The organism is Enterococcus sp. AZ077, from assembly GCF_051714965.1.
Lineage (GTDB): Bacteria > Bacillota > Bacilli > Lactobacillales > Enterococcaceae > Enterococcus_B > Enterococcus_B hirae.
This window is the reverse complement of record NZ_JBIOSX010000001.1, coordinates 638,358-869,043: the sequence shown is the minus strand read 5'-3', so window position 1 is coordinate 869,043 and position 230,686 is coordinate 638,358. Positions and strand designations below refer to the sequence as shown.

Here is a 230,686-nt window from a genome sequence, read left to right as displayed (position 1 = left end):
TAATGCAATTGCAAAAGTAACGATATTCACGACTGTTGCTAAACCACCAAAAAATAGGTAAATAAATATTTCCCAGTAACCTTTTTCTTCTAAAAATTGTCTCACTCGATAATAAAAATTCATCGTTCATCCTACCTTACTAATCAATTCTTATTCATCATACCTTATTTGTCGCTGGTTTTCATCTTTATTCCTTAAATTCATCTTTGTAACTAGTAAATTTTAACATTATCGTTATTTTTTATAAAAGCAGGTTCTCACATGAACCTTAAAGGAAGATTGCCAATTGGTATTTCCCCTTGTATTTCTTCTAAGACTTCGCTAGAATTGCTAATGATGACATTATGTATAGAAGGAGTAACTATGACAACAAAACAATTAATTATCAGCTCATTCACGCAATTTAAAGAGCTCAAAAATGCTAGAAAAACCCCGTTTGCTAAATCGGTTCTTTATCTTTTGGTCCTTAGCATCATCATGGCTTTGCCTATTTCCTATCAAGTGTTTCAAGTGCTAGAAAACATCAAACAAGATGGTCAGAAAATTGCCACCAAGATTCCAGATTTTTCCATAAAAAACGGGAAAATTGATGCAGCAGATCATGAAGGTTTCATCTATCAAACAAATTCTATCATCTTTACTTTTGATCCGGAAGGCAAACGATCTGAAAAAGATATTACTTCTGACTTAGTCGGAAATTTTCTTAGTGTTGGACTACTAAAAAATAAACTCGTCGTAGCTTTGCCTAATACCGGTACTACTTTTCTAAACAATAACTCACTTGAACTTGACTATAAAAATGATGCCTTAAAAAATCTAACAGGAAAACAATTGCGTACAACCTTAAGTGAAGCAACAATTCCATTTTGGATCAAGATAGTGACTTTCTTAATTTCTATTTATCCAAGCTTTTTGAATTTGATCGTTACTTTACTTTTAGCTAATTTTGCAGCTTATATTTATGCACGCTTACGTTTGACTGGCGCTTCATTTCTTGATTGTTTAAAAACGATGATCTATTCAATCACCCTACCAACAGTCTTAGCCACGATCTTAATGATTTTCTTACCGGCTTTTGACACAAGTGCTTTTATCGCAATAGCAGGACTTTTTATTTTTGCACAGGCGGTAAAAGGCTGGCCAAAAAGCCAAATGATGTAGTTCACGAATGTCAAACATAGGAAACGACTTTCTTCGATTAGGCGGCAACGCTAGTCAAAGAAAGTCGTTTTTTAATGTCAACTATTTTTCTAAGTAAGGATCAATATCCTTTTTTTAATGCCACTTCATTTATCTTAAGCTCTTGATTTGTGACATAGCTTTTAAGATTGGCTAGAAAGATTGTCATTAACTTATTTTGAAAATCTGAGGTTAAGCCAGCGATATGCGGCGTAATCAATACTTGATCCATTTCCCACAATGGGCTTTTTTCAGGTAATGGTTCTTCTTCAAAAACATCCAATGCTGCAAAGGCGAGTTGTTCTTCATTTAATGCCTGAACTAAATCAGCTGTTTTTAAAGAAGCCCCACGTCCAACGTTGATGAATAACGCATGGGAAGCGAATTTTTTGAATAATTCATAATTAAAGAAGCCCTTAGTCTGCTCTGTCAGAGGCAAAATATTTACAATGATATCCATATCAGCTACTACTTTTTCCACTTCGTTTAAGGAATACGTTTGACTGAATCCTTCTACTGGATGCCCGGTAGTATTTATCCCATAACTGACCATAGAAAAGCTGTCTGCTTTCTCAGCAACCATCTTGCCGATTTGCCCCGTTCCGATGATCAATAATTTTTGTTTTTCTAATGGCTGATAATGGACATGAGTTCCTAACCATTCTTTCTTTGCTTGTGCTTTTTGTGCTTGGAACAGCCCTCGAGAATAGCCTAAAATCACTCCCATGATGTGTTCAGCTATTGATTCACTATGAATACCACTACCATTTGAAAGTAAGATCCCTTTTTCAGAAAATGCCGTTAGTGGTAAAGTGTCTACCCCTGCTGAGATCGAATGTACCCATTTTAACCCTGGAGATGCTAATAGCTCTCTTTCGTATTGGCGATTCCACCCTAAACTAATTTCAACATTCATCAAATCTGTAGGTTCAAGCTCAGTTTTTATGACATAATTAGGCGCTAATTCAGTCATTTTATCAATAAATTCTTGTCTAAATCCTCGATCTAAATAAATAATTTTTTCTGCCATCTTAGTTACGCATCCCTTCTATTACTAATTGTAATCAAGTGTTTCGTGACTCAGTCTTATGAAAAAAGAGGTAAATATAAAAAAGGAGTTTTCCAAGCTAATGGTAGCTAAAGAAACGCTCCTTTGTTTTATTGTTCTTTGAAATGATAAGTTGGCTCATTTAAAGATGCATCATAATCAACAACAAGATCATACCCCTTGAAAAACCAGTCATCTGCTTCTTCAATAAAAAACAGCATCCCGTCAATGGTTTCTTCTTTGATTGGTCGTTCAGGCTGTTCGACAGACATTCCGATAGAAAAACCATCATGTACTTCTGTCTTGCCGTAGACTTTCCCAAAAAAACGAATCCCATAATTTTCAGGGATAGTTACTTCCTCTTCGAACCATTTACGTGCATTATCTGTTACTGATAATTTCATTCCTGCATCTCCTTATTGATTCATTTTATCGTCTAATATATCTACATCTTCGGTTTCCCCAATTACTAATAAATTATCATTTTCTCTGACATATTCATCTGCTGAAGGTGAAACAACGACCGAACGATCAAAGCGTCGAATTGCTACAACTGTTAGATCATAACGTTGCCTAAAATTCAGCTCCGCTAATGTTTTATTAAAAAATTTAGGATTAGAAACTCGAATTTCTGCAAGAGAAAATTGATCCGATAGTTCTAAGTAATCCAATATATTTTTTGAAACAAGATTATGAGCAATACGAATCCCCATATCTCTTTCCGGGTGAACCACACGATCTGCTCCGATTTTTTCTAACACTCTTGCATGATATTCATTTTGAGCTTTAGCTAAGATGTTGGGAACTCCCATCTCTTTGACCATTAATGTAACGAGGATACTTGCTTGGATATCTTCACCGATTGCAATGATCACATGATCAAAATTTCTGATTCCTAGTGAACGCAATGTCATTTCATCTTGTGCATTTGCTACAACTGCATGCGTAGCGATATTCATATATTCATTGACTCGATCTTCATTGCTATCAATAGCTAATACTTCTTGTCCTGCTTCAACTAAGGTTCGGCAAATACTGCCACCAAATCGTCCAAGCCCGACAATTGCAAAATTTTGTTTCACTTGCTTCCTCCCTTACCTATTTTATTTAAGTATAGCAAAGGCTTTCTAAAAACGAAAGTAAGCTTTCTTTTGTAGAATAAACAATTTATTTAACTAGTCCATGTTTGAAAGCATAAATAGCTGCTTGCGTTCGATCTTCTACTTCTAATTTTGCTAATATATTTGAGACATGGGTTTTGACTGTTTTTAAAGTAATAAATAATTCATCTGCGATCTCTTGATTGCTTTTTCCTTCTGCTATCAGCATCAGGATTTCATTTTCGCGTTTTGTCAATTCTTCATGAAGAATTGGCTCGTTTCTCTTACTTATTTTTTCCATCATTTTTGTTGTTACTTCAGGTTCTAACACTCGTTCCCCTCTTTGAGTTGCTCTGATCGCATCTGCAATTTCATGAGCGGTAGAAGTTTTTAATAGATATCCCGCTGCACCAGCTTCAATGGCTGGATAAACTTTTTCATCATCGATAAAGCTGGTCACAATAATTATTTTTGCTTCAGGCCAGTCTTTTAAAATAGCTTTAGTTGATTCAATCCCATCCATTTCTTCCATAACAAGATCCATCAAAATCACATCAGGTCGTAATTCCATTGCTTTTTCATAGCCTTCTCGACCATTTTCTGCTTCACCGATCACTTGAATGTCTTCTTGAATCGATAAATAAGAGGATACTCCTAAGCGAACCATTTCATGATCATCTACGAGTAATACTTGTATCATTTTCAATTATGCCTCCTTGATCAAAGGAACTTTGATCTCAATACTGGTGCCTTGTCCTTTAAAACTAATAATTTTAACTGTTCCACCAATACCTGCTACTCGTTCCCTAATATTATTTAATCCATAACTACCTGTTTTCGTTTCGTTCATATTAAACCCGGTACCATCATCAATCACTCGTAACAATAAGTTATTATTGATTTTGTGTAAATAAACTTCTAATTCATTTGCTTTAGCGTGACGTAAGGTATTGGATAATAATTCTTGCACGATACGAAAAAGATGATCTTCAATCGAATTGGACAATTTTACGTCTTCGATCTCCCATTTCAATGAAATTTGAATTTTATTTTGTAGTTCTTTTAATAATTGCTCAATTCCTTGTTTCAAACTCTTCTCCTCCAGATTCACTGGGCGAAGATGAAGTAGGAGCGCGCGCATTTCAGATTGAGAAGCATTGATGATATCAGCAACCATACGTAATTGTTTGCGAAATATTTCTGAACTATCTGTTTTTTCGGCTTGTTCTGTTAAAGCAGACATCATCATCATCGCTGCAAATAATTGTTGTGAGACAGAATCATGGAGTTCCCGGGCTAAACGATGCCTTTCTAGTTCTAAGATTTCCTCTCTTGTCTGTCCATCCACATACTGGGGTCTGCTAGTGATAATTTGTAGTTCACTAGAAACTTCAATCATTTTTTCTTTTATTTTGGTTATTTCTTTATCAATATCTTGTACATAAATATCATCATTTGCACTGGGAATGGGTTCATTCAAATGACTAGACTCATAATTACCAGAAGATAATGCTCTTAATTTTTCTTCAATTTTACCATACTTTGCTTTTTGGATAAGTGATACTATCAAAAAAACCACTAATCCGACACCTAAGGCAATAGCAAACAAATGAAAAATCAGCGGCACATACAATAGTCTTGCACTTAAAATGGCACGCCACCAATTCGTTTGGTTACTTGCATAAAAATAAGTGAACAACGAAAACAAGATGATTAAAAAAGAAGCCGCTGAGGCATAGATTGCCATCATTAATTTTGATAATCTGCTCATCATACACGTATCACCTCAACGTCACCAAGTAATGTATTCGTGATGATTTTTAACCGTCTTGGGTTTTCATCATAATCGTTACTATAAATTTTGATGGATTCATTTTTTAATGAAAATTGTTCCTCTTCAAATAAAACATTTCCAACAAGTGTCGCATGCTCTAAACTGATGGCAATCCCTAAAGGTACCAAAATTCTCGTTCTACCAATTCCTTTTCGCACAATAACAATATTATCATCCTTTGGTAACAATGTATTGCCAAGATCAATGATCGTATCCCCTGAAATTAAAGCAATATTGATGTCATCCCATTCATAAACATCATTACCAATACGTTGATTTCCAAATAATTGTTGTTTTTTTCGTTCATTATTATGTGTTTTTAATTGATCGGTTTGTACCATGATCATCTGTTTCTTTCGCCAAAAGGTATTTTTTGTTAGATCAATCCCAGAAATTTCAACCCCTTTTAGTCCGATAAACAAGATCGCAAATACTGCCATCAACCATAGTGCAGGGCTATTGACTAAACTAAAGAAAACGATCAAACTCCCTATAATCAATTGAAAATTTCGAAATCCAGATCGTGGATATTTTCTTAATGCTAAATATATGTTCAATGCACCAAACAATACGAGAAGAAGTAATTCTACGTTGTTCACAATTTGCCAAACTGCAAATAGTAATAATAAAGCCTCGACTACGATAAAAAAACGCCAAGAACTATTCATCTTTATTCTCCTTTCATGCACATTCTCATTCTATCATAGCTATTTTTTTAGAAATATACTATAGGACTTGAGATGTAAAGTTTGTCCTAAGTCAAATGGTTCTGGACACTCATTCCTTAGAAAAATAAATAAGCCGAAGAATCCCAAAAATCGGAGAAACGATTTTCTGATTCTTCGGCTTATTGCTCAAAGTTGTAGATGTCACAACTTCATTTTTGTTCAAGTATTTCTTATGCTTGCTCTACTTTAACGATTTTAACTAACATATCGCCACCAGGGGTAGCAATCGTTACTTCATCATTGACTAATTTACCAATCAAAGCTTGAGCAATTGGTGAATCATTAGAAATTTTACCAGAAAATGGATCAGCTTCTGCACTTCCTACGATTGTGTATTCTTCTTCTTCACCATCCGGTAATTCAATAAATGTTACTGTCTTACCAATTGATACTTCATCTGCATCAACACCGTCATTGTCAATGATTTGAGCAAAACGAATCATATTTTCGATTGTTGTGATTCGACCTTCAACAAACGCTTGTTCATCTTTAGCAGATTCATACTCTGAGTTTTCAGATAGATCACCAAATCCACGAGCGATTTTAATGCGTTCAATGATTTCTCCGCGTTTAACTGTTTTTAATTGTTCTAATTCTTCTTCTAGTTTGGCTTTGCCTTCTAGAGTCATCGGGTAAACTTTCTCAACCATGTATAACGTCTCCTTCTTGATCTATGGAATACCGCAAAAAGTAATCTTTTGAGGAATATAATCCAAAAAAGATTACCACGCTTTTCCTAAAATGTAAATGTTTTTCTATTTTAAATAAATAGTCGATGATACAAATACTATTCTACGAATTATTGACATATTTATCAACTAATTCCAAATGTTCTTCGTAAGTTTTTGCAAAATAAACATCGCCTTTTTTGATATCTGCCACAAAATAGTAGTAATCATTTTGAGTCGGCTCTAATACGGCTTCGATAGCTGCTTCACTAGGGTTATCAAATGGTCCAGGACCATAGCCTGTGTTCGTATATAGATTATATGGAGAGTCGACAGCCGTATCTTTATAAGAGACCGTTTCTTTGTGTTCTCCCAAGGCATATAAAACAGAGATATCTGATTGTAAAGGCATATCTGCCTTGATACGGTTGAAAAATACTTGGGCGATGTTTTTACGATCGTTTTCTTTAATCCCTTCTTTTTCAACTAATGAGGCCAACGTCAGGACTTCTTGAACCGTCATATTTTTTTGTTTGATGGTTGTAAAATAAGGCTGTAACACGCTATTTGTCTTGTTTACCATCTGAACGACTAAATCTTTCAACGACATTTTTTTGTAGTAATCATAAGTAGCCGGGAACAAATAACCTTCTAAGCGACATTTGACATTTTGAGCTTTGCTCGCACTGTCCAATAAATCTGGGAATTTTTTATAAAGCTCATTGAAAAACGTTTCATCTTTCATCAAATCTAAAAATTCTTGTTTATCTTTTCCAGTGACTTTCGCTACTCTAGCAGCGATTTGTTCAATGTCGTATCCTTCCGGTATCACGACTTTGCCATCTGCTACTTTAGTTGGCTCTGAGGTGCCACCTTCTTGCAATTGTTTTCCGATCTCATCCAAAGTCATATTTGGTGCCATTTGATAATATCCAGCTTGAAAGCCAGTCATATTTTTAAATTTAGTATAGTAATTGAACACGATGCCGCTTTTAATCACTTGATCTTGTTCGAGTATCTCACCTATTTGTTTATTTGATGAACCGCTAGGTATTTCAATTTGAACAAGTTGATCATTTTTAGGATCCAATGGTTTCAACCCGCTATCCACATAGCGGTAAATGGTGAATCCAAGGACGCCTCCAATGATTAGCAACGTCAAAACGATCACTAAAATGATTTTACCAACGATTTTTTCTTCTTTTTTTCGCAAATTTTTTCTCTGATTAATGACTGCATTCTTTTCAGCAGATTGGTCTGATCTGTTTTTTTTCTCTTCTGGACGTTGTTTGTTTTCTGACAAAACAACTCCTCCTTACTATCAACTTCGTAACTTCATCTATTATACATGATATTTTGATTGACGTGAATTAATTTATTTAAATATTCTATCAAAATTGTAAGTAGTAAATCAAATGAAAACAGATTAAAATTAATATCAATGAATACAATAGTTATTTTAACTATTAGCGAAAATGAAAGGACCTTATGACACAATGATAAAAAAAGGCAAACATGCAAAAAAAGGGGCATTTCCTTTTTTCTCTATCATTCTAGTATTGCTCAGTATCAGCGTACTTTCCACCGGTATGATTATAGGATGGAGTATTTATGCGAAAGAACAAGCTAAAAATGATTCCGATTCACTAAAACCTAAACAGACATTATCGCTTACACCTGAAGAAAAAAAATTATCAGAAAAAATCAACCACCTGTTAATTAAACATGATTACATTGGCTCAATTTATGTAAAGAAAAATAATCATGTGATTTTTGAGCGTGGCTATGGTTATGCGAACAAAGAAAATGATCAGTTAAACCGCCCTTATCTTTACTATCAAATTGGCTCGATTCAAAAAGCGATGACAGCTCTGTTAATTCTCAAACAAGTAGAATTAGGACACCTTTCTTTGAATACGAAATTGGCTAAGTTTTATCCTCAAATTCCGAATAGTCAAAAGATTTCCATTGAAGATCTACTTTATATGAGATCTGGGTTGAAACCTACAGCTAAACCTACTACCCCATTATCAGATACAGAAGTCGTCCAATTTGCGGTTCAACATCTAAAATTAGTTGACTACCATACTTATCGTTATGAACCATTAAACTTTACAATTTTAGCGGGTATTTTAATCAACTTAACTCACCAACCTTATGAAAAATTAGTAGAGAATGAGATTATCAAACCTTTGGATTTGAAACAGACCGCTTTTTATGATCAAGTCAAAAACTCTCCGCATCATGCCCTTTCCTATCAGATGTCTGCTAGTGATGATTACTGGAAGCCATTAACTGAATCGCAAACAGCGATCCATAATGAATTAGGGACTGGAAATATCAGTATGTCGGTGCTTGATTTAAATACGTTTTTCACTAAAGTTTTATCAGGTAAAATGATCCCACAGAAATTACTTTTTACATTATGGAAACCCAGTCCTACTGGCCACCCATATCGTGGTGGTGTCTATTGTGGTAATGATTATGTTTTGGCACAAGGAAACATCAATCGTTTCCATTCAGTCGCTGTTTTCAAACGTGATTTGAAAGATGCAGTCGTCATGGAAAGCAACGACCAATCAGATAAAAAAATAAAATTAACTGCTCTAGACTTGCGAAATCGAATTTATAATTTAATTGAAGGGTCCAAGATATTAGAAGAAAATTAATCCTGAAAACGAAAAAGATTATCGTCCCAAAAATTAAGTACGTCATAGTTCAAAAATTTTTTTATTAAAAAAATCGCCATGCAAAAGTTAGAATGTTATCTGACTTTTGCATGGCGACTGTATTTAGCCGACTATCATAGTTCTATTTCACAAAGTTTAAGATTTCGTTCCATCCACTTTTCAAGTGTACGAATAAGAACTGTCGACTCTTATTATTCACTATATTTCAGTTTTTAAATAGCTTTTCATACCACTTAATACATCATATTTTGGTAGATAACCAATAGACTGAATCTTAGAAATATCTGCTAATGAATCGTGAATATCTCCTGAACGTTCTGGCTGATATTCTAAAGCTAATTCCGTCTCTAAAATTTGATCAATCGTCTGGATCAATGTTAATAATGTAGTTGCTTTTCCCGTTCCGACATTAAATTGTTGGCCTAAAGCCGATTCTTTGTTAGCTACCAGAAGTAAAGCTTGGATCACATCATCGATATAGACAAAGTCTCTTGATTGGCTACCGTCTCCATATAAAGTAAATGACGTTTTTTCTCCCGCTAATTGTTTTTTATAACGATCAACTAAGATTGAAATCACACCACTGTAAGGTGAATTTGGGTTTTGGTTTGGTCCGTAAACATTGAAGAAACGAACTGCACTTCCTGGAACATCATATAAATGACAGTAATCCAAAACATATTGTTCAGCTGCAAACTTATCGATTGCATAAGGGGTTAATGGACGAATAATGGATTCCTCTTTTTTTGGTAAAGTTGGTTCATCCCCATAAACTGCTGCTGAAGAACTAAATACGATTCGTTTTAAGTTTGGTTGATATTTCCGGATCAATTCTAACAGCATCAGCACACTTTCAAAATTAACTCGATGTGTTTCTACTGGTCGGGCAACCGAATCTGCCACACTAGCAACTGCCGCTAAATGGAAAATGTAGTCAAATTGATTGGCACGGATGATTTCTTCCATCAATACTGAATCCGCTACATCACCTTCGATGAACGTGATGTTTCTATCCATCTCAAGATTTTCTACTTTTCCCATTGATAAATCATCAACAACAATCACTACATTTTCTTTACCTAAGTGATTGGCTAAGGTAGAACCGATAAAACCAGCCCCACCGGTAATCAATATTTTTTCCACTATTTTCACTCCAATTATTGATTTACATAAAAGATAAGTTTAGTGTAACACGTTTATTCTGAGAATACTATCTTATATATATGCCCTAAATAGAGCGATCATAGACTAATTGTTCCCTTTCCAATAGTTATCTCCTGTCTAACAAGAAAACCATACCATGCATAAAATATTCTAATAGTAGATAATATTTTTCTTATTTAAACGTTGCTTCTTTGTTATTGCCTTGGCAGAAGTTGGTCAAGGATGTATTTCTCTATCACCTTTTGCAAGAATAAGGGACTGTGACAAGTCTTTTGTCACAGTCCCTCACTGTCTTCTTTATATTAATGATCTTTGACTAAGTATCGCAAATCTTTTAAGTCGCTCAAAAAACCACGATGGACAATCACTAAATAAATGATATATATCACAATATAGGCAACCATACTCATATAAGTGCCATCAAACCAAAGATTACTAAAAATGAATAATAAAGTTAGACAGGTTTCTAAAAACATTTTAGCACCAATTTTAATATTCATATCTCTACACAAGAAAAATTCAGCTAAATTACAACGGAATGCTAAACTAGCAAGTATTAATCCGACAGTTAAGTTTAAATTCCCTATGATGAAAATGACGAATAGAGAAAGAAGTAAGGATAAGGTCAACGTCAAGACGTTTACCATTAGAATCGTTTTTTCTTTACGCAATGTCTTCAAATAGGTATTGATTAATAAGGACATTCTTCCTTCATAGATAACGATTGGAAATAAGATCCCCATGAATCTTAAACTAACTTCATATTCAGGTAGCCACATGCCTAAAACGATTTTTGCTGGAATATAAAAAATCAAAATAGCATACGTCAAAGGAACAAATACACCTCTTAGTGTTTGAAACAAAGAAGAAAGACGATCTCGATTTGTTCTTCTTAAAAGCGGGAACATGACGATCCCGACCGCATTGATAAAGGTCAAAAACATATTAGAGATACTTAAAGTAAAAGATAATTTACCAAAAGTCTGGATTGACCATTGTTGTTGAACAAAGAAACGGATCGTACCCATAATTAACATACTAGCAATACTACTCAACATTAATTTGCTACCAATATTAATGTTATCTAAGATTTCAGGTACTAGTTCTTTTAGACCAATCATTTTAACTTGTAGCATATCTTTTATTCGGGTCATTCCCCAAATTGTAATCACTAATTTTGAAATGATATCCATAATGATCAACCAGTAAAATTCCCGCCCACCTGTGGCAAAATATATACCGATTAAGACAACATATAAATAGCGATCATTTCTTGATAACTGTGCATACTCTTTAATCCTATTTGTTGATTGGAAAATATAGAGAATAAATGTTTTAACGATAGTCACTACAGAAACAACAGCTGTCAAAATCAAGATCAGTGCTTGGTATTCTCCAGGCATAAAGAAGTAAGCCCATAAAATAACGAAAATCGAAACAAAAAATTCAAATATCGCTAAATACCAAAACTGTGATCCTAAAGAACGTTTATCAATGTCTTTGTACTCTTCTCCGCCGATTTTCAAGTAAATACCATCAATCCAACCAAAATGTAAGAATCCTACATAAGAAGAATAAAAGACATAGAGTTGCCAATAACTATATTCAGTCACTCCTAATAATTTTGGAACAAATAAATTTAAAAGGACAGAAATACCTAATGTAGCAAAGTTAGCTGCTACGGTATAATATAGATTTTTTGCGACAGCTTTTGCTTTATGGTTCATGCTGATACCTCACTTTCCTGACTTATATTTTATAAGATGATAGATATCAGTACCAAAATAAAATTTACGCTTATAGCGGAAGAAAGAAGCAAGAATTGTTGATAACTGTTCCTTTTCTAATATAGCAATACGCATTTCTAGTTCATCAATCATTGACAAGAGCATTTTTTGTTTCTTCTCAAAATCATCTATATCAGTTAAATTAGCTAAATAGTTATTGGCTGCATGTACACGTTGCAATCTTCGCCGTAACGTATTTAGTCTTTTTTGGTAGGCTGTTACTTTGTTTGCTTGGTCAATTTCTTTTTTAAAAGAGCTTTGACCATGTTTACGCCATTCAATCAACGGTTTTCTTAAGAGAAATAACCCATTGCTTAAAACAGCACTTCCCCACATGGACATATCATGGACTGCATTCTCCATTCTTGAAGCATAAAGCATCACATTCGCAATAAAGCTTTGGCGAATAGCATAGACACAGCCTGGACGTCTTAGGAATAAGTTGTTTTCATTAAAAACCACTCGTTCTTCTGATTGTCCCTCTATTTTTTCTGTATCAACCCGTTTTAACTCTTCGGCTAAACCACCTGGCTCTACTAATTCATGATAATCTGATACTAAAACTTGAACTTGTTGATTCGCAAAAGTACGACTCATTTCTTCAATTTTTTTTTCATGCCAAATATCATCTTGGTCACAAGTAAACACAACATCTTTACTTGCTAAATCCAGCAGTTTAAAAAAGTTTTTTCGCCATCCAACGTTTTCTTCATTAACAATCAATTGCCAGGTAGCCTGTAACTGATTTTCTTCAATGAATTTTCGTACAATATTGACTGTCTGATCAGTTGAGCAATCATCTTTTATGATAACTTCATCAATTTTTTGAGATTGATTTTTCAAAGAATTGAGCTGTTCTATAATATTTTTTTCGCCATTATATGTAGCCATTACAACAGTTGTTTGCAGTTTTTCACGCATTTACTTCACTCCTTCTAAGATATAGTATTAAAGATGCTACTTTGTTGTTTCGTCTTACTTTTTGTAACCATTTCGAGAGGCTATTTTTCGTAAAAGTTATACGGATGGTGTGTCACGCGTTCATTTTCCGGTGGCATTGTCATGTAATCTCCGTAACGCAATGTAAGAAAATCTCCTCTATTTTTGATAGCCATTACTTTGTGTCCTTCAAATTCGACGTCTTCATATTCAGTAAACCATTGCGTTGGAAAAACACCCCAATCAATATGAATCCATTCTAAATAACCACATGTGTCCGTATCTCCAAATCGGATTTTTTTAGCAGCTTCTTGGTATTTTTTTTGCCAATAGACATTATCGCCGATTTTCAATAATTTTTTATGATGAGGATAACGCACTACTAATTTTACGACTGCTTTCAAAAAATCAAAGCTTCGAGCATAAGCTAATCCCAAAGTGTCCATTAAGTTTAGACGATAATTCTCTGTTGTCTCTCTTAGAGCTTGACGTTCTGTAGCAGAATCTGGAATGCCGTCAATAGGAAAAATATCAACAAAAACGCCTAAATCAGGTTCTTCCCCACTAAAAAACTGCTTTGTTTTAGCTACAGTTTTTGGGTCAATCACTTTTGCAAATGGATATCTAAAATTTTCTCTTGTTTCAAAGGACAACAACTTGTAATTTGTATCATTTTTTAAGATCAAAAGCAATTCTTCATAATCTGGTCGGGGCATCACGATATCAATATCATCATCCCAAGGGATAAAACCTTGATGGCGTTCAACACCAATCAGACTTCCATAAAATATGGTATATTTTAGGTTGTTTTCACGACAGATTTTATCAATATAAACTAAAATATCAACTGCTTTTTTTTGTACCTCTGCCATTGTTAATTCTCTCATAAGAAGTCTCCTATATCCAATTAAATTTTTTACTAACGAACGGGAATATTTATTTGCCTTTGATCATCAAATTGACCAATAATAGAAAATATCCTTGCATCCTTTGTTTCTCTGCAAGGATTTTTCCTATTACCTTAATTATTTTTCCAGTCTGTTCAATTGTTTTTGTTGATCGAAATCATATTGAAGTTTTCCTAAATACAACCAGAAAATAAATGTTGCAGAACGTCTAGTTAGTATAATTTCAGTAATCAATAAACTAGAGACTAAGATGATCAACACAATTTGATTATCTATCAGAAATTCCAGATAATTTTTTTGCTTTGTAGCAAATAGAATCCGCAAAGACTGCCACATTTTTGATAGTAAAAATAGGACAAAAACAACTGTTCCAGAGATACCAGTTGCTGCTAATAGATAGAAAAAGGCACTGTGAGGTGTTTGCCCCGTTTTAGCAATATGAGTCTCTGGGATTTTAGCTTTGGCAATTGCCACAAAACCTTTTGGTGTTGTTCCGAAAATGGGTTCAAGTCGCATCAATTCAGTTGCACTTTTCCATAAAGCAAAACGACTGTTAGAAATATCTTTATTTTCAACAACATCCGGTCTTTCGGTAGTGACCAATTTTTCGTCAGGAATTTTTTTCTCTGAATCTTTTTCAAAAAAGTCAACGACCTTAGGACTTGTGATTTCCACACGGTTTGCTACATTGACGTAACCTGTTTTCATCAATGATACGCCACCAAAAACAACGGCTGAACTAATCGCAGCTAGGACTGTTGCTCCTACTACTTTCAATACTAACGATTGATTTTTTTTCGACTGATAAAATAAGTAAAAGAAGAAAACACCAAAAAAGGCCGCAACTACCAATTGGATCATACCAGATCTTGAACCTGAGAGAGAAATATAGCTAAATTGAACAAACATAACAAAAATAGAAAGAACTTTCACCCATAGCTTTTGATTAAAAATAGCTTTTCTAAGGGCAAAAATAATACAAACCAATGAAATAGTTGTCGCATAGTTTGGATCAACAAAAATCCCATAAAGACGATTTTCAAAAAAACCGATTCGCATGCCATAATACAATGATTTAACTGGCGTAGAAAAACTTACACGAGCAAAAAACAAATAAAGAGAAAATAGGACAAGTGCAGACCAAACAACTAAAAGAATCGTTTCAAACACAGTAAATAGTTTTTTGTTATTTTCTCTTCCCACTTCAAATACACAAAAGAAAAAGATACATTGCCAAATAATCAGTTTGATGTTTTCTGTGAAAGCATATTCTCGATTCAACAATGTACTGATTGCTAAAATTACTATAAAAACAATTAACCAATATTCAATTTTTATTTTCTTTTTTTCGAGAATCATTGGTAAAAAGTGGCTAAGGAAAATGACTCCTGATAATAACATGATAATCATCGAAAAGATGGAATCGATTTTTGGTGGTAGTGTGGAATAAACACTAACCATCCGACAGATTAAGACAAGCTCAAAAAAAACAATATAGGGCAATGCTATTTTTTGTCCTATACTATGGAATTGCTTTGAAAATTTAGTAAACATTTTATCCTCCATTAGTATAAAAGATCAATCACCGTAACGGTTAATCTTTAGTTTTAGTTATATGTTTCCTTCTAAATTCTACTGGAAACTTATATAAATGTAAGCTAATCATTAAGAGTAATGTAGAAAACTTACGACTCTTGGTAAATATCTCATTCTCCATAATGAATCGAAAGTTATGTCTTAAATAACTTACGATTTCTTTTGTTTCCGGACGATCCGTTACGTTTGCTACTATAATCTTATCGAGAACTAAAAAGTTAGCAAAACAAACACGTTGATGTGCTGCTTTTTTGATTTCTTGACTTCGGTCTTTGAGCTTTATTTCATTGTTTTCCCAAGCTTCAATAAATTCAAATTGTTTTTCTGAAAAACTTTCTGTATTGATACTTCCAAGACGATGATAATAATAGTACTTTTGTTCAGAGTCAATGGCTACTTTGTGGCATTGATTCAATAAATCTACAATAATAAAAGAATCTTCATGATATTTCCCCTCTGGATAGCGGATAGTTGAAAACAGTTCTCGCTTATAGAGTTTGTTCACTGCATGAACAGAGATGATATTTCCTTGTAAAATTAATAATAACGCTTCTTCAGCGGTTACTGTTTTTTTGATTGTGGGTTTGATTATCGGATCTTTTCCCTCGTAGACATCATAAATACCACAGATCGATAAGTCTGCCTCTTCTTTGATGATTGCTTTATATAAAAGTTCGTACATATCTTCTGCGATATAGTCGTCACTGTCAACAAAGCCCAAATATTTTCCTTTGGCTACTTCGATTCCCGCGTTTCTTGCACTACTCAATCCACCATTTTGTTTGTGGACGACCCGTACACGAGCATCCTTCTTTGCATAGTCATCACAAATACGTCCACTATTATCAGGTGAACCGTCATCCACTAAAATCAGTTCAAAATCGGAAAAAGTCTGAGCGAGAATGGAATCTACACATTTTTTTAAATATTTTTCAACTTTATAAACAGGTACGATAATACTAATTTCACACATGTATTTCATCCTTAACTAACTGTACTGTATGCTTCAGTGATTCTTCTAGACTAAAGATCGGGAACCAGCCAGTATCTTTAATTTTTTCATTATTTAAAATAGCCGTATTTGCTTTAGAAAAGCCTTGTTGTTCAATTGCATCAGGTAATTCAAAAATGACTTGCTTCCCACTAATTTCAGCAAGTTTTTGAGCAAGCTCTTTTAGATGCAAATCAAAACTGTCATTAGAGATGTTATAAGCTTCTCCATTCTGACCGTGAATAAGGAGATGAAGCATCGCTGAAACAGCATCACCTACATAAATATAGGAAAAATACTGGTTTCCTTCACTCTTTAATACAATATCTTCTTCATGCACTGCATTCAAGATAAATTGAGAAGAAGCCTTAGAGTCAGATAACAACATCGTTGGGCCAAATGTACGGCATAATCTTGGAATCACAATATCTAATTGATGCTTCGCAATATATGCCTGACAAAGGGACTCACTGACTCTCTTACCTTCCGGATAGCCGGCACGTAAAGTATTGCAATCAATATAACCACAATAATCTTCCGAAAACTTTTCAATGTCTCCACGATTTTCGCCATAGATCTCTACAGTTGAAAGGAAAAGCACTCTTTTCGGTTCTGTTGCTACAGCATGTTTCAATACTTGTTCTGTACCAGCAAGATTCGTCATAATCGTGCCAATTGGATCGGTTGCATAAGCTTTTGGATGGGTATTGCTTGCACCGTGGATGATATAGTCAGCCTTAATAGAAAAAGGCAACGGATCTGTCACGTCTCCTTCGATGATCTCAAAATTTTCATCAGAGATATACGGAGAGAATCGTTCTTCCAATCTTTGACGATTTCTTCCCATTGCATATACTTTAATATTAACCCCTAAATACTGGTTTGCTAACATTAACGTATCGACTAAAAAAGAACCAATCATACCTGAGGCACCAATCATGAGTAAAGATTGACCATCCAAACTTTTTAAATCAGGAGTATGTTCGACTACCTTCAGCAAATCATCTTTATATAGTGGATTATTTATTAAAGACATCCTCTTCACCTAATCTTTCATTTTTAAATATGCTTTGAAAAGCTCTAAATCATCGGTTGTGGTCAATTTGATATTTTTATCAGAACCAGCCGCAAAATACAACGTTTCACCTAAGTCCACCATCATCGTATTGGTATAAGATGAGTCTGTCATTCCAATATTTTCTTTGACCGCCCGATTATAAGCAGAAAGTAATTTACCATATTGGTATGCTTGTGGAGTTGAAACACGTCGTAACGTATTACGATCCACATATTGTTGTGTCGTTTCTTCGGTTTTCTTAATAAAAATCTGTTCATTATACGGTAATGAAGTCACACCATTTCCATATTCCTTACATTTCACAATCACATCTGATAGGACGAGTTCATCCACCAATGGACGGATACCGTCATGAATGATAATTGTGTCATCATCCTCTGAATAATCTTTTAAAAATTGTACACCGTTATTGATTGATTCTTGTCCTTTAGATCCGCCAGTAATCACCCATTGGACTTTACTGATATTGAACTCTTTGATATAAGCCCACATGGTTTCTTCCCAACCTGATTTACATACAACAAGAATTCGATCAATCTGTGGATGGTGTTGGAATGACTCCAATGTATAAATAATGATGGGCTTCCCCTCAATATTAATAAATTGTTTTGGTATATCCTGCCCCATTCGTTTGCCAACGCCACCGGCAATAATTATAGCTGTAATCATATGAGATAAATTCCTTTCTTTTATGTGTATTTATACTAAATAGGTATTGAAAACTTGCCTATTATTTCACTATCCGTTCAATAAAAACCATATTTAACCTTTTACATTTTCTCACAACTGCCAATAACTTTCAATGTTTTCCACTGAGCCTCGGTGAAATATAAGTATTATACAAAAAAACAACACATCAAAAGAATGATAGAACATTCGATTGATGTGTTGATTTATTTATTTTTAGTTTACTTTTTGAACATACTTTTTATTTGCAGTCACATAACCATCAGCTGTTTTTAATCGTGGAAGTCCTGATGGGGTATATTCGATTGATTGGATCTCTACGATCGTTCCTTTGCTAATTGCTGCTCCTTTTTGCGTAAAACTGAGATCTTTATAGTAGTAATCATTCATCAACAGTTGAACTCTTTTAGGATTCGTCACAAAATAATTATCATTTGCATTCGCAGCAGCTGTAACATACCCTTTATTAGCTGTAACATATCCCTTATTGGTTTTTAATCGTGGGATTCCACCAGCTGTATACTCGATACCTAAGACATCGATCACCGTACCTTTCGCAATTGCGGTACTTGGTTGTTTAAAGTCTATGTCAGAATAATAGCGATCATCCCTCAACATAACAATTTTTCTTGGATTTTCGATAAAGTAATTATCACTGTCACTCACTAATTGTGTTACATAACCTCTATTTGCTGTCAAATAGCCTTTTGCCGTTTTTAACCGTGGGATTCCCCCACTTGTAAATACCACATTTTGCACTTCAATCAATTCATTTTTAGAGACTGCCTCCCCTTTTTGACTGAAATTGACATCATGATAATACGTATCATTTGTCTTCATGACCACATATCCTGGATTACTATAATAATAGTTTGAGATATTATCTGGCACTTCTTGCACATACTCTTTATTAGCCGTCAAATAGCCATCGGGCGTAAGCAATCGCGGTACTTGACCTTCACGGTATACGACACCTGTAACAGATACAAGCGACCCTTTCGTCACTGCTTTTCCTTTATGGAGAAAGTCTGTGTCTCGATAGTAAGTATCATTGGCTTTCATGACGATTCGAACAGGGTTTTTCGTATAGTAATTATCAATTGATGCTACAGTTGCGATCACGTAGTCTCTATTTGCTGTATAAAAGCCTTTATTTGTTTTTAATCGAGGTATCCCACTCTTTGTTTTTTCAATTCCCGTTACTTTGATGACCGTACCAGCTGAGACTGATTCTCCTGGTTTTGTAAACTCGACATCTTGGTAAAAACGATCATTTGTCTGAGCAATGACTTGTCCTGGATTTGTCATATAGTACATATCAGAGATATCACGATACTGTTCGACCAAATTTTTATTCGCAGTCAAATAGCCATTTTTTGTTTTTAATCGGAAAATACCAGAGTCCGTGTAAGCTAAGCTTTCTACTTCCACCACTGTACCTTTCGTGACTTTATTCAAACGCTGGGTAAAAGCTGTATCTGCATAAAAATAATCATCGGTCTTCAAACGGACTTTTTTAGGATTCGTTGTAAAATAAGAATCAATATTGCTTTGAGCCGCTACAACATATGATTTATTTGCTGTTAAATAACCGTGATCTGTAAATAAGCGTGGAATCCCACTAGCGGTTGTTTGAATACTTTTCACAGTAACTAAAGTATTTTCTTTAACAGTCATTCCAGGACTGGTAAAATTCACATCATTGTAAAAACAATCATCCTTCTTGAGGATGACTCTTCCAGGATTTGTCGTATAATATTTATTTAGGTCAGGTCCGGTTCCTGTATTTGGCGTTCCAAAAAAAGAACTGTAAATCATCGACATGTCAAAGGGACGTGATTGATAATTAGCCAAACCTGGGAAATACATTTTAGACGACCACTGCCAAGCACCATAATCATTGTTCCACTGCATCGATTGTGTTGGAGTATAAGGATATTGTGCGACCCATATACGTTCTTTATTAAAGGGAGCAGGATTGATGTACCCACTATCTAGCCAGCCTCTACTAAGATATAGTGCAGCATTAGAATACCCAAGATTTTTTAGTTGTTGATTAAAAGCCAAAGCATTTTTTTGCGTATCGCGTCCGTTGGAAATCAAGTTTGGGTCTTCTGCGTCATCGAACATGATCGCATTTTTGGGCAAACCGAATTTTGACGCTGCTTGTGCAAAATATTTTGCCTCTGCTTGAGCCGTCTGGACAGATGTATACAAGCTATAATGATAAGCGGACACGCTTAGTCCTGCAGCTTTAGCATTGTTGATTTGACTTTGCGCATACGGATTAGTATAAGATGTTCCTTCAGTGAGCTTGACGGTTACTCCCGTAACCCCGTAACTTTTAATTTTTTGATACTCAGCAACAGAGATTGTTCCATTCCAACTAGCGACATCAATGAAGTCTTTTCTTGGTAAATTAGGATTATCGGCATATACACTATCAGGTTCCCTCATTCTCGTCATAATCCCATACTGACTGCCAGACGGTTGCATGGCATAAGTACCTTTTTTATGGTTTGTCCCTCTTTTCCCGAGTTCAGCATCTTCTCTTGAATCACCTTGACTAGCATCTGGTTGGACCTCGGTAGAATCACTCGTAGAATTGGCGGTCTCGGAACCCGAAGTGCTGGTACTTTCTTGAGTGGGGATTGTCGAGCTGCTGGTCATACTGGATTCTGTCGAAGAAGTCTCAGCCGTAGATGTTTCCGTAGTTGTCGAACTATCCGATTGTTTTGTATCGTTAGTTGTGGTAAGTGTTGCTGAATCAGACGAGTCGTTCATTTGCTTTTCTTCAGTTCCCACTTCATTCATAGCCTTCTGTTCTTGACTAGATTGAGAAGTTTTAGCTATATTTTCAATTGCATAAGTATTGGAAATAGAGCTATTTAATAATAATGTACATAAAAGTACACCAGAAAAAATCCGTTTCATCTCTTTTCTCCTTCATACTGTATCGTTTACTTTGTAAGCTTTTTTAGTATCAACAAGAACAGCTTCATGATGAGGCTGTTGTTCTTCTTCAGGGGGCAATTGCATGTAGTCACCAAAGACCTGTTTCAAATAGCGGTCATACCCAACAGGAATTGGCATTTTTGTCTCTTCAAAGGGAACAACAATCGCTGATTTAAAATCTTCCAAATGGTAAATATTTCCCATATATTTAGGTCCGACACATAATTCTGTGACATAAGGTGTCGATCCGAATGAGTACTTACTCATTTGTTTTTCTGCAAAACGCCAAATCTTATAGCGGATTTTGGGCGAAGAGAACGTACTTAAAAGCACCTTGCTACCTGTTGCCATCATTCCCCCATGTTTTTCGGGCACAACCTGAGAACAAAACAATGCATAAACGAGCGCCCACATTTTTTGGATTTTCCGTTGCGCACTTTTTTCAGGCGCACCGTCCAAAGGAAAAATATCAATCGGTATACCATGAGGAATAGCCATTCCTTCTTGATACGTTTTGACAAATGTGGTATTTGCATCTCGAATGGTCATAAATGAATTATGATCATTGTAATTCTCAGAAGCAACCAATAGCGGATAGCGTTCAACATCAGCATATTTTGGCCATAGTTCTTTTATTTTTTCATAATCTTGTCTAGGCATAAAAAAATCCAAGTCATCATCCCAAGGAATAAAACCTTGATGACGGATAGAGCCAATACAGCCACCGCCACAAAAATAACAAAGTAGGTCGTGTTTATTACAAAAATCGACAAAATATTGAGCGATTTCTAACACTACCTGCTGGACATTTCTTAATTCAGGATCATTACTATACATACTTACAGCTCCCTCTATTTTTATTTTATCATAACTATTTTTTTATCCGAAATAGAATCTGTCTAAATTTGCAAAAAAAGAGTGTGGGTCAAAAGGAAAACCTAAAGACCCAAACTCGAATAAATAGTGTGTTAGAAGAAACTTTTATCCTAACACTTTTATAAATGTGAGAATAAAGCCATGACAGCTGTCACTGCTTTTTTATTTCGATTGAAAAGCAAATGATATCACCCTGCTATTCCGGTCGCTTATTTAATACACTCGTTTTAGTGTTGCCATCAATCCTGGCATCTTTATTTCAACAAAACTTCCGATGCGTACAGCAGTTAAAAAGAATGAACAAGGCAGGTTATACAATTGCTTCGTTACTTTTTTTACTGTAGAGTCGGTGCAAGCAATTTTTTTCGCCTCAACAATAGTTGGATCCGTTAATATTTGCTTTGCTTCAGCTTTTTTTTCTTTTGCTGTCCGTGTCGAAGTGCCATAGATAGAAAAGATGACCGACGTCGTTCCTTTTAAATGGAGAGCTGCCATTCCTGGCTTATCGACTTCATTCGTCACTTCATTTGCTAATTGGTAGAACTCTTTGAAGGTACTAAATTTATTGGGACGGTACTGATTCGTGATTCCTTTGCCACCTTCAAATTCATAAATATAAGAAATTTTCGGGTTCATCAGGACATTTTGACAATATTTATAATAATGCAAATTAAAAATACGGTCTTCACAGCTATTGTATCCTTTAAAAAGAAGCTGATTCTGTTTTAAAATATCCCTTCGATAACATTTATTCCAAACTACATACATCAACTGATCGTTCATTAATCGATACATGTCTTTTATAAAACTATCATGACTTTGATAATGATGCTCCGTCACTAAATTTTCTTTTTCTGAAATAATCTGTTCTCCGTCCATCGTTCGAAAGATAAACGAACTAACGATCAAATCGGTGTCTGGATGTTTAGCTAAAAGCTTGTCATAATCAGATAAAACTTCTTTTTTCGGCGTATCATCCGCATCAAAAAATAAGATGTAAGTTCCTTGGGCTTGCATAATCCCTTCATTTCTTGCTAAACCAGGCCCTTGATTAGCCGTTGTGATCAGTCGAAATTTAGGGTCGTTCTCAATAAGTCTCGTAATGATTGCTTCCGTTTGATCTGTCGAACCATCATTGATTAACAAAACTTCATAATCAGTAAAATCAAATTCTTTTAAAGATGCGATCGTACGAGCAATCGTGCTTTCAGCATTATAAATGGGTATGACGATACTAAATTTTGGGTTACTCATTTTTCACTACCTCTCAACTAGCGAAAGATTTTCTCTTTTGGAAAAGCAATCTCTGCCAATGAATGAACATTCTCATCTTCTTCCAAGCCTTGAGAAGACATCTTATCAAAAAGAATTTTAATGGTTTGTAATAATATTTTTAAATCGAGCAATAAAGAATATTTCTTGATGTAAAGTAAATCAAACCGTAATTTACTGTTGTAATCTGATACGTATTTCCCATAAACTTGCGCATAACCCGTTATCCCAGCACGTACATTGTGTCTCAAATAGTAATAAGGATTTTCCGCATTAAATTGATCAACAAAGAAAGGACGTTCTGGTCGAGGACCAACGATCGACATGTCTCCCTTTAATACATTAAAGATTTGTGGTAATTCATCAAAACGAACTGCTCGGATAAATTTACCCACTGGAGTGACACGAGCATCGTTGCTCTTAGCCAAAACAGGTCCTGATTTGGCTTCTGCAGTCGCAGTCATCGAGCGAAATTTATAGATTGAAAATTCTTTTTGATTTTTAGTGATCCGAATTTGTTTATAAATAACCGGACCCGGTGAAGTAACTTTTACTAAAATAGCAGTTAATAACATGAAAGGTGAGGCTATGATCAGTAAAATCAACGAAACGATAATATCAAACAACCGCTTGAATAATTCATATTCTGGTGGAATTCTGAATCCTGAAGCTTCAATAATACTTTCATCTTCAAAGTTCATGATGTTTGGATTGATCATCGTTAAGTTTTCAAATGTCGTATTGAGAAATAATTTCTTCTCATTTTTTGTCACTAGTTGATAGATTTTTACTTTTTCTGCTTCTTCAATATGTGAAGCCAGATAGACGATATCCATTTGATCAATCATTTTTTTCACATTTTCATAGTAGTGATCGATGACAACCGCTTCTACTTTATGCTTATTATTTTTTTTAGAACTGAAATTTTGTATGGCCGGTGCCACATCTTTTTCTGATCCAACGATCACGACTTTCTTATCACGACTGACTTTCAAGTACAACTTATAAATTAATATTCTGTAAAGACTCAATAAAATGGTCGCTAGCACAAATGACAGTAAAATTACGCCTCGTGGGAAAGCAAACCAGCGTCCAGCAAAGGTGACGACCATGATCCCCAATGTCATTAAGACTTGACCAATAACCGTGACAAACACGATATCGCTGACCGTTCGATTATAAAAAACATATACGCCCAATAAGATATTCAAGGCAATAAATATAACAGAAATAAAGATTGCTGAATGTTGAAAAGTTTCAAAATTCCGCATGGGTATTTCCCCATGAAATTTCAGTAAGAAACTGCTATATATGGCTACATTGTACATCAAAACATCCATTAAAATAATGAATATTCGTCTTGCAGCACTCCATTCCCCATTTTTATTCATATATACACTCCTAATCACAAAATAATGCACCTATTATCTTACCATAGCAGGGTTTAAAAGCCTAGTGAATAAACAAATTGTAACAGAATTACAAAAAACTATTGCTCTACAATTATAACGCTTGCTTTTAATATCTCATTTTACGAAAAAAAACTACCATGCTTTCTTAACTGATTGCATGATAGTTTCTATTTTCATTTCTTAATTAATCTGGTCTTAATGAAAAATCTCCAATTCCTTCTTTTGTCAGATTATCGTTATAAAAAGGATCATGGTTGATATATCCTGGCCATTTCACTTGCATTTTCTTTATCTCACCTGCAAAACGTTTTTGCTTCTCAGGCGTATCTTCATAGCCTCTTGATTTTGATTCAAAATGATAAAGTTCAACTTGATGGGCATAAACGTTATATCGACCTAGCTCATAAATTTTCAGGCATAAATCCACATCATTGAAAGCGACTGCTAATGTTTCATCAAAGCCATGGACCGCATGAAAATCACTGGCTTTGACCATCATACAGGCAGCTGTTACCGCTAAGTAATTGACATCGATGACTAACCGACCAAAGTAACCACAGTGTGTTTGGTCATAGTTGTTCAACGCATGACCAGCAACGCCACCAATACCAACTAACACACCAGCATGTTGTGTCGTATCATCTGGGTAGTAAAGTTTGGCACCGACACAGCCAATTCGATCAAATTGCGCATAGGCAACCATATTGGTCATCCACTCAGGCTCAATAACTTCCGTATCATTGTTTAAGAACAATAAATATTTGCCACTTGCTTTTTCTGCCGCTAGATTGTTGATCCTAGAATAATTGAAAGGTATATCGATCAATTCCACTATAAAACGTTCATTTAGTCGTTGCTGGTATTCCTTAAATAGTTCCTGCATCTTAGGATCGGTACTACCGTTATCAGCAACAATGATCTCATAGTTGGAATAGGTTGTTTTGTCAACAATTGAGTCGATACATAGTTTTAAGTCATCATATCCGTTTTTAGTGGGAATAATGACACTAACTAAGTCTTCTTGCAGCACTTCATAATTGACCTCGTAGAAACCAGAGATTCGTCCAGGACGAACTTTTCCTTTAATTCCTCTACGATCGAGTGCATCAGTCAATGCCTTGACTCCAGAATCATAAATATAGCTCTTCGCTTCACCATTGCTGGCAGTAGATCCCGGAATCGTGCGCCAGTGATACAGTACTTTATCAATGTGATAAATGTGATCAGCTGGGATCTGCTCAGTTATTCGTAGTACCAAGTCATAATCTTGAGAACCTTCATATCCTTTTCTAAATCCACCGATTCCTTTAACTAAGCTGGTACGATAAACCCCTAAATGTGAAATATAATTATTGCCCATTAAAGTATCTGGTGACCAATCCGCTTTAAAATGAGGATCAAAACGCTGACCTTCTGCATCGATCTTATCTTCATCGCTATAAATGACATCAAGTTCAGGACGCTGATTCAAGACGCTTGCGACTTCAAACAACGCATAAGGCGGTAGTTCATCATCATTATCTAACAACGCTATGAACTCTCCTGTTGCCATTTCCAAAGCAGAGTTGGTCGCTAGACTGATATGCCCATTTTTTTCTCTAAAAACGACTTTGATTCGTTGATCTTTAGCTTGATACTTTTCTAAACATTTTCTGATTTTAGGATCAGTTGATGCATCATCACTGATACATAGTTCCCAGTGATCATACGTTTGTTTTAAAACAGAATCAATACATTTTTCCAGCCATTTGATTTCGACATTGTAGACTGGCATAAGTACTGAGATTAAGGGACGATATTCAAATCCTTTAGCATCTTGACGTTGCTTTTGGAGATCAAACTGTTCATGACGTTTGATCCATTCGGTGTAATCAACAGAAGCGGGTTTCATTTCAAATTTGACACGTCGGATCGCTTTTTTCACTCCGTGTGTCCGTGCATAATTGAATCCTTTTTGAAGCAATCTTTTTTTCTTTTCCCAGTTTGTTTCAAGGCCATCGTCATATGGATAACGACCATTCAATTTCACCGCGATCCCATTTTGATGGGATTTTGTTTGGAAATCTAAAATCGCTTTACCTTTCATTCTTCCAGATAATCGGATGTTGAAACCACTTGGTGTTTTCACATCCAGATTGTATAAATGATTGATATCCAAACGAACAACATTGGTGACTTCGGCAGATACTTTGTCCTTATCGACTTTAATGATCGGAATTTCTTTCGTCACCTCATCGACCGCCCAGCCAACAATCAATAAATCCCCAGTTGCTCTTTCACGAGTAATTCGGTCTATAAATACAGCAATCTCTTTTTTTTGCACGAGCTTTTGTTCTCCTTTATTAAAAATAAGTTCGTTCTTATATCTCGATAAACCAGGATTCGCCATTTTCAGCAACAGCTTCAATTAAAAAAGATTTTTCTCGTTCACATCTTATTTGCAATTCAAAACCAGCTTTTGTTCCCGCTGGCAATTGTTCCGCCTCATTTACTTCTGGCCGTTCAAACTGCAAGGCTTGAAAAAATGGTGCTTGGTTCACAGATAACTTATAGGATAACGGCTGACGTTGTGCGTTAGAAATTCCCCAACCATTGATTGTCAAAATTTTCGTTTCTGGATCCCAATGCTTGCTATCCACGCATAGAGAAATCGCCTTTGCTTGAATTTTCTTTGCTGTTTCTTTCGATCGAAGCTTGCGGTTTCTTGGTTTAATTGCGAATTCTTCCTCAGTTATCAGTTTACAATAACGGTCAGTCGTCATCTGTAATTCGTTAGCTAATTTTTCATTTGTCAATCGCACTTGTTCATTTTCTTTTTTCAGCGAAGTGATTTGTGCCATTAGACGTTGCTCGATCTGCGCTAAAGGTTTGACTGCCTCAAGTAGTTCTTTCATGGTTTGTGTCAATTCCCCGATAAACCGATAATGACAATGGATCGTCAATTCTTGACCTGCGACATCAAATAGAGTAAATTGTGGCGTTACTTCACCATCAAATAAATAGCAATCATTTTGTGTTTTGATTACTGCATTAGATTGGATGAAATCAATTTTGTTCCCCGCCAATTCCCCGCTAAATTCGATAAAACTTGGTTGATCAGCAAATTTAAAAATGACCGATTCGACATCCCCGGCAATTGGAAAAGTCAATGTTTGGTTTTCTCCCGTATAATTGTTGAAAGGATATTTTTGGGAGACTTCTTTGTTTGCAGTCTTTTGGATCACTTCCACCATTCGAACATAATTCGAATTTTGTGGTTGTGAGATGTGACTATTCTCAGTGTGTTTTTTCAAAGAAAAGAAGTATTGATAAACTTCTCCGAAAGGTCGCATTTTGAACTCATAGCGAACTGCTTCGGGTAATTCTTCATAAGTTGAATTTAATTCTGTGTCTCCGACAGCTAAGTAAAGGTAATCCTCAATATTAATAGATAAACCAGCTTTTTCAAACACTTTTTTAAAACCTTCGTGTGTGTAAAAAGAATTATGTGTTTCATCTAATAAGCCATAAGAAGCCCATGGTAACTCATTGTTGAATAAATGGATCAGCACAGAATTATGGACTAAATTCGGAAATGTGATTAAAATTTCTCCATCTTCATTGAGAAATTCTCTCACTTTTTTTAATGTTTCAGCTGGGTTCACTAAATGTTCTAAAACATCGGCAAAAAGGATATAATCAAAGGTTTGCCCTGCATAATAGTTTGCCCACTCAAAACTTTCAATATCTCCATAAAAACCATCTTGTGAAAATTCACTGACAAAATCGAATAATTCTTTATCTAATTCGACGATACTTACTTGACAATTTTTGGCTCCGATTAAATGTTTGGTCAATCGGCCGTTTCCCGGTCCAAATTCCAAGACTTTGCTGCCTGGTTTAATTTGGGCAGCAATTTTCCCTACACTACTTTGTTCATCTAAGTCCATTTCAAAATCATACTTCATCGGCTAGATAACCTTCTTCCCATTTATGGTCTAAGACCACGATTCCTTCCCCAATATATGAGCCATTAACAAATAAGTTCATATATTTTGTTTTGTAAACTAAAGGTACGGTGGCATTTTCTTCAAAAATTGCCACATCAAAATAATATTCACCAGCTAGCAGGCCTAGTTTTTCATATTCTAAATAGAAAACATTTTTTCCTTTTTTCCAAGGGATTTTGATGCCGTCCAACAGTGTATTTAAGCCACAAACGTAAAAATTATCGACAGTTCGTAAGGCAATCCCTAAAACAGGATTCTTGATCGAATCATCTTTTACTTCATAGGTTACTTTGACATACAGTGTTTCGCCTTGATCAAGCACGTCAACAGGATTTTTTTCTTTATCCAATAATTCCGCACTCAGTACATCAACGATGTCAGGCGCTGCAAAACGTTCCATTTGATTTTTATTTCGATCAACTGTTTTGACTGATTTTTTCTTTAAAAAGTTTTCATAGTTCGTTGTGACATCCATGGTATCCCCATATTCAACTACTTCACCATTTTTTAGCCAATAGGATCGATCACAAAAACGGCGGATCGAACTGATGTCATGGGAAACGAATAAGATCGTTTTACCTGAGTTCTTGATTTCAGTAAATTTCTCCATACATTTTAACTGGAACTCAAGGTCCCCTACAGCTAGAGCCTCATCGACAATCAAGATATCTGGATTGACATTAATAGCTACCGCAAAGGCTAAACGAACAAACATCCCACTGGAATATGTTTTTACTGGTTGGTAAATATGTTCGCCGATATCAGCAAATTCAATGATGTCTCCGACCATTCCATCGATTTCTTCACGAGAAAAACCTAACACCATGCCATTCAAATAAATATTGTCATAGCCAGAATATTCGGGGTTGAACCCAGAACCTAGTTCTAATAGTGCAGATATTTTCCCTTCAATCTCCATTGTTCCAGATGTGGGCGTCAAAACGCCAGTAATGATTTTGAGCATGGTGGATTTTCCTGAACCATTTTCTCCGACAAAACCGATCATTTCCCCTTTTTTAATTTCCACATTGATATTTTTCAACGCATAAAAAACGTCATGATAAGATTTTTTGAAGGGATTCAAAGCTTCACGAAAACGGTCAGATGGTTTTGCGTACATATTATAAGATTTTGTAATGTTTTTTAATTTAATCGCATATTCAGTCATATTCATACTCCTTACAGCACATCTGAAAAATGTGGTTTCAATCTACGGAACACAGCAGATCCAATAACGAAGATAGCTAGCGTAAATACCCAGAAATAGAGAGTATACATTCCGTGTTCCCAGAACCAAGCTTGTCCTAAGAAAGACTCACGATATCCTTGCACGACATAATAAAGTGGGTTTAGTTTTAAGATTTGAACGATCACTGGATTGAACTGACTTGGACTCCAAAGGATTGGCAATGTCCACATAACCAACTGTAGGACAATCGTGATCAATTGCATGATGTCTGGTAGAAATGGTTGAATTGATGCTGTCAACCATGTTAAGCCGGTTAAAAAAGCACACATACAGAATAAATAATAAATCAGTTGGAGCGTCATCCAGGTTGGATAGATTCCATGTCCAATAACCACCACTAAACCAACGAAAATAAAGAAAAGATGTGCATATAGATTCGATAAAATTTTTGTAGTTGGTAAAATGCGGATATTAAATACAACTTTTTTTACTAAATAAGTGTATTCTCTGAAAACTAACGTCGTTGATGTAAACGCGTCAGAAAAAAAGAACCATGGGATCATTCCCGTAATCAAATAAACAATAAAAGGATATTTTCCATCTGTCATCGCTGCCTTTAATCCAAAACCAAAGACCAACCAATAAATCAATACGGTAAAGACAGGATTAATGAATGCCCATAAAATTCCCAAAAAAGAGCCCGCATAGCGAGACTTAAAGTCATTCACTGAAAACTGAAGCAAGAGCTTTCTATTCTGGTAGATATCCTTCATAAATAAAAACAGATCTTTAAACATTTGTGTTCCTCCAAGCAAATTCTGTTAATTACAGTCATGTGCCATTTTACCACACTTTTACTCACGGACTGTGATATTCTTAGTTTCTTAATTTTCTATTAAGCAACTTTACGCTAACATTTTTATTTTACATAAGAAATAATTTAATTGCAATGAAGCAAAAAGCTAGCTGACCCAAGAATAACTTGTTTCAACTAGCTCTTATCTAAATATTTAATGTCGGCGTGCCACTCTTGATAGAGAGCCGTCTGTCGTTTCCCTCGTTTGTTGATTCGCTATTTTCCGCTTGTTTGCAACGTTTTTTAAATCATCATATCGGTGACTTGCCATTCCCAATAACAGATAGATGATAGGTACCCACGGAAAAGAAGTTAAAGTATCTTCCATAAAGGATTGGATCATCACTGCAAAGAATGCCCATAAAAAGGTTACTTGTCCATTCGATAAATCTGCTTTTAAGGTCAATCGGCCTACATAGATTAAGACTAGTACCCCTGCGATAATGACACCCAGCAATCCATATAGATTTAAAAATGAATTATAACTATTGTGATTTCCTAAAAATTGATTTCCACGTTGAAAAATGAACGGTTTCATTCCAACCCAGACTTGTTCGCTTTTTTCTGAAATAGTCTCATAGAATTTCAACCAAATTTCTTCACGACCAGTAAAGAGATTTAGATGCTCGGAATGAGCTGCTAAGTAAGAAACTGGCAACGCAAAAATCGTGACAATCATGTAGGCTAAAAATGGCGCTCGTATTATTTTGAACAATTGTTTTGGCCAAATATCCAGTAAAACAAATACGATCATCGCAACTAAAGCACCTTTTGATTGACAGACCCAGATACCAATAATCCCAGCAATCACACTCGGAAATCCAACGAATACCCGAACATACCAGCGCTCAAATGAACTGGCAAACCCACTGATCAGTAAGGAGAGGGTCATTAAAGTACTACCAATCGTATTCGTGTTGATCCAAATATCGGAAACTTTATTATCAGGCAACCAAATACTTTCACCATCAGGAATTTTTATTTCAGTAAAAATGCGGTATAACGTAATGCCAAGAAAGACATAACATACTAAAATAAAAATCGAACGATCTAACTTATCAAACTGAATCCATTTAACCGTCAAACAAAAGACTATGATTAACGGGATCAAAAGATCTACATTCATAGAACTTGCTCTTACTTCACGGAAATGATCAAACAGAAAATAAATAAGCATTGCCGCTGCTAAAAAAATAAAGTCAGCTCTTCGTCCTTTATATACGTTTAAAATAAATAAAATGACAATGCCAAACGTAACAAATTGCGCACTGTTGTCATATAAAAAAAGCGCTTGAGCATTGCCTAGGCCTGCTGTCCATACAAAATAAATAGCAGAAAGAAATAGAATCAGTAATCCAACACTCATTTTATTTATTAATTTTCCAATAACCGTCTGAATAATCTCCATCCTCCTTTCATACTGTTTTATTATACTGTTTTTTAAAAACAAACGGCAATGCTATTTTTAGATTAATTGATAAAAAACTCACTTTTAGTGCTTCATCCAGTCTTTTTAAAAGAAAAAACATGGAACCTAAAAATAGGTACTGAGCAATTTCAGAAGAAGCAGTAAAGAAATTTACTTCCTTACACTCCCATATCAATTACTCAATACCTAATAATTACTTTCTCAACCGCCTGTATACGACCATTCATCTACTTGGTTATCCGTATTATTCACAGCATTATTGGCTGTAGATGGATCGTTTTCAGGATAGGTTACTTCAAAAATCATATAACCATCTTTATCAGGACCGTATAGTTGAGTGAATTGTGCTTGGTACAATTGATTATAATCAGTTAACGGGCGTTTGCTGACCACGTATTTGATTCCAAGCTTTTCAGCATCTTTAAAGTTGAGGGTCACAGAAAACATATCTGGACGATCTAAAACAAATGAAGTTTTTTCTTTAGCAATAAAGGCACGTGTGTGGGCATATCGATTATAATATTTTTCATATTTTTTATCTGGATCAATTTTAGCCCATGCCTTCATGTCTGGATAAAAGCGTACCGAATTAAAAGCTTTTACGCCTAATGTTGGTGTAAAGTTATACAGCTCATCTTCTGTTAACCATACTTGTTGTGGATCTGCCTGATCAATTGCTTTTATCTCTTTTGCCAGAGTCTTTTCAAAGATCGCACCAGTTCCTTCTACAACTGGGTTCACAAAGAAACCTGAAGCTACAATCAAAGCGATAAACGAAAGATAGAACAATCGACAACGTCGGAACAGAATAAATGCCAGGATTAACGTACCAACAATCACGATCATGGTGATCTCAAATTCGGTAAAGTATTTTGTCATTTTGGAATTGACCAAAGCATACGTAAAGATTCCCGCGTTCGCCAACAATAAGAAAAATTTATACCATGTTGGGATCACATCTTCTTGCCAAATATAGGCAATAAACCATATGGTTAAGAGGCAAGCTGCAAAACTAAAGGTTAAGATTGCTCTAAAAGGTGGCACGTAAGATAATAAAGTGAGTTCAGCGAGCCATTTTGGTAATCCTAAAGTAATCCAATAAATTGAAAACAGACAAAAGAGCATTAAAATTCGTCCAAACAGTTTTTGTTCACTATTTTTTTTACCAAATAAAACAAATGGGCTTGCTAAAAAGACGGTCGGGAAGAAATGATAAAACAGAGCAACTTCAGAATTATTAGAAAAATTGATATCTTTAAACGAAATTTTCCAGTTTGTCAGAAAATAAAAGAACTCTCCTAAATGCCATTTTCCTCCTGTACTTACTCGTTTTCCTGGATATAAGGTATTTAAAGAAGCCAGTAACGCATCTTTAGAGGTTAACCAAAAGTGGATCAGTACGCCACCTATAAATAATATTGCCCCAATGATCAGTACTGCATCAAACCAATCCCAAGTGATTCGCTTCCCATAATAGAGCAATAACCCAACAAAATAAAAGACAAGTAAATAAGCAAGCATAACTTGATGGGCTGGATAAATCACCAGGATAAAACCTAGACCAAATATGACGATCAAACTCATCATCATTGCTCGTACCCATTTTTTTTGATGTTGGTAAAAATAATGATAAAAAGCAACCATTAGTCCTAATGTGAAGAAAATCAGATCTCCCACGTGTTGCATGAACCACCACTGGACTGCTGGTGAGAAAGTTAAGGCAAAGGCGCCTACGAGTGATAAAGCTTTTTTTCTTTTTGTCAAAATCATTAAAACTTCATACCCCAATAAAACCATGACCACTAATTTCATTGCCCAATAAAACGAAAGCCCACGATCTCTTCCCAAGAAAAAGAATCCCCAATTGAATGGTTTACCAATAACTGTGATATCTTTAACAGGAGAATTATAAGCAATGATCATATTTTGTCCATTTAAGGAATAATCGGGATTTACTAAAGGATAGTCATTTTCAGCTTGTGAAAGATAAAAAGGTGTTTGCACGAGCCATTCATCTGAACGAACTTCCCTATTTTGCCCGAAGATGACATCAGTTTTCTTTCCATCATCTCGTTGCGATACATATTTATCCCATACACCCAATGAACTACCATTCAAATTAAACGTTACAATAACTACAATGACTAGCAATCCGATGAGGTAACGAAGTTTTAGAAAGACATCAAGAACAGAATGATCTGTGCGCTCAGGCTTAACGGCTGTTCGTTGCGCGCGTCTTGTTTGTTTTTCCATGCGATTCTCCAATTTCTAGTTTGTTCTTTTTTTTACGGAAAAACAAGTTTGCTATCTCAAACTTTCAGCTGCTTCCAACATTTTTGCTAATGCTTCTTGCCATGTCGGAATGACAAAGCCTAGATCTTCTGCTTTCTTTAGACTCATCACAGAATATTGTGGGCGAACTGCTTTTTGTGGATACTCTGCTGAAGTGACTGGTGCTACTTCGACATCCGTATCTTTTAAGATTTCTTTGGCAAATTCATACCATGAACAGCTATTATCATTGGATAACTGATATACGCCATAAGGTGCTTGTTTTTCAATCACATATACCATAAATTCAGCAAGTGTTCGAGTCCAAGTTGGGCGACCATATTGATCATTAACAATAGTTAAACGATCATGCGTTTCGGCTAAACGTTGCATTGTAAAGACAAAATTATGTCCATAAACACCAAATACCCATGAAGTACGGATAATATAATAGTCTTCTAAAATTTCTTGAACTGCTTGTTCCCCTAGTAATTTTGTGCGACCATACTCATTCAATGGGTTAGTTGGATCGTCTTCGCGGTATTCTTGGTCTTTCTTTTTGCCATCAAAGACATAATCCGTACTGATATATACTAATTTAGCATTCACTGCTTTTGCAGCCAATGCCACATTTTTAGTTCCATCAACGTTAATCTTCTCATCTAATTCTTTGCCTTCTTCTTCTGCTTTATCAACGGCTGTATACGCTGCACAATGAAAAATAATTTCTGGCTTTAAGTTTGTAATATACTCCATTGTTTTTTCTGCATCAGTAATATCCAGCTCAGCAGCATCAGTTGACACATAAGCCATTCCTTTTTCATCTAATAAATGGCGTAATTCCGTTCCAAGTTGACCATTTCCTCCGGTTAATAAGAACATTCTGATCTCTCCTCTTTTTTGTTTTAAAAAGGGGTCTGCAACATCTGTCACAGCTCCCCTTACAATTGCCAATAAACAATTCCTATTTTTATACTAATTTTTTTCTGCACGTTTTACAACTTCATGCGTGTCTTTTTTACCCGAATTTTTTGAGAGTTCATTAAATCCGGCTTATCATCATTTATTGACCATTTTTGGCATAGGCTGCTTCCACAGCTTCTTTTTCTTTCTTCCACCAATCTTGGTGTTCTTCATACCATTTGATTGTATCAGCTAAACCATCACGGAAGTTGGTAAATTCAGGTTGCCAACCTAGCTCCTCACGTAACCTTGTCGAATCAATTGCATAACGTAAATCATGTCCTGCACGATCGTTGACATGGTCGTAAGCATCTTTGGGTTGTCCCATAAGTTCCAAAATCAATTCCATGACTGTTTTGTTATCTTCTTCCCCATCGGCACCGATCAAATAAGTTTCACCGATTTTTCCTTTAGTCAAAATCAACCAAACCGCAGATGAATGGTCATTCGTATGGATCCAATCACGAACGTTTTTTCCTTCACCATATAGTTTTGGACGTATACCACTTAAGATATTAGTAACTTGACGAGGAATAAATTTTTCAATATGTTGATATGGTCCATAGTTGTTTGAACAATTTGAGATCGTTGCTTGCAACCCAAATGAACGAACCCAAGCTTTCACTAATAGATCAGAGCCCGCTTTAGTTGAAGAATATGGACTTGATGGATTATAAGGTGTTTCAGCTGTAAATTTTTCCCCTTCGCCTTCTCCATGACCTGGTAAATCTTCACGTAAAGGTAAATCCCCATACACTTCATCGGTGGATACATGATGGTAACGAACATTGTATTTACGACAAGCTTCTAATAGGGTGTACGTACCAATAATATTGGTTTGGACAAAAGGAAATGGATCTTTTAGCGAATTATCGTTATGCGATTCTGCTGCATAGTGGACTACGGCGTCTGCTTCTTTGACTAAACGATCCACTAATTCTGCATCCGCAACATCACCAACGACTAATTCTACACGGTCACTAGGTAGCCCTGCTAAGTTCTCTTTATTCCCAGCATAAGTCAATTTATCTAACACCGTAACATGAACCTCTGGATGATGATTGACCACATAGTGGACGAAATTTGAGCCGATAAATCCGGCACCACCAGTAACAATGATATTTTTCATATAAAAATTCTCCTTGCAATCCTAAATTTCACCATAAACAAATGGATTTTCTGCTTCAAACTCTTTTAAAGTTGGATGATGCTGATCCTTTTCAGACATAATCGCTTTGGAAAGATCGATAGGCCAATCAATCGCTAAGTCTGGATCATCAAAGGCAATCCCACCATCAGCTTGTGCATTGTAGTAATTATCACATTTGTAAAGAAAATTGACATTTGGTGTCAATGTCACAAATCCATGAGCATAACCTTTAGGCACCAAAAGTTGTCGATGGTTGTGTTCAGATAAGATAAAGCCTTCCCATTTACCATAGGTTGGACTTCCTTTACGAATATCGACAATCACATCTAAAACAGCACCAGAAGTTACCCGAATCAATTTCGTTTGTGCTGCTTCTCCTTTTTGGAAATGCAGTCCGCGGATAACACCAGCTTCTGCCGATAATGAATGATTATCTTGAACAAAATCAAAATCTAAACCATGTTCAACAAATTTTGCTTTGGAATAACTTTCGGTAAAAAAGCCACGATGATCACCAAAAACATCCATTTCAATGATCTTCACATCTGTTAAATTAGTATCAGTTACTTTCATTACTTCAGACTCCCTTAATTGTTGGCCAACTGTAAAAGATATTGACCATATTGATTTTTTTTCAACGGTTGAGCTAATGCAAGTAATTGCTCTTTAGTGATATATCCCATTCGGTAGGCGATTTCTTCTAAACAAGCTACCTTGAGATTTTGACGTTTTTCAATCGTTTCAATAAATGTGGATGCCTCTAGAAGAGATTCATGCGTGCCAGTGTCTAACCAAGCAAAACCTCTACCCATCAATTCAACAGATAGTTTTCCTTTTTCTAGATAGACTTTGTTTACATCAGTGATCTCTAATTCACCACGTTCAGAAGGTTTGATGTTTTTCGCAATCGAAATAACATCATTATCATAAAAATATAACCCTGTTACTGCATAATTTGATTTTGGTAGCGCAGGTTTTTCTTCGATTGACAGAGCCCGCATCTTTTCATCAAATTCTACAACACCAAAACGTTCTGGATCATTAACGTGGTAACCAAACACTGTTGCTCCAGTATCTTTAGAAGCAGCGCGTTGAAGCATTTTAGATAAGCCACCACCGTAATAGATGTTATCTCCTAAAACTAAGCACACACTATCATCACCGATAAATTCTTCACCGATAATAAAAGCCTGTGCTAGCCCATCTGGACTTTCTTGCACTGCATACTCAATTTGTAATCCTAACTCTGCCCCATTACCAAACAGTTCTTTAAATCTTGGTGTATCTTGAGGAGTAGAGATAATCAGGATTTCTTTGATACCCGCTAGCATTAGTGTAGACATTGGATAGTAGATCATTGGTTTATCGTAGACTGGCATCAACTGTTTTGAAGTTGCCTTAGTTAGAGGGTATAAGCGTGTACCACTTCCCCCAGCAAGAATGATTCCCTTCATGAGTATAAATTCTCCTTTTCAATTTAAAATTCACCTTGTTATTATCTCATCAAACTTGTTATTTGTCATGGAATTATTAACGATTTAACTATCTTTTATTAATTCCAAACCATTTTCTCTTCACAAGCGCCTTGATCAGATTCAACCGCCAGGTAATTTTTTGGGTTAGTTTAGTGTTTGTTTTGATTTCACTCACATTAAAATCATGTCTACGATAAAGTGTCAATGTTTCTCTAATAAACCCAACACGAGTTCCACCTAACATTCCAATCCACATATCATGCATTGGTACTTCAGAAGGAATCGGTACTATTTTTTTCTTTAATGAAGATCGAAAAGCCATGCCGGCACCGATATAATTACTCCGAATCAAATTATTGAGCCAGCCTGTTCGGGAATGCCGATAGGAAAAATACGACGCGTGTATCTCATTGAGTTGACCATCCACAATCACTAGATCACTCACTACTACTAATTGTTGCGGATTTTCTTCAAAATATGCGGTGATCTTAGCCACCTTATTAGGTAGCCATACATCATCTTGGTCTGCTAAAAAAATGATGTCACCTTTAGATTGTTGAATGGCATGGTTGAAGTTGGCAATGACACCTTTCCTTGGTCCTTCAACAAATTTGATTCGATTGTCTAGTTGCGTGTATTCCTTTATAATTTGACAAGTTTCATCTGTCGATCCATCATCTGAAATAATCAATTCATCCTCAAGTGTCAGTTGGTTTAAAATACTATCCAATTGTTCTCTTAAATATCTGCCACCATTAAAGGTAGCCATACAAACTGATCGCACAAATTCACACCCTTCAGTTTTCAGTAAATGATTGTAATGTCAAACGCCATATTTTACGATTTCTGACTGTTAAAAATTGTTTTACTGTACGTAACAATAATTGTTTTCGATGACGCGGTAACATTTCTTTATCATAATTTTGATAAAAAGTTTTTTCAGCTTTCAGTATCGACTGATACCTTGTAACAGAAACTTTCTGATAATCAAGAACTGAAAGATCATGTTCCATTTTTTCAGGTAAGATAAAAACCGTCTTTTTGAACTGATAGATCGTCCAAAAAAGCCAATGATCCAAGAAATCAAGGGGAAAATCTAAATTAAAACCGCCAATTTCCTTTAAAAATTTGATAGAAAAAACAGCACCCGAATTAATCGCCATGATTCGTCTTTGACTGAGCTGTGATCGCTCAACCTTTTCAACTTGACGATTGATATAGCGATCCGCAAAAACAGGCGATATTTGGTTGCTTCCAGCATAAACCAACGGAACTGCTGCAACCAATTCATCTGTCCAATCAATCGTTAATAGCGTATCAAAATACGTTGCAGTCAATTGACTATCATGATCGAGTGTAACGAAATAGCGAATATTCTGCTGCGCATGATTCAACGCATAATTATAAGCCGTAGCTAGACCAGGATTTGATGGATCATGATAGTAGCTTATATCTTTGTCTTGTTCTAATAATGGCTCCAATTGCTTAACGGGACTATTATCATAAACAACCAGTTGAATCTTCTTCTCTTTGACAGCTTTCATGAGCAGATCAAAAGAAGGCGATTGACTAAAACGCTGCTGGTATAATACGATAACGACTACTATTTTGGGTATGGTCAAAAGAAAGTCCACCCCCACTTATTGAAAAATTTCACCATTGACTGTAAAAAGATACGAAAAAGTTTAAAATTGCGATGAGCGCCTTTTCCATATAAATGAACAATCGTATATAACGGCGTATAAAGGAGTTTTTCTCCTGCTTTTTCAAAAGTTAAGCAAAGATCATTATCTTCAAAATACATAAAATAGCGATTATCAAACCCGTTGACTTTTTTAAATTTATTGACATCAACGACCATAAAACTACCAGAGATCATACGCACGTAGCTATTGGTTGTTTCTGACAAATCATGGCATTCGAATTTTGCTAAACGTTGAGCAAACAACTGCTTGACAAAACGAGCCGGAATAAACCGCAATACATAATCGAATACATCTAATTTTTGGCGAATCAAATGTTGTGTCGTACCATCTTCATTCAATATTTTAGGTGCTAACATGGCACATTCTGGATGTTCCTGCAAAAGTTTGACCAAATCAACGACTGTCTGCTGATCCACCAGAATATCTGGGTTAAAGATCACAGCATAAGAAAAGTCACTCGTTAATAAATTATGGTTATGTCCATAACCAAATCCTTTATTTTCCTGATTAAAATAGATTTTGACAAACGGATACTTTAGATATTCTTTCAATCGTTCTTGGTAGTCAATCGACGAAGCATTATCGAAAATCAAGATCTCAACCATGGCTTGGTCATTTATGCTGGCTAGAAGCGTATCTAACGTTTGAAAAATCTTTTGACTATTAGCCGTTACGATGCTAATTAAAATCGGTTGTTTTTGATTTATTTTCATTAGTGTCTAGTCCATTTCCTTTTATATTTCTGTATGACTTGTGTTCGATATTCTTTATTGCCTAAAAAACGTAAAGTTTTAAGAATGTACTGATGCTTCTCGTTGATCAATCCAATCAACTCAAACAATAAAATAGCCGCAAATAGCATCGAAACGATCAAAACAATCGAACCGAGACGCCCAGTATAGTTCATGATCATGGCAGTAAATGAAAACATCAATGCCATAGCATAAATGGTCAAAACTGCTCCTTTATGCGTAAAACCTAGACTCAATAATCGATGATGTAGGTGTTTTTTATCTGCTGTAGAAAAAGAGACACGGTTCGCTTTTCTGCGAATAATCGCAAAAAATGTATCTGTTACTGGAACGCCCATCACAATCAATAATGAGATAGAAGAAACAAATGTTACATTCTTCAGACCTTGTAGAGAAAGAACAGCCATCATAAATCCTAAGAACAATGCCCCAGTGTCTCCTAAGTAAATTTTGGCAGGATAAAAATTATAAGGAAAAAAGCCAATAATGCTTGCCACTAAACAGAATATGACGATTGGTATGTATACTGTAGAAGCATGTAGGAAAAAATATCCGATAATACCTATTGTAATCAACCCGATCAACGAGATTCCGGTTGCCAAGCCGTCTAATCCATCAATCAAATTAATTGCATTAGTGATACCGAAAATCCAAAAAATGGTCACAGGAAAACTCAGCCAACCCAATTCGATATAACCAAAAAAGGGCAATGTTACTGAATCAATGTGAATATCTGCCACAAAATAGACGATCAACGCTGCTAATAAGATCCCGACGGACTTTTGTTTAGGCGTCAACTCGTATTTATCATCCAGTACTCCCGTTAGAATGATCACTAAGGAAGCTAGTAAAATAGGAATGATATAAAATTTGGGAATGATGTCACGAAAAAACAATAAGGTGGATACGACAAATGAAATAAAAATGGGTAGTCCCCCAGCTGAAGGCATAGGTATTTCATTAATACGTCGCGCATTCGGTTTATCCACCATTCCGGTTTGGACAGAAATAATTTTAAATATGGGCGTTAGTACTAAAGATAACAAGATTGTTAAAAAAAATTTGACAACCATACTAAATGAAACAAGCATATTGGCACCTACTTTAATTAAGAGTCTAGAATTATTATAAAACACTCAAGCAATAAAAACTCGCAGTTCTATTTTTTTTTATGAGAAAATTTATTTTTGAAACGAATCCACCATTTATTTGTAGAAACTCGTCTTTTCTTGATTTCGTTACCTGTTATGTATTCTTGCACAACAGCATTGATGATTCCGCCAAATATAATGATTGTAGCAGCAAAATTGAGCCATAGCATCAAGACGATGAAACTCCCGATGATTTGGTATCCACTGACTCTTGTTGCAAAGTATTTTGCGTAGATTCCAAACACCTGAGATAGCAACATCCAGCCGACAGTAGCAAAAATCGTTCCCGGAATCACTGCTTTTAGTTTTAATTGCGCATTCGGTACTATCACATAAATCAAAAACATAATGATAAATAAGACAACTAAGGTAATCGGCCATTTCAAAGTTTGGAACTGGATGATCACATTGCCAGAAAAATTAAAAATCGGTTGGAGCGCTTCAAGTATCATTTGACCCAGTCCTAAAAAAATCGTTACGCCACTAATCGCAATCATGAAAAGCAAAATCACTACTAATGAAAAGAAACGGACGATCAAAAAATTCTTTCTATTTTCTACACCATAAGCCTTATTCATGGCAATTTGTAAAGCGTTGATACTTTGACTGGCAGACCACAAAGCAGCTAAAGCAGATAACGACAACAAGCCACCGGAACTTTGCGTTAACAAATTTCGAATTGCAGGACCGATAAACTGATAGACCGTCTCAGGGATGATTTGCCGCACATAAGTCAATACTGTCTCTTGATCGATCTTTAGAAATGGCAAAATATTACCAAACGCAATAATTAGGGGAAATAAAGACAATAATAAATAATACGCCACAACAACTGACGTGGTACCCATTTCTGAATCAGTGATCCGTTTTTTTGTTGTTGCAATAAAACGCATTAAATTCTCATTTTGCTTTATTTTCCCTAATAATTTCATCAAATTCTCCTTATTGATCTAGCTTCTCAATACGTACCTTCTTCACCTTGAGAAGTTAAGATTCTTGGTCCATCTTTCGTAATTGCCAGTGTATGTTCATATTGGCAAGACAAGCCACCATCTCTTGTATAAGCAGTCCAGCCATTTGGATCCATTTTCATTTTCCAAGTTCCAGTATTAACCATTGGCTCAATGGTAATAACCATCCCTTCTTTTAACCGTAGACCTTTTCCTGCTTCACCATAATGAGGGACAGCAGGTTCTTCATGGATCGTTGGACCCACACCATGACCAATAAAGTCACGGACAACCGCTAAGTTTTCACTTTCAACATAAGTTTGGATAGCATGACCAATGTCGCCAATTCGGTTCCCAACTTGCGCTTGTTCGATTCCCAGATACAAAGCTTTTTTTGTCACTTCCATCAAGCGGTCAATTTCCGGTGTTGACTCTCCCACTACATAAGCCCAACAAGAATCAGATATGCCGCCTTTTAAATCGATACACATATCCACTTTCACTAAATCGCCATTTTTCAGCGGTTTTTTACGTGGAAATCCATGACAAATTTCGTCATTGATGCTAATACAAGTCGCATACTCATAGCCTTCAAATCCAATTTGAGCCGCAATCCCACCATGGCTTTCAATATAGTTACGAACAAAAACTTCAATATCCCAACTCGTCACGCCTGGTTTGATAAAATCTCGCAGATTTTTATGTACATCCGCTAACAACGCGCCAGACTCAGCCATTGTTTCAATTTCTCGTGCTGATTTCAATGTAATCATATTTTCGTCTCCTTTTTACAAATCTTCCTCATTTTACCATAGTGTCCGGTCGTTCGCCAAATCAGATTCTCTTCACATGACTTGTTTTCTTTTAGTAAAGGTTTTGGTATAATCTGTAAATGTTAGAGGATCATATATCAATAAGTAGGAGGCAACCCATGGCTTTAGCAAAAATCGTTTACGCAAGTATGACTGGCAATACAGAAGAAATTGCTGATATCGTAGCAGAAGCTTTTGAAAATTTAGATATTGATGTTGAAATCAATGAATGTACTCAAGTGGATGCAGATGAATTTGAGGATGCAGATATTTGTGTCGTCGCAACTTATACATACGATGATGGTGACTTACCAGATGAGATCGTAGACTTATATGAAGATTTACAAGAACTTGACTTGTCTGGAAAAATCTATGGCGTTTGTGGTTCTGGAGACACTTTTTATGATGAATTTTGTAAGTCCGTAGATGACTTCGATGCTGCCTTTGCGAAAACAGGAGCAGTCAAAGGAACAGAAAATGTTAAAGTTGATTTAAACGCTGAAGAAGAAGACATCGAAAAACTCGAAGCATTTGCTAAGGCGCTTGTTTCAAAATTATAGGCCAAAGCAGTCAGCTCACAGCTGAGAACTTTTGGCAAAACTTCAATTATTTGATAAAAAAAACGTGTGATGCTGGAGAGAGTTAGCGTCACACGTTCTTTTTATCATGTTTTTAGAAGCTTTTTTAATTTCAAAAAATCAATGTGTATGTTTGAGAAAGACTTTCGAGAAATACTTCAAGTAGTTTGTTTAATTCACTTGGATCGTTTCTTTCGTATTTAGCGTCGCATTGATGCTATCTTGGATCATTTTTTCAATTTGTTCCTTGGTCGGATGAATGATACTTGAAGACATCAGTGCCGCTAATCCTGTAGCGATGATCCAAATTGTGTTATGCAAAGACTCAATTTGTTCCGCAGATAGATCAGCATACTCTGGATCTTTCTTGACCGTCTCGACAAAATAATTATAAGAGAAGTTTTGCATCTCCCTTCCCCCACCATATTCTTCTAAGTACAGAGAACTGTATAATTTTTTCTCTCGATTGGCAAAATCAATATAGTTTACAGCTAAATCGATAATGGTATTTCCTGTATGTACAACTGGGAACACTTCATGCTTCAAGTACTCGTAAATCTGAGCAAATAAGGCTTGCTTCAGATCATCCATGTTTTTGAACTCAAGATAAATCGGTTGAGTCGAACAATTCATTTTATTTGCAATATTCCTTGCCGTAAATTTTGAAAATCCTTCTGTGGTAGCCACTTCAAAAGCGGCTGCCAAAATCTGATCTTTTGTGATCGTCTTTTTTCTTGCCATAATTTTTTAATCTCCTTGAAATTATTTATAACGCTTCCACCATTGATTAATTTAATTGTAACATGATTATTTTGTTATGCACAACTTGTTTTTTTATTTTTAAAAAATTACTTTAAAAACAATCAATTTTATAAATTCTAGACATCATTTAGAAGAACATCCATTTTTTTATTTTACGATTCTGGCAGATTGTCTCTAAAAGAATTAAATGTTATCATACAAATAGCTATTGGATGAAACATTAGGAGGAAATGGATTATGTTAGAAAATTTTAATGAGAACCTCGAAAAATATGCACGATTAATTGTTGAAACCGGCGTAAACGTCGAAAAAGACCATACAGTTGTTTTACAAATCAACGTCGATCAAGCCCCATTAGCTCGCTTGATCACCAAAGAAGCCTATCGTTTAGGTGCAGCTGAAGTGATCGTACAATGGACGGACGACGTGATCCAAAAAGAATTTCTTTCTTACGCTGCACAAGACCGCCTTGAAACTGTTCCACAATATAAAATTGATCAGACTGATGATTGGATCGCTAAAGGCGCTAGCCGAATCAGTGTTGTATCTGCCGATCCAGATGCTTTTGGTGGCGTAGATGGAAAACGAATCGCTACGTATCAAACTGCCGCTGGCAAAGCAATGATGAATCTAAGAAAAGCGACCCAAGCAAATAAAGTAAGCTGGACTGTAGTCGCTGCGGCTGGTAAACAATGGGCAGCTAAAGTTTTCCCAGATTTACCAGAAGAAGAACAACTGGATGCGTTATGGGATCAAATTTTTAAAACAACTCGTATTTACGAAGAAGATCCTGTACAGGCTTGGAAAGAACATGATGAAAAATTAGCGAAAAAAGCTGCTGAATTAAATCAAGAACAGTTTACTGCCCTACACTATACTGCCCCTGGCACAGATATCGTCATTGGCCTACCAAAAAATCATCTTTGGGAAGGCGCAGGAAGTTACAACTCCCGTGGAGAAAAATTCATGGCAAATATGCCTACTGAAGAAGTGTTTACTGCACCTGATTACCGACGGATCGATGGTTATATCTCTAGTACAAAACCATTGAGCTATGCAGGTACGATCATCTCAGGGATGAAGTTTACTTTTGAAGCTGGAAAAGTCATTGATTTTTCTGCTGAACAAGGTCAAGAAGTATTGGAAACCTTGCTCAACACTGATGAAGGCGCACGCTCATTAGGAGAAGTAGCGCTCGTTCCCGATCCTTCGCCAATTTCTCAATCGGGTATTATCTTTTACAATACGTTATTTGACGAAAACGCGTCGAATCACTTAGCTCTAGGATCTGCGTATGCCTTTAGTGTCGAAGGTGGTACTGAAATGACCGATGAAGAACTTGTGCAAGCTGGTCTTAACCGTAGTCAAACCCATGTTGATTTTATGGTTGGTTCTGACCAAATGAATATTGACGGTATCCGTGAAGACGGTTCTACTGTTCCAGTATTTAGAAATGGTGACTGGGCTTAATCTGATAAAACGATACAAAAAAAGAGGAGAAATCTTAAACGACCTCCAAAAGTTAGATTTTTGGTCTAACTTTTTGGGGTACTACAGACTTCTTCTCTTTTTTGTGATGATTATTTCTATTACAGACAACACTTTTCCCTGCTGATCACTGAAAGATGGTCGAATAAGCGATTTTTTGATCCTGTTGTTCAAGTTTTTTATAAAAATTATTTATACTATCTATCACGAAATTCTATTAATACATTTTCTGTTTTTTGATAAGATTGACAAAAACAACATTCATTATTAAAAATTAGAAAAAATGATGGAGAGATAGTATGCCTTTTATTGTTTATTTTTTTGTCTTACTATTAACACTTTATATCCCTCTGCCGACTGTATTATTATTTTTTCATCGTTTAGCTAACCAACATGATATGCTCACGACTATTCACAAATTCATTTTACTATTTTTGGTTTGTTTAGATTATCGGTTCAGTTTCTACTGTATTTATCAATGTAAAATAAAGAAACAATACTACTTGTACCTTATCTTGATTAATATTATCGAATTAGGCATCCATTTTTATTTACTGGTCAAATACCAAACAGTTTGCTTAACTATCATCACTTTGAGCCAGTTATTATTGCTTATTTGTATGTTTACTTTTCCTTTATCAAAAAAATTTAGAAAAGCTGTCTTTCATTCACCAGAAAAATCGAATGTAGCGTAGAAAACTATCTTGGTCCCACACAAACAAAAAAACCTGAACCACAACGGTTACAGGTTTTTAACGTTCCTGACTGGAATTGAACCAGCGACCTATCGCTTAGGAGGCGATTGCTCTATCCTACTGAGCTACAGGAACAAGTTCTCAATAATATTATTTTAGCTTGTTTAAGAAGCACATGCAAGCTTCTCTTAGAAAAATCATTTTTCTTCCTAAGCAAAACGTTTCCACTAGCTTTTGACGAGTGATAAAATAGAATTATCCAACAAGTGATGAGGGAGGTTTTATTTATGAAAGACAAACCAAAAGAAGAAGTATATGCTGAACGCTTTGATGCTTCTAAACAAGAACGAGAACAACTATCAAAAGAAGCCATTAAACAGCATGAAGATGAAAAACCTCAGAAAAAAGAAAGTCGCAAATTCAAGTTTACTAAAAAAGAAGATTTGCTGTAGAGAAATGAGATAAATCAGTGGCAAAAAAGCAATCTGATTTTCAGAATGATATCGAAAAAATTTCAAAATAGCTTTTTATACGATAACGCCCTCCAAGAATTCGTCGAAAACCTTGGAGGGCGTTATATGCGTTGAGCAACAAACATTTTACGTTCATTTTAAAAATAATCATTTAGAATAGGTTGCTGACTTGGAAAGCATGGCGCCATTTCTAATAGAGCTTCAGTTGACAATTGGATGTGATTGTAAAAAACAAGTTCTTCCATCTGACGATACCCCATTAATAATTGAGTCATGCGTTGAATGGTGCCACTGATGGTTGGTAATTTTGTTTCTGTTACTTTTTCAATTTTCACCTCTGCATTTGATACAGTGATCTCAAAGATCCCTTCATTCCACTGTGCGTAAGGATCATCTGTTACTTCTAAAGCAAAAGTGAGCGCTTGTTTTTTGAAAGGATAGTCTTTCAAAAACAACTCAAGATCAACAATTCTGCCCATCATATATGGCGTGATCGTCATTTGTGCAAAAGGATTTTTAAGCAAATAATTTTGATCACTACCTGAATAACCACAAGCATAGTCAAAAGAAGCAAACGCCCCACTATGGGAACTAACAAACCTCACTAATCCTTGAAAGGCTTCATGACTCAAATAGCCCCATTCCACTACTACAAATGTTGGTGCCGTTAACTGGTAAACCACATATCCCGCTGCTTGACCAGATTCATCGTAATACAGCGCATAATGATTATCTGTCTTTTGCTTAAACTTATAAGTATACCACCAGTCTTCTCTACTTAATCCACCACGTTGATTTGCTGGCATTTGTTTATAAATCATTTCTATGACTTCTTTTGCTTGTTCAAAAGTCACTCGTTTCATTTTGCCAGCCGTCTTTTTCACGTTCGGTACATCTCGACTATCCAATTGATAATTGATTTTATCAAACAATTGCTCATAACCGTAGCGACGATAAAATGGGTAAGAAAATGGAGCAAGATAAGAAAGACTTACTTTTCTTTCACGGCAATCTTTTAAGATTTTTTCCATGATTTGATTGATCCCGCCTTGTCCCCTAGCTTCAGGATAAGATGCTACATAACCGATTCCTGCCATTAAATACTGTTGCCCATAAAATTCAACAGAAAAAGGCGTCGCCATTACTTGGCTAGTGAGTTGCTCTTCCTCGTCAAAAAAACCATAATTCCATGAATTTTCAACGATCAGTTTGAATCGTTCACGTCTTGCAGGTGTATCCTGCGCATTAAATGCATAGGTTGCTAGTTCAAACATCGCTTCTTGATAAGCAACACCAAGTTCTTTTACTTCATTTGCCATTTTTGTTACCCCTTCCATCAAAAACAATAAAAAATTGTGTCAAGTTCAGTGATCCAACCATAGTCACTTTATCAAAATAAAAATGTTATTTCAATAAATCACTATTTAGCTGAATCAACTGCTTCTTGCCACAATTAGTTTTTTACTAGTAAGTTTCTTCGATCATTACTAACATTTTTTTGAAGCGACGTTTTTTAAAATACATCAACATCGTTCCTAAAATCATATCATTCAATTTTTGTAGCATCCCATATGATTGCATTTGTTCCGTATAACGTACTTCGCAGGTTTTATCATCTAACGCTTTGATTTGATAATGGACGACATAATCATTTTTTGTGGTAGATGTTCGAAATTTATACGACTGATTTTCAATAACTTCCTCGATCTTGATGCGAGCGCGGCTATTTTGTGAGAATTGTTTGACGTATTCAAGGTTTTTAAGTTGTTTACGAGTAACCGATTTTCCAGTCGCTTTACGTACATCAAAAAGGACAGAGTCCATCACTTTATCATAGAAAAAGGATGCTGGAATATTTAAAGTTTTAACGATTTCCATTAGCTATTTTTCCCCTTTGCTTCTTCTCTTTTTTTCCCTTTTAAAAAGAAATGTATACCTAAACCTGCCAGAAATAGTCCTGTAGCCATACTATACAAATCATAGTTTTGCGAACTAGGATTTAAACAATACAATACGATCAGTGAACCAATACTACATAAAAATAAGCCGTTTTTCATCATTTTGAACCCTTCCTATCTTACAACCAGTTAAACTGCTGTTGCTTGAAAATATAAAACAGTGCCCCATGGTTGTGCTTTGATTAATGCTTTTGCTTTTTGTGCTGCTGCTTCTTTATCTTGTGCGCTCGTCTCAAAAAACAATTTGATCCCTTGTTTTTCTTTAAATGTATATGAAAAGCCATCTTCATTGTAACCTTCTAATAACTCTTTGATAGCATCTTGTTGCATGGCACTTGCGATTGAAATCATTTTAGTTCCTCCTAGATTATTGTTTAGAGAGCAGAAGCAAAAAATGCTTCTGCTCATTGATTTTTATTGTTCGCCTGCTGCTGGATCCATCTTATTCGCTGAGATAACGAACGGTGCCCAGATCAAGAAAGTCACGATCATACATACTAATGTCACGATTGGCGCACGCCAGTCTGCTCCGGTAGCTAGGAACGAGAGTAAGAATGGTGGAACAACCCACACGACTGACTGCGATACTGGGGCGACCAAACCAAAGTAAGTTGCTCCCCAACCTATAGCTGTTGCAACAACAGGTGCTAATAAGAATGGGATGAACATGATAGCGTTCAATACAATCGGTAAACCAAACATAACTGGTTCATTGATATTGAAAATACCAGGTCCGATCGACAATTTGGCAACTGTCAAATAATCGGCACGTTTAGAAAGGAGTAAAATAGCAATCAATAGAACGATCGTACCACCAGAACCCCCGAACCAAGCGAAGGCATCAAAGGATCCACGAACCCACATATAAGCCTTACCATCTTCAATTGCATCTAAGACTGCAGGTGTTCCTGTTTTGCCATTGTAACCTTTTTGGAAAATATCGATATTGATCAATTGTGCTTGACCCCAAATTCCTTCTAAAACTGGAGCTAACACGTTTGGTCCATGAATACCAAAGAACCAGAAGATCTGAACAAAGACCGTAACGATCAAAACAGCACCGATCCCTTGAGATAATCCCAAGAAAGGTTCAGCGATATATTTTTGAACTAAATCAATGATCAATTGTCCGTCAGCGATACGGCCAACGATATAATTAATAATAGCAATGACATATAAAGCGATCGTTGCTGGCAGAATTGCGGCAAAAGCCTTCGATACTGCTGGTGGTACAGAATCTGGCATTTTGATCGTAATGTTGGCTAACATTAATTTACAGAAAATAATGACAGAAATAGCACCCATGATCATGACTGTGAAATAAGAGTTTCCATTTAAATGATCAAGTTTTAGCCAACCCCAAAGACCAACAGATAAATTTCCATCCGCGATCGTTGCCCCTAATTCTGTTCCATTGATGGCATCAACGATATTTTGCGGAACATTCACGTTCAAAGCGGCTGACAATGAAGGACCAAAAGAAATTCCTTGGATCAAAGTTGCCAGACCAACGATCCCTCCGGCTAGGTCATTGACCCCATAAGCTCTCGCAAGATTGTATCCCCAAGAAAAGGCAAAAATCAAGCCGGCAATTGCTAAAGTTCCATTCCATACAAATCCATTAATTCCAATAATAACATTTAATACTGCAAAAATTCCTTTGTCCGCTGCTAAACTATCTGCATACGTACTATTAAATTGCTGTGGTAAATCTCGAATAATTGCATTGATCATTACAGCGACTGATCCCGCCATTGTTGCAGGTAAAGTACCGATAAAAGCGTCACGCAAAGCAACTAAATGTTTCTGCGCGCCAATTTTTGCGGCAACCGGAAGGATGTATTTCTCCATCCAACTTGTTAATCCGTTCATTTTTATATCCTCCTATAAGTTGTTTATATAAAGAATTGCTTCCTCATACCAAATTAAAAAAATCCGTTCAAAATTTTTTCTTCTTCCGTTCAAAAAAGAAGGTTCTATTTTCGTTCATCTGTCTTTATTCGACATTGATTCTTCGGTAAAGTTCAATAAGTTCTTCTGCTAAATCAGTAAAAGCAATCGACGTCATTAAATGGTCTTGACTGTGTACGGTCAATAACGTGACCTGAACATGGTTTCCTTGTGCTTCTTGTGTCAACATTTGCGTCTGTGAATGATGGGCTTGGACTAATGATTCCTTTGCATCCATTATTTTTTGATCCGCTAACTCGAAATTACCTTTTTTAGCCGCAGAAATCGCTTCCATTGCATCGCTCTTGGCATTACCACCAAACATGATGAGTCCCATGATGGCTTCGAGATTTTGTTGATCTTCCACATTTTTTCCTCCATTTCCTATAGATTTATTGCATCAAATTTTCGGCTTGTTCTAGTACTTTTGCACCATTCATCATGCCGTAATCTTGCATATTGATTACATCTAGCGGAATCCCTTTCGGTGCTAATTTTTGCTCAAATTGAGCTTTCATAAACCGGACTTGAGGTCCTAAAAGTAAGACATCGACATTTTTTGCTTCAAGATTATTATCAGCGTCTGAAGCTGAAACAGCAAAAATATCTGCCTCCATTCCTTTTTCTTCTGCAGCTTTTTGCATTTTCGTAACTAGCAAACTTGTACTCATCCCCGCAGAGCATACTAACATAATCGTTTTTTTCGCCATTTTCTCCACTCCTTTTAATTTGTTTTACACATTTTTATAATGCAAGAAGCATGCCAAACAAAAAAAGAACCAAAATAGCGTTTTCATAGCCTTTGGTCCTTCTTTTCTGTGCGCACACTGATGTTATCTGTGTAAAAAAATAGATTAGTGTGTTTTATTTTTTAATTTTATTTTCAATAAACATTTGCGTTAAGAAGGCAATCTCATTTTCTGGGATATTCACCTGATATTTCCGTTCCAATCCAATAAGATTCGTTCGAACGATGTCCATTTCTAAACGATAAATTTTTGAGAAAGTAGACAGATTCTCAAATTCTCGGGTCTTCTCATGCTTGATCAGTCCATCCAGTAAAAAGGCTAAATGAATCACGATCCCAATGTCTACTCCTGGCTCTACTATAATTGAGAGATCCGTTTGGATTTGCTGGATATTTTTTTGTAAAGAATGGATCAAAAGCTCTACCGAAGAAATCGAATTTAACGAATCTTTTAATGAATCAACGATTTTGGCAGTTGGAACTTCATCATCAGCGATCCGCTTGAGCATATTCAATTTCTCATCGTTGAAGACATCATACGCTGAGAAAAACGGAATATTTTGGTAATCCACATCTACCGTGCCCGCAATTGCTTTGATCTCATATTCTTCTAATAATGCATCAATGTGTCGCTTAAATGATTCTCGTTCTAAAAACTGCATTTGGATCACTTCGACCTTTTTCTGGTCGATTACAGGAACAATCCGCTGGTATAATTTAGCTGCTACACCTTCCCCAGTAAAACAAGTAACGATCACCGCTTTTTTACGTTCATAGGTCTCAGTTTGTTCTTCTTTGAATTGGTCCTTGACGATCGTTTCAAAGGAAATCTGGATACTTTGATAGATATCTTCCAAGCTCCGCCCAACATTCGCCATCCGTAATGCCTCAATCACGATCATCGTACTACTCATTGTAATTGCTTTCGTTTTGATTCCAGTCTCTTCAAAAATCAAGTCACCAAAGGTATTTAAAGAACCCATATCCGTCAGTAAGATCAATCCATTCGTCAGACTTGCCTGACGATTTTGAACATAAGCCAGCACTTCTTCATACATCGTTTGGACTTCCATGGCTAACGGCATATTAAATGCTGTACCTAATTTCGTTCCTAATAATTCTTGCGCCATTTCCAACATACTTGAGGCGGTTTGTCTGCCGTGCATCAAAACTAAGACCTCAACTTTATTTTCTTTTACTGGTTCACTTTCGCCAAGATTAATGGAAAGAAACATACTGATAAAACCAATTTCGTCAAACGGAATTTCAATTTGTTGTTCTTCTTCAATGATCGTAGATAAATCAATGGCTACTTGAAATTCCTTTTTAAAATTTTTGCGTACGTTGTTGAGATCAGGATGAACAATCATGTGTCCTTCTTTGACCCGATCCAATGTACTTTGCAAATGAAGGGCAAAGGCAAATCGAGCTTTTTCATTGTAGATTCGATCCAACCTAGCTTCTGCAACATCGTATAACTCGTTGGTTAACCGCCAAATGTCATCTGGCAACAGATCTTTTGGAATCGTACTCTTTGTCAACTCTTTGACATAAGTTTGGAAATAAGCATCTACATCTTTCGAGATCAAAGTTTCTAAATCAATACTTTCGACACCCGTTTCTGATAAAGAAAGCATTTTTTCTTCGATATCATTATAGACCTGCATGTTTCGTTCTGGATCTTGTGACCAAACAACATCAGCAAAACCAGGCTCAAAAGTCAGGTATTGACTCTTACTATCCATAAAGCGATCCAAACGTTCAGGTACTTCTTTGATTTTCAACAACCCTTTTTGTACTTGGAGAGACAGTTCTTCTTTACGAATGATCAGTTTTTCTTCATTATGTGTCCGATAATGTAAAAATGACTTCGCACACACTAATTTCAAATCACGCTTGACTTGTCCGATATTTCCTTCTGCATCATAAAGCATAAATGCCAAAATGGCTTCTTTTTCGATATCAATACGTTGATTCAAACGATTGGCTTCTTGTTTGATAAATAAAGAAATGATTTCATAACGTTCATCTAATGAACGAGAAGCCAGATTTGGTAATGTGATTGCCATAGGAATTCGGCGATTAAAGGTTGTCAAAAAACTTTCGGATGACTCGGTGGTTGCTCCAATGATCTGAACAGATGCTTCATGGACGTGGGCGCTTTCTCCCAACGGACGATAGACCCCTTTATCAATAAAAGTAAACAACATTTCTTGTCCTTCCGGAGGTAAACGATGAATTTCATCAAGAAACAAGATCCCGCCATTCGCTTTCGCAATCAACCCTTGACTATCTTGCGATGCCCCAGTATAAGCTCCTTTTTTGATTCCAAAAATATGTCCAAACAGTAACTGTGGATTCTGCGCATAATCCGCACAGTTAAATGAAATAAAAGGTGCATCTTCTGAGAGCATTTCAGAATCAATCGCAAAATGATACATACATTCTGCAAACATCGATTTACCCGTTCCTGTCTCACCAAAAATGATTGTATGCAATCCTCGAGGAGGATATAATATGGCTGCCTTAGCTTGCTGGATGCTTACTTTCAAAGAATCATTTTCACCAACTAGTGTATCAAACGTCACTTGGGTCGATGCATCAACGTGAACTTTGTCAGAGGCTGTTTTTTGCGGAGGCAATGAATAGACGACTGGTCTGCCGGAACTTTTGATAATATAGCGGTCTTTATAGAGATCGCTGAGATATCGACTTGCATTACTTCGATCGATTTTTAGATGTTTTGCCACATCACTTGCCGTCAATCCTTGCTGTTTCTCATGCAATAGATCCAATATTTCTTCTTGTCTTTCGTTCATACAATCCCCCACTATCCTCAAATAACGCTGATTGCGTTTTCAATATAATAACACAAAAAGGCGCTTATTTGCGCCTTGCTCCTTTATTTTTCTGCTTTTTTTGTTTGTTTTTAAGCTTTTTCTTTGGCGTACTATTTTTTTCAACTTGTTCTTTTTTCGAAGGACCAAATGGAGCAGTTTTTTTTGTGTTTTTGTCATTGGCTTCTTCTTTTTGTGAGAGTTCTTTTTGTGGCAATTCTTTGACTAATTGTCCACCATGAAGAAAAATCTCTTCCATATCAATCGCCATATGACGTGTTAATTTTTTCAACTCTTTAACTGTATGATCTTGCACGAACGTGATCACGGTTCCGTCTTTCCCCATCCGTCCGGTTCGCCCTGAACGATGCAGATAAGCTTCTTCCGTTAAGGGAATTTCGGCATTCACAACATAAGGTAATTGTTCGATATCTAATCCTCTGGCTGCTACGTCAGTCGTGAACAACATCGTGATTTTTTTATTCTTGAATTGATCAAGTGCTGCTTTACGTAACAATTTATTTTGATCGGAAGCTAAGCTGCCAACTGAAACACCACGAAATTGTAATTTTTCTTCCATTGTCCCTAATTCATTGAGTTGGTTGAAAAAGACTAGTCCATGAAAATCTGTGACATAAGCAAGCCGTCTCAAATACTCTTCTTTTTTACGAGGTGGTATCCTTAAATAGTAATGTTGCTGACCTTTTCTAGAGTCATCGTCTTTTGTGACATCAACAACTGGGATGGAAGCCTTTGTGATTTCTTCAATTTTACTGATTGAGCGATCAGCTGTTGCTGAGAAGAATACTAATTGATAGTCCACAGGGGCTTGTCGCAAAATTTGTTCCACTAATGAACGATTCCCCTCATCAAACAATTGATCTGCTTCATCAAAAACAATCGTTTGCAACTGATGAGCTTTTAATTTTTTGGTCTTCATCAATTCCAGCACCCGTCCAGGAGTTCCTACTAGCACTTCTGGTCGTTTTTTCAAACCTTCGATCTGCCTTTTGACGTTAGCTCCGCCCACAAGTGATTGGACTTTTAATGCCAATCCTTTTGACCACTCACGAGCCACTTCTGCGACTTGAATTGCTAATTCTTGCGAAGAAACAAGGATTAGTAAAGTACTTCCCCCCTCTTTAGGGACATTCAGCAGCAAAGGTAAAAGATAAGCTAATGTTTTGCCTGAGCCGGTTGGTGAAATACCAATAATTGATTCTTTTTCTTTAAGCGGTTGAAAAGCAGCCTGTTGGATCAGAGAGGGTGTTTGAAATCCCTTTTCCTGCCATTTTTCTTGCCAAGCTTGTGGAAAGTTTTTTACAAATTCATTCATTTTAAAAATCGTCCTCATTATCGGCATCAAATTTGATGCCACCATTTATTCTAAGATCGTAAACTACTTGGTTCACATTGCGAGCAAGTTCGATCCATTCTTCATATCGTAATCCCCAAGCTGGATCGTTTGGATGATTGATCACATTGGCAAAATCAGCTGCCTCTTCTGCCATGGGATTTTCAGCTGCGGTAATTGCTAATGCATCAATTTCCTGATGTTCTCGATCATGGAACTCTGCTTTTTCAATCGCATTGACCCCATTCATGACTAATGTTCCTGAATTAAAGTAGATTTCTGAAGGTAAGTAAGAATCCCCGATTTTACCAGGTTGAATCGTGACATCAAAGGTCTCATAACGCAAGATCCCCCAACCTAATCCATCAACACCAGTTGAGATCTTTCGTGGGAAATAGTGAACTTCTGAAGGCATCCCAAACCATCCTATCGTAGCATAAACGAGATAAACGCCCAGATCCATCAGCGCACCACCAGAAAATCGGGTAGAGAAAATATTTGGTACTTCTCCTGCTAGTACTTGATCGTAACGAGAAGAATATTTCATATAACTAAAGTTGGCACCGAGGATCTCATCTTTCAATGGAAGATAGTCAGCAATTTTTTTGAATCCTGCTTCATGGATGTTTCGTGCAGCTTCAAAAAAATAAACATTTTTCTCATTCGCTAGATGAATGATCTCATCCATTTCTTTAGGCGTACTAAATGCCGGTTTTTCAACAATAACATTTTTCCCTGCTAAAATGCCTTGTTTTGCTTGTTGAAAATGCAGGCTGTTAGGCGAAGCAATGTATACCGTATCAAGATGTTCCAGACCAAAAAAAGTTTCTAAATCTGTCGCATAGGCAATATCTCCCTCATACTTGGCGCCAAATTCTTGTGCTTTTTCTAAATGTCTCGAATAAACTGCTGTTAATTCATATTGTTTCGTGCTTAATGCTGCTTGCACAAATTGATGGGTGATCCAGTTGGTACCAATAATTCCTAAATTGATCATTTCATTTACCTTCTTTCTATTTATTCGGGTCTTCAAACGATGCCTCTACATCAAATGGTATGGCTTGTTTCAAATTGACACAATCCGCTGTTACCTGACAATTATAGGCTAAAACATTCACGCCGTTTAACTGTCCGTAGCGTATGATATTGGCTAACTCCGGTTGCATTGCTTCGTTGATTGTTGCCAGATGAAGGTGTTCAAACTGTGCGATAAACAACACGTAAGTTTCATAGCCTTCCTGTCGCGCTTCCACTAATTCTTTCACATGTTTTAAACCTCGTAACGTTGGCGCATCAGGAAACGCCCCAATTCCTTTATTTTCTAAAGTCATTCCCTTTACTTCGACGAACACTTTTTGTCCTGAATCTGTTTCTAAATAAATATCAAATATGGACTGTCGATAGCGGACTTCACGCTTGAACTTAACGATTTTTCCGATCAACGATGGCAACTGGATTGTTCCAGATAAAATTCCTTCTAATGCCAAACGGTTGGGAAGTTGACTATCGATATTGAACCAGTTATCCCCTTTTTTCACAGCAATTAAATCATAATCTGTTTTCCGTTTTAAACTAGGTGTATATGCAACCGCTACTTTCGCTCCTGGTAGAAGGACTTCTTTACCTCTTCCAGTGTTTTTCACATGGGCTACGATCACTTCTCCTTGTTGGTTCAAGCAATGAGCGATGAAACGATTCGGTCGTTCAATAAAAAAAGCGATTTCTACTTGCTGGTACTTCAAAAACGGTCACCTTTCTTCCTACTATGTATCCTACCATAATTTCACAAAAAACTCTTGAAAAACCAGTCGAAAGTCCTAGAGAAATCTTTATTTTTTTTAGGTACAATGAAACTGACAGAAAATGATCGTTGGAATTAAAAGAGGTTAGGAGTGACAATCGTATGATACGTAAAAAAACACTTTATGGAATCCTTGCATTTTTTGCTATTTTATTTGGAAAATTCTTTCTGAAAAAGAAACAGCCAACCACCAAAGACTTTGATCCAACGCAATATCATGGAACCTGGACCTTTATAGATAAAAATCAACAAAAACAACAACTACTGGTCACAGAAACGTTTGATTTATCTATCAACGGTCACTCCTTAGTAACGGAATTGGTCGAACTAACTCCACAGCAACTCGTCTTGCGAGATCAATATGGTTTTTATTTGATCCTATCATACAGTGATACGACCTTTTATGATGAATCATCCGATACTTCTTATACGTTGACAAAACAAAATAGTTCCTCAAAAGAGGGTGTGACAAGAGCGGCTAACTCTGAGAAATAAGTCGAAGAATTTCCAAAAATCTCCTCCTGTTTTTGGAATTCTTCGGCTTATTTTTGATAGAGCCACTTCTTGAACGACTTTTAGAGCAAGTCCTATATCCCAAACGCTTTTCATTCCCTTCATCATTGATTTACCTTTCTGTATTTCTTCGTTTATTTTACGTTTTTTGTCTAGAAAAATAGTCATTTGATGTTTTTTTTGATAAACTTACTAATGATGGTTTCATACCATGAAAGGATGATTAAACATGACACCAAATCGAGAAGATTACTTGAAAATCATTTTGGAATTAGGCGGAGACACGACAAAAGTAAATAATAAACAAATCGTTTCCAGTCTTGCTGTGTCTCCAGCTTCTGTTAGCGAAATGATTTCCAAACTTGTGAAAGAACAACTCGTTGAGCATTCTCCTTATCAAGGAGTTCAACTTACGGAGACTGGCTTACAAAAGGCAAGTAGTTTGATTCGCAAACATCGTTTATGGGAAGTTTTTTTAGTCGAACATTTAGATTATAGCTGGAACGAAGTCCATGATGATGCTGAAGTGTTGGAACATGTGACTTCAGAACAACTTGCTGACCATTTAGAAGACTATTTGAATCATCCTATGCACTGTCCACATGGTGGAATTATTCCTAAAAAAGAACAAGTGGTTCATGAAGAACGTAGACAAACATTAGAGTCTTATCCAGTTGGTTCTAAAGTTCGCATCGCTCGAGTGTTGGATGAAAAAGAACTATTGGACTATCTTGTGACGATTGACTTAAACATTGATGAAGAATACGAGATTGTAGATGTTGCCGCTTATGAAGGACCGATCACAATCCAAAATCAACAAAAGAAAATCCCTGTCAGCTTTAAAGCAGCCAGTACGATTTTTGTCGACAAATTATAAAGGAGTACACCCATATGGCTAATGAAAAAAATGTCTTATTTACAATCTTTGGTGGTACAGGTGATTTAGCACAACGCAAATTGTATCCTTCCTTGTTCCGCCTTTATAAAAAAGGAAATCTAGGAAAACATTTTGCAGTAATCGGTACTGCTCGTAGACCTTGGAGCGATGAACATTATCGTGAAGTGGTCGCTTCGACGATCCAGTCCTTGAATCCGACTGAAGAAGAAGCAAAAGAATTTGCTAGTCATTTCTACTATCAATCACATGATGTAAATGATTCTACCCACTACAATACTTTAAAAGACCTAGCTGACCGCTTAGATGAAACCTACCAATTAGCTGGCAATCGCATCTATTATTTAGCCATGTCTCCAGAATTTTTCGGTACGATCGTTTCTCATCTTAAATCGCAACATATCGTTACTGAAAATGGTTATAATCGCTTGATCATCGAAAAACCATTTGGTTCAGATTATCAATCTGCATTCGAGCTGAATGAAAAGATCCGTCAAGTCTTCCCTGAACAAGATATTTTTAGGATTGATCATTATTTAGGTAAAGAAATGATCCAAAATATCTCAGCAATTCGTTTTGCTAATAACATTTTTGAATCACAATGGAACAATCGCTATATCGATAATATTCAGATTACATTCGGTGAAGCTTTAGGTGTTGAAGATCGTGGTGGCTACTATGATCACAGTGGTGCTTTAAAAGATATGGTCCAAAACCACATTCTACAAGTACTAGCACTTTTAGCGATGGAACCTCCTGTCGCCTTTTCTGAAAAAGAAATTCGTGCAGAAAAAATCAAGGCACTGAAAGCTGTGCGAATCTATGAAAAATCTGAAGCATTAAAAAACTTTATCCGTGGGCAATATGCACCTGGTGAGTTAGATGGTAATACATTTAAAGGCTATCGTGAAGAAGATAAAGTAGATCCTGAATCTACTACCGAAACTTTTGTAGCTGGGAAGTTTGTCATTGACAATTTCCGCTGGTCAGGTGTTCCCTTTTATGTGCGCACTGGGAAACGTTTGACAGAAAAAGGAACTCGGATCAATATCGTCTTTAAACAAGTCCCAGTCAATGTTTTTAAAACTTCGGTCGAAGATGAACCTTGTGAAGATAGGACATTACCACCAAATGTTTTAACGATTTATATCCAACCAACGGAAGGTTTCTCTTTAACATTAAATGGAAAAGAGGTTGGACAAGGGTTTAACACTGAATTTAGAAGATTAGAGTACCGCAATAGCGCTGAAATGGTTGAAAACAGTCCTGAAGCTTATGAGAAGCTGCTTTTAGATGCTTTAAAAGGTGATGGTACAAACTTTTCACATTGGGAAGAAGTTGCTCAATCTTGGCATATCGTCGATGTCATTCGTAAAGCTTGGGATCAAGTGGAACCTGAATTCCCTAATTATAAAGCTGGAACAATGGGACCAGAAGCTGCATTTGAATTGCTGGAAAAAGATGGGTTTGAATGGATCTGGCAACCAGATGGCTGGTACCGTGATCGTGGGAAGCTAGAAGACTAGCTGTGTGTAACGTTTAAAAGTAAAAATTTACTAACATTAAGAGTCTGGGATATTAATCAGTTATGTTCTGATTAATATCCCAGACTTTTTGGCTCCTCTCAGCTCTATATGGATAATGAAATCACTCTATTAAAACGAAAAACATCAAAGCTAGTAACTCTTACTAACTTTGATGTTTTTTAGATAACTTTCCTTTAGTCACCAAACATGACCAAATTTTTATTCAAATCCTTCTGCCACTGCTTCTGGATAGTTTTCTTCAACGATGTGCGCACAGCGTCCACATAAGTGTGGTAATTTTTCATCAACGCCTACGTCTTTGCGAATTTGACGACAACGATCGCATGTTTGTCCGTCAGCTTTTTCTACTAAAATGGCTACGTCATCAAATTTCACCGCAGCTTCTGGTACTTCTGCGTTAGCTGACATCACTTCATAGTAATCTGGTGACACGATCAACAATTGTGGAATATCCGCATCCACAGCTGTCAGCAATCCACGAACTTGTTCATTTGGATAGATCGTCAACTTCGCTTCCAAAGATTTACCGATCAATTTATTGTTTCGTGCTTCTTCTAAAGCTTTTAACACTTTATCACGGAAGTCCATAAATGCTGCCCAAGTATCCATCAATTCTTCTTGATTTGGATACTCTTGGTAACCTGGAAGTTCACTTAATTGAACAAACTCTTCTTCTTCTTTTAAGAAAGACCAAATTTCTTCTGCAGTATGTGGAATAATCGGTGTTAATAATTTTGTTAAAGCTACTGCTGTTTGATAAAACACAGTTTGCATGCAACGGCGTTGGTAATCATTTTCTGATTCGATATAAACAACATCTTTAGCAAAATCCAGATAGAACGCAGATAGATCTACTGTTAAAAAGTTCATTACGGTACGATAGATGTGCATGAAGTTATATTTCTCATATCCTTCTTCACGAATTTCTTTAATCACTTCGTTCAATCGGATAGTCATATATTTATCTACAGAACGTAATTCTTCAAATGAAATCGTATCTTTTTGTGGATCGAAGTCTTCAGTATTTGCAATCAAGAAGCGCATCGTATTTCTGATTTTGCGGTAAACTTCTGCTACTTGGCTTAAAATGTCCATGGATACACGTACATCTGCTTCATAATCCACACTAGCTACCCACAAACGTAAGATATCCGCACCAAATTGTTTGATCACTTTATCTGGCAAGATCGTGTTACCTAACGACTTACTCATCTTACGCCCTTCGCCATCCAGAGTGAACCCTTGAGAAAGGACAGATTTATACGGTGCAACCCCATTGATTGCCACACTTGTAGTAATACTTGAATTGAACCAGCCACGGTATTGATCAGAACCTTCTAAATACATATCAGCTGGGAATGATAGTTCTGGACGTTGACGCAAGACTGCTTCGTGAGAAGAACCTGAATCAAACCAAACATCCATGATATCTGTTTCTTTCGTAAACTGTCCATTCGGTGATCCTGGATGCGTAAAGCCTTCTGGAAGAAGATCTTTCGCTTCTTTCTCAAACCAAATGATTGAACCATGTTCAGCAAACAATTGCGCTACGTGTTCAATCGTTTCCGGCGTAATGATTGCTTCCCCATTTTCAGCGTAAAAGATTGGCAATGGCACACCCCATGCACGTTGACGTGAAATAACCCAGTCGCCACGATCACGGATCATATTATAAAGACGTGTTTTCCCCCAAGGAATGATCCAATCTACTTTCTCTACTTCCTCTAAAATATTTTGTCGGAAATCGTCGATTGATGCAAACCATTGTGGTGTAGCACGATAAATCACAGGTTTTTTCGTACGCCAGTCATGAGGATAACTATGCGTAAAGAAGTCAAGTTTTAATAAAGCACCTTTTTCTTGTAACAAATCAGTAATCATTGGATTCGCTTTGTCGTAAAAGACCCCTTCAAATCCTGGTGCTTCTTCTGTATAAACCCCTTTTGAATCCACTGGAGAAACTACTGGCAATTTATATCTGTTTCCTGCAATATAGTCATCTTCCCCGTGACCTGGTGCTGTATGGACTAATCCAGTACCAGCGTCTAAAGTTACATGGTCACCTAAGATAACTAATGATTCCCGCTCATAAAACGGATGCCAAGCAGTCATGTATTCCATTTCCTGACCAGCAATCTCTTTCAACACCTGAACATCAGACCAACCGATTTCAGTTTGAACTTTTTCTAATAAATCTTTTGCAACGACAAATTTACGTCCATCTGCTTCGATTAAAACGTACGTATAAGTTGGATTTACTGCAATCCCTTGGTTTGCTGGTAATGTCCATGGCGTAGTTGTCCAAATAACGAAAGCTGTATCTTCATCTAACAACCCTTTGCCATCTTTCACATTGAAAGCCACAAAGATAGAAGGAGACTTCACATCTTTATATTCGATTTCTGCTTCAGCAAGTGAAGATTCACTTGACGGAGACCAATAGATTGGTTTCAATCCTTTATAGATATAGCCTTTTTCAGCCATTTTACCGAAAACACGGATTTGTGCCGCTTCGTAAGAAGGATCCAACGTGACATATGGATGCTCCCAATCGCCTGCCACTCCTAGTCGTTTGAAATCTTCTCGTTGTTTGTCGACTTGTGAAAGGGCATATTCACGACATTTTTCTAAGTACTCTGACATTGTCATTTCTTTTCGTTTGATCCCTTTATTGGCTAATACTTGTTCAATCGGTAAACCGTGAGTATCCCAACCTGGAACATAAGGTGCACGAAATCCTGACATTGATTTTGAACGGATAATGATATCTTTACTGATTTTATTTAATGAATGTCCTAAATGGATATTTCCATTTGCATAAGGAGGTCCATCATGTAAGATGAAACTTGGCTTTCCTTCATTTAATTCTTGTCTTTTTTGATAAATTTTATTTTCTTCCCATTCTTTTTGCCAATCCGCTTCACGATTAGGCAAATTACCACGCATTGGGAATTTTGTTTTACCTAGTTGTAAGGTTTCTTTCATTTTCATAAACCAGTTACGCTCCTTCTTTCATCATTTTAAAGAACACAAAAAAGCATGTTCATCCAAAGGGACGAACATGCCGTGGTACCACCCAAATTCAGTTACATGATCATGTAACTCTTAAAAACCAATAACGAGGTCAACCGTTGTTTCTTACTCCTATTTCAGAAACAATTTTCGTAGAGGATCTTTCACTTTGCAGGGTCTTGCCGAACTTCCACTATCATCGGCTCGCTGAAAAGAATGACAAAATGCTTTTCTGTTCTACTCTTCGTCATCACCAGGAATGATCGAAATATCGATCGCCTGTGTATCAAATGCAGTCATTGGTGCTTCCATGATGCCTGTGTCTGAGTTTACATCAGTTTGATTTTCATTGTCAAGTTGTTTTGCTAAAACTTCTTTGATCACTTCATGACTATCTGACACATAGCTTGAGAAAGGTTGTAAAATTTCATCCCATTCTGGACTTTTTACTTGTTCTAATTGAGATTCTAACATCAAGCTGATTCGTTGGTGGAAAACTCGTGTTTTTTTCTTTAAGTCTTCTGTTTCAACTGCTAGCTGTTTTGCTTTTTCAGTTGCATCTGTTAGGATTTGTCTTGCTTTTTCTTCCGCATCTGTCGTTAATTGGTGCGCACGTTTTTCAGCCGTAGCCACTAATTCATCCGCTTTGTTTTGAGCAGATGTCACGATTACTTCGGACTCTTTACTTGCACTTGTTTTAACTTTATCCGCTGTGTCTTGTGCAACGATGATTGACTGATTCAATGCATCTTTTAGTTCATTGAAATATTCTAATTTTTCTTCTGAATGTTTCACTGCTTTTTCAAGTTCACGGTTTCGTTGCGTGATTTCTTCATAGTCACGAACAACTAAATCTAAGAAATCATCTACTTCGTCTTGATTGTATCCCCGCATTTTTGTGGGGAATGTTTTGTTTTGGATATCTAATGGAGTTAAAGCCATGTGTAAACCACCTTTTTGTTTTATTTACGTAATACACCAAATAATACCCTGTATTTTTCTTTTTTAGTTTTTCCTTCAAGTTCTTGAATTTGGATTCGACCAAATCCTCTGATCGAAACGATATCTAATAACTCAAGTAAAAAATCAGGGCGTGTATTTTCTGTCCAATTTACTTTTACTTTTCCAGACTCAATCAGCTGCTTCGAACGCTGTCTGGAAATATTATAAATCTCCGAGATCACGCTGTCTAGTCTCAATGAAGTCACTGTACCTCTTTCTTGTGTCCAACCATCTTTTGGCACAAGTAATTCCGTATACTTGATTGGCTCCATCCGAACAGAGACTTTGCCGATTTTTGTTACTTGCGTTGCTACAAACTGTTCAACTTCTCTTGCGATGAACACTTGCCAACGATCACCATCAGAAATGATATCACCAAAGTAAGCTCGTTTGATACCTGTACCAACCAATGTACCTAATACTTTTCCATGAGTCAAACTAGCAAACTTACTCGGATAATGGATTTCATAAAGTGACACCTCAAAATCTTCGTCAGTAGGCTCATAATAGTCAGGAAAAATCAAACATCGCTTCCGTTCTGCTTGCTCATAACCGCCATAAAATGAAAAGTGTAATTCACTATCTTGACGGATCAGCGTCTCTAGTATATAGGATTGTCTTGGATCAAGAAAGTCAGTAAGATAAGGTGCATATTGCCCTTGTACCTGTTCGATCCAATCACCTACTGAATCGATGAAAGAACGTTCATCTGCACGGAAATGCTGATAAACATTAGCATCCATATTTTCCCCTCCTATCAGCTACTCCTTTGATCGTTTTAATAAATTGCCATGACTATCCATAAAACGATATGTTGAAGACCTTGTACTGCTAAGTTTAAAATCAAGATCGCAGCTAGAATCGTAAAATCAATTCCACCAAATCGAAGTGGAAGCCGATCAAATAACTGGATATACGGTTCACAGATTTTTGCTAAAAAGCGACCAATCCCTGATTGATATCCTCCTGGAAACCAGGATAAAAGTGCATAAACCATTAACAAAAGACTGTAAAAGTAGGCTGCTCGTCCCAGCAGATTAAGTAATATAAAAATAATATAAATTGTCGTTCCTCCTCTTATAGGTCAAATAGGTTCACGTCTGCAAAAGATTGTGCTGTTGAACTATCGATTTCCATTCCAGTTGGCGTGCATAGAAAAATCTCGTCACCTACTCGCTTAATGTCACCATCTAATGCATAGACAGTGCCAGTTAAAAAATCAACGATTCTTCTCGCTTGTTTTTCTTCTACTAAATGGAAATTTACTAATGTTGCTTCACCAGCAATGATTCGTTTAGCAATAGCCATTGCTTCAGAATAAGCTCGTGGTTCCATGACCGTAATTTTTCCAGCTAAATTTGTTTTAGGTGCAAAAGAAGTTTTTGCTGTTTCTTCTTTACGTGTTTTTTTAGCTGGTGTTTGATGTAATTCAATCACTTTTTTTGTTTCATTTGCCGCTACACTTTCACGAGCAACAGGACGTGTTGTTTGTTGCGAACGTGGCTTTGAGACAGCTCTTGGCTGGCTCATTTGAGATTGTGTTGGCTGTATTGGTTTCTTTTTTGTTGTAGGCTGTGCTACAGCCGGCTTAGATGTTTCAGGATACTCCTCGTACTCTTCCTCATCAGCTAATCCGAAAAAATTAGCAATCGCACCTCTATTTAAAAGTGGCATTATTGTTCCTCCTCGTCTTTGAATAGCGCTGTTCCTACACGGATGAATGTGGCACCTTCTTCGATTGCCAGTTGAAAGTCCTGACTCATTCCCATGCTTAATTCCGTACATGGTGCATGCGAAAAACCTTTCGAATGAACAAGATCACGCAATTCTTTCAGCGTTCCAAATACTTTGCGAATTTGTTTAGCAGAAGCCTCTTTAGGTGCCATCGTCATTAAACCAACAACCTTTATTTTAGACAAAGCAACTAAAGATTCGATAAAAGGAACCAGCTCTTCTGGCGAAAAACCATGTTTGGATGCTTCACCAGATACATTCACTTCCACAAAACAATCGAGGGGTTTTGTTGCCCTTTTTTGTATTTCTTCTGCTAATTTCAAACTGTCTAATGCGTGAAAGCAATCAATTTCATTTATAATCAATTTTACCTTTCTACGCTGCAAATTACCAATTAAATGCCACTTTACATCAGGATAATTAACTAAATCTTGTTTTTTTTGTAACAATTTATCTACGCGGTTTTCTGCGCAGTTTTTTACACCCTGTTCAATCAATTTTTCTGCCGTAGCAGAATCCACTGATTTGGTGACAGCGACTAGTGTGACTTCTTTCGGATCACGATGAACAAGAGCACACGAGTCCTGAATCTCTTGCTCGATTTTTAGCAAGTTGTCAGCAATCATGTGCTCTTCCTCCTTTATTTTTTACGACGGAAAAATGGTGGTGTACTTAATTCATCGTCACCTTTTGCTTTTGTTTCTTCACGATTGAATGTATCAAATTCTTTTTTTTCGATAGGTTCAAAATTCGTTTCTTCAACTCTAGGACGGACATTTTGTTCACGTCTGATGTCCCAGTCACCAAAACTGCTATTTTCTTCTTCAGCAGAGATTGGTTTTGCTTGATCCATATCTAAAACTGTTTTTTGAGTAGATGATTGCATTTGTGTTTGTCTAGCCGGACGACTAGACTTGCGTTCCTTTTTTGATTCGTCGATACCCGTTGCAATAACCGTTACACGGATTTCATCGCCCATTTCTTCATTGATTGATGTACCTAGAATGATGTTAACATCGCCTGTAGCAGCATTTGCTACGATATCTGAAGCATCTTGAGCTTCAAATAAAGTCATGTCTAACCCACCAGTGATGTTAAGCAAGACTTGCTCAGCTCCATCAATTGATGTTTCAAGAAGTGGAGAAGAAATAGCTTTCTTCGTTGCTTCGATCACACGTTCTTCACCGCTTGCTACACCGATACCCATTAACGCTGTTCCTTGGTTTTCCATAACAGTTTTCACATCAGCAAAGTCAAGGTTAACGTAACCTGGGGCTGTAATCAAATCTGAGATCCCTTGAACCCCTTGACGTAATACATTATCAGCTTCACGGAAAGCTTCTAACATTGGTGTTTTCTTGTCAACTACTTCAAGAAGACGGTTGTTTGAGATAATCAATAATGTATCGACGTTTTCTTTCAAACGTGCGATACCTTCAGCAGCAAATCTGCCACGTTTTGGTCCTTCAAAAGTGAATGGTCGAGTTACGACACCAACAGTTAAAGCACCAAGTTCTTTAGCAATTCCTGCTACGATTGGAGCAGCACCTGTACCAGTTCCGCCTCCCATACCTGCAGTAATGAAAATCATGTCAGCGCCATCTAAGGCTTCGCGTAAAGCTTGTTCACTTTCTTCGGCAGCTTTTTGACCAACTTCTGGTTGAGAGCCTGCACCTAGTCCGCGTGTATATTTAGGTCCTAATTGGATAACTGTTTCAGCTTTTGAATTTTTCAATGCTTGGACATCTGTGTTGGCAGTGATGAACTCAACACCTTTTACATTTTCTTCAATCATACGGTTAACAGCATTTCCACCGCCGCCACCGACACCGATGACTTTGATTACTGCGCCGTCATTGATATTATTATCAATTGAGAATTCCATATTTTATTCCTCCCAGGATGAATTAATCAAAAATTTTTGAAAAGAAACCTTTAATTTTAGTTGTTACATCTTCGTCTGATTTCTTTTGTTCAGGTTCGTCGTAGACCGTTTCTTCTGGAACATCATAGCTATCATTATCATATGATGTCACTTCTTGTTCTACAGTTGTGTGATGCGCGACCACTGTTTCACCTGTCACAGCAATTTTAGCCAATTGATAGACTTCACTCAAGTTAGCTGAGTAATCCACGATGCTGATCACATTAGTAAAGACTGGATTACGAAGTCCCATTTGGTTAGGTACATATAGCTTAACATTCACACCAAAAATCTCTTGTGCCAGATCAACAACACCTGGAAGGCTTGCAGCACCACCAGTTAGTACGATACCACCAGGTAACTCTAGTGCTTCGATTTGGTCTAACGCTTCTTTGGCTTTATTGAAAATCTGTTCCATACGGGCTGAAATCACTTCTGATAAATAGCGTTCATCCACTTTGACAGGTTCAGATTGACCGATCACATCTACTGGAAACTCTTCATTTGCAGAAGTACGTTCTGGATAAGCATCCCCATAATTGATTTTTAACGCTTCAGCATTATTGAATGACGTATTCAACACAATCGAGATATCTTTTGTGACGAACTCGCCACCTTCTTGATCTAGACTAGTGAACTTCAATTGTTTGTCATGCATAACAGCTGTTGTTGTTTGTCCACCGCCCATATCAATCACGATCGTTCCAAAATCTTTTTCTCCATCTGAAAGGATTGTTTCTGTTAAAGCTAATGGTGTAATGACTAATTCATTGACAACCAATCCTGCATTTTCTACACATTTACGGATATTATGAACAATCGTCTTTGGCCCAGTAAATAACAAGCCATACATTTCTAATCTGACACCGATCATTCCACGAGGATCTTTGATTCCTTCGAATCCATCAACGGTAAAGTCTTGTGGCAAAATTGATACGATTTGACGTTCAGGAGGAATTGAACGAACAAGGGCAGCTGAAGCCACGTTTCTGACATCTTCATCGGTGATTTCTTTCGAATCCCCGTTTACTGCAATCATTCCTTGGCAATTTTCCACTTCAAGCAAGTTTGCTGGTAGACCAACACTAACCCCTTTGATCTGTATCCCTGCTTTTTCTTCTGCTTGTCTTACTGCTCGTTGTATCGCTTGGACCGTTTTATCGATATCAACGATAATGCCGCGGTTAATCCCTTCTGATTTTGCGTTTCCTACTCCAATAATATTCATTTGGCTGTCGATATATTCAGCCACGACAACTTTGACAGATGTCGTTCCAATATCAAGGCCTACATACATTCCTGTTTTTGCCATGAACGGGATTCCCTCCTACTTACTATTCCATATACAAGCGAACAACTAACGTCCGTTTTTAAATATACTTTAATAGATATATTCACTGCCTTCAATTCTACCATAAATTACCGGTTTTTAGAAAGTAGATTATCACTTTTTAAAGCTGTTTTATTAATTTTCGGTTAAATCTGAAGACGATGAACTTGAATTGTCATCGATTTGGCTAGATTCACTTGTATTCTCTGACTGACCTGCTTGATTTGACTCAACTGATTCCGAAGATTGGTCTGACTGATCACTTGATGCTCCCGATTGTCCTGTGAGATTTTCGGTAGAACTTGTCTGCACAGATGGATCTGTTGCTTCGCCATTCTCCTTCTTGCTTTCACTGTAAGGATAAGAGAAAATCCCTACCTCCATATCAATGACGCCCTTTTCTTTCATCTCTTTAGCGACTTGTGGATAATATTTCATTTGACTGGCTAGATTTTGAATATTGACGATCACTTGGTTCCCATCATTCATATTTAGTTGGATCAAATTTTTATTGCTCTCTTTTGGTGTATATTTGATTTCTGAAATTGCTTTTTGTAATTCTGAAGTTAATTGATTATATTCTTTAACCAATTGACTAATTTTGGCGTTATCTGTGAAATTCTCTAGAATTGGTAAATTCTTAGTCGGATTTGCTACTTTTTCCTTTAAGACTTTCCCATTTTCGATTACAGGAAAATATTCGCCGTCCTTCATCACTAAAGCAATCTCTTTGTATTCTTTGATAGCCAACTCAAAAGTATTGATTGACTTAAAATGCAATTGTGCGCTCTCTACTCTTGGTTGTTCTTTTTTCAATGTATCAAGATATTGGTTTTTATGGAAATACTGACTCCAAACATTTCCATCAATTGCCAAATGAGAGTCGGCAATGGCTGTTTGACTCGTAATCATTTGGTTCCCTGAAACTGTTATCCCTTGCAGTCGACTATAAGGGGAAACATAATAAATCAAAAAAATCAGTGGGATCGTTAGGATTGAAATAATAAAAGTCAGTCTTCGATAAAGAACTTTATTTCGTTGATTTTTCAGATTTGGTAGCCGATTTAAAAAAGAGCCATTATAAGGACTACCAATTTTTGGTTGTTCAATTTTTTCAAATGGCTCAGAGTCTCCTTTTTTCATTGGATCAGAAGCGGTTGCTTCTGGCTTCTCACCTTCCGCTGAGTCTGCTTCTTTAGTAGCGGAAGTGGATGCTGCCCGCTCATTTGTATTTTCATTTTTTTCTTCTTTTTGCTCTTCTTTTTGTTCTTCCTTTTTTTCGTGTTCTGCCAAATATTTCCGGTTGGCCTTTTGCCAAGGAGTTAGATTTTGTTCACCCTCAGATTCATTTGGCAGCTTGTCTGGCTTTTTTTTCTTACTCACTAAGACCACACCACCTTTATTTTTGAATTAATGATTTTACTAGCTCGTACATTCTTTCTGATGCGTCTGGGATTCCTTGCTGTTTAGAAGCTAAAGACATTTGTTTTTGTAATTGATCATTGGTCATGATCTCTTCAATCGCTTGTTTTAGGGAACGTCCATCTAATTCGTCATCTTTGATCATCTTCGCTGCATTGTTTTTGACTAAGCTCATTGCATTTTTTGTCTGATGGTCATTCGTCACATAAGGACTTGGAATTAGAATAGCTGGCAAACCTAAAGCTGTTAATTCAGCAATCGAAGTCGCACCTGCTCTACCAACCAATAGATCGCTTGATGCCATTACTTCTGCCATTTTATTGATATAAGGCTGTATGCTGACATTGGCACAAGCAGGAACTTTCGTTTGGATATCTTTATAATAGCGTTCGCCTGAGGCATAGAGAACCTGGTATTCCTGATCGAACGACATTAAAAATTCTGTCACTGCCTGATTGATTTTTAAAGCCCCTTGACTACCACCAAAAATCAAGACTGTTTTTTTCTCTGGATCAAGACCATAAGTGGCTAAAATTTTCGATTTATCCATATCCGCCACTTCTTGCGCCCGAGGATTACCGATCAAAGACGATTTTTCTGCAGGAAAAAATGGAGCAGCATCTTCAAAAGAAAGTGCGATTCGATCCACATAGCGACTTAAAAATTTATTGGTGATGCCAGGCACACTATTTTGTTCATGGATGATCGTAGGAATCGCTAACTTAGATGCCGCATAGACTACTGCACCCGACACGTAGCCCCCAGTCCCAATCACCACATCTGGTTTAAATTCTTTTAAAATTTTTTTTGCTTCTCGAATACTTTTTAAAAAAAGTTGGATAGTCTTCAGATTATGTAGCGAAAGTTTCCGCTGAAATCCTTGTATTTCTAGCGTACGAAAAGGCATCCCGGTCTCAGGAACAATCTTATTTTCTAAGCCTCTTTGCGCTCCAACGTACATAAACTCAGTATTCGGCTCTTTTGTTTTTACATAATTGACGAAGGCTAGTGCTGGATAAATATGCCCGCCAGTTCCGCCACCAGTAACCAAAATTTTCATTCATTCTCGCTCGTTTCTACTTTTGTATAGTTAGTTTATTGACAGCTTCCATGAACCGTTCGCCTCTAATTTCAAAATTAGGGTATTGATCCCAACTTGCATTTGCTGGTGACAATAAGATCGAATCACCCTCTTCACTCAATTCAAGGGCGATCGGTACAGCGGCTTCTGCGTTTTCAGCTGCCTTGATCACAGGGATACCTGCTTTCTTGCCCGCCTCTGCTAATCTATTTTGAGTTTCCCCAAAAGTGATCAACGCTTTGATGCCTTTTAAAGCTGGTATCAACTCATCAAATGAATTTCCCCGATCCAGACCTCCAGCGATTAATACTAATTGATCTAACTGAAAACCACTTAATGCCATTTTAGTAGCTAAAATATTAGTTGCTTTTGAATCGTTATAAAACTTCCTTCCTTGAAATTCCCCCACATACTGTGTACGATGCGGTACTCCATGGAAATGGTGTAAAGCATTTTTGATCGCTTCATTTGAGATACCATATAATTTAGCAACTGAGATGGCAGCTAGTGCGTTCTCAACATTATGTGAACCAGGAACACCCAATTCTGTAATATCCATGATTTGTTCTTGGTTATAGTAGATACTACCATCTAAAGAATAGGCACCTTTAGGTAGTTTTTGTTCCGTCGCAAAAGGTAACACCGTTGCTTTAGTCTTTTTGCTGAGTTCTCTTAACTCTTCTTGATTCCAATTCAAAATCAAATAATCTTTCTCTGTCATATTCTGTTGTAAATGCCATTTTGCTTTTACATATTCTTTTCTCGTTTTGTGGTAATCGATATGAGCCTCATAAATATTGGTTACTACTGCTACATGGGGACGAAAATCAGTGATTCCCATCAATTGGAAACTAGATAGTTCCATAACGATTTTATCGTCAGCTGTTGCTTCTTGCGCCACACTACTAGCTGGATAACCGATATTCCCGGCTAGGCGAGCTGTTCCTGGCAAATCACCAGCGTTCAATAACAAGCCTGTCATAGTTGTTGTTGTTGTTTTACCATTTGTTCCCGTAATCCCAATAATCGGACATTCCGCTACCTCGTAAGCTAATTCCACTTCCGTAATTACCGGAATACCCAGTTCTTGTGCTTTTTGAACAAATGGATGACTATACGGAATCCCCGGATTTTTCACCATCAAAGAAAATTCTTCATCCAATAATTCAATCGGATGGCTTCCAGCAATCACTTTGACTCCCAGTGATAGCAACTCTTGTGCTTCTGGATTTTCATCAAACGGCTTTCCGTCATTAACAGTGACAAGTGCGCCCAACTCATGTAACAGTTTGGCCGCACTAAATCCACTTTTCGCTAATCCAAGAACAAGGACTTTTTTGTTTTCATATGTTGAAATTTTTTTCATTTCCTGTCATCTCCTACCAAATGAACCATAGTGTTATTAAAGAAGTTACAATACTTACTAACCAAAAAATGATGTCGATCTTCCATTCCGACCAACCACACATTTCAAAATGATGATGGATAGGAGACATTTTGAAGATACGTTTTCCTGTTAATTTGAAAGAAGTAACTTGAAGCATTACACTTGCTGTCTCCATAACATAAATCAAACCAACTAATAACAATGTCCACTCTTGGTTTAGCATAATAGAAATTGCTGCCAATAATCCACCTAATGCCAGAGAACCAACATCGCCCATGAATATTTTGGCTGGTTTACGATTATAAGCAAAAAAGCCAAGTAACCCACCAAGCACACTTAAACAAATAACTAAGACATCATATTGTTGCTGATGCCAAGCAATGATCCCGTAGGTTGCAAAAGAGATCGTTCCTAGTCCAGCAACTAATCCGTCAATCCCATCTGTCAGATTAACCGCGTTTGAAAAACCAACAAGCCAGAAAATAGCAAATACCCCATAGAATAGTCCAAGTGGCAACTCTATTCCAAAGAAATTTAACGTACCAGGATAGCCTTCCGAACGATAGACAAGATAAAAAATGATCCCGCCAATGATCTGCCCTAGCAGTTTTTGTTTAGAGTTTAGCCCCATGTTTCGTTTTTTAAAGATTTTAATGAAATCATCTAAAAATCCGATCACACCATATAAAGCTAAAACAAATAGTAGGATGAAAAGAGTAGGCGTCAACTGATTTTGCCAAGCGCCAACCCAAATTCCGGTTAATATTGCTGCAACTAAAAACACCAATCCACCCATCGTTGGAGTTCCGGCTTTTACATTATGCCATTTTGGTCCTTCTTCACGAATCGCCTGCCCTTGTTTTTTCATTTGAAAATACCCAATAAATAGTGGCATTGCTGCAATAGTCATTGCACAACTACTAACGATAGGAATCAATGCTTGTGTCCACTCCATACTCTTTTTCTCTCCCAATTCTATTCTTATTCTTCTAATGTAAAACTTAATTTTTTATCAGTGATTTTTTCATAGGGTGCTAAACTTTGCTCCTTACAGTAACCATCGCCATGGAAGGTGACTTCAACCCCTAAGATTTTCCCTAACTTCATAATATCTGCTTTGGACCAATCGGTGACATCAGGCATTAGTTTTTCTCCGCCTGTATACAAGATCAGTTTTTCGCCAGAAATCAATTGATCACCATTTGCAGTAGATTGTTTCTTCACTTTTTTCCCATCGCCAACAACGATAGGTTGCAATCCACTTTTCTGTGCATCTGCTGCGGCAACGTCAGCACTTAGATTACGGTAATCTGCTACAGTGATTTTTTCTGTTTTTGCTTCTGGTGAATTTTCTTCTTCACTTTCTTGGAAGTCCATCGCACGTTTCATCAATGGATTAGCGATTTTAGCTAAAGCCATTCGATCGTAAGTCTTAGGATGTTTCATCGTAATGTATAAAACATACTCTGGATCTTCAGATGGAACCATTTCGACGATGGAATATAAGTATGCTGTATCGCCAGTTTGGTACCCACCTTTATCAGAAGCAATCTGTGCCGTACCAGTTTTAGCTGAAACATTATAACCCGGCACACTATATACCCCATATGCACTACCATAATTTTCGCTTTCAACTACGTCACGCATATATTCTCGTACTTTTTCGGTCGTTTCTTTTGAAAATGGTTGCCCTAATACTTCCGTTTGCGTTGTACGCTCTTCATTCGTTGCAGGATCTACAACTTTACTGATGTAGCGTGGTTGGATCATCGTTCCATTATTTGCGACGGAAGTGAAAGCTTTCATCATTTGGAAATTTGTAACACCAATCGCTTGCCCATAAGAACTCATTGCGCGGTCAACGATATTTTCCGTTGGCAAAGCACCATTTACTTCATCATCTAGACCTGAATGAGTACTTTGACCAAAACCTAATTTTTGTAGGTAGTTGTACCAAGTACCGCCCATTCGTTGCTCTAGCATTACCATCCCAACATTACTTGACCAAGATAACGCTTGTCGCATCGTAAGAACTCCTTTTGCTCCAAAATCGTGGTCGTTGATCGTCGCGTCAGCAACTTTTATTTTCCCAGATTGGTACGTTTCATTCTCATTGAATTTCCCTTCTTGGATCGCTGCTGCAGTCGTGAAGACTTTCATAGTTGAACCAGGCTCATAGCTATCTTGCACTAAGAAATTACGCCAAACAGCATCCTTGCCGGTTAAGCCTTCCATCGTTTCAGGATTAAAAGTAGGTCGTTGACCCATTGCTAGAATTTCTCCAGTTTTCGCTTTCATCAACATGGCTGTTAATTCTTCTGGCTGGTATTCTTCATTCACTTGATCCATAAGCGTTTCAAGATAACTTTGTAAACGACTATCCAACGTCGTATAGATATCTTGTCCGTCAACTGCTTTCACTTCTTCTGCCACTGTTCCTGGTAGAGGATTTTGGTAGTTGTCTTTTTGGTAAACGATCTTCCCATTTTTACCACTTAAAATATCATTATAAGCAGCTTCTAGTCCGAGCTTTCCAACTAAGCCATTTTCATTTTTATCTGGAACAGCATAGCCGATAAAGTGGGAAGCAAATTCGCCGTTAGGATACATCCGTGCGGGATGATCTTCAAAATACAGACCGACTACTCCTGCTTTCTTCATATCGTCTTCTATATTCTGTTTGGTCTCTTGACTGATATTTTTTCCATAAGAACCAAATTCAACTTGATATAGATTATTTTTGGCGCCATCTTTTAAGATTTGTAAGGCATCGTTCTTTTCTATAGAGAGATTTTTATTTAGTATCTCGGCGATTTTGTCAAAGTTCTTTTCTTCGGCATACAATTTTTTGTCACCAGAAGTATAAGTTTTTGAAAGGATTGCTTTGATTGAGTAAGAAGTGGCATCTTCTGCCAAAGCGACCCCATTCCGATCATAGATCGTTCCTCGTTTTGCTTTTACGACCTCGCTCCCTTTGTAAAGTTGTTCGGTCTTTTCTGCCAAAGAGGTTCCTGCCACGTGACCACCGATCACGATATAAGAAAAACGAACGGCAAATAAAAAGAACAATCCAATACTCGTAGCAAATAAAATGATACCTACTTTTTTGCGATTGTTCGTCGGATTTAGATTTTTCTTTTCCATAAACCGCCGGAATTTATTTTTAAGACTCATTTACTTCACTTTCCTTAAATTGTCGTCATTGATTGACAACCCTTTTTCTTCTGCGATTTTTTTGATTCGTTCAGTACGTGATAATTCATTTTTTTCCTGTACTAAACTAGTTTTTTCTTGGTTTTTTTGAGTGATCTCTGTTTGAATCGTTGTGATTGCTTTTTCGACACCACTAATATTTGTTCGTAACATGACTGTTAAGACACATAGTGCGATCACTGAAAAAATAATACTTACTACTGCTAATTTTTCTAAAACAGAAATATGTTTTAGGCGTTTAGCCGGTGATTGAGGGCGTACGATTTCTTGATTTGAATCTGGCAATTGTTGTTCTGGTTGATCAACCACTTCTGGTAAATCATATGGATATTCTTGGACTTTTTTTAATTCTGCCATTACGCTACTCCTCTTTCACTCGTATTTTTTCAGCAATCCGTAATTTTGCACTACGTGATCGATTATTTTCACTTAGTTCTTCTTCTGATGGAAGAATCGGTTTTCGATTAATCAACTTCAGCTCTGGCTGAAATTCTTCAGGAACAACCGGTAATCCGGGTGGTAAATCTTGAACGGTACTGTATTCTTTGAACATACTTTTGACAATCCGATCTTCTAATGAATGGAAGGTGATCACACTGATTCTTCCATTGATTTTTAATAGCCGAATCGCCTGTTCTAATGAAGCTTCTTCTGCACCTAATTCATCATTTACTGCAATTCTTATTGCTTGGAAAATTCGTTTAGCTGGGTGTCCACCTTTTCTTCTTGCTGGTGCAGGAATCACATCTTTAATGATTTCTACTAATTCACCAGTTGTTTGGATCGGATGGATTTTTCTTACTCGTTCAATTTCTCGAGCAATTTGTTTAGAAAATTTTTCTTCGCCATAACGAAAGAAGATTTTTACTAATTCATTATAGGAATACTCATTAACAACGTCATACGCTGACAGAGGTGCTGATTGATCCATACGCATATCCAAAGGAGCATCCTGATGATAACTAAAACCTCTTTCAGCTTCATCTAATTGTGGAGAAGATACGCCTAAATCATACAAAATACCATCGACTTGAGGAACATGCTCTTTTATCTTTGCTTCTAATTCACGAAAATTCGCTTTGATAAAAGTAACCATACCTTTTTCAATGTATGGGGCTAACCGTACTTTTGCATGATCAATGGCTTTTTGATCCTGATCGAATGCATAAAGGTGCCCGTTTGTATTTAATTGGCTCAAAAGATATTCACTATGTCCGGCACCGCCTAGTGTACAGTCTACATAAATGCCATCTGGTTTGATGTTCAAGCCATCTACCGTTTCTTTCAACATGACTGTATAGTGTTGAAATGTCTCAGTCATTAGTCAGCCTCTTCCTATTCTTATAATCCAAAATCAATCATATTTTCAGCAATTTCATCAAAGTTTTCTGCTGCCACTTCAGAAAAATCTTGCCATCGTGCCTCATCCCAAATCTCGATTCGATTGGATACACCAATGACAACACATTCTTTCGTTAAAGCAGCGTAGTTTCTTAATGTACTGGGAATGTTGATCCGTCCTTGTTTGTCTAATTCACATTCAGTGGCCGCCGAGTAAAAAAAACGCACAAAAGTTCGAGCATCTTTTTTCGCTAAAGGCATGTCGTTCAGTTTTGTTTCTAAATTCGCCCACTCTTTCATTGGATAGCCAAAAAGACAGCCATCTAATCCACGCGTGAGAACGAATTGTTCACCTAACTCTTCACGAAGTTTTGAAGGTACGATCATACGACCTTTTGTATCAATATTATGCCGAAATTCGCCCATGAACATTGAAACTACCCCCATCTCTCCACTAACTAAAATTAGTCTACCACAATCCCCCACTTTCTACCACCTTTTATGGGAAATCAGAGAATAACTTTTTTATTAGTAAAAAAAATTTTAAGAATCAAGCTGTAAAAAGTCTTTAAAAAGTCTTTTTACAGCTTGATTGGCTTTTTATCAAAGATACGAGAGAAGATTTAAGACGATTAAAACGACATAAAAACCACTTGTTAACAAGAAAGCTAAACGCCAAGTCATTTTAAGATAACGTGAATAGATAATTTCATCATAGTAATACGCCTGGAATACAGCGATACAAATCGCCATCAACAAAAGTGAAATCATAAAGAAAGGCAGGAAGGAAACTGTCGCAGAATTGCGTGACAATGCATGCATCCCTCCCCATAAAAAAGGAACGGCAAGATCAGGCGCTTTGATTTTAAAACGACGATCTAATGAAAAAATTTTCACTAAAAAATTACAGCCAAACAACACGATGGCTGGAAAGATATACCAAAATAAAACAAGTGGCGTAAAAGTGCCCATCTAACAAAACTCCCTTTCATAGTTGGTTCAAGTATACCTGATGTATTTTACACAACTATTTCATTTATTTTAAATTCATAAAGTTTTCTACTATTTTTACTTCTTAGATAAAAATCTAATCCAAATTGTATGAGTCCACTCCTTTAATACTACCTTTTTCCTGTTCCTAGCCAATCCCATTTTCCAAGCTCTTTCACTGTGTTCTATTCTGATATTCGTTATAATAGATGAAAGAGCGTATTAGGAGGTTCAAAAATGATCAAGTATTTTTCTATCGAGGATCGACAATTGGTCAATACTCAAAAAGAAACAGCAGATACGATTTGGTATTGCGTCGAACGTCCAAGTGAAAATGAAATCCAGCAAATCACACACCAATTTCAAATTCCGTCTGATTACATTACTTCTATTTTAGACGATGCTGAAAATTCACGAGAAGAAGAATTTAATCAGACCAAATTAACAAAACCAGCGTTATTATTATTGCAATACCCGTTTCCAAAAACAAGCCCAAGTGGCTATTTTCAAGTAGATACTTACCCTTTTTCTATTATTGTGACACCTAAAAAAAAGCTTATCACAATTACGAATCATGAACCACTCTTTTTGAAAAAAGTATTTAGTCAAGCTTTTACTGAAAATGATTTACCAGCCAACTTAAATATCTTCATGCAATTATTGTGGCAAATTACTTTTTCCTACAATACTTATCTCAGCACCTTACAATCACAATGCGATGTCTTGGAAAAACAATTGCGTGTCTCAACAGAAAATAGTCAACTGTATCAAATCATGGATATCCAAAAAAGCTTGGTTTATTTCAAAGAAGCAACAACGGCTAACTTGACCACTTTAAAAACCTTAGTAAAAAACAAAACGATTCAAGAAAACCACGCTTTAAAAAATCATCTCCATGATGTGATTATTGAAACAGAACAATCACGCACTACCGCTCGAATTCAATTAAAACTAGTTGAACAAATGAATCAAACCTTTTCAGCGATTGTTTCTAATAATCTAAACAATATTATGAAAATTTTAACTTCTCTAACGATCATCTTAACGATCCCGACCATCATTGGTAGTCTATATGGAATGAATATCAAGCTTCCTATTGCAGGAAGGGACGATGCGTTTTTATGGATTATTCTACTGATGATTTTTATCAGTATCGCTACTGCTTATTATTTAAAAAAGGGAAAGTTTTTGTAACCGTCCCCTTGTGAAGAAAAGTAAAAGGAGTTAAACTAAAGACAACTAAAAAATTTCGAGGTAAAAATTATGCGCGAGAATAAACAAACAAGTACTTTTTCAAAAATCACTAAATTCGTTGTTTGGACCATGTTGATCTTAACGATTGGTTCAGTTGTCTTGACTGCAGTTATGAGTGTCATGTAAGAATGGCTTAAAAACCAATAAGTCCCGCACTTCCTAAAAAGAAGTGCGGGACTTGTTTTTTACCCTGCTAGGAAAGAATGTTCGCTTGCTAGTGGTTCGTTTTTTATAAGAAAGCCAAGTGTCGTTTTAGTTGCTGCCATACAAGTAGCATCTCTGAGTCAAATAACTGTTCATTCTAAGATATCCTCTTCTCTTAGACTGCTCAGGCTTCTACCTATTTTTCTATTTACTTGCTAAGCGTAATAATTCTTTGGCATGCTCGACTGTTAGTGGGGTAATTTCGCTTCCAGCTAACATTCGGGCAATTTCGGTTTCTCGTTGTGTGGGTTGTAGTTCGGTAACCGATGTTTGGGTACGCCCATCAATGACTTCTTTTTGAATATAGTATTGAAAATCGGCAACTGCAGCGACTTGCGGTAGATGGGTAATACACAAAACTTGTGAGTGACATGAGATCTGTGAGATCTTATCTGCAATCGCTTGGGCAACTCGGCCGCTTACTCCTGTATCCACTTCATCAAAAATGATACTAGTCACACCTTGTTCTGAAGAAAAAATAGTTTTTAACGCCAACAACATACGTGATAGTTCCCCACCCGAGGCAACTTTTACTAATGGCTTCAATGGTTCTCCAGGATTTGTGGTTATGTAAAATTCCACTTGGTCCAATCCATTAGCATCTAATTGTCCATTTTTTTCAGATGAAAAACGGACTTCAAACTCAGTGTTTTCCATATATAGACTTTTTAATTCCGTTAAGATTGATTTTTCTAGTTCTTTAGCGATTTTTTTTCTTGTTTTATGCAGTGCTAATGCTTGTTCTTGCAAGAACGTTTCTTTTTTAGTTAATTCCAGTTGCATTTTTTCTAGTTGACCTTCTGAGAAATCAGAAGAATCCAGTTCTTTAGTGATTTCTTCGTAATAATCAAGGATTGCTTCCACTGACTCCCCATATTTGCGTTTCAACTGACGAATCAATTCAAGCCGTTGATTGACTTCTTCTAATCGGTTTTCATCCAATTCCAAAAGATCGATTTGGCGACTCATGTCACCAATGGCATCTTGAAGTAAATAATAAGCACTTTGAACATTCTCAACGATTGCTTCATATTCATTATCTAGATGAGCAATGCTTTGTAGTTCAGAAACAGCTAAACCAACGTTATCCACACTACTGGGTTCTCCCGCACTCAATGCACTATAACCACTAGCAAAACTATCCACGATCTTTTGATAATTGCTTAATTTTTCTCTTTCCTCGCTTAACTGTTCCTCTTCGCCAACTTGTAAATCCGCTGCTGCGATTTCTTCTTGTTGAAAATGAAGCATGTCGATCCGTTGAACAAATGATTTTTCATTTTGTTGGACTTTCCGCATTTTTCGTTCGAGCTCACGATAGATAGCATACTCTTTTTGATATTTTTTCTTTTGTTGTTGAAAAGTACGATCACCAAAACGATCCAATAAATTTAAATGGGCTTCTGGTTGTAATAGCTCCTGGTGTTCATTTTGTCCTTGAATATCAACTAGATAACTTCCGATCCTTCTAAGATTTGCCAGCGTAACAATATGTCCATTGACTCGGCAGACATTTTTACCCGTTAATGCCATATCACGACGAACAATCAAGTTATCACCATCTGATTCGATGCCAAGTTCTTCCATCAATTCAGTAAATCCTTCTTGACTTGGCCATTCAAACAACCCTTCTAAGATACACTTATCGGCTCCTTGTCGAATATAATCACTGGAGCCTCTACCACCAGCCAGTAATCCAAGGGCATCAATGATAATCGATTTACCTGCCCCGGTCTCGCCAGTTAGAGCTGTCATTCCTTTATGGAAAGACAAATGCAATTCCGGAATAATCGCAAAATTAGTAATACTGATCTCTTGTAACAAGGCAACCACTCCTCAACTCAAAGGTAATGTAAAAAATCCATTTTCAATGCAACTGCATCTTCTTCTGTTCGTGTGATCATCAACACATTATCGTCATCATTAATGATGGAAAACAATTCTTTTTTATATCGTTTATCAATTAAATTAGCCGCAGCAGAAGCGTTGCCTGGTAAAGTTTTTAAAATGACGAATTTTTCCATTTGATCAACAGCCACAAATGCATCTTTCAATAACTTTTCTAATTTCGTACTAACGTCTTCAGTAGTTTCTGCAGGAAGACTATAGCGATAACCTCCATCAGCTGCAGGAACTTTGATGAGTTTGAGTTCTTTGATATCTCTGGAAATCGTTGCCTGCGTCACTGAAATCCCTTTGTTTTTCAGGATCTCCACAAATTCTTCTTGTTTTCTGATATCATTTTCATTTAGTAGCCGGGTAATCAAACGATGCCGATCTTTTTTTCGCATACGTTCTTCGCTCCTTTACGTATTCTTCCTTACTATGATAGCTTATTTCAAACGCTTAATAAAGAAGAATCCGCTGTCTTCTTTATTGCTTGCCCGTCATTATTTGTGGTTAAACTGGTTGTGGGCTTCTTGGACGATCTTTTCGGGTGCCACATCTGGAGATAACGTTCCTTGATCAGAAACTTTTTTCAAATGGGCTAAAAATTCAATGTTCCCCTCTCCACCGGTTATTGGCGAATAACTTAAATCTAATACATCATACCCATGCATCGCAGCAAAGTGTAAAATATCCTCAATCACTTGTACATGCGTTTGAGGGTCACGAACGATCCCATTCTTGCCAACTGCTTCTTTCCCCGCTTCAAATTGTGGTTTGATCAAAGCAATCACTTCGCCACCGTCAATTAAAATTTCGTGTAATGGCACTAACATCAAACGTAAAGAAATGAATGATACATCGATGACGGCAATCTCCGGGGTTCCTTCTTGAAAATCTTCTGGTTTGGCATAACGAAAATTCGCTCTTTCCATTACTACAACTCGTTCATCTTGTCTGATTTTCCAAGCTAATTGATTATACCCAACATCCAGAGCATAACTCATTTTTGCACCATTTTGTAAAGCCGCATCGGTAAAACCACCCGTTGATGCTCCAATATCCAATAATATTTTACCTTCTACAGATAAATCAAAGACCTTTAGTGCCTTTTCTAATTTCAATCCTCCACGAGAAACATAAGGTAATTTTTTGCCTTTGATCTGTAATTCACTACTTACAGGGATTTTTTCCCCTGGCTTATCGAAACGTTCATTTTTTTCGTTATAGATCAAACCAGCCATAACTGAACGTTTGGCTTGCTCTCTCGTTTCAAACAAGCCTTGTTTGACTGCTAAAACGTCTACGCGTTCTTTTTCCATTTTTTTCTCCATTTCTATACACTGAATTGCTGAACTAATTGACGTAAAAGTTGCCCATCAAATGAACACACCGTTTGTTCTAACTGATCAATCATTCGATTCGCCGCATCAATCTCATTTTCAAGTGCGCTTTTTGTTTCTTCGATACCTAATAAACCTGGATAGGTCGTTTTTTCCATTTTAGCATCTTTACCAGCTGTTTTACCTAATACTTCAGTCGTGCTAACCACATCGAGCAGATCATCACGGATTTGAAAAGCAAGGCCTAGATGACTGGCTAATTTTTGTAGGCTAGCTAAAACTTCCTCCGGTTGGTTTGCTAATACTCCTCCCGCTAATAAAGCGTAGTGCATCAAGCGACCAGTTTTTCTTTCGTGGATAAACATTAATTCCTCTAATGTTAATTGTTTTGTTTCTCCCTCGATATCCGCTGCTTGACCAGCAACCATCCCTTGGGTTCCCGCATTGATTGCTAATTGTTGCAGCAGTAAAAGTTTTGGTGAGTGCGCTAAATGAGCCATACTGATGAGTTGAAAGGCACCTGTCAATAACCCATCTCCTGCTAAAATAGCCAGCGCTTCCCCGTAGACTTTATGGTTTGTTGGTTTCCCGCGGCGTAGATCATCATTGTCCATTGCCGGAAGATCATCGTGAATCAACGAATACGTGTGGATCATTTCCAAAGCAGCTGCTACTTGATAAGTTGTTGTATTGATCGATTCGCCAAACGCAGCTACTGTACTAAGTAAAAGCAAAGGACGAATCCGTTTGCCTCCAGCGCGAACGGAATAAAGCATACTTTCTTTCAACTGTTCATCAGAAGTGTAGTCATTTAGAAAAGAAACAATTTCTTCTTCTACAGAAGATAGATGGATCGTTGAAAAATCAGCCAACTTCATTATGCTTCCTCATTTCCTTCAAAAGTAACTTCTTCATTTGCCTCTGACATCATTTTCGTCAAGGTTTTTTCAGCTTTAGTTAAAGTATCTTGGCAATGTTTACTTAATTCCATTCCTCGTTTAAAAGCATCTAAAGCAGATTCTAAAGGTACATCACCTTGTTCTAATTCCATGACAATTTTTTCTAATTCTTGTAATGATTCCTCAAATGTCGGATTTTCCATATTGATCATTCTCCTTCTTCTACTTCTTGTACCGTAGCATTCACTTGTCCGTCTTGGTAATGGATCGTGATCGTATCCTCAGGCTTCATCTCTGTCACACTTTTCACGACACGACCTTCGATTGTTGTGTAATTGTATCCTCGCCCCATGATTTTCAACGGACTAAGCAAATCTAATGATTGAATCGCTTGTTGGAAACGTTGCTGCTGGCTCTGCATATATTGTTCCATTTTTTCAGCTAACCGCTTCTCTAAGTAGTCTGTTTCTTGCTTGGCAGATTTCACTCGATAAGTCGGTGCAACTTGTGCCAACTGATGGTTCAAACGAACCGTTTGTTTTTCTTTCAAATGATAAATTTGTTGTGTCGTTTGGAGCAAGCGCTGTTTGAACTGATCAAGCTTAATTGTTTGTCCTTCATACAGACGTTCCGGTTGACGGAAAACATATGATTGTTTTGCTCGTTCAAAACGTTCTTGTTTGCGTTGAATTTGACGCAAAAAGGCCTGTTCAAGCCTTGCTTGCCGTTCTTTCAGCTTCAACAATACTTCAGATAAAACAGGAACAGCTAATTCAGCTGCCGCCGTTGGTGTGGCTGCTCGTACATCTGCTGCTAAATCAGCAATAGTAGTATCCGTCTCATGTCCAACTGAAGAAATCACAGGTGTTCGTGCCTCAAAAATGGCACGTGCTACTCTTTCTTCATTAAATGGCCACAAGTCTTCAATCGATCCGCCGCCACGTCCAATGATCATCGTGTCGAAATCTCCCAGTTCTTCAACACGACGGATATTTTCAACGATATTGTCAGCTGCTTGATTTCCTTGCACCACCGTTGGGAATAGGACGAGTTGGGCGATGGGGTAACGTCTTTTGACAGTTGTGATGATATCTCGGATAACTGCACCGCTTGGACTGGTCAAAACTGCAATTCTTTTTGGAAAACGTGGAAGAGCTTGCTTATGTTCCGGCTTAAAAAGACCTTCTTTTCGCAATTTTTCTTTTCGTTCTTCTAATTCTTGATATAGCGCTCCTACACCATCAGGTTCCATGTGTTCAACGTAAATCTGATAAGAACCAGAAGCTTCATAAAGAGAGATCCGTCCGACAACTAATACTTTCATCCCTTCTTTAGGTTGAAAACGTAATTTTTGAAATGCACCTTTGAACATGATCGCCGATATTTTCGCATGGTCATCTTTTAAACTAAAATATTGATGTGCATTTGCTCTCAAACGAAAATTCGAGATTTCACCTGTTAAATAGACCCTTTCAAGATAAGGGTCTACATCAAATTTCCTTTTTAAATACTTGGTTAATGTGGTTACTGTTAAATATTCTTGTGTCATCTACTCACCTGCTTCAGCAGCCAGCACGGTTTGATACATCAGCATCGTAATCGTCATAGGTCCTACTCCTTTAGGGACTGGAGTGATATAGCTTGCTAAAGGTTCTACTTCATCAAATTTTACATCACCGATCAATTTCCCATGCTCATCACGATTCATACCAACATCGATCACCACTGCGCCTGGTTTGATAAATTCCTTAGTAACAAAATGGCCTCGCCCAATCGCTACGACTAAAATATCAGCTTCTTTTGCAAGTTCAGCAAGGTTAGCCGTTTTTGAATGAGCAATCGTTACTGTAGCATCTGCCATCAATAATAATTGTGCCATTGGTTTCCCTACAATATTGCTACGTCCGATCACCAGCGCCCGTTTCCCTGCCAAATCGATATCATAAGCTGCGAACATTTTCATGATGCCATATGGCGTACAAGGAATCTTATCCGGGTTACCAGCTAATAATCGTCCTAAATTCATTGGATGAAAACCATCTACATCTTTTTTAGGATCAATTGCTAATAAGACTTTTTCTTCATCAATGTGTTTCGGCAATGGCAACTGAACAAGAATCCCGTGAAAATTTGGGTCTTGATTATATTTTTCGATTTCAGCTAACAACGTTTCTTCAGAGATCGTGCTTGGGTAACGTTCAACTTTTGAATGGATCCCGATTGATTTTGCAGAACGTTCTTTATTACGTACATAAACCTGACTGGCTGGATTTTCTCCTACTAATAAAACGACCAATCCGGGGGAGATCGATTTTGTTTTTAATTCGCTCACTTTTATCGCAATCTCTGCTTGCATTTTTTCAGCTAGTTCTTTTCCATTAATCAATTCTGCCATACGATCACTCCCAGATTTTTTTGTGCTTTCATTCTACCATAGATAAACAAGCTTTTAGAACCCGTTTCCTTGTTTTCATAGAAAAAAGCTGGGACTATGCCCCAGCTTCAATCTCTTTTAAAACATTAGATAATACACCGTTGACAAACTTACGTGATTGATCATCACTAAAAGTTTTGGCTAATTCAATGGCTTCATTCAATGCGACTGCGGATGGTACATCTTCAATGTACTTCATTTCAAAGATGGCGATACGCAAGATGATCAAATCCATCTTAGAGATACGATTGATGCGCCAGTTTCCTTTGAGGTGCTTCTCAATGGTTTGGTCTAATTCGCCTTTTTTCGCACACACACCGCCAACCAATGTATCTAAATAAACAGGAACAAACTCTGACTCCTCTTCATTGATCATTTCTTTGTGATCCAACTCAATTGCATGGAAAATTGCGTCTTCTTTGGTCAAATCAGCATTAAAATCTAATGGAAATAATGCTTGTAAAGCCATTTCACGAATTTCGTGTCTTGATAATTCTTTATTCATTTTCTTCCTCTTCGTCTTCAAAAAGTTCTTCAATTGCTGGTTGTTCTAGTTTTTCCGGTACGACTGCTACCACATGAACATTGACTTCTGCTAAAGCAATGTCTGTCATGAAAAGAACTTGCTGATTCACGCGTTCTTGCATTTCCATCGCTACTCTGGGAACAGAAACCCCATATTCTAAATAGCAATAAAGATCTACTTTTAACCCATCTTCATCATTTACTAAATAGACACCTTTACCATGCGCTGCACGCCCTAATAATTCCGTTACGTTGCTGGCAAATGTTCCACGCATCCCATAAACGCCTTCTACTTTTGAAGCAGCGATACCAATAATCACTTCAATGACTTCTGGCGCAATGACAATTTCACCAAGCTCTTGAGTCGCATTCAAAACTAAATTTTTGTCCTCTGCCATTTTATCTATTCCTCCTTTTGCCTCTACACAGATTGTTGCCTACGAATGAACCGTTCTTTCACTTATTCTTCATTCGAAACGTATAAAGGTAAACTGTTCACTTGCCTATTTGAGAGTCTTTTTCTCAAACAAATTACGCTTTGTTTTCAAAGCTTGCTGTCTTCTATAGTGTATCATTAAATCAAGTGATTTTCTATAACAAAGTCTGAGTGAATGATGCTTTAGGCTACGCTCATCATAAAATAATCAACTCTTTTGGTGAATGCGTCAACACGCGATTTCCATCAGAAGTAATCAATAAATCATCTTCGATTCTAACGCCACCGATACCTGGTAAGTAAATGCCTGGTTCGTCGGTAATAATATTTCCTGGAACAAATTGTTTCTCAGCTCGAACTGAAACATTGGGTCCTTCATGGATCTCTAAGCCAATTCCATGTCCTGTGGAGTGTCCAAAAGCTTCGCCATAACCATGTTTCGTAATGTAATCTCTAGCTACAGCATCTAGTTGCTTACCGGTAACTCCTGGTTTAGCTACTTCCAGAACTGCTAGTTGGGCTTCAAGAACGATTTGATAAATTTCTTTTAATTGTTCTCCTGGGTCACCAATCGCAAATGTTCGTGTCATATCAGAAACATAACCTTCATAGTAGCATCCAAAATCTATTGTGATCAAATCGCCTTGTTCAATGATTTTTTTGCTAGCAACTCCATGCGGCATAGCTGAGCGTAAACCACTAGCAACGATTGTTTCAAAAGAAACACCTGACGCTCCAAGTGAACGCATATAAAAATCTAATTGGTTGGCAACTTCGATCTCTGTCATTCCCGGTTGAATCATCTTGAGAATATGGTCATATGCCAAATCTGCAATACTACAAGCTTTTTCAATAATCGCAATTTCTTCTTCGTCTTTGATTTCTCGAAGTTCTTCAATCATGCCCGAAATAGGAATCAGTTGCGCATCAATGATCTCTTCTAATACCGAATATTCTAAGAAGGAAACAGTTGTTTCTTCAAAACCAAGTTCACGTAGTCCTTCTTTTTGAACTAAGTCAGCTACTTCTTCAAAAATCGGTCCTACATTTTTGATGATCTCAAATCCTTGAGCTTGAGCTGCTGCTTGCTCGGTATAACGAAAGTCAGTAATAAAAAAGGCTTTTTCCAATGTGATGACCGCTAAGCCTGTCGTACCAGTAAAATTAGTCAAATAACGAAGATTATAAGGACTAGTGATCAAAAATGAATCTAAATTTTCTTCTTGCATCTTTTTACGCAATTTTTCTACTCGTAGCATCATAAATGAAATTCCTTCTTTCTTTGCTCTCTTTTTTCTATTATAGCAAATTTTCTTTCTGACACAGCAGATAAAACAAATTTTCTTAATAAACTTAGTAAAACAAAAATAGTTAAGACAAATCAGTTTCAGATCTGCCTTAACTATTTACTTCTATCTGCAAAACTATTGGCTAAGCGTTAATCTATTTGATTATGATCGTTTCCCAAAAAAGAATGAAACAACTGCCACTAAAATAACTGCGCCTAAAATTGATGGAATAAGTGCCATACCAGCTGCATGTGGTCCCCAGTTACCAAAAATTGCTTGACCGATACTTGAACCAATCAATCCAGCAATGATATTTGTGATACAACCCATAGAATTTCCTTTACTGGCAATTGCTCCAGCAATGGCTCCGATGACTGCACCAACGATTAAAGTCCATATCCAACCCATACTAATAACCTCCTTCTTTACAGTTTCATTCTAGCATAGGAAAATTATTAGGAGCAAATGATTGAACCAGCGTTGAAGCTGACCTAGATAATGACACCGCACACAAAAGAAAAAGCGAAACACAAAACAAAACACGAATGACATGCTGCGAAGAGCATCCATTCGTGTTTTTCTACTTGCGTTTGAAGATACTTTTGACACCACGTTTCACTACATCAAAAAAGCTCAAGGATTGAACCATACGACTAGGATCTACGTATTTTCTGATAGCGCGAAGTACTTTTTTGGGTTCTTTAGAAGAAAATGTATATGTACCATTTTTCTTTGTTTGAATGGCATAGCGCGGAATCCATTTTCCTTTGAACATAACGGATGCGATGACGTAATCAATCTCTTCCCAAGGGATTTGAACAAATTTCCGAGTGTCTCTTGCATGATAAAATTCGAATCCTCGGTCTCCAATCATGATTTTCCCATAATCAGTCAAACCAGTAAACGCAGTGGCATCAATTACCAAATCAACTTTTGTATTGATTGATTGAACCATTTAATCACTCCTATTATTTTATCTATCTAGTATACTATCGTTTCAATGTTGAAATCTCAAGCAGCATCTACTTTTTGATAAAAAAAGCTCGGGGCTACGCCCGAGCTAGATTCTTATTATAAAAGACCAACAACATGGCCAACTACACCGACAACGAATAGACCTAAGATAATGACAATTGGAGAAACTTTTTTCTTCAATAACCACATGCATAGTAATGTCAATGCTAAAGCAGCTAACCCTGGGATCAATTGATCTAAGTTATCTTGTAAAGTTGTTACTTTTTCAGGACTAAGTGCTAGACCACTGTTTACTTGTTCAAAAGCACTCTTGATTCCTTCGCCACCAGCAGGTAATTTATCCCACTCAACGTAAGCACCTTTATCTAACTTAACAGTTGATACAACTGGCAAGAATTTAATCGATACCCACCGCTGTACTAAGGCGGCTAATACGAACATCCCTAAGATAGATGCACCTTTTGTTACGTCTTGCAATAATCCACCAGATAAATCATCTGTGATTTTAGAACCAGCTTTGTAACCAAATTCTTGTGTATACCACATGAATGACCAACGAATAATGTTCCAACCTAAGAAGAAGATGATTGGTCCAAGAATATTACCACCCATTGCTAGAGAAGCACCAAGAGCTCCTAACATCGGACGAACAGTAAACCAGAATACTGGGTCACCAACACCAGCAAGAGGTCCCATCATACCAACTTTAACCCCTTGGATCGCTACATCGTCAACTGGAGCGCCATTTGCGCGTTCTTCTTCTAATGCTAGCGTAACACCCAAGATAGGTGAAGCAATATATGGATGTGTGTTGAAAAATTCTAAGTGACGTTTAAGAGCTGCTGTGCGCTCTTCTTTCGTTTTGTATAATTTTTTGATTGCTGGGATCATTGAGAAAGCCCAACCACCATTTTGCATACGTTCATAGTTCCATGAACCTTGAATGAAGGTAGAACGCCATGCAACAGCTAAACGGTCTCTTTTAGATAAAGTAATTTTTTCTTCTGCCATTTTTATTTTCCTCCTTCAAGATTAATAGTCATTCAAAATGTCGCCTAGAGGGTCACCTGAGTTGCTTCCTCCGCCACCATTTGAAGAGCCTCCCATTTTAGAAAGGTTCAAGTAGATAAGAGCTAAAGCAACACCTAAAGCACCTAGGGCAATCAATGTTAATTGAGTAATTGCAGCTACAACAAAACCGATAACGAAGAATGGCCATACTTCTTTAGTTGCCATCATGTTGATTACTAATGCGTAACCTACAGCAACAACCATTCCCCCACCAATAGCCATACCGTCTGTTAACCATGCAGGCATTGATTCTAAGAAAGATTGAACAGTTTGAGCTGGGATGAATAATAATGCTCCAGCAGGAATTGCAATACGGATACCTTGTAAACATACTGCAATGATGTGCCACATTTCAACTTTGCGGATGTTACCTTCTTCAGCAGCAGCATCCATCAAGTGAACGATAGGAACAGCGATTGTACGTACGATCATTGTTAAGAACAAACCAGCAACAGCAAGTGGTACTGCGATAGCAATAGCTGATGGAACGCCACGAACACCTTGACCACCTAATACTAAAATAATTGCAGATGCAACTGATGCCAATGCAGCATCTGGTGCTACAGCAGCTCCGATATTTGCCCAGCCAAGAGCGATCATTTGAAGAGTACCACCTAATACGATACCTGCTTCAAGGTTACCTGTTACTAAACCTATTAATGTACATGCCACTAGAGGTTGATGAAATTGGAATTCATCCAGAATCCCTTCCATCCCTGCTAGAAAGGCAACGAATACGACTAAAATCATTGAAATAATAGACATGATAAGCCTCCTATAAATATTAGTTTTTTGAATTATGCTTTAGATAATTCAGACTTAGCTTTTTTAAGAATTTCGTCCATATTGTCGCGAGAGTCATTTGGTACTTTACGTACATCAAATTTAACTCCTTTGCTTTCTAGTTTTTCAAATGCCTCTACGTCTTCAGGGCCCATTGATAAAACTTTACTTACGACAACTTTCCCAACTGAGTGGGCCATTGAACCTACGTTTAATTCTTGGATGTCAACGCCGCCTTCAACAGCTGTCAACACGTCTTCAGGATTTTCAAACAATAGCAAAGCTTTTGTATTCCCAAATCTTGGATCCTTAGCAACTTCGATCATTTTAGAAATTGGGATAACGTTTGCTTTAACCCCTGGAGGAGCAGCTTGTTCGATCAATTTCTTACGTAAATCATCTTTTGATACAGCATCTGAAACAACGATGATCCGATTTGGTTGAACAGCTTTTGTCCATGCAGTAGCAACTTGACCATGTAATAAACGTGAGTCAACACGTGCTAAAACATATTTAATCTTACCGTCGCCAACTACTGTTCCTTCAGGTAACGCACCTTTAGGTTGTCCATCAGAAACTTCTGCTTTTGGTGCTTCTTGTGGTTCAAGCTCTTCTGGCTTCACTTTCACACCATCTTTTGCTGTTTCAATGATATGTGCTGCAATTTCTTGAGCAGATTCCATTGAAAAACGTGACGCATAAGCTTCGATCAACATAGGCAAGTTCAAACCACTAACAATTGCCCATTTGTCTTTGTGTTCTTCAAACAATGTGTTTGATTGATTGAACGGTGTTCCGCCCCATAAATCAACTAAGAACAATACTTCGTCTTGATTATCAAAAGAAGCAACAGCCTCTTCTAATTTGGCTCTCAAGTCATCTGGACCTTCGCTTGGTTTTAAAATGACTGCTTTGACGTTTTCTTGTTCGCCAAAAATCATTGAACCTGATTGCAAGATACCTTCAGCAAATTGTCCATGACTTGCAAGGATAATCCCTACCATATTTATACCTCCTACTTCTTTTTGTTGTAACAAATCAAATATTAAAATAATTGCTAACCATTACAACAGATGAATTTGACCATTTTCCAACAACAATATTATGCCTTTTTGGCTTTTGCTAGTAATTCCATCAAAAGGATCTTTCTATCTGCGGGTACTTTGCGAATTTCTAATTCTACACCTTGCTGATTCAAGAATTGGAACGATGCAATATCTTTATGGTCGACTGACACAAAATTTGTAATCATCGTCTTCCCCTCAGAAAAACTCATCCCACCGATATTCAATGAATCCAGCTGTACACCACTTAAGACAATTTTCTCAACGTCTTGAGGATTAGTGAATAAAAGCATCACTTTCGTCGTTGCTAGTAAACCGCTTTGATAAACTTGAATCATTTTTTTCACCGTGATCACATTTGCGATGATCCCCGGTGGAGCAGCTTCTTTTAAAAGAAACTTTCTCAATTTATCTTGGGCTACTAGATCACTAATAACAATGATGCGTTCCACGCCGGTCAATTTTGACCAGACCGTTGCAACTTGTCCATGGATCAAACGATCATCTATACGCGCTAACCGAATATCCATCAGCAAATCTCCTTTTGTTAAACTACTTCACAGAAACCCCTCTCATTTTCTGTGTGTATAACCATCTATTGGCACATTTATATAAAAGCAAGAACCGTGCCAACTTTTTATCAATACACTAAAGGGTTTTAAGGCGTTTCGAAGCAATACACAAAAAAGATACACTAATAACAGTGTATCTTTTTTGTGTATTTTTCATTTAGTGTATTCATTTTTTGCCAATTCATTACGAATCAGCTTGAATGAATAATAAACTTCAGATGAAGGTGTTTCAAATCTGATGGTCTTTTCCAACGGGGATAACAATTGTTGGATAGACGAAAACAATGGATCTTCCATCGCTTTTTCCAGTTCGTCTGATTCAACATTCAATGGCTCGTTTAATAAAATCCGTTCAATCATCCCCACTGTGTGTAAAACTAAATTGATTTTAAAACTATATCCATGATTCTCAATCGATAGCTTCTCAGACACTTGATCACTAAAATTCCATAAAGGATCAATCAATTTGGTTCCATTGATAAATGTAAAATTTTGTTCAATAAATTTCACACAAGTCTGTTTTGCAGTTTCTTCACTCAATGGCACTTCTTCTGTTTCATCTAATTCTGCCTCAAGTAATAATTGATCTAAAATCAACTCGATATTTTGATCGATAAACCGCTCCAATGGAATAAATGGCGCAGCAATCTGCGGATCTGTAATTCCAGTAGTCGCAATAATTTGGTAATTTTCGATTAATTTAGGCAATTCATTTTCCAATTCTAAAACAGAGAGTGCCAAAACAGTCAACTCGACATCTTGCCGTTTACTTACAGAACGTTCGATCAATTCTTTGATTCGTTGTGCGGTTCCTTCACCAGATGCACAAATAGCTAAGATGGCTTTTTTTCTGAGTGCGGTCGGTTCAGGTGTTTTTTCCATCGAAATTTCTGCATAACCACGGAAATTTTTCAAGGAATCGTATAACATATCTAAATCCGTACCTAACACAGAAACTTTGCGAACCGTCTCTAATACCAAAGAGGTCGTCACCATGTCAACTGTCCGCACAGGAATTCCTGTATCTCGCTGAATCTGAGAATTAAATGAAGCAAGCGAACCCATATCCACTAATAAGATCGTTCCACTGCCTTCATCCACCTCTTGTACCATTCGTTCGATCCGACTAAGCGCCGTTTTAGGATCCATATCCAATGGCATATCGACCGCTCGTACATTGTCTGCATCTAATAATTGTTGGACCACTTGAACCATGCTGCTTGCTGTACTATTACCATGTGCTGCCACGACTACCCCAATACGACCGCTTGCTTGATTTGCCCTTAGCGACACAAGCAAGACAGTGAGATAGTAATCTTCGCTATCTGGAATCGTTACTTGGAAATACTCCTCAATATACTTTCTAACTTCTTTCGCTACTTCATATTCCACTGGAAAATCAATTGCCATTTCACGTATATTATCATTCGTATGGCGCTCTTCACCGATATTGATTCTTTTTAAAAAAGAACTGATATGCAGACTCATTGCGTAGATAAAATTTTGCTGAAACTCATATGGCAAGGCATTTTTTACCATTATATATATTTGATTGGTGACTTCGATGATTTTAGGATCAACAAACTCAGCTAGTTTATTATCGGCATTGAATGAGAATCCATGATCCTTGTAAAAAGATTTCAAATGGATGTTGATATCCGTTGAAATAAAATGATTGATGGCTTCTTGATCTAATCCGTCAGACTTTAATAGCGCTGCTTTGTCCCCAATAATGTCATAAAGATTATAGGGTAGTTCATAAGAATCAGATTGAATCTTCATGATTGTGTCGTTAGGATACACCGTAATTTTGGGCTCCAATAGCTTCGATAGTTCGGACATCGCTACTCGATTACTTGCTAATTGGATCAATCCACTTCTAATCCCTTCCGTCAAATCATCGATCGTAATCGAGATTTCAGGAGAATTGATATGATTTAAAAAACCACGAGCGCAAATCAATTGGATATTCGATTTCAACTGACCGATGTTCCCATAGGTTACACTACCGATCAACGCTTTAACAACATCTTCAGTTAGCGAAATTTGCCGCTGGATACGGTTGGCTTCATGGGCGATCATAATTTTAACCAGGTCGATTTTTTCATTTGCAGGGCGTTTTTCAAAAGATGGCAACTTGATATTGATCGGTATTCTTCGAACAAAGGTCTCTAATAGAGAAGAACCAGGATCCTCAGTTGTTGCACCCACGATCCGAACATTTGCTTCATGAGATTTTGTTGTTTCTCCTAATCGACTATAGGTACCATGATCCATGAAGTAAAAGATCATTTCTTGCCCTTCAGGTGGTAACCGGTGAATTTCATCTAGGAACAACATTCCTCCATCTGCTTGGTCAATGATTCCGGTTTTTTCCTCTTCTGCTCCAGTAAAAGCACCTTTGACATATCCAAACAAGTGACTCATCAATAATTCCGGGTTATTAGCGTAGTCGGCACAGTTAAAGACGATCAACTCGTTGTCTTCACTAATGACGTGATTGGCTTTGGCAAAATGAAACATCGCATGTGCAAAGTAGGTTTTCCCCGATCCAGTTGGTCCAGTGATCAAACAATTCAGACCTCTCGGCGGATATAAAATGGCGGCTTTCGCTTGCTCAACCGAGTTTTTCATACTCCCATTTGCGCCAATGATCTTAGCAAAAATATCTTTCGTATCAATCTGAATCCTTGCTTTTTCTACTGGTACTCTTTCTTCTTTATAGCTTATGACATGTTTGGCGGTCGGTTGTTCATAGGCAACATTTTTTTGATATATGTAACGTACAGGTCGTCCATCGGTTTTCAACAATTTTCCTTCACGTACCAACTGATTCAAATCTTTACTACTATTGGTCCGTTGGATTCCTAAAACCTCAGCTATCTCTTTCGTTGTGACCCCCTGATCATATTCAATCGGTTTTAGATGAGCCGTTTTTTCTTTGACATACGTATAAATTCGATCAATGCGCTTCGCCATTTGGTTTCGCCCCTTTTTCATTAACTGGCTTCAAAACATAATACTATAAATTTAATTCCATTTCGTCAACTATTTACAGTAAATATCTCTTATTAAAAGAAGTATTGACTGGATCAGCTACTCTTTGTCTCATTAGAATTATCCAAAAACGTCCCCTTCAACTTAAAGCTTTTCTTTAAAATGATCGGATCGAAGTGCTTGCGCCGATAAACCATTTTATCTATTGTAATGAAACACAGACAAAAAAGCTCTCCTCTTAATCAACAAGAGAGAACTTTTTTCATTGAGTTTAGTTCATTGTTTATTCAATTTATTCTGTTTATTGAGTGCTCGGATAAACAATCACTTCCAATTCAATATTTTCTAGTGAACTTTTATTAACTCCGATCGTATAACCTAAACACTTGTCTTCTATAATAATACGCTCATCATACCATCTAATTATTCTTCATTTTTACTATCAAGTATGGTCAAAGTACGGTCATAAAAAAAGCTTTTAAAATACCCATTTCCTTTTACCAAATTATCTGTTTTTTCAGGAACATTAAAATAGAGAATTTTGTTTAACGGCTTATGGACCCACTTCATTCTGCACAAAAAGAAAATACATATAGTTACTATTAGAATCGTAATACTCTGCGGTACACCAAAACTTTTAATAAACAAATCCAAATGAAGTTTATCATTCACTATTCTGACGATAGGTATATGCAACATATATATGATTAAGGATAATTCTCCAAAACTCGTAATAAACAGTCGTTTATTACTTATCAAAGCAACCAAACTACTGATTATAAGGAAGACTGCAATATAGTAAATAAATCGGAAAAAACCACCATAAAGACCTACTAATTCGCTTACATTCGCATAAGCATTTCTACCGGTCAAAAATCCCATCGTCAGCGAGGTGCCATATAACTTAAAATAAACGACAAAAAAACTTCCTGACAAAAGGAACAACGCGCACAACTTGATCTTAAAATTGTTTAGATAATTTGACATTTTTTGATAATCAATTAAGTATCCAGCATAAAAAAATGGAAAGAAAGTTAAGATTCTTGAAGAACATAGAAAATCTCCCAAATTTGCATCATATCCTGCCAAACAACCAATTACAACAGCTATGCCTAGCACCCAGTATTTGTCATATCCATCAATAACCATGCTGATTAATTGAAAAGCAAAAATAGCAAAACAATACCACGGCAGTCCGCTTTCTGTTAAAAAGGAAAAGCTTAAAGAACCTGAAGAGAGAAAAGTGCTAATCAAAAATATAATTTTTAAAATGAAAAACCATTTGAGATATCTAAAACTTTTACGGAAATCTTTGTTACGAATTGTATTCTTGCTGAATAGACCAGAAACAAAGATGAATGCTGGCATATGAAACATATATATCCAATAGTTAATTTTCATTAACAAGTCGCTCTTTTGATTCGCCCGATCAATTAAATGACCTACTACAACCAGGAAAATTAATAAAGCCTTTAAATTGTCCCATTTATACAAACGCTTTGAAACGTTATTTAAATTCATTTTTTCATTCATCACTCCTTTTTAAATCCCAGTATACAATACAACATTCACAAATAGTAGTGATTTTTTCCACTCATATATTGTTATACTTCAAACGAGAAACGTTTTTTATTTTTTTCAAACCGATCATTTAGAATGACGTTCGTTTTTAATATGTAATTTCCATTTTAACTAATGATAAGCACAGAATTTTGAATAAAAAAGTAAAGAATGGTATTGATTTTTATATTTAAGCACCTTTTTTGTCAACCGTTTTCATTAAAAGTCATAAAAAAAGCTCTATCCTTTACGTAATAAGGGATAGAGCAAACTGTTCATTAAGCTTCTTGAGCTACTGGATAAACAGACACTTCTAGTTTTGCATTTCTTGACTAATTCTAGTTAACTCTAATTGCTTTAATATCAACGTTTATAAAGTTTTTCAGTTACTAATATTTTCTATATTTTTCTAAAAAGTATGGTCAAAGTATGGTCATTTTTCATTACGTTTGACACATTTTATTTAACAAGTATAATAATAATTGAAAGTGAATTTAAACAAATATACACCATAAACACAACGTACCTGCGAATACGTTGTGTTTTTTCTTTTTCAAAAAAAAGACGCTTACCGCTGCGAAACAGTAAGCGCCATGTCGGCTCTAATGTTTATCTAGCCAATGACTAAATAATGCCAAAGTTAAACCAATTAACAATGGCAAGAGTACGTGCTCTAAAGTGAATTCAAACAAATTATACACCTTCTTCCACAAAAATCTCTGTGGAAGCGACGAGCCGACATTTTATTATAACATAAAAAAAGAAACGCCCGAAGGTGCTTCGCTGTTTAGAGTTGTAAAATTTGTAAAAATCAACATTAAACAAGACTACTCTTTCGAGTAGCCTTGAACGGATGTCATCATAAATGGAAACGGGTGTGATTGTGCAATATGATGACATCGTTATTCTACCACAATTAAAATTATTGTTTTCTTATTTTTTTCACATAAGTGTAAAAATAGAAAAGACCACCCGAAGATGGGTGATACGGTTGGTATGTGTTGGTTTATGAAGAAATTTAGTATTTATATATAAATTAATTTTATCTTTTGTCAAGCATTTTATATTTACCAGTCAAATTTATTTTGATAAACTATGTATATCTAAAATCTGTTCAGAATACACTAATAAAAGGAGGAAGTCGAGTTGCGTAATGTCAAAGAATATGCAAAATTCTTTTTGCAAAAGGGACTAATTGATACTCCTAATACTTTTGATGGCAACATGAAATTACAAAAACTATTATTTTTTGCAAATTTGATTAACTATTCTAAGCATGAAGATTTACTATTTAAAGAAGACATGCTTGCCTTTGAAAATGGTACAGTAATAGAAGAAGTTAGGCAAAAATACAAGAACGATTACTATTCTTTTATGGAAGAAGCAAAACAATTTCAAGCAAATTTTTCTGAAAAGGAATATGAAGTACTTAATGATACAATCAAAATTTTTGGAAGATTGTCAGCAAAAGATTTATCTAATCTAAATCATGAATTTGATTTTTGGAATATTCGGTTTGAAAATTCAACTTTGTCTACTGGTTACCATGATAAAAAACTAGCTAAGATAACAAAAAATGATATTTCTAAAGAAATCTATAAAATAACTGAAATGTTAAATACATACAATCAAAATTTTATAGATTCTGACGAAACGTTTGAAATTATCAATGGCATAACATTTTATTATAACCCTAATAAAGTTGATTTTGAACAACTGTTACCTCAGTTAGAAATTTTTTCTACTTTATCAGAAAATGATGATGATACTTATTCTGTATATTTAGAAGACGGAGATTTAGTAATCGTATAATGGTTGCAGTTGGTGAAGCATATCTCGGTAAAATTAGTTTTGTTGACGGAGCTAAACCACTATATTCAAGGCCCTATCTAGTAGTAGAAATACTGCCTGATGGAGTTAATGTACTAAATATTTCATCATCTAAAGGTAAAGAACAAAAACTTTTATATAATTCGAATTACGAGTTAAAACAATATAAACCTCCATTTGTAAAACCTAGTTTTGCAAAATTAGATTCAAAAAAATTTATTTCTTTTGAAGAATTACAAACACTAAAGTTACTGCACAATGGTCACAAGTTAAATTCTTCAGACTTAAATAACATATTACAAAAAATAAGAAGCTTTTCTTCGTAAAGAAAAGCTTCTTATTTCTTTATGTACCCTGTAGGACTCGAACCTACGACCGGACGGTTATGAGCCGTCTGCTCTGATCAACTGAGCTAAGGGTACAGGTTATTACCAACAATGTGTTTACTAAAAAGGGGGGAACATTGTTGGCAACCAACCTATTATCGCATAGCTCGAAATATGATTAGTTATGAGTGAGAGTAAAACTATGCGATAACATCACTATTTTATCGAATAATTTTTATAGTTGTCAATACGGTTATATACTACTCCTCAACGAGGAGCTTGTTGAATATCCCTTCAACTAAATAAACTTAATGCTCACATCATTGACTACACTTTCATTATTTGTTTAGAAATCATTTTTCTTTTTTAAAAACTTTTTTTGAAGCCTCTATACTAGAAAAACCTAATAAATTTGCATTTTTTTCTTTACCTGCACATATTGTTTTTATGTTATTTTTAAGATTTTTCCACTTATAATGTTCATTTATTTGAGAAACCAGGTGATAAACAATTAATAATACTATTGCTAATCTATTAGACTGCCTTTTTTCCCCATGTTTATCCTTCAACATAAAAAGAATATTGTCCCATTCTGACTTTTGTATAGGGGTTGTTTTAAGCTTTAAATCAATTATATTTGAATTATGGGCACAAATATTTCTAACAAAATGCAAACATTTCATCCATGAAATAAGTTCGTTTGCTTCACAGGAATAACAAGCGGCGATTTTTTTAAGATTTTTGTTACTCATTATTTCTAACATTCTAATTAGATCTCCAAACATCAATAAGTCTAGTGCTAGCCATATAATAGGAAAACCATCTTTATTTTTATTTCTATTTGTTAAATCTGCAGAGCGAGCATGACGCATAACTTTTAGCAAGTTTTTTTTAAAGTTATATTGTCTCTCTTCAATTTCAAATCTACTAAATTTTGCTCTATTGGTCCAAGATGAAAAGTTTAAATAACCATACGCTCCTAAAGATTCTCCTAAAACTTGCGCTATTTTAGTCTTCAAAGATATCTCTACTTTTTCAATTGCATGCAATAGATTAATTCTTAAATTTTTATCTTGGTAATATCTAGTTAATACTTCTTTAAAAGATATCCCAGTATAATCAACCAGTATTACTCCATTTTCTTTTCGTGTTTTTGATAAAGGTCTAGCAAATTCTTTTAATCTGTAATAATTTATATGTTCAAGTTTTTTTATATCATGTTCTTTTACTTCCATACCTCTTGCAGCAAACAATTCTAACTGCTCTTTGCAGCTCAAGTATAGTGGTTCATCCATCCCTTTTCCTCCAAAAAAAAAGAGCCTCCATGTCAGAGCGTATCTGTCCTTTCGGAAATGGAGGCATTGTCATCTATTGACTAAAATATATCATGAAGAAAATAAAACGTCAATTGCGAAGATTTAATAATAAATCATTTAAAACATACTTAATACACAACATATAGTGTGTATCATGTATGTTATTGGCTGTAGTAAAACATAATGTGCTATATATAGTGTTTTTTGTCTTACTAATAAAAATTTAGTGATAAAAAATAACTTAAATATGAGATATTTATTAAGAATAAATTATATGTACTGCTCCTCAACGAGGAGCTTTTTTTAATATGAAAGTGTCTGACCTGGATAAATCAAATTAGGATTGGATAATCCATTTCGCTGTGCCAACGCTTGATACGTGGTACCTAACCTAGATGCGATTGATGATAAATTATCGCCTGATCGAACAGTGTATGTTCTAGTAGTACTTACTTTTTCGTTTACTTTTAGAACTTGTCCAGCATAAATCATGTTAGGATTGCTCAATCCATTTAGTGATGCTAAAGTTTGATATGTGGTTCTACATTTTGTAGCGATTGAAGATAAAGTTTCGCCATATTGAACAACATGAGTTTGAACAGCTGATGGTTGTTCTGCAACTGTCGTAGAATCTGGTAAAAGTTCTACATTAGATTTGTCGATCCAAGATAAAATATTTGCAAGTAAAACTTTATTGCCATTTACTTGTTGGACCTTGTAGCTTTCACCTTTTACCCATTGTGGGATAGTCTCACCAGTCGCCCACTGATTAGCCGAGAAATTCACTTTAACAGTGTCGCCAGTTTTAATCTCTGATTTTGGTTTTTCACTCGTTTCTTCGCCTGCATTAATTGCTGGTGTATCTGTTTGTGGTTTATCTGAATTAGTATAACCATTATCAGTGATTCCTGTTAAATCGACATTCCCATCCAATCCCCCTGCAATATAAGTAGATGTAAACTGCCAAATGGCAACCCCATCCATACTTGGAAAATAGTTATACAACGGTTCTGGAGTTACATTATAGCTAGGATACCCGGCAATCCATAAAGAGTTAGAAAACTCTTTGATGATTCGTTGATAATCAACGTATTGCAACGTAAAAGGCTTATAGCTGTAATACATTGGTGTATATCCTGCTTGTTTGATACGGCGCATACCATACAAAATCGTTTCTGTATTTGCATTTCTATCAGAACTAGCGCCGTGTTCAAAATCTAAAGCTACAATCGAACCTTTCGGTGTTTGAATCTTAGGCAAGAAATAATCCATTGTATGTTTAGCGATATCCATGTTTCCATAGGTGTCATACCAGATATAGGTATGCGCTCGTTTGCCTTGAGCAATAGCACTTGCTACTTGTGTTTTGTACGTGGACTGCTCGTAAATGCCATTAGCATTATACCCGCCAATTTGAGCAATCGCAAATTTATCATGAGCATAACCAAAACGCCCTTGATCTCCTTGATAAATCGCCCAATCCACACCCTGATCGCCTTTGGCGGCAAAAACATTTATAGGCAACAAAAAAAGAGCTACGAGAGCTCCTGCTAAAATTTTCTTTTTCATTCGTTTACTCCTTATCTTTTAAATTGTACGCTGATACCCCTGTAATTACTCCTAAAAATGTCGCTATAGCATTGATAGTCAGTACTGTCATATCAGTTTCATTCCATCCATATGCTTTGCCTAATGTGGCTACTAATGCAGATAAAGCTGGCAATACTATAAGCACTGTCCATTTAATAATTTGATAATATTTATCGGGTAAAATCATTACTTCTCGCCTCCTTTCATTTCCTGAATATCGTGTTCTGCTTCATTCATCCGTCCTTCTAATAGAAAAGTACGTTCAACAATATGGTTATGCTTTTCAACTTTTTTCTCCAATTGTTCAATTCGATAAATGGTCAGTTTATTTGAAAAAACAATGCCTGCAAACGTACCAACTAACGTTCCTGCAATACTTAAAGCAGAAATAACCGCATCAATACTCATAGTTCACCAACTTTCCAACAAAAAAAGCACACTCCACGGAGCATGCCTTAACTTTCTTTATTAATAATTTTATCTGCTTCTTCCTCTGTAATGCACAACGGAACAAATTGTCGAACTTGATCTGCAGTAAAGCAATTCCAGTCATACATCATTTTGATATCTTCATAGGAATACATATTATTCTCCCCCTTCATTTTTCGATGATTGAAGTTGATCTTTCAATAAATCGATTTCTTTACTGTTTTGAATAGTTGTAAGCATCATTTTTGAATTGATTTGTGCTAAACTATCCGCTTTTTCTTTCAATGCAGTATTTTCCTGTTTAATTGTTACATCGTTTAGCATGAGCTCGGCATTTAGCTGTTTTAGATTGCCGTTCTCGTGTTCCAGTGCCTCGTACATCGCTTTGAGATTGTTTAAATCGTTGTGATCTAGTGCGTTCGCTAACACAATCCATTGATTCAATTTAGGATCAAACATCTGATCAGCAATCGTTAGCGGTTCGCCATCAGCACGTACCCCTTCAAGTGGTGGCTGATCTGTGTAAGGAACGGATACAAGCATGTCGTCCAACACTTTTCCTGCGTACTCTCCGCCAGTACGTCCGTATTTCCAAATGTTTTTCATTTATTTCACTCCTAGTCTATATAGTATTGAATTGGTGCTAAAAACAAGTTGACTGTTCCCCTAAATGAAGGTAGACCGCAAACGCCGTTCGTTCGGATATAAGCCATCCCGCCATTGTCTAAAGTATTACTACTTTGTGGTGGTAACAAGAATTGATACTCATAATTATCAGTTGGATTACTTGGTCTAAATCCTTCTGGAATCGTACAAAAATCTTGTGTACTTAGCGTGCTACCTTTTAATGATCCACGAAACATTACTAGTTTTCCAATTCTCCTGATTTGTCCCTGTTTATTCCAAGAGTGGCCATTGATCGCTGTTAGATTTACCCATCCGGTATCTTCTGGAACTATAGCAACTTCTTTACCTGCAATCTGCAACCCATCCTCAAAGTTTTTTAAACCTTCAACTGACTGTGGTTCGGTTAGACTAACCGTATTATTCAAGCCTTTTTCAGTATATTCAGGAGTGATATCCCAGCTGTAGTCATTCGGATTGTTACTGTCTTTCAAGCCTTCACCGAAGTATTTAAACTGACTAATATTCGGGGTTCGGGTGTCGCCTTTTTCAAATTTAAGCCAGTCTATTTGACACGAGCCAACACTAGTGTTTGGAAGTTGAAATACATCTAAAACATCAGTTACGCCACCATCCATGTGGGCTTGTGTTATTTTAAATGTAAGTTGCCAAACATCAGTTAAACCTTCTACAGGTTTCATATTACCAACACCCATTGTTCCGGCATTTACATAAACGCCAAACTGTTGAGATGCTGGTTTGGTTGCCTTCATAGTAATTGTATAGGTTTGGTTTGCTTGATATTTTTCAGTATTCTTACCTCGATATATATTATACGCACTAGTTTTAATTGGAAATTTAACTGTTGGGTCAGCAATATTCTCACCCAAAGCCACCTTACTCAAATAATGCGGTGCATCGAGTAGATTTGGCTGATATGGTGTGGCTGTTGAACCCCTTTCTAGCTTAATTTCATAGCTTAGCTCTATTTCGCCAGACAAACCTTCTTCTACTAAAACTTGGAAATAGTAGCTATTCGGTTTAGCTAATGCACCTGTAGTAAAAGTTTTTGTGTAAGTTGTAAACTCTTCAGTTAAGCTAGTACTATCCAGGATTAATTCTCCAAGATTAGTTGTGGTAGTATTTTGATTTAATCTATACCGTAAAATTATACGCTTACCACTTTGTGGTACAAAATTTGAAGATTTACGTAGAACATAAGTTATTGTGTAGGTGGTGTTTGAAAGTACAGGTGTCAAATAATAGGTACTATTTTTGTATCCTGCCATAACATATAAATTACTCCCAGAGGTCTTATTTATTTTTAAAAATTTAACACCATCACTTATAGTTCCGTCACCTAATTGAACAGCAAAATCAGAAAAAGAGAGGTTATTCATTAAATTAGCATTCCCACTATAATCATAGTCCCCAAACTCTAAGTTGTTGCTGTACATCTTCTTCAACTTGCCAAGATCACCAATTTGCTTATTGGTTTGATCAATACGATCATTTGCTTTATCAATATTAGTATTGAGAGTTGCGACATCTTGATTGGCTTTCGTGATTTTGTTGTTTGTTTCTTTCAGTTTCCCGTCAATCTGCGTTTCAGATTCCGCAATTTTCTGTTCAATCTCTTGCTTCCCATCAGCTAGAATTTTTTCGATTTTGTCAATGGTCTGACTGAAACCATTGAAATAATAATCTTCTAGTTCTGGCGTACTATCATCGATTGGACTGCGTTTGATGTCAAAAGTAAAACGACCAGCTGTATCTAACGAGCGGTCGTCTGGGAAATCAATATATACGCTACCTTCTACTTTTCCGACATATCCTAAAATATTATCTTCTAATACGATAGAAACAATGCCATTCACACGATCTTCAATGGTGGCAAGATAGTCATGTTTTCCATATCCATCTTCTGCTGTTGCAGACTTAAATATCAGACGAATAGGAACCGTAGTTCCTTCTGGTAGGCTCTGAGGAATTCCATTTTTTCTTACTAACTTCATTCGAAGTTTGGCTGTTCCTCGATCATGCGACCAAAAAACAACGTTTGTATAAATTGGTTGCGTAGTTTCCGCTTGAATGGAAATGATTGAATTGTTAGCTTTATACACCATTAACCCAACACCGTTCCTTTCTTAATGTATAGACCACAACCAGTAACTTTCGTTCGCGTATCAGCAAAGCTAGTGGGCGGCTCGCGGCGTATCAAGCCATCGTCAGATTGCGCACCAACTACATTCTGTGAGCCGGCAATATCACTGATAAGAATCGTTCCCATGAATTTTGCTCTGATAGCAATGTTTTGTTTATAAAAATACGTTCCATTGTAAACATGACACTGTGAAGTGCCATTTATACATATCCCCATTGATGCAGTATTTCGATTATCATTTGCAAATTTACATTTCACAACTGACATATAACCGCTTTGATCAGCTAACAACTGATAGATACTATCTCCGTATTCAGGACCATTAACAGTATCAACAAATTGTAATCCGCTAACCTGAATATAGCCACGGATATAATAAAATGCGATACTTCTAACCTTAACTGGCAAATCTGAGGTTGAAACATCAATGTTATCTATGCTGTCTCTACATCGTACATATACTGATGTCACGTTAACATTTTTAAGAACAGCATCTTCCAAATATATACCGGAATCAATCCATATTGTGACTGATGGGATGGTGATCAAAGGTACTTGGTTGAAAGCCATTTGAATAGTCGCAAACGGATTCTCTTCTGAGCCATCTCCAGTTTGATCGTTTCCTTTATCTGCAGAAACATAAATATTTATTTGTGCGGCTGATCCACCAATAATCTGTTCAATACTATCATTTAACTGTCCTACTTGACTTTGAGTATTTTGTTGTTTACTCTGCACTTCGTCAATCTCTTTCCTAAACAGTCGTTCAGATGCAAGTAATCGGTCTTGAAGAACATTATATGATTGGCCCTTATAATCTACTCGCCCATCCACTACTTCGTTAGGAGAATCACCGCCTGAATGAAGCACGAGATTATCAATACGACTATTCGTTGATTTGTCTTGATCAGACAATTTCTTCTCAAGATCATTGAGGTAGTCAATGTTTTTATTAAATTTCTCTTTCCATTCCGTAGAGATACGGTTACTGATTAATTTTAGTAACCCCATCAAACCACTCCTTTCTTCGTCATTTCAGCAAGTATCGCTGTCATTGTTTTCTTTGTGTTACTCAATGTAATCTCTGGCGGCTTATTTTCCAACGCTGGATAAGTTTTCAAACCCACCACCTGAATATAGGTATTGACACCTAACGGCTCATAGACAAACGCCACGTAATCACCCTTATTAGGCTCTACACGCCATTTCATAGTAACTGTGCCAGTGATTGTTGGATAGTCTTGCAAGTCTGTCTTTAATCGCTCGAGCATGTTCCCTGAAACGGTGTAACGATCATCACTGACTGGACTTTGAACACGTATACCCCATTTTTCCGACTGCTTACTTGTATATGTGATTGGCGTGAAGTAGTAAGTGTCGTCTTCTTTTTTCTTGCCAAATCCTTTTATCTGTGTTTTCAAATTCAAAGTATCAATATCAAATTTCACGGAATCGGTATTGTATTTGTAGCGTATTTGTTCTTCGGTTTTTTTACCATATTCTGAACGAGGGAAGAAAGTAAGGTTTTTATTGTCCGGAATCACTATCGCATCATAGTCTTTCAAAATTTCTTCAACCAGTTTCAAATAGTTCCCATTCCCGAAGTTTTCTTGTTCAACTGGCAAAAACTTCTTGTTCGGATCTACAACATTCCATGTAAATCCACGGTTATCAGGTTCGAAAACATGCGCTAGCAGTTGGTTGATAGAGCGTGTCCCTGTGATTATGTCGTACTGAAAGCCATCTTGCATGGTGTAGTAAATGTGCGTGGCTGTAACTGTTTTTGCGATTGCTGCCCCTTCGGCAGAAACGCCCATTTGTTTCACGATAAACTCTTGTCCATTGAAAAATACTGAATTTTCGTAATCGACTAAATCAAAAGCCAATTCATTGAATTTTGTTTTGACAATAGTGAACGAAATTTCCCACGTTTCGTTCTCTTGCCAATTTTCAATAAATGTACTTTTATCATAGTCAGTCAATATTTCTTTTTTTGTTTTCTCGTAGTCTTGAATAAAAATATCTTTCAAATTCCCACCTACTTATACAAAAAATTGAAGTCCCATTTTGACTCCACTCTAGTAACATTTTGTATTTCAATTTCATTCGTTCCAACCGCTAACGTTATCAAACCTAAATTCGTGTCAATTCCGCAATTTACACCGTTCAACTTCGGATAAACACGGTCTAAAGTCAAAGTTTGGCCTAGCAACGTAGAAAACTTGGGATAGTAGATGAATCGTTCCCCTGTCGTTTTGTTGAAAATAGTCACGTTGCCTTCTGATTCACCTTCCAAAGTGATTTTTAGAGCATGTTCACGTGGATCAATAGCAAAATCGCCAGCATTATAAATGGTAAAATTACTGGTTCGGTGCGTATACTTATAATCTTCCGCAACTAGACCTTGTGAAATTTGCCATTCATCAGACAGCGAAAAATCCGATAACGTGGAAACCATCGATTCGGAACAACCTCTAAAAACAGTGAAAGTCGCCTTGTAAGTTGCATATCTTAGACCAACTTCATTCACTTCTACTGAGTTAGGACGGACAAAATATTTTTTGCCAGGTTCTCTATCTGTAAAAACGTAATATCCTTCGTCATCGAATAGAAACGCATATAATTCAGTTTCTTTTAGTTGATAGTCATACATATTTTTGAATTCAGCATAAAATTCCACTTCGATAGTGAACGATTTAAAACTTTTTTCGACTTCTCTCGAACCGTTTGACCCTGAAAATTCTTGGTATTCTACATTTAATTGTGGAGCTTTTCGTGCAAAAGAAATACACTCTATGCCCAATTTTTCTTTTAGAGATACTATCTCTTGATTTTTTATGAAGCGAAAATCGATTAAATAGCCATTCACTTTATCCCTCCTAACCTGTTGTATATAGCGAACGTTTCAACTGATTACCTAAGTATCCGTTTGTATTGTCTGCAATTGCTTTACCATCAAGTTTGACACTTGTGTCTTTTGCTAAAAGTTTAGATAGCAAGTTATTCTGCTGAATCATCAGTGAAACTAATGTTTCTAACGTTCCGCTCGAATCGCTACTATTATTTACACTTTTTGGTTTTACTCCTAACTTATCTTGAGCAATCGCAAGCAACTGCATCGCTCTTGATCGTTTAGCCTTATCTAACGGAATAATAATTTCTGGCTTGTTTCCTTCTGCGATTTCCGCAATTTGATGTTGGTTTACAATTCCACCGTTTGCGTAACCAACTCCACGATAGGAATTTGTTAGTGAGCCATATCTTGATAGTGCGTATCTGATTGAAGCTAAGATGTTAGATAGTGGGTCAAAAATATTGCTGTTGAATCCTGGCATTGCATACTGTCTGAATGTTGGGTCAATCACTTGGAGCAACCCTTTTGATGGTGTTCCATTTTTGGCGTTAATATCCCAATTGTTAACTGCATTAGGATTACCATTTGACTCTGTACGCATTTGATTTAGTAATGCATTTAAGTTTGCAGTACTGTATTGACCGGTCATTTTCAACGCTCTAATTGCTACATTGCGCCATCTTTCTACCCCACTGCCTCCCACGCTATCTCCTGAAATTTGAGTGTTTTGTGGGTCTTTCACACCGTTTAAATGCACATGATCATAGTGATCTCCATCGGGCCATGGCTCCCATGCACCCGTTGCTGGTTGACCTGATTGTCCTGAACGGTCACGAACCTTGCCATTTGTGATAACATAGCCGATTTTGTTTGCAAACTTCTCAAATGCGTAATTGGCTGCTTCTGTGTATCTAGGGGAACCATTCACGACTCCCGGTAGCGCAATATCAATTGCGTTGTGCTTTCCGTGCGAGTATGGATCGCCCTCTCGATAACCTGAGGTTACTTGAAAGCCTGGGAATTTCTTCATTACTGCAACTGCAACGTCCGCTAAGTATTTGTAAACCCCTTGCATGCCCATTGAAGTGTCTAAACTGCCGCTGCTGAATAGTTCTGTGATTTTGTTCGTCAATGCTTCGGTAGCCTTGCTTAGAATACCTTTACCAACGTCTAAAGGATATTTGACAAGCCCTTCCAGTACGCCAAGACCATTTAATACTTTCCTAGCCAACGCTCCCGGGTCTGTTACAAAATCCCATACATCGCCGACTACATCTTTCAGCTTGTTTCCAACATCTCCAGCAAATCCTTTGACGTTGTTCCATAGATTTCCGAAAAAGCCTGTACCTTTGGCGTATCTATATCTTGGTGCTTTGTTTCCAGTCATATAAGCTGTTTCTTCAGCTGTTAGAACGTGTGTGCCTTTTGGTGCATTCAACACTACATTTCGCCCTCGTGGGATAAATGCTTGTCCGTTAGGTGTGATTACCGCTTCAGCACCTCTACCGTCATTTACCATCATAGGCCCGCCCGGATGACCTCCGTTTGGTGTTCCTTTTGCGTATTGTGGTACGTCCCATTCTTGGAGAGGTTCTGCACCCAGTTTTTCAAGAACCCATGAAGCTCCATGGATGATTGCGTTAACTGGGTTACCTATCGCTTTAAGTGCTGCGTTGAAAATACTTTTGAACGCATTAACAATGGCGTTTTTACCGCCAATAATGGCATTCTTCATCTTCGTCGGTAGTTCTGAAAACCAATTGAATACTGTATCAATACCGCTACGGAAGTTGTCTTTGATACCGTTCCACAGGTTACCGATTGCATCAGAAACATTGTTCTTCAATTCAATTGCTTTGTTGAAAATGTTTTTTACCCAGCCAACTACCTTATTCCACGTGTCTCCAACGCCATTGCTGAAGAAGTTTTTCACGCTGTTCCACATGTTTTGGATGAAATTTCCAAACGTGGTTTTCAGGTTGCCAACTTTGCCCAACAAATTAACTACCCAATTGACTAGCTTATCCCAAGTTTTGGAAATACCTTCAGTAAAGAAAGTTTTAGTGCTTTCCCATAGCCCTTTTATTGAGCCTGAAAAACCAGTCCACAAACCTTTTACTCCTTCTAAAATCCGTTTGAAGAATAGTATTTGAATCCAGTTCCATACTGCTTGGATAGAACCCCAAAACAATTGTTTTATTCCTTCCCACATCTTAGAAAAATCGCCTGTAAATAAACCAGTGAAGATTTTGATAGCACCTTGAATGACGTTCATAATCCCTTCGACTAAACCTATTATGTTGTCAATGAACCCCATGACTAAATCCATAACGATTTTTACAACGGGCTGTATAAACGTAAAAAAGTTCTTGATTGCTTCAATAATTTGTTTACCATTTTCATTCCAAAATGTGGTCATTGATTTTCCAATTTTAGAAAAAGCTCCGCCTATCTTTTCTATAATGGGCATTATATATGGCAACAAAGTATCGAAAATTCCTTTTGCAAATTGCCATGCAACTTCTATGCCGTTTTTAATGCTTGACATAGCACCATCAAAGTATGTTTTGAGATTGTCGAAAACATCCTTTATCTTAGAAATTGTTTCTGGAGAAAATCCTAATTTAGCTAGAACATCTTCCATGTCTGCGTTACCTTTGAATACGTCAAACAATGTCTTAACCGCATTCTTTATTTTTTCTATGGTATCTTGTGCGAAAGTAACCATTTCTGGTGGGAAAATTTTAGTTAGAATGTCAAAGCCTTGCTTTGCTTGATCTCCATCTAACGTTCCAAACAGTGTCCCAAAAGCAAGTGTTGCTATGTCAGCCCCTTTTTTCAACATGTCAAATACAGGTTGAGCGACGTTTTTTATGCTTTCCATTGCTGGCTTGATTTTGGTTGTTAAGTCGTCAATTCCTTTGCCTATATCACTGATCAAAGAAGTGATATTGCCTTTGCCGAAAGCATTAATTATTTCATTAATCATATTTACGGCGCTGGCTTGCAGATTTCCAACCGCCCCCTCAATCGTAGCTGTGGAACCTGCTGCCTTTTTAGCTACATCAGTCATACCTAATTGCATGAATGCTTCATTCAATTCTTCGGCAGAGATTTCTCCGTTTGCCATAGCCTCGCGGAAGTCTCCGTCAGTATAAGCGCCCATTTCTTTCAATGCTTGTTGAATTTTCCCTGAAGCGCCCGGAATGGCATCCGCAATCTGATTAAAGTTTTCAGTTGTTAATTTGCCAGCACCGACAGTTTGTGTCATTGCCATTGCTACCGATTTGAACGTATCTGCGTTACCACCTGAAACGGCATTGATATTACCGATTGCCTGCGTTAGACCATCAAAGTCTTTCACACCGTTGGCTGCCAACTGTGCGGTCGTATTCATTACATCGCCTAGTTCATAAACCGTTTGGTCGGCGTAATCTTTCATCACTGTTTTGGATTCTTCAATTTTTGAATTATCTATACCAGCAAATTGCATTGTTTGAACAAACTTGTCCATTGAATCGGAAGCCTCTACTGCTTCATCTTTCAACCCCATGAAACTGTTAACAACACCGCTAACTGCTTGTGAAGCTAATCCAGCAACTGCACCAAACGAAAATGCGCTTTTTAGCGAGCTTAATTTGTCTTTTAGTCCGTCCAGTTTCCTAGCTGACCTTGTGGACTTGTCGCCAAAATCTTCTATTTCTTTTCCTGATTGATCGCTGGATCTTTCGAGTTTTTCTAATTGTCTACTGGATATTTGGCTTTGTCGTTCTAACTTTTCTAGTGCCCTTTTTGCATCTTCGGTTTCATTTGCTGAATCGCCAAACTCATCAGCCATCAGTTTCACAACTTTGCGCTGTTCTTCGATAGCTTTCTCGGATAATTCCGTTTGTTTGGCTAGCCCTTTTTGTTTTGCTTCAAACGCACCAGATTCATCACCAGCGGCTTTCAACGCTTTGACTTCGGCGTTCATTTGCCGTTCATTTTCTTTGATTTCATCAGATAAATCATTGACGGCTGTTTTGGAATACACCAATTCTTTTTTTGTGTCATTCAACTGGCGACTGTAAGCATTATATTTTGCGGTAGCATTGTTTATCTGTGTGTTAAGGTTAGCAACTTGTTTCGATTCCTCGCCATACTTGCTAATCGCTTCATCACGGCGCTTTGTTAATTCTCTTACTTTGGCGTTTTGCCCTTCCATAACCGTAGACAAGTCTTTCGTCTTTTGACTAAGTGCTTCGTATGAACGTCCTGCTGAATCATAAGCCTTTAGATTGGCACGCATATTCGACTCAGCTTGTTTGACTTTCGCATTGATTTCGTCCAGCGTGTTACCAAAATTAGTGCTATCTAAACTAATCCCTAGCTTGATATTTCCTGCCGGTTGTCCTTTTCCTGCCATTATTTACCTCCTTCCTCAAGTTTTACCAAGTCTTCAGCCGATAAAAATTGTTTGATGAAATCAGCACCATCTACATATTCTTCGCCACTCTCCACTTCTCCAAAAAGGTGTAACAAATAATGATAGTCGGCTTCGTCCACATCTCTCATCGTCCAACCTGATTCGATTAAATCTTTGTAGATTTGATCCATTGCTTTCCTAGCTTCAGAAAAACTTATCTCTTTTTGCTCGCCATCTGCTTTTTTTCATTGTTTCCCAGTTCATTGATTTGTTCAAAAACACTTTCTAATGCCGGTACTAACTCGCTCGCAGTCAAACCGTCTAAAATAGCATCAAATGTAACTGCTGGATCTTGGAAAATATCTGCTGTAATTGCAATCATTGAATCAATTGCTTCTAAATCAGTTAGGTCTGCTTTTTCCGCTTTCTCGTAAAATTTGATACACTCACGCATTGCACGTGCGGAAATATCTTGTTGTTTGAATGTTTTTTTCTTTCCGTCAAGTTTCAATTGCAATTCAATCATTTGTTTTCCTCCTTGTTTTTACAAAAAATAAGGCTAGCCAAAAATGGCTAACCTTGTGTATCAATTTTTGGTTCTGGTTCTTTTGGTGTCCCTGTATCTGTCGTTGGTGTAGATGCAGGGTTAACTACTCCCCCGCTTTGTTATTTACCAAGTCCTTGAATTTTTGTAAGGTCATTTCTTCTGATTCTACGGCTGTTAAGTATACATAGCCACGTTCATCAGAAATGAATTCCCCTTCGATAGAATCGGTTTGCAATTCTACCCCTTTGTCTTCAGCTGTTTTCATGTCGATATCTGGATGACTGAATTTCCCTTTTGTCAATCCCATGAATAAGCGTTTTCCTTCTTTGTTCGCTGTAACCATGACTACCGACACGTAAGGCGCTTCAGTTTCTGAACCAATTACATTTACACCCTCCACGGTTTTAGCACCAATGATTTCGCTGTAAATGCCGTTATCCATTAAGTCTGCCACGTCAAGCGTAACTTTTGGCGACGAAACCCCTTTACTTGCAATGAAGAACGGTACGTTTGAAGCGTATGTTATGTTAGAAGTTGCGCCTAATCCAGTAATTTTAGCTTCGATCGCTCCGCCTTTCGACTTATCTGCTACTAATTCTTTTAGAGTGCCGCCTGCACCTGTTTTTACGCCAAAAGTGACGCTCTCAAATCCTACTGTTGCCATCTATTTTCTCTCCTTTTAGTTTAGTGAAATATTTGCTACATATCGTTTGATAATCCGCTTTGCACCTTCCAAGTCCTCGTCATCTGTTTGTTCCGTGTATGCGCATTGCCAACCATTCCCCCTCATAACCTCATCAAGGGCAAAATAAAAGGCATCAACCTCTTTCATGGTTGACACCCATACATCTACCTGTACGTTAAATTGAATGGTCAAAGGATTGTTGCTTGCAAAATCTTCATAGTTGCCGGATATCTCTGTAATTCTGCCAACTGGAAGGCTAGGTACTGTTTGAGCTGATTCCGGAACACTATTGGTGTAAAAATCAATGTTCTTTGTTTTTTCATTGCTATTCAGAATTGAATAGACTTGTGATACTGCCGTTTTCAAAGTCCTAGCCTCCTTTTTACTTCGTCAGCAATGATTTGTGTTACTTGTTTTTCGATTTGCTTTTGTGTTTTTTGTACGAAACCTTTTGGACGTTGTTTGATTGTTCCAAACTCGATAAAGTGCATCCGCCAAGAAACATCTTTGTCATAGCCGACTTCTATCAATCCGTTTTTTACCGAGCTTGTAACCACATGGTTCTTAGCATGTTCTTGCATATACGAACCACGTTTACCGTTTGACTTCGTTCCATCCCAGTAAGGTGTGTTTTGTCGTAACTTTTCTTGAGCGTACTCCCCAGCTTTTCTAAGTGCTGGTCTTTCCACTCGTTGAACGTTTGCTTTTACTTCCCTAAGCGCTTTGTACACTTCGGTTGCATCGACTTCTACACTCATTTTGAAACCTCTTTTGCAATGATTGTCGTGAAGTCTTTTGTAAACTCGCCCTTTGTAATTGTGATGATTTCAAACGTTTTTCCATTCCAACACACTTTCATATCATTGGTTAGCTCTGACTTTTGTTGGTATCGGATAATGAACGTCAGTGTTCCTTCCAAAGCCGTACCAATGGACGTCTTAATATCGTTCAGGCGTTGTGTCTGCACACTTGCCCAGCAAGTAAGAATGGTTGTAGAAGTCGGGACAACTTGCCCGTCATCATCCTTAACCGTCGTATCTCGGACAAACTTGATGCGTTGATTTAAATTTCCTGTTTGAATAAGGGGCATACGCTACTCCTCCTCCACAAAAAGCAAATAACTTGCTTTGAGTTGCAAGATTAGGCTTGTAAAGCCTAAATCGTACTCTCGCAAGTTCCCACTCACGGTTGCTGATCGAGCGTTGTAATAATGATCTGCTAATTGCAGAATAGCTAAATTAATCAGATCAACCGTGTCATTTTCTTGCTTATAAAAAGAGGGCTTATCATTCCCGATAGCCCCTCTAATATATGCAATTGCAGCTTGCGCCGCACGGCTTACTTCCACATCGTCATCATCGCTATCAATCTTTAGTGCGTTTTTGATTTCGCCTAAATCCATTTTAGGATCAAGAATCATAAGGAATCAGCTCCTTAACCGTTTGTTACTGGCACTTCGTTTGCGATAGATGTAAATGTAGCTAAAACAACCGCTTCATCATCGACTAACTGCACATCAAATCGATCGATAACCCGTACTTTAGTGGTGTCTGTTTCAAAAGCCCCCCCGCCAATATTCGTTGTCAGCAAGCTCATGTTTTCGCGATCATACAATGTAACAGCTTCTTTCAGATCACCAATATACAGTGGATATTTAGGAGTAGCTTGCGTACCTTTGTTTGGCAAGAAACGAGAAGCAATTTTCTTGATTGGTTTACCTAAGAAGGTATATCCAGTTGCAGAAGCTACGTCTTTTTGTAACAAGTAAGATCCATCAGCACGTTTCACTTTATCTAAAACATTGAAGCCATCTTGGTTTGTAATAAACATAGATGTAGCTTCGATAGCTGGATCAAGTTGGACGTTTACGATATCTTTAATCCCATCAACATCTGTAACATCTTTCTTTTGCGCTGCTTTGATTCCATCAATAGCTGCCAAGATTTTTGTATTGCGAGTAACAACTACTTTTTTCGCGATCCATTTAGACAACCATGCCAAAATGTTTTCGGCAGTATCTTTTAGCAAGCTGTTAGTTACTGTAGAAATACCTGCGTAGCGTTTGATCAAGTATTTGATCAAGTAAAGTGCAGGATCATCATTTGCTGGGATTTCACCGTCTTCAGTATCCAAAGCGGTCAGTGGTTTAATATCAGACCATTTTTCATAAACCCGAGAACCGCTAGTAGTGGTCACTTTTTCAACGTTTACGTATTCTTGCAAAGAGTCAAACCGACGAACCAAAGTATGAATAGTCGTTTGCACATCTACAGGAATAGTCAATCCGATAGCATTACCAGATTCATCCGTATTAGATGTCAAAGTAGCCATAATAGCAGGATCACCATTGACCATCGCTTTAAAGTCTTTGATAAACTTGTTTTTCAAGTTTTCATCTTTTTTATCTAATGGTTCTTTTTTGACGTTTAAGACTTGTTCGGCTTCCATATTTGCCACTTGCTCTTTCAATCCGTCCCGTTTAGCCCGTGCTGCTTTTACTTGTGCTTGCAAGCTTACTACATCTTCTTCTGTTTTTTCATCGTCAACCAATGCTGCATTGAGTTGCGCGTTTAAATCAGAGACTTTACTTCCCGCCTCGACCCACGCATTTTTTAATTGTTCTAAATTCATTCGTTTTTCCCTCCATTTAAGGCTTTTAGTTTTTTCTGCAAGAGCGTTTCTTCTTGCGGTGTTTCCGCTTTGAGTATTAGATTTTTCAACTTAGTTACCGCGTTTTTTGGAATAACCGGTTGAGAGGCATTGAGTACCGTTACTGGTGCTTCTGCAAACATAATTTCATCCGCAAAACCTTCCGCCACTGCTGTTTGTGCGTTTAACCAAGTATCTTTTGCCATTAAATCAGCAAGCTTTTTCCGGTCGAGTCCTGTCTTGATCTCGTAAGCATTAACGATAGACTCATCCACACTGCTTAACATTTCCGCATCGGCTTTTAATTCCTCGGCGTTGCCGCTAGTGGTCACCCATGCGTTGTGAATCATGATGTGTGCTGTTGGCGAGATTCTAAGCGGTTCGCAAGCACAAGCGATTACACTTGCAGCGCTTGCTGCAATACTCACAACATTTCCGGATACCTTTCCCGGATAGGCACGGATAGCGGTATATATTTCGCTTGCCGCTAGGACATCCCCACCGTTCGATGAGATATCAAGTTCTACTTCATCCCCCGCTGCTTCTGTAAGAGCGGCAGAAATTTTCCCTGGTGAGATACAATTGATCCCAAACCAGTCATAAAGCCACGCGGTATCGTTATCCACGACATCGCCGCTTAACGTCACTTTTTTCATCCTTCCACCTCCCTTCGGTGCAAACTAAAAAAGCCTAACCGTTTTCGGCTACGCTTTTAGACGAGTTTGTTTTTCTTAATGTTGGATCCATATCGATTGGATATAGGTCTCCGGAAATATGATAATCATCCATACCGGTTTTATTTATCGGTTGCAAGTCCTCAAATCTTCGGACATCATTCGCTGAGTATGCTCCGCCTCGTCGCATGATTTGATAGAATTGTCCCCTTGCCTGAGTGTCAGCTCTTAGCAAACTTGCGACATTAAACTTATATCGATAACCTTTTGCTTTTTCGGTTCTCGATAGTGTTTTCTTATTTAGTTCCGCTTCATATTGATTAACGGTCGGTACTAGATTGTATGTCAAAAACTCCATATTGAGCTGTTCCTGTGAAGAGTAACTCGACTGGTTATTCCCAATGAAATGTTCCGGTACGTTGTAGACCATCGCGATTCTGGAGCGAGATACTTTATCAGTATCTAAAAGCTTGCTGTCTACCAGCTCTCGTTGTAAACGTTCGATTTCTACACCGTTTTCTTCCACAAGTAGTCCACCGTTTTGTCGATAAAAATCAGCAATGTTTTTAACTGTAGCTTTTTTAGCTTCTTCATCCATATTGCTAGCAAACTTAACTTTTAGCCCTTCATTACTTCCTTTAAGCTGACTTAAAGAGATTTTTCGGACTTCTCGATCATATCCGAGGGTATTCGTTAATACTTTTGTGGGGTCTGTACCTTCCAAGCCGCCAAACCTCGGTTGTTTAAAGTGGAGCATTTCCATGTAATGTACATAGATAACTTGCTTGTAACTGCCTTTGTCAGTCGCAGTTACTTGGTAGTAAAGCTCCCCGCTATCCATATCAATCACTGGATGGCAAGCACCAGGTTTTACTAACGCCATATCTGCTACTTCTCCATTGATATTTCGGAAAATCTGCACATACGCATTCCCTTGGTAGTTTCTCAAAACTTCCACGTCCCGGAAAAATCAAACTTTGTAAAATATCGAGGGCCTTCGCTCAACAAGTTGTATGCAGGACAGTCGTCCGGTTGGCCAAACTCCACATCTATCATTTTGAGAGGGAGAGACGCAAAAACGTTCGATACACGGCTAATTACGGAAAAAATCCCTTCTGATATTTCATCTTTTCCGACTAAATACGGTATCAATCCCGGGTCATTCAAAAAATACTCTTGTTTGCTCGCTTTCGGCTTCGCTCGGCCAAAAGAACGCAAACGATCTAAAATACTCATTCCTCCACACCTTTCTTACATATTCATTAAATCGGAAATCGAGTAATAGGTTACTTTCCCGGTTCCGACAGGATTAACCAACATATTCAACACTTCGGCGTGGCTGTTCAAACTTGCTGCAAAACCATCTATTTTTCTACTCTTGGACTGCTTAGACGGCATCCAGTTTGAGTTGCGATCCATCACCAGCTTGACGTTGGATAGATACCATCGGTAAAGCTTGGAATTGTTGAAAATCACCTTACCGTCCAATAGCATTTCCTTGAAGTTTTGCATTGGCCCACCTAATGATAGAAACCCTTGCCGAATCTCGTTGGTTTCAAATCCTGCATTTTCTAGTTCTTTATTTAATCGTAGCGCCTTGGCCTTGTCATAATTGATTTTTACAATGTCATAGATTTTCGAATTTTCTACAAACCAATTTAAGACGTATTCATAATTGACGTAATCACCAGGAATAATCGTTAGATCTCCCACCTTCTCCCACGCTTTGATACGCTCTTGATTGTTATCTCGATCAAATCTAGCTTGTGGGATCCATGTGTGTTGCAAAATGAATACCTCGCCTGTTTCAAGCGGAAATTCTAAAACGGCTGCGGTAAAGTCTTCCGTTTCGGACAAGTCAAAACCACCGACACACTTCTTACCTTTGAGCGTTTCAATATCGATGGTTTTATTGTTTCGTTTAATGGTAGGCATATCGACAAATGACAGCTCATCGATATCGGAAAACAAGTTAAATTGCTTGGTAATCCAGTCAGCATATTCTTTTGGATCTTTTTTATCCTTAACATAGTCATCTAGCATGCCAACAAAATTCATTAGACAAATATTCGGATTGGCTTTGATCCATAATCTTGGGTCATCAGCCTCTTCCGCACTGTCAAGTTTTGCCAGATAATAGAAAGTCCGTTCATCGATGTCATCTTCCAAATGTTCCAAACAGTCCACAGCTTGCTCAAAATAAGACATCAACGGACCATCTAATACATATCCAGCAGTTGTGATATAAACTATCAGAGGCTGTTTTCTGGTTCCTCTTGATTTCTTGATAACGTTGATCAGCTTGTAATTCGTAAACTCGTGGATCTCGTCAAAAATACCAAAGTGAGTGTTTAGCCCATCCAATTTCCGGCTATCTGAGGCGCGTGGTTCCATTTTAGAAAAGGCGGGAGCATAATTAATACTTGATCGTTTAGGCTTACCAAATTTCTTAAAGAGCGCCGGCGATTGTTTGACCATTTCTGCGGCCTTATCAAACAACAAGCTTGCTTGATCACGAGCATTTGCCAATACGTAAACGTTGGCGCCTTGTTCATCATCATAAGCGACCATGTATGTGGAAAGGCCCGAGATAAGACTTGTCTTCCCGTTTTTACGTCCAACAAAAATAAGAGCCTCGCGGAAGCGACGCTCTCCTGTATCACGATGTACCCATCCGTACATGGATCCAATTATGAAATGCTGCCAAGGTTGCAAAATAAACGAACCAAAGTCGCCTTCAGTTGGTTTACATTTTTTTTCGATATATCTAATAGGCCGGTGACCTTTTTCTTCGTCAAAGATCCAAGGAAAATCATCTGTTCCTTGGCGCTGCAAATCACGCATATGCCGTTTAGCAGCTTGAATATTTTCTTTGCTGGCTGGTATGCTTCCATCGATTAATCGTTCCGCATACCAAGTAGTTAACAATTCCGGATATGGACATTTTAAAAAGCCACCCCAAGAAGCTTGCTCCTCAAGATAGCTTTGCCAATAGTCCACACGTTCTGTGTAGGACATATCCAAAATATTAGAAGTCGTCATCGTCATCACCACCATCATCAGCCATCTTAATAGCTAACTTAGCTCTGGCTGCTGGTGATAGTCCTAAATCAGCGCCAAAAGAACGGAGATTCCGCGACGCTGTATCCATCTGCCGAGAGAGCGGATTACCAATTAATTCATTAGGTTCATTAAACGGCTCACCTCTCGCCTCTGCCTCCTTTTTCGCAAGCGCATAGTTCAACTTGTACTCTCGTTGTAGTTTTCGAAACTGTTTTTCTAAAGAAACGTATTGCGAATACCAATTGGAGTAGAGAGCCATTATATGGACGTCCGGATTACTGATTAAATCCACAGACAGCAATTCATCAGCGATAAACTCAAAGGTATCCTTTCCTAGCGAATCTAGCCATAACGGCGGTTTGATTTTGTCAGTAGCCATTTTTAATTTGTCTTCTGCGGCCGCTCGCTTGCGGAGTTCTTCGGTATTCTTCTTATTTGGGTTTCCGTTTAATAATTGTAATTTTGCACTCTTCGCTGGTTGCGGCATAATATCACCTTCTTTCAAAAGATATATTAAAATCGTTATCACAATCCTTATAATTAAGTTATCGGCAGTGCTGCGCCGAAATTTTTTAGGGAGGGATTCCTATGGGAGAACTCTATAAACCCGGCGAAGACAATAAACCAAAAGGAACCTATAAAGAAGTGGGACCTCGTGGTGGAAATGTCCAAGGCGGACGAGAAGTAAAAATTGATCCAGGCGACCGATTACCTCCTACTTCTCAAAAGGAAACAAATGGACTAAGAAATAGCTTCGTCCAAAGCCGGCTTAAATTGGTCGGCTTTTTCCTTTTTCTCCAAAAAACTTGAAAAGCGGTCTTTTTACGAAGGAAGGACTGCACCGTTCTTCTCAAGACTTACTCTTTAATCTTTTAGAGTAGGGGGGCTACCTTCATTTCGCTGCAAACTTATCTTTCAGGAGTTGAATACATTTTAACGATATGTGATTTAGGTTTTGGTTTCTTCTTCCCGCCTGATCTCTCTGGATGCTCTCTGTTGTGACAAGCTACACAGATACATTCAAGGTTATCTACGGACCAGAACAGTGACAGGTCTTCCCTCGCCTCGACTATGTGATGGATGATCGTGCCCCTTGTGTTCCGCCCTCGACGCTTGCACTCTTGGCACATGCCGAAGTCCCTAGCTATTACTACTTGCCTTAGGTCTCGCCATCGTTTGGTCTTGTATAGTTTGTCTATCTCGTCTCTAGGTCTAGCTTCTTTCATTTACATATCTCTCTTGTGCCCAATGATTTTTCTATCTAAGTACTTGTTATTATGTGAATCATAATATTCAATAGTGATGTCGTTCGCTCCTCTATCATCATTAGTAAAATCATCAGTCTTCCAATGATACGAGACATCTACTAATCCTTTAGGCAATTCATCCAACCTCTCACCTTTGTACCAAACCTCTGGTACTGAGTCAGTATCTTTTAGTTTGATTTCTAGTAGGTTAGGTTTAGTTACCGTCTCGTATAACGTTTGCCCATCATGTGTTATCTTCATGTACCAATCATTAGCTTCTACCTCTTTGATTGATGCCGCAAAATGAGCACCTATTTTTTTGCCAGTCACATAATCTTCTCTTTCATAACGAACCATGAATTTCTCATCGTGGTCATCAAGATAGAAAAAGGTTACCTCTTTGATACAACCTTCTATATCTTTATGAGGCGTTTTGATAAGCACCTTCGGATAATTAAAGTCTCGTTCGTCAATGAAAGGTTCATCTTTCCTATTCCAAAACATTATCTCAACCACCTCTTCATGTTTGTTTGAATATGTTCGTCCTTAAACCAACCAATGCCAATAAGAACCAACTTATACTGATCAATCTCTTGTGATGTAGCTTCTCTTAGCATTTCGACAATAGAGTACTTCCCTTTGATTTGTACAGAACGCACAACACGCACTGAACAATCATCAATGGTTCGAGGATATTCATTCGTTAGTGATACATACCAGTAGTTTCTCATTTGACCTTTCTCCTTTTGTGAAAGGGAACAACTTCATTATTGGCCTTTCGTTTGTATGTATCAGCCTTTGATGGTCTTCTAAACTCCCAGACTCTCCTGCCGCTACCATCATGAACAGTAATTACTTCATACTTCTGTTCTAAGTATTGTGGTCTATACATTGTCGTGCCTCCTTTACGTAAAATAAAAAGACCACTCAAAGAGTGATCTAATATGTAATAGCAACCTACACGCAGACAAGTCTAATACTTCCTGCACCTCACCACTGCCACATCCCTCGGTTGCTAGCGGTTTTACTTTCGGGATCTTGTACCGCAAACCCAAAGAATCGCACCACACATGAGAGCTTACTAGGCTCTCACGAGGCTTCTGATAATACAAATTTTGATACTTGGTCTGATTTCATGAGTGCAGCTGCTAAAAAATATACTGCTAAGAAACTTGGATTTTAAAATTAGCAATTTCATCTAAAGTTTCTTGTAACTGTTCGACTTGGTCACTATCCTTGTTGAGCAGTTCTTTTAGTTCAGTCAAATCTAATTTGACAGTTACTTTGATTTCTTTATCCATTCGCTTTCCCTCCGATGCATAAATTAATAGACAGCACATGCACTAGTCCGCTCTAGTTTTATACGAGGTCCCAATAGTGCGCCATACGAAACCTACCTTCACCTTCGCGTCTCTCTACTTCCGCCACAGCGACATAAGTGTATTGCGAATTTATTTTTAGTCGTTATATAATTAATTAAGGAGGTTTTTCATATGCCTAATTATGTTATTGATACAACACCTACAAAAAATACTGTCTACATACTTCACGAGATAGATTGTCCGTATGCACTAAATAAAAAATACTACGTTAAAATCGGTTATTTTACAGATTGTTCATCTGCTCTTCGATATTTACGAGTTAAAAACTTAGACAAAAATTTTTCTGGATGCAAATACTGTTGTCGTTCTTGTTGCAGTAAAAAATAATTGTATTGCTAGCTATCTTTTGAGGATAGCTAATTTTTTTATATCAAAACAGACAGCAACCAGTTGATATAGATAAACAATGGAAAGTAAAGGAGGTTTTCACTTCCTTTTTCATATTTTTGCGATTGATTAGTTGCTGTCTATCAAAGCATAATTACAACGATAAGGGAGACTGCCTCCCTTCGCTTATTTTGTCGAATTCCTAATCTTTCGACACTATCATAATATCACTGGTAAATGGCTAAAAACCGCCATCATTCCGCCAAAAAAACGCCAAATTATTTATAAGCAATTTTTTCTCCATGCCTATATGCTTCTGCAAACTCTATTAGAGCTTCCGACTTCATCCGTTGAATACTTCGTTCTGAATAACCTAATTCACGACTAATCCTGTAGTTTGAGAAACTATCTGGCACACAGAAACTGTAGTATAGTATCTGACGACTAATTAGACTAAGCACCATCAAAGCGCTCAAAATCGCATCTCTTTCTGCTTCAGCATCTGCTAATTGGATCATGGCATCTTCTGCTCTGTTTCCATGACTAGGAACCTTAGGCATATCTGTTATAACTGGTGACTTAATATCTATCAATGAGCGACCTGCTATGCGCTCTAAACGTCTAAAATTCTTTAAAACATTTCTGGCATTATCTCTTGTTTGTTTGAAATCTACTTCTCTTAATAAATTCATCAAGCAAAATCGCTCCTTTTGTGTTATAATAAAAGAAAATATTAAGCAATTACCAGTCTATGTAGCGACAGCCAATTTCGGCTGTCTATTTTTATGTTCTTTTTACCACAAGCTAGAAATTCCGTTCGCTTGATTAATCCTAGCTTGTAATTCTAAATCTGGTTTCCATTTTGGAATTAAATCTATAGCTTCTATGAATCTAGCTTTGGGGATATCCATATAAGAAGCCACATCAAATACTGCTTTCAATTGATTGTAACAATTACTGAACGCAGCTCTATTTATGCTCTTATTCTTATAGGCATTACTTTTCTTACCGCCTAATATCTTTATTACTGTAGATCGAACTAATCCCTGTATTTTACGACGTTGACTAGAATTGATGATCGTTTCCGTTTCTAATTTATCTAATCGTTCATTTACTGCTGCTAAATTTCGTTCATGTTTTAGCGCTGTTTCTAATAGTAATTCGGTATTACTGATCGGTGACATTGCTTCCTTCAATTGATTTTCCATTTGGTTGAACCGTTCAATGTAAGCTACTGCAAATTGTGTACCTTTGGCTCCTGTCATTCTGGTTGAGTAAAGCTCACAGCCTTTTTTAGTTAACAAGTAATTTGGTAGTTCTTTATTTTGAGAATTTGTATACGTTGATTCGATAAAATAGGACTCGTGATTTTTCACGCCACCGATTTGTTTGATGATATTTCGAATATCTTTCAACACGTTGTCATGTGTACGCCCCACCATTTTCGCTACTTCATTACTCGTAATCGTTTGTTCAATTGTTTCCATCCGTCTACTTCTCCCTTCTTCAAAAGTTTTGAGTTAGCCGTTCCATTCTGAATTGCCTTTTGTTCCAAACGGCGTTTTTTCTTCTTGATTTTCGATTTCGTCTTCCCCATTATTTCTTGTTCCCTTCTTGTATGATTACTAACATAGAAACGAAAAGTACAATAAAGATAAAAGGATAGATCATTCTTTTTCCTCCACATCAATTACAATGACGATATCACTCTCAATCCCTACCCTATCTCCGTCAGGGTTCAATTTAAATCCAGTTGGAGTCATTAAACACTGCTTACCATTTGAAATTACCCAAAAATACAGCATAGCTTCTGCCGGCATATTTTCTAGCATTTCCAATGCTTTATTTACTTTCATTCCGCTTCCTCCTGTCCCAATCCCCATTGCGCGAATGCTGCTAGGACTTCGTATTCTTGTTTACAATCCAATAGTTTATAAGCTTTGCGTACTTTATCAGGTAATTTTCCTAGTAAATTTTTATCAGAAAAAGCATTAACAGATAATATTGGTGCTTCTCTAGTTAAAATTGTCTCGCTTTTCAACCACTCCAACACGATTTTCTGGTTGTCGTTGAGTTGTGGTTGCTGACTTGCTACCTCATATATTTTTTCAAAAATGTATGGCTTGCGTAGATAATATTCATCATCCGTACCTTTTATAATATAGTCTCCGTCTCTAACAGTCATATTTCCTTCTGATGAAGATATGAAAAACCTATATTCGCGTTCTTTGGTTCCTTCCGCTGTAGTTAATTTAGTCATATCTGTAACCATCGGATAGTACTTCGCAACATTCTTTTCCGCTTTTGATCGATCAAATTGCACTGCTTCAACAACTGCTGGTTTCTTTCTATATTTCATCCTTCCGTCACCTCTTCATATAATTCGAATTTACTAGATGACCAACTCAAACGCTGTTTATCGTCGTCAATCAAAACGATTCTGCCAGGCATCGAAGCATCTTGAACTATATAATATTCGTTGTCTAAGAAGTATAATGACACGCCTGAGCCTATTTTAGTCACTACTTTGTCGCCTTCTTTGAAACTCATCCTTCCGCCACCTCTTCCACTGTTCCACCAATCGTTTGAGCAGTGCGCTCAGCATCTGATTTCGAATCGAATACCTTAATTTCTTTATTGTCATCAGGAATAATCAACGCACCTCTTCCTTGATACTCAACGAAATATCCTTCGCCTAATCTCACTCTATACAACGGCTCTTTCTCGACCTCGTAGCCAAATAACCACGCTTGAGCAAAAATATTTTGGTTCATGCTGTCATTTAACCAGTCTACTGCTTTGTAAAGATACTCTGGAAATTGAAATTTCCCAGTTGTGAGTGCCTCTCCCAACGTCCATTCATTCGCCATACAATAATTTAGATATTCCGCCACAAACTTAGGCACAACTTGCTTCTGCGGTTCGTCTAGTTTTTTGATTACAAGAATGCCCGCCTTTATAGCCTCGTTATAACAAGCCGATCTTGCATCAGTTCCTATCATTTTATGGCTTTCTAATTCTTTAATGGCTTCTTGTTTATTCATCGTTGTTCCTCCAATAACTCGCTATTCTCGTATATATTCCCGATAACTTCATAGTCAGTGTGAAATACTGGATCATAATAAATTCGATATTCTAAGTCCAAGTCTATCAACTTACAAACTAATCCAGAATGACACCCAGAGGATTGAACAACAGCTTTTTCATGATCTAAGTGATTAAAACCATCACTTATACTGAAAAGTACTACATCTCCTTCAAATATCTCCACACCATTTTTATCTTTCAGTCCTGTGGACTGCATGATAATACATTCAGATACATCTAAATTAATTCCACTGTAATCCACTAAACAGCCAATACTACCGTCTTTTTCTAGGTCAATTGTTTTGATGTCTACCATATCAGCCGTATTTTTATCCCACGCTCGAAACTTAGGTATCATTCGCTGTCCTCCTACTTCTTCTCAGTCACCGTAAACGGCACAATACTTTCTGGCATGTAATTTACTTCGTATTTGTATTCATTGACCTTCGCGCCTTCTAAATCTTCAACCACATACATGTTCCAACTAGTCATGTTTACAAGATGTTTTTTGTACTCATTCTTTCCTGTTTCAACTAGAATAACGAGTTTATTTTTATCTTCCGTATCCACAGATATTCGACCGATCGCTTCAAACTCCACTTTGTCCGTTCGAGTATTGATTACTGCTACTCGACGAATCACATTAAAATTATCTGCTTCTTGGCTTACATTGTAGGAAACTTTATCACTTTCTCTACAAGCCCCTAATGTGATGCTTATTCCTAATAAACTGATAAATACAATTAATTTTTTCATTTGTCTTCCTCCTCAATTTCACATGCTTTTTCAAACTCGTTAGTGATACGCTCAAGCGCTTTTTTGTACTCGATAATACTTTTTATCACGTGACCTTCTCTCATCACGTAGTCACGCTGTATTGCTTTTAAACACATACTCAACGTTTGATAGTATCCAATAAACGAAACCCCTTCTACTTTTTCACCTTTGCTATTTACGGTATATTGAATATTCCCTTTTTCATCAAAAATAACTCGTGATAGAACAATATTTCTGCAATCACTCGTTTCAGTGATTCGATAGTTTTCAATTTTCATATCTAGCATTCCACAGCCCTCATTTCTGTAAATGGAATAATGGTTTTCCCGTGGTATTCAACTACTAAACCGTCATCGTCTGGATGAATACTATCAATCGTTACCATCGCTGAATTGTCATAAACATGTTTTACGTATCATGAGAACGGATATAGCCATGGTGTCTCACGTTCTGAGTCACAACAGAAGCATTCGACTTCTTGGTTAACTTCTGGAATGAATTTCTTTTTTCTGCTCATTTTCAAACCTTCCTAATCTTTCTTTTAAAAACGCTCTTCCTTGAACGTCTTGCCATATTTTTTAGCTAATATCAACGGCACTTGATAACGATGGCAGAACAGTTTCGCTTTGATTTTAAAATCTTTTGTCTGCATTCCTTTGACATCTACAACTTTCACAAGCTTACCGTTTTTATAAAACGTGAAGTCAGGAATATACTCGATTTTACGGTACTTCTTGCCTTCCAATTCAAATTTTGGCAATAGTTCAAATTTTTCCTGAAGCTTTACTTTCCAGCCGTTTGCTTCCGCTTGCCATACTGCCAGATCATAGTACTCTGCTTCTGCTACAGAATCGAATTTGATCTCACGATGAACCGTTTTTCGATTGCGATATTTGTTCATGCTGTCGCTCCTTTTACTGGTTTTAATCGTTTATCGGTTGTTTGAGAAAAGACCATCGTAAATCCATCAGAATTGACAAATATTCTTGATGTTGTCCTCATACCGTAAGCCTTTTTCAACTCTTCCCCAAGCAAGTTCGTTGTGATAATCGTTGCTAAGTTCTGTCGTGCATCCAAGAACGAATTCAACGTGTTTATGCCAAATGCTCGACTATCTGAAGTATCTTTTCCTAGCTCTGAACCGATATCATCAATGACGACTAAATCCGCCGTTTTGATATCTGCAATCAACGATCCCTCAATCGTTTTTCTAAGTTCAGGATTGTTGTACGAAAACTTGATTTGATCCAGCATTTCCTGTAACCCGATAAACAAGATTTTCTTGTCGTAGTTTGATCGCCTCAAAACTTCCCAAGCCGCTGCCATCGCTAGGTGACTTTTACCTGTTCCCTGTTTGCCAGTTAAAACAAGATGACTTGGATTTCCTAACAAGACTGAATTAACAAAGCGTTTGGTTACTTCAACCGCTTGTCTTGTTTCTTGATCAACGATTTGATAATTCTGCAATGTACAATCAAACAACGCTTTATTAGGCACGACAGAACCACCTTTGAAAAAATTGATAGCTCTTGCTTTCAGACTTTCGTTGTACATTTGCTCTGTTTGTAAGTCTTCCTGAACTCGCAATGCTTTATACCCACATTGCATACAAGTTGGTTTACAACGATCTGAGCCATCAGGATTCTTCGTACGCCATCCATACAAGGGCTGTCCGCATTCAGGACATTCGCCACGTTGGACAAGCACTTTCTGTATTAGTTTTTCCATGATTTCTCCAACGGTTTCCATGCCTACGCCTCCTCTCAAATAGGCAACTCATCTGTGCTAAATTTCTCGTATTCAAGCGTTTTATTTGCATTTCTAGGTGATTTTGAATAATGACCTTGCAAATACTTTCTCACTTTCTCAACGGTGTCTAGTTGCTTGTTTTCCCAGTTTTTTAGCACTCTATCGAGATAGTTATAATTTTTAGCACCATTTTTTAGCATTTCTTCAATCGCCATGATGACAATTTCATCTTGTCCTTGAAAATCATTTACCCAAAAACGAATAGATTCTAAAACCATTGGTGCTTCTGCTGGATTCACTTGATTTAGCCAATAGCTCTCTGCACTATTTTCTGAATGAAGATCTACACTAGATGCAGAAGCATTTACAGTGTTGTTTTCGTTTTCGTTTTTGTTTTGTTTATGTTTATTTAATGTGCTACTGTTGCGCAACTGTGTTGTACACTCTTGCGCTACTATTTCGCTACTATGTTGTATACTCTCTTGTAAACTATTTGACGTATAAAGTTTACATATATGATAAGAGGTTGCTTTTCTTCCATTACTTCGGAAATCAATCAACCCTAATTGTTTAAGGATATTTCGATTTTTATTTATTCCTTGGCGTGAAAGACCGGACAAAGTTTCAAGCGTTTGATTACTTGCCGTAAACCACTCACTCCATCTTGCTTTATTGTTTATGCTCATCAATGCGCGCCATAAAGCAATTTGACCAGATGAAAGTCCCTGATTGTACATTAAATAATCGTCAAACGCTAAAATTTGTCGAATATAGTCCATCATCACTCCTCCTTAGTTAAGCGAGGGGAAATTCCCTCGCTATAGTGGCGGATTCATATCATCGAACAATGAATCCTGTTGTTCGTCTATATTTGCTGTTTCTTCGTATTCATCAAACGCTGATGACACGTCTTCCACTTTTTCTGCTTCTTTACGTTCTGATTCAATTGGTTCTGCATCATTTAAAGTAACTTCTTCTACAAGATCATTATTTTCATCAAATCGAAAAACTCTTTCATCAGAAGTAACCGCATTTTGCATTTCTACAGATAAAATCCCCCATTTAGCTAACATGTTACGTAAGACGGTTTTTATCGCCATCGCATCATAATTCTCTTTCCACGCTCCAGTTAGCTTTGTTTTATCAAACCCTTTGGCATGTTTGATACGATGAGCTTCTACTTCTTGCTTCGTCCAATAAACAGTTTTTTTAAACCCATTTAGTAATTCAAAAAATCCAACATAACCGATGACTCGATCAGATTGTTTCGCATTGTAGTCAAACTGAAACTCTTCTGTCAGAGGATTCCATTCAATTAATTGCCCTTCATAAATTTCTATTGCATTAAGTGCTTTGTATTGTCCAGAACGTTGTGCTAACTGAATATAGCCTTTGTATCCTAGGATGAATTGGGCTTCGTTATGCGTAATCCAATCTTTTCCTACCTTTTCTTTCCGATTAAATGGAACAATATAGGCATATCCTAAATTTTTATCTATTGGTAAATCCATCGTTGCTGCTTTTAAAGCAGAAGCGATGATTGTCATCGGCTCTGCTTTAGATAAATAATCATCGCCACCAACTAACGTTAAAAGAGAACCCATAAAAGCATCTGATTTTTCGTGTAAAATATCATTGAATTTCTTTTTCATAGCTGGCTGACTCATCAATGTTTTAAAACCTAATTTTGAAACATCCACTGCTTGATTGTTTTTTTCTGTTAGTTGATTCTTTAAATCTTTACTTGTTGCCATATCACTGAATCTCCTTTATCACTAATCTATTTGAAGTTGATAAACTGTAAATTTCCTCATCTTTCATCACATATGGATATTTCTCTGCTATTTTCTTCAAGTCTTTTCGTTTAGAAACGACTGATTTTAAACAAATAATCCGATTAGGTGTGATACCTGTAGAGGCATTCTTTATTCCAAGTTCCTGAATAATTTGATTGTCGATTTGTCGAATACTCTTCTCTAGTTCCTTCTTATTTTTGAGTAACTCTTCTTTTTGATCGAGTAGAACATCATAATCAGCATGAAGCATAATTTCAGTTGAATCTAATTCTGAATAACGCTCTTTTAGAAAATCTGACGTTGCTTTACTTCCATCGATCAGTGGCTCTTCTCCGCCAATAATGTTCGTTTCCCAAAAATCAACTAACCGTTCTGTGATGATGTCAATCAGTTCTTGATCTCGTTCAACTCGTTTCCATATAAATCTTTGACCACCAATCAACACAGCGATATAACAATAATCCTTGTTCAAAACATTCATATAATGTTGTACTTGACACAAATAACTAAGTGGCACTTCTTCCCCTTCCCACTCTTTGCTAAGAAATTGATTCGCCGTTTTACATTCAAGAATGGCATTTTCTCCTACTACATCACGGTCGATATTTGCTCTTAAGAATGGATGTAACGGATGTTCAAACACTTGGTTTCTTCTACGGACCTTTTTACCTGTTCGTTCTTGAAATTCTTTGGCAACAACTTCTTCTAAAACATTGCCCCAATAAGCTGGTTCGCTCTCTGAATCTTTCAACTCAATTTGACCCGTTTTCTCAAGCCATAATTGATAAGGGGATTTGTATTTATTCAATCCAAGTACGGTTGCGACATCTGAACCACCAATACCTCTTTTGCGGTCTTCGAGCCATTCTTGATGGCTCATGTCTAAAGTTGATTTACTCATCTTCATCCTCCTCATCGATTGGCGCCTCATATTGAGGAACTCCGTTATCAGGAGTAGTTATCCAATTGTCTAATGCCGTACTAAAATCATTCATGCTTAGCACCTGCTTTCTTTGTAAAATCTTCTAACAAACTTAGAAAAGTAATCATTCCTGCAAATAAACAGCCTACAAACAAATTAGCGTTTGAGATTACTACAAGCATAAAGACAAATAGTGCAATCCAAAGCGTATTGATTTTAATCATTCGAATTCCCCCTTGAGAATCCGAGTCATCACGTCAGCGAGATCCTCTTCGTTATCAATAACAAAGGTATGATTTTGTTTATTTGGCGCACCTTCTAGTGTTGCACTTCCGACCGCTCTTAAAATTTTGGATGGCAATGGTAGATTTTCATTAAGTTCTTTCTCTTGTACTGCCAAACAAAAAGCTACATCTGTTGCATCACCGACTAGCATGTTGATAACATGGCCTTCTTTTTGAAGAGTACAAATAGCGGCAACTCCTTCTTTTCGGCATTCCTGTTGCAATTCTTTAACCAATGTTTTAATTTTTTCGTTCATATGATAAAATCTCCTTAGGTATAATTTGTTTGTTGCCGATTAGCGATTGCCTTCGCTAGTCGGTCTTTTTATTTCTTGCCACTTCTTTTGGCGTTCACGCCATTGTTCCCCTAACAATCTAGGTTTCATTTCTTCGTGGTATTTCTGATTTAGTTTTCGCATCAAGTGTTGATGCTCTTGTAAGGTCATTCGCTCCCTCCTTCGTCTCTCACCGTCACCACCTCCGGAAAGAGGAGTTGCTCATGCCAACGTGTATGTGCGAACTTGATTTTTTAAGGAGAAAACTCGCAACTCCTCTTTTCGGAAGTGGTGAGTGTAGAACAAGTTTAAATATTTAAATTTCAAAAGTTTCTTTTAAAAATCGTTGTAATTCAGTTCGTTCAATTCGAATATCTTGTTCACTCCATTGTTGAATCTTTAAACCTTTTGAAATCCAACCGCTTAATTTGTCATCACCAATTCTCAATATTTCTTTTACTTGAGACTTATTCGGGTAAGGTGGTAATTCAACAGTTTTAGTCAACAAGCTGGATCGCTTTTCGATTTCTTTCAAAACAATAAAAGTAATATTACTTGCTAATTCGTTTTGAATTACTTCATCTGGAATGTTTAGTTGCATAGATTACACCTCCTACACTGTTGATTTTTGTTCATTTCTTTTGCTAAAATTTTCTTATCAGTGAGTGGTCCACTGAAATAAATAATATTGGAGGTAATCCACATAGGAACACAATATTTTCAGAAAGTTTGTACTAATGGTCACCAAATAAGTGATCGGTCCACTATCAATTCAGATCCTCAGCCTGAAGAATATTGCGAAGAATGCGGAAGCAAAGTTATCACCACCTGTCCGACTTGTAGGATACCTATACTAGGGCACAAAACTATTGATGGAGTTATTACTCTTGGTTATATAACACCAGTTCCCAAATATTGTCGTCATTGCTCAAATCCTTACCCGTGGACTTCACTCATCTTAGAAAGTGCTGTTGAGCTTCTTTCTTTAGATGAAGATTTACCTGATAGCGATAAACTTCTTATAAAAACCGCTATTCCAGATCTCTTGGTTGACACTCCTAAAACCAAGTTAGCAGAAGCTAAATTTAAAAAAGGTTTTTCTAACGCCTCAAAACTAGTTAAGGATTCGCTCTACAATCTTCTTGTAGATGTATTATCAGAATCAGTTAAAAAAACTATTTTTCCAAATTAGCTTTTCCACACCAACAACAAAAATTTGAGTCTTTTCTTATAACACGGTTACACCAAGAACATTTAATGTAATCGTGTTTTCTTTTCAGATACTTCAAATAACCTTTTCTCCTAATAGTTTTTTTAATTCTTGGTTTAAAACGACTAAACATTTATTACACCTCCTACGCTTGTTGTTTGATTTTCACTCCGTTTGATATAATTGAACTAAGGAGGTGAAAATGTATGGTTCAAGTTCCTTACGCAGAATCAAATGGTTCTTTGTCTGTACATGTGGAATTGCAATATGCTGCCGATGTTTTTTTAGTTGATTCTGTAAATTATAAAAAGATGAATTCTGGTCAAAAATTCAAATATTTCGGAGGTCATTATACAAAAACGCCTGTAAATATTACTGTTAAAGGCACAGGTAGATGGTATTTGATTGTCCGTGGAGGTGGACAATACAAATATAGATTTTATTAATCTTTAATCTGAGCTGGTATTGCTAGCCAGCTCTTTCAACGTTGCATTTTCCATCATATATTTTTTGACTTCAGAAATTGCATCTTCAACATTTGAAATAGTCCATTCTTTGTCAGAAATAAATGAAAGACAATTTCCGACGAATTCCTCTTTGTCTTCTTTAGCTGTTATTTTTTTCGATTCTCCCATTTTTCTCCTCCTCAAGCTGGTTGTTTGACATCGTTAGATTTTTCAAGCCTCAATGTATAACTTAAAGTTGACTTCGTGCCAAAAAAAATATTTTCCTCACTAATTTTGTAAATAGAAGTTAACGCTTTTGCAAGAGAAATAGGTAAATCTGTAGAATCTTTTTCGTAATCAGATAGCTTTTGTCTTGTAAGAGTAATTCCATAGTCTTCTTTTAAAATTTCAACTACCTTTTTTTGAGTCAAGTCTACGTTTACTCTAGCCGCAGCTAAAGTAATTTCAAATTTATTGTTCATAAATCCACCTCCTTGAATCATTTACAAAGTAATTTTAGTATAACTTTAAGTTATTGTCAATACAAAAATATAACTTTTGTATAACTTTTTGTTGCGTTGTATAACAACATGTTGTAAAGTATAAATGGATATATTAAAATTAAAGGTGGTGAAAATAAATTGGAAAACAATGTTATAGGCACTCAAATTTCATTACTCAGGAAGAAATTTGGCTTAACACAAGAAGATTTAGCTAACAAACTGGGTTTTTCTAAACAAACTATTTCTAACTGGGAAACCGGATTAAAGACACCAAGAATGGGAGCTATTCAAAAAATAGCTGATTTATTCAATGTCTCTAAGTCTTTCATAATAGAAGGTGTCGAAGAGGCGCCAAGTGCTTCTATAGAAAAAATATACAATCAACTATCTCCACCTCGTCAGCAGAAAGTCTATAACTTTGCTAAACAAGAATTAAAAGAACAGCAAGAGCAAAATAAAGCAGTCATTCCTATTGAAAAAGAGGAAAAGAATAGTGATGAAATATATACACTTGCTGCTCATTCTGATGATCCTGATAAAACATATACTGATGAAGAAATATCTGAAATTGAAGCCTTTTTAGATAAAGTAAAAGCAGACTATGATAAGAAACATAATAAGTAGGTGAGTTTAGTTGAGATGAATGAATATGAAATACTTTTAGATGAAATAGTTAACGAGATTCCTGTAATTGAAACAGAACTTAAAATAAATACCGGACTAAAAGGGAGTTATAGAAATAAAACTATATTCTTAGATAACCATTTGAGTACTGTTGAAAAAAGAGTTATTTTGTCAGAAGAATACTCACATCACAAAACTAGTGTAGGAAACATTATTGATTACACTAATCCTGAGAATAGAAAACAAGAATGGAAAGCAAGAAGAGATTCTGTCGAGCGCCTCGTCACACTTGATCAATTAATCTATTGTGCTAAATTTGGTTGTCATACTAAATTTGAATGCGCAGAATTTTTAGGAGTAACCGAAGAATTTTTTGAAGAAGTTCTTGTTCATTATCACAACAAATATGGCACAATTTATTTATATAAGAATCATATTTTTATTTTTGATGACTATTCCATCTATTGTTTAAATGCTAAGGAACCAGAATTCAATATTATAAAAAAATAAAAAAAGCCCATGCTTTCACATGGACCTCCCCTCATTTCTGAGAGCCTTTACAACAAAATTATATTAAAATATACTCAGAATAACAAGGAGGAAATTTTATGTTGAAAAGTTTTGGAAAAGGTATGTTTGGCTGTTTTGGGGTATTTATTGGATTTATTATATTATGTATTATAGGTTTCGCTGTTTTAGGAAATAGTTCTGATTCAAACACTTCAAAAAGCGCAGGGGAAACAAATACAAACAATTCTTCAGATAATACTTTATCTAAAGAATATCATGTAGGAGATACTGTTAGTTACAAAGGATATGAAATTAAAGTAAATAATGTGAGCTTCAGCAATGGTAATGAATATGAAACTCCTGATACTGGTAAACAATATGTAATTATAAATATTACTATTACCAATAAAACAGGCCAAAAACAAAGCTATAATCCATATAATTTTAAATTAAATGCTAATGGTAATGCAACGGATGTAGATGAAATTGTTACTGATGGTATTGCTACTGATCGACTTAATTCTGGAGACTTAGACAATGGTGCATCTGTTACTGGTAACCTAGTAGGACAAGCAGACCCTAATGCAAAATTGAAACTTCAATATGAAACATCGTTTTGGAACGATGAAACTGTAGATATTTCGTTAAACTAGCAAAAGCCTTCGGGCTTTTCTTTTACAACCAACAAGAACATACATTCGAAAGGAGAAAAACATGCAATATCAAGAATTCAAAGAATGGTTAGAAAACAATTCTAATTCAAAACATATATTTTTAACCAAATGGAAAAACTATCAAATATCAAAAAATAGTAAACGAACTGGAAAAACAAAAAAGTGGGATGATGATAAAATCATTCGTACTGACGAAGAAGAATGGAAAAAAATTGTGGCAAATACCTATCAAAAACTTAAATCTCATTTAGGAATTCCAAAATACAACGGATATCAAGAATGGATTGATTTTATAGAAAAAAATGAGATTTTAGAATCATTTGACAACAGTATTTTAGAAATAGAATTAGAATAGGAGTTGGATTTTATGGCAATGATTAAACAATACCAAAAGAAAAATGGTGAAAAAGCCTGGTACTTCAAGACATATCTTGGTATCGATCCATTAACTGGAAAGAAGAGATATACAACTAAAAGAGGATTCAAAACACAAAAAGAAGCGAAAATCGCACTAGCTAGATTGGAATTAGAACGACAAAAAGCAGGAATGCCAATAAGTACAAATACTACTTTCAAAAAAGCAGCAGAATTATGGCTAGAAAACTATAAAAAAACCGTGAAAAAAAGTTCATATTCAAGGACTAAAATCATCTTTAACAAACACATATATCCAAAATTTGGAAATATTAAACTTTCTAAAATTAATACAGCATATTGTCAAAAAATAGTAAATGATTGGAGTGAAAAAGGCACTTCAAAACAGTACTCTCTTTTCGTTAACTATATGAACAAAGTTTTTAAATATGCTATAAATATTGGTTTAACATCTGATAACCCAACATTAAATTTAATTATTCCAAAACCACAAATTAAAACAGAAAAGAAATTAAAATTATATACAAAAGAACAGTTGGAATTATTTCTAAGTGAAGTATCTAAAGAACAGAATCCATATTTTAAAAACAGAGACTATACGCTCTTTAGACTATTAGCATTCAGCGGATGTAGAATCGGTGAAATATTAGCACTTACTTGGGACAATATTAATTTTAAAACACATGAAATGACCATTAAAAAAACTGTAGCCCGATCAGACAAATATTATATATCTGAAACTCCTAAAACAAAAAAATCAAATCGAATAATTTATTTAGATGAAAAAACTATAAAACAATTAAAATTTTGGAAGCTTGAACAAAGAAAGTACTTGTTTCAATTGGGATTTACCAAAGCTAATTATTTGTTTACCAATGACGAAAATAGTTTCACAATTAATCAGGCAGTAACAGAAAGATACAATGTATATCGTGAGCGTGCCGCCTTACCCTATATCGGTCTGCATGGTTTTAGACATACTCATGCATCAATGCTATATGAGGCTGGTGCAGATCACAAAGAAGTACAAGAAAGAATGGGGCACGCAAATATAAAAACTACTATGGACACATATACACACATTACTAATAGTAAAAAAGAAGAAACAACACAAAAACTAACAAATTATATTAACTTCTAAGAAAGTATGGTCAAAAGTATGGTCAAAAAAATTCTCTTAATTAACAAAAAAGCTCCACCCCTTGCTACACAAGAGATAGAGCAGTTTATTTATTAAGCTTCTTGAGCTACTGGATAAACAGACACTTGTTTTTTGTCGCGGCCTTTACGTTCGAAACGTACTACTCCGTCAACTTTAGCAAATAAAGTGTCGTCTCCACCAATACCCACGTTCACACCTGGATAAATTTTTGTACCGCGTTGACGGTAAAGAATTGATCCACCTGTAACTGTTTGTCCGTCAGCGCGTTTAGCACCTAGACGTTTTGATTCTGAGTCGCGTCCGTTAGATGTAGAACCGCCACCTTTTTTGTGGGCAAAGAATTGTAGATTCATTGATAACAACATGGTCTGCACCTCCTATTTATCATTAATTGTTTTAATTTGGATATATTCTGAATTTTCAGCTTCTATCGATTGTAATCCCAACAAGAGATTTTCTAATAGAATCTCGGCAATATTGTTTTGCTCTTGTGTCAATCCTGAAGTGACTTCGGTATATAAATAACCGCCCTCTTCTTCATTCATTTCGACAATTGGTTCAAAACCAGCTAATGAGGCAATCCCATTGACAGTACTGATCGCTAATGCAGAAACTCCTGCACAGACGATATCACTCCCATAAGGACCAGCATCAGCATGCCCTGTCAAAGTAAATGAAACGATTTGACCAGCGTCATTACGTTTAAATGTTCCTTTGATCATTATTCAGGCCTTCTTTCTCAAGCGCTAATTAAGCGTTGATCGCGTCGATAACCACTTTTGTGTATGGTTGACGGTGACCTTGTTTACGGTGTGAATGTTTTTTAGGTTTGTATTTGAAAGTAACGACTTTCTTTTGTTTGCCGTGTTTTTCAACAGTACCTTCAACAGTTGCACCAGAAATAATTGGAGCGCCTACTTTTGTAGTTTCGCCACCTACTAAGATAACTTCGTCAAAAACAACTTTTTCACCTGCTTCAACGTCAAGTTTTTCAACGTAGATTGCTTGTCCAACTTCAACTTTTACTTGTTTACCACCAGTTTTAATAATTGCGTACATGCTATAAAGCACCTCCTTATAATAGACTTAGACTCGCCATCCAGAGTGACAGTTACCTGTACTTACAAACTCGTTCTGTGCGGTTGTAGCTGTGGAGTCCACAATTACAACAGTACTAGATTACCAGAAACTAGCGCATTCGTCAACTCTAGATTCTAGAACTTTTCTTAAGTCAATCAATCGCAATTTTCACTTTTGCTCATTATAATGTTAGTGAAGACGAAGGAGGTAAACGAATGATCTATCCTGATGAATTGGTTCAAGAAGCAACGATTCGTATGCAAGGTCGTGCGGTAGAAGGTTTCGTTGCTGGTCAAGGCCCACTCCACCCAAAACTCATGCTGGTAGGTGAAGCTCCTGGCAAAACAGAAATCGATAATCATATTCCTTTTAGCGGACAAGCAGGCAAAGAACTAATGCAAACTCTTGCTCTAGCTGGTTTGACAAGAGAAGATGTTTATATTACTAGTGCAGTCAGAAGTCGACCTTATCGGACAGTCCAACGACTCAATAAACGAACTCAGCAAGCAGAAACTGTTTATCCGAATCGGACACCAACGAAAGCGGAAGTATTCGCTCATGCGCCGATCCTAGATTATGAAATCGAACATGTCGAGCCCCATTTGATTGCTACATTAGGCAATATCGGTTTGCAACGGTTATTAGGTTCTGCTTATACGATCTCTAAAAATCATGGTCAGCTTTATACTGGGCCTATTTTAAAACTGAATCAACAAAAAGATGCTTACGAGTGGAGTGATAAAAGCTACCAGATCCTCCCGCTTTTCCATCCTGCAGCTATTTTTTACAATCGAACATTAGCTGACGTGATCCGCAAAGACTGGCTTACCTTAGCAAACTATCTCGAGAAAGATCCTAGCAATCAATAGCCACAGCTTCCATAGGTAAAAAATCCCGAAACAGAAAAAAGCTGTTTCGGGATTTTTGAATTTTTATAGCTTATTTTAATTAAACACTGCAAAAAACACTTTGTTTGCCCTGCTTCTCAAAAACATTTTTCCTGCTCATGACTGATTACGTATATTGTTCATGCAGCGCTGAGAGTGCATGCGCTACTGTTTGGTGTTGCTCAAAGCCAGCTTTTTGCCATAAATGCTGTAGTTGTTTTTCTACTTCTGGTTGTAGCGAGGTGTAGATAATCGTTTGTTCTCGCATTTCAGCTTTTTCTTGAAACTCATCAAAAACAGCCCGGGCAGTTAAATCAATACTTGGAACACCACGCATAGAAAAAATGATCCCCTCTTTTTGATTTAAATCAGCTAATGTATTTTTTAATTTTTCAGCAGACATAAAAAAGAGTGGTCCGCTAATATAGACAACTGTCCAATTATCTAATTTTTTTGTTTCTGGCAAATCCATTCGTTCCCAATCGATTGTTTCAACCGAGATCGTGATTGCCGCACTTTTGATCACAAAGAAAATACAGCCACCGATAATGCCGATGACGATCGCAATACTTAAGTCAAAAATCACGGTACATCCCATAGTAATCAAAAATAATAAGATGCCAGACCAATATCTCTTAGTGAACAAGACGTTGATCGTTTCCCATTCATTCATGCGCCAAGCAGTAACAATCAACACTCCTGCCAAAGCTGGCATAGGAATGTTTGACATAATTGGTGCAAAAATAATCATAGATAAAAACAAAACCAAAGCATGAATGATACCAGCTAAACGAGTCTGTGCCCCTGATTTAATTGCCACACTTGTTCGGGCAATCGCAGCTGTCGCTGGAATGCCTCCAAAAAATGGTAAAACTAGATTTCCGATTCCTTGCGCAACAAGTTCTTGGTTGCTGTCCAATGGTTTGTTTGCCATTCGTCCCGCAGAAGCACCACAGAGCAAACTTTCCACCATGCCAAGCAAGGCAATGCTAATCGCTGGCACCATCACTTCTTTTAAAGAATCAAGATGAAAGGCTGCAAACGTTAAGCGATCGCTACTGATCAACGTCTGTGGAATTTTTCCCACGGTTGCTATCGGCAAGTGAAACAAGAACATCGCAACCGTTGCAAGAATAATTGCCATCAAAGAACTTGGTATAGTTTGAGCCCATTTTTTGGGGTAGATAATCATTCCGATGATCACTAATAATCCCATAATAAAGGAGGAAAAATTTATCGAAAAGCCAAAGGTCTGATAGCTGAGAAACTTCTCAATCACATTTGCACCTTCTGAATGGACACCAAACAAGTTATCCACTTGACCCAAGGCAATGATAATAGCAATTCCCGAAGTAAATCCAGTAATCACTGGAGCTGGAATAAAAGAGGTCAATGTTCCTAATCTAAAAATGCCTGCCACTAGCAATAACAGTCCTGCTAAAAATGTCGCCAGTAACACCCCAGACATCCCTTGAGTAGCTGCAATCGACATCAAGATCGCAGCCATTGCGCCTGTTGGTCCTGAAATTTGATAAAAACCACCTGACAAGCCACCAATAATAAGTCCAGCAATAACCGCTGTAATTAATCCTGCCGCAGCATTTGCACCACTGGACACGCCAAACGCCAACGCTAAAGGTAAAGCTACTGCAGCTACAGTAATACCAGCTAATAAATCTTTTTGGAATTTTTGACGATCATATCCGTCAAATTCTTCATTTAGTAAAAAAATATACTTTTTGAACAACCTAGAGACTCCTTTTTTATAAAAATTTTACGAAACACGCAACTACTAGAATAGCATATTTTTCTAACTCATGTCAGCTTTTTCACAAAGTTATAGGCGTTTTCATGAAAATTTTTATAAAATAAGATTAACTCAAATCAAAAGAGTCAGTAATCCAATGATTGCCAGACCACCTTGTTTCAAAATAATTAGTTTGTCACTAGTTATACTACCGTAAGCTGCGACCAATACAATATAAATCAATAACAAACTTGCCATTTCTTTTGGTGCAGACGAAATATAAGTGGCATACAATAAACCAATACCTAACAATCCATTATAAACACCTTGATTTTTAAATAACGTTTGTACCGACGAATTACTTAATTCTTTTTGACTCATTTTAAATACTCTGCCAGTTGCTTTAGAAGTTGTAGCAAAGGTTTCTAAATACATGATATAAAAAAATTCAATTGCGACTAATGTAATGATGATTTGTGAAATAATCGACATATTTTCTCCTCCTATTCATTTCTGCCTATCGGCTTAGAATAAGTATAGCCGAACCGTTCAAAAATAAAAAAACAAACACACTTGTAGCTATTATATTATAAGAACCTTGGATCCCCTGATATCAAACATCATCCACCTATAGAGGATGGACTGATTTCTGCTTAAACGAAGTTAAAATACACGAATGTATGAATTTGTAGAGTAAAAATTTTACCTACTCCTTTTACTTAGAAAAACATCCAATATATTCTTTTTTAACAAATACCTAGGTCCTACCTGATTAGACTGCGTATCATAAGAATACTTGCTACGTACCCATTTGGTCCAACTACCAGAACAAAGAAAAACCGGTAGAAACTTTCGTTTCTACCGGTTTTGGTTTTTTTTACGTCACAGGAGGGATTCGAACCCCCGACCGTCCGCTTAGAAGGCGGATGCTCTATCCAGCTGAGCTACTATGACAGCTTTTTCGGAACAAAAATAATTATATAGAATCATTTTGGTTCTGTCAATATGAAATAGTTATTTTATCAATAAAAAAGATTGCTCAATAGAAAGCGTTCCTCTTTTACCTAGTGTCCGACAAAAAGCAAGCTTTTTGTCGTAACAAGGTAAATACTCTTAAGGTAGATGAATTTGCTCTTTTTCTTTAGTTATCAAGATCACACCATCACCTAGCGGCACTAATGTGGAAGTCAAGTCTGGATGGGTCATAACGACCTGTAAAAATTCATTTAATTTACGATGAATGGCACGTTTGCCTCTAGGAATCTCTTCATCAGGCAATAAAATCGTTCCGCCTTGAAAAATATCATCAACCATCAATACGCCACCTTTTTTTAGCAGACGTAAACATTCTGGTAAAAACTCAATATATTTCGATTTGGCACTGTCCATAAAAATAAAATCATAAGGCCCAGTTAGTTCTGGTAAAATATCAGCCGCTTGTCCTTCTAGTAAAGTAACTTTTTCGGTTAAGCCAAGTCTTTCATAAGTTGCCTTGGCCTTTTTGATCATAACATCAAAACGATCGATCGTCGTGACGTGACCTTTTTCACTGATTAATTGAGCCATCAAACTAGAAGAAAAACCAATAGCTGCACCAATTTCTAAAACATTCTTTGGTTTTAATTGCCCTAATAAAAACTGCATGAATACGACTGTTTCATGGGGAATGATCGGTACTTCCGCTAAATGGGCTTCTTCTTCAATCAAACCAAGCTCTCCAGACAATTTTTTCTGTTTTGTCCGCATAAAATCAACTAACTCTTCTTTTACTACCGGACGATGCATCATTTCATTACGCATAATCTGCCTCCTCTTCCAAATTATTATACGAAGAACCTGACAAATCCACAAGTTGCAAACAAATTTACACTCACTTTCCTTTTCGTTGGCTATGAGTAAAAAACCGATTGAAACTTTTCTTTTTTTCAAATTCATCTAGCATATTCCAAGCTGTAATACCTGTCAAACAAAAGGCGATGGTAAAAAATAGCCAGCGCATCCAAGTAAATGCTGACTTTGATAAAAGAATGCCAATATAGGGAATCTGAAAAATGGGCGTTCCAATGATGTATCTTCTCCCCACTACACCGGATTCGGTCTGCGTAGAACTATCTGCTTTAGTATAAAAGTCTTGATGGTCTTTTTCCACTGCGATCACTCGTCGGGTGGTTATTTGCTCTCCTGAGTTTTCATAGTACGTAATCACGTCACCAACCAACAATTCTTCTGGTTTCTTCGGACGTACATAGATCAAACTTCCTTGGCTATAGTAAGGACTCATACCACGATCTTCAATAATATGGGTTGATAGACCAGCTATTTTAGGAAGTAAAATAATGCTCAAAATGATCGCTAAAATAACAATCAGTGTAATTGAACTAATATAGGTTATTTTTTATAAAATGGCACTAGTTTCCACTCCCTTTACTCATTTCTTATTTCCCATCATATAATAACGATTTAATTTTATCAATTTTAACTCTATTTCTTCTAAAACAAATTGAAAGAATTTTAAAAAAAATCTAAAAAATAACTCTGGTTATCTAACTTTATGCAGGTTTATGATTGACTAGAAAACAAAAAACGTTTACCCTAAAAAAAATGTTACTTTTAGAAAGGACACATTATGAACTTTTTTAATAACATTGAATATTTTAAAAAAGCGAACTCATTAAAGATAAAATGGTTTTTTACTATTCTATTATCAATGTTATTTTTAATGATAACAGTATATTTCTTTTATTATATTTTTACTCCTTCTGATAGTGGGAAGGTCAAAGAAATAAAAAATTCATGGGAATTTTACTTAAAAAATGAACCTGATTTTCGTTTTGATAGTCATTATATTAGTTACCTTCCAACAGTTGAAAGAAATGAAACTTTTGTGATGGAAACTATATTAAAAGAAGAGATGGATGATTCGAACTTAGTGATTCGGGGAAACAACCAATGGATAAAAGTTTATTTAAATGATCAACTTTTATATGATCGAACAAATGAACAAGACCAACTTCATCCTGGTTTATCTTTGGCAGTTATTGATCTGCCTACACACTATGCTGGTGAACACTTAAAAATCGAAGTTACTTCACCTTATGAAAACTATTCGGGTATTCCACCAAAAGTTTATGTTGGAAATACGGGACCAATCATCAGCTTTATTTTTTCCCAATCTGTTCCTCAAGTAGTTACCATGATCATTGCCATCTTTTTAGGAATTGGGATATTGGTGTACGCCATTTTTAAGCTTTACAAAAAAAAGACACTAGATATTTCACTGATCATTCTCAGTTGTTTTGCGTTAGTCTTAGGGTTTGAATCAATCTCTGAAGATATATTAAGCGGCATCCTTTTTGAACCAATCGTCCATTCGATTTTATCTGATACATTTACTATTTTAACTTCAGTATTTCTGGTATTGTATTATTTATCCCGAATGAAACATTATCAAAAAATATATGGTCTCTTTTGTTTTCTGCAAGTCTCCATCCAAATAGGTGTCCTTATTTATTCATTGATGACAGTAGGAGAATTAACTGAACTAATGCCCATTGTTAATGCGGTTAGTGTAATCAGTACATTAGTTACTTCCCTTGTCTGTGTTGGGGAAGCCTATCGGAATAATCGTTTTTTCATTGCTTGTACACCGTGGATTGTGCTGATTGCCATTTTCCATTGTATGCTTTATATCCAACCATCATTAGGTATTTATAATGCAAATATTAATTGGTCTACTATTCTATTTATGATTATTCTGATTATTATCATTTGTTATAATATTATCGAGTACATTATCAGCTTTGATAAGCATCAGCGAACTGTTAATTTCTTGAAAACAAAATCGGATTTACTTGAACAGCATTATGATCAGCTACGTGATCACATTCAAGAAATCAGTACATTAAGAACTGAGTTTATCCAAACTATGGAAAACTTAGAACACTTGGTCAAGGAAGAAGAAACCGATGAAGTACAAAATTATGTGCAAACTATCTTAACTAATGCTCGAAATTTTGAATTTATTTTCTCTTACTCCTCTCACCAACTCACTAATCTTATTTTAGCTCGTTATCAAGAAATTGCATCAAAGCGAAATATCAAAGTGAAGTTTCAAGCCGAACTACCAGAAGTATTGACCGTCAATGATGATGACTTGACCCAAATACTGATTCATGTCTTAGAACATTCTTTTAGAGAAACACATGCCATTGAAGATCCAATGCATCGAAAAATTTATTTATCGATGCAGGAAAAAGAAAATCAACTATTGATTCGTTGTGAACATAGCGCAAACTATGAAACAAATCTCTTTTCACAAGGAATTACCGAAAACTTTGCTGAACAAGAACAGTTTGATTTAAAAATAATCCAAGATGTGGCGGAACGTTATGCAGGAACGTTGACTCAGGAAAAAGATAGTCAGGTAGATCGTTTAATCATCCAATTGACTAAAACAAATCCCAAGAAAAGCATATAATGTCTTTGGCAGATTGGAAAATTGATTTATTGAATGAAGGTTTGAGCGGACAAAATAATATTCGTTCTCTTTCTCAAAAAAAGATAAAAAACAGGGAACACCAATCATTGGTGTTCCCTGTTTTTGACTAATGACTAACATTCGATCAATATAAAAGAGCAAGAAAATCTTCAGCTTCGATCGCACCAAAATACTTTTTGATATCAATCGTTTTTACTACATCACTTAAAACTGATTTATCATATCTTTGTCCAATCAGTTTTTCTTCGACGTCCTTTATCTCTCCTAACCCAAAGAAGTCACCAAATATTTTCACATCATCAATCAAACCATGTGACACATTCAGATGGACTTCGATCGAACCAATCGGATACCGCTTTTGTCTCGAAAAGTTAAAATCAGGTGATTTCCCATAATTCCAATCCCAATTACGATAATAGCGATCAGAGATTTCGTTGATTTTGATCCAGTCTTTGTCTGTTAGCTGATACGTATTAACCTCTGCCAGCGTTGCTACTCCGAATATTTTTAATAGAATTTCATCACGAAATTCTTCTGTTAACATTTCTTGTTTTTCTTTAGGTAAAAATGGTTTGATATTGGTCACACGAGAACGAATCGATTTGATCCCTTTGGACTCGATTTTATCTTTTTTTACTTTTAACGCATTGACCACTTCATTGATGTCAGAATCAAACATGATAGTTCCATGGGCAAACATTCGACCATTCGTTGCATACATCGCATTACCAGAGAATTTCATACCATCAATCACTAAATCATTTCGGCCTTTTAATTCCGCTCCAGATACCCCTAATTCGTGAAGAGCCTGAATAATTGGCTTAGTAACTTTAGCAAAATCACGGAAAGAATCGCCATCATCAGGCATGATAAAACTAAAGTTTAAATTTCCAAAGTCATGATAGACGGCTCCACCGCCACTTAAACGACGAACGACATGGATGCCCTGTTGTTCAACGTAATCTCGATTGATTTCTTCGATCGTGTTTTGATTACGCCCAATAATGATAGATGGTTCATTGATATAAAACAATAAGATCGGTTCATCAACAGGCATTTCTTGGAGTAAAAATTGTTCAATTGCTAGATTGATACGTGGATCATGCTTGTCATTCGGTACAAAAATCATTGTCTTCCTCCTAGATATCAAATACTTTATCGACTTTTGCTAGTGCTACTTCTACTGTATCACCCGCAGCTTGTTGCGCTTCGTTCTGTAATTGTGTAAGATCCCCAAATTGAGGTAAATGGGTCAATACTAGCTTTTTGACTTTTGCTGCTTTCGCAAGTTCCCCCGCTTCTTTTGACGTAAAGTGCGCTTTGTGTCGTTCATTACCAGCAAACAGATAAGTATCTGCTAGAAATAAGTCTGCATTTTCAGCAAATTCTACAAAACTTTCCAAATAGCCGGAATCACCTGTAAAAACAAAGACTTTGCCAGTCGCTTCTTCGACGATCCGCATGGCATAGCACACCACTGGATGGATGGTTTCCATAAACGTGATTAAAAAAGGACCTACTTTCAATTCTTCTGCCTCAAAATAGCCACGTCCTTCTGACACGTTCGGCATTGTTAACTCATCAAAATGAAAAGTATCTTTAGTATGACCATAGATTGGCAAGATAGCTCCTGGTTCTTTTTCAGGATGTAGTTGCCAATAATATTGCAATACACCTAGATCAGCGATGTGATCATGATGGTAATGGCTCAAGATAACCGCATCAAGTTCTAACGGTTCAAGATGCTCTTGTAATTTTATCAAGGTGGCGCTACCAGCATCGATCAGTAGGTTAAAGCCAGCTGACTGCAATAAATAGCTAGTCGTTCCTTGATTTTTATATGGATAGGCGCCTAAGCAACCTAATACAGTTAATTTCATGATCGTTCTCCTTTCAGAATCAATGTAATAGAATCCTGTTTTTTCTGTGAAACCTCTCTCATGTTTTATGAAAAATAAGTAGCTGGGGGTTCTTTTTCAAGTCTTGCTTGCTCGTAAAAACCTGCAATGGTCACATTGACATAGGCGATAACCCACAATAAACCAAAGAACAAGGCTAGGGCTCCAACAAGGTACCACCCGATAAATGAAAGTTGTAATAGGATATAAGTACCTAAACGATCTTTTAATAAATACCATGCGTATTGCAAACACTGGATGATTGAAAGTTCTGGGTAATCAAATTTAGTCCAAGCCGCAAATTGAAACAATCCGCCCACAATACTCATCAACAAAAGAGAAACAAAGGTCATGAGCAGGGTGGTCAAAACGTAACTAATGTCCAAAGCATTCCCTGATAACACATCTGTTGAAATTGTGTTTGAATTAAATAGTAATTGTGTATAAGTATTGACACCACCAATCAAAAAACCTGGTAATAAAACAAGGGCATTAATAATCCAATTGATCACAACATTGATCAAATTAATCACTAAAATAGGTCCAAAATATTTTTTTTGAAAGACGGCAAACAATAAATTACTTTTTGCTCTGCCGCCGCGAACGACTACCAGCGCAATGTAATATAAGGCATATGAAAAAGCAAATAAAAGGAAATTCTCTAGTAAAAAGCTAACTATTTGTTGTTGCGTGCTATCTACGAAAAAAAATCCCTCAAAAAACATTTGGATCAAACCCGCAACAAACATCGAAAGAAAGACTAGCCAAGCATTGATTCCCCATTGTTGCGCAAGGCTAGCTCGAGCTTTTTTGCGATAATCTGAAAGTGATAACTTTGTTTCCATTAATCATAACTCCTAATCTTTTCAACTGTTTTGTGGTCTAATCGCTTCACTAATTCCGTCACTAATTTCACAGTATTCAAATAATCATCTTCATGGATCACTGAAGTATGTGAATGCAAATACCGCACCGGAACAGTAATCGCCACAGACGGTACCCCATCTCTTGTCAAATGCATCTGTCCTGCGTCTGTCCCCCCACCAGTAATGACGGTGTATTGGAATGGTATATCCATTTCTTCCGCCACATCAATCACAAAATTCAACAGTTTTTTATGTGGAATCATTGAAGCATCAAAAATCAAGATTTGTGGACCTTTACCCAAAATCGAATCCGCTTCTTTTGGCGTCATCCCCGGTGTATCTCCAGCTGTTCCTGTATCTAAAGCAAAGGCGATATCTGGATTCACTAAGTGTGTACTTGTGCGTGCCCCTCTAAGGCCAACTTCTTCTTGCACATCGCTCCCTGCGAATAAAACATTGGGATGTCCTTCTTTTGCTAAATTCTCAAGAACTCGTAATGAAACAGCTGTACCGATGCGATTGTCCCAAGCCTTAGCTAGTAAAAATTTACCGTCATTCAACCGTTTATACTCAATATATGGGGTTACCATATCGCCAGGGCGAATACCCCATTCTTTTGCTTCTTTATCGCTTGTCGCTCCAATATCAATAAACATATCCTTGATATCATACGGTTTATTTCTTACTTGTGGGGTTAAAACATGTGGCGGTTTCGAACCAATCACGCCATGGATCACTTTCCCAGCTTGTGTTTTGATTTCCACTTGTTGGGCTAACATCACTTGTCCCCACCAACCACCTAATGTTTGAAATTCTAAAAAACCTTTATCAGTGATCTTAGTCACCATAAATCCCACTTCATCCATATGACCGGAAATAAAAATCTTAGGTCCACCATCAGAACCATGTTTGGCGATAATACTACCTAAACCATCATAAAAAATATCTTCCGCAAAGTCTTTTGCATACTTTTTATAGACTTGTCTCACTTCTTCTTCATTGCCTGGTACTCCTTTGGCTGAAGTCAGATCAATCAATAACTGTTCTTCTTTTTTATCCAAAACGTCTCCCTCATTTCTCGTATTGATAGCTAGATTATACCATTTATTAGGTGTGCTTTTCAGCAGAACGATTTTTTCAGTTAGAAAAAAGCCAGGATTCCTCGAAAGTTTACCGAATAACTTTCAATAATCCTGGCTTTTTTGCATAATGCATACGATAGCAATCGCTATTTTCTCTTAAATGGACTGACAGCAGTAAACGAGCGTTTCTTTTATGCACTTCGTGTTCGAAACTCCATTACTGTTGGTTTTCTTTTAAATCATTTGGTGAATGTTTTTGCCAGTCTTTACTATAAAATGATGGATCCAATTGATAGTGACTTGGTTGTTGTTGGTTTTCTAAAAACGGTCTAATCCGTTGATCTGCTGCTAGCCACCCTTTCCAACCTAAATGAATGGTGTCTTCCATGAAATAAGGTTGATCAGCCATTTTTGTAAAATCTGCGATCCGATCAAAGCCTTGACTCTGCAATTGAAATTTGATTTTCTTTGCAAATCCTTGAAGCATTTCTTGAGATAACCCAGTATAATCACTCCATTTTTGATTCACAGGTGGAATGATGAATAATGCTTCTGCCTGTTCTTGGGCTAATTGCTGTAGGACTAATTGAAAATCTGAAAATTCAGGTGAAAAACGATAATCCCAATTTTTTTGAGAATTTTTCAGCTCTTTTAAGTGGTGACGAATGCGCTCTTTGTAAAAATCATTTTTTAACTCAAAAGAATTGTCGCTTGTACTTTTTCTCCCAATATTTTCCGCTAGGTTTGCCAGAACTTTTTCTTGATAATTAGCAGGCAACGGCTTCATTGCCTGATCAATTTTGTCTTGTTTACTTTTCAGACCAATATTGCTGAACATTTCATCTTCTCTTTTTAAAATATTCCAGTTCAAGCGCAATTGATTTCGTTTTTCGACAGAAGGAAGTTGACCTTTTTTGATCATTTGTAACATTTCCGTCAATTTTTCATCTTTTTTAACGATAGAAAAATGTAAAAGTCTTCTAGCTAAATAACGGTCAGCAGGAGTGATTTTTTTCAATGAGAACAGCCAGTCAAGGGTTTGTAACTGTGAATAATACGTATCAAAATAATCTTTTTTTACGCCATCTTTGACAAACCATTGTGGAGAAATGATAAAAACGATTTTCTTATTTTTCAAATCATCTCCTGCAGAGCGCATCATCATATACTGACTTAATGATTGTGTCCCAGGTGCCCCTAATAAGAAGGGACGATAATCACGATGGTATTTCTCCGCCAAGACGGATGGGTGAAACGGACTGATCCGACTGAGTTCACTTGAACCAAAAAAAGGAACATATTTTTTTTCAGCTAAGGCTTCGTTTTTGATGATATCTCCTTTTAACACATTTTCGGACATGGATGTAGAAGCTTTTTTTATGACTGTTGGGTCGGTTAGATCCACACGATACGAAGAAGTGAAAAAAACTGCTATCAATCCAAAGGCTAAAAGGATTGGACCGAAAATAGCAAATAATTTCTTTTTCATTCTCATCCCTTCAATTCTTGTACTTGTGCAATGATTTTATTCGGTGTGCCCCACTCTTCACGATCAAATTCAGAAACAGGGACTTGAACATCTAATTGTCCATCTAATTCGACTAATAATTGAACAGAAGCAAGTGAATCCAGCAATCCTTCACCAAACAAATCAAGCTCTCGATTCTCTCTTATTTCATCTGTTCCTGTAATGTCTTCTAAAATAGTTAAAATTTGTTCTTCCATAATATAATCTCTCCTTAAATAATCATAATGTAAAATAAATCATTTTTAAGTCTTAGATAATCATCTGCTTTACTTAAACAAAAGTTGGTCTAAAAAGCCCGAAAATATCAATAAACTAAAACAAACTGCTTGGAAAGTCATAAAGACAGCAAAAGCGTGAGTAAACCAATTGGATGGTAGTTGTTTTTTATGTTTTTTCTTGAATCGTAGCCAAACGTCGGTTAAGCAAATCAAAGTAGCATGATACAACCCATACACGATGTAATACCAAGTTAGACCATGCCAGATTCCCATCAATAGGAATAATGCATAATAACCAATATTCGAGGTTACAATTTTACTTTTGAACCATTTTTTCTTCATCAAGAAAAACATCAAGCGCATATAAACATAATCTCGAAACCAAAATGATAACGTCATGTGCCAACGATTCCAAAATTCTTTGATATTCCAAGACAAGAATGGTTTGTTAAAGTTGATTGGTGTTTGGTACCCCATCAAGTAACTCGTTCCCACCGCAAACAAACTATAGCCTGCAAAGTCAAAAAACAGATATAAACTATACACATAGGTATATCCTACTAATGACCAAGAAAAACCACCATGTTGCAAGGCAGCTTTGGAAACGATTGGTAACAACACTTGACCCAAATAATAGCCAATAATAAATTTGTATAAAAAACCTAGAAAAATATTTTGGATACCTTTTTCTAATAATGTCAGATATTTCTCAGTTGCAGGTGGCTGACATTGATCCTTTTCAAATCTTCTATAGCGATCGATTGGTCCAGATGAGATCGTTGGAAAAAAGAGTAAAAATTGAATATAACGAAAAGGCTGATAGTTCTTGATCAATCCATCCCTAATTTCCATGATCATCTGAACAGATTTAAAGGTTAGATAGGAGATCCCTAGAAAGGCTAGAAAAGATTCTTTCCCATGGGCAAAAAACGGTGTGACTTTTGTTAAAAATAATGGGAAAATCGCTAGGATCACCGCTAAGTAAAACCAAATACCTTGATTTTTCTTTTGACGGTAAACGAAGTAAGCCCAAACTAATAATGTCTGCCAAACAACATATGCAATCAAGGCTACACCTTGTTGCCAATAGACACCACCAAAACTGATGAATAAGAAAAGCAAGGTGATGAGTGTTTGATAAATTGGCAATCTTTTCCCTCGAATCAACAATGATAGCACGATCGGTACTAAACCGATGATTAACAGCAGAAAATAATAAGGTTCTGCGTACGGGATCATATGTGGAAAGGTCATTGAGGATTCACCTCAGCTATTAATTTTTTCCGATCGATTTTCCCGTTCACCGTTTGTGGTAAAAGATCAATGTAATTGATTTTTTGAGGGACCATGTAATCCATGACCGAATGTGCCAATTTTTCCTTAATTGATTTAGAGAGTTTAAAACTTGGTTCTGGCGAATTTTCTTCTAATACAATAAAAGCAACTAGTTGTTGAACTTTAGTTCCTTGGTATTTTGGAACAACTATCGCTTGTTTAATCCGTTCATCTAACAAAAGCCCGTGTTCGATATCTCCTAATTCGATACGATACCCATGAAGTTTTATCTGTTGATCCATTCGTCCCTCATAGAACAAAAGACCTTCCTCATTAAGAAACCCAGCATCGCCAGTATGATAACTTTGTTGATCCTGTTTCTTGAAAAAAGCAGCTTTGGTTTTTTCTGGATTATTCAGATACCCCTTGGAGACACTAGGACCCAAGATAATAATTTCACCTGTTTGATTGACCGGTTGCACTTTTTGATCATTCACAATCTGAACCTCGGTATCTTCTTTGATATAACCAATCGGTAAACGTTCATAGCGATCTAAAATACCTTGAGTGATTTGGATACTTGAAATAGCAACCGTGGCTTCCGTTGGTCCATACGTATTATAAATACGGGCTTCAGGAAATCGTTTCAATAATTCTTGCGCTGTTTTTTTGGTTAATTCTTCCCCACAGAACAAGAAAGTGGCTAGATCTGGTACATGTTCCGCATCAAAAGTGGGTTCCATCAAACAGATATCGATAAATGAAGGAGTTGACACCCAGACATCTAATTTCAACTTTGCTAAAGTAGAAAATAATTGTCTAAAGTCTTGAATAACCGCTTTTTCTAAGGGTTTTAACATTCCTCCTGTCACAAGTGCTGGATAAATCGAAAAAACAGATAAGTCAAACGAAAATGGTGCTTGTGCTAAGAAACGTAGACCCTGTTCAAGATGAAATTCCTGGATCGTCCAACGAACAAAGCTCAATAAGTTATCATGACTGATTTGCACACCCTTGGGCTCACCTGTAGTACCAGAGGTAAAAATGATGTAATAATTTTCGTCACCTTTAACTGGATGTGTTGCTTCGTATTGACTCTCTTTTTTCGTGATCGTTGCTAATTCTTCCCGAGAAATCACTGGGATACCATCTGTTTCCATCTGCCAGTCACCGACACTAATGATCAAAGCTGGTTTTGCTACTCGAAGAATTGATTCAATTCGCTCATTCGGCGTATGTTCTTCAATCGGAAGATAGGCATGGCCAGCTTTGGTGACACCAAGAAAAGAAACGATCATTTCAAACTCTAGATTTCCAAAAACCACGATTGGTCCCTGTTTCTGTAGATTTCTGTCTAAATAAGCTGCTAAAGCATCGGACTTTCTTTTTAGCTCACCATAGGTATGCTCTGTGATTTCTGTCTGATAAACGACCCGATCTGGTTCCGTTTGACCAAAAAAATCAATTGATTCAACGATTGTTTGAATATCCATCGTCTTCCTCCTAAAATTCATTATAGATAAAAGATCCGCCTTGGACATTTTTATAATGGTACAAATAAATCAACATAAAAATAATTGCACTATACAATAATGTTCGTACCACAAACGTGCCCCAGTACCTAAATTGAGGATTATTCCACCAATTTTTCAATTTATATTTCCCTCCTAATCGAATCTCAAAACAATTTTACCCATTCTTTTTAAAAAACAACATTTGTTTTCCTAACAGTAATCGCTTTTCTGCTAACAATTTTGTCACAATTTAGATTAACTACAAAAAGACGGTTATTATAATATAAGCATCACCTCAAATAAATAAAGATTTTTTTTAAAAAGCTAAAAAGACTTAAACGATCTATGTAACCAATCGTTTAAGTCTTTCTTCATTCAAATAAAAAAAACAGAGTACTAACCTTTTGCTCATTTAAATATAGCTTGATTTACTCCTCAATAATCCTGCAATATAAGACACTTGTGATGTAATAAAACAAGATATAGATCAAGACAAGTGAGCCACAAATCAGATATGCTAACCCATAATTTGCTGTATCGACATATTGAGTAAATACTTCAATGGCAAAAAAGGTATGCATACTCCCCAAAATAATTGGTGGGAAAAACATGATCGCATTTTGCCCAAAGATGACTCGCTTCACTTTTTTTCGAGAAATCCCTAATTTCGTTAATAATTGATAATTCTCTCGTTCTTCTTCTGCTTCTGCTAATTGACGAACCATCAGCATGCTTCCAGTCGTGACAATAACAATTATTCCAATAAAGATCGAAACATACGACATTAAACCAATTCCTTGTTCAACTGTCCGTTTAAATGGGAAACGTGCAGAAAAGTTAAGACGTGAATCTTCATTATTGTATTCATCAGAAGATTGATCTGAAGCTGCTTTTTCTTGGTGCGATTCATTTTTATGAATCGTTCCAGTTATAGCCTCTCCTTTGATTTCATAATCATAATAAATGATGTTCTCATAACTTGTAGGAATCTCTTTGGAAATACGTTCAATGATTTTTTCCTGATCTCCCCCTTGCACATTCCAATTGACCACTTGATAGTTTAGTCCAGATGCTTTAGCAAAATAATCATCACTGACAACGAGTGTCGGACCGAAATACCTCAACGAACCATCTCCTAAAAAATTAGGTAAGGTTGCTTGAATATCTAAAGTTTGATCGGGCAAGTAGAATGTTGAATCATACATTGAAAAATTTCTAAAGATGTTTTTCATACTATCTAATACCACAGTGCTGTTATCCGATGTTAAATCAATTTTAGGCATTTTAGGATTGAATTGTCGAAAGGCATGATATTCTTTTTCTGGAATCAAATTTACCAATTGAAATACTTTTTCCTCAGAAATCCCGTCTAACTTATCATTATAGTAACTTCCAATTACTTTGTAATTGATCGTCATTTCTTTTGTGATCGTTTGCCCTTCACTTGCAAGAAGCGGTCGCAGCTTATCGGCTGTTGCCTTATCCATTTGATAAGATACCGGTGAGACCATCTCCACATTTCGAGACATGATGACAGTCGCACTCATCATTGCGCCAATCATCGTTAAAGCTAGAGCCATGATCAGTGTGATCAACGAATTGATCCGCCAGCTTTTCAGCAGATGGATCTGCGTATTGCCGATCAGCAAGAAGTTGATCCCTCGATACTTAATTCGAGAACGACTCACCAAATCGATTAACACACGTAGGGAAAAACAAAAGAACAGATATGTCCCGATCACACAAAACAGCAGAATCAGAACAAATAATAAGAAAGGAAAGCGAAGATCTTGCGTAAAAATAAAAAGTTTAGCAGCAAATTCCCGATAGTGGACCGCAAAGAAATAACCACTAGAGATCAGCAATAAACCCAGTGTTCCTAAAAAACGATGGCGTGTCCGAACTCTTAACTTGCTGCTTTCCAAATGATCGTATTCGCCAAAATTTCGAATCGTCGGATAGCGCCAGATTTTCCATAATGAATACAAAGAAACAACAGATAAAATCAAAAAAAACAACAGAAAGGTTTCAAAAATCGATGGCACGGAAATGAAGAAAAGACTCGTGATTTGCAAGTTCATCATGCGAATCAAGATCATAGAAAATAATTTTGAGAAAATGATTCCTAAAATAATCCCTGCTGTACAGGCGAATAATCCAATAGCCATTGTTTCCAATACATAGATCAGTGAGATTTGGGTTTTCTTCACACCAAACAACTGATAGATCCCAATCTCTCTTTGTCTGCGGTTAAAGAAAAAACGATTTGCACTAATAACAAAAAAAAGTAATACGATTAAGATAATCCAACTACCCATACCAAAAAAAACATTGAATAAAGAATCTTGCTGTGTCCTTCGGTTCAATAATTGATCATAAGAAATCGTACTAAAAGAATAGTAGATCATCGTTGATAACGTTAGACTAAAAAAGTAAACGAGATACCCTCTTGACTGTCGCAGAAAACTTTTCGCAGCCAACTTATAAAGCATTGAGTTTTCCACCTCCCCCAATGGTCGCCTGCATATCAATCACCCGTTCAAAAAATTCGTTTCTTGAACCTCTGCGAACTACTTCAGAGAAAATCACCCCATCTTTGATAAATAAAATCCGATCACAATAACTGGCTGTATACGGATCATGTGTTACTAATAAGATAGTTGATTTTTCTACTCGGTTCATCGTTGTTAAATAATTTAGTAACTCGGTGGCTGATTTCGAGTCCAGAGACCCGGTTGGCTCATCAGCAAAAATGACTTGTGGTTGAATAACTAATGCTCTAGCAGCCGCAATCCGTTGTCTCTGACCAACTGATAATTCATCTGGATAACGTTTTAAGATTTCTTCGATCCCTAATAATTGAGCAACATGCAACACACTTTTTTCCATCTCTTCTTTCGAGATTCGTTCCACCGCTAATGGTAGTAAGATATTGTCCTTCGCATTCAATGTATCGATCAAATTAAATTCTTGAAAAATAAATCCTAATTTTTTGCGACGGAAGTCACTCAATTCATTATTTTTCATTTTAGTGATCTCATTTCCTTGGATCAACACACTTCCCATCGTTGGTAGATTGATCGTCGAAAGAATATTCATCAAAGTCGTCTTTCCAGCACCACTCGGACCCATGATGCCAACAAATTCTCCTTTTCCTACTGTAAAAGAGATATTATCAAGTACTTTTACCGGCGAAAGCTTATTTCCATAGCTTTTACTTACATGTTTTACCTCGATCATTTTATCCATGGCTTTCCTCCTTGGGTTTTGCTTACTCGCCACACTGACACACTTACCAGCATATTAGCATATTCTTTGGTTTTTTTCTTTGATCTTTACAGCATTTGAGCATTTCTTTTTAGATTTTTATCATTTCACAGACATAACCTTTTTTTAAAAAAATTTTTATTCATCTATTTTATTCACGAAAGCGGTATATTCAAAATAAAAATCCTATAAACTTACGTTTTCACTTTTTTTCACAAAGAAATATATACAACATATAGTATAGTTGTCCGTTTATACACCTGTTTGCATACTATATATAGCTAGTATTTAGTTGCTCCTTCGTGGATTTTGTTTTATGATAGACAAGAAGAATTTAGCAGGAGTTGAATAAAATGAGTGTACAAATTGAAGAAAAAGTAACAGATCCCCTTCATTCAGAAGTATCAAACATAACAATCATTAAACGAGATGGTCGACGTGTCGAATTTGATGAAACAAAAATCAATGAGGCTTTAGTCAAAGCTGAAAAGAAAATTCATGGCTCATTGTCTCCACTTACTTATGAAAAAATTCAAACGATCGTGGATTTAGTCGTTCAAGAAATCAAACGACGCTTTACCGACAACGTTAAAATATATGAGATCCAAAATATCGTTGAACACATTCTTTTAGAAAAAAACGAATATGAATTAGCAGAAGAATATATCAATTACCGCACAAAACGTGATTTTGCCAGAAGCAAAGCGACAGATATCAATTTTTCGATCAAAAAATTGATCAATAAAGACCAAACAGTTGTCAATGAGAATGCGAATAAAGATAGTAATGTCTTCAATACTCAAAGAGATTTAACCGCTGGTATCGTTGGAAAATCCATCGGTTTGAAAATGTTGCCCCCACATATCGCAAATGCGCATCAAAAAGGCGACATCCATTACCATGATTTAGATTATCATCCATACACACCAATGACAAACTGTTGTTTGATCGATTTCAAAGGAATGTTGAACAACGGATTCAAAATTGGAAATGCTGAAGTGGAATCACCAAAATCAATTCAAACTGCTACTGCTCAAATTTCACAGATTATTGCAAATGTAGCTTCCAGTCAATATGGTGGTTGTTCTGCTGACCGAACAGATGAATTACTTGCTCCTTTCGCTGAACTGAATTATCAAAAACATTTAGCGGATGCAGAAGAATGGATCGAAACACCTGAACGTCGAGTAGAGTATGCGAAATCAAAAACCAAAAAAGATATTTTTGATGCGATGCAAAGTCTAGAATATGAAATCAATACTCTTTTTACTTCAAATGGTCAAACACCATTTACTTCTCTTGGCTTTGGTTTAGGAAAAAACTGGTTTGAGCGAGAAATTCAAAAAGCAATCTTACAAAATCGGATCAATGGCTTAGGTAGCGAAAAGCGGACAGCTATCTTCCCTAAATTGATTTTCACATTAAAAGATGGCATAAACTTGAACCCAACTGATCCTAATTATGACATTAAACAATTAGCTTTGGAATGTGCAACTAAGCGGATGTATCCTGATATTTTAAACTACGACAAAATCGTTGAATTAACCGGTAGTTTCAAAGTACCTATGGGTTGTCGTTCATTTTTACAAGGTTGGAAAGATGAAAATGGCCAAGAAGTGAACGTTGGACGAATGAATCTTGGTGTGGTCACACTAAACTTACCTCGTATTGCCATCGAAGCGAAAGGCGATCAGGAAAAATTCTGGCAAATCCTCTCTGAGCGCTTAGCCATCATGAAAGATGCTTTAGTTTATCGTGTCGATCGTTGTAAAGAAGCGATCCCTGCTAACGCACCAATCTTATATATGTATGGTGCATTCGGTAAACGTCTCTCAAAAACAGATGCTGTCGATGAATTATTCAAAAATCGTCGTGCAACGGTTTCTTTAGGTTATATCGGTCTTTACGAAGTGGCTTCTGCTTTTTATGGTGGGGAATGGGAAAACAATCCCGAAGCAAAAGATTTTACCCTTGATATCGTGAAGGAATTAAAAGCCAAAGCAGATGCTTGGGGTGACGAATATGGATATCATTTCAGCGTTTACTCTACGCCTAGTGAGAGCCTAACTGATCGTTTCTGCCGTTTAGATACAGAAAAATTTGGCGAAGTCGAAAACATCACTGATAAAGAATATTACACGAATAGTTTCCATTATGACGTTCGTAAAAACCCAACTCCGTTTGAAAAACTAGATTTTGAAAAAGATTATCCGAAGTATTGTTCTGGTGGTTTTATCCATTACTGTGAGTACCCAATGCTTCAACAAAACCCGAAAGCATTAGAAGCCGTTTGGGATTATGCTTACGATAAAGTTGGCTATTTAGGAACGAATACACCAATTGATCATTGCTACAAATGTGGCTTTGAAGGTGACTTCAAACCAACCGAACGTGGCTTTGAAGGTGACTTCAAACCAACCGAACGTGGCTTTGAATGTCCCGAATGCGGCAATCATGATCCAAAAACTTGTGACGTCGTTAAAAGAACCTGTGGCTATTTAGGTAACCCACAAGCACGTCCAATGGTTCACGGTCGTCACAAGGAGATCTCTTCACGTGTCAAACATATGAAGTAATCTTTCTCTACTATTTCGTTCTAATTCACTCTAAAAAAAGATAGAGCGATCAGTTATTCCTTAGAAAACAATCCCCTTTCACAGCGTGACTACGATAAATCGAACGGTGTGTGAACCGTGACCGTTCGATTTATTTGCATTTTTTTGAGGCTAGTCCATTATCTTTTCTGAGACTGCTTGCTGTGAAACTGGTTTGAGTTTTAAGTAAATTTTTCATACTTTGATGTTAGAAAGAAGTTTTTTTATGCGAAATCCTAAACCTAAAGAATGGCTGGCACAAGATTACAGCCAAAATTACATTGCTGATTACAAACCATTTAACTTTGTGGATGGCGAAGGCGTAAGAAATAGTCTTTATGTGAGTGGCTGCTTATTTGCTTGTGAAGGATGTTTCAATAAAGCAGCGCAAAATTTCCGCTATGGTAAACCTTTCACACCAGAGCTGGAAGAACAAATCATTACCGATCTCCGCCATGATTACGTTCAAGGACTGACCCTTTTAGGCGGGGAACCTTTTCTAAACACGGACGTCTGTCTCCAAGTCGTTGAGCGTATCCGACAAGAATTTGGTCAGACCAAAGATATCTGGTCGTGGACCGGTTATACTTTTGACGAACTACTTCAAGACTCCGAAGACAAGTTAGCTCTTTTAGCAAAAATCGATATCTTAGTTGATGGACGTTTTGAACTAAGTAAAAAGGATTTAAAACTACAGTTTCGCGGTAGTAGTAATCAACGCATCATCGATGTCAAAAAATCGCTAGCCGAAAATAGAGTAGTGATTTGGGAAAAATGCAGCGATGCTACAGAATCGTATGAACAAATCAAAAAACAGGAGTTCATTTAGGTCCTCCCACTCCTTATTGAATAAAAAACAGTAGAAACGTATGTTGATTTCCAACACGTTTTCTACTGTTTTTTCATTCCCACAAAGGTAACACAATATTCTCATAAGTCATGGGATCTAAATTCGTTAAGGTGATCCCCAAGAGACGTATGCCTTGTTCAATCCCTAAAATTTCTTCCCAAATCAAACTTGCTTGATAAAAGAGCGCTTCTTTCTTATAGATATACTCAGGTAAAGTGACTCTTTTCGTGACTGTCGTATAATCCGTATATCTCACTTTTAACACTACGGTTTTTCCATGTTTCTGGACTCTTTTCAACGACTCTTCGACTTTCTCAGCTAATTGTCGTAATTGTGCTAATACCGCTTCTTCCGTTTGTAGTGGCTGACCATAAGTATGCTCTTTTCCTACAGATTTTCTTTCTCTTGTCACATTGACTGGTGCATCATGGACACCTCTTACTTTTCGATAAAGGGAATAACCCATCTTGCCAAATTGTTGGATCAACATTATCTCTGTACAATTATAAAGATCTTCTCCAGTGAAAATACCAAGTTCATGCATCTTAGGGACGGTTTTTTTTCCTACCCCATGAAATTTATCAATAGGTAATGCCTTTAGGAACGTCAATGCGTCTTGAGGTGCAACGATAGTAATGCCTTTAGGTTTTTGAAAATCTGAGGCTAATTTCGCTAAAAACTTATTATAGCTCACACCTGCCGAGCAGGTCAGTCTTACCTCTTCCCAAATGTCTCTTTGGATCAAACGAGCAATTTTGATTGCTGATTTACAATTACATTTGTTGTTCGTCACATCAAGATAGGCTTCATCAATACTGACAGGCTCAACGATATCCGTATATCGGTAAAAAATCTCACGAACAGTTTGTGAGATCTCACTGTATTTTTGATGGTCACCTGGTTTAAAAATGGCTTGCGGACATAATTCATATGCTTTTTGCGCACTCATCGCTGAATGGATGCCATACTTTCTTGCTTCATAATTCGCTGTAGTAACCACTCCTCGACCACCAGTGTCACTCGGATGTCTGGCAATAACTAAGGGTTTCCCTCTAAATTCTGGATGATCCCGTTCTTCGACAGAGGCAAAAAAAGCATCCATATCGATATGAATGATTTTTCTAGATGTATCATTATGTAAAGGAAACTGTAATTCCATCTCACTCACCCCTATCATGATTATATAGGAACTTTTGTTCGGTGACAAGAAGATGGTTACCCACCGAACGGACCACAAAAAAGAGCCGAAATTTCACAAAAACTGAGACATCAATTTCGGAAATCACGACTTCTAAAATGATCATTCATCACTTGAGACTGTTGAGTAAACCAACCAGGTCACCTGAATCATTCGTTACTCAGTTTCTTCAGTCGCTTGCAAGGATGCATCAGAATGAAGAAAATAAATCAACGTTTGTAATTCATTCGTTAAGTCAACATTTTGAATCAACACGTCTGCTGGCGCATTTAATCGAGCAGAGGTAAAATTCAAGATACCTTTAATGCCCGCTTCAGTCAACCGATTAACTACTTCTTGTGCTCGCTCAGCTGGTATCGTCAATATTGCTACTTCGATTTGTTGGATCTTGATTTGTTCAAACATATCTTCCATAGGGTAAACGGGAATCCCATCCACGATCCGTCCAACGATTGCTTCGTTGACATCAAATGCACAACTTACACGGATACTGTTACTTTGATGGAATTTATATTTTAAAAGGGCACTTCCCAAATTACCGACACCGATCAACGCCACATTAGTCAATTGATCATCATTCAATGTTTTTGCGAAAAAATGCATGAGGTCTTCAACATCGTAGCCATAGCCTCGTTTTCCTAATTCTCCAAAATATGAAAAATCACGGCGAATCGTTGCACTGTCAACTTGAACAGCCTCACTTAATTCAGTTGATGATACTTTTTTCTTACCAGCATTATTTAAGATTCGTAAATAACGGTAATACAAAGGTAGCCGTTTGGCTGTTGCCTTTGGAATAACATGATCTTTCACTTAATTACCTCCACTTTTACTTTAAGTTTACTTTGATTTATCCATCATATCAGTATATATAGGAAAAAATCAATTTGATTGCTTGGATATTGTGAAATTTTATTCTTTATTCATTTTTTTATCATTTCTTTGAACCTCGCAGTATCAAGGAATTTATGGTAGACTACTAGTTGAAAAAGAGATTTATTCTTAGAGAATTCACAAAGTAGAAAAGAGGATTCCATGATATTATTACAAGCCAATCAAATTGCTCGTCACTTCGGTGCAGAGATCTTATTTGAGAATATCCATTTAGAAATCAGCACAGGGGCTCGGATCGCATTAGTCGGCCGTAACGGAGCAGGAAAATCAACACTTTTGAAGATCCTTGCTGGAATCGAACGCCCCGATGAAGGAACAATTGCTAAAAATAAAGCTGCTACTTTAGGCTATCTGGCACAAGATACTGGGTTAGATTCAGCAGAAACAGTCTGGAATGAAATGCTTAAATCATTCGAAACAATCCGTCAAATGGAAAATCGAATGCGCGAACTTGAAATCTTGATTAGTGAAGGAACACCTGATACACCTTCCTATGAGTCACTTTTGAAAGAATACGATAAATTACAACACGATTTTTCAGATAGAAACGGTTATGGCTACGAAAATGAAATACGCTCTGTTTTGCATGGCTTTAAATTTGATCCGTCTTTTTATGATCAAAAAATCAATGAATTGTCTGGCGGACAACGCACTCGCTTAGCGTTAGCAAGAATGTTGCTCCAACATCCGGATATCTTGATTTTAGACGAACCAACCAACCATTTAGATATTGAGACTCTCTCTTGGTTAGAAGGCTACCTGCAAAGTTATACTGGTGCCTTACTGATCGTCTCCCATGACCGATATTTCTTAGATAAAGTCGCAACTGAAGTTTACGAATTAAGTCGAAAAAAAATGCGCCACTATAAAGGGAATTATTCGAAGTATCTTGATATGAAAGCTGAACAATTAGCAACTGAATGGAAAGCTTATGAAAAACAACAAACTGAGATCCATAAATTGGAAGATTTTGTCGCACGCAACTTGGTACGCGCTTCTACGACGAAAAGAGCCCAAAGTCGCAGAAAAGTCCTTGAGAAAATGGATCGGATTGACCGTCCTCAAGGAGACGAAAAACAAGCTCACTTTCTTTTCAATGTAGCAAAGCCATCAGGAAATGTTGTATTACAAATTGAAGATGCTGCGATTGGTTATCATAATGAAGTTTTGTCTGAACCGATCAATCTTGATATTCGGCGTCAAGAAGCCATTGCACTGGTCGGCCCCAATGGTATTGGTAAATCCACGCTTTTAAAATCGATCATCCATCAGTTACCGTTTATCCGTGGAAAAGAACATTTAGGAACCAATGTGACGATCGGCTATTACGATCAAGGTCAAGCGGACTTACACACCAACAAAACTATTTTAGCTGAATTATGGGATGAACATCCAACGACTCCCGAAAAAGAAATTCGTAGCGTTTTGGGTGCCTTTCTATTTTCTGGTGAAGATGTAGAAAAGACCATCCCCTTGCTAAGCGGTGGTGAAAAAGCCCGAGTCGCCCTTGCAAAACTCGCAATGAATCAAGAAAACTTTTTGATTTTAGACGAACCAACCAACCACCTGGACATTGATAATAAAGAAGTATTAGAAAATGCCTTGATTGATTATGATGGTACTTTGTTGTTTGTCTCTCATGACCGTTATTTCATCAATCGGATTGCCACAAAAGTCATCGAATTATCGGAAAACGGTAGTAAAGTTTATTTAGGTGACTATGATTATTATTTGGAAAAGAAACAAGAAGAAGCGGAAATAGCAGAGCTGTTAGCTGAAAAAACACCAGAAGAAGAGCATATTTCTACGAACAAGAAAACCTATTTCCAAAGTAAAGAGCAACAAAAGCTGATACGTAGTTTGCAACGTAAAATTACTCAAATTGAAGAAGAATTAGCTATTTTAGATGAACAGATCGAGGCACTAGAACAACAAATGGTGTCCCCAGAGAATTTGGATGACCATCTCAAATTAAATGAATTGAATCAAACACTCGAAGCAACTCGCCAATCTCAAGAAACGAAACTTTCTGAATGGGAAGATTTGAGTATTGAGCTTGAAGAATATGAAAATGAATAAAAACAGATAAATAAATATTCATTTCTGCACTAGAAACGCTCTCAAAACAGTACCCTCTGTTTCGAGGGCGTTTCACTTATCACAACGCACACTATCAAAGCAATCTCAAAGTGCTTGTTTATTCTCTACCTAAATTTTCTTGAACTTTTGTCTCACTAGATTGTGCCTTTGTTTCGATTAAACTGGGTTCCTTTATTTTATCAGTTATACTTTCCATCGTTTGGCATCCATTCGTTTGAGTTTTTTGTTTTGTCTGACTCTCCATCTGATCCCTCCCCTTATTCAATGAGAAATCATTGATCTTCTTTGTTACTTGAAAATCAATTACCACTTTGTTTCTTTGACAGCCTTTAGGATTTATTCGCCCAAACATTTCTTGATAAGCTTGTTGATTTAACCGATAATTAGTAATTTCCCCTCCCAAACACCGCGATAAAATTTCACTTTTTATCTTTATATCCTTCGCTAGTTCTTCTTTGATTTCCTTTAAATTTCCTTTCTCGAACATTGTATCCAACTTATATTCCTGTAATTTTGCTTCATTTATTTGTAGCCAGATATTTAAATAATCTGTTAGATAAATCTTTTCTTGACTATGGACTTGTATTTCTTTATGAAAGGCTTCAGTATGAGATTCATAACTGGTTTCACCTTTATTTATTTCTTTTGCATTTTTTTCTCGGTCATACAAGCGGATTAATGCTGTAGTCGCCGGACAAAAGTCTTTCGGTTCATGAATTTTTTTATTTAGCTTAAGTAGCATTTCATTGACTTTTTTATCTTGATTATTTGAAAAATTTTTTCTAAGCCATTGAAACAATCCCATTCTAAACACTCCTATCTATCGCTCTTTTACAAGAATTATATCTGTTATTCTTTTTATTAATAGGTCACTTTATTCCTTTCAACCTAAAAAAAACGACTATTACTAAAAGAGAGACTGAGCAAAAATTTTCTCAGTCTCCTCTATTCATTTCCTACTCATTCATACTAGCTGAACCGAAATTCTGTTTGTTTAAGATACTTGATTGAATTCTTGATTTTTCAGTTCATACACCACATCGCAGCCTTTAGCGACATCCTGTTCGTGGGTGACTAAAATAATACATTTCTTTTGCTCATGTGCAATCTCTTGGAAAAGTTTAACGATCTCGCTGGAAGTTGCTTCATCCAAGTTTCCAGTCGGTTCATCCGCAACGATTAGATCGTGTTCACAGCATAGGGCTCTAGTGATTGCTACTCGTTGCTGCTGTCCACCAGATAACATCGTAACTTTTTTATCTGCTAAATCCTTAGTGATTCCAACTTTTTCTAAGTTCGCTAAGGCGTAGGCTTTTTTATCTGTCTGTTGGCTTTGAGCAATCTCCATCGCTGTTACCACATTGTCTACTGCCGATAAATACGGCAGTAGATTATAGGCTTGGAATACAATTGATACATCTTTACGACGATATTCCCGCAATCCAATTTTTTTCAACGATTTGTCGTCATAGAGAATTTCTCCGTTTTTTGGTGTATCTAGTCCTGCGATCAGGGATAAAAAAGTCGTTTTCCCTGAACCGCTCGTACCTAAAATTGCATACATTTTGCCTTTTTCAAAAGTTAAATTAACGTTTTCGAATAATCGTCGGTTGTCTTCATACCAGTAGCCTAAATCTTTTGTTGATAGTGTCATTAAAAATTCCTCCTTTAATTAGGAAATCAATATTTTCTTCGGATTCAGTCGTAGAATTCCTGCTGATGAAAGGACAATTGAGAATAAACTAATCCCCAGCCCAATTCCTGCAAGACTTAAAATCTCGGTTGGCTGCATTGAAATATTTAGTTCTTGAATTTCTTTTGATTGTGTAAATGGATTGCTTCCCATTTGACCAGCACTAGGACCACCGTTTCCGCCACCAGGTGCTTGTCCTTGGTTACCTTGATTTGGACCGCCGTTTCCTGCCGTATTCGCTTCTTGTCCATCTGCATTTTGCGAAGTTGTTTGCTGACTCAACAACTGGTTGCCGACTGCATTGCCAACAACATTTCCGCTAGCTGCAGCGATCCCTAAAGCGAAGATCATGCAGACAAAAATCTCAACGAAAAATTGTGAAATAACTTTGACCCGTGATTCACCTAATGAAAGTAATACACCGATCTCATATTTACGTTCACGAATCGACAGCATAATAATCAATGTCAAAATAATGACTCCGGCTACGGCTACTAAAATCACGATATTCTTCGCAAAGCTTGATACATTATTCAACGGCTGAAGCATTTGCTGATACATTTGATCATTGGTTTCTAAGCTGAATGTATCCGTATCGATCAATTTATTCGCCGCTTCTACAAAGCTGTCCATGTCTTTGGGATCATCTAAGTTATAAACTGCCGAATCGATCGTTTTTCCTTCCGATCCAGTTAAGGTGTTAACCAGTGTATAAGAAGAAAAAATCGTGTTCGCTGGATTCATAAAGTTGAAGCGAGCACTCATACTGTTGCCAGAATCACTTGTTTTGTAAATACCTTTAATAGTAACTTCAACATCTTTATCATCGGTATCTTTAATCTTAAATTTGTCCCCGACACTTAGATCGTTTGCTTCCGCTAAACTTTGCTCGATCAGTACATTATTCGTCCCTTCATCATCCGAAGTGATTGCCTTGCCTTCAACTAGGCTAGCTGTTCCTGATGAAAAATCACTGTAAGAATTACTTTCGGAAACACCTTTAATTTGGAAATCCCCTTGACTCATCCCACCAGGTGCTTTCTGTCCACCAAATCCAACAGCTTGTTCATCCGAAGATTCCTCTTCACTGTCACTATCACTCGAGATCGGTGTAATCCCTGTGCCTTTATCCGCTGAAGTACTTGCTTCAAATGAATACGATTTAACATTCGCTAATTCTGCGATTTTTTTTGCATCACTCAAGTTGACGGGTGTCTGTTCAAAGCTACCTGGATCTGGACGACTGCTTTCATCATCTGAATCTGAATTTGATTGCTGTTTGAACATTGCCTCTCGGTTCGTTGATAAGGTGACGGTCGCCCCGACACTTTTTTTCGCATTCGTGGTCGCCAGTTCAGCGCCGCTGCGGATCGTTAACCCCGCTAATACAAAAATTAATATGGCAGAAAAGACGGTGATCATAATGATGCTGCGTCCTTTTTTGGCCCAAAGGCTTTGAATCGCCCGTTTGATATAATTCATTTTGGTTCCTCCTTCATTTGTCTGTTTATAGAATAGGCAAATTGGCTTAACCGAAGCTTAAACGAGATAAAAAAGTTTTTAAGGTTGTTTTAGGAAAGCGTGGTAAACTGAGTAAGTAATAGATGATAAAGGAGAAAATCAATGATAAACCTTTTAATAGTAGAAGATGAAGCGACACTTTCAGATAATATAAAAGAAATCTTGTCGGATTTAGGTGAGATCACACAGATCTATGATGGGGAAGAAGGCTTATTTGAAGCAGAAACTGGTGTTTATGATCTAATATTGCTGGACCTGATGCTGCCAGGGAAAAACGGCTACGAAATCTTAGCAGAATTACGGAAAAAAAATATCCAAACCCCTGTGCTGATTCTAACTGCCAAAGATGGCCTAGAAGACAAAATCACTGGATTTCAAAAAGGTGCAGACGATTATTTGACGAAACCTTTTTATCGCGAAGAACTGATTATGCGGGTCAAAGCGTTATTGAAGCGTTCGTTAGGATTGTTTTCTGAGAATCAAATTGTCTATAAAAATATTACCTGCAACCTTGCGACGAAAGAAGTAACCATCGACGATGAGATCCTATCAATTCAAGGAAAAGAATTTGATCTCTTGGTTTATTTCATCCAAAATAAGGGCGTGATTTTAACAAAGGAGCAAATCTTCGATCGGATTTGGGGATTTGATTCCGATACGACCATTACAGTTGTAGAAGTATATATGAGTCACTTAAGAAAACATTTGAAGCCGTCAGGTGCAGATCAGTTCTTTAAAACACTGAGAAATGTCGGCTACATCTTACAAAAGGATTAATGCTATGAATACCGAAATATCAAGAAAACAACGACTAAAATTTTTCTTCTTAAATGTAGCCGCTTTTGCAGGTATCTTCCTATTATTAGGATTTATAACTCTACAAATGTTGCAAAGCTCGGCCTACCGCCAAACAGACCTGTCACTAACTCAAATGGCGGAAAATGAACATCTTATTCAGATGGAAATCAACCGGTACCAACAAAGCAATCCCTTTCTGGCACAAATGCCGGGCGATCAGCTGAGAGAGAATGGACCAGAAGGCAATAATCAGTTCAATACTCAGATCATTTTATGGTCAAAAGAAGGAACGATTCTCAACAAAGACACGATTGGTGGACGGTTCACTGAACTGGAAAATTTAACCTTAGATAAGAAAAATCTCGATTCTGTTCAAGCATTAAGTTTAAAAAATGCAGGCTATTCTAGCCAAAAACTTTCCTTTCATTCGTATACAATCAAAGCAGATAAAGGAGGAGACATCGCCTATATTCAATTTTTAGCCAATACCAATCAAATCGCAGACTCCATGAAAACCTTCAAGACAACACTGATTATCTGTATGGTCGTTTTTTGGCTGATTTCGATTGGAATAAGCTTTTACATTTCAAAAATGAATATGCAACCCATCATGCTCTCATGGCGCAAACAACAGGAATTTGTTGAAAATGCCTCTCACGAATTACGCACGCCACTAGCAATCATTCAAAACAGCCTGCAGCAATTGTTCACCCGACCCAATCACACCATCTTGGAAGAGTCTGAACCAATTGCCCAAGCCCTGAATGAAACACGGCGAATGAAAAGCCTGACTGAAGACCTGCTAACCTTGGCACGCAGTGATTCCAATCAGTTGCTTCTGCAGAAAGAATCAGTTAATCCCAAAGAATTTATTCGTCAATTAGCCCAGCCCTTCCAGGAAATCGCAGAAATAAACGATCAATATTTTGTCTTGGAAAACTTTGCCGATCAACCAGTGATAGTCGACGAAAAACGTATCCACCAAGTTCTAGTTATTCTGCTGGACAATGCGCTAAAATACACAGAAGCTAAAGAAAAAATCGTCCTGCAATCTGAAATCTCCAACGATAATTGGCTGATTGAAGTCAAAAACAACGGGCCATCTATTAGCGATGAAGATAAAAGACGAATTTTTGAACGCTTCTACCGCGAAGACCGCTCTCGTTCTAAAGAAACTGGTGGCTATGGTCTTGGTCTCGTAATTGCCAAACAGATCATCACTCAGCATAAAGGCAAACTGTCCGTAAGAGACTGGGAACCTAGAGGAGTCGTTTTTCAAATACAATTGCCAATGAAATAGATGACAAAACGACTAAATTGTGATCAGATGATAGATTTTTATACCTGTATATAATTCCTTCTCTTTTGTTTCTATACTTTGTGTGACTGAGCCAAAACTTGTCTCAGTCTCTTCTAGTATCTCTAAAAACGAATAAACGGTGAAAAAAAGACACCTTGAATTCCTTTAGAATTAGTTTAACGAACCAATTCATAGGAGGATTCAAGATGTCTGATACTCAGTTTATCAAACATATCCTAAACATTCTAAACCTGATTATCTATTTCGCGGAAAATTGTTTAACCAATTAAAAAGAACAGAAAAAAGTATTTCTTCTTTCTCTTAGATTCTTCGCATTCTTTCAGTAAGATAAAAGGATTCAGCTTTTTAACACTTAGGCAATTTGCAATGTATCAACTTTAAATTGTTCGTCTACGTATTTGGCATAGGTTTTGTGTTTTTGAACAAGCTCAGCGTGTTTTCCTGAACCGGTTACTTTTCCTTTTTCGATAAAGTAGATTTTATCAGCATCCACGATCGTTGATAGACGATGTGCGATCACTAATGTTGTCCGACCTTTCATCAGATTTGCCAAGGCTTGTTGGACTTTTGCTTCTGATTCAGAATCAAGACTTGCTGTTGCTTCATCCAACATCAAGACCTTTGGATCTCTTAAGAACGCTCGAGCGATTGCTAGTCGTTGCCGTTGGCCTCCAGAAATTTTCGTACCACGTTCGCCCACTTCTGTATCTAAACCATTGGGCATCTCTTCCACAAATTGACGTGCATAGGCTAATTCTAACACTTCCCAAAGCTGCTCATCTGTGTAAGTATCCGCTAATCCATAAGTTAAATTATAACGGATCGTTCCTGCCATAATAGCAGAATCTTGGGAAACATAGCCAATTTGACTACGATAATTGGACAACTTGATCTTTTGGATCTCCGTTGTGCCAAATTTGATCGTACCTGCTGTTGGCTCATAAAAACGTTCTAATAAACTGAATGTAGTCGATTTCCCTCCACCAGAAGGCCCCGCAAAAGCAATGATTTCGTTAGGTTTAGCTTCAAAAGACACATTCATTAAAATCGGTTCCTCAGGAGCATCACTATAAGCAAAGTCCACGTTAGAAACACACAATGTTTTGTTCGATAAATCCACTTCTTCACCAGATTCAAAGTCTTCAGGTACTTCATTCAATAATTCTTGTACACGGCGTGTCGAACCAGCAGCTTTTGCCATTTCAGAAAACAACGTGGCAATCGTTGGCATCGCACCGATCAGATTGAAGAGATACATGAGAAAACTCATCAATACCCCGATCGTCATCGCTCCAATCGCAATACGATGCATTCCATAAGCTAACAAACCAAAGACCATACTCATAAAAACCATCATCATGATTGGTTGCATTGCAGCATCAAAGACTGCTTCTTTTTTACCAACGCGAAACAAACGATCGACTTCATTTGCTGCCCGTTCTTGTGCTTGTTGTTCAGCATTCGACGTTTTTACTAAACGAATTTCTGACAACGTTTCTGTTGCGATTCCATTGAAATGACTCATAGCATCCTGACGGATATGACTGATCTTTGAACCAAAGGTCATCACAGGAATCATCAATAGGATAACGACGGGAACAGTAATAACCATGGCTAGCGACATATGCCAGTCCATTCGGATCATCATATAAACAGTCCCGATCACGGTAATGATGCTCGCAATCGTTTGTGGAAACGTCACAGCCAACAGCTGTTTTACCTGGGTCGTATCATTCGTTACTCGGCTGGACATCTCACCCGCCTTCACCGAATCAAAATAGGTGACTTTCAGTATCGTTAATTTATTCCATAAACGTTTTCGCATATTTTGAATGACGTTTTCGCCAAAAATTCCTAGAACCGTCCCACCAATCGCTGAAATTACAGCTGAAAAAACGAACATCCCCACGACTCTTCCTAATAAAGCATAATCGATCCCCTCTTGAAAATGATTAACTAAATTAGCCGCCAATTTAGGAACATAAACTTGCACAGCTGATGAACCTGCTAATAAGATCATGCCCATCGCCAGTAAGGGATAGCGCGGTTTTGTTTGTTTGATTAAACTAAGAAATTCTTTCAAAGAAAATCTTGTGTTCATTTGTTTCATCGAGATACTAACGGGTCTTCCGCCTCCACCTTGTGCCATTATTTTCTACGTCCTTTCTTCCATCCTTCAAAGCCACCGTAATGTCTATCAAATCGTCCATCGAAGGCATCTCGATCAAAGCCACCTCGACCAAAACCACCGAACCCACTGCGATCCATCATCTGTTCACGTGCTCTGCCAAAATGCGCACTCATCTTATTGAATCGTTCCCAACGTTGATCATCGCCGAAAACTTCAGCTAATTTTTCTTGAAATTCAGGACGATTGATATTTTCATTCATTCGTTCAAGGTAGGTATTCAATTGTGCTAACTCTTCTTCTGCAAAACCTTTAAATAAGACATCTTTTAATGTTGTACTGATTGAACCACGCTCTTGCAGACTTTCTCGACCTTTATCAGTAATCTTGACCAAAGTCACTCGGGAATCCGTTGCTGATTTTTCCCGCATGACCGTCCCAGCCTCTTCTAATTTTTTGATGATTTGTGTCACACTAGACGGTTTAATATCTAGCACTTCAGCTAATCGTCCTGCCGTCACATCGTCCTCAGCCACTAAAATTTTTAATGTTTCAAAAGCATTGTCTGTCTTTTCTTCCACTTGATAAGCAAAAATCAAAAACGGTTGATGCGCAATCTCTAACAGATTTTCTAAAATTTCATGATTATTCATAAGATGACCTCCAAAATATTTACTTAGTTTATATCGATATCAACAAAGTAAATGATAAACTATTTATTTTGTTTGTCAACAAACAAACTAATTAAATAGTTAAAAAAATAGTTAGCCAAAAAAATCTAAAATTGACTAACACTTGATAAGTGAGTTGGTTTGTTTTTTTCAATACGCATTATCCCTTCTATTTTTTTATTTTCAAACAAAAAAATAGACTCAGTTCTTTTTGGATTTTCAAGAAAATAACTAAGTCTATATGCTATAATCCTTTATGACAGTAAAGTTTAATGACGGTGGCTTTCCATTCTGAAAGCGAGGTGGTGCTTATGCACATAATCCCACACTTTAGAGAAAGGAGATGCCTTTTTGTCCGCATATGAGACAATTCAAACCATTCTTGGGTTTGGTATGTTTACCATTTCTTTGATTGGCTTGGTTGTATCTATGCTTAAACATGACAAAAAGAAATAGCCGTCACTTTAGCGAGCAGACTGGCTATTTCTTTTTGAAATATTTAGTTTAATTGCCACCGTCTTTAGCGGTGCTGTCAAAAGGGAACTGTTGACGCAGTTCCTTTTTTCATGTTTATTATAGCATACCTCTATTCTTCTATTCAATAAAAAACAAAAGAACGGTTATTTTTTTAAAGCAATGATCACTAAGTCTATAGGCTTCGATCCTTTGTGACAATATAGTTTAACAACGGTGGCTTTCCATTCTGAAAGCGAGGTGGTGCTTATGCACATAATCTCACACTTTAGAGAAAGGAGATGCCTTTTTGTCCGCATACGAGACAATTCAAACCATTCTTGGATTTGGTATGTTTACCATTTCTTTGATTGGCTTGGTTGTATCTATGCTTAAACATGACAAAAAGAAATAGCCGTCACTTTAGCGAGAAGACTGGCTATTTCTTTTTGAAATATTTAGTTTAATTGCCACCGTCTTTAGCGGTGCTGTCAAAAGGGAACTGTTGACGCAGTTCCTTTTTGCACGATTATTATAGCATGACTCTATTCTTCTGTTCAATGTTAATTTCTAGCATCTTGATTAAAGATTAAAATTGACTTCTATCAATTCATATAAACACCAAAAATTCTGATATCAAGGCATTTTTGAGTAAATAGCTTACTAGCAAACCCTAACTGATCACAGTAGTACGATAGTCAAAGAGGATATTTTTAACTAAATTGATTTATCGTATAGTGTGATAGAGGGAACTAGTTCTACTTACTTATGCAATAAAACATATCTAAAGAGTTTTATTTGAAAAAAATATATTGACATTTTATACTTGAATTATCAAATAAAAAGGACGTGAAGATAAATGTCAAATTTAGAACATAAAGAAGAAAAAACTTTAGACAAAATTATTGCTACGGTTAATAAACTGGATAAAGAATTAGACGAACTTGATACGTTATCTGAAAATCCAGAAAAAAAACATAACCTAAAAAAATGGTTAGTTGAACGAAAAGCGATTCATGAAATTAAAAAAATCCTTCATGAAGCTGGTAAATATGAGAAATATGATGAAAAAGAACTTGATAAAGAATTTAAAGAAATTAATGATTTATTACAATAATTGATTTATACGACTCATTTTGAGTCGTTTTTTATTTATAATAAAGCATTCCTTTCAAGAAGATAAAACAAATGAGAGTCATTGTTTAAGTTTAGTTTGTATATAAAGTCTATAGCTATTTTTAAATTCAATATCTGCTATTTTCATTACTTTTTTCATTGCTTCATCTGAAGAGCCAAAATGGTACCTGTTCTTTTCGAATCCATCTTCAACTATCGTGTATCGTTCTTGGTCATAACAAATAAATACATAGCGATCTTTTTTGAATGTAAGAATTTTTAAAGCGAAACAGTTCTTTGACTTAAATGTTTTTTTCAAATATTGTTTTAATTGCTTTTTATAAATCATGTTCATTTTACGGCACTTCTACTTTCTTCATCGACTAGCCATTGATTTTTGTTGAATCGATTAACCAACTTATTTACTTCCTTATCAAATAAAAATTTTTTCAACGTTCGACTAATATAAAAAACTTGCACCTTTTTGCCATCTATTCTAAAAGCAATTCGAAAATCTTCCTTTCCTAAATGGATTTTCATTTCATAAATAGAGTATTTTGCAGATGAATGGACAGGTTTGATGCGATAAAAATTATGTGTCAAACACTCATTCACTTTATATACGATTATTTCTTGATATTTTTTTGATTGATTCTCAGAAAATACATCTGAAAATTGCTGGCTGAACTCTACAGAGTACATAACTATACCTTCTTTGTTAGATGATTTATGTAAAGGATAGAATACAAATACAATAGAATGTCTCATACATCACAATATAATTATAGTTGATAAAACAACCTATTTCTATTCATATTCATTATATCAACTATAAAAAATAGCCACCAAAAGGCGACTGAAAAATAGGCTTTTATTTGTAAGTTACCTTACAGGCATTAGACTAATCCAACCAATGCCTATCAAAAACATATCATACTTGTTGCATCACTATTTCGTCTATTTACTCTGGTAGAAAATCACTGGTAGAAAAGATAAAATAACACAAAAAAAGCGCCTAAAAAGACGCTTTTGGTAGAAAATTGGAAAACTGAGTATTAGAAAGTATGTGAAATAGACTATTTTAAGCTTGATTTTCTCCCAATTTCACTAAGTTTTACCAGCTTTTCCGATACATCTTGAACTCTAAGAACAAGTCGTTATAGATTCCTAAAAATTTAGGTCCAAGGTCTTCATAAACTTCTAGATGAGAGATGGTTTCATCAGAGGGATAGAATTGTTCATCTTGGGAAATTTCTTTTGGTAAAAGAGCTTTCGCTTTTTTGTTAGGTGTTGAGTAGCCAATGTATTCAGCATTTTGGGCAGCATTTTCTGGTTTCAACATAAAGTTGATGAAATCATATGCGCCTTCTTTGTTCTTGGCTGTTTTCGGCATCACAATATTATCAAACCATAAATTCGAACCTTCTGAAGGGATCACATAATGAAGATGTTCATTTTCAGACATCATATCTGCTGCTTCTCCAGAAAAAGTTACTGCAACGGATGCTTCTTCATTGATCATATACATTTTGATTTCATCAGCTACGATCGCTTTGACATTAGGGGTTAGTTTGTTCAGTTTATCTGCAGCTGCATTCAATTGATCCATCTCTTTGCTGTTCAACGAATAGCCCAAACTGTTCAACGATAGCCCCATCACTTCTCTGGCACCATCGATCAACATCAAACTATCTCTTAATTTCGGTTTCCAAAGATCATTCCAGTGCTGGATTTCCTCTTTATTGAAAACTTTATCATTATATACGATCCCCAAGGTTCCCCAAAAGTATGGAATCGAATAGGTATTTTGGGGATCAAAGTCTAAATCCAAAAAGCGCTCATCAATGTTCGCTAATCCTTTGATCTTGGAATGGTCTAAAGGAAGCACTAATTTTTCTTTGATCATCTTTTGGATCATGTATTCACTAGGAATGGCTATATCATAATTTGTGCCACCTTGTTGGATCTTAGTAAACATGGCTTCATTGGAATCAAACGTTTCATAATTGACCTTATACCCATATTCTTTTTCAAATTTTGTGATCAAGCTAGGATCAACGTAATCGCCCCAATTGTAGATCGTAACGATTTTTGCTCCACTCATTCCGCTTGCTTGTTCTAATTGCCGTACACCAAAGAGCAAGACCAAGATGATCACAACGATACCCACAAACAGTGATTGTAATTTTTTCATCGTAAGCGTGCGACCTCCTCACGTCCTCGGCGATTTTTTCTCAATTTTTTGGAACGATTTTCTTTACTAATGAAATAATAACCGATCACTAAAACCATCGAAAATAGGAACACTAATGCACTTAACGCATTGATTTCTAAACTGATTCCTTGACGAGCACGAGAATAGATTTCTACTGACAACGTAGTGAATCCATTACCTGTCACGAAAAAGGTCACCGCAAAATCGTCTAATGAATAAGTAAATGCCATAAAGTAGCCTGCAATGATGCCAGGAGATAAGAATGGTAAAATAATATTTTTTACGACTTGAAAATTATTTGCACCTAGATCTCTAGCGGCATCAACCATCGAATCATTCATTTCTTGTAATTTAGGTAATACCATCAATACAACGATTGGGATACTAAAGGCAATATGAGAAAGCAAAACACTTTGGAAACCTAATCCAAAGCCTAAAAAAGTAAAGAAAATCAAGAAACTGGCACCAATAATTACATCTGGTGAAACTAATAAAATATTATTCATACTTAGTAATGTCGTTCTTGCTTGTCGTTTTTTAGTATAGTAAATCCCCATTGCCCCAAACGTTCCGATAATCGTTGCGATCAGTGCCGATAAAAAGGCTAACATAAAAGTGTTCAATACAATAATGATCAATCGTGTATCTTCAAAAACTGCCTGATAATGGTCCCAAGTAAAACCGGTAAAGTTGTTCATGGTACCACCGTCATTAAAGGAGTAGAAAATCAAATAAAAGATAGGCAAATATAATAGTAGAAAAACAATAAAGAGGTAAAGATAAGACCACTTAAATTTTTTCATCATGCGCGGCCTCCCTTCTTCTTCTCACCCGTCAGCAACATCACAATAAACATTGCAATAATCAAAATAACTCCGATCGTCGAACCCATCCCCCAATTTTGAGTCACGAGAAAATGTTGTTCAATTGCTGTTCCTAAAGTGATCACACGATTTCCACCAATCAGTCGTGTCAACATGAACAATGACAGTGAAGGAATAAACACTGCTTGAATCCCACTTTTTACACCATTCAATGACAATGGGAATACTACTCGGCGAAATGTTTCAAAATTATTAGCTCCTAGATCACGGCTAGCACTGATCAATGACGGATTCATTTCTTCCAATGCATTGAATATCGGCATAATCATAAATGGAATCTCGATATAAGTTGCCACAAATAAAAAACTAAAATCGGTAAACAAAATTTGTCTTGGAGCAATCCCTAAAAATTCAAAAAATTGATTCACACTTCCATGGATACTAAAAATACCAATAAACGCATAAGCTTTTAGTAATAAATTCACCCATGTTGGTAAGATGATCAGCATCAACCACAACTGTTTATGTTTTAATTTAGTTAAAAAATAAGCAGTCGGATAGCTGATGATTAATGTAAAAAAGGTGATCAAAAAGGCATACCAAACAGAATTTAACGCCATGAAAAGATTCGTTCTAGACGTCAAAAAAGTAGCATAATTATTTAAAGTAAAGTGTCCATTCATATCAAAAAAAGATTGGTAAATGATCATCAAAACTGGTGCGATCACGAATAGACCAAGCCAGAGTACATAAGGAACAGAGTAGATTCTACGCATTGCTTTCATTGACTATTCCTCCTTACTCTTCATAACTATCAAGTCGTGCATCAAATTCTTCTTCTGATTCATTAAAACGCATGACATGGATATCTTCTGGATCAAAGGCTAGACCAACTTTGCTACCCTCTTTTGCTTTTTTCGTTGAATGAACCGTCCATTCATTTTGTTGCTCATCGTAACAGACAATTTCATAGTGGACCCCACGAAACAGTTGCGTATCAACAGTCACAACCAGTTTTCCCTTATCAGGGGTAGTAATCGTTAAATCTTCAGGGCGCAAGACGACTTCAACTGGTTCATTGGGACGCATTCCACCATCAACACATTCAAATCGTTTGCCAACAAACTCTACAAGATTATCGTCGATCATCACACCATCAACGATATTGCTTTCACCCACAAAATCAGCCACAAAATGATTGATCGGTTCATCGTAGATATCGACAGGTGTTCCACTCTGCACGATTTTCCCCTTATTCATCACAAAGATTTCATCGCTCATTGCTAAAGCTTCTTCTTGGTCATGTGTCACAAAAATAAATGTAATTCCCAAACGTTGTTGCAGCTCTCTTAATTCATACTGCATATCCGTTCGCAGCTTTAGATCCAGCGCAGATAGAGGTTCGTCTAACAACAATACTTTAGGTTCATTAACGATAGCTCGCGCGATAGCCACACGTTGTCTTTGTCCACCAGACATTTCGCTAATTTCTCGATTTTCGTACCCAGGAAGTTGCACCATGCGAAGTGCATCTTTGACTTTTTTCTCAATATCGACTTTATTCATTTTTTTGATTTTCAATCCAAAAGCGACATTGTCGAATACATTCATATGAGGAAATAAGGCGTAATCTTGGAAAACCGTATTTACTTGCCGTTTATTAGCTGGCACATCATTTAATCGTTTTCCCTCAAAATACATTTCGCCTTCAGTAGCATCTGTGAAACCAGCAATAATTCGTAAAATCGTTGTTTTTCCACAACCCGAAGGACCTAATAAGGTATAAAATTTCCCTTGTTCGATCTCAAAACTCACTTTTTTCAAAATCGTTTCATCATCATAGCGTTTGACCACCTGATCAAATGAAATAATTGGTTTTCCCACTTTTTAACCCCCTAAAATTACAAGTACGATTCAGTAGCGACAATCAATGCCCTCGTACGTTTTGATTGATGATTCTTCAATTGGTGGTGCTTTGTTGCTTGGTAATAGATCGATTGACCTGCTTTGGCAATATATCGCTCTTCACCTAAGCTTAACTCTAATTCCCCCTCTAACACAAAAATAAACGTTTCTGATAAAGAAGGTTCAAATAATTTATACTCTCCTGCTTCATTGAATGTCAGTAAAACAGGTTCCATTTCTTTTTCATTCGAATCAGAGACCAACCATTCAAGTTGATAACCATTTTCTTCATCTAAATAAACGGTATGATCTTCTTTAGAATAAACCACTTGTAGATTCACTGTTTCTTGATGGAAAAATTCTTCAGGGGAAACACCTAATACTTCAAGAATCGAAAAAAATGTTTCCATGGATGGCGAACTCAAGTCACGTTCTAATTGAGAGATATAGCCTTTTGATAAATCCGTACGTTCACCTAATTCTTCTTGTGTCAAATTTTTCTGGATACGTAAATTTCTTAACTTCTCACCTATTTCCATCTCATTCCTCCTCTATGAAGTTTTCTAATAGTAAACATCAAGTTTACTCTCACTCGTACTAGTATACAAATTTTGATCAAAAACACAACCCTTTTTATTTTAAATTTCACGAAAAACATCTTTTTTATTTGAAAGAATAAGTTTCACTTTTTTTAGACACTAATCATCAGCGAATCACCATAAAACAGATTGATTTATGGTATGATAGAAGAAAAATTTTGAAAGGAGTTCTGTTTTTACATGAATAAATTTAAAGCGTTTCAAGTAAATAATGTTCCGCATTTTCATACTTCGATCATTGACCAGGAAATGCCCCTTTTATCAGCTAATGAAGTGTTGGTCAAAGTTGCTTATTCTGATGTTAACTATAAAGATGCACTAGCTAGTAGTGAATCTGGTGGTGTCATCCGCTCTTATCCTATGACACCTGGGATTGATCTTTCAGGAACCGTTGTCGAAAGTCGAGATGAACGTTTCAAAACAAATGATTCTGTTCTCCTAACTGGTTATGGCTTGGGCGTCACTCAACCTGGAGGCTATAGCCAGTACCAGAAAGTTTCTGGTGATTGGTTGATCCCACTTCCGAAAACCTTGTCACTTCGTCAGGCAATGGTATTAGGAACTGCTGGCTTTACTGCACTTTTATGCGTGAACGCCCTCATATCAAAAGGGATGAAATCGAGTGACCGTATTGTTGTAACTGGAGCATCTGGCGGAGTAGGCAGTACCGCTGTAGCAATTTTAAAAAAAATGGATTTTACTTCGATCATCGCTCTTTCACGCAAAAAAGAATCGGTGGAATGGCTGAAAAAATTAGGGGCGAATGAAGTCCTATCCCCAAATGAATTTCTTCCTGAAAAGACAAAACCTTTAGGAAAGCAACAAATCGATTATGTCATTGATACGGTTGGTGGGGACTTATTGACCCAACTCCTTCCTTTGATCGCCTATGATGGTGCTGCGGCATTATGTGGAAATGCTGGAGGAATCAAATTGACCACTACTGTATTACCGTTTATTTTGCGCAATATCCAGTTGATCGGTATCGATTCAGTCAATGTTCCGCATGAAAAACGTTTCTCCTTATGGCAACAATTAGCTGATCTTGCTATTGCTGATGATCTTTTCGTTAAAGAAATCGCCTTGGAGGAATTGCCCGAAGTGATTCAAGGATTGTTAGCTGGGCAACATCAGGGAAGAACACTAGTTAATGTAGGTGAAATGAAATGAAGATATTGATTACGGCTGGTGGCACAAGCGAAAAAATTGATCAAGTCCGTTCAATCACAAATCATTCGACTGGGCAGTTAGGTAAAAAGATTGCTGAAACATTGTTAACTGATTCAACAGTAACGATCGACTATGTCACGACAAACAGTGCTGTCAAGCCAACGTCACAGGACAATATTTGCTTTCATCTAATCGAGTCCACTCAAGATTTATTTGAAACTTTGGAAAGATTACTGACAAGTGACTCTTATGATGCCATCATCCATAGTATGGCAGTGAGCGATTTCACTCCTGCTTTTAGCCTATCTGAAGAACAATTGGCACAGAGCATTGACCAAACACCGCTAACGCCAGAACACCTTTCTTCATGGTTCCGAGACCATGAAATAAATCCTAATAAAGCTGAAAAAATCTCTTCTGACACAGAACACTTGTTAATCGCCTTGAAAAAAACGCCTAAGATCATCAGCTATCTAAGAAAATGGCAACCAGAAGCAACCATCATCGGCTTTAAGTTATTAGTCGATGTTTCAAAAACAGAACTTTTAGCAGTCACCAAAAAAAGCATCATGAAGAATCAGGTAGACTACATCCTTGCGAATGATCTGACACAAATCGACGGAACAAACCATCACGGCTATCTATTAGGGGCAGACGGAACAATCAAAGAAGCACAATCCAAGGAAGAAATTGCTAAATTATTAGCATCGGTTATAATAGAACCAGTTTCCTTTAACCAATGAAACGCTGAAAAAAATTCTCTGATTTATTTCTTAAAACACAAAAGTTAAGCTTGATTTTAGCAGGGAATGAAAGGAGTAAACAATTATGAAAAAAATTCTATTGGGGGTTACTGGCAGTATCTCTGCTTATAAAAGTGCGGATATTACCAATCAACTCGTGAAACTTGGCTACCAAGTAGACGTGATCATGACAGAAAGCAGCACTCACTTCATCACGCCACTTACGTTACAATCCTTATCAAAACGTGCCGTCCATACCGATGTCATGCAAGAAAAAGAACCTTCAGTGATTAATCACATCGAACTGGCAAAACAAGCAGACTTGTTCTTGATTGCTCCTGCTACGGCTAATATTATCGGTAAATTAGCAAATGGGCTGGCAGATGATCTACTCTCAACAGTTGCAATGGCACTCCCTGCAGATACTCCGAAGTTGATTGCTCCTGCAATGAATACAAATATGTATCAACATCCGCTCAATCAAAGGAATTTAAATACGTTAAAATCAATCGGCTATCAAGAAATCGAGCCAAGAGAGTCGTTGTTGGCTTGTGGTGATTTTGGCAAAGGTGCTTTAGCTGATACCCAAATAATCATTGATCAAACGGTACAACTGATTAATGAAAGAAACGCTTAATATAAAGGAGTCATTATGAAAAACACACGTACTTTTGCTTTGACTGCTATGTTTTTAGCAATCATGATTTTATTAGCGGTCACACCGCTTGGGTTTATTCCTATTGGTCCAATCCACGCTACGACCATGCACATCCCAGTGATCATTGCATCAATCGTTTTAGGCCCACGTTTAGGTGGCTTTCTAGGAGGAACATTCGGCTTGATTAGTATGATCCGTAGTACGGTCATTCAAACACCTTTGTCATTCGTCTTCTCTCCATTCATTCCAGTGATTGGTACAGATCATGGAAGTTTGAAAGCATTATTGATTGCTTTTATTCCACGGATATTGATTGGTGTTGTTCCCTACTTTGTCTATAAAGGAATACTACGGCTAAGTAAAAACAAGTTTCAAGGTGTTTCTTTGTTTCTAGCAGGCTTAGCTGGTTCTTTCGTGAATACGATCCTAGTGATGAATATGATCTATTTCTTATTCCAACAAGATTATGCTCAAGTGGTCGGAAAAAGTATCCATGCGCTATATACTGCTATTTTAGCTGTTATCTTTACGAGTGGTGTTCCAGAAGGGATCGTCGCTGGAATTGCTACAGTCGCTGTTGGTAGTGTCTTGCTTCGTTTGATGCATGCGACACCCCAACCTAAATAAGACAATTAGCTGATAGCGAACATGATCTTCTTTGAATCAAAACATCCATCCCAATTTTTGTTGAAATTGGTAGATGGATGTTTTTTACTTAAAAATCATCAATAGTATGAAAGCTTCTACTCCTTGGAGCAAGCCTGAATTTGTCCCATCTAAGTTCCCCATGCTGTTTATTATCCTATCCACGGCGTTCTCAGAGCTGACCTTCGGCAATAAGCCTGAATTTTTCAAAATATGTGAAGCTATTTTAAAAAATTATTTCTTATTGTCTTCTAAGTCCTCAATGCTGTTCACAACCTTATCCACGGCGTTTTCAGAGCTGACCCTTCGGCAATAAGTCGAAAAATCTCAAAACATGAAAAGCTGTTTCGAGATTTCCCTCCTTATTGCTCCTGCGATCACTCGTCGCAGTTTCTACTTGGTGAGTGCTCAGGTCAGAACGCTCTGTTCACGACCTTATTTATAATCAGTATTCAAGCATCAGCTCCTTGAAATAAGCCTGAATTTTTCAAAATATGTGAAGCTATTTAAAAAAATTCTTTCTTATTGTCTTCGGAGCTATCGATGCTTCCATAACCTCTTTCTCGCATTTTTTTTGTTTAGTGTTATGATTGATAGTGATTATTATAAGAAAGGATGATTAAAATGAAAATTTTTGTTGTAGGTGCTAATGGCCAAATTGGTCGGCATTTAATCAAAGACCTTGCAACTACTAGACATCAAGTGACAGCAGGTGTACGCGAGGTTGCAACTCAATCTTTAGTAAAAAAAGATAATGTCACTTATGTTTCTTTCGATCTTACTTGGACAATTGAAGAAATGGCAGATGCTTTTAAAGGTTGTGATCTCATTATTTTTGTTGCGGGTTCGCAAGGGAAAAACTTATTGCAGATCGACTTAGACGGTGCGATCAAGACAATGATAGCGGCCGAATCAGCACATGTTTCTCGCTACTTTATGATTAGTGCTGTTTTTGCCGAGGATCGCAGTAAATGGCCAGATTCTATGATTGATTACTACATTACGAAACATTATGCTGATGAGTGGCTGAAACAACAAACAACTTTAGATTATGTAATCATCCAGCCAGTGTCATTAACAAATGAAGAAGTCACTACAGTCCAACTGGCAAAACCAACAGAAGCCACTGCTAAAACCGTCTCTCGTCAAACGGTAGCTGCTGTTTTGACAGCTTTAGTGGAACAACCAACTATAACTAAAACAACGCTAGTACTATCTGAAGGAACGCAGGAAATTTCAACTGCGTTGCAGCAAATAGTCGAGGAGGAATAAAAAATGCGAGCCATCACGATCAAACATCCCGGTTCTGCCGAAGTACTACAAGAGATCGATGCACCAAAACCAATAGCGAAAAAAGGACAATTACTCATAAAAGTTCACACAGCGGCAATCAATCGAACGGACATCATGCGTCGAGAAACAACGAATCAACAGACTCCTTACCCGATTCTTGGCGTAGAAGTAGCTGGAGAAGTGGTTGAAAACCGAAGTGATAACCCAGATTTTGTACCAGGTACAAGGGTATGTGGGTTAGTCAATTTAGGCGGTTATGCCGAGTACGCAGTGATGCCAGCTGACCGTGCAATTTTACTGCCCGATACATTGGATAATGTTGCAGCGGCTGGTATTGCAGAAGTTTTTCTAACAGCTTACCAAACACTCTATTGGCTAGGAAATTTACAAGAAGGTGAAACTGTTTTGATCCACGCTGGAGCGAGCGGTGTGGGAACGGCAGCCATCCAACTAGCAAAACAACTTACTAAGGCAACCGTCATCGTCACTGCTGGTTCATCAGAAAAACTAGCTTTTTGTCAAAAACTTGGTGCAGATGAACAGATCAATTACAAAACACAAGATTTTTCAACCGAAGTAGCAAGAATTACCAATGGAAAAGGTGTCGACGTCATCTTAGATTTCATCGGAGCTTCTTATTGGGAGAAAAATTTAGCTTCTATTGCTATTGATGGACGTTGGGTATTGATCGGAATGTTAGGTGGAACAATTGTACCAGAGATTGATTTAGCTACCTTGATCACCAAACGAATCCAATTGATCGGCACTTTGTTGACTCCTCGAAGTGATCAGTACAAAGCTCAATTGACTCAAGAATTTATGCAAGTAGTTGGACCTTATCTAGCTGACCAACGAGTCAAACCAATTATTGATCGTACCTTTACATTGGCGCAAGTCCAAGAAGCTCATGAATATATGGAAGCGAATAAGAATATCGGAAAGATTATTTTGACGATAACAGAATAACCAACTTTTAAATGCAAATAGCAATCAAAAAAAACCCGTAGAATCTCAAAAATAGGAGCAACTATTTTTGGATTCTACGGCTTTTTTTATTTAGCTAGTTTATTATGACTGCTTTATTTCTTTCTGTTTAATAGATGCAACTAATTGATTTTCCTTTTTTATTCGTAGATAGAGACAGAGACTATAAGGAAGAATAAAAATAATGAGTGTCACATAAGCGTGAAAAAGAAGCACGACTCCAATCAATTCAGGTAAAATATTTAAAAAATAATTGGGGTGCTTGACCCGTTGGAACAACCAATGTTCAATCAATTGATGATCTGGTTCAAAAATCAATTTCACTGACCAATATTTTCCTAATAATTTCATGACCCAAAAGAGCATGATAAACGAAAATAGGATGAGACAAAATCCAATCCAGCTGACCCAATTAATTTGTGTTTTTTGAATGCTTCCCTCAAAGAAAGCAGAAAAATAAAACAGCGTATGTAAGATAGCTAACCATTTTGTAGTTGTTTTTCCATACTCAATCGCTCCTTCATGTAATAATTGGTTCGCATGCTTACTTGAAATTTTTAATACATACAATCGTACGAATGCGATTATCAAAAAGAAATAATATAATTGTTGACTCATTCGTTTCACTCGTTTCTATTTTTATTTATTATCATCTGGAACGACCTGCAAAAGTCACTTATTTTCTATCAAATAATCATTTATTCAAAGTAAAGGAGTAGAACCATGATCGCATGTTCTTCACAGTTTGATAAAAAATATAGGAGAAAACTAACTTTTGACATGCTAGTTTTCTCCTAATTGACCGTCCATTTACTTTATATTTACGTTCTTAATTTTCACTGACGAATTTTGCTGCCTGTTGTCCAGCTTGTCGTCCAAAGATAATAATTTCAGCAACTGAATTTCCACCAATCCGATTATTCCCGTGTAGCCCACCAGTTACTTCACCAGCAGCATACAAACCAGTGATCGGTTGATTTTCTTTATTCAACACTTCTGTCTTCGTATTGATTTTCACGCCACCCATTGTGTAGTGGATACCTGGTGCAATTTTGATCGCATAGTATTTGGGTTCTGTCAGACCATTATCCATCGCTGTCGTCCGATTAAAAGCGTCATCCTTTTGAGCATCGACTGCTTTATTCCAGGATTCAAGTGTTTGAGCCAAATTATCTGCAGGCACATTTACTTTTTCAGCTAATTCTGCCAGATCATCTCCTGAAGTCACGTAACCCTTTTGCTCATAGAAATCAATTGCTTTTGCTCGATCTCTTACTCCTTGATCAAAAATCAAATAAGCAGATTTTTCCGGTAAAGCTGTAATAGCTGCGGAAACTTTGTCCCTTGTATCTAATTCATTCACAAATCGTTGTCCTTCTTGGTTGACTAAAATAGCCCCCTCACCTCGAACAGCTTCACCAATCAAGACGCCTTCATCTTGTTGGACTGTTGGATGTATCTGGATTTTATCCATGTCGACCGTTTGACCACCTAGTTTTTCAATCATCGTGATTCCATCACCAGTTGAGCCTACTTGGTTAGTAGTGACATAGCCTGCTAAATCAGGACGGTATTTTTCAATCACTTCTTGATTGGCACCATACCCGCCAGTTGTCACTACAATTGCGTTCCCTTTGATTTCCTTTGGCTCTTCGCCTTGGACTTGTACAGTCACCTCATTGACTTTACCACTATTTTCTTTGATATCAGTTACATCTGTATTCACAAAAATAGGAATTTTACGTTCATGTACATTTTTTAACAATCCGTCAACTAAGTAACCACCAATAGCTGAGCCATCTGAAGGACGGTGGGTTCTTTTTTCACTCATTCCCCCAGTAATTGTTAAATTATCCAATTTGATTCCATTTTGATCCAACCAATCAATCGCAGCGGCTGAATGATCAACGAAGTAGTGGAGTAATTCTTGATCATTGGTGCCACCTCCGCCTTTTAATGTTTCTTCGTAGAACGCTTCATTGGAGTCATTGATTCCGTCAGCTTGTTGGAATTTAGTGGCTGATGCATTCATTCCACTTGAGGATTTTAAGGTATTCCCACCTGCTACTGGCATTTTTTCAAAGATGACTGGGTTCAATCCAGCATCTTTTGCTTCAATCGCTGCTGTCATCCCTGCTCCACCTGCACCAACAATGATAATATCATAAGAATCTTTCATTTCAGCTGGGTTGGTATACGTTTGTTCCGATGCACCTGAAGATACCTCTGTTTTTTCAGATGATTTCGTGCTTGTCGTCGTTTTTTCTTTTGAATCTGCACTACAAGCTCCCATTGTTAAAACTGATGTAATAACCACCAAACTTTTTAGCACTTTTTTCATTCTTTTCCTCCTAAATTTTAGTACTCCTTTATTTTAAGTGAAAAAATTCACAATTCCAACTATTTTTTTATTCTTTTTATCAATAAACAATGACTTTTTCATCTAGCATCTCTAGATAACTATTTTTGCTATTTTTTGTTGGCTGTTTTCTTATTCATTTAGGCGTTTTGGTACAAATAATTTTGGTTTGCGCTTTTACCCTAGTATAATCTTTACTATAGATAAAGGAGTTATTTTATGAACTATCTGAAAATGTTTTTTATGAATGGTACCAAAACCGCTGGAAGAATTACCCATGCGTTTTATATTCTTCTACGGGTCATCGTTGCAGTAATGTTAGTCGATCAAATTTTTCAGCAAAATATGGGGAATACTTTTCTCTTATTGCTAACTCTAGTTTTATTTGAAATTCCTTATCTTCTAGAAAAAATGTTAAAGATCGAAATCCCGAATATGTTAGAAATCATTATTATTTCATTCATTTTTAGTTCAACTGTTTTAGGAGAATTAAGTGACTTCTACGGGTATTTCTCAATGTGGGATACTATCTTACATGCTTTAACTGGTTTTTTAGCTGGTGGGGTTGGTTTTTCACTTGTCTACTTACTGAACAAAAACACGAAAACAATGAATCTAACACCATTATTGTTAGCTATCGTTTCATTTTGTTTTTCAATGACAGTCGGTGTGATGTGGGAATTTGTTGAATTTTCAGCTGATCATATATTTCAACTGGACATGCAAAAAGATAGCCTTGTCCAACAAATCAATAGTGTGGAGTTAAGTAAAGATGGCAATACTGTCCACTCGATCCCTAATATCGAGCAAACCATCGTGGAATATAAAGATTCAGCTGGAAATACAGAAAAATATGTGATTTCTGGTGGTTATCTTGACATAGGAATTATTGACACGATGAAAGACCTATTCGTCAATTTCATTGGAGCCTTGACGTTTAGTATCTTTGGTTATCTTTATAGCCAGAATGATTATCGGAAGTTTACTTTTATCCGTAACTTCATCCCCAGAAAAAAGAGAGAATCACGAACTGAAAGAAGAAAAGCATCTTCGAAATAAACAAAATTTTATCGTCAATTATTCTTTATGTGATCCTATCGATAACTTTAGAAACTAGTATAAGAAAAATTTTCTACTATTAAAAGCCTGGGGCAAGGACGTCCTAGGCTTTTTTGATGAGTATAAAAACAAATAAAGTGTGTTCAGGAATTGTACTACTTACACTTATTAAAGAGATCAGATAAACCAGCTAGCAGTGGTTCCACGCTTCAGGGGATATTTATTGAAAAAATGGTCCAAAAGCGATAGGTGTCGAAGCTAATCCTCGACCTAATTCTTGTTCAAAGCGTCTCATCGTCGAAATTTTTAAATAAAAAGCTGCGACTGGTGGTGTCAATTGACTCTTGATCGCTAAAGGGCGTAGTTGATATTCCAGATCTTTCATTACTCTTGGAAAATATTCTTGCTTTTCTAGTTTGTTTTTAGCCTCGATCAATGATACTCTTTCCCTTTCTTTGACTTCTTTATTAAGAATCAAGTCGTATAATTCTACTATAATTTGATTGATTTCTTCTGTTTTCTTCATGATATCGCTCCCTTTAATATCATTTGGCACATCTTTCTCAAAGCTTTAATAAATATTAAATGTATTATAGTCTAGATTTACCTCTTCAGGTCATTCATTTCCTAAATAACTGTTTTCCATTCATAATTGTATCCTATAGTTATATATACATTCTTACATTTCAGCCTAAACCTATTTGAAATGAAACCAGTAGGTCGGAAAAAAGAAAGCCGAAATAACCATGATCACAGAAAATAGCTGATTCTACTTTCCATTATCACGGTTATTCCACAAAAAGAATCTTAGTCTTTTTTAGCTTTTATATTCAATTTTTCCAAAGTGTCCATTGCTAAGGGATACTCGCTATTCGGACGTCCATCAAAATTCTCAGCGATAATCGTAAACCCTAGCTTTTGGTATAGTTGAATGGCAGGATGACTCCAAGTTTGCGTATGCAGATACACTGGTCCATGAGATGCCAGCTTTTGGAAAATACGCAATACTTCGATCGTTAATGCTTTGGCAATCCCTTTTCCTTGATGCCTCGGATCTACTGCCAGCCAATGAAAAAGCGGATAGCTTCCATCCTTCCGTTTTTTGAACCAAGCGGTACAAGTCGCGATTTTTTCACCTGTATCAGTTACAACGAAAAGCATTCGTTGCTGAAGTTCTTCTTGATAAGGTAAAAAAGCTCTCTGAAAGTAAGCAAGTGCTTCTGTTTCTGTTGCGAACTCTCCGACTGATTGTTCGATTCTTGCCCATTCGGTTTCATCGCCTAGACGGTAGTACTCAAAATGATACCCAGTCGCTAAAGATTGCGTAGGGAGACTGTCACTTAATGGACGAGTCATCCAAATCTCGGCATAAGGAACATGTTTATCTAGCATAAGCTAACTTCCTTTCTAAACAGAATAGCTCTTTCTATCTGTTTTATCACAAAAGTTTGAACATCTCACTGTAGTCATTGATGGCTAGTTCATTCAACTAGCAATGGTTACATGCTTGCATCCACTGTTTTTGCTTCGCCAATGATCCGTACTTCTGTTTCCAAAGACACATCAAATTTTTCCTTGATCACTTCTTGGATATGCGCGATCAATTCTGTATAATCCGTAGCGGTCGCATGATCAATATTGACAATAAAGCCAGCATGTTTTTCAGAGATTTGAGCGCCACCCCATTTTAAGCCTTGTAATCCAGCTTCTTGGATCAATTGACCAGTAAAATGCCCCACAGGACGTTTGAATACACTCCCACAAGAAGGATATTCCAATGGTTGTTTCGATTGACGTAATTCAGTCAGCTCGTCCATCCGCCCTTTGATTACTTCATGCTCTCCTGCAGTTAATTGGAAACGTGCTTCTAAAACGACTGCATCCATTTCTTGGATTTTACTATGTCGATAAGAAAATGCCATTTCTTCGTTGGTTAGAGTTTTCAACGTACCATCTGCTAATAAAACATCCACTTCTGCTAATACGTCTTTGATTTCACCGCCATAGGCACCTGCATTCATATAAACAGCGCCTCCGATACTTCCAGGAATGCCACAAGCAAACTCAAACCCGGTTAAAGAAGTATCTAACGCCGCATAGGTCGTATCGATCAATTTTGCTCCAGCTTCAGCTGTGACCATCGTCCCAGAAACTCGGATTTGTTTCATCTCAGTCAACATGATCACCATGCCACGAATCCCACCATCTTGAACAATCAAATTACTGGCATTACCTAAAACCATCCAAGGTACATCATGGGTTCGGCAATAATCCACTACTTCTTTTACTTCATTTTGTGTTTTTGGGAAAACGAGAACATCCGCTGGACCGCCCGTTTTGGTAAACGTGTAATTCATCAATGGTTCATCAAACAATAGATTGAGTGCTGGTAAATTTTTAACTAAGTCTTCTTTATTCACTGAGGATTTTCCTTTCTATATCAAACATCCCCATTATTCTATCACGCTTAAAACAAACTTGCCAGTTTCCCTCACATTTGTTGTCTTGTATGTTTGCGCAGCATTTCTTCACAAAGTGCATGACTTTGCATGATCCCTTGTTGCTTCAATCCTTCCATTGAAGGTTTTTCTTTGCTGATCTCTGCAAAAAATGTTTGAACCATTGGCTCAAAACCACGTTTGACTAATGTATTTTCCCAATCGCCAAATTTTTCTATTTCGACGCCTGATGCTCGTTGGATCGTCATATCCGTTAATTCCGCCACTTCATAAGTGCCACTTTTACTAGTGATCTGATAGTTCTCGCTATTTGCTCCACTTAAAAGATCCATTGTTAAAATTGCTGTTTGATGGGCTGTTTCCAATTGTAAAACCGCAAATTCCAAAAATTCTTTTGTTTCACGGATCTGATATTTCGTACGCAAGATCGGTTCGTCCAAAAGATATACCGCCGTATCAACAAGATGTAAAAACAAATCATAGATCACAAATTCCGTTGTTTCCTGAGCGGCAATTCGATTTTTTTGTAACTGGATTAGCCGCTTCTCGGGGACTTGTTTCAAACGTTCGACCATTGGAGCAAAACGTCGATTGAATCCAACCATTAAGACAACTTGATTTTTATCTGCCAGTTCTTGTAATTCGTTGATTTCATTAAGGTCAACACTGAGTGGTTTATCGATATACACATGCACCTGATTTTCAAGACATTTTTTGGCTAATTCATAATGTACCTTTGTGGCTGCATGAATCATACAAGCCTTGATATCCTGAGACAGTAGTTCATCAATTGATTCATATAGATGGTCAAATCCATACATTTCATGGATTCGTTTTTTCGTTTCTTTGTTTCTAGTCGCAAAGTAGAAATCAATCTTTCCTTGATTTTTTGCATAAGTAGGTAAATACGCTTTTTCTGCAATATTACCCACACCAATCACACCAATTCGCATGTTCGTTCCTCCAATCCATTCATTACTCTTATCTTACACTATTTTTTAGTAAAATAAGGTACAATAGAACCACAAATGCTAATCTAAGATCCAAAAGAAAGGATGCGTATTTAATTGAAATTTATCTCCTGGAATGTGAATGGCCTACGTGCAATCGTCAATAAAAATTTTTTAGACGTCTTTCATGAATTAGATGCCGACTTTTTCTGTCTTCAAGAAACCAAACTACAAGCCGGTCAAATCGAATTAGACTTACCTGGCTATCATCAATATTGGAATTATGCAGAAAGAAAAGGCTATTCAGGCACAGCGATCTTTGCCAAAGAACCCGCACTAAATGTCTCTTATGGAATGGGCATTGATTTACATGATCAAGAAGGACGTTTGATCACACTTGAATACCCTGAATTCTTTCTAGTTACTTGTTATACACCTAATTCCCAAAATGAATTAAAACGCTTGGACTACCGTTTACAATGGGAAGAAGCCTTTTACCATTACTTAGAAGAACTAAAAAAACAAAAACCAGTCATTGTGTGTGGCGACTTAAACGTTGCCCACCAGGAAATTGATTTGAAAAATTGGAAAACCAATCAAAAAAATGCTGGCTTTACGATGGAAGAACGAACTGCCTTCTCACACTTGTTAGCAAATGGCTTTATTGATACCTTCCGCTATTTCTATCCTGAACAAACTGGTATTTATTCTTGGTGGAGTTATCGTTTCAATGCTAGAAAAAACAACGCAGGTTGGCGTATCGACTATTTCTTAACTAGTGACGAGTTGAAGCCACGCTTGATAGATGCAAAAATCCATACCTCGATTATGGGAAGCGATCATTGTCCCGTAGAACTAGACTTGAAATAATCTCATTGTTAGCCATCGTCATCCTAGGCAGGACTGAATATTTTTATTAAAGAGAATGAAGAAAGATCAGCAAAGATGCTTCTTTTTTGAGCGTGGTCTTTCTTCATTTGATTGATTTTTTTTACATATCCATCACTTTCTTTTCTTCACTTTTTATGTTAGTGTTTATTTTTTAAGGAGGTTTTATACACATGAATTTTGTTGCAATGGACTTTGAAACAGCCAACCATCAATCCCACAGTGCTTGTTCATTAGCATTGGTTATGGTCCAAAATAGCCAAATTGTTGATGAATATTACACACTCATCCAGCCAGAAACACCTTTTTTCTGGAGAAATGTTCAAATTCACGGTATTCATCAAGAAGATGTTCGTACCGCACCCAAATTTCCTGAAGTTTGGCAAACGATTCAACATTATTTCCAAAAAAACCGCTTAGTCGTCGCTCATAACGCAGCTTTTGATACGAAAGTTCTAGCTGGTTGTTTAGATTATTACAATTTGCTCCAACCTCATTATTTATCTTTATGTACGGTAAAAACCAGTCGTCGTTTATTTCCAGAGATGCCAAATCATCGATTGAATACTGTCTGTGAAAATTTAAATATCACTTTAGCGAATCACCATGATGCATTAGAAGACAGTCGTGCCTGTGCAGAGATTTTACTTTATCAAGAAAAACACTTTGGAACAGATCCTTTGAAAAAATTAGTTACCCTAAAATGAGCTACTAAAAAACAGGTAGACAAAAAATCCATGGTTGCTTTTTACAGGTAACCATGGATTTTTTGATCGCCTTTTCTAACCTTTATCCCCTTCATTCCAACCATTCACCAATTTTTTCTGATTATTTGAAAAGATGTCCTCCTAAATCTAAGATCAGTCAATCAATAAAGACATCCTATAGACATCCAAAAAGTCCCCATCATCTGTTCGGGCCCCTCTTTTCATAAGCGCTTCGATTTCAAAACCCATTTTTTGATACAAGTGAACCGCTCGTTCATTTCGAGTTTGCACATCTAGTTCTAGTCTAAAAAGTACACCATTTTCTTTCACCCAAATCAATACTTCTTCAAGCAACATCGTTCCTAAGCCCAAACCCCAATAGTCCTTTAAGATGCTGATTCCAACCTCTCCCACATGAGAGATGCGGTATTGTTCGCCTGCTTTAACAGAAACAACCCCGATGATTTTTTGACCCATACAAGCTAAGAGTAAAAGATTATTGTTGCTGTCTTGTAGATATTCGATGGATAAAGCTAAGGCTTCAGGTGTTAGCTCCATTCCTTGTTCATCCATAACCAAAAAGTCAGTCTCTTCCTCTACTTGTTGCATCATTGCTAATAATTCACTGGCATCATTTGGCTGAGCTTCTCGAATGGTCAATGAGATCTCTTCACTCATTGTTTTGTCTCCATTGTTCCATGATCCGTTGTTTGAAAGCTTCACTTTGCTCCCCATATGCTTGAAATTTCACATATCTATATTCTAAATCTGTATCACTTTTTTCTAAAATCAGTTCCAAATAGTCTTCTGGTAATGCCTCTTCTAAAAGATTTCCCCATTCAATGACAGATAAACCCTCTCCTTCAAAATACTCATCTAAACCAAGATCCGCGCCGCTAGTTGCTACACGATAAATATCCATATGATAAAGTGGCAATCTACCTTGATCATATTCCCGAATAATTGTATAAGTGGGGCTCTTGATCATTTGTTCGATTCCTAATCCGCGAGCAATCCCTTTGGTCAGCGTTGTTTTTCCGGCTCCTAAGTCACCAGTTAATACTAAATTATCCCCAGGCTGTGCCACTTCACCGATGACTTTTGCCAATTCTTCTGTCTTATCTAAACCACTTAATTTAATCATTCTAACTTACTCCTTCATCTAGCCTTTTGTGACAGTATATCGTGGATGCAAAATTTTTTAAAGCAAAAAAAGCTTGGGACAAAGGTCGTCCCGAGCTTTTTCATATGTGTCAAAATGAATAAATATTTTCCAATCATCAGCTCCTTGCAATAAGTCTAAATTTTTCAAAACATGAAAAATATTTCAAAAAAATCAGCGCTTATACGCTCGGAGCCGATCGCTTCTTTCACGAACTCTTATTCATTTAGACTTAGATCTTAATCTAATAATGTTTGGGCTGCAGTAATGATCGCTAATTTATACACATCTTCTTCGTTTGCTCCACGAGATAAATCAGAAACTGGTTTATTCAATCCTTGTAAGATCGGTCCGATCGCTTCAAAATTACCAAAACGTTGAGCAATTTTGTAACCAATGTTTCCAGATTGCAATTCTGGGAAAACAAAGACAGTTGCTTGTCCAGCTACATCAGAATCAGGTGCTTTTAGTTGAGCCACTGAAGGAACATAAGAAGCATCAAATTGTAATTCGCCATCAATTACATATTGAGGCGCTAATTTTTTAGCAATTTTAGTTGCTTCGACCACTTTATCCACTTCTGGTGCTTTCGCAGATCCTTTAGTTGAAAAACTCATTAATGCTACTTTAGGATCAATATCGAATAATTCAGCAGTCTTTGCTGATTCTACAGCGATTTCTGCTAATTCTTGGGCATTGGGATTGACATTGATAGCACAATCTGAAAAGACATATTTTTCTTGGTCACGTCCACGTACCATGATCATCGCACCACTTGTTCGGCTGACGCCTGGTTTTGTTTTGATGATTTGTAACGCTGGACGAACAGTATCTCCAGTTGAGTGAATCGCACCAGAAACCATCCCGTCAGCAATTCCCATATATGTCAACATCGTACCAAAGTAATTGACATCTTTTAAGATGCTTTCTGCTTGTTCCTTGGATGCCTTTCCATTACGACGTTCCACAAAAGCTTCAACCATTTCATCCCATTTATCATAACGATTTGGATCAATAATCGTAAAACTTGAAGTTTTAATTCCACGAGCATGAGCAGCAGCTGTGATTTCTTCTTCGCTACCAATCAAAATAGGTTCCACTAATTCTTCCGCTTTCAAACGAGCTGCTGCACCTAAAATTCTTGCATCAGTTGCTTCAGGAAAAACGATTTTAATGCTGCGACGTACAATTTTGAATCTCAAACTATCAAACAATTCCACAAGATGACCTCCAGATATTTTCTATGTATCCATCATACACTATTCCTAAAAAAAAGAACAGTTTATTTTATCTGTATCAGTCAAAAAACCATTAGTAATGAAGTCTTTCACATAACATACAATCTGACATATAACAGGAAAACGCTGTCTTATTACACTGTTTCAGGTAATTGCCAATCGATCGGTGTTTCCCCTAATGCCATCAGTGCATCATTGGTCTTAGAAAAAGGTTTAGAGCCTAGGAATCCTCGATGAGCTGATAATGGACTAGGATGAGCAGATGTTAAAATGATATGCCGACTTTTATCAATCATTTTCATTTTTTCTTGAGCTGGTTTCCCCCATAAAATAAAAACGATTGGTTTTTCTCGTTCGTTTAATTTTTCAATGATTTTATCCGTCAATATTTCCCAACCTTTACCACGATGTGAGTAAGCTTGACCTTCTCGGACCGTTAGTACCGTATTTAATAGTAAAACGCCTTGCTTAGCCCAAGAAACTAAATTGCCATGTTTGACCGGCGAAATACCTAAATCACTTTGCAATTCTTTATAGATATTGTTTAATGATGGTGGAATTTTAACCCCTGGTTGCACAGAAAAAGATAAGCCATGTGCTTGATTGACACCATGGTAAGGGTCTTGACCTAAAATCACAACCTTTACTTTTTCGTAAGGAGTCAATTCCAACGCTTCATAAATATGATACATATCTGGATGAATTTTCTGAGTCGTATATTCTTTTTTTAAAAAGTTTCTTAACTTTTGGTAGTATTCTTTTTCAAACTCATCTGTTAAAATCGTTTGCCAACTGTTATGAATGATTTCTTTCAATCGTTCCACCTCCAACAATCAGGATAACTCACAAATTCTTTCTTAACAAGGGGCAATCTTCGCACGCAGTGTCATCTGGATATGGTAAACTAAGAAGAAGAGAAAGAAAGGAACGATGAGAGTTATGATCAAATTAATCGCATCAGATATGGACGGTACTTTATTAGATGCCCATATGAGTATATCACCCGAAAATGCCGAAGCGATCCGCTTTGCCAATGATGCAGGGATTGAATTTATGGTTGCGACTGGTCGCAATTATCAAGAAGCACGTGCGGCTTTAGATGAAGTTGGCATTGATTGTGCCATGATTACGCTAAATGGTGCGCAAGTTTTCGACAAAACAGGAAACTCCTTGTTCACTGTTCCAATACCGACTCTAAAAACTGCAACTGTCTTAGATATCCTTGATCAAAATGAGATTTATTATGAAGTATCTACCAATCGAGGGCTTTATTCTGAAAGCCAAGCCAAAAGAATTGAAAGCTTTGCCTCAATGATTGGTAGTCATCTCCCCCATTTAACATATAAAATGGCGATTGCGATGGCTTCAGCCAACCTTGAACTTTTGCATATCAATTATGTTGATAGTATTCGTGACTTGCTCCAAGACGAAACATTAGAGGTATTAAAAGTGATTTGTTTCCATACGGAAGGTCCGCGAGTATTGGGTCCAGTTGGAAAAGAAATCAGTGAACTGGGTGACTTAGCTGTTACATCGTCTGGTCAAAACAATATCGAGGTCAATCACAAAAATGCCCAAAAAGGAATTGCTGTGGCTCATGTCGCACATGACCGAGGAATCGAATTAGACGATGTCATGGCGATTGGGGATAATTTTAATGACGTTAGTATGTTACAAGTGGCTGGTGTTAGTTTTGCGATGGGAAATGCTGAAATCGAAGTCAAAGATTACGCAAAATTTGTCACTGATACTAACCTGGAGTCTGGGGTCGGCAAGGCAATCTTACGGGCAATTTCCGAAAATCTATAATTTTCGAGAAAAGAGGGAGAAAGATGTCAGAATTTTTCATTCAAGAAAAGCATCTCAGTCGTGTCACGAGGACTGTTGTTAAAAATGAATCTGGTAAATCCATCTTCTTAATGGTTGGTCGTTGGGGAACAAAAGGAGATGCTTTGTCTCTTTATGCAATGAACGGAAATCTTGTGGCACATATTAAACAAACGACTCTAACTTTCGGAACCCGTTTTGAACTTTATAAGGATTTTAAAAAAGTAGGAACGATGCAAAAAATATTTAACTGGCCCGGGGATTTTTACTATGTACGTCGTCTTCATTGGACAGTTCAAGGAGATATCTATAACCATCAATATCAAATCCATCATTTTAATCAACGAATCATGAAAATGGATAAAGCAACGCTTTTTTCTGGAGATTATTATGTACTTGATATTCCAATGGAAGAAAATGCGCCTATCTGTATCTGTATCGCAGCTGTATTAGACTACTGGTTATACCGTAAAAACCATGACAAAGATACACCTCTTTCTTACCGATTAGACACAAATTAACTTGCTCCTTCTTATAATCAGAATAACTTCAAGAAAAAATAAGCCATCCTCTAGGAAACAAGACCCGCTAGTCAGAACAAACGAACTTAGCAGATACGCTTCATGTAGGAAGGCTTATTTTTAGTTGGCTCAGTCAAACACTTGATGAGCCTTTATTTATTCTTCTTATTTATGCTTCTTTCTTCTCATAAATCCCACAATAACAACTAACACAATAATCATTCCACCAACAATTGCTAACCATTTATTGGAAGCACTATTTGTTTTTGGCAAAACTTGTGAATCTTGATCTTGAAAATCCATTGACCGAGATTCATCGGTTACGTTAGTTGTTTCATTTGTGGAACTGTTAAACTCATTTCTATCTAAATCAGTACCCTTCCCTTGTTGTGGGATGGTGCTATTCATTCCATTTGATTGATTAGTTTTATCATTATTATTAGGATACACCTGATTGGTATCCTCTCCGCTCATACTTGGATCAATATGAAATGGAGTTGGCGTGTCCGTATCACTATTACCATTTGTTGGGTTGCTACTGCTGTCACCACTTGTTGGGTTAGTACTACTGTCACTGCTTGTCGTGTCCGTACTGCTGTCACTGCTTGTCGTATCGGTATCACTGTCACCACTTGTTGGGTTAGTACTACTGTCACTGCTTGTGGTATCGGTACTGCTGTCACTGCTTATCGTATCGGTACTGCTGTCACTGCTTGTCGTGTCCGTACTACTGTCACTGCTTGTCGTATCCGTACTGCTGTCACTGCTTGTCGTGTCCGTACTGCTATCACTGCTTGTGGTATCTGTACTGCTATCACTGCTTGTGGTATCTGTACTGCTATCACTGCTTGTGGTATCTGTACTGCTATCACTGCTTGTTGTGTCGGTACTGCTGTCACTGCTTGTCGTGTCCGTACTGCTGTCACTGCTTGTCGTGTCCGTACTGCTATCACTGCTTGTGGTATCTGTACTGCTATCACTGCTTGTGGTATCTGTACTGCTATCACTGCTTGTGGTATCTGTACTGCTATCACTGCTTGTGGTATCTGTACTGCTATCACTGCTTGTTGTGTCGGTACTGCTGTCACTGCTTGTCGTGTCCGTACTGCTGTCACTGCTTGTCGTGTCCGTACTGCTATCGCTTGATCCAGAATTATCTGGATTATCAGCAAGGAAAATTTCGTTAGGGTCCCAACGATTGGTTGCTGCATTTAGCGTAACATTTTTTCCGATGATTGTTCCATCCATATTTTGATTGGCTGTGACATCTGCTCGTGGCGCAATAATGGTACCTTGAAAAGGTGCATTTATCGCCAAGTTCGTTACATTACTTGGGAAATTCCATGAAATATTTGCGTCAGAAAAATCTTCCGTTTCATGATTTGCTCGATTATTGTAATGAATTTGTGACTGGATCGTGAAATCAGCTGGTGCATTGATGACATTCATAACCAAAATTTTATTTTCAGAATTTACAATATTCAGTGGTGTATTCAATGATAACACTGAAGCATCCACATTGATGATTACAACATCTGAACTTCCCATTCCTGTTACATCAATCGTTCGATTATTCATATCAGGAAAATCACTTGAAAGATAGGTTTTAGCAGGAGTAATCGACATCAAACTTTCCGAAGCTCCTTCTAATTTTGCAAATTCCGTGTCAAAATCAATATAAGTATTCCCAGGGCGATCTTGATAAAGTTCTGAAGCAGATAAATGGTCGATCCTTGAGCCATTCACCACTGCCCGATCATTTTCGATCCCTGTACTAATTGAAGAACCTACAACAAATTTATTTACTCGGTTACTATCTCCCGAAGTAAAGGATGAGCCAATCAAAGAATCAGTTGCTTGAACATAGTTAATTTCTAGTTGGAGGTCACCTGTGATGATATCTGTCCCAAAATTATTGTTTGCATCTAGCTCTTTTGTTGCAACATTACCATTTGTATGCGCGTTTATCGTCGTTTTTTCTTTTGCGAATATATGGAATTGAGAAGCAATCCCTAATATTCCATAATCACCAGTTAAATCATCATAGATGCTACCAGAATCTTGAGGCGTATAAGTTTCCGCTATTGCAGGTAGAGCAACAAAGAGATTTAAAAATAATAGCATAACACCAAATATATTCCCAATTTTACTTCTTAACATTTCAACGGTCCTTTCCTGTCTCCAAGCCCAGTGACGAGCGATAGAGCATATTTTAATACTTAAAAAAAGACCCGTCATTACAGAATAATTGAAAATAAATGAAAAATATTTTCATAAAAAAGAGATTATAACAACTATCATTTAATATATACAACTGACATTTATGAAAACAAAACAAAAAAAGAGTGAAAAACCTTGTTTTCACTCAACATTTTATCAAATAATAGTTACAACAATTTAAATGTCTTTATTAAAAAATAATAAGTTTGATTTAATTAAGAAACCATTAAATTTCCTTTTGCATGTGATCATAAAGATGATCACTGATTTTCCTTTTACCTACTACTTTAAATCCGTGACGTTCATACAATCTTTTGGCGTTAGGATTTTGTTCATCTACACTTAAACCAATAACATTTCGCCCAGTTTTTTTAGCTAATTTAGGTAAAGCTTCAAGTAAGTGTGAACCTATTCCTTGTCCTCTAAAAGCTTCCGAAACGGAAATGGAATCCAAATACCATTCTTTAGGAAATGTTTCTTGATCTACAAATAATTGTTCCTTATCTGTAATTCCATGTTTTTCTAAAATTACTTCTAAGGGTTTATCGATAAATGGCTCTTCTTCATCTGTGTAGCCAAATGCTACACCAGCTATCTTGCCATCAATTTCTTCAACAATTCCTCTTGTATAACTGTAACGATAATCGGGATCCATAATGGCTTCTTCTAAGATTTCAATTGTTTTTTCTTTCCCATACTTTTGTAAAAAAGGTAATTCCATATCATTTAAAATAACTAAAATAAGCGGAGCAATCTCTTGAGCATCCTCTTTTTTTGCAAAACGAATCATTTCATTCTCTCCTTTTTTTCATTCTATCACTGAAAAATAAAGATCAAAAGAGTTATTTTAAATAATCCTCGATTTTTTGGGTAACAAAATAACCATGTGAAACGATGCGAGCAGCTTCTGTCCGGCAATAAGGACAAACGATCGGCATTTCTTTATCAACATGTTCAACTACATTGTTGACTTCTTCATAAGTAAACTTTTTCCCGCAATTTGGGCATTTCATCTTTTCCATAGCAATGACTTCCTTTCTTTTTTACACATTTAGCTTACTCTTATATTGTAAAAAAGAAAAATGATAGCTATTGATTTTTAGGCACGAATCAACAAAACAGATTCTTCATTATCCTCTGCTAATTTGATCTCATAGTATAATTTGTCGCTTTTCATTAGCAAAACCCAACTTCTTACTTTAGCATTGCGCTTTCCACTTTGTTTAACAGCTTCTTTCATTGCCTTTTGAGGAGATTTGCTTGAGTAGATCTTTTTGATGTCAAAGAATGGTTGGTTTTCGGCTAATTTACTCGAACGAACAGCTGGCTTTCCGGTTGTAGGATTGACAACAAGCGTTTGTTCAGAATCTACGAAAAGATATTGAAAGGTATTGTTTGTTTGTTGTTGGACATCCTCTTTTGGTACAAACTGAACCATTTGAACTTTTGTTTTATTTGTTTCTTTTTTAAAGATTCCGACTGCTTTTTTCAGTGAAATTTGATATTCTTGTTCACTAATATCATCATAACGAAACGTAGCAGTCAATAATCCTAACGAAGCCGTTAGCCCAATAAGTATGAGAATAGCTGACCCAAATAAAATTTTTTTCATCTTCATCAGTGTCTCCCTTTTCCTTTTTTTACTAGCATACCAAGATTTTTTATTAAAAAAAATCGAATGACAGAAAGAAAAAGTGACAATTTTGTTACTTATTCATGTAATTCTAACGGCAAGCCATCTGGATCAAAGAAAAAAGTCATTTTTTTCCCAGTAAATGTATCGATTCGAATTGGCTCAGTTTCGATCCCTTTTAAACGAAGCTCTTCAATGACAGATTCAATCTGTTCCACTTTAAAAGCCAGATGTCTTAATCCACATGCTTCTGGATAACTTGGACGTTTAGGCGCATTAGCTACCCCGAATATTTCTAATTCAGCTGTTCCAAGCTTTAAATCTAATTTATAATCTTCTCTTTCCGCACGATAATTTTCACGGATTACTTCAAAGCCTAACTTATCAACGTAAAATTCCCGTGATTTTTGATAGTCAGATACAATAATTGCGACATGATGGATAGCAGATAAATTCATTTTTTTACTCCTTTAATCTTTTATTCTTTTTCATATTTTAACATTTTCTTTGGTCAAAAGTTTTTTATAAAGAAAAAAATGGAAAGTTCACCTACGTCGGTTGACTTCCCATTCTTTCATCAATTCAATGTAAAGTTTTCATGTTTCCAGAAAACAAAGCAAAAAGTATCATAACACATATTATTTTAAATTGAAAGACTAGAAATATTTTTTGAAAGTAATACAATAGGTTGTGTCAACAAATCGAACACATACTATATTTAGTGTTTAAAGGAGCTTTTATCAATGATAAATTATTTTCGCTTTTTAGCACACCAACTCAAAGGTTGGCCTCAACAAAATTACTATCTTTTCTTTTTTAGTCTTGGGTGTCAGATTATGACCCTTGTGAATAGCCCTATTACTTGGTTAGCGGTGATCACTTTTATCGGTACTACACTTGGTGTCTTGTGTATCTTATCAATCAATGCAGCGAAATCTGTTAATGGTATTTTAGGAATTTTATCAGCTATTTGTTTCATCATCGTTGGTTTTTCTGCTAAAAATTACTTGAGTATCGGCGAACAGATCGCCTATATGATCACCTTAGATATCCCTGTTTTATTAAGTAAAGAATGGAATCATAACATGGCAGCAAAAATTCGTAAGTTCAATGGAAAAACATGGTTAGTCGCAATTTTTGCTACGATCCTGGTTTATGCTATTTCAGGTTTCTTGATTGGGCGCTTAACAGACGATCCACGTCCTTGGATCGATGCTATTGCCTTTTCAATCAGTTTGACAGCTGGTGTGATCAGTTTCTTGCGTTACAATAACCAATATTATTGGTGGTTGGCTTCAGGATTAGCACAGATGGTTCTGTGGTACATCTCATTTAGACATGGTTCAGCTAGTTTAGCTATGTTTGTCAATAGTTCCGTTTACCTATTGAATGATGTCTTGGCTTTCACAGTTTCTCCTTGGTATAACCAAAAAGAACGTGAACGAATGCTAAAAATGGAAAAAGAATATGATCAAGAGCATGAAAAGAGTGTGCTGATTTAAGACCGTGCCATGATCATTTTGATCTGAATATAATCGACAGTCTTCTGGTAAAGCATGTTTCGATGTTCCCTTTTTCTTGGTACTTATCTAAATAAGCTAGCTGCCGCCAACAATTGATTGGTGGTAGCTAGCTTATTTTTACCCTATCGACTTTCACAATAGTCTTTTTAATAATTGCTTAGTTTTTGAATTTTCTGTTTGCAAAACTTTTTCTAATTGTTGGAAATATTGTAACGCATGTTCTTGTTCTTTCGATAAGGAATAGTCATTTTCATTTAGTTCTGTTAAAATGGTCATCACTTTTTTCGTTTTCAACTCAACAGCAATTTTATCCCATACTTCCTCGGTGACTACCTTTTTCTGTGACACATTTTCGTTGGCTATCACTGTTTGCTTCATTTCTTTTTCTTTTCGTAAGACCTTCAAGAAACCATTTCTCATGACTCTAGGAATACTATCAAAGAAGCCTTCTGTGAAACCATAACGACAATATTGCTGCCAGATGAAAAGATACACCTCGGATTGGATAAATCGCTGCTTGCGTGCATATTCGGTCATTTTACTCTGTTGTTCTGGAGTTTGTTGGCGTCCAGTTGCTCTTAATTGCTGGATGAATGTTTCAAAGAAGGTCAATGATAGTTGTTCACCCCCGTCAACAGCGATCAACGCCCAATCTTTTTGCAAAAAAGTTCGGTAATTCGTTAAAAAAGTCTCGACATCTTTCACTAATTCTTCTGAAAAATCTTCAAATAGTTCTTTCTTCCCACGAATTTTTTTAGGGGTTCCCTCTAATTGCGTTGCAATACGTGAGATCTCTTGTTTCAGCGCTTGATAATCAGCAAGATAAATTGGCATATCTGCTTCACGAAAATCCACAACCCTGGCAACTAGTTTTTGATCAGGCAAATAGGGATTTTTTAATTTTCGATTTTGGTAGAGCATAAAACAATATTCTTGCCATAAATCTTCTGGAAACGCCACGTTTTGCTGTTTCAGCCACAATAATTCGTCTAGTGCTAAATCGACTTTAGTCATCCCTTGATTGATAGATGTTGCGATTTGCGGGCTTACGTGTAAATGTTCAGCAAAGTGATTGATCCCTAAAGAAAGGCTCTTGCCGGTCTTTGGTGAATGAACGATATATTGCACTTTTAATTCACGACCGCATTCGCAATATAATTTTTGTTGTCGCCGTTTGGTACGAAAAAAAGGATTGATTTTAAAATCAGAAAAGACCCAATCAGTCGCTGCTAAATAATTTTCTTCTATAAATTGGGAATTGATCAAGTAGCGTCGATGTTGATCAACTAATTGACGTTGTTTCGTCGTCAACTTTTCATAGATTTCCCAACGCTGATTACTTGTATACTGTTTTGATATCTTAATTGGATAGACTTGATTGATTTCTTTGGGATACCATTCTTTAAATACCTTTTGCCAGTCGTTCATTACTTATGTTTCCTTTCAAAAAAAGAATCGACTGGTCTGATTCGACCAGTCGACACAATGATTTGTTTTTCACTACATTATTTGTAAAAATTAGTGAGTTGTTCCTGCATTGCCAGCAATGTCATGATCATTTGTTACGGCTGCTTCTACTGCATAAGTCAAAGAAGCGGCAATATCATCTAATGACATTGATGGTGTGCCTACTGGACGATCAATCACTTGATCAGGTGAAAATGGCACATGGATAAATCCGCCACGAATCGTCGGGAATTTTGTCTCAATCAAGTGAAGCAAACGATACATGATGTCGTTGCAAACAAAGGTACCAGCTGTATACGAAATGTAAGCAGGTAATCCATGTTCATGGACATTTTTTGTCATTGCTTTAATCGGTAAAGAAGTGAAATAAGCAGCTGGTCCATCTGGTTCTAACGCTGTATCAAAAGGTTGGTTTCCTTCGTTGTCAGCAATTCTAGCTTCTGCTAAATTGATTGCTACTCGTTCGAATGAAACAGCTGAACGTCCACCAGCTTGTCCAACACAGATGACGATTTCCGGTTGATGTTCTTCGATTGCTTTTTCCACAACTTGGCTGCTTTTAGCAAAAACCGTTGGGACTTCCACTTTGATAATTTGTGCTCCAGCAATTTCATCAGGCATTTTTTTCACTGCTTCATAAGCAGGATTCACTTTATCTCCACCAAATGGATCAAAACCAGTTACTAGTACTTTCATTTTACATTCCTCCATTATTCTCAATATAAACTAACTATTATTATAGAGTTTTTTCTTATTTAAATAAAATCATATAAACGATTTGGAACACTAACATGAAGATCGCTACGAATAATTGGTTCTTGATTACGCCGTATTTGTCTTTCATCTCTAACATTGCCACAGGCACGACATTGAAGTTTGCAGCCATCGGTGTTAACAAGGTTCCACAGAACCCACAGGTCAGAGCAACCATTCCCACTAGTGCTGGATTTGCGCCGTGACTGAATACAAACGGTGCACCGATTCCTACAGTCATTACCGTAATCGCTGCAAAGGCGTTCCCCATGATCACCGTGAAGATAACCATACCCAATGCATAGATTATAATACCGACATTCACATTACCTTCGGGAACGATTTGCCCGACTGCATTAGAAATAACTGTCCCTACTCCTGCACTTGTAAAAACCGCTCCTAATGATGCCAAGAGCATTGGTAACATACTTAAAGGTCCTACTGTTCCTAGCATATCTGCAGCATCATCTAAGAAAGTAGTTGGTCGATTGTCTCGTGAGAAGAACATCATGATCACCATTGCGGCAAAAACACCGACACCAACACCAACTAATGCGCCAAGCTTAGTAAAGAGTGCGAACAAGATTGCAAAGATCCCAATACTCAATGCCGGAATAAAGATTTTCATTCCTAATTTATCAGACATTTTTTCCATGTATTGTTTAGAAGGTAAGCGACTTTCTCCTTTGCTGACTTTCTTTGCAATCGCTGGAACTGTCATGGCAAAAATCAAAAGACCGTTGACGATCGCAGGTAACCATCTTCCACCAGCAATTACGATTCCTAATACTGTCCAGAAAAAAGCAGAACCGTATCGATGAGGATTCGTTTTATCGTTAATATTTCTGATTCCTGTATAAATCAGAACTAACCCCATGATGATATATAATATTTCTAATAATTTATCCCCTAATAAAATTTCAGGATCTGTAAAAAAGCTCATATTATTGCCCCTTTCCTGAATAATATTTTTTCGCTAATTTTTTCTCTCTTAAGTAGAAATAAATACTTGCAACAATCAGTGCAACGACAGCAACTGGTACTTCAACCAAAGCAAGTTGTCCTAGTGTCACTTCATAACCCAGACCTTTTAAAGTCGATTGAACTAACAACGCACCTGCTCCACCAACGAATAATACTTGACCAAAGAACCAACAAATATTTTCCATCGCAGAAGACATGCCTTTTAGTTCTTCCTCATGTTGTGGATCAATTTCCAGGCCTTTTGATTCGACTGTTCCTAAAGCCATTGGCATGATGATTGGGCGAACAAAACCGGCAACTCCACCAAAGCTGACATTGAACGCTGCAAAGATCATACGGAAGACCCCATAGATATCAATGATCATCCCAGCTGATACTTTCTTAAAGCGCTTAATAAGCGAAGCTGCTGATTCTTTCAAACCATTACGTTCCAGTGTACCTGTTGCCAACATAATAATGATAAAAATAGCCATTCCTCGATTATTGACAAAACTTGTTCCTAAAGTTTCTAACATTCCTTCAATTCCTAAACCGCCTGTCAATGCGGTGACGATCAGTGCGACCATTACGATCAAAATTGAATCTAATTTTAGTGCAAAACCGATAATGACGATCAAGACACCTAAAAGACTAAGATAGTTCTCCATTTGACTTCCTCCTTAAAATTACAAGATATTTTTTTATTATAAATCAAAAAGCCATGAAAATATAGATAAAATCCAATTATCTCATTGTATTTTTTAAAAATTCAGTCAATTCGATAAAAAAATTAGAAAAATCACTTACGATTGAAACAACTCGTTTACAGTTCAAATTTATTGAGATCTTATTTTTGTTAACTAACAAATGAACAAAAAACAAACAAAAACGTGCTTCATTATCTAAAATAACACTTTAGCGTAGGTGTTTTCCTCCAAAAAACGACTTCTAAATCGAATGGCCGATTCAAATTGGTTCACGTTTTAGCTTATCACTACCCTTATTTTTTATTCTGTGTTATCCTTTCAATTAACAAAATAATGACACAACTATCGCCGGGTAGTATTAAGAGGATAAGCATTCCATTAGGTCTTTGGAGGAATGCTACTCCTCTTTTTTGTGTAAATGGAGTGATTAATATGGCATGGTTTGAATTAATCTTAGCGGGAATCTTGGAAGTTTTTTGGTCTACGATGATGAAATGGAGTGATGGTTTTTCTAAATTGAATTATTCTTTCTACACAGTCATTGGCATGATCGCCAGCTTTTATCTCTTATCAAAGGCGATCAAACAGTTACCAATGAGTTTATCCTATCCTATTTGGACCGGAATCGGTGCCGTTGGTTCAGTGATCATTGGTGTCGTCTTGTTTCATGATAAACTGACATTAGCCACTTGGTTTTTCGTTGGCTTATTATTGATTAGTCTGGTCGGAATCAAAATAACGAGTGGACATTGATCCTACATTATCAGGAATGGTTGATCAGACCAAAACAATAGTAGGTGCATGAACACATCAAAAAAAGCCAGATAACCGGTTTTGCTAACGATTCTTTTATTAGAATCATGAATTACCGTTTATTTGGCTTTTTTAATGACTTAATTTAACATATTTGTGTATTTAAACATGTAAAACGCCTGTAGCAAATAGAATCATTGCTGTTAGTCCGATCATTGTGACACCGACTAATAAAAATTTATCTAAGTGAAGATGAGGGATTGGCTCATTTTGTTCTTTCCGGGCTCTTAAATAAAAGAAGATCCCAGGTAAGAAGAGTACTAACACTAACATCACTTCATTGAAAGCAACCACGAGCATTGCCCAGACTTGAAAAGCACTGGCTAAAAAGCCGATAAAGAATTGCCCCCATTCTTTTCTTTGATAAGATAGTTTCATCTGATAAAGACCTAAGAATAACCAAGTAAAGAATATCGCTGCTGTCCCAAGTGTGTAAGCAAAATTATACGCACTATCCGTGAACAATAAAGAAAGTAAGAAAACATTAGTACAAATCGTCGTTAAGACAATAGCATATGTTGGTGCACCTTTTTTATTGACTTGACCCCAGCGTTTCGGTAATAAGTTAGCATCTGCCATATTCCTCATGGTTTCAATCGGTAAAATCGTCCAAGATAACCAGACACCGACAAGCGAAATGATCAAACCGCCGTTGATCAAGATTGCTCCCCATTTTCCTACCATCATTTCAAACACGTAGCCCATCGCTGGCTGTGTTTGGATTCCTTGCAATTCTTTCATTGACATTGTCCCATAAGGTAACATCGAAACTAAAACATAAATGATGATTAAACCAAAAATACCAAGGATCGTTGCTTTCCCTATATCTGATTTTTTCTTTGCACGAGAACCAACCACAGAAGCTCCTTCGATCCCAACAAACACCCATAACATCACCATGATACAGCTCAATATCTGACTAGAAAATGGCACGGGCTGGCCATTCGCACTCAATATGATATCACTAGAAAAATTATCGATAAATTGTTGCAGTGAAAAGGTACTGATTGCTACAACAATAAATAAAAATAGTGGGACAAGTTTACAGATCGTTACAATAGCGTTCACATAACTTGCATTTTCGACCCCACGATTGACTAGCCAAGCATATCCCCATAAAAACAAAGTGCTCATAACGATCGAAGCGATATTCTGACCTCCGTCGAATACTGGGAAAAAGTAACCTAAAGCACTCATTAGCAACGTAGCAAAGGCCACGTTCCCCAACCAACAAGTAAGCCAATAACCCCAACCACTGATAAATCCAGCAAAACGTCCGAAACCAGCTTCTGCATAGCTGAAAATACCACCTTCCAGCTCTGGACGTTTTTTATTGATATTATTGATTGATAACGAGAGCATCAACATAGCTGTTCCAACTAGCACCCAACTAAAAATAGCTGGGGCACCAGCCGATCCGGAGATGTCCGTCATAATACCAAATACGCCACCTCCTATCGCTGACCCAATCACTAAGGCCGCTAGTGGAAACAACCCTATTCCTTTGTTCTGTTGCTCTGTATCCATTTTAAGCATCCTCCAAAATAAACCGCTTTTACCAAAAGTATAACAAATCTTCACCTGTTTTACTTTATTCATAAAAATTCTAATAGAAATATAATTGTAACTATTTTTTTCTAATTATACAAGAATCTTGCATATTCATTTAGGGAAAACCTTTTCCAAAAATTGATAAAAAAATGCTATACTGGAGACAAGAATTGGAGGAAATGTAATGAACATTCTATATATATCGATCTCTGGAAACACACGAGCTTTCGCTAAAAAACTTGCTGAATATGCTGCGAACCAACATGAGTTAAATCCTCAATTACCAGAAATCACGCTAAAAGAAATTCATGAAAATAGTGACTTTCAACAAGAGAGTGAACCTTTCTTCACTTTTGTACCCACTTACTTAGATGGAGGAAATGGGTTAGATAACGGTGATACAGAAATTTTAACAGAAACCATGCGTGAATATCTGGAATACGAAGACAATCATACGCTTTGTCTGGGTGTCGTAGGGAGTGGAAACAAAAATTTTAATAATCAATATTGCTTAACCGCTAAACAATACGCCAGCCAATTTGGCTTCCCTTTTCTCGCCGACTATGAATTACGGGGAACCCCAGCAGATGTTGAGCGAGTATATCGAAAGTTAGTCGAAACAGCTAACCAATAATTTCTAAAAAATTCGATCAAAACATAGAACAGAGAGGAAACTTAGTTGATAAGTTTCCTCTCTATTTTTCTTTTTTTGGCTTTATACTCATTCAGTAATCCGCTTATCGAATATCCTTCATCCATCACTTGCGATTATTTTACATCACAATAGAAGTAAACTGTGCCACCTCCAACACTGTGATTTATTGTGTGAACTTGTTAGGAAGCTCTGGCTAAGATAAAACACTCGTCATCCACATGATGCCCCATTCATAGACTTCCGTTATAAAAAGTTATCGTATCAGATTCTAATTCTATTTCAATGGATCTCCCCTTCATTTAGATTACTTTTGTCAGAAAAATTTGTTATCAAAAACTTAAACATAGACAGTTCGAAAGAGAATCACTAGTCAAAATGGAAGAAATAAAATTCCCCATACTCTTTTTAAAGCTATTCAGTTCAAATAATCTTAATATAACCAAGCATACTGCAAACGTTAACTTAACAGAACAAAAAGGAAAAGGTATAATAAAAATAGAAATATCCATATTTTTTATATGTTATTTTATATTTTTTTGACACTAGATTATAAACAAGGTGGTGAAAAAACATTAAAAAAAAGAAATTTCTTGTTGTGTTATTTTCAATGTTTTATTTATTATTTTTAGGTGCTTGCAAGCAAAAGAATGATCCTGTGGTTTCTTTAGAAGAAGTCGATAAAGCAGTGATTTTTGTTAAAGATGACGAAGGAAAAGAAAAAAGTTGGAAAGCTACAGACCCCAATTTTTTAAAAACATTAATAGGAAACCTTAATGTTCTGTTTAATAAATCGGATCAACATGCTCAACGTTATGATATGAAACTGACATCAAAGCAAAAAAGATTCAACTATCAAATAAAGTTTTATAAAAACAATAATGTTGTACAAGAGATTCAGATTTCAAAAGTAAATAAGGTAACTATAGACAAAGAGGAATTCATGATTGGAAAAGAGAAAGAAAACGAACTAGATAGTTTGAAAAATCATTTATTACTTGTTGCTAAATAGATAGGCGATGTTGGGACAATCATCTACCAAAAATGAAATAAGCCTGATTTTACTTTTAGTACATACCATCAAAATCGGGCTTATTTTACTATTCTAGCCACTTTGTCTTCGTGTATTTCTTCTAATTTCTCCAATTGAACTTTTAGCTTGGTTCACCAGTGATTTATCGTCTTAAATGAATCAAACTGTTTCTCTTACAATTATTTTTCCCTCTTATTAATCATAGAAAAGAGCCTGAGACCGCACTTGGTCCCAGGCTCGAATTTTCTTTATTCTTTATCTGTTTTTACTTCGTTCAATTTTTTGTAGCTTCAACAGTCATGACCTTCGCTTTGGCTTTTGTCTCACCTGTTTTTTCTAAAACGAAATTTTTTACTTTCTCCATATTGGTAATTAAAACCATCATCGAAGTTTCTTTACCGGCAGCTTTGATTGCTGCTAAATCGACTTGAGCAACAAGTGTATCGGGTGTCACCAGCTGACCTTCTGTTACCTTCACCTCAAATGGTGCACCACCAAGGTCAACTGTATTGATTCCCATATGGAGTAACACTTCTAATCCGTTAGCGGTTGTGATGCCAATCGCGTGTTTAGTGGGGAACACTGAACTGATCGTTCCACTTACTGGTGAATAGATCTGACCATTGATTGGCTCAACAAAGTAACCTTCTCCCATCATTTTTTGAGCAAATACGGGATCACTTGCCTTTTCAAGTGACTTAACTACTCCATCAGCTACAGCAGCTAATGAAATTTCACTTGTGCTGACTGCTCCTGTATTTTCCGTCATTGGTGTCATTTCAGTTGTTGTTTCTTCAGCTAATTCTTCTTTCTCCAATTGCTCTTTAGGAATACCAAAGAAGAATGTTGCTAGGAAACCACCTGCGTAAGCAGCGAGTAACCCTAAGACATACCCTAACCATTTTCCATCTGAAATCAATGGGATCAAAGCAGCACCAGAAGGCCCGATCGCAATAGCACCTACATTTCCAATCATCCCAACAACAGCACCACCAATACCACCACCGATACAAGCGGTAATGAACGGACGTCCTAACGGCAGTGTCACACCGTAGATCAATGGTTCACCGATTCCTAAGATTCCTACGGGTAACGCACCTTTGATCATTTCAGTCAATTCTTTATCTTTTTTACAACGAACCCACAATGCTAATGCTGCTCCGACTTGTCCGGCACCAGCCATCGCCAAAATAGGTAATAATAGTGTTTTTCCTGTTTCATCAATCATTTGGACATGGATCGGTGTTAAGATTTGATGCAATCCGAACATAACCATCGGTAAGAATAGTGTCCCCAAGACAAATCCTGAAAAGGCACCACCTACACCTAATACCCAGTTGATTCCGCCAACCATTCCATCTGAGATGAAACCAGCGAGTGGCATGATGAAGAAAATTTCGACTAAGCCAATAGCAATCAATGATAATGTAGGGGTAACAATAATATCAATGGAATCTGGTACAACTTTATGCAATTTCTTTTCAACGATTGCTAATAACCAGACAGCAAAAATAACTCCTAAAATCCCACCTTGACCTGCAGCTAATGCTTCACCAGTGAATAAGTTTTTAAGTGGCGCTTCTGGATTCATGCCTGTTAATAAGACTACCGCACCGATAACACCACCAAGAGTTGGTGTTGCACCAAAAACTTGAGCTGCATTGATCCCTGTATAAATCACTAAGAAACTGAACATACCATTTTTTAGAATGTTCATGATATCAATGTATTGTTGCCAAGTTGCTGCATCTAATGTACCCGCTGTCACTAAGTTTGCTAGTACCGCAGCAATCCCTGCCACGATCCCAGTACCGACAAATGCTGGAATCATAGGGACGAAAATGTTCGAAATATCTTTCAAGATTGATTTGATTTTTGATGGTTTTTGTTTATTTTTTTGAGCAGCTTTCATCGCTTGCGCTCTCTCATTTACCAAATCTTTTCCTGAGGCTGACGACTTATCAGAAGCTCTATTTCCTGAAGAAATCTGTTCTCCTAATTTTACACCTGCTTGATCTACCATCGTTTGTGCTACTTTGTTCACTTTACCAGGACCGATGATCACTTGCAGTTGTTCGTCCTCAACAACGCCTAATACACCAGGTATCGCTTTCAATTTTGCAACATCGACAAGCTCATCATTAATGATCTTCATTCGAACACGGGTCATGCAGTGGACAATGCTTTCGACATTGCCCATTCCGCCTACACCAGCATAGATCCGCGTTGCTAATTCTTCTAAAGTCAATTCATTTTTAGCCATTGGTTCTTCCCCCTCATAAGGTTCCTTTTACAAAGCCGTTTGCTTCAACTAATTTTTCTTCTGCTGTCGCTTTATCACTATTGGTTAAAATCATCACGATCGCTAATTTCACATTTTTATCTGCTTCATTAAAATACTTCTCAGCGGTTTGATAGTCAACCTCTGTTGCTTGCATAATGATTCGTTTTGAACGCTCAATCAATTTTTCGTTGGTCGGTTTCACATCGACCATCAAGTTATTGAACACTTTGCCAATCCCGATCATACTAATTGTTGAGATCATATTCAAAATCAATTTTTGTGCTGTACCAGATTTTAGGCGAGTTGAACCGGTTAGAAACTCAGGTCCTGCATCAACTTCGATCGGATAATCGGCATGTTGACTGATTTCAGCATTTTTATTACAAGAAATTGTAGCAGTAGTCGCACCGATTGTACGAGCATAATCTAAACCGCCAATCACATACGGTGTACGACCACTTGCGGCAATCCCGATGACCATATCATTTTCAGTTAATCCTAAGTTTACTAAATCTTCTTTCCCTAACTCTAAAGAGTCTTCTGCTCCTTCAACCGCAACTGTCATGGCTGCTTCACCACCAGCAATCAAGCCAATGACCATCTCAGGTTCTACACCAAATGTTGGTACACACTCTGCAGCATCTAGCACACCTAAACGGCCACTTGTACCGGCACCCATGTAGATCAATCGACCACCTTGTTGGAAAGATTTAATCGTCTGTTGGATCACTGGTTCGATGCTAGCCAATTCTTTTGAAACGGCTTCGGCTACTTTATGATCTTCTTGGTTCATTAGCTGAACTGCTTGGGTAACACTCATTTCATCAAGTCCAAATGTTTGTTGATTTCGTCGCTCTGTTGTTAGATTTTCTAAATTAATTTGCTTCATTTGTTTTTCCTTCTCTTCTAATTATTTTAAAATTTACCCCTGCACGGATTTGCTCAAGTAGCGGTAACTCGGCTTCGCTTATTTGAGCGACCCGATTCACTTTTTCATCTGCTGGTAAATCCTTTTTAGTTATTTGAATCTCCCCCATGTAACGAAGATATCGTTCATTATCTAAAGTAATCGTTCCTTTTGCTCGTTCTTTCGTATCACGAGGAGGAATTTGAGGGATGTTTCTAAACCGTGCATCCGCACTGCGGATAACATCTCTTGCCTCATCTTGCCGATTCATATGGTTTCCTAAAATATACTCGTAAAACTGGGCATCAATTACTTCAGCATGTAGTAAAATTGTTTGTTCTCTTTGATACATGGCAAATTGTTCTTGAACTTCTTCTGAAAGTCCGCCATCACCGATATAAATCAAATCTGTATCGCATGACATCAAATCTAGCGCAGCAGCTAAAGGATGGACATGTCGATGACTTTCTAATGTAGGTAAACCTTGATATAACGGACCACGTAAGGCTTCGTCGCCTGCCACAAAACCTTGGATTGTAAAGCCTTGTTCTTTTAGCCAATGATTTTTTTCTTGATACCATTTCCGATCTAATCCAGTTTCGGGACGCGGATAGTAATTATGCCATGCTTCAAGTTGAGAAAAATCTGCATTAGCGACTTGTAATTCTGTGACATCTTGTGAAGTGATCGTGCTGGCGTTTAAACTGATTTTGATTTGATGGCTCCAATTCGCAATTTGTTCATTTGAAAGATGATAATCCATTCGTAACCCAGTAACGCCAATCTTTTTTAATGGCTCTAAATCTGCCATCGAAAACCCAGCATGCTTTAAAGCGTCTCCAGAAATATCTACCATTAGATCCAATTGATTTTCTTTGGCACATTCGCCTAGTTCTGTTAACCGTTTTTTATATAAACTAGCATCATCTTCAGGAATATGCATAGAAGTAAATATCCCATCAAACCCATTCTTTGCCATCTTTTGGATATAAGCTTTTTTTTCTATCGTTAAAGCTTCATTCATAAAGATCGAAAAACCAAACATCTGTCTCCCCCTTACGCGATGTATCCGTATTCATTTCTATGAACAGAGTATACCTCTTGTGAAATAAAATTTCAACATTTTTATAAAAATAAATTAATTTTATTTCTAAAGGCGTTTTCGTTGATTGATAATGATAGGCGATTTCAAAGATTAATGGCTAATTATATAACTAAAGAAAGAACGACACACCGACTAAAAAGTGTTTCATGCGCTGAATGACAGAACAAAAATACGCATCAATCATTGGTTCATTCTGACCTCTATTTGATTTTATACAACTCATCAGTCCTTATTGACAAAAAACCACGTAAATAAACGGAAGAATGACAAAAATAGCAAAAACTATTTTTGGATTCTTCCGCTTATCGTTTTCAGAAATCAACTATTTTTTGGATTCATGATACGAATGTTTGACTCCGCTGCTACCCGCCAAAAATGAGTTAAGACTTTATAGTGTTCAGCTCATGTTTACTAGGAAAAGTAACTAATTCCGTATTTTCAACAAAAAAATCAAAGAATGTCTCATTTGGCATAGGATGGAAATAAGCGTTCATGATACGAATCAACGCATTATGACAAACTAATAGGTAGACATTCTCTTCATCAGCAAGACATTCTTCGATAAATGGAAGAACTCGAGCATAAACATCTAACACTGATTCACCATTTGGAAAACGCACCGCAAATTCTTGTCGTGCTTCTTGAAAGATTGTTTCATGACTTGGCATCCCGTCGTATTCCCCAAAATCCATTTCGATTAATCGTTCATCTACTTCCATTGGCAAGTGAAGTTTATCGGCAACGGCTTGCGCTGTATCTTTTGCACGTTGTAAAGGGGAATGGATAATCTTCGTGACTGGGATTTGTAATTCTGAAACTTTTTCAGCCAATTTCTCCGCTTGTTTTTGCCCTTTTTCTGTTAACGGGGCATCCGCTCTCCCGCAGACCCGTTCTGCTGCATTCCAAGTTGTCTCGCCATGTCTAGTTACATATAACATTATTCAACGCTCCTTTGTTTGTTCTGGCTCGATTGTAACATAACCAATGAGCAAAACAAGTTTCACTACTTATTGATGACAATGAGTTATTTGAGTGAAATGAGTCGATCAGCTATTTTATTTAAGAAGACTTGGTCATGATCCACAACCAACATTGCAGGTTTAAACGATAAAATCAGTTGCTCCAACTGGACTTGATTGAAGACATCTAAATAGTTCAACGGTTCATCCCAAATATATAATTCCGCTTCTTGAGAAAGCGACTTGGCTAGTTCAACTTTTTTGCGTTGCCCCATACTCATCTGTTCAATTCGGTTATGAAAGACTTCTCTTTCCATCCCTAACTTGCGGAGATTATTTAAAAATGTTTGATAATCAACTTTTTGCTTTTCTGCAAATTCACTGAGCGTACCGCGATTATCTTCATAATTCTGACGCACGTAACTGATCGTTAGTTGATTAGGCTTATGGATCGTACCTGCAGTTATTCCATCAAAATCGTCTAAAAGATAATGGATGATCGTAGATTTCCCTATACCGTTTGCCCCTGTCAACGCCACACATTCGTTTTGGTCAATCGTAAAATTAACGGGCGAAAAAAGCAGCTGTTGATACCCCAGTTGTAAATTCTCCACAGTCAGCAATCGTTTATGATGTGTTTTTTTGACATTCATTGTCAAAGGCTCTACATATTCGATATCCTTCAATAATTTTTCTTTTTCCCCGATTTGCGTTTCCATCCGATTCACGATTGCTTTCGAGCGTTTCATCGTTCGAGCGGCATCCGCACCAATTGCACCACGATTCACTCTACGATTTTCGGTATCGATAAACCCAACGCTTTTTTTCGTCTTATCTCCCTCACGAGATCGGGACCACTCTGCTTTTTCTGCTGCAGTTTTCTTCAAGCGCGTGACTTCTTTTTTGATTTTTTCATTTTGGGCAATCTCAAACTCATTTTTTAACTGCTTTTGCTCTTCATATACTGAAAAATTCCCCTGATACAGTTCTAATTGGCTTTTTTCAATGGCTAATACATGATCGACCACTTCATCGATAAATCCGCGATCATGGCTGATCACGATAAATCCTTGATTTTTTTTCTGCAAGTAATTAGCTACTTGTTTTCTTCCGACTAAATCCAAATGATTCGTCGGCTCATCGATCAAAGGAAAATGCTGATCATCAACAAAAAGCAGCGCTAAGAGTACTTTTGTTTTTTCACCACCAGACAGTGTGTGAAATGGTCGCCACAAAATCTCTGGGTCAGTTTCCATTAATTGTAGTTCTCTTTCGATTTCCCAAAGTTCGACATCAGCTATCTCATTCAACGCATCATAAGTAAATTGTGCTTCTTCTCCAATTTCTTGAGGGAAATAGTTAAATTCTTGCTGATGGATAATCTGTCCTTGATAAGGTAGTTTATCTTGTAAAATGTTCAATAATGTCGTTTTTCCACGTCCATTCCGACCGATCAATCCTAATTTCCAAGTGGTATCAAAATTCAATGTAGCTTGATCAAATAAGGGTAGCACTTGATTGTCATAACCAAAAGTTAAATTTTTAATTTCTATCTTCGACATTTATATCCTCCTATAAAAAAGACCAGTCCTATTTTCAGAACTGGTCGCCAAAGAAGGGATACAAAAAGAGACCCCACCAATGAAAACTCGCCAATTCTGAAAATCTGCCTGCTATTTTTTATTGAGTAAGTGTTTTTCACATTAAATTCTGCATGAACAAGCTTCAACGGGCAATCGTTAGACCGTTTCTCTTCACTCAAACATCGTGATTAATGTAATTTATGCACTTTTCTCATTAATAAAATAGCCTTAATGCAGCTTTCAATCATTGACTTAGTTTTTCAATGGCAAGATCCCTCACTTCGCTTTATTTGTCATTAGGTTAACATAATTATTTTTAAACTGTCAACTAAGATAAATCATCTTCCACTAATCGGCTGAGATTATGTGTCATAATCGCTACTTTTTCGAGGGTTTCTTGACGATCTAAGGCTTTTTTCAATTCAATCGGTCCTAGCTGGATACTAAAAACACTTGGCAGAAATTCATCTAATCGTCCAAGATTTTTTTCGCGACTGCCACATAACGCAATAACTTTTTTTCCATGTTTCTTTGCCAGTTTAGCTACACCATATGGTACTTTCCCATTGATCGTCTGCTGATCGATTCGTCCCTCACCTGTGATCACGAGATCTGCTTGTTTGATGGCTTCTTCTAAACCGATCAGTTGAGCAACAAGTGAAAAACCAGAAACCATTTTACCCCCGACAAGCAATAACGCTCCACCGATTCCACCAGCAGCCCCACTTCCAGAAACAGCATTTAAATCAATATTAGTCGTTTGTTTTATCTGTTCGGTTAAATTCGTTGCCTGTTTGTCAAGAAATGCTAAAGTTGTTTTTGTACCACCTTTTTGCTTACCGTAAATTTGAACTGCTCCTTGTGGGCCACTGTAAAAACTTGTCACATCAGCAGCAACTAGCAATTGAACCTTTTTGAATTTTTCACGGCTTTTGCCCCACTCGATTCGTTTCGTCGTCAGCAGTGGATTTCCCTCTGTAGCCCCAACTAACTTGGCTCCTAGCGACTGCAACAGACCTAAGCCACCATCTGAACAGCCACTCCCACCTAATGTGACAATCACCTGATCAACCTCTTGTGTCAAAGCATCTTTCAAAAGTTCTCCCAAGCCAAAGCTAGAAGCTGATCGAATCGTTTGATCAGTTGGCTCCTTTAATAAATCAAGACCGATTACTTCAGTTGATTCAATCACTGCCAGGCGTTTCCCCGCATAAACTGTGAGTAAATATCTGCAACTTACTTTTCGAAAAAGCAGATCTACCCCTTCGATTACCCGCCATTGACCACCTAAAGCATGATAGATCGCCTCTGCTGTTCCTTCTCCTCCATCAGCAATCGGGCGATTGATTTTTTCTCCTTTTTTTGAAAACCAGCCGTTCAAAGCTGCTTGATTTAATTCAAACGATGAGGCACTTCCTTTAAATGAATCAATGGCTGCTAAGATCGTCATTGTCGTTCCTCCTCTGTACGTTGCTCTCATTACTAGTAAGACATGTTTCTCTTTTTTTGACAACCAATACAAGTTGAAAATTTGCAAAAAACAATACACGGATGGGGCTAAACAATTAGCGAGGCTGTTTTTCATAAATAGAAAAGTGACGTTCAAGAATTCACTTCCTTCTTGAACGCCCACCTTCGATTATTGCTATTTGATTCTTGCTATTTATAAGTGCTTTTTATTTGAAACAATCGGCCATGCAGAATTAAGCTGCTCATATTTCCTATTTAAAGAAATTGGTATAACTCTCGTGTTTTCAGTGTCAAATCCACATTGATATACAGTGTAATCACAATACACGATTCTTTGCGTAAAATACAGGCATTCATCTGGTAATTCTTCTAACGAATGATAAATCATTGGATTCAGTTCAGTATATTCATTCATTTCGGACATGAGTAGTTCACGATAAAAAATTTGCTTTACAACACTAGGAGCCACAATGAAAATTTCATTAGGTTGTTCTTCTTTTTCGTCTGTAATCAAGGTCATACTTTTAACAAATTTTCTGATCAAGTTGTGATTCCATCTTACTTTTGGATAGTATGCTTCTTTCCAATCATTGAGAATAACTATGATATCCTCATACAGTTTTTTTTCTGCAGTATTTAATAAATAGATTTGATCAGGGAGAAATACTTGACCATCTGCCCAGATCGTACAAATAAACTGTAAAAATGATTTTTTTAAAATAAAATCATTTTTACAATTTTTGTCAATTCTAGTTACAATTTTTTCGATTAGATCATGGAGACAAGGTGTGTTTTCAATGAGATTGGTATAAACAACTTCAAAATCTTTTTTCAATAATTCCATATTTTCGTTCGTATAATTCCGTGTGTTAAATAACGAAAAAATATAATACACGTCTTCTTGTATATCTAAATGTTCTTTTTGTTCAGCTAACCCTTGGCTAACAATATGAAATAAAGGCTTTTCTTCAGCTGACTTTTTATCTTCTTCATCAAAATAAAGAGGGTATTCTTTACGTCCAATCGCTATTTCAATTCCTCGAACAATCAAAAATCTTTCTTCCTCAGAATATCTTCGTTTGAAAAAATGTGTTTCGACAAAATCAATCAATTGATAACAAGCATCCATTACTTGATGATTTTTATTTTCATACCCTTCCCAATTAATGTATCTTACTAAGGAAAGTAAAAGATTTCGCACGTCAAATTCAGGAATGACAATTTGTTTATTTTTTAAATAGGAATTAGCTTTAAAGAAATCTAAGACTGTCTTTTTGATCGTATAAACTTTACTTAAAGAGATAAACTCAAGATCTGATAATTCCGTACTAGTGAATTGCCCTCTAAAATAATAACTTAAAAATTTTAAAAAATACGATTGTCCATATAAGAACTGTGTTAACTCTGATAATTCAATGCCATGTTTAAATGCTACCCTATAGATATGCTTTTCTCGCTTGCTGTCTTCGATACAATATTCTAAACATTCGGTAATATTTTCAAGATCATGTAACACCGTGGGCATTGTCACACCCAACATTTTAGCTGCATATTCGATATCTATTTCTTGAAATTCAAATAACTGCTCGCAAAGATAGACTTTTCTCGAAATATTCCGCTCAATGTAATTTTCCAACATGCCTTTTACGCTCCTCTAATTTATATATATACTTATTTAAACATATTACTTAAAACCCATTTTTTTTATTTCCTCAAAAGGAAAGCGTTTACAAAAACAAAATAAAAAAGTCTGAGCTGGGAAAAAGCTTCTTCCCAGCCCGAACAAACCAATCATCAACTATAAATAAATGACAGTGAAATATTTTTTTGATCGAGTAAAAAAGATTCAACTAAGGAGGGATCTGTCTTTCATCATTCTGCTTAATACTTTCTCGCTAATTTTAGTCAAAAATATCAACATCGAGTTTTTCGACAACATCTTTTAAGAGTTGGATTCCAGCTGCGCTATTACCAAAAGCATCTAATGCCGGGCTGAAAACACCCATGCCATAATAATTAGGAACAGCTACCATTAGGCCCCCACCGACACCACTTTTAGCTGGAACACCGACATGAACAGAAAATTCCCCTGATTCATCGTACAATCCTGCAGTTGTCATAATTGATTTGACAATCGTTGCGCTTTCTTCTGTAATGATTTGTTGTCCACTCCAAGGAGCAATACCTTTATTCGCTAATACAGCGCCTAACTTTGCAATCCCTTTAGCAGTCACATTTACTGAACATTGTTTAAAATACACATCGAGGATTTCCGATACATCTCCGTCGATCATTTGATTACCTTTCATGTAATAAGCCAATGAGCGATTAATATCCCCAGTTCTTGATTCAGAATGATAGATTTCTTCGTTCAATGTAATTTGAGGATCATCACAAATTTCTTTCATAAAAGCTAAAATACGATTGAATTTGTCCTCTGGGTCTTTTCCGGCAATCAAAGAAGTGGTTGCAATCGCACCAGCATTCACAAATGGATTCATTGGATGATGACGATGATTGAGTTCCATATTCAAAATCGAGTTAAAAGCAAAACCTGTTGGTTCTGTATTGATCGTTTGAAAGACTTTATCGATGCCATTATCTTGGATGGCTAATAATAATACAGGTACTTTTGACATGCTTTCAATCGCAAAACGAACTTGCGAATCACCCGCTTCGATTAATTGATTTTTCTTCAAATCATAAATTGCCATTCCTAATTGTTCCGGATTTACTTGCGCAAGCGCTGGGATATAATCTGCTACATGTCCTGTTTGATAGTAGTGGAAATTTTTCCCAATCAATTGTTCTAATTCTTTGACATCCATTTTAATGACCAGCTTTCAATTTTATTTATTATTTGCATGTTGAAATTTATGACGACATGCATAAATCGTAAAAGGAATAACTGCAACAATGAGATATGAAATGACTAAAATCGTTTCATAGATTCCATGTTGTCCTGCAGCAATACTTGAAGGTGGTACAAAAGAAATACAAAAGGCAAATAGTGAAGTCAATAATCCTAAACAAGCGACAATGGTTTTGACAACTTTTCCACCTGGCACTTGATAAGCCCGTTCTAATGAATCATCTTTGTAAACTAATTTTAAATAGCCAATAAAAAACATAAAATACAGCATCAAATAGATAACTACTGTTAGTGACATAGCTGCAAGGAAGGATAAATTATTTCCGCCACCACTTAATGTAAAGACAGTTGCCCAAATGGATGCAACGATCCCATTAGCAATCATTAAGTTTGCCGGTACACCATAAGCATTTTCTTTCGCAAAATGTGAGGGTAATAAACCTTCTTCGGCAGCCACATGCAAGGCTTTAGATGGTGATGTGACCCATGATGCAATTTCTCCAATAACCCCTAAGCACACTAAGATAGCAAGAATTTTTGCAATCCAAGCAAGACTAGGATCAATATGTCGCAATAAAAATTCAAGAGATTGAATAACCCCTGTATTGAGTGATAATCCTTGTTGAGGAACAGTTGTTGCCACTGTCAATCCACCAAAAGTATCCAAAATAATCGCTAATATAACTAATACGAACATCGCTAGTGGATAATTCTTTTTAGGATTTTCCATTTCATTTGCATGACTAGCAGAGGTTTCTACCCCCATATACGCTAAAATAAATGAAACAAAAACGACTAATGTTGGTAATTTTGAGAAATCAGGTATCAATGTTTTCATTGATAGTGTCGTTTGTAAGGGGGCGCCAGAAGCACATAGTGAATACCCAATCCGAATAGAACTAGTGCTGGTAACAAGATCCCTGCAATAAAACCGATCCGAGCAATCAATGAAGTATATTTTGTCCCTCTTAATTGAGACAATAAAATAGCCCAAAAAATAATTAAAAGAATCGCTAATTTCAAAAACTTATTAGTTTGAATCGCAGAGATTCCTGTTGCATAAGATAATGCTCCTGTCAGGAAATACAGCATCGTTAAGTAACCAACTGTGATTTCAAACCATTGGAAAAAGATGGCAGCAAATCCAAATCTTTTACCTAGCGTGCGACTTACCCAAGTGTAGACACCGCCTTTTTCCCAGCCTTTTACGGTTGCCATTTCAGCCGCGCATAATGCTACCGGAATAAACCATAACAAACCGCCTAACAACAGGAAGAAAACCAAACTAAAGCCCGATGTCGCAAATGTTGGGTACTCATAAAGTGAAACAACCATTGAGATCGTCATGGCTAAAAAGCCAAAAAATGTTAATTTCTTCGCAGGAATTTTCGCTTTGCTTTCTTGCATGAAACTTCCTCTTTTCTACTATATTTAATTTATTTATTTTCAAAAAACGTGAAATCTAATCCTTCTTCTTGTTCTTCTTTCGTCGTCGTGATGATCGTTAGACACATGATGCTCTTTAAGATACCTGCTGTGAGCGCATAAGCGTATAAGGCAACTAGACAAACACCGATGATTTGAACACCTAATAGGAACCAGCTGTGTGAATCAGAGAGCAAATGAGCATTTGTAGCAAAAAGCCCAATTAAGATGGTTCCAGTAAAACCACCCATGCCATGTACACCCCATACATCAAGTGCATCATCCCAATTTTTCTTCTTACGAAATGCAACAGCATACTGACAAACAATTCCGGCAATGATTCCGATGATGATGGCACTTCTTGGATTAATATAGCCTGCACACGGTGTAACTGTTGCAAGTCCAGCGACAGAACCAGTTAAAATGTCGACAAAATCAAAACCATTCCCTCTGATTTTCGCTAAGATCAACCACGTCATCATCGCAAATGCCAACGCAACAAAAGTTGAACCAAAAGCATTGACCGCTTGGTAATCTGCTCGGAGTGCCCCTCCAGCATTAAATCCAAACCAGCCAAACCAAAGAAGACCTGTTCCAATAGCTGCTGCCATCAAACTACTATGTCCTGATCGTTCAGAAGCAGGAATCTTTCTTTGTCCAAGTGTCAAAATACATGCCAGCGAGCCGAACCCTGCAGTCGTATGGATGACAGCACCACCAGCAAAATCTCGGAAGCCTAATTGTGCTAAAAATCCGCCTCCCCATATCCAGTGACAAACAGGGAAATAAATCAGAAGATTCCAAAAAATCAAAAGCAAAACATAACCTTTAAGATTCAATCTTCCAGCAAAGGCCCCCGTCATCAATGGAACGGTGATTACGATGAACATCAATTGATATAAAAAGAACATCAAAAAAGGAATCGTTGCTCCATGTAATAAATTAGGTGCGTTAGAGACATGCTTCATTAAAAAAAAGTCAGCTGGATTACCAATTAGTCCACCGATATCTCTACCGAAAGCTAATCCAAAACCACCAAATATCCACATCAAAGTTGTTATTCCTACTGAAAGAAACGACTGTGCCATAATAGTTGTGATGTTATTTTTCCGTGCCAACCCGCCATAAAAAAATGCCAAGCCAGGAGTCATCAAGCAAACCATTGCGGTACATAAAATCATAAATGCTGTATCACCTGTATTGATAGGTAAATGATTCATTCGTTTTCACCTCTTTTCTATAGCTTGAGTATAAAAAATTTTAACATCTGTTTTTTGTTTATCTTTTTGTGTTTTGTATCGTCAAATCCGAAATAAACTAAAATATTGGTCTAATTACTTCTTAAAAGTCTTACCTTATTTAATATGTATCCGTTTTTTTAATCACTTTATTCAGCTGTCTGATGGACTTTCAGAGAAAATCGGCACAATAATAATGCTGTTTTTTGTTTTTTTATTTTGTTATCGTTCAACTTTTTGAACAAAAATAAACTTTCTCTTTATTTTTTTCATTAAACTGAATCATTAGTAAACAAAACAAAAAAGAGTCTGGATATCAATCCGACTCTTTCTATGTAATACATATAAATATGATGTTCGATTTGCACAGAATTGCTTCACACGTTTAAACTCTATTCAATTGCTTTAGTGTTAATCCAAAGATTGGTCCAATCGCTAGTACACATAGAAGTGTTCCGATACCAATAGGGGCACCTAATAATACGCCTACAACGACCATTAGTGCATCTAAACCGATCCGAATAAAAGTTAAACTGAATCCCGTAAATTTATAAAGCAATTGAGTCAGTGCTTCTAGTGCGGCAGATCCTTTATTTGAAGAAACATATAATCCCGCTCCAACCCCAAATAAAATAGGAGCTAAAAGAACTGCCATGATTGAATAGCCAGTCATGTTAACTGAAAGTTTATTTAGCCATGGTTCAATCTGTCCAATCAGTAATCCCAATCCAAAACCATTGATTAAACTACCGATCCCTAATTCTTTTCGATTGAAGATAGCAACGATTCCTAACACTACTGCATTAAACAACAAACTAGCTACCCAAAAGGGAATATCAATCAACGTCAACATACCTAATAAAAAAACACTGATCGTATCTGCGCCTTTATGTGCAGTGATCAATAATGTGATCGCTAATGCAATCATACTTGTCCCTAAAATCACTTGTATTATTTTTTTTCGTTCTAATCTATTCATTTTTCCTCCATCAAACCAAAAGATCCGCTTGTTGAACAATCAGATATTAAACAAATGACGATACATTTATCATATCTGATACGCCAACTAAACCTATGGAGCCTATTTTACTATTAAATAGGAAGAAATAACTATCAACTATTACGGCTACCACTGAAATAATTAACGTAAAAGTAAGCGATTTATCTGGTATAATGAGAAAAGGTTTACATCGTTAAAAGAACGAATGTTTTTCTAAAAAATTTTTCCAGCTTTTTCACCCATACATTCTTAATCTTCTTTATGATACTCATATTTTTCAAAGTCTACTTTATCTAGCCATAAGAACCTTTGAGCCCAATTATTGACATCAAAAAAGTTTAAAATGTTCGGATCAACGGGCTGAAAAGGTGAATGCAGGAATTCCGGCAATTCATCCAAATTTCGTTCCTGAAGTAAAAAGATATTTTGAGGATTATAAAAATAGTAGCTTTTAATTGCTTCATTGTCAGTCACTAACTTTTTCTCAAAAAAACTAGATTCAAAAGTTCGTAAAGTGACTCCTTTTTGTCCTGCTCTCATGAGTTCTAAAATTCCTTGTGATTGTGCGGTCAATGCTAAATAATCTGCGTAAGAAAGATAATTCGCCTGCTCATTTCCTCGTGAAGGTAAAATATAATAATTGGTTGTAAGTCCACGCTGTTCAAATTCCTTGCGATAGCTCTCTGCTAGCTCCTTACGACCATTATCAGTGGCACCAAAAAACAAATCAGAAGTGACTTCCACCTGAGGAATCTTCATCTTTTTAGAATAAAATGAACTATTGTGGCGTAATCCAAGTTTTTGCGCCTCTATCCGGTCAAAATGGTATATTTCATCGACGGCCGATTCGTTTTGTGCTTGTTGAAGCATTCGAAAGTGTTCCTCTTCTTTCAAATGATTCCAAAAGTATAAAACGATTTTAGCTGTTGTATAAGGGCGGATCTTCGCAGCTATTTCCGTTTCGAATCCATAATCTAAAAAAACGATCAATTCATATTCTTTCAATTTGGGATGGAAAAAATTAAAATACACTGGATCTAATAAATCTTTTCCCGAAATGACATCTAAAGAATCAATCGAGGGTAAAAAATACAACGCTTTATCTTTTGCAACCAATAAGATAGGCAATTTTGACATTCTGGTTTCCTCACTTTCCTATGACCATTATGGTTCATTTGATTAATTCAATAGTAACATGAAAATTAGTGATTTTTTGCTATCATAATTTCTTCCCTTAGGAAAAGACAAACAAAACGCTCTCTTATTAGGGTTTGCTCCTACTATCAAGTTTTACGCTTACATAGGAAATTTATGACAAACATATGATGTTTTCATTAAAGTAGAAATTTTTATTTACAGAATTGTTGAAATTGTCAGATAATTTGCTATGATATAAAAAGTTATTTTTCTACTTAATATAGTTATCAATCATTTGACTGCGATTGTTTCGTCGTCAATAGTTTAGTCTTAGAAAAGGGGTTGCTTATGGAGAAAACTGAAACAAACAAACTAAAAAAACAACTAAGTTCCAGACACATCACGATGCTAGCACTGGGGGGTGCTATTGGTGCGGGACTATTTAAAGGAAGTGGCGAAGCTATTGGGATTGCCGGTCCTGGTGTCTTGATTGCTTTTTTGATTGGTGGGGCTGTTTTATTCATCGTAATGAATGGTCTTGGTAAATTA

The 230,686-nt window shown here is 36.8% G+C and carries 243 protein-coding genes, 3 tRNA genes, 1 pseudogene and 2 other annotated features (2 of these 249 only partly in view); of the genes and pseudogenes, 47 read left to right on the top strand and 200 right to left on the bottom strand.

Going from position 1 to position 230,686, the window contains the following annotated elements; translation table 11 throughout:
- Window positions 1-123, bottom strand: the beginning of a protein-coding gene (locus tag IGL28_RS04110) for a GtrA family protein (RefSeq protein ID WP_010719713.1). 342 nt of this gene lie to the left of the window's left edge; 123 of the gene's 465 nt are visible here — the first part of the coding sequence; its start codon is at window positions 121-123; its stop codon lies beyond the left edge, outside the window.
- 240 nt (window positions 124-363) lie between these two features.
- Here IGL28_RS04110 and IGL28_RS04105 point away from each other — a divergent pair, with 240 nt between their 5' ends.
- Window positions 364-1,161: a DUF1189 domain-containing protein gene (locus tag IGL28_RS04105; protein WP_025480226.1), complete on the top strand. Its 798-nt coding sequence runs from the start codon at window positions 364-366 to the stop codon at window positions 1,159-1,161.
- 100 nt (window positions 1,162-1,261) lie between these two features.
- On the opposite strand, the gene IGL28_RS04100 is transcribed toward IGL28_RS04105, so the two are convergent.
- From IGL28_RS04100 to mltG, 8 genes are all read right to left on the bottom strand, one after another.
- Complete coding sequence (locus IGL28_RS04100; protein WP_081128614.1) at window positions 1,262-2,209, bottom strand: phosphoglycerate dehydrogenase; 948 nt, start codon at window positions 2,207-2,209, stop codon at window positions 1,262-1,264.
- Window positions 2,210-2,337: 128 nt separating this feature from the next.
- Entirely contained in the window at window positions 2,338-2,631 is a 294-nt protein-coding gene (locus tag IGL28_RS04095; protein ID WP_010719716.1) for a HesB/YadR/YfhF family protein, read from the bottom strand.
- Window positions 2,632-2,643: 12 nt separating this feature from the next.
- Window positions 2,644-3,309 carry a potassium channel family protein gene (locus IGL28_RS04090; RefSeq protein ID WP_010719717.1) on the bottom strand — a complete coding sequence of 222 codons (666 nt, stop codon included), beginning with the start codon at window positions 3,307-3,309 and terminating at the stop codon, window positions 2,644-2,646.
- An 85-nt stretch (window positions 3,310-3,394) separates the two neighbouring features.
- On the bottom strand, window positions 3,395-4,027 hold the full coding sequence (locus IGL28_RS04085) for a response regulator transcription factor (protein WP_010719718.1): 633 nt from the start codon (window positions 4,025-4,027) through the stop codon (window positions 3,395-3,397).
- Between the two features lie 6 nt (window positions 4,028-4,033).
- Window positions 4,034-5,101 (bottom strand): two-component system sensor histidine kinase LiaS, encoded by a 1,068-nt coding sequence (gene liaS / locus IGL28_RS04080; RefSeq protein ID WP_010719719.1) that lies wholly within the window; start codon window positions 5,099-5,101, stop codon window positions 4,034-4,036.
- Window positions 5,098-5,829 carry a cell wall-active antibiotics response protein LiaF gene (gene liaF / locus IGL28_RS04075; RefSeq protein ID WP_010719720.1) on the bottom strand — a complete coding sequence of 244 codons (732 nt, stop codon included), beginning with the start codon at window positions 5,827-5,829 and terminating at the stop codon, window positions 5,098-5,100. The genes liaS and liaF overlap by 4 nt, the downstream gene beginning before the upstream one ends.
- A gap of 230 nt (window positions 5,830-6,059) precedes the next feature.
- Window positions 6,060-6,539, bottom strand: coding sequence for a transcription elongation factor GreA (gene greA / locus IGL28_RS04070; protein WP_010719721.1), 480 nt, complete (start codon window positions 6,537-6,539; stop codon window positions 6,060-6,062).
- A 142-nt stretch (window positions 6,540-6,681) separates the two neighbouring features.
- Window positions 6,682-7,860, bottom strand: coding sequence for an endolytic transglycosylase MltG (gene mltG / locus IGL28_RS04065; protein WP_081128612.1), 1,179 nt, complete (start codon window positions 7,858-7,860; stop codon window positions 6,682-6,684).
- Window positions 7,861-8,056: 196 nt separating this feature from the next.
- On the opposite strand from mltG, the gene IGL28_RS04060 reads away from it, so the two are divergent.
- Window positions 8,057-9,226: a serine hydrolase domain-containing protein gene (locus IGL28_RS04060; RefSeq protein WP_395530691.1), complete on the top strand. Its 1,170-nt coding sequence runs from the start codon at window positions 8,057-8,059 to the stop codon at window positions 9,224-9,226.
- Between the two features lie 219 nt (window positions 9,227-9,445).
- Here IGL28_RS04060 and IGL28_RS04055 read toward each other — a convergent pair whose 3' ends face one another.
- The 28 genes from IGL28_RS04055 to map form a co-directional block, all read right to left on the bottom strand.
- Entirely contained in the window at window positions 9,446-10,390 is a 945-nt protein-coding gene (locus IGL28_RS04055) for an NAD-dependent epimerase/dehydratase family protein (protein WP_010719724.1), read from the bottom strand.
- A 323-nt stretch (window positions 10,391-10,713) separates the two neighbouring features.
- A complete protein-coding gene (locus IGL28_RS04050) occupies window positions 10,714-12,138 on the bottom strand; it encodes a lipopolysaccharide biosynthesis protein (RefSeq protein WP_010738167.1) in 1,425 nt (474 codons plus the stop codon).
- A gap of 9 nt (window positions 12,139-12,147) precedes the next feature.
- Entirely contained in the window at window positions 12,148-13,119 is a 972-nt protein-coding gene (locus tag IGL28_RS04045; RefSeq protein WP_010719726.1) for a glycosyltransferase, read from the bottom strand.
- An 80-nt stretch (window positions 13,120-13,199) separates the two neighbouring features.
- On the bottom strand, window positions 13,200-14,024 hold the full coding sequence (locus IGL28_RS04040; protein ID WP_034698873.1) for a LicD family protein: 825 nt from the start codon (window positions 14,022-14,024) through the stop codon (window positions 13,200-13,202).
- Between the two features lie 138 nt (window positions 14,025-14,162).
- Window positions 14,163-15,599 carry an O-antigen ligase family protein gene (locus tag IGL28_RS04035; RefSeq protein WP_197725796.1) on the bottom strand — a complete coding sequence of 479 codons (1,437 nt, stop codon included), beginning with the start codon at window positions 15,597-15,599 and terminating at the stop codon, window positions 14,163-14,165.
- A gap of 40 nt (window positions 15,600-15,639) precedes the next feature.
- Window positions 15,640-16,614: a glycosyltransferase family 2 protein gene (locus tag IGL28_RS04030; protein WP_010719729.1), complete on the bottom strand. Its 975-nt coding sequence runs from the start codon at window positions 16,612-16,614 to the stop codon at window positions 15,640-15,642.
- Window positions 16,607-17,668: an NAD-dependent epimerase/dehydratase family protein gene (locus IGL28_RS04025; protein ID WP_081128606.1), complete on the bottom strand. Its 1,062-nt coding sequence runs from the start codon at window positions 17,666-17,668 to the stop codon at window positions 16,607-16,609. The genes IGL28_RS04030 and IGL28_RS04025 overlap by 8 nt, the downstream gene beginning before the upstream one ends.
- 9 nt (window positions 17,669-17,677) lie before the next feature.
- Window positions 17,678-18,379: an IspD/TarI family cytidylyltransferase gene (locus IGL28_RS04020; protein ID WP_010719731.1), complete on the bottom strand. Its 702-nt coding sequence runs from the start codon at window positions 18,377-18,379 to the stop codon at window positions 17,678-17,680.
- A 234-nt stretch (window positions 18,380-18,613) separates the two neighbouring features.
- Complete coding sequence (locus IGL28_RS04015; RefSeq protein WP_081128604.1) at window positions 18,614-21,331, bottom strand: DUF5776 domain-containing protein; 2,718 nt, start codon at window positions 21,329-21,331, stop codon at window positions 18,614-18,616.
- A gap of 12 nt (window positions 21,332-21,343) precedes the next feature.
- The gene (locus tag IGL28_RS04010; protein WP_010719733.1) at window positions 21,344-22,189 is read right to left on the bottom strand and encodes a LicD family protein; all 846 of its coding nucleotides are present in this window, start codon (window positions 22,187-22,189) and stop codon (window positions 21,344-21,346) included.
- 252 nt (window positions 22,190-22,441) lie between these two features.
- Complete coding sequence (locus IGL28_RS04005) at window positions 22,442-23,482, bottom strand: glycosyltransferase family 2 protein (RefSeq protein WP_010738173.1); 1,041 nt, start codon at window positions 23,480-23,482, stop codon at window positions 22,442-22,444.
- 17 nt (window positions 23,483-23,499) lie between these two features.
- Window positions 23,500-24,891, bottom strand: coding sequence for a sugar transferase (locus IGL28_RS04000; protein WP_010738174.1), 1,392 nt, complete (start codon window positions 24,889-24,891; stop codon window positions 23,500-23,502).
- Between the two features lie 205 nt (window positions 24,892-25,096).
- Window positions 25,097-27,235, bottom strand: a complete 2,139-nt coding sequence (locus tag IGL28_RS03995; RefSeq protein WP_081204211.1) for a glycosyltransferase family 2 protein — start codon at window positions 27,233-27,235, stop codon at window positions 25,097-25,099.
- A 37-nt stretch (window positions 27,236-27,272) separates the two neighbouring features.
- Entirely contained in the window at window positions 27,273-28,859 is a 1,587-nt protein-coding gene (locus IGL28_RS03990; RefSeq protein ID WP_010738176.1) for a class I SAM-dependent methyltransferase, read from the bottom strand.
- The gene (locus tag IGL28_RS03985) at window positions 28,849-30,069 is read right to left on the bottom strand and encodes an ABC transporter ATP-binding protein (RefSeq protein ID WP_010719738.1); all 1,221 of its coding nucleotides are present in this window, start codon (window positions 30,067-30,069) and stop codon (window positions 28,849-28,851) included. The genes IGL28_RS03990 and IGL28_RS03985 overlap by 11 nt, the downstream gene beginning before the upstream one ends.
- Window positions 30,070-30,080: 11 nt before the next feature.
- Window positions 30,081-30,887 (bottom strand): ABC transporter permease, encoded by an 807-nt coding sequence (locus tag IGL28_RS03980; RefSeq protein WP_010719739.1) that lies wholly within the window; start codon window positions 30,885-30,887, stop codon window positions 30,081-30,083.
- 213 nt (window positions 30,888-31,100) lie between these two features.
- On the bottom strand, window positions 31,101-32,354 hold the full coding sequence (locus IGL28_RS03975) for an EpaQ family protein (RefSeq protein ID WP_063626785.1): 1,254 nt from the start codon (window positions 32,352-32,354) through the stop codon (window positions 31,101-31,103).
- Between the two features lie 222 nt (window positions 32,355-32,576).
- Window positions 32,577-34,628, bottom strand: a complete 2,052-nt coding sequence (locus tag IGL28_RS03970; RefSeq protein ID WP_081115122.1) for a DUF7657 domain-containing protein — start codon at window positions 34,626-34,628, stop codon at window positions 32,577-32,579.
- A 51-nt stretch (window positions 34,629-34,679) separates the two neighbouring features.
- Window positions 34,680-35,528 carry a dTDP-4-dehydrorhamnose reductase gene (gene rfbD, locus IGL28_RS03965; RefSeq protein ID WP_081128596.1) on the bottom strand — a complete coding sequence of 283 codons (849 nt, stop codon included), beginning with the start codon at window positions 35,526-35,528 and terminating at the stop codon, window positions 34,680-34,682.
- Window positions 35,529-35,709: 181 nt separating this feature from the next.
- A complete protein-coding gene (gene rfbB, locus IGL28_RS03960; RefSeq protein WP_010719743.1) occupies window positions 35,710-36,738 on the bottom strand; it encodes a dTDP-glucose 4,6-dehydratase in 1,029 nt (342 codons plus the stop codon).
- Between the two features lie 21 nt (window positions 36,739-36,759).
- The gene (gene rfbC, locus IGL28_RS03955) at window positions 36,760-37,332 is read right to left on the bottom strand and encodes a dTDP-4-dehydrorhamnose 3,5-epimerase (protein WP_010719744.1); all 573 of its coding nucleotides are present in this window, start codon (window positions 37,330-37,332) and stop codon (window positions 36,760-36,762) included.
- Window positions 37,333-37,346: 14 nt separating this feature from the next.
- Window positions 37,347-38,213, bottom strand: a complete 867-nt coding sequence (rfbA, locus tag IGL28_RS03950; RefSeq protein ID WP_053766099.1) for a glucose-1-phosphate thymidylyltransferase RfbA — start codon at window positions 38,211-38,213, stop codon at window positions 37,347-37,349.
- Window positions 38,214-38,301: 88 nt separating this feature from the next.
- On the bottom strand, window positions 38,302-39,018 hold the full coding sequence (locus IGL28_RS03945) for a glycosyltransferase family 2 protein (protein WP_081128594.1): 717 nt from the start codon (window positions 39,016-39,018) through the stop codon (window positions 38,302-38,304).
- A gap of 13 nt (window positions 39,019-39,031) precedes the next feature.
- Complete coding sequence (locus IGL28_RS03940; protein ID WP_081128592.1) at window positions 39,032-39,856, bottom strand: glycosyltransferase; 825 nt, start codon at window positions 39,854-39,856, stop codon at window positions 39,032-39,034.
- A complete protein-coding gene (locus IGL28_RS03935) occupies window positions 39,853-40,653 on the bottom strand; it encodes a glycosyltransferase (protein WP_010719748.1) in 801 nt (266 codons plus the stop codon). Before IGL28_RS03935 ends, IGL28_RS03940 begins: the two co-directional genes overlap by 4 nt.
- Window positions 40,653-41,783: a glycosyltransferase family 4 protein gene (locus tag IGL28_RS03930; RefSeq protein ID WP_010719749.1), complete on the bottom strand. Its 1,131-nt coding sequence runs from the start codon at window positions 41,781-41,783 to the stop codon at window positions 40,653-40,655. The genes IGL28_RS03935 and IGL28_RS03930 overlap by 1 nt, the downstream gene beginning before the upstream one ends.
- Before the next feature lie 68 nt (window positions 41,784-41,851).
- Window positions 41,852-42,775: a YihY/virulence factor BrkB family protein gene (locus IGL28_RS03925; RefSeq protein WP_010719750.1), complete on the bottom strand. Its 924-nt coding sequence runs from the start codon at window positions 42,773-42,775 to the stop codon at window positions 41,852-41,854.
- A 26-nt stretch (window positions 42,776-42,801) separates the two neighbouring features.
- The gene (gene map / locus IGL28_RS03920; protein WP_010719751.1) at window positions 42,802-43,566 is read right to left on the bottom strand and encodes a type I methionyl aminopeptidase; all 765 of its coding nucleotides are present in this window, start codon (window positions 43,564-43,566) and stop codon (window positions 42,802-42,804) included.
- Between the two features lie 158 nt (window positions 43,567-43,724).
- Between map and IGL28_RS03915 the strand changes: the two genes are divergently transcribed.
- Window positions 43,725-44,165: a flavodoxin gene (locus IGL28_RS03915; protein ID WP_010719752.1), complete on the top strand. Its 441-nt coding sequence runs from the start codon at window positions 43,725-43,727 to the stop codon at window positions 44,163-44,165.
- Window positions 44,166-44,354: 189 nt separating this feature from the next.
- Here IGL28_RS03915 and IGL28_RS03910 read toward each other — a convergent pair whose 3' ends face one another.
- The gene (locus IGL28_RS03910; RefSeq protein WP_010738183.1) at window positions 44,355-44,924 is read right to left on the bottom strand and encodes a TetR/AcrR family transcriptional regulator; all 570 of its coding nucleotides are present in this window, start codon (window positions 44,922-44,924) and stop codon (window positions 44,355-44,357) included.
- A gap of 258 nt (window positions 44,925-45,182) precedes the next feature.
- On the opposite strand from IGL28_RS03910, the gene IGL28_RS03905 reads away from it, so the two are divergent.
- Together IGL28_RS03905 and IGL28_RS03900 are read left to right on the top strand one after the other, a co-directional pair.
- Complete coding sequence (locus IGL28_RS03905; protein WP_081128590.1) at window positions 45,183-46,415, top strand: aminopeptidase; 1,233 nt, start codon at window positions 45,183-45,185, stop codon at window positions 46,413-46,415.
- Between the two features lie 317 nt (window positions 46,416-46,732).
- Window positions 46,733-47,128, top strand: a complete 396-nt coding sequence (locus IGL28_RS03900) for a hypothetical protein (protein WP_081128588.1) — start codon at window positions 46,733-46,735, stop codon at window positions 47,126-47,128.
- A gap of 61 nt (window positions 47,129-47,189) precedes the next feature.
- On the opposite strand, the gene IGL28_RS03895 is transcribed toward IGL28_RS03900, so the two are convergent.
- Window positions 47,190-47,263, bottom strand: a tRNA-Arg gene (locus IGL28_RS03895).
- A gap of 152 nt (window positions 47,264-47,415) precedes the next feature.
- Between IGL28_RS03895 and IGL28_RS03890 the strand changes: the two genes are divergently transcribed.
- Complete coding sequence (locus IGL28_RS03890) at window positions 47,416-47,580, top strand: hypothetical protein (RefSeq protein WP_010719756.1); 165 nt, start codon at window positions 47,416-47,418, stop codon at window positions 47,578-47,580.
- Window positions 47,581-47,738: 158 nt separating this feature from the next.
- On the opposite strand, the gene IGL28_RS03885 is transcribed toward IGL28_RS03890, so the two are convergent.
- From IGL28_RS03885 to sfsA, 11 genes are all read right to left on the bottom strand, one after another.
- Window positions 47,739-48,920 carry a GNAT family N-acetyltransferase gene (locus IGL28_RS03885; protein ID WP_010719757.1) on the bottom strand — a complete coding sequence of 394 codons (1,182 nt, stop codon included), beginning with the start codon at window positions 48,918-48,920 and terminating at the stop codon, window positions 47,739-47,741.
- Window positions 48,921-49,065: 145 nt separating this feature from the next.
- A complete protein-coding gene (locus tag IGL28_RS03880; protein ID WP_010719758.1) occupies window positions 49,066-49,479 on the bottom strand; it encodes a DUF3284 domain-containing protein in 414 nt (137 codons plus the stop codon).
- On the bottom strand, window positions 49,479-49,661 hold the full coding sequence (locus IGL28_RS03875) for a DUF3188 domain-containing protein (RefSeq protein ID WP_010719759.1): 183 nt from the start codon (window positions 49,659-49,661) through the stop codon (window positions 49,479-49,481). Before IGL28_RS03875 ends, IGL28_RS03880 begins: the two co-directional genes overlap by 1 nt.
- Before the next feature lie 27 nt (window positions 49,662-49,688).
- The gene (locus IGL28_RS03870) at window positions 49,689-49,910 is read right to left on the bottom strand and encodes a hypothetical protein (protein ID WP_010719760.1); all 222 of its coding nucleotides are present in this window, start codon (window positions 49,908-49,910) and stop codon (window positions 49,689-49,691) included.
- Window positions 49,911-49,973: 63 nt separating this feature from the next.
- Window positions 49,974-51,431, bottom strand: coding sequence for a PTS sugar transporter subunit IIC (locus tag IGL28_RS03865; RefSeq protein WP_034698839.1), 1,458 nt, complete (start codon window positions 51,429-51,431; stop codon window positions 49,974-49,976).
- A 124-nt stretch (window positions 51,432-51,555) separates the two neighbouring features.
- The gene (locus tag IGL28_RS03860; RefSeq protein ID WP_010719762.1) at window positions 51,556-51,876 is read right to left on the bottom strand and encodes a PTS lactose/cellobiose transporter subunit IIA; all 321 of its coding nucleotides are present in this window, start codon (window positions 51,874-51,876) and stop codon (window positions 51,556-51,558) included.
- 25 nt (window positions 51,877-51,901) lie between these two features.
- Window positions 51,902-52,219 (bottom strand): PTS sugar transporter subunit IIB, encoded by a 318-nt coding sequence (locus IGL28_RS03855; RefSeq protein ID WP_010719763.1) that lies wholly within the window; start codon window positions 52,217-52,219, stop codon window positions 51,902-51,904.
- Between the two features lie 154 nt (window positions 52,220-52,373).
- Window positions 52,374-55,076: a sigma 54-interacting transcriptional regulator gene (locus IGL28_RS03850; protein ID WP_438843895.1), complete on the bottom strand. Its 2,703-nt coding sequence runs from the start codon at window positions 55,074-55,076 to the stop codon at window positions 52,374-52,376.
- Window positions 55,077-55,140: 64 nt separating this feature from the next.
- Window positions 55,141-56,430, bottom strand: a complete 1,290-nt coding sequence (locus tag IGL28_RS03845; protein ID WP_081128584.1) for a DEAD/DEAH box helicase — start codon at window positions 56,428-56,430, stop codon at window positions 55,141-55,143.
- A 1-nt stretch (window position 56,431) separates the two neighbouring features.
- Window positions 56,432-57,445 carry a Gfo/Idh/MocA family protein gene (locus IGL28_RS03840; RefSeq protein ID WP_010738192.1) on the bottom strand — a complete coding sequence of 338 codons (1,014 nt, stop codon included), beginning with the start codon at window positions 57,443-57,445 and terminating at the stop codon, window positions 56,432-56,434.
- A 16-nt stretch (window positions 57,446-57,461) separates the two neighbouring features.
- Entirely contained in the window at window positions 57,462-58,190 is a 729-nt protein-coding gene (gene sfsA, locus IGL28_RS03835; protein WP_010719767.1) for a DNA/RNA nuclease SfsA, read from the bottom strand.
- Between the two features lie 161 nt (window positions 58,191-58,351).
- Here sfsA and IGL28_RS03830 point away from each other — a divergent pair, with 161 nt between their 5' ends.
- From IGL28_RS03830 to zwf, 3 genes are all read left to right on the top strand, one after another.
- Window positions 58,352-58,744 (top strand): DUF4828 domain-containing protein, encoded by a 393-nt coding sequence (locus IGL28_RS03830; protein ID WP_010738194.1) that lies wholly within the window; start codon window positions 58,352-58,354, stop codon window positions 58,742-58,744.
- A 247-nt stretch (window positions 58,745-58,991) separates the two neighbouring features.
- Window positions 58,992-59,639 (top strand): metal-dependent transcriptional regulator, encoded by a 648-nt coding sequence (locus tag IGL28_RS03825; RefSeq protein WP_010719768.1) that lies wholly within the window; start codon window positions 58,992-58,994, stop codon window positions 59,637-59,639.
- A 14-nt stretch (window positions 59,640-59,653) separates the two neighbouring features.
- Window positions 59,654-61,183 (top strand): glucose-6-phosphate dehydrogenase, encoded by a 1,530-nt coding sequence (zwf, locus tag IGL28_RS03820; RefSeq protein ID WP_081128582.1) that lies wholly within the window; start codon window positions 59,654-59,656, stop codon window positions 61,181-61,183.
- 219 nt (window positions 61,184-61,402) lie between these two features.
- Here the strand turns inward: zwf and ileS are convergent, their stop codons facing one another.
- From ileS to IGL28_RS03735, 17 genes are all read right to left on the bottom strand, one after another.
- A complete protein-coding gene (gene ileS, locus IGL28_RS03815; protein WP_010738196.1) occupies window positions 61,403-64,195 on the bottom strand; it encodes an isoleucine--tRNA ligase in 2,793 nt (930 codons plus the stop codon).
- Window positions 64,196-64,252: 57 nt separating this feature from the next.
- Window positions 64,253-64,470, bottom strand: a binding site (T-box leader).
- Window positions 64,454-65,158 (bottom strand): DivIVA domain-containing protein, encoded by a 705-nt coding sequence (locus IGL28_RS03810; protein WP_010719771.1) that lies wholly within the window; start codon window positions 65,156-65,158, stop codon window positions 64,454-64,456. It overlaps the preceding feature by 17 nt.
- A gap of 20 nt (window positions 65,159-65,178) precedes the next feature.
- Window positions 65,179-65,961 carry an RNA-binding protein gene (locus tag IGL28_RS03805; RefSeq protein WP_010738197.1) on the bottom strand — a complete coding sequence of 261 codons (783 nt, stop codon included), beginning with the start codon at window positions 65,959-65,961 and terminating at the stop codon, window positions 65,179-65,181.
- Window positions 65,962-65,996: 35 nt separating this feature from the next.
- Entirely contained in the window at window positions 65,997-66,266 is a 270-nt protein-coding gene (locus IGL28_RS03800) for a YggT family protein (RefSeq protein ID WP_034686156.1), read from the bottom strand.
- A gap of 29 nt (window positions 66,267-66,295) precedes the next feature.
- On the bottom strand, window positions 66,296-66,892 hold the full coding sequence (locus IGL28_RS03795; protein WP_081128580.1) for a cell division protein SepF: 597 nt from the start codon (window positions 66,890-66,892) through the stop codon (window positions 66,296-66,298).
- Window positions 66,892-67,578 (bottom strand): YggS family pyridoxal phosphate-dependent enzyme, encoded by a 687-nt coding sequence (locus IGL28_RS03790; protein WP_010719774.1) that lies wholly within the window; start codon window positions 67,576-67,578, stop codon window positions 66,892-66,894. Before IGL28_RS03790 ends, IGL28_RS03795 begins: the two co-directional genes overlap by 1 nt.
- Before the next feature lie 14 nt (window positions 67,579-67,592).
- On the bottom strand, window positions 67,593-68,837 hold the full coding sequence (gene ftsZ / locus IGL28_RS03785) for a cell division protein FtsZ (RefSeq protein WP_010719775.1): 1,245 nt from the start codon (window positions 68,835-68,837) through the stop codon (window positions 67,593-67,595).
- 22 nt (window positions 68,838-68,859) lie between these two features.
- Window positions 68,860-70,188 (bottom strand): cell division protein FtsA, encoded by a 1,329-nt coding sequence (gene ftsA / locus IGL28_RS03780; protein ID WP_010719776.1) that lies wholly within the window; start codon window positions 70,186-70,188, stop codon window positions 68,860-68,862.
- A 153-nt stretch (window positions 70,189-70,341) separates the two neighbouring features.
- Complete coding sequence (locus IGL28_RS03775; RefSeq protein ID WP_128427365.1) at window positions 70,342-71,589, bottom strand: cell division protein FtsQ/DivIB; 1,248 nt, start codon at window positions 71,587-71,589, stop codon at window positions 70,342-70,344.
- Between the two features lie 16 nt (window positions 71,590-71,605).
- Complete coding sequence (murG, locus tag IGL28_RS03770; protein ID WP_010738199.1) at window positions 71,606-72,688, bottom strand: undecaprenyldiphospho-muramoylpentapeptide beta-N-acetylglucosaminyltransferase; 1,083 nt, start codon at window positions 72,686-72,688, stop codon at window positions 71,606-71,608.
- Between the two features lie 16 nt (window positions 72,689-72,704).
- Window positions 72,705-74,075 carry a UDP-N-acetylmuramoyl-L-alanine--D-glutamate ligase gene (gene murD, locus IGL28_RS03765; protein WP_081128576.1) on the bottom strand — a complete coding sequence of 457 codons (1,371 nt, stop codon included), beginning with the start codon at window positions 74,073-74,075 and terminating at the stop codon, window positions 72,705-72,707.
- Window positions 74,076-74,088: 13 nt separating this feature from the next.
- Complete coding sequence (gene mraY / locus IGL28_RS03760; RefSeq protein ID WP_010719780.1) at window positions 74,089-75,051, bottom strand: phospho-N-acetylmuramoyl-pentapeptide-transferase; 963 nt, start codon at window positions 75,049-75,051, stop codon at window positions 74,089-74,091.
- A 26-nt stretch (window positions 75,052-75,077) separates the two neighbouring features.
- Complete coding sequence (locus IGL28_RS03755; protein WP_010719781.1) at window positions 75,078-77,270, bottom strand: penicillin-binding transpeptidase domain-containing protein; 2,193 nt, start codon at window positions 77,268-77,270, stop codon at window positions 75,078-75,080.
- A complete protein-coding gene (gene ftsL / locus IGL28_RS03750) occupies window positions 77,271-77,666 on the bottom strand; it encodes a cell division protein FtsL (RefSeq protein ID WP_010719782.1) in 396 nt (131 codons plus the stop codon).
- A gap of 4 nt (window positions 77,667-77,670) precedes the next feature.
- On the bottom strand, window positions 77,671-78,630 hold the full coding sequence (rsmH, locus tag IGL28_RS03745; protein WP_053766114.1) for a 16S rRNA (cytosine(1402)-N(4))-methyltransferase RsmH: 960 nt from the start codon (window positions 78,628-78,630) through the stop codon (window positions 77,671-77,673).
- Between the two features lie 20 nt (window positions 78,631-78,650).
- Entirely contained in the window at window positions 78,651-79,082 is a 432-nt protein-coding gene (gene mraZ, locus IGL28_RS03740; RefSeq protein WP_179133713.1) for a division/cell wall cluster transcriptional repressor MraZ, read from the bottom strand.
- Window positions 79,083-79,253: 171 nt separating this feature from the next.
- The gene (locus IGL28_RS03735) at window positions 79,254-79,622 is read right to left on the bottom strand and encodes a DUF3397 domain-containing protein (protein ID WP_010719785.1); all 369 of its coding nucleotides are present in this window, start codon (window positions 79,620-79,622) and stop codon (window positions 79,254-79,256) included.
- Between the two features lie 255 nt (window positions 79,623-79,877).
- On the opposite strand from IGL28_RS03735, the gene IGL28_RS03730 reads away from it, so the two are divergent.
- Window positions 79,878-80,834 (top strand): magnesium transporter CorA family protein, encoded by a 957-nt coding sequence (locus IGL28_RS03730; protein ID WP_081128572.1) that lies wholly within the window; start codon window positions 79,878-79,880, stop codon window positions 80,832-80,834.
- A 69-nt stretch (window positions 80,835-80,903) separates the two neighbouring features.
- On the top strand, window positions 80,904-81,020 hold the full coding sequence (locus IGL28_RS03725) for a DUF4044 domain-containing protein (protein ID WP_010719787.1): 117 nt from the start codon (window positions 80,904-80,906) through the stop codon (window positions 81,018-81,020).
- 222 nt (window positions 81,021-81,242) lie between these two features.
- Here IGL28_RS03725 and recN read toward each other — a convergent pair whose 3' ends face one another.
- From recN to IGL28_RS03635, 18 genes are all read right to left on the bottom strand, one after another.
- A complete protein-coding gene (recN, locus tag IGL28_RS03720) occupies window positions 81,243-82,922 on the bottom strand; it encodes a DNA repair protein RecN (protein WP_010719788.1) in 1,680 nt (559 codons plus the stop codon).
- A 17-nt stretch (window positions 82,923-82,939) separates the two neighbouring features.
- Complete coding sequence (gene argR / locus IGL28_RS03715; RefSeq protein ID WP_010719789.1) at window positions 82,940-83,389, bottom strand: arginine repressor; 450 nt, start codon at window positions 83,387-83,389, stop codon at window positions 82,940-82,942.
- A 99-nt stretch (window positions 83,390-83,488) separates the two neighbouring features.
- The gene (locus IGL28_RS03710) at window positions 83,489-84,307 is read right to left on the bottom strand and encodes a TlyA family RNA methyltransferase (protein WP_081128570.1); all 819 of its coding nucleotides are present in this window, start codon (window positions 84,305-84,307) and stop codon (window positions 83,489-83,491) included.
- 14 nt (window positions 84,308-84,321) lie between these two features.
- Entirely contained in the window at window positions 84,322-85,206 is an 885-nt protein-coding gene (locus tag IGL28_RS03705) for a polyprenyl synthetase family protein (protein WP_053766116.1), read from the bottom strand.
- On the bottom strand, window positions 85,206-85,430 hold the full coding sequence (locus IGL28_RS03700) for an exodeoxyribonuclease VII small subunit (protein ID WP_010719792.1): 225 nt from the start codon (window positions 85,428-85,430) through the stop codon (window positions 85,206-85,208). The genes IGL28_RS03705 and IGL28_RS03700 overlap by 1 nt, the downstream gene beginning before the upstream one ends.
- A gap of 5 nt (window positions 85,431-85,435) precedes the next feature.
- Window positions 85,436-86,776, bottom strand: coding sequence for an exodeoxyribonuclease VII large subunit (gene xseA, locus IGL28_RS03695; protein ID WP_081128568.1), 1,341 nt, complete (start codon window positions 86,774-86,776; stop codon window positions 85,436-85,438).
- Window positions 86,777-87,622, bottom strand: coding sequence for a bifunctional methylenetetrahydrofolate dehydrogenase/methenyltetrahydrofolate cyclohydrolase (locus IGL28_RS03690; protein ID WP_063626747.1), 846 nt, complete (start codon window positions 87,620-87,622; stop codon window positions 86,777-86,779). It abuts the gene before it with no gap.
- 94 nt (window positions 87,623-87,716) lie between these two features.
- Entirely contained in the window at window positions 87,717-88,166 is a 450-nt protein-coding gene (nusB, locus tag IGL28_RS03685; RefSeq protein ID WP_010719795.1) for a transcription antitermination factor NusB, read from the bottom strand.
- Window positions 88,159-88,584 (bottom strand): Asp23/Gls24 family envelope stress response protein, encoded by a 426-nt coding sequence (locus tag IGL28_RS03680; protein ID WP_010719796.1) that lies wholly within the window; start codon window positions 88,582-88,584, stop codon window positions 88,159-88,161. Before IGL28_RS03680 ends, nusB begins: the two co-directional genes overlap by 8 nt.
- 235 nt (window positions 88,585-88,819) lie before the next feature.
- A complete protein-coding gene (locus tag IGL28_RS03675; protein ID WP_010719797.1) occupies window positions 88,820-89,884 on the bottom strand; it encodes a M24 family metallopeptidase in 1,065 nt (354 codons plus the stop codon).
- Between the two features lie 189 nt (window positions 89,885-90,073).
- Window positions 90,074-90,319, bottom strand: coding sequence for a GlsB/YeaQ/YmgE family stress response membrane protein (locus IGL28_RS03670; RefSeq protein WP_438843894.1), 246 nt, complete (start codon window positions 90,317-90,319; stop codon window positions 90,074-90,076).
- Between the two features lie 172 nt (window positions 90,320-90,491).
- On the bottom strand, window positions 90,492-90,866 hold the full coding sequence (locus tag IGL28_RS03665; RefSeq protein WP_010719799.1) for a DUF956 family protein: 375 nt from the start codon (window positions 90,864-90,866) through the stop codon (window positions 90,492-90,494).
- A gap of 116 nt (window positions 90,867-90,982) precedes the next feature.
- Window positions 90,983-91,897 carry a PTS system mannose/fructose/sorbose family transporter subunit IID gene (locus tag IGL28_RS03660; RefSeq protein ID WP_010719800.1) on the bottom strand — a complete coding sequence of 305 codons (915 nt, stop codon included), beginning with the start codon at window positions 91,895-91,897 and terminating at the stop codon, window positions 90,983-90,985.
- Window positions 91,898-91,918: 21 nt separating this feature from the next.
- Window positions 91,919-92,722, bottom strand: coding sequence for a PTS mannose/fructose/sorbose transporter subunit IIC (locus IGL28_RS03655; protein ID WP_010719801.1), 804 nt, complete (start codon window positions 92,720-92,722; stop codon window positions 91,919-91,921).
- A 32-nt stretch (window positions 92,723-92,754) separates the two neighbouring features.
- Window positions 92,755-93,744, bottom strand: a complete 990-nt coding sequence (locus IGL28_RS03650; RefSeq protein WP_010719802.1) for a mannose/fructose/sorbose PTS transporter subunit IIA — start codon at window positions 93,742-93,744, stop codon at window positions 92,755-92,757.
- Between the two features lie 98 nt (window positions 93,745-93,842).
- Window positions 93,843-94,334: a mannose/fructose/sorbose PTS transporter subunit IIB gene (locus tag IGL28_RS03645; RefSeq protein ID WP_010719803.1), complete on the bottom strand. Its 492-nt coding sequence runs from the start codon at window positions 94,332-94,334 to the stop codon at window positions 93,843-93,845.
- A gap of 195 nt (window positions 94,335-94,529) precedes the next feature.
- Complete coding sequence (locus tag IGL28_RS03640; protein WP_081128566.1) at window positions 94,530-97,355, bottom strand: sigma 54-interacting transcriptional regulator; 2,826 nt, start codon at window positions 97,353-97,355, stop codon at window positions 94,530-94,532.
- A 441-nt stretch (window positions 97,356-97,796) separates the two neighbouring features.
- Complete coding sequence (locus tag IGL28_RS03635) at window positions 97,797-98,906, bottom strand: acyltransferase family protein (protein WP_081128564.1); 1,110 nt, start codon at window positions 98,904-98,906, stop codon at window positions 97,797-97,799.
- A gap of 1,173 nt (window positions 98,907-100,079) precedes the next feature.
- Between IGL28_RS03635 and IGL28_RS03630 the strand changes: the two genes are divergently transcribed.
- On the top strand, window positions 100,080-100,745 hold the full coding sequence (locus tag IGL28_RS03630; protein ID WP_081128562.1) for a Panacea domain-containing protein: 666 nt from the start codon (window positions 100,080-100,082) through the stop codon (window positions 100,743-100,745).
- Window positions 100,745-101,089 (top strand): hypothetical protein, encoded by a 345-nt coding sequence (locus IGL28_RS03625; protein ID WP_081128560.1) that lies wholly within the window; start codon window positions 100,745-100,747, stop codon window positions 101,087-101,089. Before IGL28_RS03630 ends, IGL28_RS03625 begins: the two co-directional genes overlap by 1 nt.
- A 22-nt stretch (window positions 101,090-101,111) precedes the next feature.
- On the opposite strand, the gene IGL28_RS03620 is transcribed toward IGL28_RS03625, so the two are convergent.
- The 25 genes from IGL28_RS03620 to IGL28_RS03500 form a co-directional block, all read right to left on the bottom strand.
- Window positions 101,112-101,185: transfer RNA gene (locus IGL28_RS03620), tRNA-Ile, on the bottom strand.
- A gap of 257 nt (window positions 101,186-101,442) precedes the next feature.
- Window positions 101,443-102,384, bottom strand: a complete 942-nt coding sequence (locus IGL28_RS03615) for an Abi family protein (protein WP_081128558.1) — start codon at window positions 102,382-102,384, stop codon at window positions 101,443-101,445.
- Between the two features lie 324 nt (window positions 102,385-102,708).
- Window positions 102,709-103,974: a LysM peptidoglycan-binding domain-containing protein gene (locus IGL28_RS03610; RefSeq protein ID WP_081128556.1), complete on the bottom strand. Its 1,266-nt coding sequence runs from the start codon at window positions 103,972-103,974 to the stop codon at window positions 102,709-102,711.
- Between the two features lie 4 nt (window positions 103,975-103,978).
- Window positions 103,979-104,182 (bottom strand): phage holin, encoded by a 204-nt coding sequence (locus IGL28_RS03605; RefSeq protein WP_081128554.1) that lies wholly within the window; start codon window positions 104,180-104,182, stop codon window positions 103,979-103,981.
- On the bottom strand, window positions 104,182-104,403 hold the full coding sequence (locus IGL28_RS03600; RefSeq protein WP_368014375.1) for a hypothetical protein: 222 nt from the start codon (window positions 104,401-104,403) through the stop codon (window positions 104,182-104,184). The genes IGL28_RS03605 and IGL28_RS03600 overlap by 1 nt, the downstream gene beginning before the upstream one ends.
- A gap of 47 nt (window positions 104,404-104,450) precedes the next feature.
- Entirely contained in the window at window positions 104,451-104,579 is a 129-nt protein-coding gene (locus tag IGL28_RS03595) for an XkdX family protein (RefSeq protein ID WP_080292486.1), read from the bottom strand.
- A 1-nt stretch (window position 104,580) separates the two neighbouring features.
- Window positions 104,581-105,030: a hypothetical protein gene (locus IGL28_RS03590; protein ID WP_081204107.1), complete on the bottom strand. Its 450-nt coding sequence runs from the start codon at window positions 105,028-105,030 to the stop codon at window positions 104,581-104,583.
- A gap of 11 nt (window positions 105,031-105,041) precedes the next feature.
- Window positions 105,042-107,174: a BppU family phage baseplate upper protein gene (locus IGL28_RS03585; RefSeq protein ID WP_438843893.1), complete on the bottom strand. Its 2,133-nt coding sequence runs from the start codon at window positions 107,172-107,174 to the stop codon at window positions 105,042-105,044.
- A complete protein-coding gene (locus tag IGL28_RS03580; RefSeq protein WP_081129457.1) occupies window positions 107,174-108,223 on the bottom strand; it encodes a hypothetical protein in 1,050 nt (349 codons plus the stop codon). The genes IGL28_RS03585 and IGL28_RS03580 overlap by 1 nt, the downstream gene beginning before the upstream one ends.
- Window positions 108,223-109,242, bottom strand: a complete 1,020-nt coding sequence (locus tag IGL28_RS03575) for a phage tail protein (protein ID WP_081129455.1) — start codon at window positions 109,240-109,242, stop codon at window positions 108,223-108,225. The genes IGL28_RS03580 and IGL28_RS03575 overlap by 1 nt, the downstream gene beginning before the upstream one ends.
- 8 nt (window positions 109,243-109,250) lie before the next feature.
- A complete protein-coding gene (locus IGL28_RS03570; protein WP_081129452.1) occupies window positions 109,251-110,081 on the bottom strand; it encodes a phage tail family protein in 831 nt (276 codons plus the stop codon).
- A 10-nt stretch (window positions 110,082-110,091) separates the two neighbouring features.
- Window positions 110,092-114,471: a tape measure protein gene (locus IGL28_RS03565; RefSeq protein WP_081204110.1), complete on the bottom strand. Its 4,380-nt coding sequence runs from the start codon at window positions 114,469-114,471 to the stop codon at window positions 110,092-110,094.
- Entirely contained in the window at window positions 114,471-114,662 is a 192-nt protein-coding gene (locus tag IGL28_RS03560; protein WP_002339947.1) for a hypothetical protein, read from the bottom strand. Before IGL28_RS03560 ends, IGL28_RS03565 begins: the two co-directional genes overlap by 1 nt.
- A 23-nt stretch (window positions 114,663-114,685) precedes the next feature.
- On the bottom strand, window positions 114,686-114,997 hold the full coding sequence (gpG, locus tag IGL28_RS03555; RefSeq protein WP_002335843.1) for a phage tail assembly chaperone G: 312 nt from the start codon (window positions 114,995-114,997) through the stop codon (window positions 114,686-114,688).
- Window positions 114,998-115,121: 124 nt separating this feature from the next.
- Window positions 115,122-115,682, bottom strand: coding sequence for a major tail protein (locus IGL28_RS03550; RefSeq protein WP_081129449.1), 561 nt, complete (start codon window positions 115,680-115,682; stop codon window positions 115,122-115,124).
- A 15-nt stretch (window positions 115,683-115,697) separates the two neighbouring features.
- The gene (locus IGL28_RS03545) at window positions 115,698-116,069 is read right to left on the bottom strand and encodes a hypothetical protein (protein ID WP_002329393.1); all 372 of its coding nucleotides are present in this window, start codon (window positions 116,067-116,069) and stop codon (window positions 115,698-115,700) included.
- Window positions 116,066-116,461: an HK97-gp10 family putative phage morphogenesis protein gene (locus IGL28_RS03540; protein WP_081129446.1), complete on the bottom strand. Its 396-nt coding sequence runs from the start codon at window positions 116,459-116,461 to the stop codon at window positions 116,066-116,068. The genes IGL28_RS03545 and IGL28_RS03540 overlap by 4 nt, the downstream gene beginning before the upstream one ends.
- The gene (locus tag IGL28_RS03535) at window positions 116,458-116,793 is read right to left on the bottom strand and encodes a phage head closure protein (protein ID WP_081129443.1); all 336 of its coding nucleotides are present in this window, start codon (window positions 116,791-116,793) and stop codon (window positions 116,458-116,460) included. The genes IGL28_RS03540 and IGL28_RS03535 overlap by 4 nt, the downstream gene beginning before the upstream one ends.
- Before the next feature lie 3 nt (window positions 116,794-116,796).
- Window positions 116,797-117,123, bottom strand: a complete 327-nt coding sequence (locus tag IGL28_RS03530; RefSeq protein ID WP_081129440.1) for a head-tail connector protein — start codon at window positions 117,121-117,123, stop codon at window positions 116,797-116,799.
- Between the two features lie 14 nt (window positions 117,124-117,137).
- Window positions 117,138-118,334, bottom strand: a complete 1,197-nt coding sequence (locus tag IGL28_RS03525; protein WP_081129438.1) for a phage major capsid protein — start codon at window positions 118,332-118,334, stop codon at window positions 117,138-117,140.
- The gene (locus IGL28_RS03520; RefSeq protein WP_081129436.1) at window positions 118,331-119,008 is read right to left on the bottom strand and encodes a head maturation protease, ClpP-related; all 678 of its coding nucleotides are present in this window, start codon (window positions 119,006-119,008) and stop codon (window positions 118,331-118,333) included. Before IGL28_RS03520 ends, IGL28_RS03525 begins: the two co-directional genes overlap by 4 nt.
- A gap of 34 nt (window positions 119,009-119,042) precedes the next feature.
- Complete coding sequence (locus tag IGL28_RS03515; protein WP_368014377.1) at window positions 119,043-119,975, bottom strand: phage portal protein; 933 nt, start codon at window positions 119,973-119,975, stop codon at window positions 119,043-119,045.
- Window positions 119,972-120,262, bottom strand: coding sequence for a hypothetical protein (locus IGL28_RS03510; protein WP_241546307.1), 291 nt, complete (start codon window positions 120,260-120,262; stop codon window positions 119,972-119,974). Before IGL28_RS03510 ends, IGL28_RS03515 begins: the two co-directional genes overlap by 4 nt.
- Window positions 120,263-120,277: 15 nt before the next feature.
- Window positions 120,278-122,068, bottom strand: coding sequence for a terminase large subunit (locus IGL28_RS03505; RefSeq protein WP_143351482.1), 1,791 nt, complete (start codon window positions 122,066-122,068; stop codon window positions 120,278-120,280).
- Entirely contained in the window at window positions 122,055-122,576 is a 522-nt protein-coding gene (locus IGL28_RS03500) for a phage terminase small subunit P27 family (RefSeq protein ID WP_081129431.1), read from the bottom strand. The genes IGL28_RS03505 and IGL28_RS03500 overlap by 14 nt, the downstream gene beginning before the upstream one ends.
- 101 nt (window positions 122,577-122,677) lie before the next feature.
- Between IGL28_RS03500 and IGL28_RS03495 the strand changes: the two genes are divergently transcribed.
- On the top strand, window positions 122,678-122,899 hold the full coding sequence (locus tag IGL28_RS03495) for a YjzC family protein (RefSeq protein WP_206600296.1): 222 nt from the start codon (window positions 122,678-122,680) through the stop codon (window positions 122,897-122,899).
- Between the two features lie 98 nt (window positions 122,900-122,997).
- Here the strand turns inward: IGL28_RS03495 and IGL28_RS03490 are convergent, their stop codons facing one another.
- The 23 genes from IGL28_RS03490 to IGL28_RS03380 all read right to left on the bottom strand — a co-directional run bounded on the left by IGL28_RS03490 (window position 122,998) and on the right by IGL28_RS03380 (window position 134,536).
- Window positions 122,998-123,219 carry an HNH endonuclease gene (locus IGL28_RS03490; RefSeq protein WP_223917848.1) on the bottom strand — a complete coding sequence of 74 codons (222 nt, stop codon included), beginning with the start codon at window positions 123,217-123,219 and terminating at the stop codon, window positions 122,998-123,000.
- 96 nt (window positions 123,220-123,315) lie between these two features.
- Window positions 123,316-123,840, bottom strand: a complete 525-nt coding sequence (locus tag IGL28_RS03485; protein WP_081129428.1) for a hypothetical protein — start codon at window positions 123,838-123,840, stop codon at window positions 123,316-123,318.
- Window positions 123,840-124,067, bottom strand: coding sequence for a hypothetical protein (locus tag IGL28_RS03480; RefSeq protein WP_081129425.1), 228 nt, complete (start codon window positions 124,065-124,067; stop codon window positions 123,840-123,842). The genes IGL28_RS03485 and IGL28_RS03480 overlap by 1 nt, the downstream gene beginning before the upstream one ends.
- A 432-nt stretch (window positions 124,068-124,499) precedes the next feature.
- Entirely contained in the window at window positions 124,500-124,637 is a 138-nt protein-coding gene (locus IGL28_RS03475; RefSeq protein WP_179133723.1) for a hypothetical protein, read from the bottom strand.
- A gap of 686 nt (window positions 124,638-125,323) precedes the next feature.
- The gene (locus tag IGL28_RS03470; protein WP_081129414.1) at window positions 125,324-125,737 is read right to left on the bottom strand and encodes an ArpU family phage packaging/lysis transcriptional regulator; all 414 of its coding nucleotides are present in this window, start codon (window positions 125,735-125,737) and stop codon (window positions 125,324-125,326) included.
- A gap of 102 nt (window positions 125,738-125,839) precedes the next feature.
- Complete coding sequence (locus IGL28_RS03465; RefSeq protein ID WP_081125331.1) at window positions 125,840-126,532, bottom strand: ORF6C domain-containing protein; 693 nt, start codon at window positions 126,530-126,532, stop codon at window positions 125,840-125,842.
- Window positions 126,493-126,642 carry a hypothetical protein gene (locus IGL28_RS03460; protein WP_179133722.1) on the bottom strand — a complete coding sequence of 50 codons (150 nt, stop codon included), beginning with the start codon at window positions 126,640-126,642 and terminating at the stop codon, window positions 126,493-126,495. Before IGL28_RS03460 ends, IGL28_RS03465 begins: the two co-directional genes overlap by 40 nt.
- Window positions 126,643-126,712: 70 nt before the next feature.
- Window positions 126,713-126,901, bottom strand: a complete 189-nt coding sequence (locus tag IGL28_RS03455) for a hypothetical protein (protein WP_081129413.1) — start codon at window positions 126,899-126,901, stop codon at window positions 126,713-126,715.
- On the bottom strand, window positions 126,898-127,230 hold the full coding sequence (locus IGL28_RS03450) for a hypothetical protein (protein ID WP_081129464.1): 333 nt from the start codon (window positions 127,228-127,230) through the stop codon (window positions 126,898-126,900). The genes IGL28_RS03455 and IGL28_RS03450 overlap by 4 nt, the downstream gene beginning before the upstream one ends.
- 170 nt (window positions 127,231-127,400) lie before the next feature.
- On the bottom strand, window positions 127,401-127,595 hold the full coding sequence (locus tag IGL28_RS03445) for a hypothetical protein (protein WP_081129410.1): 195 nt from the start codon (window positions 127,593-127,595) through the stop codon (window positions 127,401-127,403).
- Complete coding sequence (locus IGL28_RS03440; protein WP_081129409.1) at window positions 127,592-128,089, bottom strand: DUF1642 domain-containing protein; 498 nt, start codon at window positions 128,087-128,089, stop codon at window positions 127,592-127,594. Before IGL28_RS03440 ends, IGL28_RS03445 begins: the two co-directional genes overlap by 4 nt.
- Window positions 128,086-128,490 (bottom strand): YopX family protein, encoded by a 405-nt coding sequence (locus tag IGL28_RS03435; RefSeq protein ID WP_081129406.1) that lies wholly within the window; start codon window positions 128,488-128,490, stop codon window positions 128,086-128,088. The genes IGL28_RS03440 and IGL28_RS03435 overlap by 4 nt, the downstream gene beginning before the upstream one ends.
- 11 nt (window positions 128,491-128,501) lie before the next feature.
- A complete protein-coding gene (locus IGL28_RS03430; protein ID WP_081129404.1) occupies window positions 128,502-128,888 on the bottom strand; it encodes a hypothetical protein in 387 nt (128 codons plus the stop codon).
- Window positions 128,885-129,196, bottom strand: coding sequence for a hypothetical protein (locus tag IGL28_RS03425; protein WP_014834206.1), 312 nt, complete (start codon window positions 129,194-129,196; stop codon window positions 128,885-128,887). Before IGL28_RS03425 ends, IGL28_RS03430 begins: the two co-directional genes overlap by 4 nt.
- A gap of 254 nt (window positions 129,197-129,450) precedes the next feature.
- Window positions 129,451-129,810 (bottom strand): DUF1064 domain-containing protein, encoded by a 360-nt coding sequence (locus IGL28_RS03420; RefSeq protein WP_034698477.1) that lies wholly within the window; start codon window positions 129,808-129,810, stop codon window positions 129,451-129,453.
- Complete coding sequence (locus IGL28_RS03415) at window positions 129,807-130,658, bottom strand: ATP-binding protein (RefSeq protein WP_010719519.1); 852 nt, start codon at window positions 130,656-130,658, stop codon at window positions 129,807-129,809. Before IGL28_RS03415 ends, IGL28_RS03420 begins: the two co-directional genes overlap by 4 nt.
- Before the next feature lie 14 nt (window positions 130,659-130,672).
- The gene (locus IGL28_RS03410) at window positions 130,673-131,437 is read right to left on the bottom strand and encodes a DnaD domain protein (protein WP_438843972.1); all 765 of its coding nucleotides are present in this window, start codon (window positions 131,435-131,437) and stop codon (window positions 130,673-130,675) included.
- 39 nt (window positions 131,438-131,476) lie between these two features.
- Window positions 131,477-132,412: a recombinase RecT gene (locus IGL28_RS03405; protein WP_081129698.1), complete on the bottom strand. Its 936-nt coding sequence runs from the start codon at window positions 132,410-132,412 to the stop codon at window positions 131,477-131,479.
- A gap of 1 nt (window position 132,413) precedes the next feature.
- Window positions 132,414-133,361, bottom strand: a complete 948-nt coding sequence (locus IGL28_RS03400; protein ID WP_178243716.1) for a YqaJ viral recombinase family protein — start codon at window positions 133,359-133,361, stop codon at window positions 132,414-132,416.
- Window positions 133,362-133,441: 80 nt separating this feature from the next.
- Window positions 133,442-133,600, bottom strand: coding sequence for a hypothetical protein (locus tag IGL28_RS03395; protein ID WP_165380873.1), 159 nt, complete (start codon window positions 133,598-133,600; stop codon window positions 133,442-133,444).
- Window positions 133,597-133,917, bottom strand: a complete 321-nt coding sequence (locus IGL28_RS03390; protein WP_081127910.1) for a hypothetical protein — start codon at window positions 133,915-133,917, stop codon at window positions 133,597-133,599. Before IGL28_RS03390 ends, IGL28_RS03395 begins: the two co-directional genes overlap by 4 nt.
- A gap of 39 nt (window positions 133,918-133,956) precedes the next feature.
- Window positions 133,957-134,106, bottom strand: a complete 150-nt coding sequence (locus IGL28_RS03385; RefSeq protein ID WP_179133706.1) for a hypothetical protein — start codon at window positions 134,104-134,106, stop codon at window positions 133,957-133,959.
- A gap of 145 nt (window positions 134,107-134,251) precedes the next feature.
- Window positions 134,252-134,536, bottom strand: a complete 285-nt coding sequence (locus IGL28_RS03380; RefSeq protein ID WP_010738250.1) for a hypothetical protein — start codon at window positions 134,534-134,536, stop codon at window positions 134,252-134,254.
- Window positions 134,537-134,623: 87 nt separating this feature from the next.
- Here IGL28_RS03380 and IGL28_RS03375 point away from each other — a divergent pair, with 87 nt between their 5' ends.
- Together IGL28_RS03375 and IGL28_RS03370 are read left to right on the top strand one after the other, a co-directional pair.
- Window positions 134,624-135,127 carry a DUF2321 domain-containing protein gene (locus tag IGL28_RS03375; protein WP_081127908.1) on the top strand — a complete coding sequence of 168 codons (504 nt, stop codon included), beginning with the start codon at window positions 134,624-134,626 and terminating at the stop codon, window positions 135,125-135,127.
- A 224-nt stretch (window positions 135,128-135,351) separates the two neighbouring features.
- A complete protein-coding gene (locus IGL28_RS03370) occupies window positions 135,352-135,591 on the top strand; it encodes a DUF1883 domain-containing protein (protein ID WP_081127906.1) in 240 nt (79 codons plus the stop codon).
- 3 nt (window positions 135,592-135,594) lie between these two features.
- Here IGL28_RS03370 and IGL28_RS03365 read toward each other — a convergent pair whose 3' ends face one another.
- Together IGL28_RS03365 and IGL28_RS03360 are read right to left on the bottom strand one after the other, a co-directional pair.
- Window positions 135,595-135,780 (bottom strand): hypothetical protein, encoded by a 186-nt coding sequence (locus IGL28_RS03365; protein ID WP_081127904.1) that lies wholly within the window; start codon window positions 135,778-135,780, stop codon window positions 135,595-135,597.
- 11 nt (window positions 135,781-135,791) lie between these two features.
- Window positions 135,792-136,073, bottom strand: coding sequence for a hypothetical protein (locus tag IGL28_RS03360; RefSeq protein WP_045171941.1), 282 nt, complete (start codon window positions 136,071-136,073; stop codon window positions 135,792-135,794).
- Window positions 136,074-136,232: 159 nt separating this feature from the next.
- On the opposite strand from IGL28_RS03360, the gene IGL28_RS03355 reads away from it, so the two are divergent.
- The 5 genes from IGL28_RS03355 (at window position 136,233) to IGL28_RS03335 (ending at window position 139,418) form a co-directional block, all read left to right on the top strand.
- Window positions 136,233-136,718 carry a helix-turn-helix domain-containing protein gene (locus IGL28_RS03355; RefSeq protein ID WP_179133705.1) on the top strand — a complete coding sequence of 162 codons (486 nt, stop codon included), beginning with the start codon at window positions 136,233-136,235 and terminating at the stop codon, window positions 136,716-136,718.
- A 15-nt stretch (window positions 136,719-136,733) separates the two neighbouring features.
- Window positions 136,734-137,228, top strand: coding sequence for an ImmA/IrrE family metallo-endopeptidase (locus tag IGL28_RS03350; protein ID WP_081127900.1), 495 nt, complete (start codon window positions 136,734-136,736; stop codon window positions 137,226-137,228).
- Between the two features lie 98 nt (window positions 137,229-137,326).
- Window positions 137,327-137,881 carry a DUF4352 domain-containing protein gene (locus IGL28_RS03345; protein ID WP_081127898.1) on the top strand — a complete coding sequence of 185 codons (555 nt, stop codon included), beginning with the start codon at window positions 137,327-137,329 and terminating at the stop codon, window positions 137,879-137,881.
- 61 nt (window positions 137,882-137,942) lie between these two features.
- Window positions 137,943-138,257, top strand: a complete 315-nt coding sequence (locus tag IGL28_RS03340; protein WP_081204294.1) for a hypothetical protein — start codon at window positions 137,943-137,945, stop codon at window positions 138,255-138,257.
- A gap of 12 nt (window positions 138,258-138,269) precedes the next feature.
- Window positions 138,270-139,418 carry a site-specific integrase gene (locus IGL28_RS03335; RefSeq protein WP_081127894.1) on the top strand — a complete coding sequence of 383 codons (1,149 nt, stop codon included), beginning with the start codon at window positions 138,270-138,272 and terminating at the stop codon, window positions 139,416-139,418.
- Between the two features lie 92 nt (window positions 139,419-139,510).
- Here IGL28_RS03335 and rpmA read toward each other — a convergent pair whose 3' ends face one another.
- Genes rpmA through rplU form a run of 3 tightly spaced genes read right to left on the bottom strand, consistent with a single transcriptional unit; the run spans window position 139,511 to window position 140,498 of the window.
- Complete coding sequence (rpmA, locus tag IGL28_RS03330) at window positions 139,511-139,804, bottom strand: 50S ribosomal protein L27 (protein WP_010719806.1); 294 nt, start codon at window positions 139,802-139,804, stop codon at window positions 139,511-139,513.
- A 12-nt stretch (window positions 139,805-139,816) separates the two neighbouring features.
- Window positions 139,817-140,161 (bottom strand): ribosomal-processing cysteine protease Prp, encoded by a 345-nt coding sequence (locus IGL28_RS03325; RefSeq protein ID WP_010719807.1) that lies wholly within the window; start codon window positions 140,159-140,161, stop codon window positions 139,817-139,819.
- A 28-nt stretch (window positions 140,162-140,189) separates the two neighbouring features.
- Window positions 140,190-140,498, bottom strand: a complete 309-nt coding sequence (gene rplU, locus IGL28_RS03320; protein ID WP_010719808.1) for a 50S ribosomal protein L21 — start codon at window positions 140,496-140,498, stop codon at window positions 140,190-140,192.
- Between the two features lie 19 nt (window positions 140,499-140,517).
- Window positions 140,518-140,593, bottom strand: a sequence feature (ribosomal protein L21 leader region).
- A gap of 141 nt (window positions 140,594-140,734) precedes the next feature.
- Here rplU and IGL28_RS03315 point away from each other — a divergent pair.
- Window positions 140,735-141,388, top strand: coding sequence for a uracil-DNA glycosylase (locus tag IGL28_RS03315; protein ID WP_010719809.1), 654 nt, complete (start codon window positions 140,735-140,737; stop codon window positions 141,386-141,388).
- Between the two features lie 145 nt (window positions 141,389-141,533).
- Here the strand turns inward: IGL28_RS03315 and IGL28_RS03310 are convergent, their stop codons facing one another.
- The 5 genes from IGL28_RS03310 to IGL28_RS03290 all read right to left on the bottom strand — a co-directional run bounded on the left by IGL28_RS03310 (window position 141,534) and on the right by IGL28_RS03290 (window position 145,545).
- Window positions 141,534-143,153 carry a SulP family inorganic anion transporter gene (locus tag IGL28_RS03310; protein WP_034698791.1) on the bottom strand — a complete coding sequence of 540 codons (1,620 nt, stop codon included), beginning with the start codon at window positions 143,151-143,153 and terminating at the stop codon, window positions 141,534-141,536.
- A 132-nt stretch (window positions 143,154-143,285) separates the two neighbouring features.
- A complete protein-coding gene (locus tag IGL28_RS03305; protein ID WP_063626739.1) occupies window positions 143,286-143,645 on the bottom strand; it encodes a DUF1304 domain-containing protein in 360 nt (119 codons plus the stop codon).
- Between the two features lie 388 nt (window positions 143,646-144,033).
- Window positions 144,034-144,107: transfer RNA gene (locus IGL28_RS03300), tRNA-Arg, on the bottom strand.
- Window positions 144,108-144,266: 159 nt separating this feature from the next.
- The gene (locus IGL28_RS03295) at window positions 144,267-144,953 is read right to left on the bottom strand and encodes an O-methyltransferase (protein ID WP_034698785.1); all 687 of its coding nucleotides are present in this window, start codon (window positions 144,951-144,953) and stop codon (window positions 144,267-144,269) included.
- 70 nt (window positions 144,954-145,023) lie between these two features.
- Window positions 145,024-145,545 (bottom strand): signal peptidase I, encoded by a 522-nt coding sequence (locus IGL28_RS03290; protein ID WP_081127892.1) that lies wholly within the window; start codon window positions 145,543-145,545, stop codon window positions 145,024-145,026.
- 234 nt (window positions 145,546-145,779) lie between these two features.
- Between IGL28_RS03290 and IGL28_RS03285 the strand changes: the two genes are divergently transcribed.
- A complete protein-coding gene (locus tag IGL28_RS03285) occupies window positions 145,780-147,630 on the top strand; it encodes a hypothetical protein (protein ID WP_438843892.1) in 1,851 nt (616 codons plus the stop codon).
- 145 nt (window positions 147,631-147,775) lie between these two features.
- Here IGL28_RS03285 and IGL28_RS03280 read toward each other — a convergent pair whose 3' ends face one another.
- The 11 genes from IGL28_RS03280 to IGL28_RS03230 form a co-directional block, all read right to left on the bottom strand.
- Window positions 147,776-148,780 (bottom strand): lipoate--protein ligase, encoded by a 1,005-nt coding sequence (locus tag IGL28_RS03280; protein WP_010719815.1) that lies wholly within the window; start codon window positions 148,778-148,780, stop codon window positions 147,776-147,778.
- Between the two features lie 10 nt (window positions 148,781-148,790).
- Window positions 148,791-149,531 (bottom strand): MBL fold metallo-hydrolase, encoded by a 741-nt coding sequence (locus tag IGL28_RS03275; protein WP_010719816.1) that lies wholly within the window; start codon window positions 149,529-149,531, stop codon window positions 148,791-148,793.
- 65 nt (window positions 149,532-149,596) lie between these two features.
- Entirely contained in the window at window positions 149,597-150,394 is a 798-nt protein-coding gene (locus tag IGL28_RS03270; RefSeq protein ID WP_010719817.1) for a DUF975 family protein, read from the bottom strand.
- Window positions 150,394-151,476, bottom strand: a complete 1,083-nt coding sequence (locus IGL28_RS03265; RefSeq protein ID WP_081127890.1) for a M42 family metallopeptidase — start codon at window positions 151,474-151,476, stop codon at window positions 150,394-150,396. The genes IGL28_RS03270 and IGL28_RS03265 overlap by 1 nt, the downstream gene beginning before the upstream one ends.
- A gap of 238 nt (window positions 151,477-151,714) precedes the next feature.
- Window positions 151,715-152,986 (bottom strand): D-alanyl-lipoteichoic acid biosynthesis protein DltD, encoded by a 1,272-nt coding sequence (gene dltD / locus IGL28_RS03260; RefSeq protein ID WP_053766126.1) that lies wholly within the window; start codon window positions 152,984-152,986, stop codon window positions 151,715-151,717.
- A 2-nt stretch (window positions 152,987-152,988) separates the two neighbouring features.
- Window positions 152,989-153,222, bottom strand: coding sequence for a D-alanine--poly(phosphoribitol) ligase subunit DltC (gene dltC / locus IGL28_RS03255; RefSeq protein WP_053766127.1), 234 nt, complete (start codon window positions 153,220-153,222; stop codon window positions 152,989-152,991).
- Window positions 153,223-153,291: 69 nt separating this feature from the next.
- Window positions 153,292-154,497: a D-alanyl-lipoteichoic acid biosynthesis protein DltB gene (gene dltB / locus IGL28_RS03250; RefSeq protein ID WP_010719821.1), complete on the bottom strand. Its 1,206-nt coding sequence runs from the start codon at window positions 154,495-154,497 to the stop codon at window positions 153,292-153,294.
- Window positions 154,494-156,011 carry a D-alanine--poly(phosphoribitol) ligase subunit DltA gene (gene dltA, locus IGL28_RS03245; protein WP_010719822.1) on the bottom strand — a complete coding sequence of 506 codons (1,518 nt, stop codon included), beginning with the start codon at window positions 156,009-156,011 and terminating at the stop codon, window positions 154,494-154,496. The genes dltB and dltA overlap by 4 nt, the downstream gene beginning before the upstream one ends.
- Window positions 156,012-156,021: 10 nt before the next feature.
- The gene (locus IGL28_RS03240; protein WP_014834217.1) at window positions 156,022-156,171 is read right to left on the bottom strand and encodes a teichoic acid D-Ala incorporation-associated protein DltX; all 150 of its coding nucleotides are present in this window, start codon (window positions 156,169-156,171) and stop codon (window positions 156,022-156,024) included.
- Window positions 156,172-156,460: 289 nt separating this feature from the next.
- Window positions 156,461-158,524 (bottom strand): ABC transporter permease, encoded by a 2,064-nt coding sequence (locus IGL28_RS03235; protein WP_081127888.1) that lies wholly within the window; start codon window positions 158,522-158,524, stop codon window positions 156,461-156,463.
- Window positions 158,514-159,281 (bottom strand): ABC transporter ATP-binding protein, encoded by a 768-nt coding sequence (locus tag IGL28_RS03230; protein ID WP_081127887.1) that lies wholly within the window; start codon window positions 159,279-159,281, stop codon window positions 158,514-158,516. The genes IGL28_RS03235 and IGL28_RS03230 overlap by 11 nt, the downstream gene beginning before the upstream one ends.
- Window positions 159,282-159,652: 371 nt before the next feature.
- Here IGL28_RS03230 and nrdD point away from each other — a divergent pair, with 371 nt between their 5' ends.
- Together nrdD and nrdG are read left to right on the top strand one after the other, a co-directional pair.
- Window positions 159,653-161,875, top strand: coding sequence for an anaerobic ribonucleoside-triphosphate reductase (gene nrdD / locus IGL28_RS03225; protein ID WP_438843891.1), 2,223 nt, complete (start codon window positions 159,653-159,655; stop codon window positions 161,873-161,875).
- A gap of 244 nt (window positions 161,876-162,119) precedes the next feature.
- Window positions 162,120-162,722, top strand: a complete 603-nt coding sequence (nrdG, locus tag IGL28_RS03220; protein WP_010719826.1) for an anaerobic ribonucleoside-triphosphate reductase activating protein — start codon at window positions 162,120-162,122, stop codon at window positions 162,720-162,722.
- Window positions 162,723-162,795: 73 nt separating this feature from the next.
- On the opposite strand, the gene dinB is transcribed toward nrdG, so the two are convergent.
- Both dinB and IGL28_RS03210 read right to left on the bottom strand, forming a co-directional pair.
- On the bottom strand, window positions 162,796-163,902 hold the full coding sequence (gene dinB, locus IGL28_RS03215) for a DNA polymerase IV (protein WP_081127883.1): 1,107 nt from the start codon (window positions 163,900-163,902) through the stop codon (window positions 162,796-162,798).
- 195 nt (window positions 163,903-164,097) lie between these two features.
- A complete protein-coding gene (locus IGL28_RS03210; RefSeq protein ID WP_010719828.1) occupies window positions 164,098-164,754 on the bottom strand; it encodes a redox-sensing transcriptional repressor Rex in 657 nt (218 codons plus the stop codon).
- 222 nt (window positions 164,755-164,976) lie between these two features.
- On the opposite strand from IGL28_RS03210, the gene IGL28_RS03205 reads away from it, so the two are divergent.
- Entirely contained in the window at window positions 164,977-166,914 is a 1,938-nt protein-coding gene (locus tag IGL28_RS03205) for an ABC-F family ATP-binding cassette domain-containing protein (RefSeq protein WP_081127881.1), read from the top strand.
- A 118-nt stretch (window positions 166,915-167,032) separates the two neighbouring features.
- On the opposite strand, the gene IGL28_RS03200 is transcribed toward IGL28_RS03205, so the two are convergent.
- From IGL28_RS03200 to IGL28_RS03190, 3 genes are all read right to left on the bottom strand, one after another.
- Window positions 167,033-167,740 carry a hypothetical protein gene (locus IGL28_RS03200; protein WP_081127879.1) on the bottom strand — a complete coding sequence of 236 codons (708 nt, stop codon included), beginning with the start codon at window positions 167,738-167,740 and terminating at the stop codon, window positions 167,033-167,035.
- Window positions 167,741-167,929: 189 nt separating this feature from the next.
- Window positions 167,930-168,589: an ABC transporter ATP-binding protein gene (locus IGL28_RS03195; RefSeq protein WP_010719831.1), complete on the bottom strand. Its 660-nt coding sequence runs from the start codon at window positions 168,587-168,589 to the stop codon at window positions 167,930-167,932.
- 18 nt (window positions 168,590-168,607) lie between these two features.
- The gene (locus IGL28_RS03190; RefSeq protein WP_438843890.1) at window positions 168,608-170,110 is read right to left on the bottom strand and encodes an ABC transporter permease; all 1,503 of its coding nucleotides are present in this window, start codon (window positions 170,108-170,110) and stop codon (window positions 168,608-168,610) included.
- Between the two features lie 141 nt (window positions 170,111-170,251).
- Here IGL28_RS03190 and IGL28_RS03185 point away from each other — a divergent pair, with 141 nt between their 5' ends.
- Together IGL28_RS03185 and IGL28_RS03180 are read left to right on the top strand one after the other, a co-directional pair.
- Complete coding sequence (locus IGL28_RS03185; RefSeq protein ID WP_010719833.1) at window positions 170,252-170,926, top strand: response regulator transcription factor; 675 nt, start codon at window positions 170,252-170,254, stop codon at window positions 170,924-170,926.
- 4 nt (window positions 170,927-170,930) lie between these two features.
- Window positions 170,931-172,247 carry a sensor histidine kinase gene (locus IGL28_RS03180; RefSeq protein WP_081127877.1) on the top strand — a complete coding sequence of 439 codons (1,317 nt, stop codon included), beginning with the start codon at window positions 170,931-170,933 and terminating at the stop codon, window positions 172,245-172,247.
- Window positions 172,248-172,620: 373 nt separating this feature from the next.
- Here the strand turns inward: IGL28_RS03180 and IGL28_RS03175 are convergent, their stop codons facing one another.
- The gene (locus tag IGL28_RS03175; protein WP_081127875.1) at window positions 172,621-174,417 is read right to left on the bottom strand and encodes an ABC transporter ATP-binding protein; all 1,797 of its coding nucleotides are present in this window, start codon (window positions 174,415-174,417) and stop codon (window positions 172,621-172,623) included.
- Entirely contained in the window at window positions 174,417-175,049 is a 633-nt protein-coding gene (locus tag IGL28_RS03170; RefSeq protein WP_010719836.1) for a MarR family winged helix-turn-helix transcriptional regulator, read from the bottom strand. The genes IGL28_RS03175 and IGL28_RS03170 overlap by 1 nt, the downstream gene beginning before the upstream one ends.
- A 369-nt stretch (window positions 175,050-175,418) precedes the next feature.
- Here IGL28_RS03170 and IGL28_RS03165 point away from each other — a divergent pair, with 369 nt between their 5' ends.
- From IGL28_RS03165 to IGL28_RS03155, 3 genes are all read left to right on the top strand, one after another.
- Window positions 175,419-175,523, top strand: a complete 105-nt coding sequence (locus IGL28_RS03165; protein ID WP_014834224.1) for a putative holin-like toxin — start codon at window positions 175,419-175,421, stop codon at window positions 175,521-175,523.
- Between the two features lie 307 nt (window positions 175,524-175,830).
- Window positions 175,831-175,935: a putative holin-like toxin gene (locus IGL28_RS03160; RefSeq protein ID WP_014834224.1), complete on the top strand. Its 105-nt coding sequence runs from the start codon at window positions 175,831-175,833 to the stop codon at window positions 175,933-175,935.
- Between the two features lie 444 nt (window positions 175,936-176,379).
- Window positions 176,380-176,637 (top strand): hypothetical protein, encoded by a 258-nt coding sequence (locus IGL28_RS03155; protein ID WP_010738287.1) that lies wholly within the window; start codon window positions 176,380-176,382, stop codon window positions 176,635-176,637.
- A 78-nt stretch (window positions 176,638-176,715) separates the two neighbouring features.
- Here the strand turns inward: IGL28_RS03155 and IGL28_RS03150 are convergent, their stop codons facing one another.
- The 7 genes from IGL28_RS03150 to IGL28_RS03120 form a co-directional block, all read right to left on the bottom strand.
- Window positions 176,716-176,991, bottom strand: coding sequence for a hypothetical protein (locus IGL28_RS03150; RefSeq protein WP_053766137.1), 276 nt, complete (start codon window positions 176,989-176,991; stop codon window positions 176,716-176,718).
- Window positions 176,988-177,338: a hypothetical protein gene (locus IGL28_RS03145; protein WP_081127874.1), complete on the bottom strand. Its 351-nt coding sequence runs from the start codon at window positions 177,336-177,338 to the stop codon at window positions 176,988-176,990. The genes IGL28_RS03150 and IGL28_RS03145 overlap by 4 nt, the downstream gene beginning before the upstream one ends.
- 412 nt (window positions 177,339-177,750) lie before the next feature.
- Window positions 177,751-178,830 (bottom strand): ABC transporter substrate-binding protein, encoded by a 1,080-nt coding sequence (locus IGL28_RS03140; RefSeq protein ID WP_053766139.1) that lies wholly within the window; start codon window positions 178,828-178,830, stop codon window positions 177,751-177,753.
- Window positions 178,827-179,654, bottom strand: a complete 828-nt coding sequence (locus IGL28_RS03135) for an ABC transporter permease (RefSeq protein ID WP_010719841.1) — start codon at window positions 179,652-179,654, stop codon at window positions 178,827-178,829. Before IGL28_RS03135 ends, IGL28_RS03140 begins: the two co-directional genes overlap by 4 nt.
- Window positions 179,654-180,460 (bottom strand): ABC transporter permease, encoded by an 807-nt coding sequence (locus IGL28_RS03130; RefSeq protein ID WP_010719842.1) that lies wholly within the window; start codon window positions 180,458-180,460, stop codon window positions 179,654-179,656. The genes IGL28_RS03135 and IGL28_RS03130 overlap by 1 nt, the downstream gene beginning before the upstream one ends.
- 13 nt (window positions 180,461-180,473) lie before the next feature.
- Entirely contained in the window at window positions 180,474-181,559 is a 1,086-nt protein-coding gene (locus IGL28_RS03125) for an ABC transporter ATP-binding protein (protein ID WP_010719843.1), read from the bottom strand.
- A gap of 17 nt (window positions 181,560-181,576) precedes the next feature.
- A complete protein-coding gene (locus tag IGL28_RS03120; RefSeq protein ID WP_010719844.1) occupies window positions 181,577-182,119 on the bottom strand; it encodes a helix-turn-helix domain-containing protein in 543 nt (180 codons plus the stop codon).
- Between the two features lie 240 nt (window positions 182,120-182,359).
- Between IGL28_RS03120 and IGL28_RS03115 the strand changes: the two genes are divergently transcribed.
- The 6 genes from IGL28_RS03115 (at window position 182,360) to IGL28_RS03090 (ending at window position 187,654) form a co-directional block, all read left to right on the top strand.
- Window positions 182,360-183,349 (top strand): acrylyl-CoA reductase family protein, encoded by a 990-nt coding sequence (locus tag IGL28_RS03115; protein WP_081127872.1) that lies wholly within the window; start codon window positions 182,360-182,362, stop codon window positions 183,347-183,349.
- Window positions 183,346-184,092, top strand: coding sequence for a phosphopantothenate--cysteine ligase (locus IGL28_RS03110; RefSeq protein WP_081127870.1), 747 nt, complete (start codon window positions 183,346-183,348; stop codon window positions 184,090-184,092). Before IGL28_RS03115 ends, IGL28_RS03110 begins: the two co-directional genes overlap by 4 nt.
- An 85-nt stretch (window positions 184,093-184,177) precedes the next feature.
- Window positions 184,178-184,729 (top strand): phosphopantothenoylcysteine decarboxylase, encoded by a 552-nt coding sequence (gene coaC, locus IGL28_RS03105; protein ID WP_010719847.1) that lies wholly within the window; start codon window positions 184,178-184,180, stop codon window positions 184,727-184,729.
- A 15-nt stretch (window positions 184,730-184,744) separates the two neighbouring features.
- Complete coding sequence (locus tag IGL28_RS03100; protein WP_081127868.1) at window positions 184,745-185,377, top strand: ECF transporter S component; 633 nt, start codon at window positions 184,745-184,747, stop codon at window positions 185,375-185,377.
- Between the two features lie 642 nt (window positions 185,378-186,019).
- Window positions 186,020-186,667, top strand: coding sequence for an NAD(P)H-binding protein (locus IGL28_RS03095; RefSeq protein ID WP_081127866.1), 648 nt, complete (start codon window positions 186,020-186,022; stop codon window positions 186,665-186,667).
- A 3-nt stretch (window positions 186,668-186,670) separates the two neighbouring features.
- Complete coding sequence (locus tag IGL28_RS03090; RefSeq protein WP_063626714.1) at window positions 186,671-187,654, top strand: NAD(P)H-quinone oxidoreductase; 984 nt, start codon at window positions 186,671-186,673, stop codon at window positions 187,652-187,654.
- Between the two features lie 102 nt (window positions 187,655-187,756).
- Here IGL28_RS03090 and IGL28_RS03085 read toward each other — a convergent pair whose 3' ends face one another.
- Together IGL28_RS03085 and IGL28_RS03080 are read right to left on the bottom strand one after the other, a co-directional pair.
- The gene (locus IGL28_RS03085; RefSeq protein WP_034699792.1) at window positions 187,757-188,290 is read right to left on the bottom strand and encodes an isoprenylcysteine carboxyl methyltransferase family protein; all 534 of its coding nucleotides are present in this window, start codon (window positions 188,288-188,290) and stop codon (window positions 187,757-187,759) included.
- A gap of 211 nt (window positions 188,291-188,501) precedes the next feature.
- Window positions 188,502-190,013 carry a flavocytochrome c gene (locus IGL28_RS03080; RefSeq protein WP_081127864.1) on the bottom strand — a complete coding sequence of 504 codons (1,512 nt, stop codon included), beginning with the start codon at window positions 190,011-190,013 and terminating at the stop codon, window positions 188,502-188,504.
- A gap of 237 nt (window positions 190,014-190,250) precedes the next feature.
- On the opposite strand from IGL28_RS03080, the gene IGL28_RS03075 reads away from it, so the two are divergent.
- Entirely contained in the window at window positions 190,251-191,090 is an 840-nt protein-coding gene (locus IGL28_RS03075) for a hypothetical protein (protein WP_081127862.1), read from the top strand.
- A gap of 220 nt (window positions 191,091-191,310) precedes the next feature.
- Here IGL28_RS03075 and IGL28_RS03070 read toward each other — a convergent pair whose 3' ends face one another.
- From IGL28_RS03070 to IGL28_RS03055, 4 genes are all read right to left on the bottom strand, one after another.
- A complete protein-coding gene (locus IGL28_RS03070; protein ID WP_081127860.1) occupies window positions 191,311-191,616 on the bottom strand; it encodes a bacteriocin immunity protein in 306 nt (101 codons plus the stop codon).
- A gap of 281 nt (window positions 191,617-191,897) precedes the next feature.
- Window positions 191,898-192,482 carry a GNAT family N-acetyltransferase gene (locus tag IGL28_RS03065; protein ID WP_010719856.1) on the bottom strand — a complete coding sequence of 195 codons (585 nt, stop codon included), beginning with the start codon at window positions 192,480-192,482 and terminating at the stop codon, window positions 191,898-191,900.
- Window positions 192,483-192,589: 107 nt separating this feature from the next.
- The gene (gene murB, locus IGL28_RS03060) at window positions 192,590-193,510 is read right to left on the bottom strand and encodes a UDP-N-acetylmuramate dehydrogenase (protein ID WP_010719857.1); all 921 of its coding nucleotides are present in this window, start codon (window positions 193,508-193,510) and stop codon (window positions 192,590-192,592) included.
- 71 nt (window positions 193,511-193,581) lie between these two features.
- Window positions 193,582-194,502, bottom strand: a complete 921-nt coding sequence (locus IGL28_RS03055; protein ID WP_081127858.1) for a Gfo/Idh/MocA family protein — start codon at window positions 194,500-194,502, stop codon at window positions 193,582-193,584.
- Window positions 194,503-194,616: 114 nt separating this feature from the next.
- Here IGL28_RS03055 and IGL28_RS03050 point away from each other — a divergent pair, with 114 nt between their 5' ends.
- Window positions 194,617-195,369: an exodeoxyribonuclease III gene (locus IGL28_RS03050; RefSeq protein ID WP_010738301.1), complete on the top strand. Its 753-nt coding sequence runs from the start codon at window positions 194,617-194,619 to the stop codon at window positions 195,367-195,369.
- Between the two features lie 191 nt (window positions 195,370-195,560).
- Complete coding sequence (locus IGL28_RS03045; protein WP_010719861.1) at window positions 195,561-196,094, top strand: 3'-5' exonuclease; 534 nt, start codon at window positions 195,561-195,563, stop codon at window positions 196,092-196,094.
- A 153-nt stretch (window positions 196,095-196,247) separates the two neighbouring features.
- Here the strand turns inward: IGL28_RS03045 and IGL28_RS03040 are convergent, their stop codons facing one another.
- The 4 genes from IGL28_RS03040 to IGL28_RS03025 form a co-directional block, all read right to left on the bottom strand.
- A complete protein-coding gene (locus IGL28_RS03040) occupies window positions 196,248-196,772 on the bottom strand; it encodes a GNAT family N-acetyltransferase (RefSeq protein WP_034699781.1) in 525 nt (174 codons plus the stop codon).
- On the bottom strand, window positions 196,765-197,238 hold the full coding sequence (gene tsaE / locus IGL28_RS03035) for a tRNA (adenosine(37)-N6)-threonylcarbamoyltransferase complex ATPase subunit type 1 TsaE (protein ID WP_081127856.1): 474 nt from the start codon (window positions 197,236-197,238) through the stop codon (window positions 196,765-196,767). The genes IGL28_RS03040 and tsaE overlap by 8 nt, the downstream gene beginning before the upstream one ends.
- Window positions 197,239-197,495: 257 nt before the next feature.
- The gene (gene pta, locus IGL28_RS03030; protein WP_010719866.1) at window positions 197,496-198,476 is read right to left on the bottom strand and encodes a phosphate acetyltransferase; all 981 of its coding nucleotides are present in this window, start codon (window positions 198,474-198,476) and stop codon (window positions 197,496-197,498) included.
- Window positions 198,477-198,628: 152 nt separating this feature from the next.
- Entirely contained in the window at window positions 198,629-199,309 is a 681-nt protein-coding gene (locus tag IGL28_RS03025; RefSeq protein ID WP_010719867.1) for a uracil-DNA glycosylase, read from the bottom strand.
- A 124-nt stretch (window positions 199,310-199,433) separates the two neighbouring features.
- Here IGL28_RS03025 and IGL28_RS03020 point away from each other — a divergent pair, with 124 nt between their 5' ends.
- Together IGL28_RS03020 and IGL28_RS03015 are read left to right on the top strand one after the other, a co-directional pair.
- Window positions 199,434-200,303, top strand: a complete 870-nt coding sequence (locus IGL28_RS03020; RefSeq protein ID WP_010719868.1) for a Cof-type HAD-IIB family hydrolase — start codon at window positions 199,434-199,436, stop codon at window positions 200,301-200,303.
- 23 nt (window positions 200,304-200,326) lie between these two features.
- Window positions 200,327-200,842 carry an LURP-one-related/scramblase family protein gene (locus IGL28_RS03015; protein ID WP_438843889.1) on the top strand — a complete coding sequence of 172 codons (516 nt, stop codon included), beginning with the start codon at window positions 200,327-200,329 and terminating at the stop codon, window positions 200,840-200,842.
- A gap of 165 nt (window positions 200,843-201,007) precedes the next feature.
- Here IGL28_RS03015 and IGL28_RS03010 read toward each other — a convergent pair whose 3' ends face one another.
- From IGL28_RS03010 to gloA2, 5 genes are all read right to left on the bottom strand, one after another.
- The gene (locus tag IGL28_RS03010; protein WP_438843888.1) at window positions 201,008-203,002 is read right to left on the bottom strand and encodes a collagen-binding domain-containing protein; all 1,995 of its coding nucleotides are present in this window, start codon (window positions 203,000-203,002) and stop codon (window positions 201,008-201,010) included.
- A gap of 286 nt (window positions 203,003-203,288) precedes the next feature.
- The gene (locus tag IGL28_RS03005; protein ID WP_010719873.1) at window positions 203,289-203,852 is read right to left on the bottom strand and encodes a GNAT family N-acetyltransferase; all 564 of its coding nucleotides are present in this window, start codon (window positions 203,850-203,852) and stop codon (window positions 203,289-203,291) included.
- A 52-nt stretch (window positions 203,853-203,904) separates the two neighbouring features.
- Window positions 203,905-204,084, bottom strand: coding sequence for a hypothetical protein (locus IGL28_RS03000; RefSeq protein ID WP_010738307.1), 180 nt, complete (start codon window positions 204,082-204,084; stop codon window positions 203,905-203,907).
- 77 nt (window positions 204,085-204,161) lie between these two features.
- Window positions 204,162-204,680, bottom strand: coding sequence for a hypothetical protein (locus IGL28_RS02995; RefSeq protein WP_010719875.1), 519 nt, complete (start codon window positions 204,678-204,680; stop codon window positions 204,162-204,164).
- Window positions 204,681-204,772: 92 nt separating this feature from the next.
- Window positions 204,773-205,153: an SMU1112c/YaeR family gloxylase I-like metalloprotein gene (gloA2, locus tag IGL28_RS02990; RefSeq protein ID WP_010719876.1), complete on the bottom strand. Its 381-nt coding sequence runs from the start codon at window positions 205,151-205,153 to the stop codon at window positions 204,773-204,775.
- Between the two features lie 285 nt (window positions 205,154-205,438).
- Between gloA2 and pnuC the strand changes: the two genes are divergently transcribed.
- The gene (gene pnuC, locus IGL28_RS02985; protein WP_010738309.1) at window positions 205,439-206,197 is read left to right on the top strand and encodes a nicotinamide riboside transporter PnuC; all 759 of its coding nucleotides are present in this window, start codon (window positions 205,439-205,441) and stop codon (window positions 206,195-206,197) included.
- Window positions 206,198-206,350: 153 nt separating this feature from the next.
- Here pnuC and IGL28_RS02980 read toward each other — a convergent pair whose 3' ends face one another.
- The 4 genes from IGL28_RS02980 to IGL28_RS02965 all read right to left on the bottom strand — a co-directional run bounded on the left by IGL28_RS02980 (window position 206,351) and on the right by IGL28_RS02965 (window position 210,069).
- Window positions 206,351-207,646 (bottom strand): hypothetical protein, encoded by a 1,296-nt coding sequence (locus IGL28_RS02980; RefSeq protein WP_081127850.1) that lies wholly within the window; start codon window positions 207,644-207,646, stop codon window positions 206,351-206,353.
- Between the two features lie 90 nt (window positions 207,647-207,736).
- Complete coding sequence (gene pcp / locus IGL28_RS02975; protein ID WP_010738311.1) at window positions 207,737-208,381, bottom strand: pyroglutamyl-peptidase I; 645 nt, start codon at window positions 208,379-208,381, stop codon at window positions 207,737-207,739.
- A gap of 55 nt (window positions 208,382-208,436) precedes the next feature.
- Window positions 208,437-209,381: a DUF979 domain-containing protein gene (locus tag IGL28_RS02970; protein ID WP_010719880.1), complete on the bottom strand. Its 945-nt coding sequence runs from the start codon at window positions 209,379-209,381 to the stop codon at window positions 208,437-208,439.
- A gap of 1 nt (window position 209,382) precedes the next feature.
- Window positions 209,383-210,069: a DUF969 domain-containing protein gene (locus tag IGL28_RS02965; RefSeq protein ID WP_010719881.1), complete on the bottom strand. Its 687-nt coding sequence runs from the start codon at window positions 210,067-210,069 to the stop codon at window positions 209,383-209,385.
- A 471-nt stretch (window positions 210,070-210,540) separates the two neighbouring features.
- Between IGL28_RS02965 and IGL28_RS02960 the strand changes: the two genes are divergently transcribed.
- The gene (locus IGL28_RS02960; RefSeq protein ID WP_010719882.1) at window positions 210,541-210,861 is read left to right on the top strand and encodes a DMT family transporter; all 321 of its coding nucleotides are present in this window, start codon (window positions 210,541-210,543) and stop codon (window positions 210,859-210,861) included.
- 162 nt (window positions 210,862-211,023) lie between these two features.
- On the opposite strand, the gene IGL28_RS02955 is transcribed toward IGL28_RS02960, so the two are convergent.
- The gene (locus IGL28_RS02955; protein ID WP_438843887.1) at window positions 211,024-212,448 is read right to left on the bottom strand and encodes a basic amino acid/polyamine antiporter; all 1,425 of its coding nucleotides are present in this window, start codon (window positions 212,446-212,448) and stop codon (window positions 211,024-211,026) included.
- Window positions 212,449-212,656: 208 nt separating this feature from the next.
- Between IGL28_RS02955 and nrdI the strand changes: the two genes are divergently transcribed.
- Both nrdI and IGL28_RS02945 read left to right on the top strand, forming a co-directional pair.
- Window positions 212,657-213,106, top strand: a complete 450-nt coding sequence (gene nrdI / locus IGL28_RS02950) for a class Ib ribonucleoside-diphosphate reductase assembly flavoprotein NrdI (protein ID WP_081127846.1) — start codon at window positions 212,657-212,659, stop codon at window positions 213,104-213,106.
- 628 nt (window positions 213,107-213,734) lie between these two features.
- Window positions 213,735-214,136, top strand: a complete 402-nt coding sequence (locus IGL28_RS02945; RefSeq protein ID WP_010738313.1) for a hypothetical protein — start codon at window positions 213,735-213,737, stop codon at window positions 214,134-214,136.
- 295 nt (window positions 214,137-214,431) lie between these two features.
- On the opposite strand, the gene IGL28_RS02940 is transcribed toward IGL28_RS02945, so the two are convergent.
- The 12 genes and pseudogenes from IGL28_RS02940 to IGL28_RS02885 all read right to left on the bottom strand — a co-directional run bounded on the left by IGL28_RS02940 (window position 214,432) and on the right by IGL28_RS02885 (window position 230,137).
- The gene (locus IGL28_RS02940) at window positions 214,432-216,420 is read right to left on the bottom strand and encodes a glucose PTS transporter subunit IIA (RefSeq protein ID WP_081127844.1); all 1,989 of its coding nucleotides are present in this window, start codon (window positions 216,418-216,420) and stop codon (window positions 214,432-214,434) included.
- Between the two features lie 13 nt (window positions 216,421-216,433).
- Window positions 216,434-217,330, bottom strand: coding sequence for an N-acetylmuramic acid 6-phosphate etherase (gene murQ, locus IGL28_RS02935; RefSeq protein ID WP_010738315.1), 897 nt, complete (start codon window positions 217,328-217,330; stop codon window positions 216,434-216,436).
- On the bottom strand, window positions 217,317-218,393 hold the full coding sequence (locus IGL28_RS02930; protein ID WP_081127842.1) for a DUF871 domain-containing protein: 1,077 nt from the start codon (window positions 218,391-218,393) through the stop codon (window positions 217,317-217,319). Before IGL28_RS02930 ends, murQ begins: the two co-directional genes overlap by 14 nt.
- Window positions 218,394-218,833: 440 nt before the next feature.
- The gene (locus tag IGL28_RS02925; RefSeq protein ID WP_438843886.1) at window positions 218,834-219,391 is read right to left on the bottom strand and encodes a histidine phosphatase family protein; all 558 of its coding nucleotides are present in this window, start codon (window positions 219,389-219,391) and stop codon (window positions 218,834-218,836) included.
- An 86-nt stretch (window positions 219,392-219,477) separates the two neighbouring features.
- A complete protein-coding gene (locus tag IGL28_RS02920; RefSeq protein ID WP_034699765.1) occupies window positions 219,478-220,974 on the bottom strand; it encodes an Lsa family ABC-F type ribosomal protection protein in 1,497 nt (498 codons plus the stop codon).
- A 349-nt stretch (window positions 220,975-221,323) separates the two neighbouring features.
- Complete coding sequence (locus tag IGL28_RS02915) at window positions 221,324-222,445, bottom strand: glycerate kinase family protein (protein WP_081127838.1); 1,122 nt, start codon at window positions 222,443-222,445, stop codon at window positions 221,324-221,326.
- A gap of 213 nt (window positions 222,446-222,658) precedes the next feature.
- A complete protein-coding gene (locus IGL28_RS02910) occupies window positions 222,659-224,104 on the bottom strand; it encodes a hypothetical protein (RefSeq protein WP_081127836.1) in 1,446 nt (481 codons plus the stop codon).
- 262 nt (window positions 224,105-224,366) lie between these two features.
- Window positions 224,367-225,293, bottom strand: coding sequence for a glutaminase A (gene glsA, locus IGL28_RS02905; protein WP_010738321.1), 927 nt, complete (start codon window positions 225,291-225,293; stop codon window positions 224,367-224,369).
- A 21-nt stretch (window positions 225,294-225,314) separates the two neighbouring features.
- Window positions 225,315-226,744: pseudogene (locus tag IGL28_RS02900) on the bottom strand (amino acid permease).
- A gap of 29 nt (window positions 226,745-226,773) precedes the next feature.
- Entirely contained in the window at window positions 226,774-227,982 is a 1,209-nt protein-coding gene (locus IGL28_RS02895; protein WP_010738323.1) for an ammonium transporter, read from the bottom strand.
- 403 nt (window positions 227,983-228,385) lie between these two features.
- Window positions 228,386-228,979: a YczE/YyaS/YitT family protein gene (locus IGL28_RS02890; RefSeq protein ID WP_010719897.1), complete on the bottom strand. Its 594-nt coding sequence runs from the start codon at window positions 228,977-228,979 to the stop codon at window positions 228,386-228,388.
- A gap of 270 nt (window positions 228,980-229,249) precedes the next feature.
- A complete protein-coding gene (locus tag IGL28_RS02885) occupies window positions 229,250-230,137 on the bottom strand; it encodes a hypothetical protein (RefSeq protein ID WP_010738325.1) in 888 nt (295 codons plus the stop codon).
- A 348-nt stretch (window positions 230,138-230,485) separates the two neighbouring features.
- Between IGL28_RS02885 and IGL28_RS02880 the strand changes: the two genes are divergently transcribed.
- Window positions 230,486-230,686: the start of an amino acid permease gene (locus tag IGL28_RS02880; protein ID WP_010719900.1), read on the top strand. It continues 1,137 nt past the right edge of the window; only the first 201 of its 1,338 coding nucleotides appear in the window; its start codon is at window positions 230,486-230,488; the stop codon falls past the right edge of the window.

What these genes read in the sequence shown, in the direction of transcription:
- IGL28_RS03130 (WP_010719842.1), bottom strand. Translation starts at nt 180,460, where the DNA reads ATGAAAGCAATGCGTAGAATCTACTCTGTTCCTTATGTACTCTGGCTT.
- IGL28_RS03450 (WP_081129464.1), bottom strand. Translation starts at nt 127,230, where the DNA reads ATGACTGTTAGAGACGGAGACTATATTATAAAAGGTACGGATGATGAA.
- mraY (WP_010719780.1), bottom strand. Translation starts at nt 75,051, where the DNA reads ATGGAGTGGACACAAGCATTGATTCCTATCGTTAGTAGTTGTGCAATG.
- IGL28_RS03440 (WP_081129409.1), bottom strand. Translation starts at nt 128,089, where the DNA reads ATGAATAAACAAGAAGCCATTAAAGAATTAGAAAGCCATAAAATGATA.
- gloA2 (WP_010719876.1), bottom strand. Translation starts at nt 205,153, where the DNA reads ATGAATTTATCTGCTATCCATCATGTCGCAATTATTGTATCTGACTAT.
- IGL28_RS03900 (WP_081128588.1), top strand. Translation starts at nt 46,733, where the DNA reads ATGCCTTTTATTGTTTATTTTTTTGTCTTACTATTAACACTTTATATC.
- IGL28_RS03275 (WP_010719816.1), bottom strand. Translation starts at nt 149,531, where the DNA reads ATGAAATTAACTGTATTAGGTTGCTTAGGCGCCTATCCATATAAAAAT.
- IGL28_RS03360 (WP_045171941.1), bottom strand. Translation starts at nt 136,073, where the DNA reads ATGAACAATAAATTTGAAATTACTTTAGCTGCGGCTAGAGTAAACGTA.
- IGL28_RS03150 (WP_053766137.1), bottom strand. Translation starts at nt 176,991, where the DNA reads ATGAACATGATTTATAAAAAGCAATTAAAACAATATTTGAAAAAAACA.
- IGL28_RS04025 (WP_081128606.1), bottom strand. Translation starts at nt 17,668, where the DNA reads ATGTCTTTAATAAATAATCCACTATATAAAGATGATTTGCTGAAGGTA.
- coaC (WP_010719847.1), top strand. Translation starts at nt 184,178, where the DNA reads ATGAAAAAAATTCTATTGGGGGTTACTGGCAGTATCTCTGCTTATAAA.
- IGL28_RS03675 (WP_010719797.1), bottom strand. Translation starts at nt 89,884, where the DNA reads ATGATGCTACGAGTAGAAAAATTGCGTAAAAAGATGCAAGAAGAAAAT.
- IGL28_RS03670 (WP_438843894.1), bottom strand. Translation starts at nt 90,319, where the DNA reads ATGGGTTGGATATGGACTTTAATCGTTGGTGCAGTCATCGGAGCCATT.
- IGL28_RS03435 (WP_081129406.1), bottom strand. Translation starts at nt 128,490, where the DNA reads ATGATACCTAAGTTTCGAGCGTGGGATAAAAATACGGCTGATATGGTA.
- IGL28_RS04005 (WP_010738173.1), bottom strand. Translation starts at nt 23,482, where the DNA reads ATGAGTAACCCAAAATTTAGTATCGTCATACCCATTTATAATGCTGAA.
- IGL28_RS02890 (WP_010719897.1), bottom strand. Translation starts at nt 228,979, where the DNA reads ATGAATAGATTAGAACGAAAAAAAATAATACAAGTGATTTTAGGGACA.
- IGL28_RS02925 (WP_438843886.1), bottom strand. Translation starts at nt 219,391, where the DNA reads ATGTTATATGTAACTAGACATGGCGAGACAACTTGGAATGCAGCAGAA.
- IGL28_RS02895 (WP_010738323.1), bottom strand. Translation starts at nt 227,982, where the DNA reads ATGAATCATTTACCTATCAATACAGGTGATACAGCATTTATGATTTTA.
- IGL28_RS03085 (WP_034699792.1), bottom strand. Translation starts at nt 188,290, where the DNA reads ATGAGTCAACAATTATATTATTTCTTTTTGATAATCGCATTCGTACGA.
- IGL28_RS03185 (WP_010719833.1), top strand. Translation starts at nt 170,252, where the DNA reads ATGATAAACCTTTTAATAGTAGAAGATGAAGCGACACTTTCAGATAAT.
- IGL28_RS03195 (WP_010719831.1), bottom strand. Translation starts at nt 168,589, where the DNA reads ATGACACTATCAACAAAAGATTTAGGCTACTGGTATGAAGACAACCGA.
- IGL28_RS03115 (WP_081127872.1), top strand. Translation starts at nt 182,360, where the DNA reads ATGAATAAATTTAAAGCGTTTCAAGTAAATAATGTTCCGCATTTTCAT.
- IGL28_RS03935 (WP_010719748.1), bottom strand. Translation starts at nt 40,653, where the DNA reads ATGAAAATAAATCAAAAACAACCGATTTTAATTAGCATCGTAACGGCT.
- IGL28_RS03100 (WP_081127868.1), top strand. Translation starts at nt 184,745, where the DNA reads ATGAAAAACACACGTACTTTTGCTTTGACTGCTATGTTTTTAGCAATC.
- IGL28_RS03230 (WP_081127887.1), bottom strand. Translation starts at nt 159,281, where the DNA reads ATGGATAAAATGATCGAGGTAAAACATGTAAGTAAAAGCTATGGAAAT.
- IGL28_RS03280 (WP_010719815.1), bottom strand. Translation starts at nt 148,780, where the DNA reads ATGATTTTTGTACCGAATGACAAGCATGATCCACGTATCAATCTAGCA.
- IGL28_RS04095 (WP_010719716.1), bottom strand. Translation starts at nt 2,631, where the DNA reads ATGAAATTATCAGTAACAGATAATGCACGTAAATGGTTCGAAGAGGAA.
- IGL28_RS03095 (WP_081127866.1), top strand. Translation starts at nt 186,020, where the DNA reads ATGAAAATTTTTGTTGTAGGTGCTAATGGCCAAATTGGTCGGCATTTA.
- IGL28_RS03055 (WP_081127858.1), bottom strand. Translation starts at nt 194,502, where the DNA reads ATGCGAATTGGTGTGATTGGTGTGGGTAATATTGCAGAAAAAGCGTAT.
- IGL28_RS03340 (WP_081204294.1), top strand. Translation starts at nt 137,943, where the DNA reads ATGCAATATCAAGAATTCAAAGAATGGTTAGAAAACAATTCTAATTCA.
- IGL28_RS03890 (WP_010719756.1), top strand. Translation starts at nt 47,416, where the DNA reads ATGAAAGACAAACCAAAAGAAGAAGTATATGCTGAACGCTTTGATGCT.
- IGL28_RS03155 (WP_010738287.1), top strand. Translation starts at nt 176,380, where the DNA reads ATGTCAAATTTAGAACATAAAGAAGAAAAAACTTTAGACAAAATTATT.
- IGL28_RS02960 (WP_010719882.1), top strand. Translation starts at nt 210,541, where the DNA reads ATGGCATGGTTTGAATTAATCTTAGCGGGAATCTTGGAAGTTTTTTGG.
- IGL28_RS03915 (WP_010719752.1), top strand. Translation starts at nt 43,725, where the DNA reads ATGGCTTTAGCAAAAATCGTTTACGCAAGTATGACTGGCAATACAGAA.
- IGL28_RS03735 (WP_010719785.1), bottom strand. Translation starts at nt 79,622, where the DNA reads ATGGGCACTTTTACGCCACTTGTTTTATTTTGGTATATCTTTCCAGCC.
- IGL28_RS03345 (WP_081127898.1), top strand. Translation starts at nt 137,327, where the DNA reads ATGTTGAAAAGTTTTGGAAAAGGTATGTTTGGCTGTTTTGGGGTATTT.
- IGL28_RS03980 (WP_010719739.1), bottom strand. Translation starts at nt 30,887, where the DNA reads ATGTTTAAAGATCTGTTTTTATTTATGAAGGATATCTACCAGAATAGA.
- IGL28_RS03910 (WP_010738183.1), bottom strand. Translation starts at nt 44,924, where the DNA reads ATGGCAAGAAAAAAGACGATCACAAAAGATCAGATTTTGGCAGCCGCT.
- IGL28_RS03525 (WP_081129438.1), bottom strand. Translation starts at nt 118,334, where the DNA reads ATGAATTTAGAACAATTAAAAAATGCGTGGGTCGAGGCGGGAAGTAAA.
- IGL28_RS03110 (WP_081127870.1), top strand. Translation starts at nt 183,346, where the DNA reads ATGAAGATATTGATTACGGCTGGTGGCACAAGCGAAAAAATTGATCAA.
- IGL28_RS04050 (WP_010738167.1), bottom strand. Translation starts at nt 12,138, where the DNA reads ATGAACCATAAAGCAAAAGCTGTCGCAAAAAATCTATATTATACCGTA.
- IGL28_RS03655 (WP_010719801.1), bottom strand. Translation starts at nt 92,722, where the DNA reads ATGTCTATTATTTCAATGATTTTAGTCGTATTCGTTGCCTTTCTAGCA.
- IGL28_RS03660 (WP_010719800.1), bottom strand. Translation starts at nt 91,897, where the DNA reads ATGGCAGAAGAAAAAATTACTTTATCTAAAAGAGACCGTTTAGCTGTT.
- IGL28_RS03120 (WP_010719844.1), bottom strand. Translation starts at nt 182,119, where the DNA reads ATGGAAATAGGTGAGAAGTTAAGAAATTTACGTATCCAGAAAAATTTG.
- IGL28_RS03645 (WP_010719803.1), bottom strand. Translation starts at nt 94,334, where the DNA reads ATGGATATTCGGTTAGCGCGTATAGATGATCGTTTGATCCATGGACAA.
- IGL28_RS03585 (WP_438843893.1), bottom strand. Translation starts at nt 107,174, where the DNA reads ATGGTGTATAAAGCTAACAATTCAATCATTTCCATTCAAGCGGAAACT.
- IGL28_RS03040 (WP_034699781.1), bottom strand. Translation starts at nt 196,772, where the DNA reads ATGAGTGAAGAGATCTCATTGACCATTCGAGAAGCTCAGCCAAATGAT.
- IGL28_RS03505 (WP_143351482.1), bottom strand. Translation starts at nt 122,068, where the DNA reads ATGACGACTTCTAATATTTTGGATATGTCCTACACAGAACGTGTGGAC.
- IGL28_RS03930 (WP_010719749.1), bottom strand. Translation starts at nt 41,783, where the DNA reads ATGCTTGTTTCATTTAGTATGGTTGTCAAATTTTTTTTAACAATCTTG.
- IGL28_RS03305 (WP_063626739.1), bottom strand. Translation starts at nt 143,645, where the DNA reads ATGTCGATTATTTCACAAATCATCATTACATTAGTCGCAATTGAATTT.
- pnuC (WP_010738309.1), top strand. Translation starts at nt 205,439, where the DNA reads ATGATAAATTATTTTCGCTTTTTAGCACACCAACTCAAAGGTTGGCCT.
- IGL28_RS04000 (WP_010738174.1), bottom strand. Translation starts at nt 24,891, where the DNA reads ATGAATAAAAATGGGGAATGGAGTGCTGCAAGACGAATATTCATTATT.
- IGL28_RS03470 (WP_081129414.1), bottom strand. Translation starts at nt 125,737, where the DNA reads ATGAATTTATTAAGAGAAGTAGATTTCAAACAAACAAGAGATAATGCC.
- IGL28_RS03460 (WP_179133722.1), bottom strand. Translation starts at nt 126,642, where the DNA reads ATGGGGAAGACGAAATCGAAAATCAAGAAGAAAAAACGCCGTTTGGAA.
- IGL28_RS03020 (WP_010719868.1), top strand. Translation starts at nt 199,434, where the DNA reads ATGATCAAATTAATCGCATCAGATATGGACGGTACTTTATTAGATGCC.
- IGL28_RS03090 (WP_063626714.1), top strand. Translation starts at nt 186,671, where the DNA reads ATGCGAGCCATCACGATCAAACATCCCGGTTCTGCCGAAGTACTACAA.
- IGL28_RS03390 (WP_081127910.1), bottom strand. Translation starts at nt 133,917, where the DNA reads ATGAACGAAAAAATTAAAACATTGGTTAAAGAATTGCAACAGGAATGC.
- IGL28_RS04020 (WP_010719731.1), bottom strand. Translation starts at nt 18,379, where the DNA reads ATGATTACAGCTATAATTATTGCCGGTGGCGTTGGCAAACGAATGGGG.
- IGL28_RS03830 (WP_010738194.1), top strand. Translation starts at nt 58,352, where the DNA reads ATGATACGTAAAAAAACACTTTATGGAATCCTTGCATTTTTTGCTATT.
- gpG (WP_002335843.1), bottom strand. Translation starts at nt 114,997, where the DNA reads ATGATTGAATTGCAATTGAAACTTGACGGAAAGAAAAAAACATTCAAA.
- IGL28_RS03480 (WP_081129425.1), bottom strand. Translation starts at nt 124,067, where the DNA reads ATGAGAAACTACTGGTATGTATCACTAACGAATGAATATCCTCGAACC.
- IGL28_RS03870 (WP_010719760.1), bottom strand. Translation starts at nt 49,910, where the DNA reads ATGATTTCAATCGCAAGTGCCATGCAACAAGATGCTATCAAAGAGTTA.
- murD (WP_081128576.1), bottom strand. Translation starts at nt 74,075, where the DNA reads ATGAAAAAAATTTCAACATATGAAAACAAAAAAGTCCTTGTTCTTGGA.
- IGL28_RS03530 (WP_081129440.1), bottom strand. Translation starts at nt 117,123, where the DNA reads ATGATTCTTGATCCTAAAATGGATTTAGGCGAAATCAAAAACGCACTA.
- zwf (WP_081128582.1), top strand. Translation starts at nt 59,654, where the DNA reads ATGGCTAATGAAAAAAATGTCTTATTTACAATCTTTGGTGGTACAGGT.
- IGL28_RS04035 (WP_197725796.1), bottom strand. Translation starts at nt 15,599, where the DNA reads ATGTTTACTAAATTTTCAAAGCAATTCCATAGTATAGGACAAAAAATA.
- IGL28_RS03985 (WP_010719738.1), bottom strand. Translation starts at nt 30,069, where the DNA reads ATGACTGAATATGCGATTAAATTAAAAAACATTACAAAATCTTATAAT.
- IGL28_RS03080 (WP_081127864.1), bottom strand. Translation starts at nt 190,013, where the DNA reads ATGAAAAAAGTGCTAAAAAGTTTGGTGGTTATTACATCAGTTTTAACA.
- rfbD (WP_081128596.1), bottom strand. Translation starts at nt 35,528, where the DNA reads ATGTTCTTATTAACCGGAGGAAATGGTCAACTTGGAACGGAATTACGC.
- IGL28_RS03370 (WP_081127906.1), top strand. Translation starts at nt 135,352, where the DNA reads ATGGTTCAAGTTCCTTACGCAGAATCAAATGGTTCTTTGTCTGTACAT.
- IGL28_RS03455 (WP_081129413.1), bottom strand. Translation starts at nt 126,901, where the DNA reads ATGAAAGTAAATAAAGCATTGGAAATGCTAGAAAATATGCCGGCAGAA.
- IGL28_RS03560 (WP_002339947.1), bottom strand. Translation starts at nt 114,662, where the DNA reads ATGGATCAAATCTACAAAGATTTAATCGAATCAGGTTGGACGATGAGA.
- IGL28_RS03880 (WP_010719758.1), bottom strand. Translation starts at nt 49,479, where the DNA reads ATGGAAATCGTTAAAACTTTAAATATTCCAGCATCCTTTTTCTATGAT.
- IGL28_RS03335 (WP_081127894.1), top strand. Translation starts at nt 138,270, where the DNA reads ATGGCAATGATTAAACAATACCAAAAGAAAAATGGTGAAAAAGCCTGG.
- IGL28_RS03970 (WP_081115122.1), bottom strand. Translation starts at nt 34,628, where the DNA reads ATGGAAAAACAAACAAGACGCGCGCAACGAACAGCCGTTAAGCCTGAG.
- glsA (WP_010738321.1), bottom strand. Translation starts at nt 225,293, where the DNA reads ATGGATGTCAAAGAATTAGAACAATTGATTGGGAAAAATTTCCACTAC.
- IGL28_RS03635 (WP_081128564.1), bottom strand. Translation starts at nt 98,906, where the DNA reads ATGAATGAAAAAATGAATTTAAATAACGTTTCAAAGCGTTTGTATAAA.
- IGL28_RS02920 (WP_034699765.1), bottom strand. Translation starts at nt 220,974, where the DNA reads ATGTCGAAGATAGAAATTAAAAATTTAACTTTTGGTTATGACAATCAA.
- rsmH (WP_053766114.1), bottom strand. Translation starts at nt 78,630, where the DNA reads ATGACTGAGACATTTCAACACTATACAGTCATGTTGAAAGAAACGGTA.
- IGL28_RS03380 (WP_010738250.1), bottom strand. Translation starts at nt 134,536, where the DNA reads ATGCAACTAAACATTCCAGATGAAGTAATTCAAAACGAATTAGCAAGT.
- IGL28_RS03690 (WP_063626747.1), bottom strand. Translation starts at nt 87,622, where the DNA reads ATGGCAGAATTGATTAATGGAAAAGAACTAGCTGAAAAAATGCAAGCA.
- nusB (WP_010719795.1), bottom strand. Translation starts at nt 88,166, where the DNA reads ATGAATAAAGAATTATCAAGACACGAAATTCGTGAAATGGCTTTACAA.
- IGL28_RS03410 (WP_438843972.1), bottom strand. Translation starts at nt 131,437, where the DNA reads ATGGACTATATTCGACAAATTTTAGCGTTTGACGATTATTTAATGTAC.
- IGL28_RS03565 (WP_081204110.1), bottom strand. Translation starts at nt 114,471, where the DNA reads ATGGCAGGAAAAGGACAACCGGCAGGAAATATCAAGCTAGGGATTAGT.
- rfbC (WP_010719744.1), bottom strand. Translation starts at nt 37,332, where the DNA reads ATGAAAGTAACTGATACTAATTTAACAGATGTGAAGATCATTGAAATG.
- IGL28_RS03365 (WP_081127904.1), bottom strand. Translation starts at nt 135,780, where the DNA reads ATGGGAGAATCGAAAAAAATAACAGCTAAAGAAGACAAAGAGGAATTC.
- IGL28_RS03840 (WP_010738192.1), bottom strand. Translation starts at nt 57,445, where the DNA reads ATGATCAATTTAGGAATTATTGGTACCAACTGGATCACCCATCAATTT.
- IGL28_RS04100 (WP_081128614.1), bottom strand. Translation starts at nt 2,209, where the DNA reads ATGGCAGAAAAAATTATTTATTTAGATCGAGGATTTAGACAAGAATTT.
- IGL28_RS03070 (WP_081127860.1), bottom strand. Translation starts at nt 191,616, where the DNA reads ATGAAGAAAACAGAAGAAATCAATCAAATTATAGTAGAATTATACGAC.
- IGL28_RS03905 (WP_081128590.1), top strand. Translation starts at nt 45,183, where the DNA reads ATGTTAGAAAATTTTAATGAGAACCTCGAAAAATATGCACGATTAATT.
- IGL28_RS03680 (WP_010719796.1), bottom strand. Translation starts at nt 88,584, where the DNA reads ATGGCAGAGGACAAAAATTTAGTTTTGAATGCGACTCAAGAGCTTGGT.
- IGL28_RS03795 (WP_081128580.1), bottom strand. Translation starts at nt 66,892, where the DNA reads ATGCCACTTTTAAATAGAGGTGCGATTGCTAATTTTTTCGGATTAGCT.
- IGL28_RS03875 (WP_010719759.1), bottom strand. Translation starts at nt 49,661, where the DNA reads ATGATGAAAAACGGCTTATTTTTATGTAGTATTGGTTCACTGATCGTA.
- rpmA (WP_010719806.1), bottom strand. Translation starts at nt 139,804, where the DNA reads ATGTTGTTATCAATGAATCTACAATTCTTTGCCCACAAAAAAGGTGGC.
- argR (WP_010719789.1), bottom strand. Translation starts at nt 83,389, where the DNA reads ATGCGAAAAAAAGATCGGCATCGTTTGATTACCCGGCTACTAAATGAA.
- IGL28_RS03235 (WP_081127888.1), bottom strand. Translation starts at nt 158,524, where the DNA reads ATGCTTTATAAGTTGGCTGCGAAAAGTTTTCTGCGACAGTCAAGAGGG.
- IGL28_RS03790 (WP_010719774.1), bottom strand. Translation starts at nt 67,578, where the DNA reads ATGATTGCTGACAACTTGCTAAAAATCGAGCAAGAGATTCAGGACTCG.
- IGL28_RS02915 (WP_081127838.1), bottom strand. Translation starts at nt 222,445, where the DNA reads ATGACGATCTTAGCAGCCATTGATTCATTTAAAGGAAGTGCCTCATCG.
- IGL28_RS02965 (WP_010719881.1), bottom strand. Translation starts at nt 210,069, where the DNA reads ATGGAGAACTATCTTAGTCTTTTAGGTGTCTTGATCGTCATTATCGGT.
- dltC (WP_053766127.1), bottom strand. Translation starts at nt 153,222, where the DNA reads ATGGAAGAACAAATTTTAACTATTTTAGAAGACATTACAGGAACAGAT.
- IGL28_RS03850 (WP_438843895.1), bottom strand. Translation starts at nt 55,076, where the DNA reads ATGAACGAAAGACAAGAAGAAATATTGGATCTATTGCATGAGAAACAG.
- IGL28_RS03350 (WP_081127900.1), top strand. Translation starts at nt 136,734, where the DNA reads ATGAATGAATATGAAATACTTTTAGATGAAATAGTTAACGAGATTCCT.
- IGL28_RS03700 (WP_010719792.1), bottom strand. Translation starts at nt 85,430, where the DNA reads ATGGAAAATCCGACATTTGAGGAATCATTACAAGAATTAGAAAAAATT.
- IGL28_RS03625 (WP_081128560.1), top strand. Translation starts at nt 100,745, where the DNA reads ATGGTTGCAGTTGGTGAAGCATATCTCGGTAAAATTAGTTTTGTTGAC.
- IGL28_RS03810 (WP_010719771.1), bottom strand. Translation starts at nt 65,158, where the DNA reads ATGGCTTTAACTCCATTAGATATCCAAAACAAAACATTCCCCACAAAA.
- IGL28_RS03825 (WP_010719768.1), top strand. Translation starts at nt 58,992, where the DNA reads ATGACACCAAATCGAGAAGATTACTTGAAAATCATTTTGGAATTAGGC.
- dltA (WP_010719822.1), bottom strand. Translation starts at nt 156,011, where the DNA reads ATGGATATTCAAACAATCGTTGAATCAATTGATTTTTTTGGTCAAACG.
- IGL28_RS03615 (WP_081128558.1), bottom strand. Translation starts at nt 102,384, where the DNA reads ATGGATGAACCACTATACTTGAGCTGCAAAGAGCAGTTAGAATTGTTT.
- IGL28_RS03495 (WP_206600296.1), top strand. Translation starts at nt 122,678, where the DNA reads ATGGGAGAACTCTATAAACCCGGCGAAGACAATAAACCAAAAGGAACC.
- IGL28_RS03605 (WP_081128554.1), bottom strand. Translation starts at nt 104,182, where the DNA reads ATGATTTTACCCGATAAATATTATCAAATTATTAAATGGACAGTGCTT.
- rfbB (WP_010719743.1), bottom strand. Translation starts at nt 36,738, where the DNA reads ATGAAAAATATCATTGTTACTGGTGGTGCCGGATTTATCGGCTCAAAT.
- IGL28_RS03135 (WP_010719841.1), bottom strand. Translation starts at nt 179,654, where the DNA reads ATGAAAAAATTTAAGTGGTCTTATCTTTACCTCTTTATTGTTTTTCTA.
- IGL28_RS03465 (WP_081125331.1), bottom strand. Translation starts at nt 126,532, where the DNA reads ATGGAAACAATTGAACAAACGATTACGAGTAATGAAGTAGCGAAAATG.
- IGL28_RS03315 (WP_010719809.1), top strand. Translation starts at nt 140,735, where the DNA reads ATGATCTATCCTGATGAATTGGTTCAAGAAGCAACGATTCGTATGCAA.
- IGL28_RS03180 (WP_081127877.1), top strand. Translation starts at nt 170,931, where the DNA reads ATGAATACCGAAATATCAAGAAAACAACGACTAAAATTTTTCTTCTTA.
- IGL28_RS03510 (WP_241546307.1), bottom strand. Translation starts at nt 120,262, where the DNA reads ATGAGTATTTTAGATCGTTTGCGTTCTTTTGGCCGAGCGAAGCCGAAA.
- IGL28_RS03295 (WP_034698785.1), bottom strand. Translation starts at nt 144,953, where the DNA reads ATGCGTAATGAAATGATGCATCGTCCGGTAGTAAAAGAAGAGTTAGTT.
- nrdD (WP_438843891.1), top strand. Translation starts at nt 159,653, where the DNA reads ATGAGTGTACAAATTGAAGAAAAAGTAACAGATCCCCTTCATTCAGAA.
- IGL28_RS03865 (WP_034698839.1), bottom strand. Translation starts at nt 51,431, where the DNA reads ATGAACGGATTAACAAGTTGGATGGAGAAATACATCCTTCCGGTTGCC.
- IGL28_RS03540 (WP_081129446.1), bottom strand. Translation starts at nt 116,461, where the DNA reads ATGAGTGTAGAAGTCGATGCAACCGAAGTGTACAAAGCGCTTAGGGAA.
- IGL28_RS03975 (WP_063626785.1), bottom strand. Translation starts at nt 32,354, where the DNA reads ATGGAGATTATTCAGACGGTTATTGGAAAATTAATAAATAAAATGAGT.
- IGL28_RS03725 (WP_010719787.1), top strand. Translation starts at nt 80,904, where the DNA reads ATGCGCGAGAATAAACAAACAAGTACTTTTTCAAAAATCACTAAATTC.
- map (WP_010719751.1), bottom strand. Translation starts at nt 43,566, where the DNA reads ATGATTACATTGAAATCAGCACGAGAAATTGAAACAATGGCTGAGTCT.
- IGL28_RS03845 (WP_081128584.1), bottom strand. Translation starts at nt 56,430, where the DNA reads ATGAATGAATTTGTAAAAAACTTTCCACAAGCTTGGCAAGAAAAATGG.
- IGL28_RS03285 (WP_438843892.1), top strand. Translation starts at nt 145,780, where the DNA reads ATGAACTTTTTTAATAACATTGAATATTTTAAAAAAGCGAACTCATTA.
- IGL28_RS02910 (WP_081127836.1), bottom strand. Translation starts at nt 224,104, where the DNA reads ATGTTGGAAAATTACATTGAGCGGAATATTTCGAGAAAAGTCTATCTT.
- IGL28_RS04045 (WP_010719726.1), bottom strand. Translation starts at nt 13,119, where the DNA reads ATGCGTGAAAAACTGCAAACAACTGTTGTAATGGCTACATATAATGGC.
- IGL28_RS03000 (WP_010738307.1), bottom strand. Translation starts at nt 204,084, where the DNA reads ATGGAAAAGATGAAATGCCCAAATTGCGGGAAAAAGTTTACTTATGAA.
- IGL28_RS02970 (WP_010719880.1), bottom strand. Translation starts at nt 209,381, where the DNA reads ATGAGCTTTTTTACAGATCCTGAAATTTTATTAGGGGATAAATTATTA.
- IGL28_RS02945 (WP_010738313.1), top strand. Translation starts at nt 213,735, where the DNA reads ATGTTTTATTTATTATTTTTAGGTGCTTGCAAGCAAAAGAATGATCCT.
- IGL28_RS03755 (WP_010719781.1), bottom strand. Translation starts at nt 77,270, where the DNA reads ATGAGTCTTAAAAATAAATTCCGGCGGTTTATGGAAAAGAAAAATCTA.
- nrdI (WP_081127846.1), top strand. Translation starts at nt 212,657, where the DNA reads ATGAACATTCTATATATATCGATCTCTGGAAACACACGAGCTTTCGCT.
- IGL28_RS03445 (WP_081129410.1), bottom strand. Translation starts at nt 127,595, where the DNA reads ATGAGTTTCAAAGAAGGCGACAAAGTAGTGACTAAAATAGGCTCAGGC.
- xseA (WP_081128568.1), bottom strand. Translation starts at nt 86,776, where the DNA reads ATGACACAAGAATATTTAACAGTAACCACATTAACCAAGTATTTAAAA.
- tsaE (WP_081127856.1), bottom strand. Translation starts at nt 197,238, where the DNA reads ATGATTAAATTAAGTGGTTTAGATAAGACAGAAGAATTGGCAAAAGTC.
- IGL28_RS03405 (WP_081129698.1), bottom strand. Translation starts at nt 132,412, where the DNA reads ATGGCAACAAGTAAAGATTTAAAGAATCAACTAACAGAAAAAAACAAT.
- IGL28_RS03730 (WP_081128572.1), top strand. Translation starts at nt 79,878, where the DNA reads ATGATCAAGTATTTTTCTATCGAGGATCGACAATTGGTCAATACTCAA.
- dinB (WP_081127883.1), bottom strand. Translation starts at nt 163,902, where the DNA reads ATGGAATTACAGTTTCCTTTACATAATGATACATCTAGAAAAATCATT.
- greA (WP_010719721.1), bottom strand. Translation starts at nt 6,539, where the DNA reads ATGGTTGAGAAAGTTTACCCGATGACTCTAGAAGGCAAAGCCAAACTA.
- IGL28_RS03140 (WP_053766139.1), bottom strand. Translation starts at nt 178,830, where the DNA reads ATGAAAAAATTACAATCACTGTTTGTGGGTATCGTTGTGATCATCTTG.
- IGL28_RS03640 (WP_081128566.1), bottom strand. Translation starts at nt 97,355, where the DNA reads ATGGCGAAGCGCATTGATCGAATTTATACGTATGTCAAAGAAAAAACG.
- IGL28_RS03145 (WP_081127874.1), bottom strand. Translation starts at nt 177,338, where the DNA reads ATGTACTCTGTAGAGTTCAGCCAGCAATTTTCAGATGTATTTTCTGAG.
- murQ (WP_010738315.1), bottom strand. Translation starts at nt 217,330, where the DNA reads ATGAAGCAAATTAATTTAGAAAATCTAACAACAGAGCGACGAAATCAA.
- IGL28_RS03855 (WP_010719763.1), bottom strand. Translation starts at nt 52,219, where the DNA reads ATGGCGAAAAAAACGATTATGTTAGTATGCTCTGCGGGGATGAGTACA.
- IGL28_RS03045 (WP_010719861.1), top strand. Translation starts at nt 195,561, where the DNA reads ATGAATTTTGTTGCAATGGACTTTGAAACAGCCAACCATCAATCCCAC.
- IGL28_RS04010 (WP_010719733.1), bottom strand. Translation starts at nt 22,189, where the DNA reads ATGTATAGTAATGATCCTGAATTAAGAAATGTCCAGCAGGTAGTGTTA.
- rplU (WP_010719808.1), bottom strand. Translation starts at nt 140,498, where the DNA reads ATGTACGCAATTATTAAAACTGGTGGTAAACAAGTAAAAGTTGAAGTT.
- IGL28_RS03805 (WP_010738197.1), bottom strand. Translation starts at nt 65,961, where the DNA reads ATGGATGCTAATGTTTATCAGCATTTCCGTGCAGATGAACGTTCTTTC.
- IGL28_RS02995 (WP_010719875.1), bottom strand. Translation starts at nt 204,680, where the DNA reads ATGAAGATGAAAAAAATTTTATTTGGGTCAGCTATTCTCATACTTATT.
- ftsA (WP_010719776.1), bottom strand. Translation starts at nt 70,188, where the DNA reads ATGGCAAAAACAGGAATGTATGTAGGCCTTGATATTGGAACGACATCT.
- IGL28_RS03015 (WP_438843889.1), top strand. Translation starts at nt 200,327, where the DNA reads ATGTCAGAATTTTTCATTCAAGAAAAGCATCTCAGTCGTGTCACGAGG.
- IGL28_RS03600 (WP_368014375.1), bottom strand. Translation starts at nt 104,403, where the DNA reads ATGAGTATTGATGCGGTTATTTCTGCTTTAAGTATTGCAGGAACGTTA.
- IGL28_RS03990 (WP_010738176.1), bottom strand. Translation starts at nt 28,859, where the DNA reads ATGAAGTATGATTTTGAAATGGACTTAGATGAACAAAGTAGTGTAGGG.
- IGL28_RS03550 (WP_081129449.1), bottom strand. Translation starts at nt 115,682, where the DNA reads ATGGCAACAGTAGGATTTGAGAGCGTCACTTTTGGCGTAAAAACAGGT.
- IGL28_RS02980 (WP_081127850.1), bottom strand. Translation starts at nt 207,646, where the DNA reads ATGAACGACTGGCAAAAGGTATTTAAAGAATGGTATCCCAAAGAAATC.
- murG (WP_010738199.1), bottom strand. Translation starts at nt 72,688, where the DNA reads ATGAAAATTTTGGTTACTGGTGGCGGAACTGGCGGGCATATTTATCCA.
- dltD (WP_053766126.1), bottom strand. Translation starts at nt 152,986, where the DNA reads ATGAAAAAGAAATTATTTGCTATTTTCGGTCCAATCCTTTTAGCCTTT.
- IGL28_RS03200 (WP_081127879.1), bottom strand. Translation starts at nt 167,740, where the DNA reads ATGGGATTGTTTCAATGGCTTAGAAAAAATTTTTCAAATAATCAAGAT.
- IGL28_RS03885 (WP_010719757.1), bottom strand. Translation starts at nt 48,920, where the DNA reads ATGGCAAATGAAGTAAAAGAACTTGGTGTTGCTTATCAAGAAGCGATG.
- IGL28_RS03485 (WP_081129428.1), bottom strand. Translation starts at nt 123,840, where the DNA reads ATGTTTTGGAATAGGAAAGATGAACCTTTCATTGACGAACGAGACTTT.
- IGL28_RS03175 (WP_081127875.1), bottom strand. Translation starts at nt 174,417, where the DNA reads ATGGCACAAGGTGGAGGCGGAAGACCCGTTAGTATCTCGATGAAACAA.
- IGL28_RS03270 (WP_010719817.1), bottom strand. Translation starts at nt 150,394, where the DNA reads ATGGAAACAAAGTTATCACTTTCAGATTATCGCAAAAAAGCTCGAGCT.
- IGL28_RS03610 (WP_081128556.1), bottom strand. Translation starts at nt 103,974, where the DNA reads ATGAAAAAGAAAATTTTAGCAGGAGCTCTCGTAGCTCTTTTTTTGTTG.
- IGL28_RS04015 (WP_081128604.1), bottom strand. Translation starts at nt 21,331, where the DNA reads ATGAAACGGATTTTTTCTGGTGTACTTTTATGTACATTATTATTAAAT.
- IGL28_RS04105 (WP_025480226.1), top strand. Translation starts at nt 364, where the DNA reads ATGACAACAAAACAATTAATTATCAGCTCATTCACGCAATTTAAAGAG.
- IGL28_RS02930 (WP_081127842.1), bottom strand. Translation starts at nt 218,393, where the DNA reads ATGTTTGGTTTTTCGATCTTTATGAATGAAGCTTTAACGATAGAAAAA.
- IGL28_RS03535 (WP_081129443.1), bottom strand. Translation starts at nt 116,793, where the DNA reads ATGCCCCTTATTCAAACAGGAAATTTAAATCAACGCATCAAGTTTGTC.
- IGL28_RS04030 (WP_010719729.1), bottom strand. Translation starts at nt 16,614, where the DNA reads ATGTGTGAAATTAGTATTATCGTACCTGTTTATAAAGTTGAAAAATAT.
- dltB (WP_010719821.1), bottom strand. Translation starts at nt 154,497, where the DNA reads ATGACCTTTCCACATATGATCCCGTACGCAGAACCTTATTATTTTCTG.
- pcp (WP_010738311.1), bottom strand. Translation starts at nt 208,381, where the DNA reads ATGAAAGTACTAGTAACTGGTTTTGATCCATTTGGTGGAGATAAAGTG.
- IGL28_RS03010 (WP_438843888.1), bottom strand. Translation starts at nt 203,002, where the DNA reads ATGTTAAGAAGTAAAATTGGGAATATATTTGGTGTTATGCTATTATTT.
- IGL28_RS02940 (WP_081127844.1), bottom strand. Translation starts at nt 216,420, where the DNA reads ATGGCTAAAAATGAATTGACTTTAGAAGAATTAGCAACGCGGATCTAT.
- IGL28_RS03665 (WP_010719799.1), bottom strand. Translation starts at nt 90,866, where the DNA reads ATGGTTCAATCAATCAATACAAAAGTTGATTTGGTAATTGATGCCACT.
- mraZ (WP_179133713.1), bottom strand. Translation starts at nt 79,082, where the DNA reads ATGTTCATGGGCGAATTTCGGCATAATATTGATACAAAAGGTCGTATG.
- IGL28_RS03075 (WP_081127862.1), top strand. Translation starts at nt 190,251, where the DNA reads ATGAACTATCTGAAAATGTTTTTTATGAATGGTACCAAAACCGCTGGA.
- IGL28_RS02885 (WP_010738325.1), bottom strand. Translation starts at nt 230,137, where the DNA reads ATGTCAAAATTGCCTATCTTATTGGTTGCAAAAGATAAAGCGTTGTAT.
- IGL28_RS03710 (WP_081128570.1), bottom strand. Translation starts at nt 84,307, where the DNA reads ATGGAAAAAGAACGCGTAGACGTTTTAGCAGTCAAACAAGGCTTGTTT.
- IGL28_RS03170 (WP_010719836.1), bottom strand. Translation starts at nt 175,049, where the DNA reads ATGAATAATCATGAAATTTTAGAAAATCTGTTAGAGATTGCGCATCAA.
- IGL28_RS03425 (WP_014834206.1), bottom strand. Translation starts at nt 129,196, where the DNA reads ATGCTAGATATGAAAATTGAAAACTATCGAATCACTGAAACGAGTGAT.
- IGL28_RS03595 (WP_080292486.1), bottom strand. Translation starts at nt 104,579, where the DNA reads ATGTATTCCTATGAAGATATCAAAATGATGTATGACTGGAATTGCTTT.
- IGL28_RS03385 (WP_179133706.1), bottom strand. Translation starts at nt 134,106, where the DNA reads ATGACCTTACAAGAGCATCAACACTTGATGCGAAAACTAAATCAGAAA.
- IGL28_RS03395 (WP_165380873.1), bottom strand. Translation starts at nt 133,600, where the DNA reads ATGATTAAAATCAATACGCTTTGGATTGCACTATTTGTCTTTATGCTT.
- ftsL (WP_010719782.1), bottom strand. Translation starts at nt 77,666, where the DNA reads ATGGCAGAATTAAAAAAAGTCCAAGAATATCCATATGATTTACCAGAA.
- IGL28_RS03520 (WP_081129436.1), bottom strand. Translation starts at nt 119,008, where the DNA reads ATGAAAAAAGTGACGTTAAGCGGCGATGTCGTGGATAACGATACCGCG.
- IGL28_RS03190 (WP_438843890.1), bottom strand. Translation starts at nt 170,110, where the DNA reads ATGAATTATATCAAACGGGCGATTCAAAGCCTTTGGGCCAAAAAAGGA.
- IGL28_RS03005 (WP_010719873.1), bottom strand. Translation starts at nt 203,852, where the DNA reads ATGATTCGTTTTGCAAAAAAAGAGGATGCTCAAGAGATTGCTCCGCTT.
- IGL28_RS03580 (WP_081129457.1), bottom strand. Translation starts at nt 108,223, where the DNA reads ATGGGGTTACTAAAATTAATCAGTAACCGTATCTCTACGGAATGGAAA.
- nrdG (WP_010719826.1), top strand. Translation starts at nt 162,120, where the DNA reads ATGCGAAATCCTAAACCTAAAGAATGGCTGGCACAAGATTACAGCCAA.
- IGL28_RS03500 (WP_081129431.1), bottom strand. Translation starts at nt 122,576, where the DNA reads ATGCCGCAACCAGCGAAGAGTGCAAAATTACAATTATTAAACGGAAAC.
- liaS (WP_010719719.1), bottom strand. Translation starts at nt 5,101, where the DNA reads ATGATGAGCAGATTATCAAAATTAATGATGGCAATCTATGCCTCAGCG.
- IGL28_RS04085 (WP_010719718.1), bottom strand. Translation starts at nt 4,027, where the DNA reads ATGATACAAGTATTACTCGTAGATGATCATGAAATGGTTCGCTTAGGA.
- IGL28_RS03490 (WP_223917848.1), bottom strand. Translation starts at nt 123,219, where the DNA reads ATGTGCCAAGAGTGCAAGCGTCGAGGGCGGAACACAAGGGGCACGATC.
- liaF (WP_010719720.1), bottom strand. Translation starts at nt 5,829, where the DNA reads ATGAATAGTTCTTGGCGTTTTTTTATCGTAGTCGAGGCTTTATTATTA.
- IGL28_RS03650 (WP_010719802.1), bottom strand. Translation starts at nt 93,744, where the DNA reads ATGGTAGGGATTATCCTTGCAAGTCATGGACAATTTGCTGAAGGTATC.
- IGL28_RS03205 (WP_081127881.1), top strand. Translation starts at nt 164,977, where the DNA reads ATGATATTATTACAAGCCAATCAAATTGCTCGTCACTTCGGTGCAGAG.
- IGL28_RS03590 (WP_081204107.1), bottom strand. Translation starts at nt 105,030, where the DNA reads ATGAAAAACATTTGGAAATACGGACGTACTGGCGGAGAGTACGCAGGA.
- IGL28_RS03415 (WP_010719519.1), bottom strand. Translation starts at nt 130,658, where the DNA reads ATGGAAACCGTTGGAGAAATCATGGAAAAACTAATACAGAAAGTGCTT.
- IGL28_RS03420 (WP_034698477.1), bottom strand. Translation starts at nt 129,810, where the DNA reads ATGAACAAATATCGCAATCGAAAAACGGTTCATCGTGAGATCAAATTC.
- ftsZ (WP_010719775.1), bottom strand. Translation starts at nt 68,837, where the DNA reads ATGGAATTCTCAATTGATAATAATATCAATGACGGCGCAGTAATCAAA.
- IGL28_RS03430 (WP_081129404.1), bottom strand. Translation starts at nt 128,888, where the DNA reads ATGAAAAAATTAATTGTATTTATCAGTTTATTAGGAATAAGCATCACA.
- IGL28_RS03705 (WP_053766116.1), bottom strand. Translation starts at nt 85,206, where the DNA reads ATGAAGTTGGCTGATTTTTCAACGATCCATCTATCTTCTGTAGAAGAA.
- IGL28_RS03475 (WP_179133723.1), bottom strand. Translation starts at nt 124,637, where the DNA reads ATGGATAAAGAAATCAAAGTAACTGTCAAATTAGATTTGACTGAACTA.
- IGL28_RS03400 (WP_178243716.1), bottom strand. Translation starts at nt 133,361, where the DNA reads ATGAAGATGAGTAAATCAACTTTAGACATGAGCCATCAAGAATGGCTC.
- IGL28_RS03065 (WP_010719856.1), bottom strand. Translation starts at nt 192,482, where the DNA reads ATGCTAGATAAACATGTTCCTTATGCCGAGATTTGGATGACTCGTCCA.
- IGL28_RS04040 (WP_034698873.1), bottom strand. Translation starts at nt 14,024, where the DNA reads ATGAGAGAATTAACAATGGCAGAGGTACAAAAAAAAGCAGTTGATATT.
- IGL28_RS03325 (WP_010719807.1), bottom strand. Translation starts at nt 140,161, where the DNA reads ATGATCAAAGGAACATTTAAACGTAATGACGCTGGTCAAATCGTTTCA.
- rfbA (WP_053766099.1), bottom strand. Translation starts at nt 38,213, where the DNA reads ATGAAGGGAATCATTCTTGCTGGGGGAAGTGGTACACGCTTATACCCT.
- IGL28_RS03925 (WP_010719750.1), bottom strand. Translation starts at nt 42,775, where the DNA reads ATGAAATTATTAGGGAAAATAAAGCAAAATGAGAATTTAATGCGTTTT.
- ileS (WP_010738196.1), bottom strand. Translation starts at nt 64,195, where the DNA reads ATGAAAATGAAAGAAACCTTACAACTAGGTAAAACAAAATTCCCAATG.
- IGL28_RS02955 (WP_438843887.1), bottom strand. Translation starts at nt 212,448, where the DNA reads ATGGATACAGAGCAACAGAACAAAGGAATAGGGTTGTTTCCACTAGCG.